Origin of the sequence: Geodermatophilus dictyosporus (genome assembly GCF_900115505.1) — a bacterium.
Classification (GTDB): domain Bacteria; phylum Actinomycetota; class Actinomycetes; order Mycobacteriales; family Geodermatophilaceae; genus Geodermatophilus; species Geodermatophilus dictyosporus.
Genome location: NZ_FOWQ01000007.1, coordinates 1 through 227,601 on the forward strand (window position 1 = coordinate 1; position 227,601 = coordinate 227,601).

A 227,601-nucleotide genomic window follows, 5' to 3' on the forward strand; every position below is an offset into this window, starting at 1 on the left:
TCCGCCGCACCGGCCACCACCCCGGACTGCGCCGAGGTCTCCTCCGCCGACGCCGAGATCTGCGCCGACGAGGCCGACAGCTCCTCCGAGGAGGCGGCCACCGCGTCGGCGGCACCGGCCACGGTGCCCATGACCCGGCGCAGCTCGGTGACGGCGCCGTCGAGCGCGGCACCCATCCGGCCCAGCTCGTCCCGGGTGGTCAGGCCCGAGGTCCGGGTCAGGTCACCGGTGGCCAGCCCCTCGGCGACCGACTGCACGCGGGCCACGCCCCGGGCCAGGGTGCGCGCCACCAGCAGGCCCAGGCCGAACGCGACGGCCAGGCCGGCGCCGAGGACCACGAGGACGAGCAGCCGCTGCTGGCCGGCGCCGGCCTCGGCGGCCGCGGCGGCCGCGGCGGCCTCCGCCTTCTCGATCTCGACGAGCTCGGCGATCGCCTCCTCGACCTCGTCGCCCAGCGGCTTGGCCTGGGTCTGGTTGGCCTCGTCCCAGGCCGCCTGGTCGTTGGCCAGCGCCAGCGGCGTGAGGACGGTCTCGCCGACCTGCAGGTACTCCTGGAAGGCGTCCTCGGCCCGGGTGACGAGCGCCTGCTGCTCCCCGGTGAGCCCGGCGGCCTCGTAGCTCTCCCGGGCGGCCTCGAACCGGGCCTGCAGCTCCGGGATGGCGTCGAACGCCTCCTCGACCCGGGCCGGGTCGATGCTGATGAGCGCGTCGCGCGTCTTGATGCGGACGTCCTTCATGGCGCCGCGCATCGCGGTGACGTCGGTGAGCGCCGTGACCTGCGCGTTGAGCCCCGTCGCGCGCTCGGCCGCGCTGTCGAGCCCCACGACGGCGGTGGCGCCGACGACGAGCGCCACACCGGCCGCGGCACCCACGGCGGTGAGGACCTTGGTCTTGACGCCGCGGTCGCCCCACCAGGAGGAGCCGGCCGCGGGAGCGCGGCCCGGGACGTCGGTCGGGGTGGTCATCGTTCTCTCCAGGTTCGTCGAGGAGGGGGGCGCCGGTCGCGCTGTCGAGTGGCACTGTGGGGCACCGGAATGGTCCGCGCACGGGTCCGGGAATGGCGTGTCGGTCACGATCGGGGAACGGCTGGAATGGTTGCCGGTGGCAACCGGGAAAGGGCCCACCGGCCCGTGTCGACATGACGTCGAGCAGGGTCCGGTGACCATTTCTGCGCTTCTGCGGAATGGTCTCGAGGGGAGGACGACACGGCCCGCGCTCCCTCCCCGGGGAGGGGGCGCGGGCCGCGGTCAGGGCCGTCCCGGCGGGGGCGTCACCAGGTGAAGCGGCCCACCGTGGCGCGGAGGTCGGTGGCCATGCGGGCCAGCTCGTCGACGGCGGTCCGGCTCTGGCCCAGCGCCTGGGTGGTGGCGGCGGCCGCCGTCGAGATGCCGGTGATGGTGCCGGCGATCTGCCCGGAGCCCTGCGCGGCCTCCTGCACCGAGCGCGACATCTCGTTCGTGGTGGCCGTCTGCTCCTCCACCGCCGAGGCGATGGTGGTCTGCCGGTCGGAGATCTGGGCGACGATCTGGGAGATCTCCCCGATCGCCCCGACCGCGGCGGTCGTGTCGCCCTGGATCGCCTGCACCCGCCGCGCGATGTCCTCGGTCGCCTTGGCCGTCTCCTGAGCCAGCTCCTTGACCTCGTTGGCGACCACCGCGAAGCCCTTGCCCGCCTCACCCGCCCGGGCGGCCTCGATGGTGGCGTTGAGGGCCAGCAGGTTCGTCTGCTCCGCGATCGAGGTGATCACCTTCACCACGTTGCCGATCTCGGCCGACGAGGCGCCCAGCTTGGCCACCGTCGCCGTCGTCGTCTCCGCCGCCGTCACCGCCCGCGCCGCCACGGCGCTGGCCTCGGCGGCGTTGCTGGCGATCTCCCGGATCGAGGCACCCATCTGCTCGGCACCGGCCGCCACCGTCTGCACGTTGCGGGACACCTCCTCCGCCGCACCGGCCACCACCCCGGACTGCGCCGAGGTCTCCTCCGCCGACGCCGAGATCTGCGCCGACGAGGCCGACAGCTCCTCCGACGACGCCGCCACCGCGTCCGAGGCACCGGCCACGGCGGCCATGACCTCGCGCAGACCGGTCCGGGCGCCGTCCAGGGCCGCGGCCATGCGGCCCAGCTCGTCGCGGGAGTCGACGCCGGTGGTCCCGGTCAGGTCACCGGCGGCCAGCGCCTCGAGGGCGGACTGCACCCGCCGGACCGGGCCGATCACCGAGCGGGCGGTCAGCCAGCTGAGCCCGGCCAGCAGCACGAGGCCCAGCGCGGCGGCGAGCAGGGCGGTGGTCTCCCAGCGGGAGATCGTGTCGGCCAGCTCCTGCTCTGCCGCGTCCGCCTCGGCCTGCAGGGTGTCCTTGGCCGTGCCGACGGCGCCGTCGGTGAGGTCGTTGGCGGCCTGGATGTCCTCCCACCGCACCCGGGCGACCGCCTGGTCGGCGACCGCGCCGTCGACGAAGGCGGTGATCGCGTCGGTGTAGTCGCCGAAGGTGCCGGCCAGGTCGGCCACCGCGGCGGCTGCCTCGCCGTCCAGCGGGACGTCGGCCAGCTCGGCCAGGAGCGCCTGGGGCTCGGCGACGTCGTCGGCCAGCTCCGGGAGCTGGTCGGCGGGGACGTCGCGGACCAGCGCCTTGAACCCGTCGACCTTGAGCTCGCTGGCCCGGGTGTCCAGCCGCAGCACGAGCGACTCCGCGTGGTGCAGGTCGGTCAGCCGCTGCTGCGCGTCCCGGACGGCGCCGTTGCCGACCAGCACGGAACCGAGCAGGCCGCCCAGCGAGACGGCGCCGACCGCGACGAGCGCGCCGAACTTCACCGTGAGCGGGCGGTCGGCGAACCAGCCGGCGGTGCGGGGGCGCGAGGGGGTCGCGGCGTTCACGGGGGCCTCCTGGGGCGGGTGGGCACGCCGTGACCGCAGTGACCAGCGGGGCGTGCACGGGAATGGTGCGGCCCCACCGGCCCGGCGCCGGAACACCCGGGACGGCCCCGGCCCGATCGTTGTGCACCGGGCGGTGACCGCCGCCGGCGCCGTCGTCAGGTCGACCGCACCGGTCCGCCGGCCGGCCCGCGCGCGGCGTCCGGACGGGCGTCCGCGCTGGTCGGGAGGCCGGGGCCGGTCGCCGTGTCGACCGCGCCGGACGCCGACCGGCCCCCCGTCCGCCGGTCACCCGCTCCGGAGCCCGGACACGCCGCGTCCCGGGCCGCGGGGGAGGGTCAGCCCAGCCGGTCGGCCAGCAGCCGGAGGACGTCGACCACGGCCGCGGGGTCGGCGACGCGGTGGTCCGCGGCCGTCTCGCCGTCGCCGACCTTGATGCCGACGTCCCCGGGGCGGAGGGTGCCGAACACGTCCTCGTCGGTGACGTCGTCGCCGAGGTAGACGACGGCGGCCGCGCCGATCTCGTCGCGCAGCCGGCCGACGGCGCTGCCCTTGTCGGCGTCGGTGACGGCGACCTCGAGCACCGCCTTGCCCGGTTTCACCGTCAGTGACGGATCCGCGGCTGCGGAGGCGGCGTCCGCCAGCAACCGGGTCGCCGCGGCCGCGTCGGTGACCTGCCGCACGTGCACCGCGACGCTGGCCGGCTTGACCTCCAGCCGCGCGCCGGGGACGGCGGCCACCAGCGGGGCCAGCCGCTCGGCGACGGCGTCGCGGCGGCCGGCCAGCTCACCGGCCAGGGGTCCGCCGTACTCGGCGCCGTGGCTGCCCACCCAGCGGTAGGTGCCGGCGAACCCGCTGACCTGCCGCAGGTCCTCGACGCCGCGCCCGCTGACCAGCGCCACCGTCACGCCGTCCGCCGCGGCGAGGCGGGCCAGCAGCCCGTCGACGTCGGGGGAGGGGACCGCGGTGGAGGGCTCGTCGGTCAGCGGCGCCAGGACGCCGTCGTAGTCGGAGGCGACCAGCAGCGGACGGCGGCCGGCCACCCCGGCCAGCGCGGCCGCGAGGTCCTCGGGGACGGCGGTCACGCCTGGGCGCGCAGCGCGTCGAAGAACGACGACGCCCAGTGGTCGAGGTCGTGCTTGGCCAGGTAGCGGCGCATCGCGCGCATCCGGCGGGCGGCCTCGTCGGGCTCGGTGCGCAGCGCCCGCAGCATCTGGTTCTTCACGCCGGCGATGTCGTGCGGGTTGACCAGGAACGCCTGCTTGAGCTCCGCGGCCGCCCCTGCGAACTCCGAGAGCACCAGCGTGCCCCCGAGGTCGCCGCGGGCGGCGACGTACTCCTTGGCCACCAGGTTCATGCCGTCGCGGTAGGGCGTCACGAGCATGACGTCGGCCGCGCGGTACAGGGCGGCGAGCTCCTCGCGGGGGATCGACTGGTTGATGTAGTGCACCGCCGGCTCGCCGAGGCTGCCGAACACGCCGTTGATGTGCCCGACCTGCTGCTCGATCGTCTCCCGCATGTGCACGTAGTGCTCGACCCGCTCGCGGCTGGGCGTGGCCACCTGGACCATCACCGTCCCCGGCGCCTCGATCGTGCCGTCCTCGAGGAGCTCCTGGAAGGCGTTGAGCCGGACGGCGATGCCCTTGGTGTAGTCCAGCCGGTCGACGCCCAGGACGATCTTCTCCGGGTTCCCGAGCTCGGCGCGGATCTCCGCGGCCCGCTTGAGCACCCCGGGGGAGGAGGCCAGCTCGTCGAAGGCCCGGACGTCGATGGAGATCGGGAAGGCGCGGGCGGTGACGGTGCGGCCGTCGTACTCGATCGTCGCACCGCGGGTGGGCAGCTCGTGCAGCCGGCGGGCCAGCTGGACGAAGTTGGCCGCCGCGCTGGGCCGCTGGAAGCCGACGAGGTCCGCGCCGAGCAGCCCCTCGACGATCGCCGAGCGCCAGGGCAGCTGGGTGAACAGCTCGTAGGGCGGGAAGGGGATGTGCAGGAAGAAGCCGATCGTGAGGTCGGGACGCCGCTGCCGCAGCATCGCCGGCACCAGCTGCAGCTGGTAGTCGTGCACCCACACGATCGCGTCCTGCCCGGCGACCTCGGCGGCCCGGTCGGCGAAGCGCTTGTTGACCTGCACGTAGGTGTCCCACCAGGTGCGGTGGTACTCCGGCTTCTCGACGACGTCGTGGTACAGCGGCCACAGCGAGGCGTTCGACATGCCCTCGTAGTAGCGGTCGACCTCCTCCTCCGAGAGCGGCACGGGGACGAGCGACATCCCGCCGGACTCGAAGGGCTCGGGCGCCTCGCCGGCCGATCCCGACCAGCCGACCCACGCGCCGCCGCGGCCGGCCACGAAGGGCTCCAGCGCGGTGACCAGCCCACCGGGACTGCGCTGCCACCGCACCGTGCCGTCGGGCTCGGTCACCGCGTCGACCGGCAGCCGGTTGGCCACCACGACGACGGGGCTGTCCGCCCGCGCGTCTCCTGCGTCCGTTCCGGCCATACCGGTACCGACCCTACTGACGGCGCCCTGACCCGGCACCCGCAGGCTCAGCCGGCGAGGGCACAGCCCGCCGCGGCGGCCCCCAGGCCGAGCACGACGTTCGCCCCCGCGTACCCGAGCGCCCGGCCCACCGCGCGCTCGGCCACCAGCCGGACGACGTCGGCCCCGAACGCGGAGAAGGTGGTCAGCGTCCCGCAGAAGCCGGTGCCGACCAGCGCCACGACGGCCGCCGGTGCGTCCCCGAGCCCGAGCAGCACCCCGAGGACGGCGGACCCGGCGACGTTGACCGCGAGCGTGCCCAGCGCGGGGTCGCCTCCCCGGCGGGCCGCCAGCCGGGTGGCCAGCAGCCGCACCGGGGCGCCGACCAGGGCGCCGGCCGCGACGAGCAGCGGCGTCACCGGGGTCGCACCAGGCGGGCACCCGCGGCCACCGCGAGCACCCCGCCGACGACCGAGACCAGCACGTAGCCCGCGGCCCGTGCCGCCGTGCCGGCGTCGGTGAGGTCGGCGACCTCGACGGCGAAGGCCGAGTAGGTGGTGTAGCCGCCGAGCACCCCGACGCCGAGCAGGGGCCGCGCCCACGCCGGCTCGGTCTCCCGGCCGGCGAGCACGCCGAGCAGGACGCCCATCAGCAGGCAGCCGCTGAGGTTGACCAGCAGGGTCGCCCACGGCCAGCCGTCGTCCCGGGGGAGCACCTCGGCCACGCCCCAGCGCGCCAGTGCCCCCAGCGCCCCGCCGAGCGCAGCCAGCACGTACGCCATGCGCACCCTCCCGCACAGGAAGCCCTCCCCACGTCCCGGGGGCGGGGACGTGAGGAGAGCCTCCCTCGCCCGGACCCCCGTCAGGGAGTGCGGGTCGGCTCCGGGGTGTCGCGCCGGCTGCCCCGCCGCCGCCACAGCGGCTCGACCGCGGCGAGCTCCTCCTCGGTGGCGACCCGGAACGGGGGGTCGGCCGGGGCCTCGACGGCGTGGCGGCCCTGACCGCGGGTGGCGCGCAGGCTCGCCCACACCGAGATCCCGAGGATGGTGGCGATCACCCCGAGGCTGACCGTGGTGGGGATGTAGTAGACGTCGATCTTGAGCAGCATCTTGACGCCCACCCACACGAGCACCAGCGCCAGCCCGACCTTCAGGTAGACGAAGCGGTGGACGAGGTCGGCGAGCAGGAAGTACATCGCCCGCAGGCCCAGGATGGCGAAGGCGTTGGCCGTGAAGACGAGGAACGGCTCGTCGGTGACGGCGAAGATGGCCGGGATCGAGTCGACCGCGAAGACGACGTCGGTGACCTCGACGAGCACCAGCACGGCGAGCAGGGGAGTGGCCAGCAGGACGCCGTCGCGCCGGACCAGGAAGCGCTGGCCGTGGTAGGCGTCGGTCATCGGCACGAACCGGCGGAACAGCCGCAGGGTGCGCGACCGCGAGGGGTCGACGTGCTCGTCGCGCTGCCGCAGCATCCGGAACCCCGTGACCAGCAGGAACGCGGCGAACAGGTAGAGCACCCAGCCGAAGCTCTCGATGAGCGCGGCGCCGCCGGCGATGAACGCGCCGCGCAGCACCAGCGCGCCCAGCACGCCGTAGAAGAGCACCCGGTGCTGGTACTCCCGGGGCACAGCGAAGAAGGTGAAGAGGATCGCCCACACGAAGACGTTGTCGACGGCGAGCGACTTCTCGATCAGGTAGCCGGCGTAGTACTGCTGGCCGAACTCCGCACCGTGGGTCCACCACACCCAGGCGCCGAAGCCGACGCCGAGGAGGACCCACACGGCCGACCACGCGGCGGCCTCCCGCACGCCGATGACGTGCGCGCGGCGGTGGGCGACCAGGTCGACGGCGAGCATGGCGAGGATGAGGCCGAGCACGGCGAGCCAGAGCCAGAAGGGGACGTCCACGGCGAGCCTCCAGTCGGTGGGCACCAACCGGAGGTCTCCCCCGGCGCCGCACCGGACGCCCGCCCCGCCGGGTCCGCACCGGGGCGGACCGTCCTGACGACGGGGACGCTGGGGGGTACTCCCCTCCTGCTGACTAGTGAAGCAGAGTTCGCCTTTTCCCGCCAGCGGAGGGCGGCTAGCGGCGGCGGGTCTCGGGGAAGAGCAGGTCGACGAAGCGGGCGGCGGTCGGCTGCGGCTCGTGGTTGGCCAGCCCCGGTCGCTCGTTGGCCTCCACGAAGACCGCGTCGGGGCCCTCGACGTCGGGCACCAGGAAGTCGATGCCGGTCACCGGGATGCCGATCGCCCGGCTGGCCCGCACCGCGGCCTGGGCGACCGCCGGGTGCAGCCGGTCGGTGACGTCCTCGATGGTGCCGCCGGTGTGCAGGTTCGCCGTCCGCCGCACGCGCAGCCGCTCGCCGTCGGCCAGGACGTCGTCCATCCCGTGCCCGGCGGCGCGGACGACGTCGGCGGTGACGTCGTCCAGCGGGATGCGCGACTCCCCGCCGGTGGCCCGCTCGCGGCGCCGGCTGGTCTCGCGGACCAGGTCGGTCACCGTCCGTCGGCCGTCGCCGACGACCTCCGCGGGCCGGCGCACCGCGGCGGCCACCACCTCGTGGTCGATGACCACCACACGCAGGTCCTCGCCCTCGACGAGCTCCTCGACCAGGACGTCGGGGCAGAACAGCCGGGCGGCCGCGAGGGCGCGCTCGAGCTCCTCGTCGTCGGTGACGCCCACGGTGATGCCCTTGCCCTGCTCGCCCCGGGCCGGCTTGACCACCACCTCGCCGCACCCGGCCAGCAGCTCGCGGGCCGGGCCGAGGTCGTCCTCGGGCGCGGTCACCCCGCGGGGCACGCGGACGCCGGCGGCCTCCACGATCCGCCGGGTGACCCGTTTGTCGTCGCAGCGGCTCATCGCGACCGCGGTGGTGAACTCCGACAGCGACTCGCGGGTGAGCACCCGCCGCCCGCCGACCGACAGCCGCATCTCGCCGGACTCCGCGTCGGTGACCTCGACGCGGATGCCGCGGCGCAGCGCCTCGTCGGCGATGATCCGCGCATAGGGGTTGAGCAGCTGCAGGCCCGGCGGGCCGCCGGCGTACAGCGGCGTGTTGATCGGGTTCTTGCGCTTGACGCACACCGCCGCCGCCCGCACGAAGCCGAGCTTGCGGTAGAGCGCGATCGCCCCGCTGTTGTCGTGCAGCACCGACAGGTCGACGTAGGAGCGCCCGCGGCCGACGTAGCGCTCGGCGAGCACCCGCACCAGCGCCTCCCCGGTGCCCGCCGGGGCGCTCTGCGCGTCGACGGCCAGGCACCACAGGCTGGTCCCGCCCTCGGGGTCGCCGAAGGCGAGCACGTGGTCGACGCCGGTGACCGTGCCGACCACCCGGCCGGTGCGGGTGTCCTCGGCGACGAGGTAGGTGAAGCAGCGGGTGCGGTGGTTGGCCCACATGGTCTCGGGGTCCCCGGTGACCATGCCGTTGCGCGCGTAGATGTCGTTGATCGCCACCATGTCCTCCAGCGAGGTCACCGTGCGGACGAAGACGCCGCGGATGAGCTCGTGCCGGGAGCGGTAGCGGTAGAGGTCGAGGCGGTAGGTGTAGCTCGGGTCGATGAACAGCTCGTCGGGTGCCAGGCCGACGAGCACGTGCGGGTCGCGGGCGTAGATGCAGATGTCGCGCCGCCCGGTCCCCTCGGCCCGCAGCGCCGCGAGGATGTTCCGCATCTCCGCGAAGGTCTGCCCGAACACCAGCCTGCCCCAGGCGAGGTCCAGGACGACGTCGGAGTCCATGCCCTGCAGCTCGTGCTGCGAGGGCCGGCCGTAGGTGCGTCCGGTCAGGTCGGGCGTGTGACGACGGCGGTGTCCGGCGAGCCGGGGTGCCACGGGGACCCCCTCAGACCCCGTGGTTCTGCAGCCACAGCTCCAGCAGGCCCAGCTGCCAGAGCTTGTTGCCGCGCAGGGGGGTGAGCTCGGCGTTGGGGTCGTCGAGCAGCCGCGACACGTACTCGGGGCGGAACAGCGCCCGCTCGCGCGCCGCCTCGCTGGACAGCGCGTCCTTGACCAGGCCGAGCACCTTGCCCTCGAGGTGGGTGATCGCCGGCACCGGGAAGTAGCCCTTGGGCCGGTCGATGACCTCCGGCGGGATGATCCGCCGGCCGATCGCCTTGAGCACGCCCTTGCCGCCGTCGGCCAGCTTGAGCTCCGGCGGGCACTGGGCGGCCAGCTCCACCAGGTCGTGGTCGAGGAAGGGCACCCGGGCCTCCAGGCCCCAGGCCATGGACATGTTGTCCACCCGCTTGACCGGGTCGTCGACGAGCATGACCTCGCTGTCGAGGCGCAGCGCCGCGTCCACGGCGGTCTGCGCGCCGGCGCGGGACATGTGGTCGCGGACGAACTCCAGGCTCGGGTCGCCGTCGAGGGCGTAGCGCTCGCCGACCAGCGCGCGCACGTCGTCGTTGCTGCGGTCGAAGAAGGCGGCGGCGTAGCGCTCGACGGCCTCCCCGCGGTCGACGCCGGCCAGCGGCGGGTACCAGTGGTAGCCGGCGAACACCTCGTCGGCGCCCTGCCCGGACTGCACGACGCGGATGGACTGGCTGACCCGCTCGCTGAGCAGGTCGAAGGCGACGACGTCGTGGCTGACCATCGGCTCGGCCATCGCGCCGATGGCGTGGCCGAGCGCGGCCGCGAGCTCGTCGGAGGAGACGCGGATGCGGTGGTGGTCGGTGGCGAACCGCTCGGCGACCACGTCGGAGTACTGGAACTCGTCGCCCTCGCGACCGCCGACGGCCTCGAAGCCGATCGAGTAGGTGGCCAGCCCGCGCTGCCCCTCCTGGGCGAGCAGGCCGACGATCAGGCTGGAGTCCAGCCCGCCGGAGAGCAGCACGCCGACCGGGATGTCGGAGACCAGGCGGCGGCGGACGGCGACCCGCAGCGCCTCCTCGATCGCGTCCTCCCAGTCGCGCGCCGACCAGCCCGAGTGCTCGGGGCGCCGCTCGTAGGTGGGCTCCCAGTAGCGGTGCTCGCGGCTGGTGCCGTCGGCCTCGATCACGCGGACGGTGGCCGGCGGCAGCTTGCGGACGCCGTTGAGCAGCGTCCGGGGTGCCGGGACGACGGCGTGCCAGGTCAGGTAGTGGTGCAGCGCGACCGGGTCGATGGAGGTGTCGACGTCGCCGGCGCGCAGCAGGGCCGGCAGCGACGAGGCGAACCGCAGCCGTCCCGGCGTCTCGGCGAGGTAGAGCGGCTTGATGCCGAGCCGGTCACGGGCCATCACCACCCGGCCGGTGTCCCGCTCGTGGATGACGACGACGAACATGCCGTGCAGGTGGTCGACGAAGTCGACGCCCCAGTGGTGGTAGCCCTTGAGCAGGACCTCGGTGTCGCTGGTGGAGAAGAACCGGTAGCCGTGGCCCTCGAGCTCGGCACGCAGTTCCTTGTAGTCGTAGATGCAGCCGTTGAAGACCGCCTCCAGGCCCAGCTCGCTGTCGACCATCGGCTGGGAGCCGCTGGCGGAGAGGTCGATGACCGACAGCCGGCGGTGGCCGAACGCCACCCGGCCGGCGCTCCACTGGCCCTGACCGTCCGGCCCGCGGGGGACCAGCGCCTCGACCATCCGCGCCACCGCGGTGGTGTCGGCCAGGGAGCCGTCGAACCTGATCTCTCCGGTGAGGCCGCACATGGGTTCGATCCAACCCCACGGGGGCGGCTCCCGCGACGCCTCGCGGAGATCGTCACACCGACGCAACACGGCCCGGTTCCACGTGGAACGGGGCCGGCACGCCGGGTCGGGCAGGGTGGGGACGTGTACGACGACCCGGAGGGTGAGTCGCCCTGGGCGGTGCAGCTGGTGGCCCGCGTCGAGAAGGGCGCTCCGCCGACCCGGACCGCCGTCTGCACGGCCGCCGCGGTCGCCGTCGTCCGGCTGCTGGACGACGAGCGGGCGCGACCCGGCGGCGAGTGGCACCCGCAGGTGCGGCGGTGGACCGACGGCCGGATCCGCAAGCACTGCCGGCGGGCGCGCGGTGTGGCCTGGGAGCGGGTGTCCAGCCTGCCCGGCGTGACCGCCACGGTGTCCGGGGCGGAGGTGCGGGCGCTGGTGCCGACCGCGCTCGATGCCCTGCCCCGGGAGGTCGCGAGGCTGCAGCTGTCGGGCAGCGAGCTCGACGACCCGGACGCCCTCCCGGTGGCCGACCCGGTGCCGGGTGGCCCGGTGGTGGTGTCGCTGTGCCCGGAGCCGTTCCTGCCGCTGGGCAAGGCCGCGGCCGCCGCCGGTCACGCCGCGCAGCTGACCGCACCGCGCATGCCTGCCGACCGCCTGGCCGCCTGGTCGGGCGCCGGGTTCCCGGTGGTCGTCGAGCACCCGGGTGTCGCCCGCTGGGCACGGCTGCGCTCGACGGCCCCGGTGCAGATCGTCGACGCCGGGTTTACCGTCGTGGCCCCGGGGACGTGCACCGCGCTGGCCCGCTGGGCGTAGCCGGGGATCCCACTCGCCAGCCGACCGACTGCAGGCCGCGTCGCGCTCGGGGCTCCGGGGACCACGTGGCTGCGACAGGACCCCCCTGCCGTGCAGCGGCCGGCGTCGTCTCGTCGTGGGGCGAGCGAGCCGACGTCGGCGCTGGTCTCGTCAGAAGGGCGGCGGCTCGTCGTCCGGGTCGGACGGCGGTGGGGGTGGCGCGGTGTCGTCCGGTGGTGGTGGCTCGGCCGGTGTGGGTGCTCGCGTGCCCGGTGGTCGGGTGGTGCGGGTGATGCCGGACGGGGTGGTCACGGTGAGGACGCCGTCGGGGCTCATCTGGAAGTGCCAGCCGCGGGCGAAGGTCTTGAGGCGGTGGTGGCTGCGGCACAGGCAGCACAGGTTGGCGCAGTCGGTCGCGCCGCCACAGGCGTGCGGGATGACGTGGTCGGCATCCGCCCAGCCCACGCGCTGCCCGCAGCCGGGGAAGCGGCAGGAGCGGTCGCGGGTGTGCACGAACGTCTGCTGCGCCGTCGACGGCTCGTAGGTGTCCACCTCGGCCGGCCGGTCCAGCACCGCGCACCCGCAGTCGGCGGCCGGGTGGGTCGGGCACCCCCGCTTGGCGAGGCGGCGGAGCCGGTCGAGGGTGGTGGTGGCCCGTAGGGCGCCGTCGTCCTCGGCCAGCGCCAGCGTCACCGATCCGCCCGCGGGCGTGCGCACGCCCAGCCCGTCGAGCCGGGCGAGCAGGTCGCGCAGCTGACCGATGGTGATCGGCAGGCCGTTGACCTCGCCGGCCTCGGAAGACTCGCCGGCCAGGGTGCTGAGCGTGGCGCTCAGCTGCAGGTGGGCGGTGACCGGCGGGCGGGTGTCGTCCCAGGGGCACTGGACGAGATCGGCGAGCACGGCGGCGCGCAGCTGCCCGACCGGCCGGTCGTCGCCGTCCTTCTTCAACAGCACCGCCAGCTGGTCGACCAGGTCGAAGCACGCCGCCGCGACCGGCGCCGGCAGGTCCGCGGCCAGGGTGCTCATGCCCTCCCGCGGTGAGGGGTAGACGCGCACATCGGCCTGCCGCTCCGCTTCCCTGCGGCGGTCATCGACGGCGTCCGCGTCGACGGCCAGCAGCGCCGCCACCGCCCGCTTGCGCAGGGTATGGGTGGTCAGGCTCGCCGCCTCGGGCAGCAGCCGGGACTCCACCTGCCGGGACACCGCCGGGTCGGTGTGCTGCAGCACCTCGACGAGCACCTTCGCCCGCGCCTCGTCCAGCACACCCTCCGCGAGGGCCGCCCAGGTGCCGGGCAGCGACTCCCGGAAGACCCACGCCCGCTGCGCGAGCAGCGAGGCCGACCGCCGGCCGCAGTTGAGGACCATGGCCAGCTCGGCGGTGAAGAACTCCGAGACGCCGGGCAACTCGGGATCCGGCGCCCACGACCCCCGCCGTGCACCCGGGGTCCCGGGCGCGGGATCGAGGTCGTCGGGGGTGTCGTCGGCCAGACCCAGCACCAGTTCCGCCTCGTAGGCCGCGAGCCGGGCCTTCAGTGCGGCCACGTGCTCCAGCTCGGCGGCCTTCTGCCCGCGGGTCAGCAGCGCGACCGGCAACCGCCGCAGCTCCGGCGGCTCGGCCACGAGCAGGCCGAGGAGACCGCCCACGGGCGGCTGGTCCTCCTCGAGCTGCTCCACGGGACGAACCTACGACCGGGGTACGACAGTTCCCGCAGGTCAGCGACACGGGACGAGCGGGGATCGTCGTCAGTGCGGCGGGGCACGGACGGAGGGGACGGGCAGCGACGGCCACCGCGGCTACGACGGGGGAACCGTCACGACCAGGGGACGCCGATCCGCCGTCCGGCCAGCTCGTGCACCGCCACGTCGACGTCGAAGACCTCCCGCAGCAGCTCCGGCGTCATCAGCTCGGCGGTCGGGCCCTCGGCCACCAGCCGGCCCTCCCGCATGGCGACGATCCGGTCGGAGTAGCAGGAGGCGACGTTGACGTCGTGGACGACCAGGACGACGGTGCGCCCGAGCTCGTCGGCCATCCCGCGCAGCATCCGCATCATCTGCACGGCGTGGCGCACGTCGAGGTTGTTCAGCGGCTCGTCGAGCAGCACGTGGTCGGTGCCCTGGCACATCACCATCGCCACGTAGGCGCGCTGCCGCTGCCCGCCGGAGAGCTGGTCGAGGTGCCGGTCGGCCAGCGGGCCGAGCTCGAACCACGCCATGGCCTCGTCGACCAACCGGTGGTCCTCGCGCGTGAGCCGCCCGCCGGAGTGCGGGAAGCGGCCGAAGGCGACCAGCTCGCGCACGGTCAGCCGCACCGACATGGCGTTCTCCTGCCGCAGCACCGACAGCCGGCGGGCCAGGACGGCGGACGGCGTCGTCGCCACGTCCAGCCCGTCGACCCGCACCCGGCCGCTGTCGGCCGGGAGCAGCCGCGCGGCCACCGACAGCAGCGTGGACTTGCCCGCGCCGTTCGCGCCGATCAGCGAGGTGATGCCGCCGGTCGGGATCGTCAGCGTGACGTCGTCCAGCACGCGGACGCCGCCGTAGGCCTTGGAGACGGACTCGATCTCGATCACTGGCGGGGCTCTCTGATCAGCAGGGCGATGAACACGATCCCGCCCAGGAAGTTGACGACGATGCTCAGGGCCGAGTTCAGGCCGAACACCTGCTCGAGCACCAGCTGCCCGCCGGCCAGTGCGAGCAGCGCCAGCAGGGCGGCCCCGGGCAGCACCCACGCGTGCCGGTGGGTGCCCAGCAGCTGGCGGGCCAGGTTGGCCACCAGCAGGCCGAGGAAGGTGATCGGCCCGACCAGCGCGGTGGCGACGGCGACCAGCACGGCGACCGCGAGCAGCGCCCGGTCGACCACCCGCCGGTGCTCGACCCCGAGGCCGACGGCGGTGTCGCGGCCCAGCGCGACGACGTCGAGGTGGGGGAGCAGCCGCCACACGCCGGCGGTCAGCAGGACGACGAGCACCGCCGACAGCGCCAGCATCTGCCGGTCGACGGAGGTGAAGCTGGCGAACAGCAGGTCCTGCAGCGTGAGGAACTCGTTGGGGTCGATCAGCCGGGACACCAGCAGCGTGAGGCTGGTGAACGTCGAGCCGAGGACGACGCCGAGGAGCACCAGCACGTGGACGTCGCGCTCGGTGCGGCCGAACAGCGACCGGTGGAGCAGCGCGCCGAAGCCGACGAGCACGACGACCTCGACGGCGAAGCGCAGCCGCGGGTCGGTGGTGGTGACGGTGGAGGCGCCGAGGAGGAAGACCGCGACCGTCTGGACGAGCACGAACAGCCGGTCGAAGCCCATGATCTCCGGGGTGAGGACCCGGTTGTTCGTGACCGTCTGGAACAGCACGGTGGAGACGGCGACGGCCACGGCGACGACGGCCATGGCGGCCAGCCGGCGCCCGCGCTGCTGCAGCGCGTAGTCCCAGGACCCGGTGACGTCGACGGTGAGGAACGCGGCGACGGCCGCCAGGGTCAGGACGGCGAGCACGGCCAGCGTGCGGCGGCGGCGGCCGGCCCGCTGGGGAGCGGTGAGCACCATCAGGCGACCCGCCTCCGCGCGCGCAGCAGCAGCCAGACGAACAGCACGCCGCCCACGACCCCGCCGACCATCCCGACGGGCACCTCGTACGGGTGGCGGATGGTGCGGGCCAGGACGTCGCAGACGAGCACGAACGCCGCACCGGTCAGCGCGGTCACCGGCAGCACACGGCGCAGGTTGTCGCCCATCGCCAGCGTGACCAGGTTGGGGACGACGAGGCCGAGGAAGGGGATCGAGCCGACGCTGACGACGACGACCGCGGTGACCACCGAGGCGATCGCCAGCCCCAGCATGACGACCCGGGTGTAGGGGAGGCCGAGGTTGACCGCGAAGCCCTCGCCCATCCCGGCGACGGAGAACCGGTCGGCCCACAGGTAGGCGACCACGGTGGCCGCGAGGACCAGCCAGAGCAGCTCGTAGCGGCCGGCCAGGACCCCGGAGAAGTCGCCGTTCATCCACACGTCGACCGTCTGCAGCAGGTCGTGGCGGTAGGCCAGGAACGTCGTCGCCGCGCTCACCACGCCGCCGAGCAGGATGCCGACCAGCGGCACCACCACGACGTCGGTGAGCACCAGCCGCTGCAGCAGCCAGACGAACAGCGCCGTGCCGACGAGCGCGAACACCACGCCGACGACCATCTTGCCGAACACCGAGGTGCCGCCGGCCCACAGCGTGGCGACGACGATGCCCAGCCCCACCCACTCCGTCGTCCCGGCGGTCTGCGGGGAGACGAACCGGTTGCGGGTCAGGTGCATCATCACCAGCCCCGCGACCGCCATCGCCGAGCCGGCCAGCAGGATCGCCAGCAGCCGCGGCACCCGGCTGGCCCACAGCACCCGCGCCTGTGCCTCGTCGAGGTCCAGCACGTCGGCCGGCGTCAGGTCGCCGACCCCGACGAACAGCGACGCCGCGGCGGCGAGCACGAGGGCGGCCAGCGCGGCGGTGACGTGCCAGCGCTGCACACCGCGGCGGCGCCGCACCCGGGGAGGTGCGGCGCCGTCGCGCCGGTCGGTCGTGGTGGTCACTCGACGGCCGCGGCGACTTCCTCGACCATCTGCTCGACCGACGGCAGGCCGTTGGGCGCGATGTACCAGACGGCCGAGTCCAGGTAGTGGACGGCGTCGTCCTGCCAGGCCGTCGTCCCGCGGACCAGCTCGTTGTCGAGCACCTGCTGGGCGGCCGTGCCGGACTCGCCGATCGCGGCGTCGCGGTCGAGGACCAGCAGGACGTCCGGGTCCTGCTCGGCGATGTACTCGAAGGAGACGGCGTCGCCGTGGTCGGCGGCGGTCAGCCCCTCGTCGGTGGGGGTGAGCCCGAGCTCGCGGTGGACCAGGCCGAAGCGGGTGTCGGGGCCGTAGGCGCTGAGCTCGCCGGCGTTGGTCATCACGAACAGCGCGTCACCGGCGTCCGCGGCGGCCGCCCGCACCTCGGCGACCCGCTCGTCGAGCGCGGCCAGCCGGCTGGCGACGGCGTCCTCCTCGCCGAAGACCTCGGCCAGGGCGGTCACCCGCTCCTCGAAGGAGGCCAGGAAGTCGGCGTTGTCGACGGTCAGGTCGATGGTCGGGGCGATCTCGGCCAGCTCCGGGTAGACGGCGGCCGAGCGCCCGCCGACCACGATGAGGTCCGGCTCCAGGGCGTTGACCGCCTCGTAGTCCGGCTCGAACAGCGAGCCGACCTTCGTGAACCCGTCGCCGGCGTACCGCGACAGCGACTCGGGGTAGCTCGCCTCCGGCACACCGGCCACCTCGACGCCGAGGCTGTCGAGGGTGGACAGCACGCCGACGTCGAAGACGACGACGGTCTGCGGGTCCACCGGCACCGTCGTCTCCCCCTGGGCGTGGCTGACGGTGACCTCGCCCGAGGAGCCCGTGGCGGCCCCGGTCTCGACGTCGGCGTCGGCGGCGCTGCAGGCGCCCAGCGCGAGGACTGCGGCGACGGGCAGGGTGAGGGCCGCCAGGGGGCGGGGGACGGTGCGCATGCTGCTCCTGGTCGTCTAGGAAAGGCTCGCCTTACTTTGGGTCCCCTAACCTGCCACACCCGTTCCGCGTGCCGGACGGCGGGGGCCGTCCGGTCGACGCCGGGTACCACCCGGTTGGGCACCGCTGACCCCGGGCAGGACGGGGTCCGTGGAGACACGAACCCTGGGGTCCCTGCCCGTCCCGGCCATGGGGCTGGGCTGCATGGGGATGAGCGAGTTCTACGGCACCGGCGACCAGGCGGAGGCCGAGCGGACGATCCAGCGGGCGCTGGACCTCGGCGTCACGTTCCTCGACACCGCCGACATGTACGGCCCGTTCACCAACGAGCGGCTGGTCGGGCAGGCGGTCGCCGGCCGCCGTGACGAGGTGGTCCTGGCCACCAAGTTCGGCAACGAGCGCGGTGAGGACGGCTCCTTCCGCGGCATCAACGGCCGGCCCGAGTACGTGCACCGGGCCTGCGACGCCTCGCTGCAGCGGCTCGGCGTCGACGTCATCGACCTCTACTACCAGCACCGGGTGGACCCGTCGGTCCCGGTCGAGGACACGTGGGGGGCGATCGGCGAGCTGGTCGAGGCGGGCAAGGTCCGCTCCGCCGGCATCTCGGAGGCCGCGCCCGAGACCATCCGCCGGGCGCACGCCGTCGTGCCGGTGACGGCGGTGCAGACCGAGTACTCGCTGTGGAGCCGGGACCCGGAGGAGAACGGCGTCCTGTCCACCTGCGCCGAGCTCGGCATCGGCTTCGTCGCCTACTCACCGATCGGCCGCGGCTTCCTGTCCGGGCAGATCCGCAGCGTCGACGACCTCGCGCCCGGCGACTTCCGGCGGGACAACCCGCGGTTCCAGGGCGAGGCGTTCGAGCAGAACCTGCGGCTGGCCGACCGGGTGCGCGAGATCGCCGACGAGAGGGGCGTCACGGCCTCGCAGCTGGCGCTGGCCTGGGTCATGGCGCAGGGCGGGCGCGGCGGGAACCCGCCGGTCGTGCCGATCCCGGGCACCAAGCGGGTGCGCTACCTGGAGGAGAACGCGGCGGCGGCCGACGTCCGGCTCACCGACGACGACCTGCGCCGGCTCGACGAGGCCGCGCCCGTCGGCGCCGCGGTCAGCGACCGCTACCCCGACATGTCCGGCGTCCACCTCTAGGGAGAGGACCTCCGTGCCCCACCACTCGCAGGCCCGCGGCGGGCCCCTGCCCGGGGGCCGTCAGGCGACGGCTGGGTGGAGGGCCGGGGGAGCGACGGCGCCGAGGACGTCGGCCACGTGGGCGCGGGCGGCGGCGGCCAGCCGGGCACCGGCGTCGGCCCACGCGGCCCGGACGTCGCGCGCGGGCCAGCCGGCCGGCTGCAGCGCCGCGGGCAGCAGCGGGTCGCCGGCCAGCACCGCCCGCACCTCGGCGCGCAGCCGCAGGTGCTGGTCGAGCGCCGCCGGGCCCTCGGGAGCGCTCACGGCGTCCAGCCCGTCGAGCACCCGGGCCCACGCGGCGGCCAGCCGGGGCAGGTCCCAGCAGCGGGCGGCGAGCTCGCCGTCCGTCGTGCCGGGGTCGGCCACCGACACGGTGAGCAGGTCGAGGCGGGACGTGCGCTCACCGGCCAGCTCGGCCCGGACCTCCTCGAGCGCCGCGCGGTGCGGGGACACCCAGGTCGCCGGGGCCAGCGGGCCGAAACCGGCGCGCGCCAGGCCGCGGCGCACCCGCTCGCGGGCGGCCCGGTCGGTCTCCGGGACGCCGTAAACGACCATCCGCCACTGCCCGTCCCAGGGGACCAGCCGGCGGTCGACGCGCTCGCGCTGGGCGGTCACCGCCTCCCGCAGCGCCGCCGTCGGCGTGCACAGCGTCTCCCGGCCGCGCCGCGCCGCCCGCAGCCACCCCGCCCGCCGCAGCGCCGTCGCGGCCACCCGCGTGCTCTGCTCGGCCACGCCGCAGGCGGCCAGCAGGCGCACCAGCACCTGGAGGGGCACCGGCTCGCCGGTGACGGCGTCCAGGTGCTCCGCGCAGAGGTCCACCACGAGGTCGCGGACGGTCATGCCACAGGGATACCCCGTGCTCGCAACCGGTCCGGCCCCAGGACGCGCGATCATGGGCGCGGTGAACACCCTCCTCGTCTGGTCGGCCACGACGGTCGGCGTCCTCGTCGCCCTCCTCGGGCTGACCTCGACCGTCGCCCACCGGCGGATCGGGCTGGTGCACCTGGCCGGGGCCGCGCTCCTGGAGGCGCTGCTGGTGGCGCAGGCCGTCGTCGCGGCCGTGGCGCTGGCCGGCGGGCAGCGGCCGCCGGAGACGGCGACCTTCGTCGGCTACCTCGCCGGCGCCGTGCTGCTGCCGGTCGCCGGGGTGCTGTGGTCGCGCACCGAGCCCAGCCGCTGGGCGGGCGCGGTGCTCGCGGTGGCCAGCCTGGTCACCGTCGTGATGGTGTGGCGGCTCGTGCAGCTGTGGGAGGCACCCGGTGGCTGAGGCCGGGCGGGGGACGGCGCCCGGCGGGACGGCCGCCGGGCCCGGCCGGGTGCTGGTGGCCGTCTACGCCCTGTTCGCCCTGGCCGCCGGCGCGCGGGCGGGCGTGCAGCTCGCGACCCGGTTCACCGAGGCGCCGGTGGCCTACCTGCTGTCGGCGCTGGCCGCCGTCGTCTACGTCGTCGCCACCGTCGCCCTGGCCCGGGGTGGGCGCCGGGTCGCGCTGGCGGCGATCACCGTCGAGCTGGTCGGCGTGCTGGTGGTGGGTGCACTGTCGCTGGCCGACCCGGCGGCCTTCCCCGACGAGACGGTGTGGTCGGCGTTCGGCCGCGGCTACGGCTACGTCCCGCTGGTGCTGCCGGTGCTGGGCCTGTTGTGGTTGCGCCACCAGGCGCGGGCGGCCGGGCGCTCCTGAGCGGTCAGAAGTCCCCGCCGCCGAAGTCGCCGCCCCCGAAGTCGCCGCCCCCGAAGTCGCCCCCGCCGCCGTAGTCGCCGCCGCCGTGGTCACCGCCGTAGCCGTTGTCGGCGCCGCCGCCGAAGTCGGCACCCGGGTCGCCGCCGTAGCCGCCGTCCGCGGCGGCGTAGTCGCCGCCGCCGTCCCCACCGCCGTCCCCACCGCCGTCCGCACCGTCGGCGTAGCCCTCCGCGTAGGCCTCCTCGTCACCGCCGCCGAACAGGCCGGAGTCGCCGAGGCCGGTGTCGAACAGCGCGTCGGCCACCGCGGTGCCGATCACCAGGCCGCCGACGGTGCCCAGCAGGCTGCCGCCCAGCGAGCTGCCGAAGCCGCCCATCCGCGGCCCGTAGCCGTAGCCGCCGCCGTAGCCGCCGCCGTACTGGGGGCCGTAACCGGGTCCGTAGCCGGGGCCGGGTCCGTAGCCGGGGCCGCCGAAACCGCCGCCGAACGCGCGCTCCAGCGTCCCGGGCTGGCGCAGCTCGGCGCGGGTGGCCACCCGGGCCAGCGTCTGCGGGTCGTCGGCGCGGGGCCGCTCGCCGGCCGGGACCGCGGCCGCGAGCTGGGTGAGCACCTCCTGCCGCTGCTGCTGGGTCAGCTGGGAGAACGCCTCGGTGTGCGCCTGCTCGATCTGGTCGGGCGGCGCGGTGCGCAGCAGGTACCGGTAGCGCTCGACGGCCTGCTGGTCGGTGAGCTGCTGGCGCTGCCCACCGCCGCGCGCGGGCGGCGGTGGTGGTGGTGGCGCGTAGGAGTCCGCGTACGCGTCCGTGTGGGCGTCGTACCGGGGCTCCGGTGCGCGGCGCCGGCCGAACAACCGGTCGAGCAGTCCCATGTCGTCTCCCTCCCGAGGCCGTCCCCGGGGAGTGCCCCCGCGCGGCCGCCGCACACCTGACCGGCGCGGACGCCCCGTCCGGGTGACCGCCCGGGGGGTGGCACACCGGGGAGCGGGCGGCGACCGGCGGGGTACAGCAGTTAGATTCGTTGCGTGCGACCGGAGGGTGAGCGGCCGAGGGGGGCGACCTCGACCACCCGCACCTCCCGTGCCTTCGGTGCCGGGCCGCCCGAGGACGGCGTGCGGCCGGAGGCCCGGGCCGCCATGGCGGAGGCCACCGTCCCCGTCGGCGGTCGCGGCGACCGGCAGTCCGACGTCGTCACCGCGGCCAGCGCCGCCGTCTCCGGGCACGACGGCTCGGCCGCCGCGCTGCCGGCCGTGCTGGCCGACGTCCCGGTCGCCGTCCTGCTCATCGACCAGAAGTCCGGGTCGGTCACCTACGCCAACGACGCCGCCATCGAGCTGGCCGGCGACGTGCGGCTGCCGGTCGACATCGACACGTGGGGCGCGGCCGTCGGCCTCACCGACCTCGCCGGTGCACCGCTCGCGCGCACCACCGGCCCGCTGTCGCTGGTGGCGCAGGGGCAACCGGTCACCGGCGAGGCGGTGCGGCTGGTGCCCGGCCGCAGCACCGACGCCGGCCGTGCCCGGGACGACGACGGCCGGGGCGACCGCCTGCTGTGGGTCACCGGCTTCCCGCTCTCGCAACCGGGCAGCACCCAGCAGCTCTCGCTGGTGGTGTTCCTCGAGGTGGAGGGGATCGGCGGCTCGGGGGACGCCGAGTCCGAGCTGCAGGCGCTGCGCGAGCGGGCCGTCGTCGCCACCGACATCGCCTTCACCATCACCGACCCCCGCCAGCCGGGGAACCCGCTGGTCTGGGTCAACCCGTCCTTCACCCGGATCACCGGGTACTCCTACGAGGAGTCGGTGGGCCGCAACTGCCGGTTCCTGCAGGGCCCGGCCACCGACCGGGCGGCGGTGGCCGAGATCCGCGCGGCGCTCGCCGCGGAGCGCGCGCTGACCGTCACGCTGCTCAACCACCGCCGCGACGGCACCGCCTTCTGGAACCAGCTCGCCATCAGCCCGGTCTTCGACGGCGAGGGCGAGCTGGTCAGCTTCGTCGGCATCCAGACCGACGTCACCGAGCGCGTGCGGGTGGAGAGGGAGCGGGAGGCCGCGCTGGCCGCCGAGCAGGCCGCCCGGCAGGAGGCGGAGTCCGCCCGCGCCGTCGCCGAGCGGGCGCAGGCCGACGCCGAGCGCGCCCAGGCCGACGCGGAGACCGCGCAGGCCCGGCTGGCGCTCATGGCCGAGGCCACCAGCTCGCTGATCGCCACGCTCGACGTCGGTGACCTGCTCGACCGGCTGGCCACCCTGTGCGTACCCACCCTGGCCGACTGGGTGGTCGTCACCGTCGTCGACGAGCTCGGCGAGGTCCGCGAGGTGGCCTCCCGCGACCGCGAGCTGCGGCTGACCCAGCTGCGCCGCTACGACGCCGGGCACGCGATGCGCCTGCCGCCCGACTCGCCCAGCCAGCGGGCCATCACCACCTCGCGGTCGGTGCTGGTCGAGCGGCTGCCCGCGCAGCTGGACGAGACCATCGCCTCGCCGTCGGCCCAGGAGGTCGCCGCCCGGCTGGGTGCGGTGTCGGCGCTGAGCGCACCGCTGGTGGCCCGCCGCCGGACCCGCGGGTCGATCACCCTCGTGCGCACCTCGCCCGGCCGGCCCTTCACCCCCGAGGACGTCGGCCTGGTCGAGGACCTCGCCCGCCGGGCGGCGCTGGTCCTGGACAACGTGCGGCTCTACCAGCAGGAGCACGCGGTGGCCGACACGCTGCAGCGCTCCCTGCTGCCCGAACTGCCCGACATCCCCGGCCTGCGGGCGGCCGCGCACTACGTGAGCGCCTCGACCGCCGCCGACGTCGGCGGCGACTTCTACGACCTGCTGCAGCTGCCCGACGGGTCCGTCGGCATGGTGGTCGGCGACGTGGTCGGCCACGACGTCGCCGCCGCGGCCGCGATGGGGCACCTGCGCGGGCTCATCCGCGCCTGCCTGTGGGACGCGCCCGACCCGCACCCGAGCACCGTGCTCACCCGCGTCGACCGGCTGGTGCAGGGCCTGCGGGTCGCGTCGCTCGCCACGATGACCTACCTCAACGCCGTCCCCCCGGCCACGCCCGGCGGGCCGTGGCGGGCCCGGGTCGCCAACGCGGGCCACCCGCCGCTGCTCGTGCGCTCGCCGGACGGCGTGGTGCGGCCCGTCGACGGGGTCACCGGCCTGCTGGTCGGGGTGGACGTCGACGCCGAGCGGGCGGTGCTCGAGGTCGAGCTGCCGGCCGGGTCGACGGTCCTCGGCTACACCGACGGCCTGGTCGAGATGCCCGGCTCCGACCTCGACCAGGGCATCGCCGCGCTGGTCGAGCGGCTGTCGGCGACCCCGGTGGACGCCTCGCCGCGGGAGCTGTGCGACGCCGCGGTCAGCGCTCCCCTCGACGGCCGCGACGACGTCGCGCTCATCGCCGTCCGCTTCGAGTAGGCGGAGGGGCCGGGGCTCAGGCGTCGGGGTCCTCCGCGAGGCCGTAGCGGCCGCGGTGGAACAGCAGCGGACGGCGCTGCGGGTCGGCGGCGAGGTCGAGCACGCGGGCGGCGACGATCGTGTGGTCCCCGCCGTCGTACTCGGCCCACAGCGTGCAGTCCAGCCACGCGACGACGCCGTCGAGGACGGGGGAGCCGTACCGGCTGGGCCGCCAGGAGACGCCGGCGAACTTGTCCACGCCCGAGCGGGCGAACGCGGACGACAGCCCGGCCTGGTCCTCCGCGAGCACGTTGACGCAGAACCGGCCGAGGTCGCGCAGGCGCGGCCAGGTGCGGGAGGTGCGCGCCGGCGCGAGGGCCACGAGCGGCGGGTCCAGCGACAGGGAGCTGAACGACTGGCAGGTGAACCCGATCGGGCCGCCCTCGGTGTCGGCGGTCACCACGGTGACGCCGGAGGCGAAGTGCCCGAGGACGTCGCGCATCACCCGCGGGTCGATGACCTCGACCGGCTCCCCGCTCACCCGGTGGTCCGGGGGAGCACCGGGTCGGACACGATCACTCGGCCCTCCTCGTCACCTGCACGGATGTCACGCGACGGGACCCATCCTGCCCCCTGAGCAGGTTCCACGTGGAACGAGGGCGGGAACTGAGGGAACACCGGGGATGATCTCGGTGTCGCTAGGGGGAGGACTGGAGGTGCACCGTGTTCGACGTCGAGGCCGGGGGGAGCCCGCCGCGCGCCGACCTGGACAGCGCCTTCACCCACTCACCGATGGGCGTGGCACTGAGCACGCCCAGTGGCGAGCTGCTGGCCGTCAACGCCGTCCTCGGTGAGCTGGTCGGCGTCCCCGCCGAGCAGCTGCGCGGCGCCACGCTGTTCGCCTACACCCACCCCGAGGACGTGCCCGGCGCGCGGGCGGTGTGCCGGGAGCTGCGCGAGCGCCGGGGCCGGGTGCGCTACGAGTGCCGCGTGCAGCGCCCCGACGGCCGCGTGGTGCCGGTCCAGGTGACGACGTCGTGGGTCGAGGGCGACCCGCCGCACCTGGTGATGGTGGTCGAGGACGTCACCGAGCGGAAGGAGCTGGAGGAGCGGCTGCTGCACCTGTCGGCGCACGACCCGCTCACCGGCCTGCCCAACCGGCTGCTGTTCCACGACCGGTTGCGGCACGCGCTCGAGCGTGGCCACCGGGAGCACACGCCGACCTGCGTGCTGGTGCTCGACCTCGACGGGTTCAAGGCGGTCAACGACCAGCACGGGCACCACACCGGTGACGCCGTCCTCGTGGCGGTGGCCGGCCGGCTCGCCGGCGTGCTGCGGGCCAGCGACACCGCGGCGCGGCTCGGCGGCGACGAGTTCGCCGTCGTCTGCGAGAACACCGAGCGCACCGACGCCGAGCGCCTCGCCGCGCGGCTGCGGGAGGTGATGCCGGGGACCCTGACCGTCGGCGGCACGACGGTGCGGGTCGGGCTGAGCATCGGCATCGGCTCGGTGGACGCCGGCACCGAGCCCGGGGAGGCCGAGGAGGCGGTGGTCCGCCAGGCCGACGCGGCGATGTACGCCGACAAGGCCAGCCGGCGCTGACGGTCCCGGCCGGCGGTCCCGACCCGCGCCGTGCCGGTCAGCGCCGTGCCGGTCAGCGCCGTGCCGGTCAGCGCCGTGCCGGTCAGCCGCCGGCGGCCCACCCCGTGGTGCGCGGCAGCCGGGCGAAGACCGCGGTGAGCACCGGCAGCGGCAGGGCGAACACGAGGAAGAGGCCGAAGCCGGCCACCGCGTCGGCGTCCTCCGTGGCCGCCACCACCACGAGGACGAGGAACAGCACGACCACCGCGGCCAGCGCGGAGCAGAACAGCGGCAGCGGCGAGCGCCGGCCGAGCAGCCACACCCCGCCGGTGACCAGCCCGGCCGCGCACGGCAGCCCCAGGACCAGCGTCGCCGGGACGGCGTCTTCGTCCCCGCCGAGGACGGCGACGAGGAACAGCAGCGACACCAGCCCGGTGAGGCCGCCGGTGACGAGGCCGAGGACGGCCGCGGCGGTCGCCACCGGAGGGCGGCCCGGGCCGTGCGGCCAGGCCGGCGGTGCCGGCGGCACGACACCCCACCCCGGCGGCACCCCCCAGGGCACCGGCTGCCCGTAGGGGCCGGGCCGGTGGGCGCCGGGCGGGCCGTACCCGGGCGGGCCGTAGGGCACGGGGCCGTAGCGGTGGGCCGGCAGGCCGTACGGCTGGGCCGGCGGGCCCGGGGGCGGTACCACCGGGGCCCAGGCCGTCCCCGGCGGGGCCCAGGCCGTCCCCGGCGGGACGGCCTCCCAGTCCTGCTCGTACGGCTGCCCGGTCACGCCCGACAGTCTGCCGACGCCCGACCCGCGGACGGCAGGACGCCGCCGTGCAGCTCGCCCGGACGGGTCAGCCGTGCCAGGCGGCGACGACGTCGGAGAAGGCGGCTGCGGCCTGCTCCAGCTCGGCGAGCTCCACGTACTCGTCGACGGCGTGCATGACCGCGGGCGTGCCCGGGCCCCACACCACGATGGGCGCGCCGTCGACCACCTGGACCAGCACCGACGCGTCGGTGAAGTAGGTGGCCGGGGTGGGCCGCACCGGGGCGGGCAGCGTGGCCACCCAGGGGTCGCCCTCGGGGGTGCCGACCGGCGGCAGGTCCACCCGCACCTCGACGTCGGCCACCTCCGGCTGCGCCCGCCACCAGGACAGCAGGCCCTCGCCGTCGGCGACGGTGCGCATGTCGACGACCACCTCGGCCCGGTCGGGGACGACGTTGGGCACCGTGCCGCCGGCCACCACGCCGGGGTTCCACGTCTCGGTGCCGAGGAACGGGTCGCTGCGGAAGGGCAGCGCGGTGCCGGCCCGCGCCAGGAGGGCGACCAGGTCGAGCACCGCGTTGTGCCCGCGCTCGGGCGTGCTGCCGTGCGCGGCCCGGCCCGCGGTGCGCACGGCCAGCCACAGCGCGCCCTTGTGCCCGAGCACCACCTCGTTGCCCGTGGCCTCGGGGACGACGACCGCCCCGACCGGCAGCTCGGCGACGGCGGCGGCCGCGGCGGCCGCGCCCCGCGACCCGATCTCCTCGTCGCTGGTGAGCAGCAGCGAGACCGGCGCCTGCGGGTCCGCCGCCGCCAGCGCCGCCACCGCGGCCACGACGCCGGCCTTCATGTCGCTGCCGCCGCGGCCCCACACCCGCCCGTCCTCGAGCTGCGCGCCGAACGGGTCGCGCTGCCAGGCGGCCGCGTCGGGCACCGGCACGGTGTCGACGTGGCAGGCCAGCAGCAGCTGCCGCCGTCCCGGGTCGGCCGGGGTGCGCAGCAGCCGCCACGGGTGGTCGCGGTCGCGGCCCTCGGTCACCAGCAGGTGCGGCGCGTGCTCGTGCAGCACCTCGGTGACCGCGCCCTGCAGGTCGCGCTGCCCGTCGGCGTCGCCGGACACGGTGGAGCGGCCGACGAGTTCGCGCACCAGCGCGGTGGGGTCCAGGGCCGTCGTCATGGCCCGATCCTGCTCCCGGGAGCGCTCAGCCGCCGAGTGCGGCGCCGACGACGGCGCGGGCCTCCTCCTGCACGCGCGCGAGGTGCTCCGGGCCGCGGAAGGACTCCGCGTACACCTTGTAGACGTCCTCGGTGCCCGAGGGGCGGGCGGCGAACCAGGCGTTCTCGGTGACCACCTTGAGCCCGCCGAGCGCCGCGCCGTTGCCCGGCGCCTCGGTGAGCTTGGCGGTGATCGGCTCACCGGCCAGCTCGGTGGCGGTGACGTCGGAGGGCGACAGCTTCCCGAGGGCGGCCTTCTCCGCTCGCGTCGCCGGGGCGTCCACCCGGGCGTAGGCCGACTCGCCGTACCGCGCGACCAGCTCGGCGTGCAGCTGGGACGGCGAGCTCCCGGTCACCGCCTGGATCTCCGCGGCCAGCAGGGCCAGCAGGAGGCCGTCCTTGTCCGTCGTCCACACCCGGCCGTCGCGGCGCAGGAAGGAGGCGCCGGCGGACTCCTCGCCGCCGAAGCCGACCGTGCCGTCGAGCAGGCCGGGGACGAACCACTTGAACCCGACCGGCACCTCCACCAGTCGCCGGCCCAGCCCCGCCACCACGCGGTCGATCAGGGAGGAGGACACCAGCGTCTTGCCCACCGCCACGTCGGCGCCCCACTCGGGGCGGTGCGCGAACAGGTGGGAGATCGCGACGGCGAGGAAGTGGTTGGGGTTCATCAGCCCGGCGTCGGGGGTGACGATGCCGTGCCGGTCGGCGTCGGCGTCGTTGCCGGTGGCGACCTGGTACTCCGACCGCTTGCCGATGAGCGAGGCCATCGCCGACGGCGACGAGCAGTCCATCCGGATCTTCCCGTCCCAGTCCAGCGTCATGAACCGCCAGGTGGGGTCGACCAGCGGGTTGACCACGGTGAGGTCGAGGCGGTGCCGCTCGGCGATCGCCGCCCAGTAGTCGACGCTCGCCCCGCCCAGCGGGTCGGCGCCGATCCGCACCCCGGCGTCGCGGACGGCGTCGAGGTCGAGCACCGCCGGCAGGTCGTCGACGTAGGCGGCGACGTAGTCGTGCCGCTGCGCCGCGGCGTGCGCTCGGCTGAAGGGGATCCGGCGCACCCCGTCGAGGCCCGCGGCGAGCAGCTCGTTGGCGCGGTCGGCGATGGTCCTCGTGGCGTCGGTTTCGGCCGGGCCGCCCGAGGGCGGGTTGTACTTGAACCCGCCGTCGCGGGGCGGGTTGTGCGACGGGGTGACGACGATGCCGTCGGCGAGCCCGGAGCCCCTGCCCCGGTTGGCGGCGAGGATCGCGTGGCTGACCGCCGGGGTGGGCGTGTACCGGCCGGCGGCGTCGACGAGCACCGTCACGTCGTTGGCGGCGAGCACCTCCAGCGCCGAGGCCCACGCCGGCTCGGACAGGGCGTGGGTGTCGCGGCCGAGGAACAGCGGGCCGTCGTAGCCCTGCGCCTTCCGGTACTCGCAGATGGCCTGGGTGGTGGCCAGGATGTGCGCCTCGTTGAACGCCGTGTCGAACGAGGACCCCCGGTGCCCGGAGGTGCCGAACGACACCCGCTGGCCGGGATCGGCCGGATCCGGCACCAGCGTGTAGTAGGCGGTCACCAGCGAGGCGACGTCGACCAGGTCGGCGGGGGCGGCGGGCTGGCCGGCACGGGGATCGGTCACGGCGACGATCCTGGCCCGCCGCCGCCCCGCGTGGCGACCCGGACCTCACCCGACCCGGGTGGTCCCCCGGCGGATCCGCAGGCCGTCGAGCAGCAGACCGGCGGCGAGCGCCGCACCGGCGCCCTCCCCGGCCCGCAGCCGCAGGTCCAGCAGCGGCTCGAGCCCGAGGGCCTGCAGCACCAGGTCGTGCCCCCGCTCGCGGCTGCGCTGCCCGGCCACCAGGGCGGCCTGCGCCCCCGGCTCGAGCAGCACGGCGGCCAGCGCGGCCACCGACACGGCGAACCCGTCCAGGACGACGGCGGCCCCGGCCTCCGCGGCGCCCAGCAGCACCCCGGCGAGCACGGTGAGCTCCGGCCCGCCGAGCTCGGCCAGCGCCCGCGCCGGGTCCCGGTCCAGCCCGCGGCCGGCCCGGGCCAGCGCGGCGGTCACCACGGCGCGCTTGCGCTCCAGCACGGCGCTGTCGGCGCCGGCGCCCAGGCCGGTGACGTCGGCGGCGTCGGCGCCGAGCAGCCCGGCGGCGAGGGCGGCGGCGACGGTGGTGTTGCCGACGCCGGCCTCGCCGAGCGCGACCAGACCCGCGTCCGCGCGGTCGCGGCCGAGCACGCGCCCGGCCGTGAGCAGCCGGTCGACGTCGTCCGGGACCATCGCGGCGGCGCCGGCGAGGTCGCCGCGCGGGCCGGCGGGACGGGCGTCCACGGCGCCGTCCAGCGGGCCGCCGGCCACCCCGGCGTCGACGACGACGGTGGCCAGGCCGGCCGCGGCCGCGGCGGTCGCGCCCACCGAGACCCCGGCCAGCGCGGCGCGGGCGACGTCACGGGTCACGCGGGCCTCGTAGGCCGAGACGCCGAGCGCGGCGGCCGGGTGGTCGGCGGCGGCCAGCACCAGCGTGCCGCCGGTGGCGTCGCCGCGGCCCAGCGCCACCACCCGGTCGACCGCGCGGTCGAGCACGCCGAGCGAGCCGGGCGGGGTCAGCAGCCGGTCGGCCTGGTCGCGGGCGCCGACGACGGCCGCCCGGCCCGGCGCCCGCAGGTGCGACGGGGGAGCGGGGGGCCCGCCGTCGTCGGCCGGCCAGCGGTCCTCGACGACGACGGCCGACAGCGGCAGCCGCCGCGACCAGCCGGCCCGCTCCAGCCCCGGTGCGGGCGGGCGCTCGTCGGGCCACCCCAGGCACAGCCAGCCGAGGGTGACCACGCCGTCGGGCAGGCCGACCAGCCCGGCGAGCTCGTCGGGGCGGAACAGCGTCACCCAGCCCATGCCCAGGCCCTCGGCGCGGGCGGCCAGCCAGAGGTTCTGGATCGCCGCCGCGCAGCTCCACAGGTCGGCGTCGGGGAAGGTCGCCCGGCCCAGCACGCCGGCGGCGGGGGTGCGCCGGTCGCAGCAGACGACGATCCCCAGCGGCGCCTCGCGCACGCCCTCCAGCTGCAGGTCCAGCAGCCGGCGGGCGGCGTCGGGCTCCAGCTGCGCGGCCTGGCGCAGCCGCTCGCGGTCGGTGAGGACGGCGGCGCGGTCGCGGGTGGCGGGGTCGCGGACGACGAGGAAGCGCCACGGCTGGCTGTGCCCCACCGAGGGTGCGGCGTGCCCGGCGGCCAGCACCCGCTCCAGGACGTCAGCGGGCACCGGGTCGGGGCGGTAGCGGCGGACGTCGCGTCGGGCGCCGACGACGGCGTAGAGGCCGCCGGCGTGCTCGGGCATCGCCCAGGCGGCGGGGTCGCCGGCCCGCTCGGCGGCGGAGGTGGCGTCGCCGACCAGCGGGACGGGCCGCGGCCACGGGGACGCCGTCATGCGGCTCTCCTCCCACCCGCCGGTCCCGGTCGGTCGCCGACTCTAACCAGGGGGCCGGCTCCGCCGGCGGGCGCCGCGGACCTCCCCGTGGCGGGTCCGCGACGCCCGCCCGGACGGCGGGGCCACCCGGGGTTTCGGCCGTGCTCGGCCCGGCTCAACCCGAGCGCGGACCCGACCGCCGCAGCCGCGCGGGCGCCCGCCGGGTCCACGCCTCCTCCAGCAGGTCGGCGACCAGGGCGGGGTCGGCGGCGGCGAGGTCGACGCGGACGCCGGAGAGCCGCCGTCCCCACCACAGCAGCGAGCAGGGCCCGCCCTCGACCGCCCGGGCCTCCGACTCGCCGACCAGCACGGTGAGGGTGCCCTCGTCCCACAGGGTGGCCAGCACCGCGGTGCCCAGCCGGAACGACGGGCGGCCGTGGTGGTCGGCCTCGGTGACCTCCGGGAGGGCCAGGGCCAGCGCGCGGACGTCGTCGGGCGTCACCGCCACAGCGTCCCGCGGTCGGCGGTGCGGCGGGGCACCGCCGCGCTCAGCCCGCCGCGATGGCGGTGACGAGGGCCAACCCGAGGATGCCCACGCCGACCCAGCCGAGGACGATCCCGGCGATGGCCATGCCGTCACCGCTCTCGCCGCGCTCGCGGATCTGGCTGCGGGCGACGTAGCCGAGGACGAGCGCCAGGATGCTGCCGATCCAGTAGACCCAGACGATGCCCAGGACCATGGACGCGACGGCCAGGCCGTTGGTGCGCCGCGGCGGGTGGCCGTACCCGTAGGGCCACGGGTAAACGGGGCCGGGGAAGCCGGGCGGCAGGCCGTGGGGACCCGGCCAGGGTCCTCCCGCGGGCGGTCCGTACGGCGGCCACCCGGGCTGCCCCGCTGCCGGGCCCTGCGCGTCCCACGGTGTCATCGGCGTCCGTCCCCCGTCGTCGGTGCTGCGCCCGGCGGGGCACGGGCCGGGGTCCCGGCGGCCCGGCGCCGGGTCCGCGGGGACGGTACGGGCCGCCGGGCGGCCCGGACCAGCACCGCCACCCCGGACGGGTCAGGCCACCGGAGGAGCCACCGCGCTCACTCGACGGCGTCGAGGAAGCGCCGGATCGTCTCCAGGAAGACCTCGGGCTGCTCGGAGTGCACCCAGTGGCCGGCGTTCTTCACCCTCACCAGCCGGGTGGTGGGGAACAGCGCGTCCATCCGCTCCCGGTCCTCCGGCAGCACGTAGTGGCTGTTCGCGCCGGCGATCCACAGCACCGGGCCGTCGAAGGTGGCGCCCGGCGGCGGGTCGGGGAAGCCGCGCAGCTCGCCGAGGTCGCGCTCGAGCGTCTCGAGGTTGAGCCGCCACCGCCAGCGGCCGGAGCCCACCCCCTCGCGGACCAGGCTCTGCAGCAGGAACGACCGCACCATCGTGCTCGGCACCGCCTCCCGCAGCGCCCGGTCGGCGTCCTCGCGGGTGCGCAGCGCGCCGAGGTCCACCGCGCGCATCGCGGCGATGAAGGCACCGAACGGCGAGACCTCCTCGTCGGGGTCGTCGGTGCGGCCGCCGGACACCGGGTACTCCACCGGCGCGATGTCGACGACGACCAGCGCGCGCAGCAGTTCCGGCCGGCGCAGCGCCAGCTGCATCGCCACCTTGCCGCCCATCGAGTGCCCGACCAGCGTCGCCGGCTCCCCGAACGACGCCAGCTCGTCGGCGACCACCTGCGCCATGTCGACGTAGTCGACCCGGTCGGTCCACGGCGAGTGCCCGTGGTTGGGCAGGTCGAGCAGCGTCACGCGGTGGCCGTCGGCGAGCCCCTTGGCCGCCGTCGTCCAGTTCTTGCCCTGGCCGAACAGGCCGTGGACGAACACGACGCGCGGTCCGGAGTCCCCGACCGTGCGCGCCGCCAGCCGCTCGTCGGAGGGCGCGTCGGCAGTCACCCGGCGATTCCACCAGATCCTCGGGCGCCGGCGACCTACCGTGCCCCGGACGAGAGGAGCCCACCGTGGCCGGACGGCGCCGCGCCGCCAGCACCACCAGCACGAGCACCAGCAGGAGGCGCCGGACGACGAGGCGGCGGACGACGGCGCGCCGGCCGGCGGTCCCCGACCTGCCCACCGCGGGTCCGGGGGAGCGGGTCTGGGTGCTCGCCGTCCCGTTCCGGGCGCCGGCCCCCGGCGCCGTCTGGCACGCGGGGCTGCAGGCGCACGTCTGGGTCGGCGCGCGGCTGCCGCCGGAGCTGGCGCCCTACGACCCGCCGCCGTACACCTTCGAGCGCTTCCTCGAGGACGAGCTCAACGAGGTCCCGCGGCCGCTGCCGGAGGCGCGGGCGCTGGTGCCGCGCGAGGAGCAGTGCACCGGCGCCGAGGCCGTCGTCGCCTCCGCCGCGGCCGGGCACCGGGTGTTCCTCCTCGGCGACGACCCCGGCGTCGGCAAGACCGGCACCGCGGTCATGGCGGCGCGGGAGATCTGCGAGCTGCGCGGCGGCGAGCGGGTGCTCGTCGTCGCCGACCGCCCGGCCGCGATCACCATCCCGCACTGGACCCGCTCGATCGCCGGCTTCGGCGACGGCGGGCTGCGCTGGTGCGTCACCACCTGGGACCGGCTGGCCAAGGTCGCGACGCTGTCCTTCGACGTGGTCGTCGCCGACGAGGCGCACATGGTCCGGCACACCACGACACAGCGGTGGGAGCACTGGAGGGCCGTCTCCGGTGGAGCCCGGACCGAGGACGTCCCCTTCGTCGTCGCGGCCACCGCCACCCCGGCGCACACGCCGCTGGAGCTGCCCTACCTCGCACCGCAGTTCGCCCAGGTCCACGGCGAACCGCTGCGCGCCTGGGCCGACCTGCCGGCCCGGCTCGCCGGGCACGGGTTCCACGTGGAACGGGGCCGCTACGGCTGGGCGTGGACCGAGGACGCCGACGAGCGCCGCGCCGACCTCGCCCGCCTGCAGGGCTGGCTCACCGGCACCGACCCGCCGGCCGCCCTGCACCGCCCGGCGCCGTGGGGCCCGGTGTCGGTCACCGGGACACCGGTCGCGCTCACCCTGGCGGAGCGGGCCGCCTACGACTCCGGGTGGCAGGAGTTCCGCGCCGAGATGCAGCTCGCCCGCCGGGCCCGCCAGAGCGCCCGCGGCCGCGCCGCGCTGCTGCGGTTCCGGCAGAAGGCGGGCCTCATCCGGGCGCAGGCCACCGTCGACTGGGTGCGCGCGCAGGTCGAGGCCGAGCGGCAGGTGGCGGTGTCGGTGGAGTTCGTCGAGACCGCGGCCGACCCGATCCGCGAGGCGCTGCTGGACTCCGGGATCGCCGTCGCCTCCGTCTACGGCCGCGACCGGTTCGACGTCGAGGCCGAGCGGCTGCGCTTCCAGACCGGAGCGGCGCCGGTGTGCGTCTTCACCGTGACCGCCTCGATCAGCCTGCACGCCGGCGAGCTGCTGCCCGGCGGGGCGACGGCGTCGTCCACCCCGCGGGTGGGGCTGTTCCACCAGCCGCGGTTCTCCGGCATCCAGGCCCGCCAGGTCACCGGTCGCACCCACCGCGACGGGCAGGTCTCCCCGTGGCGGGTGGCCTTCGCCGAGGGCACCGTCGAGGAGCAGGTGGCCCGGGTGATGGTGGAGCGGCTGGCGGTCAGCGGGTCGACGGCGGGTGCGGACACCTCCTCGCTGCAGGAGATCGCCGAGCTGCTCGACGCCGACTGGCTGCCGCCCGCCACGCTGACCGACGCCTGAGCACGGTCGCCGTCGCAGCGGTGTGCGCCCGGTCGCGGGCCGGGGACGCCCGGTCTGCCGCGGTCACCGCAGGAACTCGGTCAGCACCTGCTCCGAACCGGCGGGGAGGGTGTGGTGGGTGGCGCCGGGCAGCGTCACCACGGTCGCCCGCGGCACCAGCTGCCCGGCGCGGCGGGCCACCTGCCGCGGGTCCTGGGCCCGCCCGTCGCCGGCGACGACCACCAGCGTCGGCACCGTCAGCGCCCGCAGCCGCGCCGGGTCGGGTCGGCGGGTGCGCGCCGGCGGCGCCGCCGGCAGCTCGGCGCCCGCCGCCGCGACGTCGAGCCACGCGTCGTCCACCGGCCGGCCGCCGGTCTCCCAGCGCACCAGCGCCCGCACCCGCGCGGCGGTGGGCCGCGTGAGCACCGGGACGGCGTGCAGCAGGTAACCGGCGGAGAAGCCGCCGAAGGTGGTGGTCGGGTCGACCAGGCCGAGGCGGCGCACGCGGCCCGGCCGGTCGAGGGCGAACGCGAGCGCCTGCCAGCCCCCGTAGCTGTGGCCGGCGAGGTCGACGGCGCCGAGGCCCAGCCCGTCGAGGACCTCGCCCAGCCAGTCGACGACGTCGTCCGCGCTGGTCAGCGGGGTGGTGGCGGGGCTGCGGCCGGCGTCGCCGACCGGGTCGAGCACGTGCACGCGGCGCACCGCGGCCAGCAGCCGCATCGCGCCCGACCAGGCGAGCGCGGTGGCGCCACCGCCGGGGAGGAGCACCAGCGGGGGAGCGGCCGCCGCGCCGCTGACCAGCACGTGCGTGGAGCCGAAGCGGGTGCCGACGTCGACCGGGCGCACGGGCACCGGCCAGCGGGCGAGCGCCGCGTCGTAGGCGGCCTCGAACGCGGCCTGCCGGTCCCCCATGGGCGGAGCCTGCCGGGCCTGCGACGGCGCGGCAACGGACGGGGAGAATCGGTGCCGTGCGGCGGGAGGCGAGTGTGCTGCACCTCGACCTCGACGCGTTCTTCGCCGCCGTGGAGCAGCGCGACAAGCCCTCGCTGCGCGGCCGGCCGGTGGTCGTCGGCGGGACCGGCGGGCGCGGGGTCGTCGCCACGGCGTCCTACGAGGCGCGGGCCTACGGCGCCCGCTCGGCCATGTCGACGGCGGAGGCCCGCCGCCGCTGCCCGCCCGGGACGGCGTTCCTCGGCGGCCGCTTCGGCGCCTACCGGCGGACGTCGGACGTCGTCATGGAGCTGCTGCGGGAGCTGTCGCCGCTGGTCGAGCCGGTGTCGATCGACGAGGCCTACGTCGACCTCGCGGCCGGGCCGGGACACGACCTGTCCGTCGAGGGCGTCACGGCGCTCGCCCGGGGACTGAAGGAGCGGATCGCCGCGGCGACCGGCGGCGTGACCGGCTCGGTGGGCATCGGCAGCTCCAAGCTGATGGCCAAGATCGCCTCCGACCTGGACAAGCCCGACGGCCTGGTCGTCGTCGCGCCGGGCACCGAGCTCGACGTGCTGCACCCGCTGCCGGTCACCCGGCTCGGCGGCGTGGGCCCGGCGACGGCCGAGCGGCTGCGGCAGGTCGGCGTCGCCACGGTGGCCCACCTGGCGGCCAAGTCGCTGCCCGACCTGGTGGCGCTGGCCGGCCGGGCGCACGGCACCGGGCTGTACCAGCTGGCGCGCGCGGAGGACGACCGGCCGGTGGTGGCCGAGCGGGAGGCGAAGTCGGTCTCGCAGGAGTCGACCTTCGAGCGCGACCTGACCGACCTGACCGAGCTGAACCGGCTCATCGACGCCATGGCGACGCGGGTGGGGGAGCGGCTGCGGGCCTCGGCGCTGTCGGGCCGGACGGTCACGCTCAAGCTGCGCCGCTACGACTTCACGACGACGACCCGCTCGCAGACGCTGCCCCAGCCCACCGACGACGCCCGGCAGGTCGCCTCGATCGCCCGGCGGCTGCTCGCCGAGGCCGGTCACGGCGGGGGTCTGCGGCTGCTCGGCGTCGGCGTCTCCGGGCTGTCGCAGTACGCGCAGGGCGACCTGTTCGCCGGCGAGGACACCGCGCCGGAGGAGGGCGAGGACGTGCTCGTCGAGGGTCCGGCCGAGCCGGAGCCGCCCGCCGGCCGCCGGTGGTGGCCGGGGCAGGACGTCGTCCACGACGGGCTGGGGCCCGGCTGGGTGTGGGGCCGCGGGCTGGGCCGGGTGACCGTGCGCTTCGAGGGACCGCTGACCCCGCCCGGCCCGGTGCGCACGCTGGCCGCCGACGACCCGGCGCTGCACCCGGGCGACCCGCCGGACTGGCGCCCGGCGACCCTGGACCGGTGAGGATGGAGCCGTGACGGAGAACGCCTGGGTGCGGATGACGGAGGCCGATCCCGGCCACTCGGCCGCCTACGTGCAGCGCTTCCGCGACCTGGCCGCCGGCGGGATGGACATCGTCGGCGAGGCCCGGCTGGTCGACGCGATGCTGCCGCGCCGGTCGCGGGTGCTCGACGCCGGCTGCGGGCCGGGCCGGGTGGGCGGGCACCTCGCCGCGGCCGGGCACGACGTCGTCGGCGTGGACGTTGACCCGGTGCTGATCGCGGCCGCCGAGGAGGACCACCCGGGTCCGCGCTGGCTGGTCGGCGACCTGGCCGCGCTCGACCTGCCCGACCGGTTCGACGTGGTCGTGTGCGCCGGCAACGTGGTCACCTTCCTCGCGCCGGACACCCGCGGCGAGGTGCTGCGCCGCTTCCGCGCGCACCTGGCCGACGGCGGGCGGGCCGTGGTCGGTTTCGGCGCCGGCCGCGGCTACGCCTTCGACGCCTTCCTGGACGACGCCCGCGGTGCCGGGCTCGAGCCGGACCTGCTGCTGTCGAGCTGGCACCTGCACCCGTTCACGGCGGCGTCGGACTTCCTCGTCGCGGTGCTGCGGGCCGGCTGACCTCGCGACGCGCACCCCGGCCACCGACGGCGAGCGACCCCAGGATCGCGCCGGGGTGCTCGGCGAGGGCGACGGCGGCCACCTCGACGGCCCGGTCGGCGGTGAGCTCGGGCAGGCGGTGGCGGGGCACGCGGACCCAGGCGTGCGCGCCGACGTGCTCGGTCATGGCAGATCTCCTCGCTCCGGGCTGCTGTGGCACCGAGGTTCGGCCGCCCGCCTGGGAGGCGCCTGTGCGCGCCGTGCCGGTTCCCTGGCCGCCCGGCTCAGCGCGCGCCGAGGGCGAGGGTCAGCGCCAGCACGGTCTGCGGGTCGTCGAGGCGGTCGCCGAAGCGCTCGCGCAGCTGCCCCATCCGGTAGCGGACCGTCTGCGGGTGCACGTAGAGCTCGGCGGCGACCTGCTCGCGGCGGCCGTGGTGCAGCAGCCACGAGCGCAGCGTCTCCAGCAGCTTCTCGCGGGGGCCCGGGGGGAGGTCGTCCAGCGGCGCCAGCACCTGGGCCCGCAGGTCGGCCAGCGCCTCGCCGTCGGCCCGCAGCACCAGGTCGGCCAGCCGCAGCTCGGTGTCCACCGGGACCTCGCCCTCGGGCTCGAGCCCCAGCTGCAGCGCCCGCAGGGCGCGGGAGTACGACGACCGCGCGTCCACCCACGGCCGCGGCGGGCCGACGACGGCGCCGCGCCCGGACAGCGCCCGCACCAGCGCGGCCCGCGCGAAGCCCTCGGCGTCGGGCACCAGCAGCACGGCGCGCTCGGTGCTCGGCTCGGCGCCGGGCAGGTCCTCGCCGGCCTGCAGCGTCCGGGCGTCGAGCAGGGCCATCGCGTCGCGGGCGCCGGCCTCGGGCAGCAGCACCGCCGTCAGGGTGCGCGGCGGCGTCCAGTCGGCCAGCTCGGCGGCCGCGTGCAGGTCGTAGGGCGGCGCGCCGGTGACCAGCAGCTCGGTCAGCCGCTCCAGGTGCCGGCGGCGCACCCGCCCGCTGGCGGCCAGCTGGTCGGCGTGGCCGGAGGCGCTGGCCGCCGACAGCTGGTCGATGTAGGCGAAGACCAGCTCGGCGAAGCGGGCCAGGGCACCCGCCGACAGCCCGGCCGCCACCGCCGTGCCGCTCATGTGCCGCCAGGCCACGCGCGCGCCCACCCGGTAGGCGGCCAGCAGCGCGTCCATCGACCGGCCGGTGCGCGCCTCCCCGCGGCCGAGCGCGTACGCGCCCTCGATGGCCGGGGCGATCGGCCGGCTGGCGTCGGCGCCGTCGATGGCCGTCGCCAGCTCCAGGAAACCCGCCAGCGCGAGCTCGACGGCGTTCTCGATGCGACGCCCCATCGGACCGCGGAAGGCCTCGGCGTAGCTGGGCACCTCGACGACGATCGCGGCGACCGTCCGCTCCGCCACCGACGGCAGCTCGGCCCGCACCACCGCCGCGACGTCGAGCCCGAAGGTCTCCTGCTCCCTCACCGTGACCCCTCCGTGACCAGGTCTTGTTCGCGCAGAACAGTATCCGGCGCGACGTTCACGTCCAGAGCACAGGTAGTTGCCCCCTGCGCAGGGAACAGTGGAGGTATGACCGCGACCGTTCCGCGCCCCTCCCCGGCCCGGCCGGCCCTGAGGACGCTGCGCGACCGCGCGCTCCGCTGGGCCGAGCTCGTCACCACGCCGCTGCTGCCGGCCGACTACCTCGACCTGGTCCACCCCCTGCGCGCGGGCGCCGACCTCCGCGGCCGCATCGAGGCCGTCCTGCCCGAGACGCGGGACGCCGCGACCGTCGTCATCCGCCCCGGCGCCGACTGGCGGCCGCACCGGCCCGGCCAGTACGTGCGCATCGGCATCGACGTCGACGGCGTCCGCATGTGGCGCGCCTACTCGATCACCTCCGACCTCGGCCGCACCGATGGGTGCTTCACCGTCACGGTCAAGGCCATCCCCGGTGGCAAGGTCAGCAACCACCTGGTCCGCCGCACCGAGCCCGGCACGATCGTGCAGCTCGACCAGGCCACCGGGGAGTTCTGCCTGCCCGAGCAGCGGCCGGCCAAGGCGCTGTTCGTCACCGCGGGCTCCGGCATCACCCCGGTCATGGGGATGTTGCGCAACCACCCCGAGCTCACCGACGTCGTGCTGGTGCACTCCGCGCCCACCGCCGACGACGTCGTCTTCGGCGCGGAGCTGCGGCAGCTGGCCGCCGAGGGCCGGATCCGGCTGGTCGAGCAGCACACCGACACCGCCGGCGTGCTCGACGCCGCCGCGATCGCCGAGTTGGTCCCCGACCTGGCCGAGCGCGCCACCTGGGCCTGCGGGCCGGTGGGCATGCTCGAGGCGCTGGAGGAGCACTGGGCGGCCGCCGGCATCGCCGACCGGCTCTACACCGAGCGGTTCCGCCCGACGGTGCTGGTGACCGGCGAGGGCGGCACGGTCTCGTTCACCAGGAACGGGACGACGCTCGAGGCCGACGGCGCCACCCCGATCCTCGACGCCGCCGAGGAGGCCGGCGTCCTCATGCCCAGCGGCTGCCGCATGGGCATCTGCTACGGCTGCGTGCTCCCGCTGCGCGAGGGCGCCGTCCGCGACCTGCGCACCGGCGAGGTGACCACCGCCGCCCCCGGCGACGGGGTCCTCGTCCAGACCTGCATCAGCGCCGCCGCCGGCGCCTGCGACATCGACCACTGACCGCTTCCAGACCGAGGAGCCGCACCGCATGACCGTTCTGCAGAAGAAGACCGACAACCCGATCGAGCACCTCACCCCCGAGGACATCGAGCTCATCGGCAAGGAGCTCGACGAGATCCGCCAGGGCGTGGTGGACAGCCGCGGCGAGTCCGACGCGCGCTACATCCGCACGGTCATCGACGTGCACCGCAAGATCGAGCTGGGCAGCCGCGCCGTCCTGCTGGCCTCGGGCTTCGCGCCCGCGTGGGTCGTCGGCACGATCGGCCTGTCGATCGCCAAGATCCTCGAGAACATGGAGATCGGGCACAACATCCTGCACGGCCAGTGGGACTGGATGCGCGACCCGAAGATCCACTCCACGACGTGGGAGTGGGACATGGCCAGCCCCGCCGAGCAGTGGAAGCACTCGCACAACGAGCTGCACCACACGTACACGAACGTCATCGGCAAGGACAACGACCTCGGCTACGGCATCATGCGCGTCGACGAGGACCAGCCGTGGACGCCGATGTACCTCGGCCAGCCGCTGTGGAGCTTCATCAACGCCTGCTTCTTCGAGTACGGCATCGCCGCCTACGACCTCGAGCTCGGCGCGGTCATCGCCAAGAAGCAGACCGGCGACCCGGAGTTCCGCCGGCGCGCCAAGCAGGTGCTGGCGAAGATCGGCCGGCAGGTCCGCAAGGACTACGTCATCCACCCGCTGCTGTCGGGCCCGAACTTCCTCTCCACGCTGACCGCGAACTTCGTGGCCAACGTCGTGCGCAACCTCTGGTCGAACTCCGTCATCCTGTGCGGGCACTTCCCCGAGGGTGTGGAGACGTTCGAGAAGAAGTCGATCGACGGCGAGAGCCGCGGCGAGTGGTACCTGCGGCAGATGCTCGGCTCGGCCAACATCTCCGGCTCCAAGGCGATGCACGTCCTGACCGGGAACCTGTCGCACCAGATCGAGCACCACCTGTTCCCCGACCTGCCGAGCAACCGCTACGCCGAGATCGCCCCGAAGATCCGCGACCTGTTCCAGCGCTACGGCCTCAACTACCACACCGCACCGCTGCCCCAGCAGGTCGGCTCGGCCTGGCACAAGATCATCCGGTTGTCGCTGCCCAACGGCTGGCTGGAGAACACCACGGCCCGCAACCTGCCGACCCAGGTGGTCAAGCTGTGGAAGATGACCACCGGCAAGCCGCGGGTCCGCCGCGCGCTCCTGCGCGAGCAGGCCGCCATGGCCGCCGCCTGAGAGAGGACCCCGCTGCAGGGGCCGGGACGGACGGAGGGGCCCGGGACGGAGAACCGTCCCGGGCCCCTCTGCGTCTCAGCGGCCGGTCAGGGCCGCAGCGCCGGCTGCTCGAAGTTCAGGTCGAGCAGCACGGACCGGTCGGCGATCGGCACCTCCCACACGGCACCCGGCCCGTCGGGGTCCTCGACCCTGCCGCTGCCGAGGAACGTGGCCACCTGGGTCTGGCCCTGGACGGCCGCCGCGGGGAACTGGGCCAGGTCCAGCAGGAAGCCGTGCGGGTTGAGACCGGCCTGCAGGGTGCGGTCGTTGCGGTAGAGGCTGGTCCGCTGCCACAGGTCCCCGGCGTCGATGACCGTGTACGACGTCGGGTTGGGCACCGTCCGGTCGCCGAACGCCACCTGGAAGACCGCCCGCTCCGGCTCGATGAGGGGGCTGAAGGTCTCCGGGCTGCCCGGGCGGGACAGCCAGGTGGACCGGGCCAGGAACTCCTGGATCTCCACCGCGCCCGGCACCGTGACCGTCACGGGACCCTCACCGCGCAGCGGCATCTGCTCCTGGAAGTGGTTCCGCGTCGGGTCGTCGCTGTTGAGCAGGCCGGCCGCCCGCAGCGACGCGGTGGTCAGGTCGCGGAAGGCCGGCGACAGCCGCGCGATCTCGGTGATCGGCCCCCCGGCCACGTTCAGCACCGAGCGGGCGATCGTCGGGTCGGCCCCGGTGACCATGGTCCCGTAGATGCCACCGAAGCTCTGGCCGAAGTAGGTGACGTCCTCACCCCGCAGGTCCGCCGACCCGTCGTGGTCGACGTCGGTGCCACCCAGGGAGCGGACCAGGGTCATGACGTCGGCTGCCGTCTGGCGCAGGGCGTCCCGCGAGGACTGCGCGGCGGCGGCGCCGGTGGCCGAGGAGCCCTCGGTGCTGCCGACGGCCCCGTTGCCGTCCTGGTCGACCCCGCGGCCGTGGGCCGGGAGGGTCGTCGCCGTACCGCCGAGGGGGGTCACCTGCCACCGGCTGTCGGGCCCGTACCCGTGACCGACGACGTTGGTGGCGACGGTGGCGATCCCGCTCCGTGCGTTGACGACCGCGGCGAGGAAGACGTCGGCCGTCGAGCGGGTGAAGCCGTGGCCGAAGACCGCCGTCGGCCAGCCGCCGTCCGGCGCGTCCCCGGGCGGCAGGACGGCGACGAACGGCAGCCGGGCCGTGCCCACGGGCGCCGGGCCGGCGTCGCGGGTCGGGGTCTGCTCGATGGTGACGTCGTCCCGCAGCCAGGACGGCGCCTCGAAGGAGCCGAAGACCAGCGTGCCGCCGGTCCCCGCCTGGGGCACGACCACCGGTGTCGTGGTGTCGGCGCCGCTCACCGAGGTGTCCTGGACCAGGGAGACGCTGGCGCCCGCGGCCGGGAAGACGCCGTCCACCTGCAGGCCCGGCGTGGTGCCGAGATCGGCGAAGGCGGCACCGCTGTCGATCTGCTCGCGCAGGTCGAGCAGTCCGTCGGGAGCGCTCATCGTGGTGAAGGTGTCCTCGAGCGGCCGGTGGCCAGGGCCGTCGGCCACCCGCAGCCGGTAGGTGGTGGCCGGCGCCAGCTGCTCGGCCGGGTGGGCGTACAGGGTCTTCGCCGACGGGTCCCAGACGACGCGGTCGACGCCGGTGCGCCACCCGTCGGGGCCCTCGACGGTGATGCCCGCGGCGGCCTGCGCCGGGTCGACCGGCCGGGTGAACCGGACGGCGATCCGCGGGTCGAGGTCGAAGCCGTCGAGCTGGTTGAGCTGCTGCACGAGGCCGCAGGACACCGGGGCGCCGCAGTCCCGGGTGGGCAGGGCGACCCGGCGGCCGGTGACCTGGCCGGGGTCGGCGACGGTGAGCGAGTCGGAGGGGAACACCGAGACGGGGGTGGGCCGCGTCGGGGTGGCCAGGGCGGGGGGCGCGGCGACCGCGAGCGCGGTCGTGAGGGTGAGCGCACCGACGACCGACGAGGTCGCCCGCTGCCAGCGTCGTTGCTGCACAGGCATCTCCAGGCTGAAGGGGGAGGACACCCTTTCGTAGACGACGGTGGTCTGCATCACAAGTGCGGGGTGTTGCACGGCCGGTGGGCGCAGGGCCCGGTTCGGCGGTGCGGGCCGGGCCGCCACGGGTTCATGCCGTGTCGACACGAGGAGGGCACGCGGACGGGTACGTGCTGGTGGCCGTGGTCACCGGGACGGTCCTGATTGGGCCGGTGCCCGAGGGCCTGCGGACGGACGTCCCCGCCGAGGAGATCACCCCTGACGTGCAGTGGCCGGACGCCGAGGTGCCCACCGACAGAGCGGTGACCACGCGCACCGGTGACCCGTCGCCGACCGCGGTGGACCGCACCGTCTCCGGCACGACCGGCACGGTGAGCACGGCTCACGGGACGATCCGCGCCCGGGCGGAGAGCCTGGCTCGGGTGCCGGTGACCTGAGCGACCCCGCTGTCCCCGCCACACGCCGCCGGCCCCTGCAGCGGGGCCTGGGGACGCCGAGGGGCCCGGGACCGTCGTGGTCCCGGGCCCCTCGCCGCGGTGGTCAGTTGGCCATGTCTGGTCAGTTGGCCATGTCGACGAAGCGGCTGTAGTGGCCCTGGAAGGCGACCGTGACGTTCGCGGTGGGGCCGTTGCGGTGCTTGACCAGCATGATGTCGGCCTCGCCCGCCCGCGGGCTCTCCTTCTCGTACATGTCCTCGCGGTGGATCATCATGACCATGTCGGCGTCCTGCTCGATCGATCCCGACTCGCGGAGGTCGGAGAGCATCGGCTTCTTGTCCTGACGCTGCTCGGACCCACGGTTGAGCTGCGACATCGCGATGACCGGGACCTCGAGCTCCTTGGCCAGCAGCTTCAGCGCACGGGAGAACTCCGAGACCTCCTGCTGGCGGCTCTCGACGCGCTTGCCCGAGGTCATCAGCTGGAGGTAGTCGATGACCACGAGCTTGAGGTCGTTGCGCTGCTTGAGCCGCCGCGCCTTGGCCCGGATCTCCATCATCGTCATGTTGGGCGAGTCGTCGATGTAGAGCGGCGCGTCGGCGACCTCGCCCATCCGGCGGGCCAGCTTCGACCAGTCCTCGTCGGACAGCGTGCCGGCGCGCATGTGGTGCAGCGGCACCTTCGCCTCGGCCGACAGCAGACGCATGGTGATCTCGTGCTTGCTCATCTCGAGCGAGAAGATGACGGCGGGCAGACCGTGCTTGACCGTGGCCGACCGCGCGATGTCGAGCCCGAGCGTGGAGTTGTGCGTGGGGACGAGGCTCCGGCCGGCGAGGAAGAGCGAGTCCGCGGCGTCGACCTGGATGCAGCGCACGGGCTCGCTGGGGACCGGCCGGACCTCGGTGACGAAACGGACGCCACGGGCGGTGTACGTGCGGGCGCCGCGCTCCTTGTGCACCAGCTTCTTGCGCTCGAGCCGGAAGACCTCGTCGTCGGTGCTGAAGGTCAGCGTGTAGCAGGTGGACGACGCCTCGGACCGGCCGCGGACCCGCTTGGTGCTCAGCGTCACCCGGTGGCCGAGGCCGGCGATCAGCTCGCGGGCGTCCTCGGCCAGCCTGCGTTTGGTGACGGCGAACTGGACGGCCCCACTGGCCGTGACGGTGCCGTCGGTGTCGAGCAGGCCGGCCAGCAGCGCCCGCCGCTGGGCCACCGAGGCCCGCAGGTAGGCGATCGGGATGTGCTTGTCGTCGAGCACGCCCAGGGTGCGCAGGAGGCCCGTGACGGTGCCGTGGTCGTCCCGGCAGGCCTGGCACTGCGCCAGGCCGCTCGACGGACCGCCGCAGTCGGGGCAGGTGGCCTGCCGGCCCACCCCGCCGCTCGCACGCAGCCGGCCACCGCAGGTCTTGCCGCACGTCTGGACCCGCGAGGTCCGCGGGACGAACGGCTCGCCGCACATCGGGCACGGCCGCTCCGCCGGCGCCGGACGGGCGGGGAGCCGCAGCGAGTAGCGCCGGTCGGCGCCGGAGGGAGCGACGAGGAGGCCCTCGGCCTCGATGTAGGCCGCGATCTCCGGGTCGGCGCTGGTGTACTGGGCCGCGGCCGACGTCCCGTCGCCCAGCCACACGCCGAGCGCGTACGGCGGCACCGGCAGGTCGGCGGCGGGCAGGTCCAGCGGCGCGGCGTTCACCACGGCGTGGTTGAGCCGCCGGTCGGCCGTGGCGCAGCGGACCGTGCGGGCCAGCTCCTCGGTGGTCCGGACGCGGGCCTCGCCCCGCTCGCCGAGCCGGCGTGCGGCCCGGTCGGTGGTCACCCACTGGTGCTGGGCGTCGGCCACGACCACCGTGCCGTCGGAGAAGTGCACCTCGTAGCAGGGCCGGTCGGTCAGCACGTCGGTGGCGGCGACGACCGTCGTGGGACGTCCGTTGGCGCCCAGGACGCGGTCGCCGACGCGAACATCGCCCATCGTCGTCCACCCGGTGGGCGTGGCGATCGGGGTGTCCAGCGCCAGGGCCTTGCCCACGCCGGGACGGGCGGCGATGACGACCATCTGGCCGGCCTGCAGGCCGTTGGTGAGCTCGTCGAGGTCGCGGATCCCGGTGGGCACGCCGCGGGCAGTGCCGCCGCGGGAGGCGATGGCGTCGAGCTCGTCCATCGTCGGCTGCAGGACGTCCTCGAGGCGCGAGTAGTCCTCGCTCATGCGCTTCTCGGTGACGTCGTAGATCTCCTGCTGGGCGCGGTCGACGATGTCGTCGACGTCGCCCCGCCCGCCGGCCGCGCCGTAGCCCAGCTGCACCACACGGGTACCGGCTTCGACCAGCCGCCGCAGCACCGCCTGCTCGGCGACGATCGCGGCGTAGTAGCCCGCGTTGGCCGCGGTCGGCGTCGAGGCGATCAGGGTGTGCAGGTAGACCGCGCCGCCCATCTTCGACAGCTGGTCGGTGCGGTTGAGCTCGGCGGCGACGGTGATCGCGTCGGCCGGCTCACCCCGCCCGTACAGGTCGAGGACGCAGTCGAAGATCACCTGGTGCGCCGGCCGGTAGAAGTCGTTGCCGTGCAGCACCTCGACGACGTCGGCGATCGCGTCCTTGCTCAGCAGCATGCCGCCGAGCACCGACTGCTCCGCCGCGACGTCCTGCGGCGGCTGCCGGTCGTACTCCGGCGCCGTCGGGGACGGTCGGCTGAACTCGTCGGCCAGCGCCACGGGAAGCCCTCCTTCTCTCCACCGGCGCACCCGCAGACAGACCCCGGCCACTGGCCGGGGTCCGGTGGGGGAAGCACCAGGACTGCTGGAACGCTCTCGAACACGTGTTCGAGCCTGAGGCTAGGGCGGGGGACCGACAGAACCGGTCCCGTCCACCCCGCCGTCAGGACGGTAGGGAGCGCGGCGGACGCCGTCCAACACCCCTGTGGGGCGCGTTCTGCACAACTTGTGGACAAGTCGGTGGACACACGCGTGTCGACATGTGGAGACGGCGGGGGACTGACCGGCCGGACCGCCGCGGTCCCGGCCCTGACCTGCGGAGGGACCGCCCACCGGGTGTGGACGGGAGAAAGTCCGGGAGCACTCGTGGTGTCGCGCACCGGCGTGTCGCAGGTCGCAGCCCACCCGTCCCTGCGGTCACACGTCCACAGGGCGGGCACGGGGGCGGGAGGGCTCACGGGTCGACACGCGGCGGTGGCGGACGGTCACCGTCGGCCACCGGGCCCGGGGACGCCGAGAGGGGCGCCGGACAGGTGTCCGACGCCCCTCCCGGGTTGGTGACGTACTGGAACGGCCGCCCTCCAGCGGCCCGCGCCGAGCGGAGCGAGGCGCGGGGGAGGGGTGGTCCTCCTGTCAGCCGGCGACGACCTCGATCGGCAGCTCGGCGGTGACCTCGGGGTGCACCCGCACGGTGACGGTGTGCCGGCCGGTGGTCTTGATGCTGCTGGGCAGCTCCACCCGGCGGCGGTCGAGCTCGGGGCCACCGGCGGCGGTGACGGCGTTGACGACGTCGGCGGTGGTGACCCGGCCGAACAGGCGGCCGCCCTCACCGGCGCGGGCCGGCACGCGGACGGTCAGGCCCCCGAGGCGGCCGGCCACGGACTGGGCCTCCTCGAGCGAGCGCACCTCGCGGGCGGCACGTGCCCGGCGCAGCGACTCGACCTGCTTCTCGGCGCCGCGGGTGGCCACGATGGCCAGGCCGCGGGGCAGGAGGTAGTTGCGGGCGTACCCGCCCTTGACCTCCACCGTGTCACCGGAGGACCCGAGACCGGTGACCTCCTGCGTCAGGATCAGCTTCTGGGTGCTCATGGTCAGCGCGCCGTCGAGGTGTAGGGCAGCAGGGCCATCTCACGGCTGTTCTTCACGGCCGTGGCGACGTCCCGCTGGTGCTGGCTGCAGTTGCCGCTCACGCGGCGGGCACGGATCTTGCCGCGGTCGGAGATGAACTTCCGCAGCAGCGTCGTGTCCTTGTAGTCGATGTAGGTCGCCTTGTCCTTGCAGAACTGGCAGACCTTCTTCTTGGGCTTGCGCACGGGGGGCTTGGGCACTGGGTTCTCCAGGTACGGCTAGTGGTGAGGGAGTGGAACGGCCCTCTCGCAGGGGCCCTCCGCCTGCGCGGAGCGAGGCGTGGGGGCGAGAGGGTCCTTTCTCAGAAGGGCGGCTCGTCGGACGGGCCGGCGGGCGTCGACCAGGGGTCGCTCGCGCCGCCGCCGCCGCCGCCGCCGAAACCGCCGCCACCGCCGCCGCCGAAGCCGCCGCCACCCTCACCGCGGGAGGCCTTGGTGACCTTCGCGGTGGCGTAGCGCAGCGAGGGGCCGATCTCGTCGACCTCGAGCTCGACGACGGTGCGCTTCTCGCCCTCCTTGGTCTCGAACGAGCGCTGCTTCAGCCGCCCCGAGACGATGACCCGCGAGCCGCGGGTGAGGGACTCGGCGACGTTCTCCGCCGCCTGCCGCCACACGTTGCACCGCAGGAAGAGGGCCTCGCCGTCCTTCCACTCCTGCGACTGCCGGTCGAAGGTGCGCGGCGTCGAGGCGACGGTGAAGTTGGCGACCGCGGCCCCCGACGGCGTGAACCGCAGCTCCGGGTCGGAGGTCAGGTTGCCGATGACGGTGATGACGGTCTCGCCGGCCATGGTCAGTGGACCTCGGGCCGCATGAGCTTGGTGCGCAGCACCGACTCGTTCAGGTTGAGCTGGCGGTCCAGCTCGGCGACCGCCGCGGGCTCGGCCTGGATGTCGATGACCGCGTAGATGCCCTCGACGTTCTTCTTGATCTCGTAGGCCAGGCGGCGCCGGCCCCAGATGTCGGTCTTGACGGTGCCACCGGAGTTGGTGACGACGGTCAGGAACCGGTCGAGGGAGGGAGCGATCGTGCGCTCCTCCAGGTCGGGGTCGAGGATGACCATCAGTTCGTAGTGACGCACGGAGAACCCCACCTCCTCTGGTCTGTGGCGGCTGCAGAACGTCTGCAGCAGGAGGGTCGTACACGCGTCGCGCGCCCGGTCCCGCCGACGACGGCGGACGGACGCGCAGCTCTGAGGCTACCAGCGCCGCCGGGTGGGACCGCGGGCCGTGCCTGACTACCGTCGCCGGTGTGAGCACGCACCCGGTCGGCGTCCACGTCGGACCCGGCCTGACCGAGGACGACGAGCTCGACGCCGGCGGCCCGCTGGCCCGTGCCGCCGAGATGGACGCCGACGGCGTGCAGGTCTTCCTGGGCGACCCGCAGGGCTGGAGGGCCCCGCCGCCCCGCCCCGACGCCGCGGACCTGCTGGCCTCCGACGTCGCCGTCTTCGTGCACGCGCCGTACGTGCTCAACGTGGCCTCGACCAACAACCGGATCCGCATCCCCAGCCGCAAGAACCTCGCCGTCCACGCGCGGGCGTCGGCGGCGATCGGGGCGCGCGGGATGGTGGTGCACGGCGGGCACGTGCTGGCCAAGGACGACCCGGCCGCGGGGTTCGACAACTGGCGCAAGACCTTCGTCCGGCAGGCCGAGGACGGCGGCTTCCCGCTGCCGCTGCTGATCGAGAACACCGCGGGCGGGGAGAGCGCGATGGCCCGCGAGCTGGCCGCGGTGGCCCGGCTGTGGGAGGCCGTCGGCGAGTTCGGCGCCGGGTTCGTGCTCGACACCTGCCACGCCTGGGCCGCCGGCTGGGACCTCGCGACCGCGGTGGACGACGTCCGCGCGGTCACCGGCCGCGTCGACCTGGTGCACCTGAACAACAGCCGCGACCCGGCCGGCTCGGGCCGCGACCGGCACGCCCCGCTCACCGGCGGGGAGATCCCGCTGGAGCTGCTGCTCGAGGTGGCCCGCGCCGCCGACTGCCCCGTCGTCCTGGAGACGCCCGGCGACTCGGCGTCGCACGCCGAGGAGGTGCACCTGGTCCGCGAGGCCCTGTCCCGGGCCTAGCGGACGGGGGAGAGGCGGCGGCCGTGCAGCACCACCCGGTCCTCGGCGCCGTCGAGCGGGCCGCCGGCGGGGTCGTCGACGCCGGGCCACGAGGTGCGGACGACGTCCTCGTCGGGGTGCCACACGTCGCGGACGACCAGCGCCACCAGCACCAGGACGGCGACGTCGCGGACGGTCACCGCGAGGAAGAACCACTCGGTGCCCACGCCGCGGCTGTCGGCGCCGAGGTACCAGAGCATCCGCACCCCCCACAGCACCGCCTCGGTGGCCTGCCAGGCCAGCAGCGAGCGCCACCGCGGCCGGGCGAGCACCGCCAGGGGCAGCAGCCACAGCGAGTACTGCGGGCTCCACACCTTGGTCACCAGCAGGAACCCGGCGACCAGCAGGAACGCCACCTGACCCACCCGCGGCCGCACCGGCGCACGCAGCACCAGCCAGCCGAGCGCGGCGAAGACCGCCAGCACGCAGACCGCGACCAGGGCGTTGAGCACCGTGGGCGCCTCGCCCTCGGCCAGCGGCCCGTCGAACAGCGTCCCGCCCGAGGCGGTGATCAGCACGTTCCACACGGTGTCCGGGTCGGCCGGTCGGGTGCTGTTGAGCCGGAAGAACAGCGACCAGTTCTCCGGCGCGAGCACCGCCACCGGCAGGTCGACGGCCAGCCAGGCCGCTCCCGCGGCGAGCGCGGCCCGCAGCCACTCCCGCAGCCGGCCCGCGCGCAGGCACAGCAGGAACAGCGCGCCGAGCAGCAGCACCGGGAACAGCTTCGCGGCGGTGCCGAGGCCCAGCAGGACGCCGGCGAGCACCGGCCGGTCGCGCGCCCACGCCCACAGCCCACAGGCGGCCAGCGCGACGGCGAACAGGTCCCAGTTGGTGAACGCGTGCACGAACAGCAGCGGCGAGAGGCCGACCATCGCGGCGTCCCACGGCCGGTGGCCGGCGGTGCCCAGCACGGCTCGGGTGGTGACCAGCGCGCACAGGCTCAGCAGCAGGCAGGTGGCCACGTAGTAGGCCTGCACGGGCGGCACCTGGGGCAGCAGCCCGGCCGCCGCGGCGAGGTCGTCGTAGCCGCGGCCCAGCAGCGCCGCCAGCGCCGCGAAGGCGCCGGTGAGCACCGGGTACTCGACGGCGGAGTCGAGGTAGGGCACCGCGCCGCCGTCGAGGCCGTGGATGCCGAACAGCGGGACGGTGTCGGAGTAGCAGAAGTGCGTGTACTGCACCGAGCCCGCCCAGTCGCCGTCCGCGCACGGCGACTGCTTGAGCCAGGCCAGCGCCAGCACGCAGGTGCTGAACAGCAGGCAGACCCGCAGCGGCGTCCAGAACAGTGCCCGCCCGGTCACCGCGTGCCGTCCCCAGGGCCCGCCCACGGCCTCGCTGGCCTGCGCGGCCACCGGGTCCGACCAGGTGGGCACCACGCGGTCGGGCCGCCGGGCCGCGGGGACGGCCGGCGGGTCCGCAGACGCCGCGGGCCCGTCCGCCGGCGGGGGTGCCGGGGCGGACGGGCCCGTGGGGGAGGAGCTCACCCGACCAGTGTGCCGGGCGGCCGGCGTCAGGCGGTCGGCTGCGCCTGCTGGGTCGGCGGGGGCTGACCGTTGGGGTCGCCGTTGCCGTTGCCCTCGCCGGGCTGGCCGTTCAGCGGCGGGACGACCTCGGTCGGCGGCGCCGTCGTCGGGGCCGGCGGGGTGGTCGTCGGCGGGGGCGGCGGGGGCGGGGCCTGGGTGGTCGGCGGCGGCGGGGCCTCCGTCGTCACCGGGGCCTCGGTGGTCGGCGGCGCCTGCGTCGGCGGCGCCGTGGTGGTCGGGGCCGCCGTCTCCGGTGCCGGCACGCCGTTGCCCGTGTCGCCGCGGATGCGCGGCGAGTCGGGCAGGTCCTCCTCCGGCGTGCCCTCGAGCACGGTGTCCATGAACTGCTGCCAGATCGCGCCGGGCAGGCCGGAGCCGTAGACGATCGCCTCGTCGGAGTTGACGATCGGCTCCCGGGCGTCGGTGCCCATCCACACCGCCGCCGAGATCGACGGGGTGTAGCCGACCATCCAGGCGTCGGAGTTGTCGTCGGCGTTGAGGCCCTGGGTACCGGTCTTGCTGGCCACCTCGCGGCCGCCGTCGAGCGCCCGGCGGGAGTACTGGGCGACGCCCTCGAGGGCGAAGGTGACGTCGTTGGCGACCTCGGCCCGCAGCACCTGCTCGCCGCTCTCGCCGCCGTACTCCAGCAGCACCGCACCCTCGGTGTCGGTGACGCGGCTGACGAAGTACGGGTCGCGGTGCTGGCCGCCGTTGGCGAAGGTGGCGAAGCCGACGGCCTGGTCGATCGGGCGCATCTCGTACTCGCCGATGCCGATGGCCGAGCCGGTGAAGCCGTCGGCGTTGGCCAGGGTGGTGCTGCCCTCGAGCGGGCCGCCCTGCCAGGTCTCGGGCAGGCCGGTGGCCGCCAGCGCCGTCCCGCGCACGTTCTCCGGGCCGACCTCGTAGGCCAGGCCGTAGAAGGTGGTGTTCAGCGACCGGGTCATCGCCTCCACCAGGGTGCACGCCCCGCAGGAGGCGCCGCCGGAGTTGCGCACCGGGGCCTCGCGGTCGGGGAAGGTCTGCGGCGAGCTACCGTCGCGGCGGGCGTTGACGCCGATGCCCTGGTCCAGGGCGGTGGCCAGCACGTAGGGCTTCATCGACGAGCCGGGCTGGCGCTGGGCCTGCGCGTAGTCGTTGCCCGTGCCGCTGCTGCCGCCGTAGTACGCGCGCACCGCGCCGGTGCGCGGGTCGACCGCCACCAGCGCCTGCCGGAGGTTGTCCGGCTGGCCGTCCATGACGTCGCCGACCGCGGCCAGTGCGGCGTCCTGCGCGGGCTTGTCCACCGTGGTGACGATGCGCAGGCCGCCGGCCAGCAGCTGCTGGTCGGTGTAGCCCTTGGCCCGCAGCTCGTCGATCGCCTGCTGCACGACGAGGCCCTCGGGCCCCGACGGGATGCCCTGCGTCGAGCCCTCGGGCCGCGGCTGCACCGGCGGGTAGACCGACGCCTCGCGCTCCTCCTGGGTCATCCAGCCCTCCTCGACCATCGCGTCGAGGACCAGGCCCCAGCGGTCCTGCGCGCCCTCGGGGTTGGCCTCGGGGTCGTAGGAGCTGGGGCTGCGGACGAGGACGGCGAGGACGGCGCCCTGCTGGGCGGTCAGCTGCGCGGCCGGGACGCCGAAGAAGGTGTCCGCCGCGGCCTCGACGCCGTAGGCGCCGCGGCCGAAGTAGATGGTGTTGAGGTAGTTCTCGAGGATCTCGTCCTTCGAGTACTCGTTGTCCAGCTTGACCGCGAGGAAGAGCTCCTGGAACTTGCGGCTAAACGTCTGGTCCGAGGTCAGGAACGCGTTCTTGACGTACTGCTGGGTGATCGTCGAGCCACCCTGCGTCGAGCCGCCGGTGAGGTTGTTCCACGCGGCGCGGACGATGCCGGTGAAGGAGATGCCCGGGTCGGAGTAGAAGTTCCGGTTCTCCGCGGCCAGCACCGCCTCGCGCGCGGGCTCGGACACCTGGTCCAGCGCCACGTTCGTGCGGTTGGTGTCGCCGAGGCGGCCCATCTCGGTGGTGCCGTCGGCGTAGTAGACGACGGTGGTCTGCGCGTTCGACACCGAGTCGGGGTCGGGCACCTCGGTGGTGGCGTAGACGACGCCGACGAAGACCCCGAGCAGCACGAGCAGCCCGGCGAGCGCGGCCAGCGCGACCTTCAGGCCGCGGCGGCGGCGCTGCTTCGTCGTCCGGGCCTTCTTGCCGCCGGGGGCGCCGCCGACGGGGCGGGCACCCCCGGGCCGGGAGCCGGCGGGGCGGGAGCCGCCCGGCCGGCCCGCCGACGCGCGGGCACGGTCGGTGGGGGGACGGCGGCCGCCGCTCCCCCCGGAGCCGCGGCCGCTCGGCGGTCGCCGGTCGGGGCCCTGCGGCCCGACCGGCGTGGTCTCGTCGTGGGGAGGCACCAGGCAGCCCCTCCTCGGTAGTCGGTGGGCGGGACGAGGTCCCGCCCAGCGTGGCGTTCTCGGGTGTGTGCACCCGGGAGGACGCGCGTGGGCGCCGTCCTCCCGGGACGGGTGTGACGGACGGGTCCGGAGGTCGCCCGCCGGTCCGCCGGTCGGTCAGTCGGTGACCGCGCGGCGGCGTGCCCGTCGCGGCTGGCGACCGGGCGCCGGCTCGGCCCCCAGGACGTAGGAGGAGTCCAGGTGGTTCCAGCCGCAGGCCCGGCACACCTCGACGGTGTAGACGGAGAACTCCTCCTGCGCGGCGTCCATCCGGGTCAGCTCGGCGTCGGTCTTCGCCTGCCCCGACACGTGCCCGAGCGACTCGCCGTAGACGTAGTTCACCAGCGCGAGGCGCTCCCGGCGGCAGACCGGGCAGGGGACGTCGGTGGTCCGGCCGTGGTACCTCGCCGCGCGGGTCAGGTACGGGCTGGCGTCACAGACCTCGAAGAGCCCGGTGCGCCCGGAGTGGACGTCCGCGAGGACGGCTCGCCGCTGCAGCGAGTAGTCCACGACGGATCGACGTCCGGGCACGGCCGCCAATGTACGCAGGTCCGCCACCCCGGGGACCGCTGCGACGCCGGGACGCGGCGTCACCCGGGCGGGTGCGACCGGCTCCGGGTTGCGGCCCCGTCGAGGCTCCGATGTATCGTCTCGATACATCGACCGGCAGGAGAGGCTGGGGGGCGAGGTGCTCGAGTTCGCCATCCTGGGACTGCTGCAACAGTCGCCCATGCACGGGTACGAGCTGCGCAAACAGCTCGCCGACGTGCTCGGTGGCATGCGCAGCATCTCCTACGGCTCGCTGTACCCCGCACTCAAGCGGTTGCACGCCGCCGGGCTCGTCTGCACCGACGAGCCCGATCGTCGGGCACCGCTGCCGGCCGACGCACCACCGCTGACCGGACGTCGCGGGAAGGTGGTCTACACGATCACCGCGGAGGGCAAGGAGCGGTTCGCGGAGCTGGTCAGCCAGGCCGGCCCCGAGGCCTACGACGACGGCAGGCTCTTCGGCGTCCACCTCGCCTTCTTCCGGCACACCGCTGCCGACGTGCGGCTGCGCATCCTCGAGGGGCGCCGCCGCACGGTCGAACGGCAGCGGGACGGCCTGCGGTCCTCACTGGCGCGGACCCGGGAACGGCTCGACCGCTACACGCTGGAACTGCAGCGCCACGGCCTCGACTCGGTCGACCGGGAGGTGCGCTGGCTGTCCGAGCTCATCGACAGCGAGCGGCGCGACCCGGGACGGCAGACCGGTCAGGACGCGGGACCGCCGTCCGGCACCGACTGACCCGCACGACCGCAGGGCACCACCGGCTGTCCAGCCCCACCGGCAGCCACCGCCAGGACCGAACGGTCCGCAGTGAGGACCACCCGGTCCAGGGATGAAGGGAAGACCATGGGAGCTGTCAAGGTCGCCATCGTCGGCGTCGGCAACTGCGCCGCGTCGCTGGTGCAGGGCGTGCACTACTACCGGGACGCCGACGAGACCACCTCGGTGCCGGGCCTGATGCACGTGCGCTTCGGCGAGTACCACGTGTCCGACGTGGAGTTCGTCGCGGCGTTCGACGTCGACGCCAAGAAGGTCGGCCGCGACCTCTCCGAGGCCATCGTCGCCAGCGAGAACAACACCATCACGATCACCGACGTCCCGCCGCTCGGCGTCACCGTGCAGCGCGGCACCACCCTCGACGGCCTGGGCAAGTACTACCGGGCCACGATCGAGGAGTCCGACGAGCAGCCGGTCGACGTCGTGGCCGCCCTGCGCGAGTCCGGCGCCGACGTCCTCGTCTGCTACCTGCCGGTCGGCTCGCAGCAGGCCGCCGAGTTCTACGCGCAGGCCGCCCTCGACGCCGGCGTCGCCTTCGTCAACGCCCTGCCGGTCTTCATCGCCGGGACCCCGGAGTGGGCCGACCGGTTCACCGCCGCCGGTGTGCCGATCGTCGGCGACGACATCAAGAGCCAGGTCGGCGCGACCATCACCCACCGGGTGCTGGCCAAGCTGTTCGAGGACCGCGGCGTCCAGCTCGACCGCACGATGCAGCTCAACGTCGGCGGCAACATGGACTTCAAGAACATGCTCGAGCGCGAGCGCCTGGAGTCGAAGAAGATCTCCAAGACCCAGGCCGTCACCAGCCAGGTCGACCGCGACATGGGCACCGACAACGTGCACATCGGCCCGTCGGACCACGTGCCGTGGCTGTCGGACCGCAAGTGGGCCTACGTCCGGCTCGAGGGCCGCGCGTTCGGCGACGTCCCGCTGAACCTGGAGTACAAGCTCGAGGTCTGGGACTCGCCCAACTCGGCCGGCATCATCATCGACGCCGTCCGCGCCGCGAAGATCGCCAAGGACCGCGGGATCGGCGGCCCGATCCTGTCGGCGTCGTCGTACTTCATGAAGTCGCCGCCGGTGCAGTACAGCGACAGCGAGGCGCGCGACGCCGTCGAGGCCTTCATCCGCGGCGACGTGGAGCGGTGACGGCCTGACGCCAGGCTCCAGCGACAGGGCCCGTCCTCCGACCCGGGGGGCGGGCCCTGTCGCAGCAAGGACCACCCTGCCCCACCACTCGCGGGCTCGCGGCGGGTCCGTGCAGGGCGGCCGGTGTCGGGACGCGGCGCTGCATACGCTGGCCGCCATGCCGCGCCGCCTGCTCGCGATCGCGCTCGTCCTGCTGGCGGTCCTGCTCACCGGCTGCACCGACGACCCCGCCGACCGGCAGCCCGGCGACCCGGTCACCGCCGAGGAGGCCGAGGTGCTCGCCGGGCTGCTGGCCGGCACCGCGGAGACGGGCGGCGCGGACCTGGTCGCGACCGCGCCCTTCGGCGAGGACGGGCTGCTCACCCTGACCGGCGAGGTCGACCTGGCCGGCGCGACCGGGCGCGCCCGGGCGGTGACCTCCTACGGCGGGGAGCAACCCGACGACGTCCGGACGGTGTTCTTCACCGCGGACACCGTCTGGTTCGGCGACCTCGCGGGCCTGCCGGCGGCGCTGTCGGCCGAGGGCCTGCCCGACGTCCCCTTCGTGCGCCGGCCGCTGGCCACCGGCTCGGAGGAGGTGCCGCTGACCGACGTGCTCGTGCGGCTGGTGCTCAACCTCGGCGCGGACGGGACCGACGACGCCGCGGCCTTCACCGCCGGTGGGCACACCTGGCAGGGGCAGCGCTCGATCGACGGGCGACTGGCCTCGGTCTACGCGTCGGACGCCGGCTGGTCGGTGGCCGTGGACGACGGCAGCGGGCTGCTGCTGCAGTACGCCACCCGGCTGCCCGGTCAGGAGGACGACGTGACGGTCACGCTGGCCGACCACGGGCCGCGGACGATCGCGCTGCCGGAGGAGGGGCAGACCGTCGACGCGGTGGCCCACCCGGCGGTGGCCACGGCGGTCGGCGTCTGAGAGCGGACCAGGACACGGGGAAGGGGCGGCCTCTTCCCCAGACCGCCCCTTCCGGAGCTCTTCCTACCAGATGGGGGAGCTGTGCGCGCGCCCGGGGCGCACGCGGTGCCGGGTCAGTTGGCCGACGGGTCGGCCGGCGCCGTCGACAGCACCGCCAGGCGGCCCCGCTGCCGGCCCAGGACCGCGCGCCACAGCGCCGAGCCGGCCAGGTCGCTGAGCACGTCCGCGGGGCTCCCGGGCACGCAGGCCCACGCGCCCTCGGCCATCTCGGCGGCGAGCTGGCCGGGGGACCAGCCCGCGTACCCGGCGAAGACCCGGAGCCCGGCCAGGCCGCGCCCCGAGCCGCACTCGAGGTCGGCGGGGTCGGCGTCGAGGTCGACGAGGTAGACGTCGCCGGCCACCTGGCGCAGGCCGGCGTCCTCCGCGGCCGCGGCACCGGACCAGGCGGCCAGGCACAGCGCGGTGTCGGTCTCGCACGGGCCGCCGACGTGGAAGACGCCAGGCTCGACGGCGAGGTCGCACCAGCCCGGCAGCACGTCGCGGATCTCGACCTGGCTGGGCCGGCCGAGCACGACGCCGAGGGTGCCGCTGTCGTTGTGGTCGAGCACGTAGACGACGCCGCCGGCGAAGTTCGGGTCGGTCAGCGCCGGCATCGCGACCAGCAGCGATCCCGGGCCGACGTCGTCGAGCGTCCCGGTGGACAGCGGCGGCACGGCCGGGCGACGACGGCCCGTGCCCCGCCGGGTGGGCCGGCCGGACTCGGGATCTGGTGACGGGGGCACCGCGGACATCCACCCCAGTGTGCAACAGCCCGGCCGTCGGGGGGCGGCGGAAGCGCGTCCTACCCTCGCCTGCGTGGCTGCCGACACGACCGTGCGGCACCTGCTGCTCCGCGGCGACTTCCGCCGGCTGCTCACCACCCGGCTGCTGTCGCAGTTCGGTGACGGCGTCTTCCAGGCCTCGCTGGCCGGCACGGTGCTGTTCAACCCGCAGCGCGCCGCCGACCCGCTCGACGTCGCCGCCGGGTTCGCCGTCCTGCTGCTCCCTTACTCGGTGGTGGGCCCCTTCGCCGGCGTCTGGCTGGACCGGTGGAGCCGCCGGCAGGTGCTGCTGCGGGCCAACCTGCTGCGGGCGGTCCTGGTGGCCGCCGTGGCGGGGACGGTGCTCGCCGGGGTCTCCGGGCTCCCGCTCTACGCCCTCGGCCTGGCGGTCTTCTCGGTCACCCGCTTCGTGCTGTCGGCGCTGTCGGCCGGGCTGCCGCACACCGCCGACGAGCCCTCGCTGGTGTCGGCCAACGCGCTGTCGACGACACTGGGGGCCGTCGCCACGGTCGCCGGCGGCGGCGTGGCCGTGGCCCTGTCCCGGCTCGGCGTCACCGGGGACGCCGTGTACGCCGCCGTGGCGCTCTCCGCGGCGCTGCCCTACCTGCTGGCCTCGCTCGTCGTGGCGGGGTTCGCCCCGGCGTACCTGGGCCCCGACGCCGCCGTCGGACCGGACCGCCTGACGGCGCGGGCGGTGGTGCGCGGGATGGTCGAGGGCGCCCGGCACGCCCGCGCCCGCCCGCCGGTGGCCGCGGCGCTGCTGGCGATCAGCGCGCACCGGCTCTGCTACGGCGTCCTGACCCTGCTGACGATGCTGCTCTACCGCACCGGCTTCCCCGACGCCGGCGGGCTGCTGCCCGGCGGCCTGGTCGGCCTCGGGCAGGCGGTCGCCGCCGGTGCCGCGGGGACCGTCCTGGCCGCCGCCGTGACGCCCGCGGCGGTGCGGCGGGTGGGCCGGCGCCGGTGGACGGTGGGCGTGCTGGCCGTCGGCGGCGTGCTGCAGCTGGCGCTCGGGCTGCCCTTCACCCCGCCGTCGACGGTGGCCGCCGCGTTCGTGCTCGGCCTGGTCGCGCAGGGCGTGAAGATCTGCGTGGACACCACGCTGCAGGAGTCCCTGGACGACGAGCTGCGCGGCCGCGTCTTCTCCGTCTACGACACCCTGGTCAACGTCAGCTACGTGTCGGCGCTGGTCGGAGCCGCGCTGCTGCTGCCCCCCGACGGCCGCTCGGGAGCCGCGCTGGCCGTCGTCGCGGCGGGGTACCTGCTCACCTCGGCGCTCTACGCCCGCCTGACCCGCGACCACGCGCCCCTGTCCTGAGCCCCCTGCCCTAGAGACCCGGCTCGCAGGCCCCCCGGCCCAGCCGGGCCAGGCCGGAGCGGTCACCGGGCCCGAGCCGCCCCGTGGCGCTGCCGTGCGGGGACATCAGCTCGCCGGGGTCGTCGACGTGCCCGAGGCCCACGACGTGCGCCAGCTCGTGCACCAGCACGCCCCGCAGGGCCGCCCGCCCCTCGGGGGAGCCGCCCACGGAGGCGGCCCACCCGGCGTCGACGGCGACCGCACCGGTCACGTACACGTACGGGCCCCCCGCCGACCACGCCTCGCTGCCGGCGACACCGGCCACCGTGCCGGCGAGGGCGGGCACCGTGGCCGGTGTCTCCCAGGTGACGAGGACCGGCGCCCAGCGGTCGCCGTAGCGGCCGGGCTGGGTGGCCGGGCGGTCCTCCGACCAGGCCTCGTCGGTGGCGCCGTCGGCGACGAACCGCAGCCCGGTGGCCGCCGACACCTCGGCCACGGCCTCCGCGACCAGGCGCGCGCCCTCCGCCGGGGCACCGTCGGGCCGGACGACGTAGTGCACCGGACGGCACGGGTCGTAGGCGACCGGCGTCTCGCCGTCCCCCTGGTGCTGCAGGAAGCTCCAGGTCCCGAGCTCCGGGACGGCGGGCGGCCGGCCGAGCGGGGCGTCGGCGGCCCCGACGCCGGGTGTCGGCCGGTCGCCGGGCGCGCCGCCCACGGCCGCGACGACCGGGGCCGGCGACCAGGGCCGGCCCGGGGAGCCCGCCAGCCAGACGGCCCCGAGCGCCAGGGCGAGGACGAGCGCCACGGCCGGCAGGCCGCGGGCGTTCCCGCGGTGCGGCGCGGGCACGGGCAGCCCGCCGAGGTGGTGCGGCCCGCCGTCCACCCGTGCCTCCCGCCGTCCGGTCCGGGAGTCGGTCCTACCGGCGGACGCCGCGGTGGGGGAGGCCCCGGCCGGGTGTCCCCACCCGGCCGGGGGAGGTCAGGAGGGGTCCTGGTCCTCGAGGTGCCCTGGCGTGCGGGCGCGCGGCTCGACCAGGACCATCCGGTCGCCCGAGTCGTCCCGCACGAGCGCCTCGACGCCGTCGGGCGCTGCGTGGGCGGCACGAGGTCGACGCCGGGTGGTCAGGTGCACCTGCAGCCCGGTCCGGCTGGGGTGCCCCACGGTCACCCAGCGGAAGTCCGGGTCGAGCCGGACGTCGTCCTCGGCCCCGCGAGCCGAGGACGTCGGTGGTCACGCGACGGGGCCAGGGAGCCGGCCCGGGGGTCAGCGGGCGGCCCACCAGGCGCGCAGCTCCGCCTCGGCCTCCTCCCGGCCGAGCGGGCCGCGCTCGAGGCGCAGGTCCTTCAGGTGCTGCCACGCCTCGCCGACCTCCCGGCCCGGCGGGATGCCGAGGATCTCCATGATCGCGTTGCCGTCGAGGTCGGGGCGCACGCGAGCGAGGTCCTCGGCGGCCGACAGCTCGGCGATCCGCCGCTCCAGCGAGTCGTAGGTGGCCGCCAGCGCGGCCGCGCGCCGCCGGTTGCGCGTCGTGCAGTCCGAGCGCACCAGCTTGTGCAGGCGGGACAGCAGGGGACCGGCGTCGGTGACGTAGCGGCGGACGGCGGAGTCGGTCCACTCGCCGGTGCCGTAGCCGTGGAACCGCAGGTGCAGGAACGTCAGCCGGGCGACGTCCTCCACGACCTCCTTGGAGTACCGCAGCGCCTGCAGCCGCCTGCGCACCAGCTTGGCGCCGACCACCTCGTGGTGGTGGAAGGAGACCCGTCCGCGCGGCTCGTGCCGGCGGGTGGCCGGCTTGCCGACGTCGTGCAGCAGGGCGGCCAGCCGCAGCACCAGGTCCGGGGACCCGGCGTCCGGATCGGCCCTCTCCAGCGCGATCGCCTGGTCCAGGACGGTCAGCGAGTGGGTGTAGACGTCCTTGTGCTGGTGGTGCTCGTCGATCTCCATCCGCAGGGCGGACAGCTCGGGCAGCACGACGTCGGCCAGGCCGGTCGCGACGAAGAGCTCCAGGGCGGCCCGGGGCGCGTCCTGCAGCAGCGTCTTGGACAGCTCCACCTGCACCCGCTCGGGCGTGATCCGGGCCAGCTCGCCCGACATCGCGGTCATCGCCCCGACCACCTCCTCGACCGGGGTCAGGCCGAGCTGGGCGACGAAGCGCACGGCGCGCAGCATCCGGAGCGGGTCGTCGGCGAAGGAGTCCGCCGCCGCCCCGGGCGTGCGCAGCCGGCGGGCGAGCAGGTCGCCCAGGCCGCCGAAGGGGTCGGTCACCGTGCGGTCGGGACCGAGCGAGACGGCCATCGCGTTGACGGTGAAGTCACGGCGGGCGAGGTCGTCGACGAGCGAGTCGCCCCAGGCGACCTCGGGGTTGCGCGACTCGCGGTCGTAGCGGTCGGCGCGGTAGGTGGTGATCTCCAGCCGGGTCGCCTCGCCGTCGTGCCGGACCTCGGCCCCGACGGTGCCGAACGCGATCCCCGTGTTCCACGTGGAACTGGCCCAGCCGCGCAGCAGCCGCAGCACCTGCTCGGGGCGGGCGTCGGTGGTGACGTCGAGGTCGCCGGGCGGCCGGGCGGCACCGGTGCCGGCGGCCAGCAGGGCGTCGCGCACCGACCCGCCGACGAGGTGGGCCTCGAAGCCCGCGGCGGCGAAGCGCTCCCCGAGCTCGACGAGCACGGGGGAGACCTCGACCAGGTCGCGCACGGCCTGCTGGACCGCCGCGGGGACGGGCACGGCGGCCGCGCGACTCTCGGGCTGTCCGGACACGACGAGCCAGGGTAGTGGGACCACTCGCGCTACCCTCCTGGCATGGCTGGGACCGGCGGACGTGGACGCCCCGGCCGCCGTCTGCGCCGGGTCGACGAGACCTCCGCGGGCGGGCTGGTCGTCGCCGACGACGGCATCCACGGGCCCCGGGCCGCCCTCATCGGCCGCACCGACCGGCGCGGCCGGCTGCTGTGGTCGCTGCCCAAGGGCCACATCGAGGAGGGCGAGACCCCCGAGGACACCGCCGTCCGGGAGGTCGCCGAGGAGACCGGGATCATCGGCGAGGTGCTGGCCCCGCTCGGGATCATCGACTTCTGGTTCGTCGCCGAGGGGCGCCGCGTGCACAAGACCGTGCACCACTTCCTCCTGCGCGCCATCGGCGGCGCGCTGTCCGACGCCGACGTCGAGGTCACCGAGGTCGCCTGGGTACCCCTCGACGAGCTGAGCGGCCGGCTCGCCTACGCCGACGAGCGGGCGCTGGTCGAGCGCGCGCCCGCGCTGCTCGCCGACAGTGCGTGACCCGGCGCCCGAGGTCCCTCCCAGGCATCCCACCCCCCGACCCGGGGGCCGCCGGCGCGGGGGAGCCGTGACGCGCCGCCGGAGCGCCCGGGTGCTGGCGACGGCCCTGCTGACGCTCCCGCTGCTCGCCGCCGCGCCCGTGGCCGCCGCGCCGTCGGCCGCGGCGGCGCCCGCTGCGCCCGCCCCGGATCCGGCTGCCGACGACCGGCCCGTGGCGGTCGAGGTGACGCGGCTGGACCCGCGGACCGTCGCCCCCGGGGGCACCGTGACCGTCGAGGGCCGGCTGACCAACACCGGCACCGAGACGCTCACCGAGCTCACCCTGCGGCTGCAGCGGGGGGCGGTGGTGACCACGCGGGCCGAGCTGCTCGCGGCCGACGCCGACCCCGACCCGGTCACCGCCGGCTCCGCTCCCTTCGCGACGGTCGCCGGGGAGCTCGCGCCCGGCGACGAGGTGGCCTTCACCTACACCGCCACCACTGCCGACCTGGGCATGGATCGCGACGGCGTCCACCCGCTGCTGCTCAACGTCAACGCCACCGGCCCCGACGGCGGGAAGAGCCGGGTCGGGGAGGTGCGGACCTCGGTCGTGCAGCAGACGGCGCCCCCGGCGACCGCCACGTCGGTCGCCTGGCTCTGGCCGCTGGTCGAGCCCACCCACCGCGACGCCGCCGGCGGGTTCGCCGACGACGACCTGGCCGCCGAGGTGTCCGCCGACGGCCGGCTCGACCGCGCCCTCGCGGTGCTGGAGCGGCTGCCCACCGCCGTCCTCCCCGGTGCCGTCGAGCCCGGACCGGTCGCGCCGGTGACGCTGGCGGTCGACCCCGTGCTGGTCGAGGAGCTCGCGCTGATGGCCGAGGGGCCCTACGCCGTCGCCGGGCAGGAGGGTGCCGGCACCGGCACCGAGGCCGCCGCCGCGTGGCTGGACCGGCTGCGCGCCGTGGCCGCCGACCACACCGTCGTCGCGCTGCCCTACGGCGACGTGGACGCCGACGCGCTGCAGTCCGCCGGCCTGCCCGCCGTCGTCACCCGGAGCCTGCCCCGCGCCGCGCAGGACCCGGTCGACGGCGACGGCGGGGCGGTGGTCGGCGGCGACTCCCCGGGCCCGGCCGGCGCCGACCTGCTGGCCGAGCAGCTCGGCATCGAGCCCCGCACCGACCTCGCCTGGGCCGCCGGCGGGTCGCTGCGCGCCGACACCCTGGCCACGCTGGCCGACGGCGGCGTCGACACGGTCGTGCTCGACTCCGGCGCGCTGGCCGCGGCGGACGCCGTCCTGGGCCTCGACGGCGGCGCCGCCGCCCGCGCCACCGTCGCCGGGGACGACGGGCCGGTCCCCGCGCTGGTCGCCGACGGGCGGCTCTCCGACCTGGTCGGGTCGGCCCGGACCACCGAGGGCGGTGTGCGCGTGGCCGAGCAGCGCTACCTCGCCGAGCTGGTGCTGCTCTCCCAGCAGCCGGTGGCCGACCCGGCCGGCCAGAGCGTGCTGGTGGCCCCGCCGCGCGACGTCGACCCCGACCCGGACGCCGTCGCCGCGATGATCACCGACACCGCGCTGCCCGGGCTGCGGCCGGCCTCGCTCGCCGACCTCGCCGCGGGACCGCTCAGCGGCGCGGACGGCGCGCTCGCGCCCGCCGACGGCGACCCGCCCCAGGCGGCGGGCCTGGACCCGGCCGCCCTGGCCGACGTCGCCGCCGCGGTGGAGCTGCGCGACGACCTGGCCGGCGCCGTCGTCGGCGAGCCCGCCGACGCCCTGGCGCCCTACGACGCCGCCACCGCGCGCGCCGCCTCCGCCTCCTGGCGGGGCGACCCGGAGGGCTCCCGGGTCGTCGCGGCCGACCTGCGCGCCACCCTCGGCGGGCTGCGCGAGCAGGTGAGCCTGCTGGCCCCGGTCGAGGGCAGCTACAGCCTGGCCTCGAACGACGCGCCGCTGGTCCTCACCGTGCAGAACGACCTGCCCTTCGCCGTCCGGGTGCTGGTGGACGTGCGCACCCGCGACAACGTGGGGCTGGCCATCGGCGACGTCGGCGTCCTGGAGGTCGCGCCCGAGCAGCGCACGACACTGCAGGTGCCCACCCAGCTGAGCCAGTCGGGGCGCTTCGCCGTGACCGCGGCGCTCACCACGCCCGACGGCGGCCGGCTGGGCGACCCGGTGGCCATCCAGGTGCGCAGCACCACGTACGGCACCATCTCGCTGTCGATCACCATCGGCGCCGCCGTCCTGCTCGGCCTGCTCTTCCTGCGCCGCGGGGTGCTGTTCGTGCTGCGCCGCCGCCGCGGCGCGGCCGAGGAGGAGCAGCCCGAGGGCACCGTCTGGCCGCCCAGCCGGAGCCCGGTGTGACCGGCCGCCCGCGCAGCGAGGAGGAGGAGCTCACGGCCCGCGACCCGTCCCCCGACGTGGTGGAGGAGGGCCGGCCCGCCCGCGGCCCGGTCCCCCGGCCGCTGCCGCCGGTGCCCCCGGCCGCCCCGCCGTCGTCCCGCTCCGCGGCGCCGTCCCCGGCGGCCCGGCCGGCCCGCCCGCTGCCCCCGCCGCCCTACCCGGTGGCACCGCCGCCCGGCGACGCCCGCGAGACGCCCGCCCGGCCGGTGCCGCCGGTGCCGCCGCCGGCGCGGCCGGCACCGGCACCCGCGCCGCCCGCCCCGTCTGCTGGCGCCCCGCAGCGCGCGCCGCGGCCGCTGCCCCCGGTGCCCCCGCCGGCCCGCCGCCGCTTCATCCCGGCGGACGAGACGCAGGTCATCCCGATCCTGCAGCTGCCGCCGGTGCCGCACGCGCCGGAGGGGGAGACCGAGGAGGAGGCGCAGCAGCGGGAGGGCCCGCCCGGCGGCAGCCGGGGCATCCTGCGCGCCGCCGGCACCATGGCGGTCGCCACGCTGGTCTCCCGGGTGACCGGCCTGCTGCGCACGATGGTGCTGGCCGCGGCGCTGGGCGTCGGGCTGGTCAACGACGCCTACAACACGGCCAACACGCTGCCCAACATCGTCTACGAGCTGCTGCTCGGCGGCGTGCTGACCTCGGTGATCGTGCCGCTGCTGGTGCACGCCCAGGAGCGCGACCGCGACGGCGGGGTGGCCTACGCGCAGCGGCTGTCCACGCTCGCGATCGCCGGGCTGGTCGTGGTGACCGCGCTCGCCGTCGCCGTCGCGCCGCTGCTGACCGCCCTCTACGGCATCCAGGGCGACCCGGAGCAGGTGCGGCTGGCCAACTGGCTGGCGCGCATCCTGCTGCTGGAGATCGTCTTCTACGGTGTCGGGGCACTGGCCCAGGCGGTCCTCAACAGCCGCGGCGTCTTCGGCCCGCCCGCCTGGGCGCCGGTGCTCAACAACGTCGTCGTCATCGCCACCGGCCTGCTGTTCATCGCTGCCGGCGGCCCCGGTGACCTCGAGCCGCGGACGATCACCAGCGGGCAGGTGTGGCTGCTCGGCGGCGGCACGCTGCTGGGGATCGTGGTGCAGGCGCTGGTCCTGGTGCCGCTGCTGCGCCGGGCCGGCGTCCCACTGCGGCCGCGCTGGAACGTGCGCGAGACCGGCCTGCGCGAGGTCGGCAGCCTGGGCGTGTGGGTGGTCCTCTACGTCGCGGTCAGCCAGATCGGCGTCATCGTCGCCACCCGGGTGGCCAACGCCGCGGCGCGCGAGGGCGGTCTCGGCTCCAGCGCCTTCGCCTACGCCAGCCTGCTGTTCCAGATGCCCTACGGGATCATTGGCGTCGCCCTGCTCACCGCCCTGGTGCCGCGGATGAGCCGCGCCGCCGCCCGGCACGACGTCCCCGGCGTGGTGCAGGACCTGGCGCTGGGCACCCGCCTCTCGGCGCTCGGCCTGCTGCCGGTGACCGCCGCGCTCACCGTGCTCAGCCCCGCGCTGGGGGTCGTCGCCTTCGCCCGCGGCAACACCTCCGTCGACGAGGCGCAGGGCATCGGCGCGGCGCTGGCCCTCGGCGCGTTCGGCCTGCTGCCCATGGCGGTCACCCTGTTGCAGCTGCGGGTCTTCTACGCCATGAAGGACGCCCGCACGCCGACGCTCATCCAGGTCGGCATGGTCGTCGTCCGGGTGCCGCTGCTGCTGCTCGTGCCGGCGCTGGTCGGGCCCGAGCACGTCGTCGCGGGGCTCATGCTGGCCACCAGCGTCACCTACCTCGCCGGCTGGGCGCTGGGCCACCTCGCGCTGCGCCGCCACCTGCGGACGGCGGGCAGCGGGCGGACCCTGGGACCGGTGCTGCGCATGGCCCTCGCCGCGGCCGTCGGTGCGCTCGCCGGCCGGCTGGTGCTGAGCGTGACCGACGACGCGTTCGGGACGTCGGTGACGGGCTCGCTCGCGACCGTGCTGGTCGGTACCGTGGTCGTCGGTGTCACGACCCTGGCCGGGTTCGTGCTCGCCCGCGTCCCGGAGCTCCGGGAGCCCCTCGCCGCCGTCCGCGCGCGGCTGGGCCGCGGGTGAGCACCCTCCCGCCCGGGCCGGCGCCCGCCCCGGGGCAGCCAGCCGCCGGACCCGGAGGGAGGACGGCCGCGTCGATGACGTCCACGATCACCGGCCTCCCCGACCGCTACCGCCCGCTCGACGAGCTCGGCCCGGTCGAGCGGACCCAGACCGGCGTCATCCACAGCTGGCGGGCCAAGGACCGGGTCCTCAACCGTGACGTCGCCGTCCGCGTGCACGTCCCCGGCGGCCCGCCCGCCCGCGCCTGGATCGCCCGCGCGCTGACCGCCGGCGGGCTGGCCACGCCCGCCCTGGCCATGGTCTACGACGCCTCCGAGGGCACCGGCGGGCAGGCGGGCAGCCCCGCCTACGTCGTCAACGAGTGGATCGACGGGCAGACCCTCGCCGACCGGCTGGCCTCCGGTCCGATGGGCGAGCGTGAGGCCCGCACCGTGCTGCGCCGGCTGGCCGAGGGCGTCGCCGAGGCGCACCGGGTCGGCCTGGCCGTCGGCGGGCTGGGTCCCGAGACCGTCGTGCTGCGGCCCAACGGCCTCGTCGGCCTGCGCGCCGTCCCCGCCGCGACCGGCAGCGTGCAGGAGGACATCTCCGCCCTCGGCGCGCTGCTCGAGTTCTGCCTGACCGGCCGGCAGGCCGGGACCTCGGGCGCCCCGCCGGTCATCGGCGCCCCCGACCTCGCCGCCCTCGTGCGCCGCGCGCGCTCCACCGAGCCGGGCTCCCGGCTGGCCAGCGCCGCCGCGATGGCCGCGCTGCTGGCCGAGCGCCCGCGCGCCGGCGCCCGCCCCGTCCGCGGCGGCGACGAGAGCGACAGCGGGTGGCTGGGCCGGCTGCGCGAGCACCGCGAGACCGAGCGCGTCGCGGGGGCCCACCGCGCGCCCGCCCCCGTGCCGGAGGAGGACGACGACCGGCCGCAGCGCGTCTCCGCCGGCGTGCTGCCGCCCGTCCCGAGCGGCCGGTGGACCGACGAGGAGTCCCCGCACGACGACCTGGTGCACGACGACCTGCTCCACGACGACGGTGCCCCGGACGACGAGGACCCGGCCGAGGACCGGGCGGGCTCACCCACCCGCCGCCGGCTGCTGGTCGTCGGGCTCCCGCTGCTCGCGCTGCTGCTCGTCATCGCGCTCGCGTACTGGGTGGGCACGAGCGTGCTGTCGGTCGCCGACGAGGAGGTCGACCGGGTGCCCGGCGCCGCGCCGCCCGCCCCGTCCACCAGCCCCGCCGCCGAGACGGCCGCCGCTCCGGCGCCCGACGCCGCACCGGCGGCCATCACCGGTGGCACGGTGCTCGACCCGTTCGGGGACGGCGAGCCGGAGAACGTCGACGACGTCCCGGCCTCCTTCGACGGCGACCCGGCCACGGCGTGGTCCACGCTCACCTACCGGGGCTCGGCCGACTTCGGCAACCTCAAGCCCGGCGTCGGCGTCGTCTACGACCTCGGCTCGGCGCAGCCGGTCGCCGGGGTCACGCTGACCACCTCGACGCCGGGCATCACCGTCGAGGTGCGCACCGGCGACTCGCCCGACGGCGACCTCGAGTCCTACGCCGTCGCCGCCGGCGGCACCGTCGAGGGAACCGGCGAGCTGGCCTTCGAGGAGCCGGTGACGACGCAGTACGTGGTGGTGTGGGTGACCGGCCTCGTGCCCGCCGACGACGGCTTCCAGGGCTCCCTGGCCGAGGTCGCGGTCACCCCCGCCACGTAGGCCCGAGAGCGCCCGCCGCGCCCCTGACCACGGAATGCGGCCCTACGATCTGGCGTTGTGCCGCCCGTGACCGACTCGCAGCCCACCCCCGGCCCCGCCACGACGACCGCGATCACCTCGCCGGTCATCCCGCCGGCCGAGCACGACGGCGTCCGTGACCTGATCATCGTCGGGTCGGGCCCCGCCGGGTACACCGCGGCGATCTACGCCGCGCGGGCCAACCTGCACCCGCTGGTCTTCGAGGGCTCCCAGTTCGGCGGCGCCCTGATGACGACCACCGAGGTGGAGAACTTCCCCGGCTTCGCCGAGGGCATCCAGGGTCCCGAGCTGATGATGGACATGCGCACCCAGGCCGAGCGCTTCGGCGCCGAGCTGGTGGCCCGCGACGTCTCCGAGGTCGACCTGACCGCCACCCCCAAGGTGGTCAAGGTCGGCGACGAGGTGCACCTCGCGCACGCGGTCATCGTCGCCACCGGCTCGAAGTACCGGTACCTGGGCCTGGACAACGAGCAGCGCCTGCTCGGCCACGGCGTCTCGGCCTGTGCCACCTGCGACGGCTTCTTCTTCCGCGACCAGGACATCGTCGTGGTGGGCGGCGGCGACTCCGCGATGGAGGAGGCCACCTTCCTCACCCGCTTCGCCAAGACCGTCACCGTCGTCCACCGGCGGGAGGAGCTGCGCGCCTCGAAGATCATGCAGAAGCGCGCGCAGGACAACGAGAAGATCCGCTGGGCGCTCGGCAAGCAGGTCACCGACGTCCTCGGCGACTCGACCGTCTCCGCCGTCCAGCTGACCGACGTGGCCACCGGCGCCACCGAGGAGCTCCCGGTCTCGGGCCTGTTCGTCGCCATCGGCCACGACCCTCGCAGCGAGCTGTTCGTCGGGCAGCTCAAGCTCGACGACGAGGGCTACGTGCAGGTCGAGCACCCGACGACGCGCACCAACCTCGACGGCGTGTTCGCCTGCGGCGACGTGGTCGACCACGTCTACCGGCAGGCCATCACCTCGGCCGGCACCGGCGCGGCCGCGGCCATCGACGCCGAGCGCTGGCTGGCCGAGACCTTCGACGAGCGCTGAGGGAGGACCCCCTCGCCCCCCGCGCCTCGCTCCGCTCGGCGCGGGACCCTGGGAGGGGGCCGTTCCGGCCCGTCACCACCACGGGCATAGCGCGACCCCTCCGCGGGTTGCACCCCGCAGAGGCTCCACCCCGCAGACCTCGATCGACCCGGAGGAGAACGACCAATGGCAGGCAACACCGTGACGGTCACCGACGCCAGCTTCGCCAACGAGGTGCTGGGCAGCGACAAGCCCGTCCTCGTCGACTTCTGGGCGGAGTGGTGCGGCCCGTGCAAGATGGTCGCCCCCGTCCTGGAGGAGATCGCCCGCGAGCACGGCGACAAGCTGACGATCGCCAAGCTCAACATCGACGAGAACCCGCAGATCGCGCGTGACTACCAGGTCATGTCGATCCCGACGATGACCGTCTTCCAGGGCGGCAAGCCGGTGAAGAGCATCATCGGCGCCAAGCCCAAGGGCGCCATCCTCTCCGACCTGGCCGACTACCTGTAGGTCCACCGCCGGTCCCACCGCCAGGGCCCGCCCGTCCGCCCGGACAGGCGGGCCCTGGCGCGTCCGGGGACCCCCGGCGGGCCGGGCGGGGTCGAAGCCGGGACAATCGTGGGCACGATGGGTAGCGAGAGCAGCATGCAACCGCTGGGTCCCGGCAGCCGGGGACCCGCCGTGGCCGACGTCCGGGCCGCCCTGCGCAGTCTGGGCCTGCTGCCACCGGCCGACGGCGTCCCGGACGACGTCGGCGCCGAGGTCTACGACCAGGCCACCGAGCTCGCCGTCCGGCACTTCCAGCAGGTGCGCGGGCTGTCGGTCGACGGCCGCGTCGGCGAGGAGACCTACCGGGCGCTGTCGGAGGCACGCTGGTCGCTGGGCGACCGGCTGCTGCACCACGACCCCGAGCGGCCCATGCGCGGCGACGACGTCACCAACCTGCAGGAGCGGCTGCTCGAGCTCGGCTACGACGCCGGGCGGGCCGACGGCATCTTCGGCCCGGAGACCGAGACCGGCCTGCGCGCCTTCCAGCGCGACTACGGGCTGACCGCCGACGGCACCTGCGGGCCGGCCACGCTGCGCGCGCTGCGCCAGCTCGGCCGCAAGGTCACCGGCGGCCGCCCGCAGCTGCTGCGGCAGAGCGCCTCGTTCGTCGACAGCGGTCCGCACCTGATCGGCCGGCGCATCGTCGTCGACCCGGGGCACGGCGGGAACGACCCCGGCTGCTCCTACGGCGAGACCACCGAGGCCGACCTCGTGCTCGACCTCGCCAGCCGCATCGAGGGCCAGCTGGCCGCCGCCGGCGCCACGGTCTACCTGACGCGCGGCCGCTCCCAGGACCCCACCCCGGCCGAGCGCACCGGGTTCGCCAACGACGCGCGCGCCGACCTGTTCGTCTCCCTGCACCTGGACGCGCACGGGTCCGAGCACGCCCGCGGGGTGGCCAGCTACTACTACGGCACCGGCTCGGGGACGTCGTCCACGGTGGGGGAGAAGTTCGCCGACCTGGTCCGCCGCGAGGTGACCGCCCGCACCGGCATGCTCGACCTCGGTGGGCACCCCAAGACGTGGGATCTGCTGCGGATGACCCGCATGCCCGCCGTCCGGCTCGACTGCGGCTACCTCTCCCACCCCGTCGACCGGCTGCTGCTGCTCGACGCCCGGGTGCGCAGCAGCGTCGCCTCCGCCGTCCTGGCCGCCGTCCAGCGGCTGTTCCTGCCGGCCGACGCCGACCCGCCCACCGGCACGTTCGTCCTCCCCGGCCGGGTCTGACGACTCCCCGGACACGGGTGGGGCGCCTGGGGTCCGGGGTGTGACCGGTCCGTCTCGACCCGCCGTGTCGGTCGGTCCCCCCGGGCGCCCTCCCTACACTCGACGGGTGGCCTCTCTCCCACCGGGTCCGGCGTCGCCCGGTTCCCCGCACCCGCACTCCCACGTCGTGCCCCGCCACCCGCGGCTGGACCCCCTGGCCGACCGGTACGCAGCACGCACCCACGGGATGAAGACCTCGGAGATCCGCGCGCTGTTCTCCGTGGTGAGCCGGCCCGAGGTCGTCTCGCTGGCCGGCGGGATGCCCGCCGTGACCGCCCTCCCGCTCGACGCCGTCGGCTCGATGATCGGCGAGCTGGTCAGCGGCATGGGGGCGCAGACCCTCCAGTACGGCTCCGGGCAGGGCGACCCCCGCCTGCGCGAGCGCATCTGCGACGTCATGGCGCTCGAGGGCATCACCGACGCCTCGCCGAGCGAGGTCGTGGTGACCGTCGGCTCCCAACAGGGCCTGGACCTGGTCACCCGCGTCTTCTGCGACCCCGGCGACGTCGTCCTCGCCGAGGGCCCCTCCTACGTGGGCGCGCTCGGTGTCTTCCAGGCCGCCGAGGCGCGCGTCCGGCACGTCCCGATGGACGACGACGGCCTGATCCCCGAGGCGCTGGAGCAGGCGCTGCTGGAGTGCCGGGCCAACGGCGACCGGGTGAAGTTCCTCTACACGGTGCCGAACTACCACAACCCCGGCGGCGTGACGCTGTCCGAGCCGCGCCGCCAGGCGATCGTCGACATCGCCGACCGGTACGACCTGCTCGTCATCGAGGACAACCCCTACGGACTGCTCGGCTTCGACCGCGAGCCGATGCGCGCGCTGCGGGCCCGCGACGCCCAGCGGGTCGTCTACCTGGGCTCGTTCTCCAAGACGTTCTCGCCGGGCCTGCGGGTGGGCTGGGTGCTCGCGCCGCTCGCCGTCCGCGAGAAGCTCGTGCTGGCCACCGAGGCGCAGGTGCTCTGCCCGCCGTCGCTGACCCAGTACGCGGTCGCCCGGTACCTGGACACCCAGCCCTGGCGCGAGCAGATCAAGCTGTTCACCGAGCTCTACCGCGAGCGGCGCGACGCCACCCTGGAGTCGCTCGACGCGCTCATGCCGCCGGGCACCACCTGGACCCGCCCCGACGGCGGCTTCTACGTGTGGCTCAAGCTGCCGAACGGCCTGGACAGCAAGCTCATGCAGCCCCGCGCGGTGAACGCGCACGTCGCCTACGTGCCCGGCATCGGCTTCTACGCCGACGGGTCGGGCCGCGAGCACATGCGGCTGTCCTACTGCTACCCCGAGCCCGACCAGATCCGCGAGGGCGTGCGCCGGCTGGCCCGCGTCATCGAGGCCGAGCTGGACCTGCACTCCACCTTCGACGCCGTCGACACCGGCTCCTTCCGGGCCGTGGGCCGCCCGGTCCCGACGCACACCGCCGAGACCCTCGTCGGCCCGGCCAACAGCGACCGGTCGGAGGACCCCCGCGCATGACCGAGCCCGCCGCACCCGCGGCACCGACCGCCACGTCCGAGGAGGCCCCCCTGCACGCCGTCGTCCTGGCCGGTGGCCTGACCTTCGAGCGGGAGGTCAGCCTCTCCTCCGGCACGCAGGTGGTGGAGGAGCTGGCCCGCGTCGGCGTGGACGCCGAGCTGCGCGACGCCGACGCCGAGCTGCTGCCCGGCCTGGCCGCCGCGCCGGCCGACGCGGTGTTCATCGCCCTGCACGGCGCCACGGGGGAGGACGGCGCCCTGCGGGCGGTCCTCGACCTGGCCGGCGTCCCCTACGTCGGCTCGCCCGCCGCGGCCTGCCGGCTGGCGTGGGACAAGCCGGCCGCCAAGTCCGTGGTGCGCAGCGCCGGCCTGACGACGCCGGACTGGGTGGCCCTCCCGCACAGCACGTTCCGCGAGCTGGGCGCCGGCGCCGTCCTCGACCTCATCGTCGCCCGCCTCGGGCTGCCGCTGATGGTGAAGCCGGCCTCCGGCGGCTCGGCGCTGGGCGCGCAGAAGGTCGGCCGCGTCGAGGACCTGCCCGCCGCGATGGTCAGCTGCTTCGCCTACGGCGACACGGTGCTGGTCGAGCGGTTCGTCGACGGCGTCGAGCTCGCCGTCTCGGTGGTCGACCTGGGCGAGGGGCCCGAGGCGCTCCCGGCGGTGGAGATCGCCCCGGAGTCCGGCGTCTTCGACTACACCGCCCGCTACACCCCCGGCCTGACGGAGTACCACGCGCCGGCCCGGGTCCCCGACGAGGTGGCGGCCCGCGCGGCCGAGCTCGCCGTGCGGGTGCACCGGGCGCTGGGGTTGGCCGACCTCTCCCGCACCGACGCGATCGTCGACGCCGAGGGGCAGGTGCACTTCCTCGAGGTGAACGTCTCCCCGGGGCTGACCGAGACCTCCATGTTCCCCATGGCGGTCGAGGCGGCCGGGCACGACCTGGGCGACGTCCTCTCCCGCCTGCTCGCCCGGCGGGCCGGCACCACCCGCTGAGCCACCGGCACCAGAGCCCGGGTTCCGTCCGTGACGGAACCCGGGCTCTGCGTCATCAGGAGGCGTCGGACCCCTCGCGGCGGCCGGTGACGTCCGGCGCCATCTGGCCGATGATGCGCTGCAGGTCGTCGACCGAGCCGAACTCGACGACGATGCGCCCCTTCGCCCGGCCGATCTGGATCTTCACCGTGGTCTCGAAGACGTCCGAGAGCCGCCCGGCGAGGTCCTCCACGCCCGGCGCGCTGATCCGGCGGGCCCGGCGGCGGGAGGCCGGCTGCTCGGCCGCGGCGAGCGCCACCGCCTCCTCCGTCGCCCGCACCGACAGCCCCTCGGCCACGATGCGGGTGGCCAGCGCGTCCTGCGCCTCCGCGTCGTCCAGGCCCAGCAGTGCCCGGGCGTGCCCGGCGGTGATCACGCCGGCGGCCACGCGGGTCTGCACCTTCACCGGCAGCTTGAGCAGCCGGATGGTGTTGGTGACCTGCGAGCGGCTGCGCCCGATGCGCTGGGCCAGGTCCTCGTGGGTGGCGCCGAACTCCTCCAGCAGCTGCTGGTAGGCCGCCGCCTCCTCCAGCGGGTTGAGCTGGACGCGGTGGATGTTCTCCAGCAGGGCGTCGCGCAGCAGCGCGTCGTCGGTGGTGTCCCGGACGATCGCCGGCACCGCCTCCAGCCCGGCCGCACGGGCCGCCCGCAGCCGCCGCTCGCCCATGATGAGCTCGTAGCCGCCGGCGTCGCCCTCGTCGTCGCCGCTGCGCTCGCGGACGACGATGGGCTGGAGCAGCCCGAACTCGCGCACCGAGTGGGTGAGCTCCTCGAGCGCCTCGTCGTCGAAGACCTGCCGCGGCTGGCGCGGGTTGGGGACGATCTCGCCGACCGACACCTCGCGCAGCTGCGCGCCGGGGACGCCGACGGCCTCCTCCCGCTGCCGGGCCACCTCCGCGGCGGCCTGCGCGGCCGGCGGGAGGACGGCGACCGGAGCCGGTGCCGCCGCCTCGGGCGCCCCACCCGTCCCACCCGTCTCGGGGGCGGGCGCGGGGACCGGACGGTCGGCATCGGGCAGGGTCGGCTGCTCCACCGGCGGGGCGCTGGTGGGGATGAGCGCCGCCAGGCCCCGGCCGAGGCCGCCACGCTTGCTCATCGGTTCTCCTCGTCGACGGAGGTGGGCACGGGCAGGACGGCCGCGTCGGTGCCGGCGAACGCCGCCCCCGCCAGGGAGCGGTCGGCACGCGAGCCGGTGGCCGACGCCTGGGGACGGACGACGGGCATCGGCGCGGTGGCCGGCGGCGGGGGAGGCGGGCCCATCGGCCGCGGGTCGGCCACCGGCGCGAGGTGCACGCCCCGCTCGGCGAACTCGCGGGCCGCCTCGACGTAGCTCGTCGACCCGCGCGAGCCCGGGTCGTAGGTGAGCACCGACTGGCCGTAGCCCGGCGCCTCCGACACCCGGACGTTGCGCGGGATGACGGTGGGCAGCACCAGCTCCCCGAAGTGGCTGCGCACCTCCTCGGCGACCTGGTCGGCGAGCTTCGTCCGGGCGTCGTACATCGTCAGCAGGATCGTGCGGACGGCGATCCCCGGGTTGAGGTGCGCGCGCACCAGCTCGATGTTGTTGAGCAGCTGGCCGAGGCCCTCGAGCGCGTAGTACTCGCACTGGATCGGGATGAGCACCTCGTCGCCGGCCACCAGCGCGTTGAGCGTCAGGAGGCCGAGCGAGGGCGGGCAGTCGATGAGGACGTAGTGCGGCCGCCGGTCCTCCGGCAGCGACTGCACGTAGCCCTCGATGGCGCGGCGCAGCCGGTACTCGCGGGCGACCACGGACACCAGCTCGATCTCCGCGCCGGCCAGGTCGATCGTCGCCGGCACGCAGCGCAGGTTCGGGCTGGCCGTGGTGGGGTGGACGACGTCGGCGAGCGAGCTGTCCCCGACCAGGGCGTCGTAGATCGACGGCGTCCCCACGGTGTGCTCGACGCCGAGGGCGGTGCTGGTGTTGCCCTGCGGGTCCAGGTCGATGACCAGCACCCGCAGGCCGTAGAGGGCGAGCGCGACGCCGAGGTTGACCGTGGAGGTGGTCTTGCCGACGCCCCCCTTCTGGTTGGCCACGGTGACCACCCGCAGCCGGCCGGGCGCCGGGAAGGGCTCCTGGTCGGCGGCGTGCAGCACCCGCGTGGCGCGCAGGGCCTCCATGGCGATGGGGCTGTCGAAGTCCGTGCCGGAGGTGGCCGCCGTGTCGGCCGCGAGGCTGGTGCGCAGCCGCTGGCCCGGGTCGCTCATCGCGGGTCCTCCTCGCCGACCCGTTTCACGTGGAACGGGGTCGGGTAGCTGTGCGGGGTTCCACGTGGAACGGCGCGCCCCCGGCTCACCGCGACCCACGGGTCATGACCACCACGGTAGTGGCAGCCTCTCCGAGCCCGGTGCCGACAGCCCGGGGGTGGACGTCGCGCATCCCCGCCCGTTCCAGTTCGGGCAGCAGGGCCGGGAGCTCCTCCAGGGCCCGGGCGCCGACCAGCGCCACGAGCTGCGCGCCGGGCCGCAGCAGGCCCCGGCACCAGCCGACCAGGCGCGGCAGCGCCGCCACCGCCCGGGCGGTCACGACGTCCACCGGGCCGACCGTCCGGACCACCGCCCGCTCCTCGGCGCGGCCGCGGACCACCCGCCACCGGGCGCCGAGCTCGGCCACGACCTCCTCGAGGAACTCCACCCGCCGGGCCATCGGCTCTATCAGGGTGAGCTCCACGTCGGGCCGGGCGAGCCCCAGGGGGACGCCGGGCAGGCCGGCGCCGCTGCCGACGTCGACCACCCGGGCGCCCTCGGGCACCGCCTCGGCCACCGCGGCGCTGTTGAGGACGTGGCGCTCCCACAGTCGTGGGACCTCACGCGGCCCGATGAGCCCACGCGTCACACCGTCCCCGGCCAGCCGGGCGACGTAGCGCTCGGCGTCGGGCAGCGCGTCCCCGAACACCGAGCGGGCGACGCCGGGCGCCGGAGGCGCCCCGGCCTCCGGAGCAGCGGGCCCGGTCACCGATCCGGCAGGACCACGACGCGCCGGTTCGGCTCCTCACCCTCCGACTCGCTGTGCACCCCGGAGACCCCGGCGATGACGTCGTGGACGACCTTGCGCTCGAAGGGGTTCATCGGCACCAGGCGCTCGGCCTGCCGGCTGCCGGCGACCCGCTGCGCGGCCTCGGCGGCGAGCGAGGTGAGGTCGGCGCGGCGCTGGGCCCGGTAGCCGCCGATGTCGAGCATCAGCCGGCTGCGCACGCCGGTGGCCTGGGCCACGGCCAGCCGGGTGAGCTCCTGCAGGGCCTCCAGCACCGAGCCGTCGGAGCCCACCAGGTCCCGCAGGTCGCCGCCGACGATCGCGACCGAGGCGCGGTCGCCCTCGACGTCGAGGTCGATGTCACCGTCCACGTCGAGGATGTCGAGCAGCCGCTCGAGGTAGTCGCCGGCGACGTCGCCCTCGCGGACGAGCAGGTCGGTGCCGCTCGTCCGGGCGCCGGTGCCGGTGCCGCCGGCGGTGTCGCCGGCGATGTCGCCGTCGATGTCGACCTCGTCGGCCGGCTCGACGAGCGCGTCGGCGCTCGCCTCGTCGCGGTCGGGCAGGTCGGTGGGCCCGTCCGGCGAGGTGGCCGGCGCGGGGCTCAGGACGGCGCCGGCGGTCGCCTCGGCGGTCGCGGCGGTGTCGGAGGGCGGCTGGTGCGGAGCGCTCACGGAGGGACCTCCAGTCGGTGGGGGCAGCCGGGCGGACCCGGTGGTCGGGGGAGCCGGGCGCGCGGCGGGGGCACGCCCGGCAGGGGCGGCCGCGTGGGGCCGCCGCGGGTCAGCGGCGCTTGCGCTTCCCGCCGGTGCCCGCCGGGCGCCCGTGCGGCGCGCGGTTGGCCGGCCGGGAGCCGCCCTTGCCACCGCCGGGGCGGGCGGGGGAGGCGCCGGACGCGCTGCTGCCCGTGCCGGGCACACCCGCGGTGCCGTCGGTCCCGGCGGAGGCCGGGGCGACGCCGTCGGGGCCGGCCGGAGCAGCGTCCTTGGACAGCGTCACGCCGGGAGAGGGCGTGCCGGTGTCGCGGTCGCCGTCCTTGGCCAGGTCCACGCCGGTCGTCGCAGGGCGGCCGCCCTTGGTGCGCACCGGCTTGGCGCCGGGCTTGGGCGCGAGGGTCTTGGGGTCGACGGCGGGCTTGTCGGCCGCGGCCTTGGCCAGCGCGGCGGGGGAGCCGGGCGGGGGCAGCTTGCGCAGGATGAAGAACTGCTGGCCCAGCGTCCACAGGTTGTTGGTCATCCAGTACAGGAGGACGCCGATCGGGAAGAAGAACCCGGTGACGAACAGGCTGATCGGCATGCCGTAGAGCAGCAGCTTCTGCACCATCGCGGCCTGGCCCTCGACGGGGCCCGAGCGCCGCATGATCTGCTTCTGCGTGACGTAGGTCGTGACGCACATGACGACCATGAGGATCAGTGCGACGGTGCGGATGCCGGCCGAGCTGACGCCGGGCAGCGCGAGGATGTCGACGGCCTTCTGGCCGGTCATGTTGAACGACGAGGAGATCGGCGCGCCGAACAGCTCGGCCTTGGCCGCCTGGTCGGTGAGCTTCTCGTCCCAGCTGTAGAGACCCGGGGCACCCGGCCGCAGCCGGCGCAGGACGTGGAACAGCGCGAGGAACACCGGGATCTGCGGCAGGATCGGCAGGCAGCCGGCCAGCGGGTTGACCCCGCGCTCCTTCTGCAGCGCCATCATCGCCTGGCTGAAGCCCTGCCGGTCCGCACCGTACTGCTTGCGCAGCTTCGCGATCTCCGGCTGGATCTCCTGCATCGCCCGCTGGCTCTTCACCTGCTTGACGAACAGCGGGAAGAGGATCAGTCGCACGGTGACGACCAGGAACACGATCGACAGCGCCCAGGTGATGCCGCCGGCGGGATCGAGGAAGTTCGAGAACACCGAGTGCCACGTCTTCATGACGAAGGCGATCGCGGTGTACAGCCAGTCAAGCAACGCCAGCCTCCTGCTGCGGGGACCGGCGGTCAGCCGGTGAGGTGTCGGGGGCGGGACGACGGGCGCCGTCGGCGGCGGGCACCACGGGAGGTGCCGCTGTCCTCGACGGACGACCGGTCCCGCCGGTTCCGGCCGTCGCCCGGCCGGCGCGCGGCGCCGGCACCGGGTCGAAGCCGCCGGGGTGCCACGGCGCGCACTTCAGCAGCCGCCGCAGCGCCAGCCACGAGCCGCGGGCGGCGCCGTGCACCGCGACCGCCTCGGCGGCGTAGGCGCTGCAGGTCGGCGCGAAGCGGCAGCGCGGGGGCAGTGCCGGGCTGACGGCGCGGGAGTAGAAGCCGATGGCGCCCAGCAGGACGCGCGCGACCGGTCCCCGGCGGCGGGCCGGGCCGGCCGGCGAGGGCTCGGCGGTCACGAGGACCGCGTCCGCTCGGTCAGGACCCGGTCCAGGCCGGCGGCCAGGTCGCGCCGCAGCTCGGCGGAGGTCGCCGTCCCGGCCTCGGGCCGGGCGCGGACCACCAGGTCGGCGGTCGCGGGCAGCCGGCGCAGTTCCTCGCGGACGGCGGCGCGCAGCCGCCGGGTCACGCGGTGGCGCACCACCGAGTTGCCGACGGTCCTGCCGACGACGAAGCCCGCCCGCGGGCCGGCCGGGTCGTCCCCGGGCACGCCAGGACCCCCGGCCGCGGCGGCCGGGGGTCGGACGGGGAGGTAGTGGAGGACCATGGTCGGCCGACCGGCACGCCGGCCCGACCGGACGACCGCGGTGAACTCCGGACGCCGGCGCAGGCGGGCCTGCGCGGGCAGCACCTCAGGCGGAGAGCTTCTCGCGACCCTTGCGGCGGCGACCGGCGAGGATCGCGCGGCCCGCACGGGTGCGCATCCGCAGCCGGAAGCCGTGGGTCTTGGACCGGCGGCGGTTGTTCGGCTGGAAGGTGCGCTTGCTCACTTCGGACTCCTACGGCGGGACGTCGGCGGTGCGGCCGGCCGGTGGGCAGGCACGCGCGCGGACCGGCGGCAGGGCTGCGCCCGGGCCGGTCCACGGACTCCGCCAAGCATAACCCGAGGACCGCACCCCTCGGGACGCCGTCCCCGGCCCGGCGGCCCCGCCGCACGCCGACCGGACAGGCTCCCCCCGCGGGGCGGACACGCGGTGTCGGCGCGCCGACGGGCGGGCGACGACACGCCGACCGACACGCGCACCGGGCGTCCCACGGGCACCCGGGCGTCGTTGCCGGGCTGTGGACGGGGCTGTTAGCGTCGCCGTCGCTCCGGTCCGGGCAACTCCGCCCGCTCCCGGCAGCCGACCACCCGGTCGACCGACCGCCGTCCGCCCCGAGCCGTCTCCGACCTCCCTCCCGACCAGCGACGACGCCGTCACGGCCTGACATCCCCAGGTCGACAAGGCGCCCTGTCGCCGATCGTGCACAGCCTGTGGACACTCGTGTGGAACCCCTGTGTCCGGATGTCCACAAGCGGACAGCTGCGGCGCGGGACGCCGGGGCCGGACACGGGGACGACACAGCTTGGGGAGGACACGGTCATGGCCGATGCCACGGTGGACCTGGCGGAGGTCTGGGACTCGGTCCGCGAGCGGCTGGCCACCAGCCTGACCCGTCAGCAGAACGCGATGCTCAACCTCACCCGGCCGGTGGGCCTGGTGGGCGGCACCGCGGTGCTGGCCGCCCCGAACGAGTTCACCCAGACCGTGCTCGAGTCGCGGATGCGCCGGGTGCTGGCCGAGGCGCTGTCCGAGCAGCTCGGCCGCGACATCGGCGTCGCCATCCAGCTCGAGGACGTCCCGGCCGACACCGCCGCGCCACCGGCCCCGCAGCCCACCCGCCGGCCGTGGACGCCGTCCGCCGACCTGTCCTCCGACGAGGAGCGCGAGCGGGCCGACGACGGCCGCAGCGCGTTCGGCGTCCGCAGCGACGCCCGCCCCCTGGACCGGCCCGCCGGAGCCGCGAGCGGCTACGAGCCCGCGCCCGGCTTCGACACGGCTGGCTACGACGCCCCCGCCTACGACGGCCCGGCCTACGACACCCCGTCCTACGACGGCCCGCCCTACGACCAGCCCGCGGCCGGTGCCCCGGCCGGCGATCGCGGCGGGGCCGAGGAGTGGGGCGCCACCGACTGGAGCCCGGCCGGCCGCGGTCGCGGAACCGGCCGCCGGCGCGGCGTGCGCCCGGGCGAGGGCGCCGAGGTGCTGCCCTTCGACCTCGGCGACGACCTCCCGCCCGCGCCCGAGGAGGACCCGGCCCCTCGGCGGGGCGGCGGCCGGGCCGGGGGCAGCGCCGTCCCGCTGTTCGGCGACCGGCGCCCGCCCGCCGGCCAGGACCCCGGGCTCAACCCCAAGTACGTCTTCGACAGCTTCGTCATCGGCAACAGCAACCGGTTCGCCCACGCCGCCGCGGTCGCCGTCGCCGAGGCCCCGGCACGCGCCTACAACCCGCTGTTCGTCTACGGCGACTCCGGGCTGGGCAAGACCCACCTGCTGCACGCGATCGGGCACTACGCGGCGCGGATGTTCCCCAACGTGCGGGTGCGCTACGTGAGCACCGAGGAGTTCACCAACGAGTTCATCAACCTGGTGCACTCCGGCCGGGCCGAGGACTTCCGCCGCCGCTACCGCGACATCGACTTCCTGCTCATCGACGACATCCAGTTCCTGGAGCGCGCCGAGCGGACGCAGGAGGAGTTCTTCCACACCTTCAACACGCTGCACAACGCCAGCAAGCAGATCGTCATCACCTCCGACCGGGCGCCGAAGAAGCTGACGACGCTGGAGGACCGGCTGCGCACGCGGTTCGAGTGGGGTCTCATCACCGACGTCCAGGCGCCGGACCTGGAGACCCGCATCGCGATCCTGCGGAAGAAGGCCTACGGCGAGCGGCTGCAGGCGCCCGACCCGGTGCTGGAGTTCATCGCCAGCAAGGTGCAGACCAACATCCGCGAGCTCGAGGGCGCGCTGATCCGGGTCACCGCGTTCGCGTCGCTGAACAAGCAGCAGGTGGACCTGCCGCTGGCCGAGCTGGTGCTCAAGGACCTGATCAGCGACGAGCAGGGGCCGCAGATCACCGCGGCGATCATCATGGCGGCCACCGCGGAGTACTTCTCCGTGACCATGGAGGAGCTGCAGGGCGCCAACCGCAGCCGAACGCTGGTCAACGCCCGCCAGATCGCCATGTACCTGTGCCGCGAGCTCACCGAGCTGTCCCTGCCGCGGATCGGCGCCTCCTTCGGCGGCAAGGACCACACCACGGTCATGCACGCCGTCAAGAAGATCACCAACCTGATGAGCGAGCGGCGGGCGACGTACACGCAGGTCACCGAGCTGACCGCCCGCATCAAGAGCCGCGCCCGGCAGTAGCGCGCCGACGGTGTGCGCTCACGCGCGGTCCTGCCGTCAGGAACCGCGCACCAGCGCACGGCGTCGCCCCCGACCGGCCCCCGCCGTCCACTTCCGGGACCGCGCCGGCCCGCGGGCTGTCCACAACCGGGAGAGGGTGGGGACACATCCGAGGACCGCGTCCTCGCAGGCATCCGGGCCGGTCGGGCACCCCACCGCTGTCGACAGGTCGCCGAGTTGTCCCCAGGGATGTGCACACCCTGGGGAGATCGTGATCCCCGTGTGATCCCGGTGGCCGCGACGGCCGTGGGGGGCGGTCCCGTCCCCAGGCCACTCCCCAGGTGTGCACGGAGCGTCACACGACCGTGGCGACCTGCGCTTTCGTCCTGCCAGGGGACCGCCGTCCACCGTCGCACCGGGCCCGTCCACGCCCACCGGACGGCGGCCGGAGGGCGACCTGGGCACGGACTGGGGATCGGACGTGGGGGAGCGGGGGACAGCAGGTGGACTGCGGGCGGTCGGTGTGCACACCCGTCGAGATGTCCACGTGTCGACAACAGGAGGAGGTCGGTTGCCCACACGGGACCAACACGTCGACTCGTGGCCTGACCTGCACGAAGGGCCTCGATCCCCAGCTTCCACACCGGTGATGACGGAGATGAGGGAGATAGATCCAGGTTTTCTCGAACCCCAGTAGGGGTGGGGAAGCGCTGGCTGGAGGGCCTGGAGCGGACAGCGGGACGCCTGATCGGGTCCCGGGTTCCCCCGTGCGTGCCCCGACGGGCACGATGAACCGCGCAGGACGCATCGAGCACCGTCCCCGGGCTGCACGGACGCCGGGGAGCGGAGGTGCGCAGACGACAGCAGTGGACCGTGCAGAGCTGGGGTGGGTCGGTCATGGAGTTCCGGGTGACACGCGAGGTGCTCGCCGATGCCGTCGCGTGGACGGCGCGCAGCCTGCCGCCGCGCCCGTCGGTGCCGGTGCTCGCCGGCATCCTGCTCGAGGTCGACGGCAGCCAGCTGTCGGTCTCCGGCTTCGACTACGAGGTCTCCGCGCGCGCGGAGGTCGACGTGCAGGCCAGCGAGAGCGGCCGCACGCTCGTCCCCGGCCGGCTGCTCGCCGAGATCACCCGCGCGCTGCCCCCACACCCGGTCGACGTCCGCGCCGAGGGCCCCCGGCTGTCGATCACCTGTGGCAACGCGCGGTTCAGCCTCCCCACGCTGCCGGCCGAGGACTACCCCTCGCTGCCGTCGATGCCCTCGTCGGCCGGGGTCGTCGACAGCGACGTCTTCGCCGAGGCGGTGGGCCAGGTCGCCGTCGCCGCGGGCCGGGACGACACCCTCCCGATGCTCACCGGCGTCCGGCTGGAGATCGACGACGACCGGGTGACCCTGGCCGCCACCGACCGCTACCGCCTGGCGGTGCGCGAGTTCGCCTGGCGCCCCGAGACGCCGGGACTGTCGGCCGCCGTCCTGGTGCCCGCCCGCACGCTCGCCGACGCCGCCCGCACGCTGACCAGCGGCCCGGAGATCGTCGTCTCGCTGTCCTCGGGCGGCTCGGGCGAGGGCATCCTCGGCCTGTCGGGCAAGGACCGGCAGACCACCACCCGGCTGCTGGACGCCGAGTTCGTCAAGTACCGGGCGATCATGCCGACCGACTCCAGCGCCAACGCGACGCTGCCGGTCGTGCAGTTCACCGACGCCGCCAAGCGCGTCGCCCTGGTCGCCGAGCGTGGCACGCCGCTGCGCTGCGAGTTCACCCCCGGCCAGGTCACCCTGCGCGCCGGCGGCAGCGACGACGAGGGGCAGGCCGAGGAGCGCTGCGACGTCGAGTTCGACGGCGACCCGCTGACCATCGGCTTCAACCCGACCTTCCTGCTCGACGGGCTGGCCGCGGTGCACACGAGCCGGGCGCGGATGGACTTCACCAGCCCGCTCAAGCCCGCCGTCCTCTCCGGGGTGGAGGACCCGGCCGCCGCCGACGCCGACGGCGCGCGGGCCTCCGCCGACCGGCCGGGCAGCTACCGCTACCTGATCATGCCGGTGCGGCTGCCGGGCTGACGGCGGACCACCTCCACCGCCGCGCGGGTCCCCGCAGGAGGGCGGCGCGAGAGGTGTCCCGCCCCTCCGGGGAGGGCACCGCACACCTCGGGCAGCGCACCGTCGCGTGCGCCCGTGCCATGACGACCGCGAGGGAAGGACTGAGCCGTGCAGCTGGGGCTGATCGGGCTGGGCAAGATGGGCGGCAACATGGCCGAGCGGCTGCGCCGCGGCGGTCACGAGGTGGTCGGCTACGACCGCGCGCCCGGCAGGCGGGACGTCGACAGCCTCGAGGCGCTGGTGGGCGCGCTGTCGGCTCCGCGCGTGGTGTGGGTGATGGTCCCGGCCGGTGAGCCGACGCGGCAGACCGTGCGCGAGCTCGGCGAGCTGCTCGAGGCCGGCGACGTCGTCGTCGACGGCGGCAACTCCAAGTACACCGACGACAAGGTGCACGCCGAGCTGCTGGGCGAGAAGGGCATCGGCTACGTCGACGCCGGTGTCTCCGGCGGCGTCTGGGGCCTGGAGAACGGCTACGCGCTGATGGTCGGCGGCAGCAGGGAGGACGTCGCCAAGGTGCAGCCGGTGTTCGACGCACTGCGGCCGCCGTCGCCGACCGACGAGTCGGGCGAGGCCCTCCCTGGTGCCGGGTTCGTGCACGCCGGCCCGGTGGGCGCCGGCCACTACGCGAAGATGGTCCACAACGGCATCGAGTACGCGCTCATGCAGGCCTACGGTGAGGGCTACGAGCTGCTGGCCGCCGTCGACCTGGTCGAGGACGTGCCGGGCGTCGTCGCCTCCTGGACCCAGGGCACCGTCATCCGCTCCTGGCTGCTGGACCTGCTGGTCCGCGCGCTGCAGGAGGACCCGACCCTGGAGAAGATCAGCGGCTACGCCGAGGACTCCGGCGAGGGCCGGTGGACGGTCATGGAGGCCATCGACCACGCCGTCCCCATGCCGGCGATCGCCGCGTCGCTGTTCGCCCGCTTCTCCTCGCGGCAGGACGACTCGCCGACGATGAAGGCGGTCGCGGCGCTGCGCAACCAGTTCGGCGGGCACGCGGTGCACGCCGTCCGGGCCCAGGAGGTCGAGCGCCCGGCGTGAGGAAGGACCACCCTCCCCCCCACGCCCCGCACGCCCGGCGCGGGCGGGTCTGAGGTGTACGTGCGGCACCTCCAGCTCGTCGACTTCCGCAACTGGGAGAAGGTCGACCTGGCGCTGGGCCCGGGCCCGACGGTGGTCGTCGGGCGCAACGGGGAGGGCAAGACCAACCTCGTCGAGGCGGTGGGCTACCTCGCGACGATGAGCAGCCACCGGGTGTCGGCCGACGCCCCGCTGGTGCGCCACGGCGCCGCACAGGCCGTCGTCCGCGCGGCGCTGCGCCGGGAGGACCGCGAGCTGCTCGTCGAGGTCGAGGTCAACCCCGGGCGGGCGAACCGGGTGCGGGTCAACCGCGCGGCGCTGCCGCGTCCCCGCGAGCTGCTCGGCCTGGTCACCAGCGTACTGTTCGCGCCCGAGGACCTCGCCCTGGTGCGCGGCGACCCCGCCGAGCGGCGCCGCTTCCTCGACGACCTGCTGGTCAGCCGCACGCCCCGGCTCGCGGGGGTGCGCAGCGACTACGAGCGCGTGCTGAAGCAGCGCAACGCGCTGCTCAGGACCGCCCGGATGGCGCGCGGCGACGCGCTGGCCACCCTCGACGTGTGGGACGCCCACCTCGTCGAGCTCGGCGGCCAGCTGCTCGCCGCCCGGCTGGCGCTGGTCGCCGACCTCGCCCCGCACGTGGCGCACGCCTACGCCGCCGTCGCCGGACCCGGCGCGGCACCGGCCGGTCTGGGCTACGCCAGCAGCGTGCCCCTGGCCGGCGACGGGACGCCGCCGGCCAGGGGGACGGCGACGCCGCCGGCCGCCGAGCTGGCGGCGGCGCTGCGCGCGCGGGTGGCCGAGCGCCGGCGCGACGAGGTCGACCGCGGCGTGACGCTGGTCGGCCCGCACCGCGACGACCTGGTGCTGCACCTGGGCCCGGCGCCGGCCAAGGGCTTCGCCAGCCACGGCGAGTCCTGGTCGCTGGCGCTGGCGCTCAAGCTCGGCTGCTTCGCCCTGCGGCGCGCCGACGGCGAGGAGCCGATCCTGGTCCTGGACGACGTGTTCGCCACCCTCGACGCCGGGCGGCGGGCCGCGCTCACCGACGTCGCCCGGTCGGCCGAGCAGACGCTCATCACCGCGGCCGTCCTCGACGACGTGCCCGAGGAGCTGAGGGGAGCCCGCGTGGAGGTCTCCGGGGGGACGGCGACGCCGGTGGAGACGGTGCCCGGTGGCTGAGGACCGCCAGGCCCGGCCCAGCGACATCGCGCGCGCGGCGCTGGAGGCGGCCCGCGCGGCCTCGGCGGCGCGTCCCGCACCCACCCGCCGGCGGGTGGCCGGTCCCCGGCGGAAGTGGACCGGCCCACGGCCCGGCGACGACGACCCGCAGCCCCTGGCCCGCCTCGTCGACTCGCTGGTCAGCACGCAGGACTGGACCGAGCAGACCCGGGTGGGCGCGGTCTTCGGCCGCTGGTCGGCGCTGGTCGGCCCGGACATCGCCGCCCACTGCCGCCCCGAGACGCTCACCGAGGGCGAGCTGCTCGTCGTCGCCGAGTCCACCGCGTGGGCCACCCAGCTGCGGCTGCTGGCCCCGACGATCCTGGCCCGGCTGCGCGCGCAGGTGGGCGGGGACGTCGTGACCCGGCTGCGCGTTGTCGGACCGACGGCCCCCAGCTGGAAGAAGGGCCCGCGGTCGGTCCGCGGGCGGGGGCCGCGCGACACGTACGGATGAGGACGGTGCCCCGATGAGCAGCCCGCACAGCCACGACGACGACGACCAGCGCCCGCGGGACGAGGAGCCCGGCGGCCGGCAGGAGCCGGTGCACCTGGGCAAGGGCGACCGCGGCCCGGCGTCGGGGGACGGCGGCAGCGGGCCGGGCACGTGGCAGCCGCCGGGCTGGGACCTGCCGCCGGCCGAGCCCGAGCGCCGTCCCGAGGAGCCGCCGCCGGCCGCACCACCCGGTCCGACCCCGGCCTGGGGCGGCCGGCCGCGGACGCCGTCGGTCGCCGAGCAGGTGTTCCGGTACCAGGGCGACACCGTGGGCGCGCAGAGCTGGGCGCTGCAGCACGGCTGGACCGTCTCCGACGGCACCGCGCCGGAGGACGCCGTCCTCGCCGAGCTGGTGGCCAGCGCCCCGGTGCGCACCGCCAGGGAGCACCGCGCCGCCGGGGTGATGCGCGGCCGGGCCGGGGCGCTGGACCTGGTCGCCTTCGACGTCGTGTTCGTGGACAGGCGGCGCACCGTGCCGCAGTGGGCGGTCACCGCGGCGCCGGTGCTGCTGCCGCTGCCGGGCCTGCGGCTCTCGCCGGCCCGGTTCTGGCGGCACCGCACCGGCGGGCTGGTGCCGGTGCCCAGCGGCGACGAGGTCTTCGACGCCCGCTGGGTGCTGCTCGCTGCCGAGGAGGGGGAGGCGGTGCGGCGGCTGGTGGCCGACCAGGCGGTGCGCGGGCTGCTCATGGGCACCGACGACGGCGACGAGTTCTGGACCGCCGCCGGCCACCTCGCCGCCGTCCGGCCCGACGGCCACCGGCCCGAGCTGCTCGAGCACCACGCCCGGCTGCTCACCGCGATGGTCGCCGCGCTCGCCGGCGCGGCCTGAGCCCGGGGGCCGGGCGTGACCGACCCCGGCGGGACCCCGGCACCCGCGCCGGCCGCGGGGCTGCGCGAGCTGCTGCCGCTGGTCCGGCCGCACCGGCGGCCGCTGCTGCTGGCCGCCGGGCTGTCGCTCGTGGGCGCGGCCGCGGCCCTGGCCCAGCCGGTGCTGGTCGGCCGGGTCATCTCGGCGGTGGGCGCGGGCCGGCCGCTGCTGCCCGCCGTGGCCGCGCTCGTGCTGGTCCTCGTCGCCGGGGCCGTGCTGAACGCCGCGCAGTCCTACCTGCTGCAGCGCACCGGTGAGGGTGTCGTCCTCACCACCCGGCGGGTGCTGGCCGACCGGCTGCTGCGGCTGCCCGTGGCCGAGTACGACCGCCGGCGCACCGGCGACCTGATGTCCCGGGTCGGCGCCGACACCACGCTGCTGCGCGCCACGGTCACCTCCGGGGTGGTCGAGGTGGCCGGCTCGGTGGTGGTCGCGGTCGGCGCGCTGGTGGCCATGGCGCTGGTCGACGTATGGCTGCTGCTGGTGACGGTGACCTCCGTCGCGGTGGGCCTGGCCGTGGTGGTGGCCTCCAGCCGGCGCGTGCGGCGGCTGTCGCAGCGGGCCCAGGAGGAGGTCGGGGCGATGACGGCGGCCGTCGAGCGGGCGCTCTCGGCGGTGCGGACGATCCGGGCCAGCGGCGCGACGGCGCGGGAGGTGGCCGGCGTGGGCGACAGCGCCGGGCGGGCCTACCGGGCCGGCGTCTCGGTCGCCCGGCTGGAGGCGCTGGTGCAGCCGGCCGGCATGGTCGCCGTCCAGGGGGCGTTCCTCGCCGTCCTCGGGCTGGGCGGGTACCGGGTGGCCACCGGCTCGATCGCCGTCGCCGACCTGGTCGCGTTCATCCTCTACCTGTTCCTGCTGGTCATGCCGCTGGGCCAGGCGATCGGGGCGTGGACACAGCTGCAGACCGGGCTGGGCGCGCTGGCCCGCATCCAGGACGTCCTCGGCCTCGAGCCCGAGCGCGCGGAGGCCGCCGAGGTGGGCGGGGCGACGGTGGCGCCCCGGACGGCGGCGCCCGGTGTGCCGCTGCTGGAGCTCGACGACGTCTCGTTCGCCTACCCCGACGGCACGGAGGTGCTGCGCGGGGTCTCCCTCACCGTGCCGGCCGGGAGCCGGGTGGCGCTGGTGGGTCCGTCGGGGGCGGGCAAGTCGACGGTGCTGGCGCTGGTCGAGGGCTTCTACCCGCTCAGCGGCGGCACGATCCGGTGGGCCGGCACCGACGTCCGGGAGCTGCCGCGGGCGGCGCTGCGCGCGCAGCTGGGCTACGTCGAGCAGGAGGCGCCGGTGCTGGCCGGCACGGTGCGGGAGAACCTGCTGCTGGCCGCGCCGCACGCCGCCGACGACGAGCTGTGGGCGGTGCTGGCCGACGTCGGGCTGACCGGGGTGGTGCAGCGCTCACCGCGGGGCCTGGACGTGCCGGTCGGTGACGAGGGCGTCCTGCTGTCGGGCGGCGAGCGGCAGCGGCTGGCCATCGCCCGGTCCCTGCTGGCCCGCCCGGCGCTGCTGCTGCTCGACGAGCCCACCGCCAGCCTCGACGCCCGCAACGAGGGCCTGCTGCGCGAGACGCTCGCCGCCGCGGCCGCCGACCGGGCGCTGCTCGTCGTCGCCCACCGGCTGTCCACCGTGCTCGACAGCGACCAGATCGTCGTCCTGGACGCGGGCCGAGTCGTCGCCCGCGGCACCCACGGCGAGCTGGTCGGGACCAGCCCCCTCTACCGCGAGCTCGCCGCCGCCCAGCTGCTGGTCTGACGCGGCGACGATCAGGTGACCTGGTGCTTGAGCGTCCTCCCCGACGGTGGGCGGTCGGGGAGGACGTGCTGCGGCGCGGGAGGACGTCCCCCGTCACGCAGCGCGGCCGGTCGCGGCCCGCTCGTCGCCGGCGTCGAGCGCCTCGGCGGCGCGGCAGATGTTGCGGATCATGCTGCCGAAGACGATCCCGTGGAACGGCGAGATGCTCCACCAGTACGCCTGCCCGGCCAGGCCGAGCGGGTGGAAGGTGGCCTTCTGCCGCAGCCGGGTGCGCCCGGCGTCCCCACGTTCCACGTGGAACTCGAGCCAGGCGAGGCCCGGCACCCGCATCTCCGCGCGCAGCCGCAGCAGCCGGCCCTCCTCGAGCTCCTCGACCCGCCACCAGTCCAGGGCGTCGCCCACGTAGAGGTCCCGGGGGTCGCGCCGGCCGCGGCGCAGCCCGACACCGCCCACCGCGCGGTCCAGCCAGCCGCGCACCTCCCAGGCCAGCGGGAAGCTGTACCAGCCGGTCTCCCCCCCGATGCCCTCGACGACCCGCCACAGCGAGTCCGGCGAGGCGTCGGTCTCGCGGGTCCGCTCGTCGAGGTAGAGGCTGCCGCCGGCCCAGTCGGGGTCGCTGGGCAGCGGGTCCGACGGCGCCCCCGGCACCGACGCGCCGGTCCACCGGGTGTCGACGGCGTTGTTGCGGACCTTCAGCACCGCCAGCCGCACCGCCTCGTCGAAGCCGAGCAGGCCCTCGGGCGGGTCGGGCACGTACTGCGCGATGTCGTGCTCCTTGCAGACGACGGTGTTGCGCAGGGACTCCACCAGCGGCCGCGCGATGCCCGCCGGGACCGGCGTGATGACGCCGACCCAGTGGCTCGACAGTGACGGCGTGAAGATCGGCACCGGCAGGATCCGTCGCCGCGGCAGCCCGGTGACCTCGGCGTAGCGCTGCATCATCGTCGCGTAGTCCATGACGTCGGGGCCGCCGATGTCGAAGCAGCGGTGCACGTCGGGCGGCAGCGTGGCGCAGCCGACCAGGTAGCGCAGGACGTCGCGGATGGCGATCGGCTGGATCCGGCTGTGCACCCACCGGGGGGTGATCATCACCGGCAGCCGCTCGGTGAGGTAGCGCAGCATCTCGAAGGACACCGAGCCCGAGCCCAGGACGACCGCCGCGCGCAGGACCACCGTCGGCACCCCGGAGGCCAGCAGGACCCGCGCCACCTCGGTGCGGCTGCGCAGGTGGGGGGAGAGCTCCTCGTCCTCCGGCTCGAGCCCGCCGAGGAAGACCAGCCGGCCGACGCCGGCCTCGCGCACCGCGCCGGCCGTGACCTCCGCCGACCGCCGTTCCGTGGCCTCGAACTCCGGGCCGCTGCCGAGGGAGTGGATGAGGTAGTAGACGACGTCGACGCCGGCGCAGGCGCGGGTCACCGCGTCGGCGTCGGTGGCGTCGGCCTCGGCGACCTGCACCTGCCCGATCCAGGGCCGGTCGCGCAGCTTCTGCGGCGCGCGGGTCAGCACGCGGACGCGGTGGCCGGCGGCGAGGAGCTCGGGGACGAGGCGGCCGCCCACGTAGCCGGTGGCGCCGGTGACCAGACAGGTGAGTGCACGCTCGGCGGGCTGCATGTCGACCAGTCTGGGAGCCGGGCGCGGACGGCGCCGTCCGGTCGACCGGCCCAGCGTCCCTGGACGGGCGTGTCGAGCCCCCGCCCAACACGGGTGGTACAGCCGGTGCCTCCAGTGGCGCAGGGGCGACGTCAGGGCGTGGACGGCGTCGTTCCTGTCGGTGCACCCGGTAACATGGAGGCCAGGAATCCCCAGCATCCGGCTCAGCGGCGCTGTGCGCCCTCGGGACCCCTCCCGCAGGGAGGCCCCCGCGTGCCGGCAGCGTGACAGAAGGGCCCCACGTGGTCGCTCGACCGAAGACCGAGAACTCCTACTCCGGCAGCTCCATCACCGTCCTCGAGGGGCTCGAGGCGGTCCGCAAGCGCCCCGGCATGTACATCGGGTCGACCGGTGAGCGCGGCCTGCACCACATGGTGTGGGAGGTCGTCGACAACGCCGTCGACGAGGCGCTGGCCGGCTACTGCGACACGGTCCGGGTGACCCTGCTGGCCGACGGCGGGGTGCGCGTCGAGGACAACGGCCGCGGCATCCCGGTCGACGTGCACCCGGTCGAGAAGCGGCCCACCGTCGAGGTGATCATGACGGTGCTGCACGCGGGCGGGAAGTTCGACGGCAAGAGCTACGGCGTCTCCGGCGGTCTGCACGGCGTCGGCGTCACCGTCGTCAACGCGCTGTCCACGCGGCTGGACGTCACCGTCTGGCGCGACGGCACCCAGTGGCAGCAGTCCTACGCCGAGGCCAAGCCCGGCCCGCTGGAGAAGGTGGGCCCGACCACCCGGCGCGGCACCGCGATCACGTTCTGGGCCGACGGCGGCATCTTCGAGACGACGACCTACTCGTTCGACACGATCGACCGCCGGCTCCAGGAGATGGCCTTCCTCAACGCCGGCCTGACCATCGTCCTGCGCGACGAGCGCCCCGGGCACGGCAAGGCCGAGACCGGTGTGGGCGAGGAGTCGCTGGCGACCCTGGCGGCCCCGGTGGAGGCCGACGAGCAGGCCTTCGAGCCGACCGAGGTCACCTACCGGTACGACGGCGGCCTCGTCGACTTCGTCGCCCACCTCAACCGGCGCAAGACCGCGATCCACAAGTCGGTCATCGGCTTCTCCGCCGAGGGCACCGGCAAGAACGACATGGCGATGTCGGTCGACGTCGCGATGCAGTGGTCCGACGCCTACTCCGAGTCGGTGCACACCTTCGCCAACGTGATCAACACCCACGAGGGCGGCACCCACGAGGAGGGCTTCCGCGCGGCGCTCACCTCCATCGTCAACCGGTACGCGGTGGACAAGAAGCTGCTCAAGGAGAAGGACGACAAGCTCACCGGCGACGACATCCGCGAGGGTCTGGCCGCGATCGTCTCGGTGAAGCTGGGCGACCCGCAGTTCGAGGGACAGACCAAGACCAAGCTCGGCAACACCGAGGTCAAGGGCTTCGTGCAGCGGATCTGCAACGAGCAGATCGGCCACTGGTTCGAGTCCAACCCGACCGAGGCCAAGACCATCATCACCAAGGCCGCCTCGGCGGCCCGGGCCCGCCGCGCCGCGCAGGACGCCCGCAAGCTCGCCCGCAAGAGCCTGCTGTCGGTCAGCGGCCTGCCGGGGAAGCTGGCCGACTGCCGGTCCACCGACCCGCGCAACTCCGAGGTCTACATCGTCGAGGGTGACTCCGCCGGTGGTTCGGCGAAGTCCGGCCGCGACTCGATGTACCAGGCGATCCTGCCGATCCGCGGGAAGATCATCAACGTCGAGAAGGCGCGCATCGACCGGGTGCTGAAGAACACCGAGGTCCAGTCGATGATCACCGCCTTCGGCACCGGCATCCACGACGAGTTCGACATCACCAAGCTGCGCTACCACAAGATCGTGCTGATGGCCGACGCCGACGTCGACGGGCAGCACATCAGCACGCTGCTGCTGACGCTGCTGTTCCGCTTCATGCGGCCGCTGGTCGAGGGGCAGTACGTCTACCTGGCCAAGCCCCCGCTGTACAAGATCAAGTGGGGCGGCAAGGTGGGTGACGAGTACGCCTACAGCGACAAGGAGCGCGACGCGGTCGTGCGGGCCGGCGTCGAGGGCGGCCGCAAGATCAAGGACGAGATGATCCAGCGGTTCAAGGGGCTCGGCGAGATGAACGCCAGCGAGCTGTGGGAGACCACGATGAACCCGGAGACGCGGATCCTCCGCCAGGTCACCCTGGAGGACGCCGCCGCCGCCGACGAGATCTTCAGCGTGCTGATGGGCGAGGACGTCGAGGCCCGCCGCAGCTTCATCACCCGCAACGCCAAGGACGTCCGCTTCCTCGACGTCTGATGTAAGGACCCCCGTGCCCCCCACTGCTCGCTCGCTCGCAGCGGGCCCCTGCACGGGGGCCACCTCGACTCAGCCACCGTGCGATGGACCATGAGGACCTGAAGTGACCGAGACACCAGCCCGCGACCGCGTCGAGGCGGTCGACCTCCAGCAGGAGATGCAGCGCAGCTACATCGACTACGCGATGAGCGTGATCGTGGGGCGCGCGCTGCCCGAGGTCCGCGACGGGCTCAAGCCGGTGCACCGGCGGGTCCTGTTCGCCATGTACGACCAGGGTTTCCGCCCCGACCGTGGGTACGTGAAGTGCGCCCGCCCGGTCGCCGAGGTGATGGGCAACTACCACCCGCACGGTGACTCGGCGATCTACGACGCCCTCGTGCGGCTGGCCCAGCCCTGGTCGATGCGCTACCCGCTGATCGACGGCCAGGGGAACTTCGGCTCGCCGGGCAACGACCCGGCGGCGGCCATGCGGTACACCGAGTGCCGGCTGACGCCGCTGGCCATGGAGATGCTCGCCGGCATCGACGAGGAGACCGTCGACTTCCAGGGCAACTACGACGGCCGCACCGAGGAGCCGGTCGTCCTGCCCTCGCGCATCCCCAACCTGCTGATCAACGGCTCCGCCGGCATCGCGGTCGGCATGGCCACCAACATGCCGCCGCACAACCTGCGGGAGGTCGCCGAGGCCGTCTTCTGGATGCTCGACCACCCCGAGGCCGAGCCGGAGGAGGCCCTGACCGCGTGCATGGAGCGGATCAAGGGCCCCGACTTCCCGACGCACGGCCTCATCGTCGGCCGCGAGGGCATCGAGGACGCCTACCGCACCGGTCGCGGCTCGGTGCGGATGCGCGCCGTCGTCACGGTGGAGGAGGACTCCCGCGGCCGGGTGCAGCTCGTCGTCACGGAGCTGCCCTACCAGGTCAACCCGGACAACCTCGCCGAGGCGATCGCCGAGGGGGTCCGGGAGGGGCGCCTGCAGGGCATCAGCGAGATCGCCGACGAGTCCAGCGACCGCGTCGGGCGCCGGCTGGTCATCACCCTGCGCCGCGACGCCGTCGCCAAGGTCGTGCTGAACAACCTCTACAAGCACACCCAGCTGCAGACGTCCTTCGGCTGCAACATGCTCTCCATCGTCGACGGCGTGCCGCGCACGCTGCGCCTCGACGAGCTGGTCCGCAACTGGGTCCACCACCAGATCGAGGTCATCCAGCGGCGCACCCGCTACCGGCTGCGCAAGGCCGAGGAGCGCGCGCACATCCTGCGCGGCTACGCCAAGGCCCTCGACCAGCTCGACGCGGTCATCGCCCTCATCCGCAGCAGCGAGTCCGCGGACGCCGCGCGCACCGGCCTGATGGAGCTGCTGGACGTCGACGAGATCCAGGCGGTCTCGATCCTCGACCTGCAGCTGCGCCGGCTGGCGGCCCTCGAGCGGCAGCGGATCCTCGACGAGCTGGCCGAGATCGAGGCCCGCATCGCCGACCTGCAGGCCATCCTCGACTCCCCGGAGCGGCAGCGGCAGATCGTCCGCGACGAGCTCGGCGAGATCGTCGCGAAGTACGGCGACGACCGGCGCACGCAGTTCGTCGCCAACGACGGCGACGTGTCGATGGAGGACCTCATCGCGGAGGAGGAGGTCGTCGTCACCATCACCCGCACCGGCTACGCGAAGCGCACCAAGAGCGACCTCTACCGGTCGCAGCGTCGTGGCGGCAAGGGCGTGATGGGGGCCCAGCTCAAGCAGGACGACCTCGTCGACCACTTCTTCGTAGGCTCCACCCACGACTGGATCCTGTTCTTCACCAACAAGGGCCGGGTCTACCGGGCCAAGGCCTACGAGCTGCCCGAGGCCAACCGCACGGCCCGCGGCGCGCACGTGGCCAACATCCTGGCCTTCCAGCCCGACGAGAAGATCGCTCAGGTCATGCAGATCAAGGACTACGGGGTCGCCCCGTACCTGGTCCTGGCCACGGCGAACGGGCAGGTGAAGAAGACCCGGCTGGCCGACTTCGACTCCCCGCGCAGCGGCGGCGTCATCGCCGTCAACCTGCGCGAGAGCGACGAGCTGGTCGGCGCCGCGCTCATCGACCCCGAGCAGGACCTGCTGCTGGTCACCCGCAAGGCGATGTCGATCCGGTTCAAGGCCGACGACGCCACCCTGCGGCCGATGGGCCGGGCCACCGAGGGCGTGCGCGGCATCTCGCTGAGCTCCGACGACCAGCTGCTGTCGATGATGGTCGTCGAGGAGGGCGTCGACGTCCTGGTGGCCACCGAGCGCGGCTTCGCCAAGCGCACCGGCATCGAGAACTACCCGCCGCAGGGCCGCGGCGGCAAGGGCGTGCTCACCGCCGACCCCAAGGCGCGCAAGGGCAACCTGGTCGGGGCCCTGGCGGTGCGGCTGGGGGACGAGCTGTACGCCATCACCTCCGGCGGCGGGGTCATCCGAACCCCGGTCAACGGCGTGCGCCACAACAAGGACCGGGCCACCATGGGTGTCAAGCTCATGAACTTGCCCGAGGACGTGACGATCGTGGCGATCGCCCGGACGACGGACAACGACGAGCCCGCCGCCTAGGGTGAGAGCGGGAGCACGGTGGGTCGTGGCCGCGTGCCACGGCTCCCGCCGGCGCCCTGACGGGAACGACCGGCGCCCGGGCGCCTCCGGCTCCGCGCCGGGACACCCGGGCGCGAGGACGCGGCGAGGGCCGCAGGCGAACGGGAGACGAGCATGAGCGACCGGCCGCAGGCGGTGCGCACGGGCACCCGCCCGGACGGCGCACCCGGGGCGGACAGGGCGCCCGACGGGGACCCGGCGGCCCCGGGCGGTCCCGCCGCGGGCAGCCAGGCCGTCGGCGCCTCGGCCGCGGGGGCGGGCACCGCACCGGTGGGCGCCCCGCCCACGGGCAGCGTGCCGCTCGCCAAGCCCGCCACCGGGCAGGCACCCGTCCAGGCACCGTCGCAGTCACCTGTCCAGTCACCGGTCCAGGCGCCGACCGGGCCCGCCGTCCCGCCGGCGGGCGCGCCGCAGGGCGGATCGTCGGGCACCACCCAGTCGATCACCCCGGCGGCCGCCGCGGCGGCTCCGCCGCCGGCCGGCGCCCGCGGCCAGCAGGCCGGTGGCCAGCAGGCCGGCGGGAAGGCGCCCAAGCGCGGCCCCCGCGGACCGCGCCGCGCGCGCCTGCAGTTGCGGCACATCGACACCTGGTCGGCGCTGAAGATCTCGCTGGTCCTGTCGATCGCGATGTTCTTCATCTGGATGGTCGCCGTCGGCATCCTCTACGGCGTCCTCTCGGGTGTCGGCGTCTTCGACACCCTCAACGACCTGTTCGGTCAGCTGGGCACCGCCTCGGGCGGCGAGGGCGGCGGGGACGTCATCACGCCGGGTGTCGTCTTCGGCGGCGCGGCGGTCATCGGGGCGATCAACATCGTGCTGATGACGGCGCTGTGCACGGTCGCGGCGTTCATCTACAACCTCTGCGCCGACCTCGTCGGCGGCGTGGAGGTCACCCTCGCCGAGCGCGAGTGAACCCCGCCGGCCCGCGTGGCCGGTGACCACGCGTCAGGCGCCCCCTCCGCAGCCAGGAGGGGGCGCCTGACGCGTGTTCGTGGCCGGTGCCGCCACCCCCCTGCGGCCGGCGGGGCGGAGCCGGGTACGCTTCTCCAGGTCCACGGGCCTGTAGCTCAGGCGGTTAGAGCGCATCCCTGATAAGGATGAGGCCGGAGGTTCAAGTCCTCCCAGGCCCACCCGTGACCCGGTGCCCCGGCCTCGGCCGGCACCGGAGCGAGCACCACCGCACCACGGACCAAGGCGCGAGGGTCGTCGTCCGCGGCGCCGTCCACCCCGGGAGGTACCGCGTGTTCAAGAAGCTGGCCCTGGCCGCCGCCGCGGCGGGTGCCCTGGCGGCCCTGCGCCGGCGCTCCGGGAGCGCCGCCGGCAAGGGCGAGGCCGACCTGTGGCACGAGGCCACCAGCGGGCCGCAGGCCGTCAGCCGCCCCACCACCCGCTGACCCCGGCACCCCGTCCCGGGGCGCCGCAGGGGACGTAGCTCAATTGGCAGAGCACCGCCTTTGCAAGGCGGGGGTTAGGGGTTCGATTCCCCTCGTCTCCACTCCTCCCTCCGTCGGGGGCTCGGTCGAGCCCTCCGACGAGGTCTCGGTCCGCCAGAGGTCCGCGCCTCGTCCGCGGGATGCGGCCCGCAGCGTGTCCAGCCGGTCGGCCACGTCACCCAGGTCGTCGTCGAACAGGTCGGCGTAGCGGTCCAGGGTCATGGCCGCCGAGGCGTGCCCGAGCATCCGCTGCACCGCCTTGACGTTGGCGCCGGCCTTGATCGCCAGCGAGGCCGCGGTGTGCCGGAGCTCGTGCGGTGTGAGCCCGGGCTCCCCGATGACCCGGGCCGCGGCGTCGAACCAGGCGGACCGGGCGTTCCGGTTGCGCAGCACCGCGCCCTCCGGCGAGGGGAAGGCCAGCTCGTCCGCGGGGCGGGTCACCACCGTCCGGACAGGACGCCCTGCGCCTTGCGGACCGAGGCCCCGGCCAGGCCCCGGTCGGAGAGCTCCGACAGCCAGGCCTGCACATCGCCGTGGGTCACCCGGATCAGCGCGACGTTCCCCCAGCGCGGCAGGACGTGGGTCTTGAGGACGTCGGCGTAGCGGGCCCGACTGGTGGGCTTGAGGTTGATCTTCCCGGCTAGCCAGACGTGGGCCAGCTCGCCCACGGTTGTCCTGGCCCGCTTGGGGTCGACGTAGGTGCCCGTCTGCACGGCCGCGGTGACCTCGTCGAGCCATCGCTGGGCGTCGACCTTGCGCTTGAAGTGGCGGGCGTGCTCCTTGCCGTGCGCGTCACGGTACCGGGGCCGGTACGTGCCATCAGGCCTCCGCGCGATCGACGCCATCTTCGATCACCCGCCTCTCTCTTTGAGCCACGGCGGTGTCCCCGCGCGGGGGGGTGGTCTACCACCGGCGTGCTCGCGTGAGGGGAGAGCTTGCCGTCGATCCCCACCTCTCTGGACGGCCGCGGCAGGATCTGTGGACGGCGGTGAGCGCCGTGGGTCGGGACGGTCACCGCCGGGCGCCCGCTGCGGGGGAGTCCTGGTCGTCGTGCTGGGCGTCGATCCAGCTGCGCAGGTCGTCGGAGCGGTAGAGGACGCGGCGGCCGAGGCGGAAGCTGCGCGGACCGGTGCCCAGGTGGCGCCAGTACCGGAGGGTGGCCACCGGAGCGCGGAGCAGCTCGGCGGCCTCGGTGATGGTGAGCAGTTCGGGCTCGCGGCGGACGGAATCGTCGGACATGGCTGGCTCCGGTGGGCTCGGGTGGGCTGTGCTCCCTTACGGGAGAAGGCGCCATCTGGGCGCGATTGGTGACAGCCGACCACCGAGGGCTTCCGGAATTCTCCAGTTCTCCTCCTGTTGCTGGACGCCGCCACAGCGCCCTCGGCGGCCTCCCACCGATCTAGCCGCCTGGCACCAACCTGAAGATCGGCTACACCTAGGTGCTGAGCGCGGTGAGCAGGTCGAGGCCGACTCGGTCGACGCTGCGCACGTCGTTGGCCAGGGTTGCCACGCCGACACCGGCGGTCGGCACAAAGCCGGCGAACGCGCGGAAGCCGCCGGTGCCGCCGTTGTGCCAGAGCATGACCCGGTCGCCCTTCATCGGCACCCGCAGCCAGCCGAGTCCGATGCCGAGTCGCTTGCCCGGGCGGCGCTCCGGGTGAGTGAGCGCGATCGCCGGTCCAAGCGGGGTGTCATCCGGTCGCAGCTGGGCGTGCAGGAAGGCGAGCATGTCGGTGGCTGTGGAGCGCAGCGCACCGGCACCGGGCAGGCCGGCGACCTCCCAGTGGCCGGTGGTCCGGCGGCGCCGGCGGTGGCCGACGGCCTCGCGCTCAGCCTGCTCCTGGTCGGGGATGATCACGGTGTCGGTCATCCCGAGCGGCTCGCAGATCCGCGAGCGCACCAGCTCGCCGAAGTCGCGGGCGGCAGTCGCGGCGACCAGCGCGTGGCCCAGCACGCCGGCACCGAAGTTGGAGTAGGCGATACGGCCGGTGCCGGGGGTGCGGCGCAGCTTGGCCTCGCCTAGTGCGGTCAGCAGCGCGGCGCGGTCGATCGTGTCCCACGGGTCGCCGTCACGGGCCTTCCATTGGGCGCGGATCGCGGCCGAGAACGGCAGCGGGTTGTTGGGCAGCCCCGCGGTGTGGGTCGCTAGGTGCTCGACGGTGATCGCCGCGCCGTCGCGGGTTGGCACGGTCACCTCCGGCAACAGGTCGCTGAGCGGCGTGTCCAGCGACAGCTCGCCGCGCGTGACGGCCTCGGCGAGCAGCAGTGCGGTGAACACCTTGGTGACCGAGCCGATCTCGAACAGGGTGTCCGCGTGAGGGGTCGGACCGTCCGGCGCGCGAACGCGCCCGACCGGCACGACGGACCGTGCGCCCGCGGACGTCACCGCCCCCACCACCAGCCCGACGTGCTGCTTGCTGTGCCGGGCAGCGATGCGCTCGACGGCCTCGTCGAGAGCTTCAGGGTCGCTCACGCGCTGCACTCCGTTCGCCGGCTGGTCAGAGGAGCTGCTGCGACGTCGATCGCTGAGCTGGGGTGCGGGGACATCCGCTTGGTCGCGGTCGCTGGGCATCCGTGCTTCCTCCGGCGGATCATGGTTGACGCGCGCTCGCGGTTGTCGCGTCACCCCGGGGACGCCGCCGGGGTAGCAGGCTGGCGGCCGAGGTGCCCGACCTGCGCTGGCAGGACAGCGCCGTCGGCCAGGCGGGGCGACAGGGCTGCGGCGTCGGCGCCGACGAAGCCGAGCAGCGCCGAGCCGCGGCAGGTCTGCCACGGCAGGCCCAGGAAGTACAGGCCCGGCACGTCGGTGGCGCCGGCGGTGTGTCGCACGGCCCCGTCGACGACGACGCCGGGTACGTGCAGCCAGGCGTAGTCGGAGCGGTAGCCGGTGGCCCACACGACCGCCTCGACGTCGACGGTGGTGCCGTCGGCGAAGGTGGCGGTGCGGCCATCGACGTCGGTCAGCCGCGGCCGGAAGTCGATCCCGCGCCGGCGCAGGGTCCGGCTGCGGGTGCCAATGACGAGGTCGCCGCGGTCGCGCAGCCGGCGGGCGATGCGGCTGTTGCTGGGCGCGGTGAAGAAGCCCGCCCGGGTCAGCCAGAAGAACAGGTCTCGGCCGGCGATGCGCTGGGGCAGCTCGGTCGACCGGGTGCCGACCGCCACGGTGACCGGATGGGTGGCGGCCAGCTCGGCGGCGATTTGCAGGCCGGAGTTCCCCGACCCGACGACGAGCAGCCGGCCGTCGCCGGGCAGCTGCGTCGGATTGCGGTACTCGGCGCTGTGCAGCTGCAGCATCAGCGGGTCCAGCCGGTCGGCGAGGGCGGGGATGTACGGGGTCTGGAACGGGCCGGTTGCGATGACAACTTGGCGGGCACGCACGGCGCCGGCTGGGGTGCCGGCGTGAAGGTGCCGTCGTGGTCGCGGTGCAGCCGGAACACCGGTGAGTTCAGCCGCACCGGAGCCTGAACCGCTGGGTGTAAGCCTGGAGGTAGTCGGCGACGTCGTCCTTGCTCGGGTGGTAGTCACCGGTGGGCGCGGGAAACGGCATCCCAGGCAGCGCGTCGTACTCGGCGGGGCTGAACAGGCGAAGCGAGTGCCAGCGGTCCCGCCACGAGTGGCCAACCTCCGGGCCGGCGTCCAGGAGCAGGAAGCTTGCGTTGCGGGAGGCGAGGTGGTGGCCGAGGGCGAGGCCGGCCTGCCCGGCTCCGACGATGAGGACGTCGAGGACGGCGCGGTCGTCGGTAGACAGGCGCAGGGGCTCGGGCATGGCATCTCCTGATTGGGTGAGGACATAGGCCGGGCGGGCGGGTCGGGGTGGTCAGCCACGACCCCTTGGGGTGGGGCGCGCGAGCTGCGGATGCGCCGCCGCGGTGTGGTCACGAGCGGGGGATCCCCTACGGGATGTAGCGCCGACAATTGGGACCGTTCGTCGCGCTCACGCCGGGAAACCCGCCCGGTTCACAGCAGTGGCGTGCCCGCGCGCACGGCCTGGACGACGTCCTGGACCGCCTGAACCGAACTTGCGGCGCCACGCTCCTCGTCCAGCAGGGCCCCATGCCCGGCATCCGCGGGGCGGTGGGAGCTGTTGGTCGAGAGCGCGGCCATGCGTTCCTGTCCGGCGAGCCGGGCCGGATCGTCCTCGGCCCCGGCGGCGGTGAGCACCACCAGCGGCATGTCGCCGAGGGTGGTCAAGTCGCGGGCCTGCGTGAGCAGGGCGGGCAAGGTCGCGATCTCGTCGCGGACGTTGCGCCAGCCGCGGGGGTTGGCGTTGAACATCCGTACCTGCCCGGCTGCCGGCTCGGGCAGGGTCGACCAGTACGAGGTAGGGGGCAGCCGACCAACACCGAGGCGCGCAAGGCTGGGCAGGACAGCCATCGCGCTGGGCGGACCACCGCCGACGCGGTAGGGGTCGGTGGCGTCCAGCAGGACCATGCCGGCGACCTGCTCGGGGTAGCGGGCGGCGTAGATCATCGCGTGGTCCCCACCGATCGAGTGCCCGACCAGCACGTAGGGACCCTCCTCGCCGGCGCGCTGGAGCAGCGCGTGCAGATCGGCGGCGGCCTGGTTGCCGTCTCTCGGCTGCGGGGCGTCCTCGCTCCATCCCTGCCCGGCTCGGTCGTAGGCGCAGACCCTGGCGCTGCGCGCGACCCCCGGGACGACGCGCGCCCAGTTGGCCGACGTCAGGCCCAGCCCGTTGAACAGCACCACGGTCGGGCCGCCGGAGCCGGTGCAGTTCAGGTGCAGCCGGTAGCTGCCGACGTCGTAGACCTCCCCGGGCATCGCGCGGCCAGGATCGTCGGAGGCCAGCCCGACCGTCTCCACCGCGCCGCCGACCGCCGAGGCGGCGATGACCACCACGACGGGGTAGAGCAACCAGCGGCCGCTGCCGGCGGCCAGGGCGCGGCGGATCCGTACGCCGATCCACACAGCCATCGTCAGCAGCGCCGGCGGCCACACCCATCCGGCGGCAGTCAGCCCCCCGTCGCCCGGGGCGACGACCAGGAGCCCCAGCCCCGTCGCGGCGAGTCCGGCGGTCGGCACCCACGCCCACCGCTGCGGCTGACTCGTCATCCATGCCGAGAGCACCGCGAGCAGCGCCCAGCCGGCGGCGAACCCGAGCAGTGCCGAGCCGGTGATGACGTGCTCGGGCGCGCCGGCGAACACGACCAAGGAGAGCACGGCGGCGAGCAATAACCCGGTCAGCAGTGACCCGACGACGATCCAGCGAATGGGGCCGGTGTGAGGTGCGCGCTCGGCGGTCGGCCCGGCCGCTTCAGCGGTCGAGGTAGCAGCGGGCATCGGGGGATCTCCTGGTCGGTTGCGGTCGGTCTGAGATGGACCGTTGACGGTGCTCGCGCTGGTCGAACCGGCACGTGCGCCGGGACCGTCGCGGCCGTGGTCACGTCGGAAGAAGTCCCGCGGCCAACGCGACCGCGATCAGGGCGGCGGCGACCCAGTCGACGGTCACGCAGAACGGCGGCCACCAGCGGGTGCCAGCCACGAACCCGGTGCGGTGCTGCCACAGATCCTTGAAGCCGTGTCCGACCAGCCCGGCCACGATCAGCCAGGCCGAGCCGAGCTCCGCGAAGGCTGCAGCGACCACGAAGACCGACGCGACCACCGTCTCGGCGACCAGCACGTGCCGGCGCCCGTCGGCCACGGCGAAGCCGATGTAGACCGCGGCGATGAGGGTGAGACCCAGGGCGTAGACCGTGACCGTGTCCAGCCAGAAGAACGCCAGCGGGGAAGCCGCCTGCAGGATCCCGAAGACGACGCCCCAGATCAGTGGTGCCCGGAGAGGACGGTGCGTGGAGCCGGACGAGGTGGCCGGCGCAGTCGATGGCACGGAGCCTCCCGGCGGCTCCCGGTGGGCGAAGCCGGCTCGTCCACGGGCCTGGGACGTCACCGGAGCGAGGCCCGATCGAACGTGTCGGCGTTCTGCCGGTGGACGGCGGGTGCCGGCGAGGAGCGCAGGGCGAGGATCAGCAGCGTCAGCGGCAGTATCACCCAGCCGGTGAGAACGACAACCAACGCGGTGCCGGCCAGCCCTCCCGCTCCGTGCAGGTGCCCGAGATGGAACACCAGATGCGGACCGGAGAACGCCAGGCAGGCCAGCAGGGCCACCACGACGTGCGCCCGCCCGGTCGCCGAGGTGATGGGCAACTACCACCCGCACGGTGACGCGACCGCCTCTGCGATGCCCGCGCCGGTGAGCAGATCACCGGTCGTCAGCCCGGGACCGTTGCGTCGGCTCAGCGCTCGGACGTCGTGCCCGGCCGCGCGCAGGCGGGCGACGGTGAGGGCACCGAGGGTGCCGGTGGCTCCGGTGACCAGCGTGGTCGTCATGGGGAATCTCCGTTCCGCCCCCGGTCAGACCAGGCAGGCCTGCGATCTGGGCGCGAGACGACGATGCGGCCCATAGCCTCGACGGCGCCAGGACGCGGGCTTGACGATTTCGGACATGCCGAGCCGTACAGTGCGGGGATGGCTGCCCTCGACATCGCGGTCGTCACGTTCCCGTCTGCCCAGATCTTGGACGTGACCGGCCCGCTCGAGGTCTTCTCCAGCGCCACCCACCTGCTGCCGTCGGCGGAGTACCGCACGCAGGTGGTGAGCACGTCAGGCGGTCCGGTGCTGGCCAGCTCGGGGCTGACGTTCAGCACCACCGCGCTTTCCCAGATCGTGGGACCGGTCGACACCCTCGTGGTCGCCGGCGGGCGGGACATGGACCAGGCCTGCGTGGACCAGGACCTGCTGGCCCACGTCCGGCGGCTGGCAGGCAACGCCCGACGAGTCACCTCGGTGTGCTCCGGGGCCTTCGTCCTCGCGGCCGCCGGCCTGCTGGACGGGCGTCGGGCGACCACCCACTGGGCGGAGTGCCGGCTGCTCGCGACCGCGCACCCCGAGGTATCCGTCGACGGCGATGCGATCTACGTGCGCGACGGCGACGTCTGGACCTCCGCCGGGGTGACAGCGGGCATCGACCTGGCATTGGCCCTCGTCGCCGACGACTACGGCGCGCGGGCAGCGGCGGCGGTCGCCCGCCACCTCGTGGTGTACCTGCGGCGGTCCGGTGGGCAGGCGCAGTTCTCCACGCTGCTCGCCGCGCAGGCAGCCGAGAGCGAGCCAGTGCGGGAGCTGCTGGCGTGGTTGCCCGACCACCTGACCGCCGACGTGTCCGTGCCCGCCCTCGCCCGTCGCGTGCACCTGTCCGAGCGGCAGTTCAGCCGGGTGTTCAAGGCCGAGGTCGGCGTGACGCCGAGCGAGCACGTTGAGCGGTTGCGGCTCGAGGCCGCCTGCCAGCTCCTCGAAACCACCAGCCATGCCGTCGACCACATCGCCCGCGTCTGCGGGTTCCGGGTGCCGGAGACGATGAACCGCACGTTCCGTCGTCGGTTGAACACCGCCCCGGGGGACCACCGCCGGCACTTCGGCCACCTCGCCGGGCAGTAGCCGCCCACCGCACCGGCAACGTCGGCCTCCGGCGCTCACAGGTGATCGCCGGCCTGCCGTCCGCCGGCGGAGGCGACCGGCACCACGGCTGATACCCACGCCATGGCGAGCAGGTGGTCACCGGAACCCAGAGCACGAGGCCGCGGGACACGTATCCAAGCCTGGGCGGACCGACGCCAGGGGCAATTGCGCCTGCCAAGAATTGCGTCTGACAATCGCTGCATCTGTCAATCGCCGAGGCGAGTGCAGCTTGCATTCTCGATTGGCACAGAGCCAAACAGTTGGCAGCTCATGCGACTCTGAGCGTGCCAATCTCGTATAACTCCTCACGGCCCCGCTCATCGCCCGATGCCTGGCGCGGTGCCGCCACGGGCGAGGGACGGTCCCCGCCGCTCCGCCTCGGGCCGAGGGACGCTGGGTACCGGCGCGACCGGGCGCGGGGGAGCGGCTGCCCTCCGGTCGAGCGATCGGTCCTGGCGGTCGCGGGCGGCCTCTCGAGCGGCCAGCACGGCGGCGTGGCCGGGGCCGAGGTCGGCCCGGTCGCGGCCGAAGACGGCGATCCACTGCGCCCGGGCCTCCGCGGGGTCGGCCGCGACGAGGTGCGCGGTGTTCGACGTCCGTCCGCGGGTCATGCCGACGTAGGCCGAGGCCGCGCCGGTCTGGTCACCGATTACCCCGTGCGCGGCGGGATCGGTGTCACCCTGCACGCCGTGCGCGGTGCTGGCGTAGGCCAGCTCCACGTGCTCGGTGACGTAGTCGCCGGGCAGCACCCGGACCCGTGCGCCGGCCGGGGTGACATCGCCCCGGGAGACGTCACCGGTGGCCGTGCCGGCGATGACCAGCAGCCCACCGCGTCGGCCCACCGCCTTCACGGTCCACGTGTCCCGATTGATGACCAACAGATCACCCCTAGAAACGGCGATGGGCCCCGCGAAGCGGGGCCCGGACTACCTCCATTGGTAGCATGCGTGCCGTTCTTTAGTGAAGGCTAGAGAATGGCACGGAAGACTGTATGTCGCGGTCGGGGAGTCGTCGCAGCTGTCATGTCGTTGGTCGTTCATGGCAATTGTCGAGTGCAATGCTCGACCAGCCTTCGTGATGCACCGCTTCTCGTCAGACAGCAGCCTCCTGCGACACGGTGGCGTGGGCGCCGGGCGGGCGGCCGGACAACGCAGTCCTGCCGTAGAGGGGTCCCGATTGCCGCACCCTTGCGGAAAGGTTCATCAGGCGGGTCCTACGGGACGGCAGCCCAGGGGCACGTGCTCTGTGTTGCGGTGTTCCCGGTTCCGGTTCCTCTAACGGGGAGCGGTCTCGGGTTGTACGAGGACGAGTTGATCGCCATCGAGGCCGTGGGCAACGAAGAATGGGGTTCACCGGATCCCTGGCCGAGTACCAAGCGGACTTGCAGCACGGCCTGAGCGAACGCCGTGCTGAGCGGGAGGCCGAAGCGATCGAGCTGTACAGCTGCCCCGCGAAGCTCTGCGCGGCGGCATCGCCGATGGGCTGCTCGATGCCTATGGCGGCGTCGAGGTGCCGCACGGCTGCGGCGGCGTGTTCGGTGGACTCGCACGAGTTGAAGACCGCAAGGCGGATGCGCCGGCTGCTGACGCTCAGCATCGTCGCTAACTCATCGGTGGTGAGTACGCGGGTGAACCCGTCGTTGTCCTCCATAGCTAGGCCTGCGGCGTCGCTGTGGCCGGAGAAGTGGACAACGTCGGGCTTTACCTCGTTCAGGCGTTGCAGCAGGTCAGCGGGCTGGGCGGCGACCGCGTATTCGAAGCGCAGGGCGTCGCGGTGGTCTGCCAAGCGCACCTTCTGCTGGATCTCGCGCATCTCCTTGTCGATCCGCAAGCCGTCCTGGTCTTCGGGGCTGGACGCGATGAACAGAACAGTGATCGTCTCTGGGACCTGCTGCCACGGCGCCGCAGCCAGCAACTGCTCCTGCTCATCGATCCGGGCCCGCAGGCCCGCGACCTCGCGACGGTGGGCGGTATCGCGCAGACGGTCCGCCCGTTGACGCTCGAGGGTGGCCCGTTTGTCGGCTGCGCTGCGCTGGTCGGTTAGCTTTTTCGCCTCCCGCTGCTCCTCCTCACGCAGCTTGGCCTCCGCGACGTGCACCTTCTTTTGCGCCTTGGCGGCGTCAGTACTGTGTCGCGCTGCGTGTCCGCGGGCCGCCGTAGCCTCTTCACGCTTCTTCGCCGCCTGCTTGATGTAGCTGTCCCGCATGCTGGCGCTACGGGTCGAGCCGGCGCTGCGCTGCTTGGCATTTGCCTCCTTATCGAGGGCGGATGCTTTCTTCTCCTCGGCAGCCTGCTTCTCGCGGGACTTCTCCAGTTCCTTGCGGGCGTTGGCGACGGCCTGACGAGCGAGGCTGATCGACATGCCTTGACGCTACGCAGTAGATCGGACCGTTTTGATGCACATGTCTTTTGACTCCGGCGACCGTTCGGGAATAGCGCCCTGGCCCGCAGGTCGATCGGTCAATGGCGCACCCGATAGCGCAGGTGAAGCACTCGGTTGCCCTGAATCACCACGTCAGGATCCTCCAACAGGTGCTGCGCGTGGACCGACCCGAAGAAGCGCTTGCCGGACCCGAACACGACGGGGACGACGTCCATCCGCACCTCGTCGACATGACCCGCGGCAAGGAATTGGCTGCCGACGTCTCCGGCCGCGACCTCGACAGTGCGACCACCCGCGAGCTCCCGCGCCTTGGCCACCGCTGCCGCAATGCCGTCGACGAAGTGGTAGGGCGCCTCGGGGTCCCAGCCCTCGGGCGGCGGCCGGTGGCTGACGACGACGACGTGGTCGACCCCAGCCGGCGGCGTCCCGTCCCAGCCGTCGGTGATGTCGAAGACATGGCGCCCGGCGATGGTCACCGCGATCTCGTCCCAGTACGGCCGGACGTAGTCGTAGGAGGCCTGCGACACCTTCAACACACCGCCCCCGTCCAACGCGACCTCTCCGCTGACCAGCCACTCGAACAGTGGCCCGGGGTCGTCGTTCTCAGCTGCGATGAAGCCGTCGACCGACACCGACGCGTACATGACTACCTTGCTCATGGGACTCCTCTGATGGGATGTGTCCCCGAAGTCTGCGGCGCGTCGAGCTGTTCGCTCTTGTAAGAAATCAATCGGCCGGCAACGGCCAGCCGTCGAGCACGTGGCCGGGATGCTCGCGCAGGAAACGCCTCCGGACCTCGACGTACCGGGTCGGCGTGAAGCCGGTGAACTCCCGGAACTCGTGACCGAAGTGCGCCTGGTCGAAGTAGCCGGCGCGAGCGGCGAGGTCTGCCCAGTCGATCGGTTCGGCGGGGTCGATGGCGAGCACGGTGGTGGAGAAGCGGTGCGCCCGGGCCAGCCGCTTCGGCGTGACGCCGATGATCTCCTTGAACCTTCGCGCCAGATAGGTGCTGCTGACACCTCCTGCCGCGATCAAGTCGCCGATCGGCACCGTCCCACCGGTCGCCGCGATGGCGGTGCTCACGTGGCGGACCAGAACTAGACCGTGGATCTCACTCAGCTGACGCATCAACGCCTCCTCGAGCAGCGTCAGCATCTGGTGGGGTTCGGCCGCCGTGGCCAGCTGATCTCGCAGCTCGGCGGTGGCGGGCCGGCCCCAGACCTGTTCGATCGTCGCCGGCCGGTCACACAGCTCGGCCGCGGCCATCGGCAGGAACGGTGCCAGCCCCCACGGCTTGAAGTGCACGCCGACCGATCGGCTCGGGATCGGGTAGCCGAACTCCCACGAACGAGTCGGCGTGCTGACCACGCAGCCGTCGGCGTACTCGGCCGCCTCCAGGTGCTTGCCCGCGCGGATGTGGAACGGCGCCCCGAGATTGACGATGAGCAGCGGTGCCGGCGCCGCTGGCAGCGTCAGCCGGCGGTACGGCGGCCTGCCCACCAGGTAGTAGACGTCGTGGATCAGGTCGTCGAGCGGCGCGCGCGGCACTCTGGACACGTACTCCACGCCCACAGCATCGCCGACGCCCCATCGGAACGGTCCAGCCGCGCTGCAGCGCATCGAGCCGGCGCCGACGCGGGACGACCGCCCCGGAAAGTGTCAAGCCGGTTGGATGGCCGCCGTCCCGCCGGGGATCGTCGCGTGGGTGGTGCGCAAGGGGACCGACTTGCGAGGCACTGAGATGAGCTGTCCGCCGACCGCTGCCAGGCTGGTGAGATGAACGGTGACGATGAGCCTGCCGAGGTTAAGGCCGCACTTGCAGAGGCAATCGCCCAGTTGCCGGCTGACTTCCGCGCCATGCTCCCTACCAACAGCGAGGGGCGGCCGCAGGTGGAGATCGTGCACGCCCTTTACCGGTACGAGAGCCCTAGGCCTGGCCAGTTCAGATGGATAGAGGTGCGCGAGCCGAGCACCGATGAATGGGACGCGGCGATGGCAGCCCACGGCAATGTCTACAGCCTCACCCGTGGGCTCGATGGCTTCCCGTCGTTCGCCTGGGGCGACCTCCGGAACGCGCGCGACGAGTTGCTGCGACAGTTACGTGACCAAACCAGGCCCAGTGAGTGGATGGCTCAGCTCATCGAATATCGAATCATCAACTACAGCACCGCGCTGAAGCTCTACCACGAGCACGTCTCAGCGCAGGTAAAGCGGACAGCCGATGACGACGTGAAAGGTCAGGTGGAGGCGGCGTTCTCGGAAACGTATGACCGCAGCTTCGGGTACCGACTCATGTACTGGATGTGCAACGCGTTCCAACATGGGGTGCGCGGCTTAGTGTCACTACAGATGACGGCGCGGCCGGCTGCCGGGTCGGACACGGAGCGGGAATCGGAGGCCTACGCACATCTTGAGAAGGTCGCCTTCGCGGCCAGCCGCGCCAACGCCGCCGTCCGCCGGCAGATTCGCGAGGTGGATGATGACATTGATCTTTTCGAGCTCGGCGAGGAAGCGTTCGCCGAGGCTCGAGCACTTAATGCGCGCCTTACCCCACTGCTGCACCCTGGAGCGCCCGCGGCGGCCCAATGCTCATGCAGTACATCGAGGAACTCGGTGGAGAACGGCCGCACTTTCACATGTATGTCCGTGGTCTTCCGACGAGGGGACTCCTTGAGACGAGGAGCCTGGACCGTGTCGGGTTTGCCTACGTCGCCCGACAGGCGGGCAAGCGCGTCATCTACGAAGCAGGGGCACCGGCGCATGCGCTGGCGGTCTTGCCCACGTATAACACCTCTTCCAGTTCGCCGGCCTGAGTCGCTCTCCAGGCACGGTCGGAGGACTCAAGCGCCCCTGCCTCGCAGACGAACCGGCTACGGCGGCGCTCGCGCGATCCCAAAGTCCGGCGCCGGTGTCCGACAGGGGATCCCTGTGGGGCGGTCGGGGCTGCGTGCGCCCGACCGTCGGTCGGGGCTGACCGTCGCCGGGATCCCTTTGGGTCTCGTCTCCAAGGCACGACGGCGACGAGGCCATCGCCAGGATCATCCACGCTTGACGCCTGCCCCACCCACGGCATCCGCAATTCGAGAAGAACGCCCCTAGGAACACCCGATGCGGCGGTCATGGATCGGAGCTGCGGTTCAGAGGGCCGCGCGAGGGCCCGTGAGCCGCTATGCGGAGGCTCTCAGGGGCTCGAGGGCGGCTAGGACGAGGTCGAGGCCGAACATGAACTCCTCTGCCGGGTCGTAGCCGGCAGCGACGAGCGCCGCGGCGGACTCGTTGAGGTAGGGGAACTGGTCAGGAGGAAGCTGGGGCAGATAGGCGTCCTCGGCCATGTCCGCGAAGTCATCGGCGGTGTCGAAGGGCAGGGTGGCTTCCTGCAGGGCGTACCCGTACACGCAGCTGTCGAGCAACCAGTTGGCGTGCGTCGCCATCAAGACCGAGAAGCCAGCCCTCCGCAGGCAGGCGGTGACCGCTTCGTGGTGGCGGAGGTTCGCGGGCCCCGGCGTTGTCCGCGACTCCATCAGGCCGATCGCCCACGGGTGGCGTGCAAGAACCTGTCGGGCGGATACCGCCCGCCGTCGCATCGCCGACTGCCAGTCGGTCTCCTCAGGCGGGAGCTCGATCTCCTCGAACACGACGTCGATCATGGCGTCCAGCAACTCCTCCTTGCTCGCCACGTAGTGGTAGAGCGACATCGCGCCCGCGCCGAGCGCGCCAGCCAGCCGGCGCATGCTCAGCCCGTCGACCCCCTCGCGGTCGGCGAGCCGGACCGCCTCGACCACCACCCGCTGCTTGCTCAGCCCCGCGTCTGACGCGACCTGGCGTTGTTTCCCCACAGACACGGATCTCCTCGCTCCCTCGAACGGCTTGACAATCGTACAGCGTACGAGCCATAGTACAGCGTACGACGTACAGCGTACGAGCCAGCGAGAGCCCACCTGGGACGTGAGGAGGCTTCTGTGGGAGCCGAACAGCGATCGAATGCCGGAGCACGCCTGGTGCCGGGGGCGGGTCCGGCCGGGGCGGCGACGATGCGGGCCGCCGTCCAGCACCGTTACGGCCCGCCCTCAGTGCTCGCGTCGTCCGAGGTCGGGATACCGCTGCCCGGTCGAGGCGATGTGCTCGTCCAGGTGGGCGCGGCCGCAGTACATCCCGGCGACTACTTCGTCATGACCGGTGAGCCGTACGTGCTGCGCCTGGTGTTCGGGCTCCGCCGGCCGCGCCACGGCATCCCTGGCCGGGACCTTGCCGGCGTGGTGGCAGCGGTCGGGAAGGATGTCACCGCTCTCCGCCGCGGCGACGAGGTGTTCGGCTGGAGCACGGCTGGAACGCTCGCGGAGTACGCCTGCGTCCCGGCGGACAACCTCGTGTCCGTGCCTGCCGACCTGTCGGTCGTGGACGCGGCAGCGGTGCCCACGTCGGCCCTGACGGCGTTGCAGGCATTGCGCGATATCGCGAACGTCCGCCCGGGCCAGACGGTGCTGGTCACGGGCGCGTCGGGCGGCGTGGGCTCCTTCGCCGTACAGATCGCCAAGGTACTTGGCGCCGAGGTGACGGGTGTGTGCAGCACCCGCAACGTCGACCTGGTCCGGTCGCTCCGTGCCGACCACGTCGTCGACTACACGAGGACCGACTTCACCCGCACGGAGAAGCGCTACGACGTCATCCTCGACAACGTGGAAGCCCAGCCCCTGGCGGCTGTCCGCCGAGCCCTGACGCCCACCGGCACCCTCATTCCCAACAGCGGACGCGGTGGCCGCTGGCTCGGCCCCCTCGGTCGGATCGTCAGAGCGCGAATGCTGTCCGGGTTCACCCGTCAGCAGCTGAAGCCTCTCCTATCGGTCGAGAAGCGCAAGGACCTGCTCACCCTGGCGGACCTCCTCGCGACCAGGCAGGTCACGCCGGTCATCGACCGCACCTACCCCCTCGACGAAGCAGCCGACGCCCTCCGCTACGTCGGGGCTGGCCACACCCGAGGGAAGGTCGTCGTCACCGTCTGACGACCTGACCGACGAGAACGACCCAACCCGTGCGTATGCACGCCCAGACCTGCCGCCACTCCGGCGGACGGACCGCTCCTCTCGAAGGAAGAACCGATGACCATCCGAACGACAACCCCGAACCTGCTCGACAACCCGCCGATCCCCGTGCAGGCCAGACTCGCCGCCGCATGGACCAGCCTCATGTTCCTCATCATTTACATCGACTACTTCCACCTCTACCAGCCTGGCGAAATCGACTCAATTCGCGGTGGCGTCATCTTCGAGTTCGACATCAGCGGGACATTGATGTCCACTTTCTTCGTGGTCATCGCGATCCCAGCCCTGATGATCATGCTCTCCATGACGCTGCCCGCCCGGGTGAACCGCGCTACGAACCTCGTCGTTGCATCGCTGTACATCCCCGCCTGCGTGTTCAACGCGGCAGGGGCGACCTGGGACTACGCCTTTTACTACGCCCTCACTATCGGAGTCGAGGTGCTGATCCTGGCCTTCATCCTCCGCTCCGCCTGGACCTGGCCACGCCGCACCGCATCACCGGCGACCCTGGCAGCCAGCCTCGACAGCGAGCCACTTCGCACGCCGCAGCAGGCATGACTGCCCGCCCCGCGCCCGACCATCCTTCGCTCGCCCCACCCGCGGGCACGGTCACCTGCCTCAGCGTTCGCTGTTGAGCTCGGTCCGATCCCATCCCATCCCATCCGCCAGAACGGTCCCGGTCATGACCGAGGCGCACGAGCTCACAAGCGCTACGGCGACACCTCCGCCGTGCACCCTTGAGTCAGCGGTGCACTGGTGCATCGAGATGGGGGCGGAGCCGCAGAACGCCCGGTGGCGCACCGTGCTCGCCGGATCCGAGGAGGTCCACCAGCTGTACCGATCCTGGTCTGAGGACCCGTCACCGCCGACAGGTGGCCGGTGACGCCGGCCACCACCGCGTCGCGGCAGGATCCGGGCGCTCAGCCGGAACCCCACCCCGCGAGCGACCATCGGCAGAAGTGCTGGTCACGTGGGGTCTCCAGTCCCGGCCCACTGTGCCGGACCGCCCCCCGGTCGATCGTGCGAGGCGGGGGTCAGGGGTTCGATCTCCCTCGTCTCCACTCCTCCCGCACGGCACCCGACCTGCGGTCCTCCGGTCCCGATCGCCGGCGGTGCGGCGGAGTGCCGCAGCTCGTGCGGCGGTCCCGGACGACACTCGGTGAGCGTCCGTCCCGAGGATGGTGTACGCAGCGGTCACGGCCGCCTACGGTGCGCTGACAACCGTCCGTGGGAGGCCCCGTGTACATCCGCCCCGCTCTCGTCCCTCTGTCGGCCGTGGCCGCCCTGGCGCTCCTGCTGTCCGGCTGCGCCGGCTCGGACGGGGACGCCGGTGGGACCGCCGAGGGCGCCGAGCGGGTCTCGCCGCTGTCGGAGTACCTCGACGCGGTGTACGGCGGCGAGCTCTCCCCCGAGGAGCAGGAGCGCCAGTTCGCCGAGGAGCAGGCCCGGATCGAGGAACTCGTCGCGCAGTGCATGCAGGACCAGGGCTTCGAGTACACGCCCAACACGGCCTCGGGCACGTTCGTCTCCGGCGGCGAGAGCGAGTGGGAACCGGACGACCGGGACTGGGTGGCCCAGTACGGCTACGGCGCGGTCACGTCGCCGTTCACCGAGGAGCCGGTGCCGGAGGAGGAGTTCGTCGACCCCAACGCCGACTACGTGGCGAGCCTGTCGGAGTCGGAGCAGACGGCCTTCTACGAGGCGCTGCACGGCCCGGTGCCCGACGAGGACGAGCTCGCCGAGGACGGCTCCTACGAGTACGACTGGACGACCGCCGGCTGCCAGGGCGCCGCCCAGCACGAGGTCGCCGGTGAGGACCCCTCGCAGTCCGAGGAGTTCGAGCCCCTGTTCGAGGCCATCGACGAGCTCTACACCAGCACCGCGTCGTGGCCGGGCATGGCGGAGCTCGACGGCGAGTGGGCCGCGTGCATGGACGCCGCCGGTCACGGGGGTCACGCCACCCAGATGGACGCGCAGAACTCCGTCTACGAGGAGATGAACGAGATCTACGAGAGCGTCGGCACGTCGGAGGACGGCGTGCCGACCGGTGAGCCCGACCAGGCCGCGCTCGACGCGCTGGCCGAGCGGGAGGTCGAGCTGGCCCTGGCCGACCTCGACTGCCGCGAGGAGGTCGACTACCGCGACCGCTCCGCCGAGATCACCCGCGAGGTCGAGCAGCAGTTCATCGACGACCACCAGGCGGAGCTGGACGCGCTGGTCGCCGCGGCCGAGCGGGACTGACGGTGGCCGGACCGGACGAGCAGTCCCCCGGTCCACCGGCCGCGACCGGGGGGGAGCCCTCCCGGTGGTCGGCCTGGCTCGCGCTGCTCCACCGCAACCGCCCGCTGTGGGTCACCGCCGCGGTGGCGGTCGTCGCACTGGTCGCGGGACTGCTGGCCGGCCGGTTCCTGGTCGCACCGGACACCGCCGGGGACGAGGCGCCCGCCCCGGGTCTGGTGAGCGTGCCGGTGGCCTTCGGACCGCTGAGCAACGACGTCACCATCCGGGGCGAGGTCGGGTACGCCGACTCCGTCGAGGTCACCATCGACACCTCCGCCATCTCCGGTCCCGCGGTGGTGACCGGCCAGGTGCCGGAGGTCGGCTCCGAGCTCGACCCGCTGGAGGTCGCCCTCGAGATCGCCGGCCGCCCGGTCGTCGTGCTGCCCGGGGAGCTGCCGGCCTACCGGACCCTGCGCGTCGGGGTCTCCGGACCCGACGTCGTCCAGTTCAAGGAGGCCGTGCGCGCCGTCGGCCTGGACGCCGGCGACCCGGCCAGCGACGTCTTCGACCAGACCGCCGCGGCAGCGGTCACCGCGCTGTACGCCCAGGCCGGCTACCCGGCACCGGCTCCCGAGGAGGGCGCCGAGGACGGCGTGCTCGGAGCGCAGGACGCCGTGCGGAACGCCGAGCAGACGGTCGCGGCCGCGCAGGCCGAGCTGACCAGCGCCCGGAGCGGCCCGTCGGCCGTCGACGTCCGGGAGGCGGACAACGCCGTCGCCAGTGCCCAGCGCGCACTGGACGCCGCGCTCGCGGCCACCCCCGACGACAGGCAGACGATCGGGGACCTGCGGGACACCCTGGCCCTCGCCCAGCTGCGGCGCCAGGAGCTCGACGCCCCGGCCGACACCACGTCGCAGCGTGCCCAGCTGACCGCCGCGCAGGAGCAGCTCGCCCAGGCACGCGAGGAGCTGACCCGGGCGCGCGAGGCCGCCCTCCCGGCACTGCCCGCCGGTGAGGTCCTCTACCTCACGCAGCTCCCGCGCCGGGTGGACGCGGTGGAGGCGCGCCGCGGCGCGGTCCTCGACGGTGCGGCGATGACCGTGTCGGGAGCCACCCTCAGCCTGTCGGGCACCGTGGCCGTCGCGGACGCCCGGCTGCTCACGGCAGGGATGACGGCGGCCTTCGAGCTGCCCGACGGCACCGAGCACCCCGCCACGATCACCGAGGTCACGCCGGGCGAGGGCGAGGAGGCACGGTGGACCGTGCAGCTGGAGCCCGCCCCGCTCTCACCCGAGCAGGTCACCGAGCTGCAGGGCGCCAACGTGCGGGTCGGCATCCCGGTGGGTGCGACGGACGGCGACGTGCTGTCCGTGCCCCTGGCCGCGCTGAGCGCCGGCCCCGGCGGGGAGTCCCGCGTCGAGGTGGTCGAGGGGGACCCCCGCGACGGCGCCCGCGCCGAGACCCGCGTGGTCGTGGTCGAGACCGGGCTGGCCGCCGACGGCGCCGTCGAGGTCCGCCCCGTGGAGGGCGACCTCGCCGAGGACGACCTCGTGGTGGTCGGCCGGTGACGGCGGGACCCGCGGCACGGGCCGCCGCCCCGGCGACCGAGCCGCTGCCCGCCGCGCTCCCCGCCCCGGTCCCGGCCATCGAGCTCCGGGACGTCACCCGGTCGTTCCCGGGGCCACCGGAGGTGCAGGCGCTCAAGGGCGTGAGCCTGTCCGTCGCCGACGGCGACTACGTCTCCGTCACCGGCCCCAGCGGGTCGGGCAAGTCGACGATGCTCAACATCCTCGGGCTGCTCGACCGGCCCACGGTCGGTGAGTACCGGCTCGGCGGGGTGCTGACCGGGTCGCTCGACGAGGACGAGCGGGCCGCCGTGCGCGCCGGGCACCTCGGCTTCGTGTTCCAGGCCTTCCACCTGATGCCCCGGCGCAGCGTGCTGGAGAACGTGCTCCTGCCCATGCTCTACAACGGCACCCCGCGTGCCGAGCGCGAGCCCCGGGCCCGCGAGGCCCTCGAGCGGGTGGGCCTGCGGCACCGCATCGACTTCCTGCCCGGCGCCCTCTCGGGAGGAGAGCGCCAACGGGTCGCCGTGGCCCGCGCCGTGGCCTCGCGACCGCGCGTGCTCCTGGCCGACGAACCGACCGGCAACCTCGACCAGGCCACGTCCGCGGGGATCATGACCCTGTTCGAGGAGCTGCACACCGGCGGGCTGACCCTCGTGGTGATCACCCACGACGGGGACGTGGCACGGCGGGCCTCGCGCCGCGTCCGGCTCGCCGACGGTCGCGTGAGCGAGGCGGGGTGACCGGTCCGGCCACCCCGCCCTCCCGCACCCGGCGCCTGCCCCGGCCCCACCGGCCGGCTCGGCTGCGCCGGCCCCGGCGGCCGGTCGCCACGCCCGTCAGCCGGCCGGTCGCGCCGGCCGACCGGTTCCGCTTCCCCGACCTGCTCGGCGAGGCCACCGCGGACATCGGCTCCCGGCCCGGGCGACTGGTGATGACGATCGTCGGCACCGTGCTGGGCATCACCGCGCTGGTCGCCACCATCGGCCTCGCCCAAACCACCGCCGCCCAGATCGCCCGCCAGTTCGACGCCAACGCCGTCACCCAGCTCGTCGTCACCCCGAGGACCGCGAGCACCGGCGGCGGGACGGCCGTCGCCGCGACGGCGCTGCCCTGGGACGCCGTCCCCCGGCTGGAGCGGCTGGCCGGGATCGAGTCGGCGGCCCTGCTCGCGGAGGTGCCGCTGCCCGAGGCGGTCGTCACGGCGGTGCCGGTGAACGACCCGTCGCAGCCGCCGAGCGCGCCTCCGCCGGTCTACGCGGCCTCCGACGAGCTGCTCGACACCCTGGGCGGGCAGTTGTCCACCGGACGGTTCTTCGACGCCGGACACGACCTGCGGGCCGACCGGGTGGCGGTCCTGGGCGCCCGGGCCGCCGAGCGTCTCGGCGTGCTGCGGGTCGACACCCAGCCCTCGGTGTTCATCGACGGCGTCGCCTACGCCGTGGTGGGCGTGGTCGCCTCGGTCGACGCCCGGGCGGAGCTGCTGGGCGCGGTCATCCTCCCGACCGGGACGGCCCGTGCCGACTTCGGCCTGCCCGCTCCCGGCGACGCCCAGGCCCGCATCGCGATCGGGGCCGGCCCGCAGCTGCGCACCCAGGCCGCGCTGGCGCTGGCCCCCGACGACCCGGAGAGCCTGGAGGTCAACGCCCCGGACGGCCGGTCCGAGCTCGGGCGCGACGTGCAGGCCGACGTGAACGAGGTGTTCGTCGTCCTGTCGGTGATCGTGCTGCTCGCCGGCGGGGTCGGCATCGCCAACGTGACCACGCTGTCGGTCGTGGAACGGGTCGGGGAGATCGGCCTGCGCCGGGCGATCGGCGCCACCGGGCGCCAGATCGCCGGGCAGTTCGTCGCCGAGTCGGTCGTCGTCGGTCTCCTCGGCGGCCTCATCGGCTCGGCGCTGGGCGTGTTCACGGTCGTCGGCATCTCCGTGGTGCGGGACTGGACGCCCGTGGTCGACCCCTGGATCGCCCTGGGCGGCGCGCTGCTCGGTGCCGTCGTCGGCCTGGTGGCCGGCGGCCTCCCGGCGCGCCGCGCGGCCAGGATCGAGCCGGTCGACGCCCTCCGCGGAGGCACCTGACCGCCGCCCGGGGGCCTCGACCCGGCCGGTCCGACCCGCCCGGCCCGGACCGTGCCGGGCGGGTCAGGCCGGCAGCGGCGCGGTGCGGCCCGCGCGGGCGCGCAGCCAGCCGATCAGGTCGGCGGGCGGCAGCGGCCGGCTCAGGTGGTAGCCCTGGACCTGGTCGCAGCCGAGGTCGGCCAGCGCGTCCACGGTGGCCTGGTCCTCCGCGCCCTCGGCGACCAGCCGCAGCCCCAGCGCGTGGGACAGCTGCAGCGTCGAGGTCACGATCGCCTGGTTGCGGGGGCTCTCGACCATGGTGCCGACGAACGCCCGGTCCAGCTTCAGCTCGGTGACCGGCAGCTCGGCGAGGTAGGCGAGGCTGGAGTAGCCGGTGCCGTAGTCGTCGATGGCGATGCCCACCCCGGCGTCCCGGAGCCGCCGCAGCACGGCCACCGCGCGCTCGCGGTCCTCCATGAGCAGGCTCTCGGTGACCTCCAGGACCAGCGCCGACGCCGGCAGCCCGTGCACCCGCAGGCGGGCGGCGACCTCGTCGGGGAACCGCTCGTCGACCAGGTTCGAGGGGCTGACGTTGACCGCGACCTCCAGCGGGTGGCCGTCGTCGGCCCAGGCCCGGGTCTGCGCCAGCGCCAGGTCCAGCACGGCGACGGTCAGCTCGCCCATCAGCCCGGAGGACTCGGCGACGTCGATGAAGGCGTCGGGGTAGAGCAGCCCGCGCTGCGGGTGCTGCCAGCGCACCAGCGCCTCCACGCCCGCCACCGCGTCGCCGCCCAGGTGCAGCTTGGGCTGGTAGTGCAGCACCAGCTCACCCCGGCCGAAGGCGGCGCGCAGCTGCTCGGCGAGCTCGAGGCGGTGCCGGCCCTGGCCGTCGCGCGCCTCGTCGTAGAGCGCGACGCCGGTCCGGTGCCGCTTGGCTGTGTACATCGCGAGGTCGGCCATCTGCAGCAGCTCCTCGGCGGAGCCGGCCTGCGCGGGTCCGACCGCGACGCCCAGGCTGGCGTCCACGGTCAGGTCCATGGCGCCGGCGGGGAACGGCTCCCGCAGTCGGTCGCGCAGCCGCTCGGCGAGGGCGAGGGCGCCGTCGGCGTCGGTGTCCCGGGCGACGACGACGAACTCGTCGCCGCCGAGCCGGGCCAGGACGTCGGTCGCGCGCAGGTCGGCGGCCAGCCGCGGGCCCACCTGGCGCAGCAGGGCGTCGCCGGCGGCGTGCCCGAGCGCGTCGTTGATCTCCTTGAACCGGTCGAGGTCGACCAGCAGCACGGCCACCTCGGCGCCGGCGGTCAGCTCGTCGTCCAGGTGTGCCAGCGCCTCGTAGACGCCGCGCCGGTTGACCAGGCCGGTGAGCTCGTCGGTGCGGGCCTGGCGGCGGCTGTCGGCCAGGGCGCTCACGTCGCGCACGGTGAGGGCGGTGCGGGCCAGCGCGGCCAGGACCGCGCCGAGGGCCAGCCAGCCGGCCAGCGGCTCGCCGGTGTCGAGGTAGCCGTGCAGCAGGAGCGCCAGCGCGCCGAGCGCGCACGCCCCGGGCAGCACCAGCGTCACCGCGCCGTGGGGGCGCCGGGCGGGCTCCTCGGCGGGGCGGCGGCCGGCCGCGGCGCCGAAGCAGGCGAACGCCAGCGCCCAGCCGAGGTCCACGGGGCCGCCGTCGACGTAGGTGCCCGCGGCGAGCTGGAAGGCGTAGACGGTGTCGACGACGGCGAACAGGCCGACGCCGCCCGACAGCCACCACCACGCCGCGCCCGCCCCGCGGCCGGTGACCGCGATGCCGCCGGCGACCAGGGTGAGCAGCGCCAGGTCGGCCACCGGGTAGGCGAGGCTGACCAGCACCACGGCGACGTCGCCGTCGGCGGAGCGGACGGCGGCACCCAGCGCGAACGCGGCACCCAGGGCGGCGACGGTGAGCCCGACGACGAGCCCGTCGAGCCAGGTGCTGGCGGTCAGCCGGGACAGCCGGTCGCGCAGCATCCACACCAGCGCGGTGTAGGCGAACGGGTAGAACAGCACCCAGCCGAGGTCCTGCCACGCCGGGTAGGGGATGACCGCCATCTGCTGGTAGTGCAGGAGGTAGGCGAGGTTGCCGCCCTCGAAGGCGCACATCCCGAGCGCGAAGGCCGTCCAGGCCCGGCGGTCGGTCGGGGAGGCGACGGCCCGGCAGAACACGACGCCGATGACGGCGACCAGGAACACGTGCTGGCACCAGCCGTCGAGCAGGGTCGAGATGCCCGTGGACGAGCGCACGCCGGGCACCAGCGACACCAGGTAGGGGACGCCGGTGACGGCGGCGACCACCTGCAGCGCACGGCTGAGGGCCGCGAGGGGGACCCGGGACCGGGTCGGGGGGGTGGTCTCGTCGTGGTGCACGGGACCGGCATCGGCGTCCCCGCGGGGCTCCTCGAGCCGGCCGGCCGCGAGACCACCCCTCCGGGGGGCACCGGCCGGTCGCGGCCGCTCCCTCGTCCCCCGGGACCGCCCGGCGGGAGGGTGGGAGAGTGGGCGTCGTGACTGAAGCGACCCCCGCACGCCGTGCCGTGCTGCACACCAACCACGGCGACATCACCGTCGACCTGTTCCCCGACCACGCGCCCAAGACGGTTGCCAACTTCGCGGACCTGGCCGAGGGACGCCGTGAGTGGACCCACCCGCGCACGCGCGAGAAGACCACCGACCGCCTCTACGACGGCACCGTCTTCCACCGGATCATCGACGGCTTCATGATCCAGGGCGGCGACCCGCTCGGGCAGGGCATCGGCGGCCCCGGCTACCAGTTCGGCGACGAGATCCACCCCGAGCTGGCCTTCACCCGGCCCTACCTGCTCGCGATGGCCAACGCCGGCCCGGGCACCAACGGCTCGCAGTTCTTCATCACCGTCGCCCCCACCCCGTGGCTGACCGGCAAGCACACGATCTTCGGCGAGGTCGCCGACCAGGCCAGCCGCGAGGTCGTCGACCGGCTCGGCAAGGTGCCCACCGCCCGCGGTGACCGGCCGGTGGAGGACGTCGTCCTGCAGTCGGTCGAGGTGCAGCGCAGCTGACCGCCTCGCCGTCCGACGGGGGCACCGGCGACGTCCCGGCGCCGGTGCCCCCGCCGGCCACCTGCTACCGCCACCCGGACCGGCCGACCGGCATCCGCTGCACGCGCTGCGACCGGCCGATCTGCCCCGAGTGCATGATCCCGGCCTCGGTCGGCTTCCAGTGCCCCGACGACGTCCGCGCGGGCAACGCCGGCGTCCGCGCGGCCCGCCCGGTCCCGCGCTGGACCGCCGCCCGCCGCCGGTTCGGCCCGGTCACCGCCGCCCTGGTCGCGGTCAACGTCGCCGTCTTCGTCGTCACGGCCGTCTCGGCGGTCTCGGTGGGCAACCCGCCGCTGGACAACTGGCGCTCGCCGGTGTTCGCGGAGTTCTCCCAGATCCCGGTCCAGGTCGTCCTCGGCGAGGACTGGCGGCTGCTCACCGCGGCGTTCCTGCACATCGGGATCACCCACCTGCTGCTGAACGTGCTCAGCCTGCTGGTGTTCGGCCCCGAGCTCGAGCGCCGCCTCGGGTGGGCGCGCTACCTCGCCGTCTACCTGCTCTCCGCCCTCGGCGGCGCGGTGGTCATCCAGCTGTTCGGCGAGCCCGGACGCGCCGTGGCCGGTGCCTCCGCGGCCCTCTACGGCCTCCTGGGCGCCCTGGGCGTGCTCATGCTGGCCGCGCGGCAGGACCTGCGCGGGCTGCTCACCCTGCTGGCCATCAACGTCGTCATCAGCTTCCTGCCCGGCGTCTCGCTGCTCGGACACCTCGGCGGGCTGGTCGCCGGCGTCCTGGCCACCGGCCTGCTGGTGCTCACCCGGCGGCGCGGGTGGGGGCAGGCGGCCGGCCTGGTCGCGCTGGCCGCCGTCCTGCTCGTCCTGGCCCTCGCCGTGCCGACCCCCGTGGCGGGCCTCGGCCTGTAGCCGTCAGCCCGGGCGCAGGTCCTCCAGCGCCCGGGCGACGGCGGCCGGGTCGGTGCCGAGGTCGCGGCGGCCCAGCAGCACCAGCGTGCCGTCGTCGTCCGGGCCGCCGGCCGTGTCGAGCTCCAGCAGCCGCGAGCGCACCCCCAGCCGCCGCGTCGTGCGCAGCCGCACCCGCAGCACCGGCCAGGGCAGGCGGGTGCGGCCGCCCAGCGTGCGCACCTCCACGCCCGCGGCGTCGGCCCACAGCCGCGGGCGGAGGACGACGTCCCGGGCGGCCAGCGCCAGGAGCAGCGCGGCCGCCCCGCCGACCAGCACCCGGCCGACCGCGTCGAGGCCCAGGGCGGCCAGCGCGAGCAGCACACCCCCGAGCGCCAGGGTGACCGTCTCCGCCGTCCGCGCCGTCCACTGCACGTCCCCAGCCTGCCGGACGGGCGGGTGTCCCGCGGCGGGCTGCATCCACAGGCCCCCGGACCTGGGGACGAGGGGTGCTCACCAGGGGAGTGCCCAGTTCGGCCCGCGTGTCGACCGCTCTGGCGCAGTCCTCCGGTAGCGCTCGGTGACCGGATCGGGCAGGCTGTCTTGTCGACACATCCACAGCTGGGTACACAGCTGGGGACAAAGCACAGACCTGTAGTTACTCGGCCGTCCTCCTCGCCACACGCGCCCCACGGCCGACATCCGCGCAGGTCAGCGGCGTGCAGTCGAACACCCGTTCTCCACACCTGGTGGACAACCCTGGGGGCGGAGCGCCATGTCGACCTGTGGACCCACCGACCCCTGTGCACAGCGGCCGCCACCCCCGGGGACGTCGTCCCGCCGGGCCTGGTGTAGACCCCCGGGAACGCGACGAGGCCCCCGTCCCCAGGGGGACGAGGGCCTCGTGGCGGCGAGCGCCGCGGTCAACGCCAGCGCATGGACATGACGAGGCCGAGCACCATCGCGCCGAAGCCGATGGCGAAGTTCCAGGCGCCCAGCGACACCATGAAGGGGATCTGGTCGCCGGCCACGTAGTAGACGACGATCCACAGCAGGCCGAGCACCATGAGCGTGACCATCAGCGGCGCGTACCAGCGCGGGCTGGGCTGCACGGCGCGGGCACGCGCGGCCTGCGGCTGCAGCACGCCCTCCGGCGGCGTGTAGACCGACTTCTTGCGCACCTTGGACTTGGGCACGGTTCTCGACTCCTGCTCCCCGGGCACCGGTCCGTCGCGACCGGCACGTGTCCCCGCCAGCCTAAGCTGCAGGGGGACGGCGACGGCCGCGCCGACGGCCCGACCCCCCTCCCGTGTCCCAGGAGCCCCCGTGACGCCTCTCGTGCCCCGCCCGGCCGGCCGTCCGGCGGACCGTGCGGCCTGGGGCGCCCTGGTGCCCGTGGTGGCGCTCGCGGCCGGGCTGCTGTTCGCCACGTCGGGCCAGACCGCCCAGGGCAGCGACCTGCGCGCCGGCGACGTCACCGAGCTGTCGACCCTCATCGACCAGCGCAGCGAGGTCATCGCCGCCCAGGAGGAGCAGCTGGAGCAGCTGCAGGCGCAGACCGAGGCGCTCACCGACCAGGCCGCCTCGCGGGACGGGGCGGTCGCCGCCGCGCTGGCCGAGGGGGACGGCCAGGAGCTCTCGGCGGGGCTGGTGGCGCTCACCGGCCGGGGGGTGGAGATCACCCTGGACGACGCCCCGCGCCGTCCCGACGGCAGCCTGCCGGCCGGCGCCCGCCCCGACGACGTGGTCATCCACCAGTCCGACGTGCAGGCCGTGGTCAACGCGGTGTGGGCGGCCGGCGCCGACGGCGTCGCGATCATGGGCCAGCGCCTGGTGGCCACCAGCGCCGTCCGCTGCGTGGGCAACGTGCTGCTGCTGCACGGGCGCACGTGGTCCCCGCCGTTCGTGGTCACCGCGATCGGCGACCCCGCGGCCATCCGCGCGCAGCTGTACTCCTCACCGCAGGTGCAGCTGTTCCTCCAGGCCGTCGACCGCTACGGCCTGGGCTTCGCCGTCCGCGAGCAGGCCGACACGGCGCTCCCTCGCTACGACACCCCGCTGACCATGGAGCACGCCACCGCCGCCGACGGCTGACCGTGTGCGGTGTACACAGGTCGTGTGCGCCGTCCGGTCCTCGTCGTCGACAACTTCGACAGCTTCGTCTACAACCTGGTCCAGTACCTCGGCCAACTCGGCGTGGAGTGCGTCGTCCGGCGCAACGACGCCGTGGGCGTCGACGAGCTCGCCGACCTCGACGTGGCCGGGGTGCTGCTCTCCCCCGGCCCCGGCACGCCCGCCGGCGCCGGCGTGACCGTGCCCATGGTGCGCGCGGCCGCCGAGGCCGGGACGCCGGTGCTGGGCGTGTGCCTGGGCCACCAGGCCGTCGCCGAGGCCTTCGGCGCCCAGGTGGTGCGCGCACCGGAGCTGCTGCACGGCAAGACCAGCCAGGTGCTGCACGACGGCACCGGGGTGCTGGCCGGCCTGCCCTCGCCGTTCACCGCCACCCGCTACCACTCGCTGGCCGTCGACCGCGGCACCGTGCCCGCCGAGCTCGAGGTCACCGGCACGACGCCGTCGGGGATCGTCATGGCGCTGCGGCACCGGGAGCTGCCGATCGAGGGCGTGCAGTTCCACCCGGAGTCGGTGCTCACCGAGGGCGGCCACCGGATGCTGGCCACGTGGCTGGCCTCCTGCGGCCTGGCGCCCGACCCGGACGTCGTCGAGGCCGCCGCCGCCGGCGCACGCCGGCTGTCGGCCGCCGTCGGCTAGCGGCCCCGCACGTGCCGAGGGGCCCCTCCCGTCCGGGAGAGGCCCCTCGGCGCGTCCGCGGCCGGTGTCAGCCGGTCGGTGAGGGGCCGGTCGTGGCGGCGGGGGGACCCTGTCGGTAGACCAGGAGCGTGATCTCGCCGTCGGGCGCCACGGCCTGCCCGGGCTCGGGGTCGCTGCCCGCCACCGTGCCCGGCGTCTGGCCGGCGTCGGCGGGGGTGTCGACCGTGGTGACGGTGCCGGTGAAGCCGGCCTGGGTCAGCGCCTGCCGGGCGGCCTGCTCGGTGGCGCCGACGATCGCCCGCGGGATCGTGATCTCGCCCGGCCCGCCGGACACCTGCACGGCGATCGCGTCCCCGGCGGCGGCCTGCTGCCCGGCGGCCGGGTCGGTGCCGAGGACGGTGCCGGCCGGCTGGTCGGACTCGACCTCGGTGACGCCCACGTTCGTGAAGCCGGCCGACTGCAGCGCCTGCCGGGCGGCGTCCTGCGTCTGGCCGGCGACGTCGGGGACGACGTCGGTGCCGTCGGAGACCGACAGCGTGACCGTCGTGTCGGGCGCGACGGCGCTGCCCTCCTCGGGGTCGACGGCGACGACGGTGCCCTCCTCCGCCAGGGAGTCGGTGTCGTCGGAGTTCACGCTGCCGGTGAACCCCGCGTCCTCCAGCGCCGTCCGCGCCCGGTCCACGTCGAGGTCGACGACCTGCGGGACCCGGACCGTGTCGGGCTCGACGCCCACCGTCAACGCGACCTCGGTGCCCTCCTCGACCTGTGCGCCGCTGGCCGGGTCGGTGGCGAGCACCGTGCCGACCTGGGCCTCGTCCTGGACCTGCTGCTGGGTCACCTCGCCGGCGACGGTCAGCCCGGCACCCTCGAGCGCCGCGCGGGCCTGCGCCTCGGGCTGCCCGACGAGGTCCGCCGGGACGGTCACCCGGGCGGCGGCCTGCGGCTGCTCCGCCGGGTCCTCGCCGGCGTTGACCAGCAGCGCGATGCCGACGACGGCGCCGACGAGCACGAGCGCGCCGACGACCAGGGCGACCACCCGGTTGCGCTTGCGCCGGCGGGCGGCCTCGTCGTCGTCCCAGTCGTCACTGCCGCCGGGGAGGCCGGGGGTGGCGCCGAGGATGGTGGTCTTCTCCGCGTCGCCCATGACCGGCGTGGCCTCGACCCGCTGCCCGGCCAGCGCCCGGAGCAGGTCGTTGCGCATCTCCGCGGCCGACTGGTAGCGGTTGGCCGGGTTCTTGCTCAGCGACTTGAGCACGATCGCGTCGAGCTCCGGCGGCACGGCCGGGTTGACCGACGACGGCAGCCTCGGGTCCTCGCGGACGTGCTGGTAGGCCACCGACACGGGGGAGTCGCCGGTGAACGGCGGCGCACCGGTGACCAGCTCGAAGAGCAGGCAGCCGACCGAGTAGACGTCGGAGCGGGCGTCCACGGCCTCGCCGCGGGCCTGCTCGGGGGAGAGGTACTGCGCGGTCCCGATGACCGCGGCGGTGGAGGTCATCGTGGCGGCGGAGTCGGAGACCGCCCGGGCGATGCCGAAGTCCATCACCTTGACGGTGCCCTCGGGCGTGATCATCACGTTCCCGGGCTTCACGTCGCGGTGCACGATGCCGTTGCGGTGGCTGAAGTCGAGCGCGGCGCAGATGTCGGCGGTCAGGCTCATCGCCCGCTCCGGCTGGAGCACGCCCTCGCGGCGCAGCACGTCGCGCAGCGTCTCGCCCTCGACGTACTCCATGACGATGTAGGGCGTCGCGCCGCTCGTCGTCCGGTCCTCGCCGGTGTCGTACACAGCGACGATGGCCGGGTGGTTGAGCGAGGCCGCCGCCTGCGCCTCGCGGCGGAACCGCACCTGGAAGGACGGGTCGCGGGCGAGGTCGCTGCGCAGCACCTTGACGGCGACCTCGCGGCCCAGCCGGAGGTCGCGGCCCAGGTGCACCTCCGCCATGCCACCGCGGCCGAGCACCCCGCCGATCTCGTACCGCTCACCCAGCACCTGGGGGGTGGTCATCGGGGATCCTCTCGGGCGGTGCGGGAGCGCGCGGGCGGGCGCGGGCGCAGGATGGCGCCGGGGACGGGCGCCGTCCCGGCGGGCAGCGTAACCGCCGGGACGCCCGGTTCCCGGGCACCGCGGGGGAGCCGTGTCACTCGGGCCGGCCCTCGTCCGCTCCGGCGCCGGGGCCCTGCTGCCCGGCGGGCGCCTGGTTGGCGTTCCCGTTGCCCTCCGCGGGCGGCGTGGTGGTGGTCACCGCGGGCGGCGGCGCCGACGTGCCGGCCTGGGTGGTCGACGGCGCCGCGGTCGTGGTCGGCGCCGTGGTGGTCGGCTGCGGCGCCGTGGTGGACGGCTGCGGCGCCGTGGTGGTCGTGGTCGGCGTCGGCGCCGGAGCGGTGCCGCCCCCGCCGTCGCCGTCGTCGCCCTGGTCGCCGTCCTCGGTCGGCTCGGCGTCCCCGCCGCCGTCCCCGGAGTCCTCCTCCTCGACCGTGTAGCCGTCGGAGGCGACGGTGAGGGTGACGACGGTGCCCGCGTCCACGGTGGTGCCCGCCGGCACGACCCCGGCGACGTCGTTGGGGGCCAGGTCGACACCCAGGTCGGCCAGCTGCTCGCCCGTGGCCTCGGCCCGGGACACCTCCAGCCCGGCCTCGAGCAGGTCGGCCTCGACGTCGTCGGCGTCCTCGCCGATGAGCTCGGCGGCGGCCGGCACCGCCACCTGGGCGGCCGCCGGGGTGGTCGCCGCGGACGTCGGCGCGCTGGTGCTGGTCGGGTCGGCGGTGCCGGCGTCGTCCCCGTCCCTGCCCAGGAGGAGGAAGGCGCCGGTGAGCAGGCCGGCGAGGAGCACCAGCCCGACCGCGATCCACAGCCCCCGGCGGTTCCCGGAGGACCGGGCGGCGGGCTCGTCGTCCCAGCGCCGGTCGTCCTCGTCGTCCACCGGCGGGCCCTGCAGCGGCGGCATGGTGCGCGCGTCGGCCGCGTGCCGCCCGCCGGTGCGCGGCCCGGCGGCCGCCGCGGCGGCACCGGCAGCGGCGCCCGCGGCGGCCCCTCCCGCGGCCGCGCCGAGCACGCGGGTGCCGTCGTCGGCGACCTCGGGGATCACCTCGGTGGCGGCGGCCGCGGCCAGCCCGGTGGCGGGGGAGACCGGCGCGCCGCCGGCGGCCACCGCCCGGACGGCGGCGGCGAAGTCGGCCCCGTCGGTGAACCGGTCGGCGGGGTCCTTGGCCAGCGCGCGCTCGATCAGCTGTCGCACGCCCACGGGGACGTCGGCGGGCAGCGGCGGCGGGGGCCGGTTGATGTGCGCCAGCGCGACGGCGACCTGGGAGGTGCCGTCGAAGGGCCGTCCTCCGGTGAGGCACTCGTAGCCGACGACGCCGAGGGAGTAGACGTCCGAGGCCGCGGTGACCTCCATCCCCTGCGCCTGCTCGGGGGAGAGGTACTGCGCGGTGCCCACGACCATGCCGGTGCGGGTGAGCGGCGTGGCGTCGCGGGTGCGGGCGATGCCGAAGTCGGTCAGCTTGACCACGCCGTCGGGCCGCACGATCAGGTTGCCCGGCTTGATGTCGCGGTGCACGACGCCGGCGGCGTGCGCGGCCGAGAGCCCGTCGGCGGCCTGGCCGAGGACGTGCAGCGTCCAGTCGACCGGCAGCCGCCCCTCCTCGTGCAGGATCGTGACCAGCGGCTTGCCCTCGACGAGCTCCATGACGAGGAACGCCAGCTGGTGGCCGCGCTCGTCGTCGGTCTCGCCGTAGTCGTAGACCGAGGCGATGTTCGGGTGCGACAGCGCCGCGGTGTGCCGGGCCTCGTTGCGGAACCGCGCCACGAAGCTCGGGTCGCCGGTGAACTCGCTGCGCAGCACCTTGGCGGCCACCACGCGGTCGAGGACCCGGTCGCGGGCGCGCCAGACCTCACCCATGCCGCCGGTGGCGATCGGCTCGGTGATCTCGTAGCGGCCGGCCAGCACCGTGCCGGTGGACAGGGCCATCAGCCCCCCTGCCCTTCGAGGTAGGCCTCGATCACCTCGCGGGCGATCGGGGCGGAGGTGTCGCCGCCGGTACCCCCGCCGTTCGCGACGAACACCGCGACGGCGATCTGCGGGTCGTCGGCCGGGGCGAAACCGATGAACCAGTTGTGGTCGGGCACGTCCTCGGCCACCTGCGCGGTGCCCGTCTTGCCGGCGACCGTGACGCCGGAGACCCGTGCGGCGCGGCCGCTGCCGTTGGCCACGACGCTCTCCATCATCTCCTGCAGCTGGTCGGCGACCTCGGGGGTGACCGGCTCGGAGAGCTCCTCCGGGTCGGCCCGGTCGATGACCGTCAGGTCGGGCGCGCGCACCTGGTCGACCAGGTAGGGCGTCATGAGGGTCCCGTCGTTGCCCACGGCCGCGGCGACCATCGCCGCCTGCAGCGGGGTCATCCGGACGTCGCGCTGGCCGATCGAGCTCTGGCCCAGGGCGGCCTCGCTCTCGATGTCACCGACGCTGCTCCCGGCGGTCTGCACCGGGATGTCCAGGGACTCCCCGGTCATCCCGAAGCCCTCGGCCATCTCCCGCACCGCGTCCTCGCCGAGGTCGATGCCCAGCTGGGCGAAGGCGGTGTTGCAGGAGATGGTCAGCGCGTCGATGAGCGACTGCTCCTGGCTGCTGCTGCAGGAGGAGTTGCCGAAGTTGCGCAGCTGCGTCGAGGTGCCCGGCAGGGTGAGGGTGTCCGGCGCCGGGACCACGGTGTCGGGCGTGTACTCGCCGCTCGCGAGGGCCGCCGCGGAGACGATGACCTTGAAGACCGAGCCGGGCGGGTAGTTGTCCTGGATGGCCCGGTTCAGCCGCGGGTCGGTGTCCATGGCGTCGAGCTCGGCGGCGTAGTCGCGGATGGCGCCGGGGTCGTGGCTGGACAGCCGGGCCGGGTCGTAGGTGGGTGTGCTGGCCATGCCGAGCACCGCGCCGGTGGCCGGGTCGAGCGCCACGACCGCGCCGGTGGCGCCGTCGAGCTGCGTCATCGCGGTCTCCTGGACGGCGGGGTCCAGCGTCAGGACGACGTCACCCCCGGCCGGGTCGCGGCCGGTGAACAGGTCGGCCAGCCGGCGCAGCGCCAGCCGGTCGTCGGAGCCGGCGAGCACCTCGTTCTCCGCGTCCTCGACCTGCCAGGCGCCGTAGAGCAGGGAGTAGTAGCCGGTGACCGGGGCGTACACCGGGCCCTGCGGGTACTCGCGCAGGTACTCGAGGGTGTCGTCGGTGGGCGTCGACAGCGCCACCTCGGTGCCGTCGACGACGATCGAGCCGCGCTCGCGCGAGTACTCCTCGGTGAGCACGCGGGTGTTGCCGGAGTCCTCGCGCAGCTCGTCGGAGCGCACGACCTGGATGTAGTTCACGTTGACGATCAGCAGCGTGAACAGCACGAGCACGCTGATCGCCACCCGGCGCAGGGGTGCGTTCACGGCGTCACGACCTCGGTGGGCGCCTCGCCGATGGCCTGCTTGGGCGGCGCCGGCGGGGCGGCCGGTCGGCGCGCGGCGTCGCTGATCCGCACCAGGATGGCGACCAGCCCGAAGTTGGCCACCAGCGAGGAGCCGCCGTAGGCGACGAACGGCGTCGTCAGGCCGGTCAGCGGCAGCAGGCCGGTGACCCCGCCGAGGACGACGAACAACTGCCAGGCGACGGCGAACGCCAGCCCCCCCGCGAGCAGCTTGCCGAACGCGTCGCGCACGATCAGCGAGGTGCGCAGGCCGCGCTCGACCAGGATCAGGTAGACGACGATGAGCGCGACCAGGCCGAACAGGCCCAGCTCCTCGCCGAGCGCGGCGGCGATGAAGTCGCTCTTGGCCACCGGCACCTGGTCGGGGCGCCCGCCGCCCAGCCCGGCGCCGAACAGGCCGCCGGTGCCCAGGCCGAACAGCGACTGGACCAGCTGGTAGCCGCCCTCGTCGCGGTAGGCGAAGGGGTCCAGCCAGGTGTCCACGCGCACCCGCACGTGCCCGAAGAGCTGGTAGGCGAGGAACGCGCCGGCGGCGAACAGGCCCAGGCCGATGAGCAGCCAGCTGGACCGCTCGGTGGCGACGTAGAGCATCACCACGAAGATGCCGAACAGCAGCAGCGAGCTGCCCAGGTCGCGCTCGAAGACCAGCACGAGGATCGACAGCGCCCACGCCACGAGCACCGGTCCGAGGTCGCGGGCGCGGGGGATCTCCAGGCCCATCACCCGGCGGCTGGCCAGCGCGAGCACGTCGCGCTTGTCGACCAGATAGGACGCGAAGAAGACGATCAGGCAGATCTTGGCGAACTCGCCGGGCTGGATGCTGAAGCCGGCGACGCGGATCCAGATCTTGGCGCCGTAGACCTCCGAGATCGAGGCGGGCAGCACGGCCGGCAGGGCCAGCAGCACCAGCCCGATCAGCGCGAGGGTGTAGGCGAAGCGGGCCAGCAGCCGGTGGTCGCGCAGGACCACCAGGACGGCGATGAACAGGCCCGCGCCCACGGTCGCCCACAGCAGCTGCACCGGGGCGTCCCCGCCGGAGGCGCCCTCGACCTGCTCGTCGGCCAGGTCGAGCCGGTGGATCATGGTCAGCCCGAGCCCGGACAGCAGCGCCACCGCGGGCAGCAGCAGCGGGTCGGCGTAGGGCGCGAGCGTGCGGACGACGAGGTGCAGCACCGCCCAGATGGCGGCGAACCAGGCGCCGAAGCCGGCCAGCTCCGCGCGCAGCGACCCGGTGACGGTGAGGTCGACGATGCTCTGGGCGGCGAGCGTGATCAGCACGGCGAAGCCGAGCAGCGCCAGCTCGGTGTTGCGCCGGGTCGGGGTCTCGGTGCCCGGCGCGCTCGCGCGCGGGTCGGTGGAGGGGCCGCTGGTCACTCGGCCTCCCGGCAGTCCACTCCCGGCTCGGGCGTCGTCGTCGGGGCGGACGAGGTCGTCGTGGCGGTCGTCGTCGGGGGGGCGGTCGTGGGGGTGGCCTCGGGGCTCGGCGCCGCGCCGGTCCCGGGCGCGGCCTCGGGCAGCGGCAGGGGCTCGGAGGTGGGCGCGGCCGAGCTGCCGGCGGCCGGCGAGGGACAGGCGGGCAGCGCCATGGTGCGCAGCTCGTCGACGATCCGCTGGGCGTCGTCGGCGCCGTCGGCCTCGATGCCCCGGCGCACGCTGTTCTGGTCGTAGGAGCTCAGGTCGTCGAGCGCGATGTCGGTGACGTCGTCGACGCGGTAGAGCTCCAGGCCCAGCGGAGCGGTGTAGAAGCCGCGGAAGACGGCCACGCGGTCGCCGCCGTCGGCGGCCTCGACCCCGACGAACCAGTGGGTGAGCACCCACAGCCAGGTGGCGATCCCGCCGGCCACGAGGACCAGCACCGTCCCCACGACGAGGAACAGCCGCCGCCGAGGGCGGCGGCGGTCGGAGGGTGCGGCGGCCGTGGGTGCTGTCGGCGGGGGTGGTGGAGCCGGCGGCGGGTCGGCCAGCGCGGCCCTCCCGGCGGCCGACCGGGGGTCCACCTCGCGCTGCCCGCGGTTGTCGCCGGCCGCGCCGTCGACGACCGGCTCCATGGACGTGCCGGTGCCGGTGTCCTCGACGACGTCGGCGACGATCACGGTGATGTTGTCCGGGCCGCCGCTGCGCAGCGCGAGCTCCACGAGCCGGTCGGCGGTCGACTGCGGGTCGGGGTCCTTGAGCGCCTCGGCGAGGGTCTCCTCGCTGACCACCCCGGACAGGCCGTCGGAGCACAGCAGGTAGCGGTCGCCGGCGCGGGCCTCGCGCATGGACAGGTCGGGGTCGACGTCCTGGCCGTTGAGCGCCCGCAGCAGCAGCGAGCGCTGCGGGTGGTGGTTGGCCTCCTCGGGCGTGATGCGGCCGTCGTCGATGAGCGTCTGCACGAACGTGTCGTCGTGGGTGATCTGGGTGAAGACGCCGTCGCGCAGCAGGTAGGCGCGGGAGTCGCCGACGTGGCACAGCGCCAGCCGGCCGCCGGCGAAGAGGACGGCGGTGAGCGTGGTGCCCATGCCCTCGAGCTGCGGGGACTCGCGGATCACCTCGCGCAGGTGCTCGCTGCCGTCGAAGACCGCCTCGCGCAGGGCCTGCAGCATGTCGCCGCTGGGGGCGTCCTCGTCGAGGTGCTCCAGGGCCGCGATCACGACCTTGCTGGCGACGTCGCCGGCCGCGTGCCCGCCCATGCCGTCGGCCACGGCGAGCAGCCGGGGCCCGGCGTAGACCGAGTCCTGGTTGTTGCCGCGGACGAGGCCACGGTCGGAGCGGGCGGCGTAGCGCAGCGCGAGACTCATCGGACCCTGCTCACGTCTGCCCTGCCGCTCCCCGTGGTCGTCGTCAACGCAGCTCCAGGGCGGTCTGGCCGATGCGGATCGGCTGGCCCGGGGCCACGAGCAGCGGGCCCTGCACCCGCTGCTGGTCGAGGTAGGTGCCGTTGGTGGAACCGAGGTCCTCGACGTACCACTGTCCCCCACGGTTGGTCAGCCGCGCGTGCCGGGAGCTGGCGAAGTCGTCGGTGAGGACGAGCGTGGAGTCGTCGGCCCGGCCGATGAGGATCGGCTGCTCGCCGAGGGTGATCTTGGTGCCGGACAGCGGCCCGGCGGTGACCACCAGGGTGCGCGGGCCGCGCCCGCGCTTCTTGCCCGGTGCGGCGGCGCGCGGCGGCACCGAGGCCACCCGCCCGGCGCGCCCGCCGAACAGGTCGGCGCGGACCACCCGGAACGCAGCGAAGATGAACAGCCACAGCAGCAGCAGGAACCCGAAGCGGAAGACCTGCAGGACGATCTCGGCGGTCACGGGCGACCCCCGCTGCTGGTGCTCATCCGTGAGCGCGCGGACTCGCTCACGTGCCGTCCTGCCGGTAGACCAGGACCGAGTGGCCGATGCGGATCACGTCGCCGTCGGCCAGCGCCTGCCGGGTGATCTTGCGGCCGTTGACCAGCGTGCCGTTGGTGGAGCCGAGGTCCTCGGCGAAGGCGGTGCCGCTGTCGAGGACGACGTCGACGTGCTTGCGGCTGACGCCGGTGTCGGGCAGCCGGATGTCGGCCTCGGTGCCGCGGCCGATGACGTTGCGGCCGGTGGTCAGCTCGTGGCGGGTGCCCGGCCCGTCGACGACGAGCACGTGCGTCACCCCCGGCTTGCTGCCCGCCCGCCCCACGACCGACGGGTGCTGCCGGCCGGTGTCGGTGGGGATCCGGCCGCGCAGCGGCGGCAGCGGGGGGACGGCGCCCGAGCCGGTCATCGGCGGGGCGGGCGGCGGGGCGAGCGGTGACGAGGGCGGGGCGTCGCCCCGGGTGCCCGGCCGCGCCGGGTCGGCCACGTGCGAGCTGACCTCGAACACGCCGGTGGGGAGCTCGTCGTCGCGCTCGAGGCGGACCTGCACCTCGCCGAAGACCTGCCAGCCCTCGTCGTCGATGTGCTCGGAGACCATGTCGGCGAGCTGGGCGGCCAGCTGCTCGGACCACTCGGCGAGGTTCTCGTAGTCGGTGCGGCCGAGCCGGACGTCGTAGACGTTGGGCGCCAGCACCCGGCCCTCGCCGAGCACCGAGCGCTGCTCGTCGGCCTCCCGCTGGAGTGCCTTGGCGATCTCGGCCGGGTGGACCTTGCCCTTGAAGATGCGGGCGAAGGCGAAGCCGACCATGCCCTCGAGTCGTCGCTCGAAGCGCTGCAGCACGCCCACAGTCGCTCCTCCACGCTCGCCCGGTCGGTGGTCCTCCGGGTGATCGTAGCCGGGTGACGGGTGCCCGTCCGGCCAGCAACGCCCGACGTCCCGAGCCGCGCCGGGCCCGCCCGCCCACCCGGTCGGGCGACCCCGCCGACGCCCGCTCCACCCCTCCGCGGGGCCGCGCCGGCGGGCTGCTAGTGTCGTCCCTCGCCAGGGCAAGTGGCGGAATGGCAGACGCGCACGGTTCAGGTCCGTGTGTCCGAGAGGACGTGGGGGTTCAACTCCCCCCTTGCCCACCCACACCTGAGACGCGGCCCCCGGGGACACCCGGGGGCCGTTCGCGTTCCCGGGTGGTCCGCGGGTCCCTCGTGGGACGGCCGTGGCGCGGCGGGCTGGTGCTCGGGACGCTGGACGACGCCCCCGGGGACCGGCCGGCCCCCGCCGACGAGGCGGGGCGCACCCGGCGGCTGGGACGTCGCCCTCGCCGTCTGCACCTCCCTCGCCGCCTGCACCGCCGAGGCCCTCGCCGGCGGGGGACGAGTGCTCAGGCGGTGTCGGCGCTCTCCTGGATGAAGGCCGCGGAGTCGTAGTACGTGCGGACGCCGGTGACCATCTCGTTGTCGGAGCCGTCGCTCTCGATGACGGTGACGCCGGTGTAGCTGAACGGCTTGCCGTTGCGGAGGGTCCCGCGCGACTCCCACTCCAGCGCAGCGGTCCTCTCGCCCACGGTGCTGGAGGTGAACGTCGTCTCCAGCTCGCCGAAGACGTGCCGGTAGTCCTCCCAGAACCGCTTGGCGCCGTCCCGGCCGCGCGCCTCGTGGGTCTGGTTGAGCTTGACCAGCTCGGCGTCCTCCGAGGTCAGGTCGACCATCGGCTGGGCGTCGCTCTCGGCGTCGAGGTGGTGGAGGGCGGCGGTGAAGCGTTCGGTGAGGTCGTGCACGGGGTCCTCCGGGGCTCTCGGTTGCTGTCGCCGGAGCCACTACCCGGCTGCCGCGGACGACACCCGCCCGGATCAGGCGGGCAGCTGCCCCCGCTCGTCGCGGGAGCGGCGCTCGCCGACCGTGCGGGCGAGCAGGACGACGCCCCACGGGCCGATCACCCAGACCGGCCACGGGTACTGCAGGTCGCCGGTGGCCAGCACCGACACCAGCCAGATGCCGACGACGAGCACCGCGGTGGTCGCCCACCCCGTCCACGCGGTGCGCAGGTCGCGGTCCCAGGCGCCGTGCCACGCCCCGGCGTACACGGCCCGGGTGACGGGGGAGCGCTCCGGCCGGGTGCGGACCGGCTGCGGGACCGGGCGCGGCAGGTCGGCGGTGAGCCCGGCCAGCTCGCCGTAGGTCCGGGCGGCGTGCGCCCGGGCCGCACGGTCCTCGTACTCGGCCAGGGTCAGCCGGCCGTCGGCCAGCGAGGCGTCCAGGCGGATGACGACGGCGGCGCGGTCGGCGTCGGCGGCGAGCAGGTGCGGCTCGGGCATCTCGGGCTCCTCGTCAGGCGGTGTGCCCGAGTCTTTCCCGCCCCCCGGCCGGTGACCATTGACAGACGTCACGGATCGGCCGTGGGTCCTGCACGGTCAGCCGTCGGCCGGCCTCACCCGTTCGCGGGCGTGGCCTCCTTCGCCAGGTGCTTGCCGATGACCATGCGCTGGATCTGGTTGGTGCCCTCGAAGATCTGCATGACCTTCGCCTCGCGCATGTAGCGCTCGGCGGGGTGGTCGCGGGTGTAGCCGGCGCCGCCGAGCACCTGGACGGCGTCGGTGGTCACCTTCATGGCCGCGTCGGTGGACACGAGCTTGGCGATGCTGGCCTGCCGCGAGTAGGGGAGGCCGGCGTCCTTGCGGCGGGCCGCGACCAGGTAGGTGGCCCGGGCGGACTCCACGGCGGCGGCCATGTCGGCGAGCAGGAAGGCCACGCCCTGGTGGTCGACGATCCGCCGTCCGAAGGCCTCGCGCTCGAGGGCGTATGCGACGGCGACGTCGAGCGCGGACTGCGCCAGGCCGACGGCGACGGCGCTGACGCCCAGGCGCCCGGAGTCCAGCGCGGACAGCGCGATGGCCAGGCCGCGGCCGGGCTCGCCGACCATCCGCCCCGCCGGGACGGCGACGTCGTCGAGGCGCATCGCCGCGGTGGTCGAGCCGGTGAGGCCCATCTTCTGCTCGGGCGGGGCGGCGCCGAACCCGGCGAGGTCGGGCGTGAGGTGGAAGCAGGAGATCGCGCGGTCGCCGTCGTCGGGGGTGCGCAGGAAGGTCGAGTAGAAGTCGGCGTGCCCGCCGTGGGTCACCCACGCCTTCTCGCCGGAGGCCACCCAGCCCGCGCCGTCGCGGACGGCGCGGGAGCGCATCGCGGCGGGGTCGGAGCCGGCGTGCGACTCGGAGAGGCAGTAGGCGCCCAGCAGCCGGCCGCCGACCATCTCGGGCAGCCACTGCTCGCGCTGCTCCGTGGTGCCGAACCGGTCGACCGGCCCGCAGGCCAGCGTGTGCACGCTGATGCCCAGCGCGACGCTGGCCCAGCGCATCGCCAGCTCCTCCACCACCTGCAGGTAGACGGCGTAGGGCTGGCCGCCGCCGCCGACGTCCTCGCCGAAGGGCAGGCCGAGCAGGCCGACCTCGCCGAGCTTGGCGAACACCTCCCGCGGGAAGCGCTCCTCCCGCTCGTACTCCGCCGCCCGCGGCGCCAGCTCGGCGTCGGCCAGGTCGCGGGTGAGCGCGATCAGGTCGTGCGCCTCCTGGGTGGGCAGCTCTCGGTCGACGGCCACGGGGTCCCCCTCGTCGCGGGCGGGTCGGCAGTACCGGAGACGGTACCGCAGTACTGTTCAGCGTCCAGGGGAGTACCGAGCGACCGGGAGGTGCGGTGACGACGACGGACACCGGGGAGCGGCGGCTGACCGCCCGCCAGGCCCAGCTGCTCGACCAGCTCGAGGAGCTGTTCCTCGCCGAGGGCTTCGCCGGGTTCACCCTCGAGGACCTCGCCGTCCGGCTGCACTGCTCGAAGACGACGCTCTACGCGCTCGCCGACAGCAAGGAGCAGCTCGCCGTCCGGGTGGTGCGGCACTTCTTCCGGCGGGCCACCGCGGCCGTGGAGGCGCGGACCGCGGGGGAGGGCGACCCGGCGCGGCGGGTGACCGCCTACCTGGAGGCGGTGGCGCGGGCGCTGACCCCGGCGTCGCGGGCCTTCCACCGCGATCTGGAAGGCTTCCCGCCGGGGCGGGCGGTCTACGAGCACAACACCGCCGTGGCCGCGGAGCGGGTGAGCGCGCTGATCGCCGACGGCGTGGCCGCGGGCCGCTTCCGCGAGGTGCACCCGGCGCTGGTGGCCGACACGGTGACCACGCTGATGCTGCGCATCGGCCGTGGGGACACCGCGCGGGCCACCGGCCTCGACGACGCCGCCGCCTACCGGGAGCTGGCGGCGCTGCTGCTGCGCGGCATCAGCCGCTGAGACCTCGGCCGCACCCGTAACGATCGGGCGCGACCGGACATGTGGGGGTGTGATCGCGATGCGCGGGCAGCCGCCGCCCACGACCGAGCCCGTGTCCCCCGCGCACCGCGTCGAGGCGGCCTACCGCGACCTCGGCACCGCCGTGCTCGGGTACGCCCTGCGGCGGGCGGCCTGTACGAAACCTACCGCCTGAGGACCGTCACCGCAGGACGTATCCGCAGGTCAGTCCGCTGTCCACAGATGCGGGGTGCGTGTTGACGCCACGACCAGCACCGGGACACCGGCCGCGCCGCGGCGGCCACACCTCGTCCGCACCGTGCTGCGCCACGGCGAGGACCCGCTGGGCCGACCGAGGCGGGGTGCTGAGCGGCGCGCGGTGTGGTGGGCTGCCGGGCATGAGCGTCCCGCCGATGACCGCCTGGCCGCCCACCGAGCCGACGGAGGTCGAGCTGGTCAGCGGGGACGCCCGGCTCGCCGTCGACCTGCGCGGCGGCGGGCTGCGCGCGCTCACCGTCGGCGACTGGGCCGTCCTCGACGGCTACCCGCCCGGCACGGTGCCCGTCGGGCGCCGCGGGGGCGTGCTGCTGCCCTGGCCCAACCGGCTGCGCGACGGGCGGTGGAGCTGGGAGGGGCAGCAGCTGCAGCTCGACACCGCCGGCCCGGGCAAGCCCGCCGCGCACGGGCTGGTCACCTGGCAGCAGTGGTCGGTGCTGGCCCGCCACTCCGACGCGCTCACCGTGGGCACCGTCGTCGAGGCGCGGCCGGGCTACCCCTTCCGCCTCGCGGCCGCCGTCGACACGCACCTGACCGGGACGGGGCTCACGGTCACCGTCCGGGTCCGCAACGCCGGCGACCGCCCGGCGCCCTTCGGCGCCGGCACGCACCCCTACCTGTCGGTGGGCGCCACGGCCGACGGCGGCATCGGCGACGCCGAGCTGACCGTCCCCGCCCGCACCGCGCTCGACCTCGACGGCGGCCTGCCCACCGGCACCCGCCGGCCCTTCGACGGGGCGGTCGGCCGGATCGGCGACCGGGCCCTGGACGACGCCGTCACCGACCTCGACCGCGACGGCGACGGCTGGGCCCGCGTCCTCCTCCGCGGCAGCGCGGGGACCCTCGAGCTCGCCGTCGACGCCGCGTGGCCGTGGCTGCAGGTCTACAGCGGCGAGACGCTGCCCGAGGGTCAGCGCCGCCGCAGCCTCGCCGTCGAGCCGATGACCTGCCCGCCCAACGCGCTGGCCGACGGCGTCGACCTCGTCGTCCTCGACCCGGGGGAGACCTGGTCGGGCACGTGGACCCTCACCTGGACGGGAGCCTGACGTGCGGGTGCAGGAGCTGTGGCGCTACCCGGTCAAGTCGCTGCAGGGCGAGCGGCTCGACCGCGTCGACGTCGGCCCGGAGGGGCTGACCGGCGACCGGCGGTGGGCGCTGTTCGACCGCTCGAGCGGCTACGGCCTGACCGCCCGCCGGGTGCCCGACCTGCTCTTCGCCGCCGCCCGGCTGCGCGCCGACGGCGGCGTGGAGGTGGTGCTGCCCGACGGCACGGTGACCACCGACGACGGCGTCCTCTCCGACTGGCTGGGCCGGCCGGTGACGCTGCGCGCCTCGGAGGCCGACCGCGGGCCGCGGCACTACGAGGCCCCCGACGACGACGAGGACGTCTGGGACGCCTTCGAGGGTGCCTCGGGCGCGTTCCACGACAGCTCGCGCATCCGGGTCTCGCTGGTCTCCACCGGCACCCTCGGCACCTGGGACCGGCGGCGGTTCCGCGCCAACGTGCTGCTCGACGGGGCCGGCGAGGACGGCCTGGTGGGCAGCACCGTGCGGCTGGGCAGCGCCGTGCTCGACGTGCTCAAGCCGGTCAGCCGCTGCGTGATGGTCACCCGGCCCCAGCCCGGCGGGATCGGCCGCGACACCGGGATCCTCAAGACCATCCACCGCGAGCGCGGCAGCGTGCTGGCCGTCGGTGCGCTCGTCCCGGTGCCGGGCACGGTGGCGGTGGGCGACGAGCTCGTGCCGGCCTGAGGATGGACGCCGTGCGCACCGTCGAGCTCCGTCCCGGTGAGGACTCCATCCGCCTCGGCCAGCTGCTCAAGCTGGTCGACGCCGTCCCCACCGGCGCGCAGGTGAAGGACGTGCTGGTCACCGGCGCGGTGCGGGTCAACGGCGAGCCCGAGGACCGCCGCGGCCGGCAGGTCCGACGCGGCGACGTCGTCGCGATCGAGGGCGCCGAGGACGTGCGCGTCGCGTGAGTTCCACGTGGAACCCCGTGCTGCCCCGGTGGCCGGACGACGCGCCGCCGGGCCCCGACTTCGCCGGCATCCGCGCCGAGTTCGACGTCCCGGAGGACTTCCCGCCCGAGGCGCTCGCCGAGGCCGCGCGCCCGCCGGTGCTCCCCGACGAAGACGCCACCGACGTCGAGCTGGTGACCGTGGACCCGCCCGGCAGCCGCGACCTCGACCAGGCCGTGCACCTGCAGCGTGACGGCGACGGCTGGCTGGTCCGCTACGCGATCGCCGACGTCGGTGCGGTGGCCCGGCCGGGCGGCGCGCTCGACACCGAGGCCCGCCGCCGCGGCCAGACCCTCTACAGCCCCGACCGGCGCACGCCGCTCTACCCGCCGGAGCTCAGCGAGGGCGCCGCCAGCCTGCTGGCCGGCCAGGAGCGGGCCGCGGTGCTGTGGACCGTCCGGCTCGACGCCGACGGCAGCGTGCGCGCGGTCGACGTGCGCCGCGCCCGCGTCCGCAGCCGTGCGCAGCTGGCCTACCCCGACGTCCAGGCCCGCGCCGACGCCGGCACCCTGCCGGAGCCGATCGCGCTGCTGCCCGAGCTCGGCCGGCTGCTCGAGCGGGCCGCCGCCGCCCGCGGCGCGATCGAGCTGGGCACCCCCGAGCAGCAGGTGGTGCGGACCGAGGCCGGCGGCTGGACGCTGGTCGCCCGCAGCGACCTGCCTGTCGAGCGGTGGAACGCGCAGGTCTCGCTGCTCACCGGCCGGGTCGCGGCGGGGCTGATGCTCGGGGCCGGGGTGGGCCTGCTGCGCACGCTGCCGCCGGCCCGGCCCGAGGACGTCGCCCGGCTGCGCCGGCTGGCCCCCGCGCTCGGCGTCGAGTGGTCGGCCGGCGCCGGCGCCGGGGAGGTGCTCGCCGGCCTCGACGGCGCCGACCCGCGGCACGCGGCCTTCCGCGAGGAGGCGGCGACCCTGCTCCGCGGCGCGGCCTACACCGCGTTCGACGGCACCCCGCCCGAGCAGACCGGGCACGCCGGCGTCGGCGCGCCCTACGCCCACGTCACCGCGCCGCTGCGCCGGCTGGTCGACCGGTTCGCCACCGAGGTGTGCCTGGCGCTGGCCGACGGCCGCGAGCCCGACCCCGCCGTCCGCGCCGCGCTGCCGGACCTGCCGGCGGCCATGGCCGCCTCCGACCGGCGCACCCGCGCCGTGGAGCGGGCCGCCGTCGACGCCACGGAGGCCTGGCTGCTGGCCGGCCGCACCGGAGAGGAGTTCGACGCGGTGGTGGTGGACGTGGAGGACGATCGGGGCACCGTCGTGATCGCCGAGCCGGCCATCCGCGCCCGCTGCGGCGGGACCGGCCTGGAGCCCGGCTCCCGGGTGCGGGTGCGGCTGGTCGAGGCCGACGTCGCCCGGCGGTCGGTGCGGTTCACGGTGGTGGGGGACTGATGCGCGAGCCGTACCTGGCCGGCAGGCTGCAGGGCTTCGGGACGACGGTGTTCGCCGAGATGAGCGCGCTCGCGGTGTCCACCGGGTCGATCAACCTCGGGCAGGGCTTCCCCGACACCCCCGGCCCGGCCGAGGTCCTCGACGTCGCCCGGGCCGCCATCGGCACCCCCGCCGACCAGTACCCGCCCGGCCCCGGGACGCCGGAGCTGCGGGCCGCCGTCGCCGCGCACCTCGAGCGCTTCCGCGGCCTGACCTACGACCCCGACACCGAGGTGCTCGTCACCGCCGGTGCCACCGAGGCGCTCACCGCCGCGCTGCTGGCGCTCGTCGAGCCCGGCGACGAGGTGGTGCTGCTCGAGCCGATGTACGACAGCTACGCGGCCGCGGTGGCCATGGCCGGCGGCGTCGTCCGCCCGGTGCCGCTCACCCCGCCGCCGCCGGGCACCGACGGCGGGCACTGGACGTTCGACCCCGCCGACCTCCGCGCCGCGGTCACCCCGCGCGCCCGGCTGCTGCTGCTCAACTCCCCGCACAACCCCACCGGCACCGTCCTCGACCGCGCCGAGCTCGCCGAGGTGGCCGGGGTGGCGCTCGAGGCCGGGCTGCTGGTGCTCACCGACGAGGTCTACGAGCACCTGGTCTTCGGCGGCGCCGAGCACGTCTCGGCGGCCACGCTGCCGGGCATGCGCGAGCGCACGCTGGTGGTCGGTAGCGGCGGCAAGACCTTCAACACGACCGGCTGGAAGATCGGCTGGATCTGCGGCCCGGCGCCGCTGGTGGCCGCCGTCCGCACCGCCAAGCAGTTCCTCACCTACGTCAACGGCGGGCCGTTCCAGCCGGCGATCGTCGCCGGGCTCGCGCTGCCCGACGCCTTCTTCACCGGCATCGCGGCCGACCTCGAGCGGCGGCGGGACGTGCTGGTGGCGGGCCTGCGGGAGGCGGGGCTGCCGACTATCGGCCCGCAGGCGACCTACTTCGCCACGGTCGACGTCCGCGACGTGCGTCCCGACGGCGACGGGCTGGCGTTCTGCCGCGAGCTGCCCGCGCGGGCCGGGGTGGTCGCCGTCCCCTCGGGGGTCTTCTACACGCGCGAGCACGCCGACCTGGGCCGCTCGCTGGTCCGCTTCGCCTTCTGCAAGCGCGACGAGGTGCTGACCGAGGCGGTTGCCCGGCTGGGGAGGATGTCGTCATGAGGTCCGTACCGGGAGGTCGCCCGTGAGGTTCGCCGTGGTCCAGCACGACATCGTCTGGGAGGACCGCGAGGCCAACTACGCCCGGCTGGCGCCGCAGGTGGCCCGGGCGGCCGCGGCCGGGGCGGAGTTCGTGCTGCTCAGCGAGACGTTCTCCACCGGCTTCTCCATGACGCCGGGCATCGGCGAGCCCCAGGACGGCCCGTCGGCGCGGTTCCTGTGCGAGCAGGCCGCCGAGCACGGCGTGTGGGTGGCCGGCAGCTGCCCGGAGGTCGCCCCCGGCGAGCGGCTGCCGTACAACTCGCTGGTGCTCGCCGCCCCCGACGGCGCGGTGCACCGCTACCGCAAGCTGCACCCGTTCACCCACGGCGGCGAGGCCGAGCGCTACCTGGCCGGTGACGCGCCGGTCAGCCTGACCGTCGGCGGCCTGCGGGTCACCCCGTTCGTCTGCTACGACCTGCGCTTCGGCGACGTGTTCTGGACGGCGGCCCCGACCACCGACGTCTACCTCGTGACGGCGAACTGGCCGGCCGGCCGCCGGCACCACTGGACGACGCTCCTGCGGGCGCGGGCCATCGAGAACCAGGCCTACGTGGTCGCCTGCAACCGCGTCGGCACCGGCGGCGACGGCATCGAGCACGCCGGCGACAGCCAGGTGATCAGCCCCATGGGCGAGGTCCTGGCCGGCGCCGCGGGCAGCGAGACCCTGGTGCTCGCCGACGTCGACGCCGCCGAGGTCGCCGCCACCCGTGAGCGCTTCGCCTTCCTCGCCGACCGCCGCGGCCAGGGGGTCACCGAGGCGGCGCCGGCGTCTGGTCGACGACGATCTGCTCGCGCTGCACCTGCTCGGTGACCCGCTCCTGGCCCTCGACCAGCTCCGTGCGCAGCCGCACCCGCTCGACCGGCACCACCTCGACGCCCACGACCGGGCGCTCGGCGTGCAGCACGACCTCCTCCGGCAGGCCGGCGCCGACCCCGGCGCCGACCGGAGTGCCGGCGGGAGCGCCGCCCGGGACGGGCGCGCCGGTGCCCGCGGGGGCCAGCGACTCACCGGGGACGTCGGGCGCGTCGAGGGGCACGTGCTCGACCCGGATCTCCTCGCGGCGGATCGGCACGGTCACCTGCACCTCCTCGGTGACCACGTACTTGACCAGCCGGACGCGGGTCGTGGCCACCGGCTCGGTGCCCACCCGCAGCTGCTCCTCGCTGCGCACCATCGACCCGTCGGACGCCTGCCGGGGCGGTCCGTCCGGGGCTCCGGTCCCGGCCGCGACCCCCGCCGCGGCCGGCGCGACGGCCGGCGCGACGGCCTGCGGTGCGGTCTGCGGCGGCACGGCGGCGGGTGCGCCGCCGGTCGCACCCACGGGGGCCACGCGCTGCGTCGGCGCGGCGGGTGCCGTCGCCCCGGTGTCCTGCGCGGCGGGCGGGCCGTCGGCCGGCCCGGCGCCCGCGGGGGCCAGGCCGGTGCCACCGGGCGACCAGGTGCCGGTGCCCAGGGCGGCCGCGGCGGCGTCCGGGCCGGGGCCGCCGGGGACCGGTGCGGTCAGGCCGTAGTGCTGCCGCAGCTGCGCCTCCTCGTCGGGACCCAGGTGGTCCCCGCGCAGGTGGGGTGCGGAGCGGACCGCCTCCTTGCCCACCGGCACGCGCAGCACCCCGTCGGTGAAGGTGGCCTGCGTCGCGGGCACGATCGAGTGGCGGGTGCCGAACAGTCCGGTGGCGACCGCCACCCAGGTGGGCGCGCCGGTCCGGTCGTCGACGAAGAAGCTCTCGACGGTGCCGATCTTCTCGCCGTCCGGACCCTGCGCGGTGCTGCCGATGGCTGCCGACAGGTCTCGCTCGCTCAACACGGTGCTCGCCTCCTCGGAACGCCCGCTCTGGCGTCGCTCGGGCGGGACAGTGCCCGCTCTGACGTGCCCCGACACCCGTCCGGCCCCTACGGTCGGTGACGGCACCCCCGGTCGGAGGAGGACGTCGTGGCGAGCGGACAGCTCGAGGTGGAGCGCAAGTTCGAGGCGGGGCCGGACGTCGTCCTGCCCGACCTCACCGGCGTCGGCGGGGTCGCCGCGGTGGGGGACGTCGTCACCCACGACCTCGACGCCACGTACTGGGACACCCCCGACCTCCGCCTGGCCCGCTCCCGGGTCACGCTGCGCCGCCGCACCGGCGGCACCGACGCGGGCTGGCACCTCAAGCTGCCCACCGCCGCCGCGGGCTCGCGCCGGGAGGTGCACGCCCCGCTCGGCGTCCGGCGCACGCAGGTGCCGCGGGCGGTGACCGAGCCCGTCACCGCCGTCCTGCGCGGCGTGCGGCCGGGGCCGGTGGCCACCCTGCGGACCACCCGGCAGGTGACGCCGCTGCTCGACGACGGCGGCCGGGTGCTGGCCGAGGTCGCCGCCGACACCGTCACCGGCACCGCCCTGGCCGCCGAGGACGGCGGGGCCGCGACGACCACGACGTGGCGGGAGGTGGAGGTCGAGCTGGTCGAGGGCGACGAGGCGCTGCTCGACGCGGTCACCGCCGCCCTGGCCGACGCGGGCATCCGGCCCTCCGACGTCCCGTCGAAGCTCTCCCGCGTCCTGGCTGACCGGCTCGCCGCCCTGACCCCCGCGCCGGTGCGGCCGCCCGCCCCGGCGGCGGAGGACGGCGGGAGGAAGAAGAAGGGCGGGAAGGGGAAGAAGGGGAGGAGGCGCGACCCGGACGGGCCGACGGCGGCCGACGTCGTCCTCGCCGCGCTGCGCACCCAGACCCGGGCGCTGCAGACCGCCGACATCGGCGTGCGCACCGGCGACCCGGAGGGCGTCCACGACCTGCGCGTGGCCTGCCGGCGGCTGCGCAGCATCCTGGCCGCGTTCCGGCCGGTCCTCGACCGCACCGCCACCGACCCGGTCCGCGAGGAGCTGCGGTGGATCGGTGCCCAGCTCTCGGGGGCCCGGGACGGCGAGGTGGCCCTCGAGCACCTCAGGGCCGTCGTCGCCGACCAGCCGGTCGAGCTCGTCCGAGGCCCGGTGGCCGCGCGGCTGCGCTCCACCGAGGTGGCCGACGTGGAGCGCGGTCGCAAGGCCGCGACCCGGGCGCTGTCGGACCGCCGCCACCTCGCGCTGCTGGACTCCCTCGACGCGCTGCTCACCGACCCGCCGCTGGCGGGGGCCGCCGGCGAGCCCGCGCGGGCGGTGCTCACCGACGCGATCAGGCGCGCCGGCAAGCGCCTGACCGCGCGCACCGACGAGGCCCGCGAGCGCGAGGCGGTCGACCCCGGTGCCCACCAGGAGGACACCGAGCACGCCCTGCACGAGGCCCGCAAGGCCGCCAAGCGGGTCCGCTACACCGCCGAGGTCGCCGCACCGGTCCTCGGGGCGCCTGCCGAGGCGCTGGTCACCTGCACGAAGCAGGTGCAGGACGTGCTCGGCGAGGCCCAGGACACCGTGGTCACCCGCGCCTGGTGCCTGCGCCTGGCCACCGCCGCCGTGGGCGCCGGGGAGGACACCTTCACCTACGGCCGGCTGCACGGCCTCGAGGAGGCCCGCGCCGAGCACGCCGACCAGGCGTTCTGGGCGCTCGAGCCGGGCCTGCGCGCCGCCGTCCGGGCCGCCGTGAAGGCCTGAGCCGGGAACACCCCGGCGCGCCCGCTCGTCTCCCGTCCGGGCGCCCCGGCCCCCTGATCCGAGAACGAGGTCCTCCCACTGTCCCTGATCGGTCTGCTGGGGTTCGCGACGGTCGTCCTGGTGGCGGTGTCCCTGCTGCACGGCTACCTGTGGTGGCGGCTGGTCCGCAGCACCACCCGCCCGGGACGGCTGCGCCGCCGTCTCACCTGGCTCACCCTCCTCCTGGCGCTGCTGCCCGCCGTCGCGGTGCTGACGCGGCGGGACCTGTCGCTCTCGGCACAGGCCCCGCTGGCCTGGCTGGGGTTCACCTGGCTCGGCATCGCCTTCTACGCCTTCCTCGCCCTGCTGGCACTGGAACCGGTGCGCCTGGCGCTGCGCCTGCTCGACCGCCGGCGGGCACCCGCCCGTGAGCCCGTACCCGTCGGTGGCCCGGCCCCGGAGCCGCCTCCCGGGCCGGCTCCTGAGCGGGCGCCCGACGCTCCGGTGGACCCGTCCCGGCGGCTGTTCCTCGCCCGCTCCCTCGCGGCCACGGCCGGGGTGGCGGCCCTGGGCACCGCCGGCACCGGTGTGTACCTGGCCAACTCCGCGCCCGTCGTCCGGCGGGTGCCGGTCACCCTGCCGCGGCTGGACCCGGCCCTCGACGGGCTGCGCGTCGTCACCTTCTCCGACGGCCACCTGTCGGCCACCTACGGCGGACGGCGCTTCGAGCGGCTGATCGAGATCGTCAACGCCCAGCGCCCCGACGTCGTGGCGATCGTCGGCGACCTGGTCGACGGCGAGGTCGACGAGCTGCGCGAGGAGGTCGCTCCGCTCGCCGACCTGGTCAGCGAGCAGGGCGTCTACTTCGTCACCGGCAACCACGAGTACTTCGTCGACACCCGCGCCTGGCTGCGCCACCTGCCCACCCTCGGGGTCGAGGTGCTGCGCAACGAGCGGGTGCAGGTCACCCGCGGCGGGGCGTCGTTCGACCTGGCCGGCATCGACGACCGGACGGCCGCGCGCTCCGGCGTCCCCGGGCACGGCGCCGACCTCGACGCGGCGCTCGACGGCCGCGACGACGCCACCCCGGTGGTGCTGCTGGCCCACCAGCCGGTGCAGGTGGCGCAGGCCGCCGCCGCCGGCGTGGACCTGCAGCTGTCCGGGCACACGCACGGCGGGCAGCTGTGGCCCTTCGACTACGCGATCCGGCTCGACCAGCCCGCCGTGGAGGGGCTGTCCCGGCACGGCGACACCCAGCTCTACGTCACCTCCGGCGCCGGTTACTGGGGCCCGCCGATGCGGATCGGGGCCCGCCCGGAGGTCACCGTCGTCGAGCTCCGCGCCCCGACCGGGTGAGCGCGACAGACGTCTCATACGACATGACGTCCGCAGACGTCTACCTGCCCCTAGGGTGGGGGACGTGACGGCGGCGACGGCAGGACCGAAGTACCTCTCGGTCCGGGAGCACCTCCGGCGCCGGGTCGCGGCGATGCCGGAGGGCGCGCTGCTGCCGCCGGAGCCCACGCTGTGCGCCGAGTACGGCGTCAGCCGGATCACCCTGCGCCGCGCCGTCGACGGCCTGGTCGCCGACGGCCACCTGGTGCGCGAGCAGGGCCGCGGCACCTACGTCACCCGCCCGGCGATCCGGCACGAGTACCGCGAGAGCTTCGTGCACCGCATCGCCGGGTGGAGCTCGGTGATGGCCGAGCAGGGCGCCCAGGTGGGCACGACGGTGCTGCAGCAGCGCGTCGTCCCGGCGTCGGCGCCCGTGGCCGCCGAGCTGGCCCTCGACGTGGCCTCCGACGTCGTGGAGCTCGAGCGGCTGCGCAGCGTCGACGGTGCGCCCAACCACGTCGCGCACAGCTTCCTGCCCGCCGCGCGCTACCCGCGCGCCGCCGAGGAGGACTTCACCGAGGGCTCCCTCTACGACTTCCTCCGCCGCGAGTACGGCGCCGACCTCGCCCACGCGCGGATCGTCGTCGACGTCGGCACCGCCGCCCCGGACGAGGCCGACCTGCTGCGCATCGCCGCGGGCTCGCCGCTGCTGGTCGTGCGCACCACGGTCCGCGACAACGCCGGGCACCCGCTGGTGCACAGCTTCTCCCGGCTGCGCCCCGACGTGAGCCAGGTCGAGTTCGAGGTCTCCGTCACCGGCCGCTGAGCGCGGGCTGCAGGTCGAGCACCATCCGCACGAAGGCGGCCCGCTCCACCGCGTGGGCCAGGAGCTCGTCGGTGACCGGTCCGCCCAGGTGGTCCAGCGGCAGGCTGGTGCAGGGGTACCGGATCAGCGCGGCGGCCACCACGGCCCGGAGCAGCCGGTCGACCGGCACCTCGAGCCCCTCGGCGGCCAGCCCCTCCGCGTAGGCGCGGACGGCGGCGTCCAGCAGCCCGGGCACCTCGCCGGGAGCGGCGCTGCCCTCCTCGGCGCGGCCGAAGACCAGCGGGACGACGTCGAAGCCCGCCGGCGCAGGCGTGGACGTGCCCCAGTCGACCAGCACGAACGTCCCCGGCCCGGCCGCCGGGCGCAGCAGGTTCATCGGGGTGGCGTCCCCGTGCGCGGGCAGCTCCGGGACGCTCCCGAGCTCCGCGACCAGGGCGGGGACGCGGCCGGCCAGGTCGGCCAGGTCGGTCCGCAGCGCGGCGACCTCGGCCAGCCGCATCGCCGGGTGGGACCAGGTGTCGTCGGCGGCCAGCAGCGGCAGCGCGTGGCCGCCCAGCCGGTGGGCGACGTAGTTGCCGAGGAACGAGTCGGCGGGCACGACCAGGCGCGGCTCGCACCGGCGGCGCACCGCGGCCCGGCCCAGCAGCCTCGCCGCGCGCCGCACGTCGTCGGCCGTCCAGGGCTCCCCGGTCAGCGCGACGTCCTCCAGCCACAGGGTGACCCGGTCGCCGGGGCCCTCGGCGACGTGCACGAGGTCCGGCATCCGCAGGCCCGGCGGCAGGTGGCCCGCCGTCGCGGAGGCGTAGACGTCGGCCTCGATCCGCCACGGGACCAGCGAGTCGATGAGCTCCCGCGCCGGCGGCGGCACCTCCGGCGGCAGGCCCTCCCGGGCGCGCTGCAGCTCCTTGGCCACCAGCCGCAGCGTCACCGGCCCGTCCGCGTCGCGAGCGGTGACCGCCACCCGGGTGAGCGCGCGGGTGGTCGGGGCGGAGATGCGGTGCCGGACCGGCGTGCACGCGACGTCCTCGACGCCGAGGCCGGGCCGGCCGGTCCAGCGGCGCAGGCCGGGCAGCAGGCCGGCGACGGTGGTGCCGCCGGGGAGGCCGGTCACCGGGGACGGCGCCGGACGGGGAGAGGTCGTCATGGCGGGCTCCGTGGGAGAATGGTCAAGCCGCTTGTCTACCCGGGGAGATGGTGGGGCACCGTGTCCGATCCCGTCAACGGGGAACCGCTCGTCGTCGTGCTGCTCGAGCACGCGATGCACCGGGTCCGCGCCGAGCTCTACGCCCTGAGCGACGCGTCGTTCCCGGGTCTGCGGACGCGGCACTACCGGCTGCTGTCCCTCCTCCCGCCGGGGGGCGAGCGGCTGACCCGGCTGACCGCGGCCAGCGGGCTGACCAAGCAGGCGCTGGCCCAGGCGCTGGCCCCGCTGCAGGCCGGCGGCTACGTCGAGGTCGTGCCCGACCCCTCCGACCGGCGGGCCCGGCTGGTGCGGCTCACCGACCGCGGCCGGGAGGCCACCGCCGCGGTCCGCCACCGGCTGGCGGCGGTCGAGCGGGAGTGGGCCGCGCAGGTGGGGGAGGAGCGCTACGCCGTGGCCCGGGCCGTCCTCACCGACCTCGCGCCGGGGCCGGTTACGGTCGGGGAGTGACCACGGCCAGCGGCAGTCGGGAGGTGGCCGCCCCGCGCGGCCGCGTGTGGCGGGCGCTGGCCGTGCTCGAGCCCTACTGCGCGGTCTGCGACGTCTCCTACGTCGTCGACGGCGCGGCGGCGGGCCCGGGCACCCGGTTCGTCTGCGTGCCCGGCCGGCTCGGCGAGGACGAGCAGCCCCGTGACGGGGCGCCGCGCGGGGAGATCGTCGAGTGGGAGCCCGAGCGGGTCGTGGCGACGCGGCTGCAGCTCACGCCCGAGACCTGGACGACCCGCATCGAGCTCGCCGACGGCGCCGCGGGCGGCACGCTGGTCACCATCACGCTGACCCACGAGCCGCGCCGGGTCCGGCTGGCCGACCGGCTCTCCCGCACGTCGATGCAGCGGGTGGTGCAGCGCACCGTCGACGGCGAGCTGGACAAGCTCCCGGCGCACGTCGAGCAGGTCGCCGCCGACTGACGGTGGCGCGGGACACGCGTCGGCGTCGGCGGCACGGGTAGGTGCAGGGGCCGGAGTGCCCGGCGACCGGCCGGGCACCGCACCCCCTCCTGGAGGACAGTCGTGATCGGATTCCTCGTCGCCGGCCTGGTCATCGGGGCCCTGGCCCGCCTCATCGTCCCGGGCCGGCAGCGCCTGGGCATCCTCGCCACCCTGGCGCTCGGCCTGGTCGGCTCGCTCATCGGCGGCCTGATCGCCCAGTTCTTCGGCACCGGCGACATCTGGGAGCTCAACGTCCTGGGCTTCGTCCTCGCCGTGGTCGCCGCCGTGCTGCTCATCGGCGTCGCCGAGGGCGTCGCGGGCCGCTCGAACCGCTCCGTCCGGCGCTGACCCCGGGGGAGCCGGTCTCAGAGCTCGACCGACTCCCCCGGGGCCAGCCGGCTGAACGGGGTGGGCGTGCCCGGGCCGCGCTCCCCCAGCAGCCCCCCGACCACGCCCAGCCCGGTGTCGTTGAGCAGGCCGTCGTGCACGGCGAAGGCCTGGTCGGCGTCGACCGCCCGCACGTAGTCGATCACCTCGGCCACCTTCGACCACGGCGCGTGCACCGGCAGCAGCAGCGTCGGCACCGGCGTCCCCGGGACGGTGAGCGCGTCGCCGGGGTGGAACACCTGGCCCTCGACGAGGAAGCCGACGTTGCGCACGCGGGGCAGGTCCGGGTGGATCTCCGCGTGCCACTCGCCGTGCACCTGCACCTCGAAGCCGGCGGCGGTGAGCGTGTCGCCGTCGCCCACGGCGTGCACCCGGGAAGCGAGGCCCTCGAAGAGGTGCGCGACGGACGGGTTCGTCCACACCTCCAGGGCGGGGTCGGCCTCCAGCGCCGCCCGGAGCCGGTCGGGCACCACGTGGTCGGCGTGCTCGTGCGTGACCAGCACCGCCGAGGCACCGTCGCGCACCGCGGGGTCGGTGAAGCCACCCGGGTCGACGACCAGCCGCCGGTCGCCGTCGCTGATCACGACGCAGGCGTGGCCGTGCTTCGTCAGCTCCATGAGCGCATCCTGCCGCCCGGTCCGGGTGAGCGCCCCCTCACCCGTGTGGGTGATCGGGCGGCACCGGGCCTCCCGGGCCGGGCGGCGGCTGCCGACCCTCTCCGCATGGCCGCTCCGACCGTTCCCGCCTCGCCCGCTCCGACGGCGTTCGCCGCCACCGGCTTCGCCGCCGCCCGCAGCCGGGCGCACGGGCCCACCGCCGCCCTCTGGCACGCCGTCGAGCTGCACCGCCCGGCCGGCGAGGTCGACGGCGCGTGCGAGCTCACCCTCTGCGGCACGCTGGCCCGCGTCAGCGTCGACGAGCCCTGGCCCACGCAGGCCCGCGACGTCTGTGTGCCCTGCGTGGTGCTGAGCCGCTCCTCCGCGCGCTGACGGCCGGACACGCCCGGGCGCCCTCGACCGGCTCCGCCCGCAGGCGGGCCAGCAGGTCCGACCGGGTCCCGGCGCAGGTCCGCCGGGCCCCGGCCGGCGTGGCCCCGCGTGGGGGCAGCGTGCGGCTCGCGGTCAGCGACCGGTGAACCGCGGGGTCCGCTTGGCGAGGAACGCCTCGACCGCCTCGCTGTGGTCGGTGGTCCGCCCCAGCTCGTCCTGCAGCCGCGCCTCCAGGGCGAGGGTGCCCTCGAGGCCGTCGGTGGCTGCCGTGGCCAGCACCGTCTTCACCGCGCGGTAGGCCGCGGTGGGTCCCGAGGCCAGCCGCTCGGCCAGGGCGCGGGCCTCGCCGACCACCTCCGCGGCGTCCACCACCCGGTGCACCAGGCCCCACTGCAGCGCGGTCTCGGCCGGGAACGGGTCGGGCAGCAGGAGCAGCTCGGTGGCCCGGGCGACGCCGACGGAGTGCACCAGCCGGGCGGCCAGCGCCGAGTCGCTGGACAGGCCGATGCCGGTGAACGCCGTGGTGAACTTCGCACCGGCGGCAGCCACCCGCAGGTCGCCGGCCAGGGCCAGCCCGAGGCCGGCGCCGGCGCACGCGCCGTTGATGCCCACGACCACCGGGACCCGCAGCGCCGACAGCGCCAGGACCAGCGGGTTGTACTCGCCCTCCACCACCGACAGGGAGTGCTCGGCGTCCCCGCGCAGCGACTCGACGTGCTCGGCGAGGTCCTGGCCGACGCAGAACGCGCGGCCGGTGCCGGTGAGCAGCACGGCGCGCACCGACCCGTCGTCGGCCACCCCGCGCACCACCTCCAGCAGCTCGCGCCGCATCGCGCTGGTCAGCCCCGCCCTGAACAGCGTGATGGTCGCGACGCCGCCGGCGTCCTCGCGCGTCACCGATCCGGGCATCGTCGCCCCTCCTGGTCCCTCGTCGTCGTGGGTCGTCCGCTGCCGTCCTACCGCACCGCAGCGTGTCCTCCCTCACGTGGGCGGTGAGGGAGGACACGCGACGATCAGGTCCCCTGATCATGGCGTGCCACCCCACGGCCGGGAGCCCCAGGTCCGGGCGGCCGTGGGCGGGGGAGTGCGCACGACGGCCGACCCGCCGACCCCGGCCGTTCACCGGGTCGATGCCGAGCCGTGACGCGTGGGACGTACCTGTTCGGGTGGGACGCCTGGGATGATGTGTGGCCTGGGACGGCGCGGGCATCTCCTGGCCAGGGGAGCGGCGCCGGACCAGGAGGAACGGCGCCGAGCCGAGGGCCGGCAGGAAACGGAGAGCTCCCGTGGTGGAACCGGGTCGCCGGATGCTCGGTGACCGCTACGAGCTCTCCGGCCTCATCGCCTCTGGTGGCATGGGCCAGGTCTGGCGGGCCACCGACCTGCTGCTGCACCGTCCCGTCGCGGTCAAGGTGCTGCGCAGCGAGTACACCGGCGACCCCACCTTCCTCGCCCGCTTCCGCGCCGAGGCCCAGCACGCCGCCGCGCTGAGCCACCCCAACATCGCCGCCGTCTACGACTACGGCGAGACCGAGGCCGCCGACACCGGCGAGCGGCTGGCCTACCTGGTGATGGAGCTGGTCGAGGGCCGGCCGCTGTCGACGCTGCTGCGGCAGGAGGGGGCGCTGGACACCGCCACCACCCTGTCGGTGCTCGGGCAGACCGCCGCCGCGCTCGCCGAGGCCCACCGCGCCGGCCTGGTGCACCGCGACGTCAAGCCCGGCAACATCCTCGTCCGGCCCGACGGCAGCGTGAAGATCACCGACTTCGGCATCGCCTGGTCGGCCGGCAGCGTGCCGCTCACCCAGACCGGGCAGGTCATCGGCACGCCGCAGTACATCTCGCCCGAGCAGGCCGAGGGCCACCTGGCCACCCCGGCCAGCGACGTCTACGGCCTGGGCCTGGTCGGCTACGAGTGCCTGACCGGCCACCCGGCCTTCGACGGCGACAACGCGATCACCATCGCGCTCAAGCAGCTGCGCTCCGACCCCGAGCCGCTGCCCGACACGCTGCCCGGCGACGTCCGCACGCTCATCCGCCGCGCGCTGGCCAAGGACCCGGCCGCCCGGATGGCCGACGGCGCCGCCTTCGTGGCCGCGGTCGAGGACGCCCGTGCCGGCCGGCTGCCCGCCGACTTCGCCGCGCCCCTGGCCGCCCCGGCACCGGCGGCCGTCCCCGCCGCCGCGCCCTCCCCGGCGCCCGCCGTCGACCCCGGCCCGGCGACCCAGGCCGCACCCGCCCCCGCCGGGTCGCCGCGGTCCGGCGCGGCCCCGCGGCGCGGCAGCCCCCCGCCACCGTCGCGCCGCCGGGCGGCCGCCGTGCTCGTGCCGCTGATCGCGCTGCTGCTCGGCGCGGGCCTGGCCGCCGTCGTCTTCACCGCCCTGGACGACGGGGCCGCGCCGCCGCCGGTCGTCGCCGCGCAGACCCGCGACGGCGAGGAGGGCGTGGTCCTGGAGGCCGGCGACTACGTCGGCCGCCCGATCGACGACGTCGCCACCCAGCTGTCCGCACTGGGCCTGGGCGTCGAGCGGCGCCAGCAGGTGACCGACGCCGCCGTCCCGGGGCTGGTCATCGGCATCTCGCCCGCCGGCGTGGCCCTCGAGCCCGGCGACGACGTCGTCGTCACCTACGCGGTGGCGCCGCCGAGCCGGGACCCGGGCACCTGGGAGCGGGACGACGACCGGGGCGAGGTCTCCACGGTGACCGGCGACAGCGCACCCGGCCCCGACGCCGAGCCGCTGCCCGCCGCGCCCGGGACCGCCGCGGTCACCTCTGCGCCGGCGCCCCCGGAGACGCCGTCGGCCACGCCGACCGGCACCCCGGACCCGTCGCCGTCCCCGGACCCGACGGCCACCGCGGCACCGGGCGAGACGACCACCTCGGAGGCCCCGACGACGACGGCCGACCCGACGCCGACCACGCCGTCGGCGACCTCGACGCGCCCGGCGTCCCCGAGCTCGACGGCGTCGGCCGCGGAGCCCACGGCTCCCTGACCCGTTCGTGCGGCCACCCGGTGCGCCGCGCGCCGCGGTGGGGGATCGTGGGAGACCGCCGCCGAGGGGGAGGGGTGCCCGTGCGTCCGGTGCGCCGTGTCCTGGCCGACCGCTACGAGTTGACCGACCTGATCGCGACCGGCGGCATGGGCCAGGTCTGGCGCGCGCGGGACACCCGGCTGGGCCGCGAGGTCGCCGTGAAGGTGCTGCGCAGCGAGTACACCGGCGACGAGACCTTCCGCACCCGGTTCCGCACCGAGGCCCAGCTCACCGGCCGGCTGCAGCACCGCAACATCGCCGCCCTCCACGACTACGGCGAGCTCCTCAGCGACGACGGGGAGCTGTGCGCGTACCTGGTGATGGAGCTGGTGGACGGCGAGCCGCTGTCGGCGCTGCTGGCGCGGGAGCCGCGGCTGGCGCCGGAGCGGGTGCTCGACGTCGTGGGTCAGACCGCCGCCGCGCTGGCCGCCGCGCACGCCGCCGGGGTGGTGCACCGCGACGTCAAGCCCGGCAACGTGCTGCTCGGCCGCGACGGCAGCGTGAAGATCACCGACTTCGGCATCGCCTGGTCGGCCGCCAGTGCGCCGCTGACGCGCACCGGCCAGGTCGTCGGCACCGCCAGCTACCTCTCCCCCGAGCAGGCCGGCGGCGGCAAGGCCGGCCCGGCCAGCGACGTCTACGCGCTCGGCATGGTGGCCTGGGAGTGCCTGGCCGGCCGGCGCGTCTTCGACGGCGAGCACCCGGTGCAGGTCGCGCTGCGCCAGCTGCGCGACGAGCCCGACCCCCTGCCCGACGACGTGCCCGCGCCGGTGCGCACGCTGGTGGAGCGGGCCCTGGTCAAGGACCCCGCGGCCCGCTTCCCCGACGGCGCCGCGTTCCGCGACGCGGTGGAGGCCGTGCGGGCCGGCCGCGCGCTGCCGCCCACCCCCGCCCCCGTGACCGCGCCGCTGCAGGTGACCCGGCCGGTGCCCGCGGGCGCGCCGTCCCCCGCCGAGGACGGCACCCGGCCCCTGGCCGGCGCTCCCGCCGCCCCCCGGCCGCGCCGCGGCGGCCGGCTGCTGGCCGGCGTGGCGACGCTGGCGGCCGGCGCCGCGATCGGCGTGGGCGTGCTGCAGGTCGCCGGACCGGGTGCCGATCCCCCGGCCACGGTCACCGAGGCTGCGCCGACGGCGGTGGAGGTGCGCTGGGCCGACCTGGTGGGCCGATCGGCCGACGACGTCGAGGCCGAGCTCGTGGCGGCGGGGCTGCGGGTGCAGCGGACCACGGAGGCGACGGCGGCCGTCGTCGCGGGCACGGTGACCGCGGTCGGCCCGGTCGGGCGGCTGTCACCGGCGGAGGTGGTCACGCTGACCGTCGCGGTGGCACCTGCGGCCCCCACCACGGAGCCGGCCGAGCCGACCGTGCTGCCCCAGGCGTCGGAGCCCGCGCCGGAGACCTCGTGGGGCCCGCCGGAGGTGCCCGCCTCCTCCGCCCCGGCTCCCGAGACGAGCTGGGAGCCCACCGGCCCGGGCAACGGGAACGGCAACGGTCAGGGGAACGGCAACGGCAACGCCGGTGGCAACGGCAACGGGCGGGGCCGCGACGGCTGACCGGCGCCCGCGGGTGCGTCCTGGGATCAGCGACGGCGGCCGGGCGCCAGCCACTGGGCCAGGCCCAGCGCCGCGAGTGCGCCCGTGAGCAGGAAGCCCCGGTCGGTGTCGGCGTCGGGCAGCGCGACCAGCAGCCAGAAGGCGCCCAGGCCGGCCAGCCCGCCCAGCGCCACCTTCTCCGCCGTCGCGGCGCCACCGGGCAGCCGCAGCCGGGACACGAACGGCAGCGCGCCGACGACGACGGCGAGCGTGGCGAAGGCCGACCACAGCGGCGTCTCCGACCACAGCCGGTCGCCGCCCCAGCGCAGCGCCAGGCCCAGCTGGAGCAGCACCAGGGCGAGGGCCACCAGGCCGGCGCCGGCGAGCAGGGCCCGGTCCCTCGGGGTGCGGTCCCCGGAGGTCCGGGTCCGGGGGGTGCGGGTCCGGGGGGTCCGGGCCCGCCCGGCCGCGGCGGTCCCGGGGTGCGCGGGGATCTCGTGCGGGGCAGGGGCTCCGTGCGGGGCGGCGGAGCCGGCCTCGGGCGCGGCGGGGTGCGGCGCCGGCGGGGGGCCGAAGAAGGAGTCCAGCGGGCCGGTGGGCTGCAGGGGGGTGCCGTAGGAGGCAGGGTCCCCGACGCGGGGTTGCACGGCGGTGCTGCCGGCACCGGGCGCCGGGGGCGCGGCGTGCCCCGGGTCGTGCACGACGGCCGGGTGGGTCAGGTGCTGCTCGGCCGCGCCGGCCGCCGTCGACCCGGTCGGGACGACGGGGATCTCCTGGGTGCGCGGGCCGGCCGGGGGCGTGGCGGTCACGGTCGTTCCTCTCCGTCGGACGGGTGGGGCCCTCGGGGAGCCGTTCTCCGCCCGCCACGCTAGCGGCGCACCCCGCCGGGGCCCCGGAGGTGCGCGGCGGGTCCGGAGACGGATCCGTCCGTCCTGCCCGGATCGGCCGGTCCTCCTAGGGTCGGGCGGGTGGGCACGCGCGCGGGGATCGTCGTCACCGGCACCGAGGTGCTGACCGGCCGGGTCGCCGACCGCAACGGCCCCTGGCTGGCCGAGCAGCTGCAGCAGGCCGGCGTCGACGTCGGCTCGGTCGTGGTGGTCGGCGACCGCCCGGACGACGTGCGGGGGGCGCTGGGCTGGCTCGCCTCCTCCGGCGTCGACCTGGTGGTCACCACCGGCGGGCTCGGGCCCACCGCCGACGACCTCACCGCGGCCGTGGTGGGCGACGTGCAGGGCCGGCCGCTCGCCGTCGACCCGGAGCTCGAGCAGCGGGTCGCCGCCGTCGTCGAGCGGCTCATGGCCCGCCGCGGCTGGCGGGCCGACCCCGAGGCCACGGCGGCGGGCGTCCGCAAGCAGGCGATGGTCCCGGCGGGCGCGACGGTGCTCGAGCCGGTCGGGACGGCGCCGGGCCTGGTCGTCCCGCCGGCCGACGGGCGCGACGGGCCGGTGGTCGTCGTCCTCCCCGGGCCGCCGTCGGAGCTGCAGGGCATGTGGCCGGCGGCGCTGGCGGCCGGGTCGGTGCGCGAGGTGCTGTCCGGGGCCACGGAGCTCCGGCAGGGGACGATCCGGCTGTGGGGCACCCTGGAGGCCCAGCTGGCGGCCACGCTGCGCGACCTCGAGCCCGGGCTGGACGGCCTGGAGATCACCACCTGCCTGCGCGAGGGCGAGCTGGAGATCGTCACCCGGTTCACGCCCGACGCCCAGCCCGCCTACGACCGGCTGGCCGCGGCCCTCACCGAGGAGTACGCCGCCACGCTGTTCTCCACCGGGCCGACGCTCGACGAGCTGGTGGCCGGCGCCCTGTCCGACCAGGGGCTCACCATCGCCACCGCCGAGTCGTGCACCGGCGGGCTGCTGGTGGCCCGGCTCATCGCGCGCGCCGGGTCCTCGGCGTGGGTGCTCGGCGGGATCACCTCCTACGCCAACTCGGCCAAGGAGCAGCTCGTCGGGGTGCCGGGGCAGGTGCTGGCCGAGTTCGGTGCGGTGAGCCCGCAGGTGGCGCTGGCCCTGGCCGAGGGGGCGCGGGCGCGGTTCGGGGCCGACGTCGGCGTCGGCGTCACCGGCATCGCCGGGCCGGGCGGGGGGACGCCGGACAAGCCGGTCGGCACGGTGCACCTGTGCGTCGTCGGGCCCTCCGGCTCCCAGGCGCGGTCGGTGCGCTTCCCCGGCTCGCGGACGGCGGTGCGCGAGCGCTCCGTCGTCCTGGCGCTGCACCTGCTGCGCCAGCTGCTGCTCGGCGGACCCCCGGCGTGAGCGTCGTGACCCTGCACGCCAGCGGGCCGCTCGCCCCGGCCGAGGCGTGGGAGCGCTACGCCGAGCCCGCACGGTGGGCGACGTGGGCGCCGCAGATCACCGGCGTGCAGGTGCCGGTGCCGCGGCTGGCCGCCGGCGTCGAGGGACGGGTGCGCGGGCCGCTGGGGGTGCAGCTGCCCTTCGTCGTCGAGTCGGTGGACGAGGCGGCGCGGCGGTGGGCCTGGACGGTGTCGGCCGGTCCGGTGCGGCTGCACCTCGTGCACTGGGTGTCCGACGGGCCGGACGGCGGCAGCACCACCGGCCTGCGGATCACCGGCCCGCTGCCGGTCGTGGTGGCCTACGCCCCGCTGGCGCAGCTCGCGATCAGCCGGCTGGTCCGCCCCCTGGGCTGAGCCCGCTCGGTGCGGGCGGTGTGCCAGGGCGAGCTGGCCCAGGCCGCCGAGCACGACGGCGCCAGGACGGTGGCGGCCGCCCTGGCGCCGGTCCTCTCCGCCGGGAACACCGCCCGCGCCGCTGCGCAGGACGTCGACCTGGTCGAGGTGGATGCCGCCCTGGCCGTGGTGGCCGCGGTCGAGCCGCACCGGGAGGTGACCGAGGTCGTCGCCGGCTACCTGGCGCGCCTGGACCCCGACAGGTCGCGCCGGTACGCCGGGAGGAGCCCCGAGGGAGCCCACGGCCGTGACGCCATCGACCCCGGTGCCCACCGCGGGGCGCGACGCACGCCTCCCGCCTCCCGCCTGGGCGGGGACAGGAGCACCGTCCTCGGCGGGCTCCCGGCCGGTGTCCCCGCTGCCCGTCCCGCTGCCCTCCCCGTTGCCCGCCTCCCCGGGCGGTCCACGCTCACGGCTGTCTGATCCTCCGGCGCTCCACTACCCTCGGGTAGGCGTCGCGCACGGACCGACTTCCCACTCGTCCCGGTCCGGTCGCCGGTGGGCCTGCCCGACGGGCCCTGGCACGCGGCGTCAGGGGGAGAGAGAGCGCGTGCACCAGACCCACCATGCCGGTCTACCGGCTCCGCCGGACCTGCTGTCCGGCGTCCCCGACGCCGTCTGCCGCCTGGACCACGAGTGGCGCTTCACGTGGGTCAACGCCGCCCTCGCCCGGCTCCTGCAGCGCCCGCCCGAGCGGTTGGTCGGCCGTCCCGTGCGCGAGTGCTTCCCCGACGTCCTCGGCTCGGAGTTGCAGCGGCACGTGCACGCCGTCCTCGCCGACGGCGAGCCGCGCGCCTTCGAGTACCTCTACGGACCGGCCGACCGCTGGTTCGAGGTGCGGGCGACGGCCGACGCCCACGGCGGCGTGGTCGTCTTCCTGCGCGACGTCGACTCCCGGCACCGGGCGCAGGCCGCGCAGGCCCGGGCGCTGCAGCGGACGGCGGCGGTGCTCGACGCGCTGCCCTCCCCGACGGTGCTGCTCGACGAGGTGGGCCGGATCCGCACGGCCAACCGCGTCTGGACGAACAACGCCGACCGGGTACGGGCCAGCGGCTGGGAACCGGCGGGCGTCGGCGACGACTACCTGGCCCGGATCGCCCAGGGACTGCAGCCGGCGGACGTCGAGCGGATCGCCTCGGGGCTGCAGCAGCTGCGCGCCCAGCCCGACGACGGCCTCCCCCGCACCTTCGCCCACGACTACTCCCACCACCTCGGGGGCGAGCCGACCTGGTGGCGGCTGCAGGCCGCCCGCGTGGACGACACCGGCTACGTCGTCATCACCCACACCGACCTCACCGAGCGCGCCCGCGGCGAGGAGCTGCTGGCCTGGCAGGCCAACCACGACGACCTCACCGGCCTGCCCAACCGCACCCGGCTGCTGCAGCTGATCGGCGAGGCGCTGGAGGACCAGCGCAGCCGGACGGCGCTGCTGTTCCTCGACCTCGACGGCTTCAAGACCGTCAACGACTCCCTGGGCCACGCCGTCGGCGACGAGCTGCTGCGGCAGGTCGGCGCCCGGCTCACCACGCAGGTCCGCCCCGGGGACGCCGTCGGCCGGCTCGGCAGCGACCAGTTCGTCGTCCTGGCCCGGTCCTGCGACACCCCCGAGGCCGCCTCGCTGGCCTTCCGGCTGCAGCGCTCCTTCGGCCGCCCGTTCGTCGCCGGCGGCCTGTCCGTGCCGGTGTCGGCGAGCATCGGCGTCGCCGTCGCCCAGCCGGGCCACCGGCACGCCCACCAGCTGCTCAGCGACGCCGACGCCGCCGGGTACGAGGCCAAGGCGTCCGGCCGCGACCGCGTGCACCTGTTCTCCCCCGGCCTGCGCGACGCCGCCCGCTGGCGGATGGACGTCGCCACCCGGCTGCGCGACGGGGCCCTGGACCAGTTCGTCGTCCACTACCAGCCGGTGGTGCGCCTGGACACCGGCGCGCTCGAGGGCGTGGAGGCGCTGCTGCGCTGGCAGCACCCCGAGCGCGGGCTGCTGGCCCCTGACGCCTTCCTGTCCGTGGCCGAGGAGACCGGCCACCTCATCCCGATCACCCGCTGGCTGCTGCAGGAGACCACCCGGCAGGCCGCCGAGTGGGCGCAGCAGGGCCTGTCGCTGCGGATGGCGGTCAACATCAGCGCCCGCCACTTCTCCGCCGAGACGCTGGTCCGCGACGTGCGGACGGCGCTGCGCGAGTCGGGGCTGGCGCCCGAGCAGCTGATGCTGGAGCTGACCGAGACGACGGTGGCCGAGGACCCGACCCGCGCCGAGGACCAGCTGGCCATCCTGCGCGGTTTCGGCGTGCGGGTGGCCATCGACGACTTCGGCACCGGCTGGTCGTCGCTGGCCCAGCTCATGGCGCTGCCGATCGGGACCCTGAAGATCGACCGGTCGCTGATCAGCGCGGCCGAACGGCTGGCCGCCGGGGGCACCGGCGCGGTGCTCGGCGCGATCGTCGGTCTGGCGCACAGCCTGGGCATCCGGTCGGTCGCCGAGGGCGTGGAGACCGCCGAGCACCTGCGGATGGTCCGCGAGGCCGGCTGCGACCTCGCCCAGGGCTACCTGCTCGCCCGTCCGATGGCCTCGGGCGAGGTGGCCCGCTGGGCCGACCGGGTGCGGGCCGGCGGCGGTGACTCCTGCGCACTCGCCCTGGCCGGGCAGCTCCGCTGAGGTGGTCGGGCGGGTCCGCCGGCGCGCCGTCCGCCGGGCGTCGTCGCCGGGCGGGCCGCCGGCCGACCCGCCGGCCGACCCGGTCGGCGGCGGCCGCGCCCCGGTCACGGACGGGGAGCCGACCGGGCAGACTGCCCCCGTGACCGAGACCACCGGGACGGCCGTCCTCACCGGCCCCGACGCCGACCACGGCCGCGGCCGGCCGGCGCTGGACCTGCTCATCTGGGACGCGCCCAACATCGACATGACCCTGTCGACGGTCATCGGCGCGCGGCCCACCGCCGCCTCCCGGCCGCGCTTCGACGCGATCGCCGCCTGGTTCGTCGACGCCGCCGGTGACCCGGGCGCGCCCGACGCCCCCGAGGTCGAGGCCTGCGTCTTCGCCAACATCCCGCCCGTCGTGGGCAGCATGCGCGGCTGGGTCGAGGCGCTGCGCGGCTTCGGTTACGCCGTCTTCGCGCGGCCCAAGCAGCAGCCCGACGACGACATCGACCAGGACATGCTCGACCACATCGACGTCCGGTCGCACAGCCACCGGCTGCGGCGGCTGGTCGTGTTCTCCGGTGACGGGCGCAACTTCGCCGAGCCGCTGGAGGACCTCGCGCGCGCCGGCACGCAGGTCGTCGTCGTCGCGTTCAGCGAGGTCGCCGGCTACGCCATCGGCTCGGAGCTCATCGAGTTCATCGACATCGAGGACGTGCCCGGCGCCTTCGCCGCCCCGCTGGACCGCGTCCGGCTCGACGCGCTGCCGCCCGACGGCGCGTGGCTGCGGCCCACCCGGAGCCTGCGCGACTTCGTCTCCACCTGGAGCGCCCGCCGCAACGGCTGACCCCGGCACCACCCGGACGGGGAGGCGTCGTGGCGCGGCCGGGCGGGGACGAGCTCGCCGTCCTGCTGCCCGGCGGCCCCGAGGAGCGCCGTCGGCACCGCCGCCCCGGCCTGACGCGCCCGGACGGGGTGTCCCGGCCGCCCGGCCGGGGAAGGGCCACCGCACGGCGACGGGAGGAGCGGCCATGGCGGTGTGCGAGGTCTGCGGCAACGACTACGCGATGAGCTTCGAGGTGGTGGCGCAGGGCGCCACGCACACCTTCGACAGCTTCGAGTGCGCGATCCACCGGATGGCGCCGATCTGCGAGCACTGCGGTGTGAAGGTGGTCGGCCACGGCATGACCGTCGAGGGCCAGTTCTACTGCTGCGCGCACTGCGCCCGCGCCGAGCACGACGGCGCGGCGGTGGCCGACTCCGCCTGAGGGCGGTCAGTCCGCCGGCAGCTCCGGGGCCCGGGGCTCGGGCACGTGCGTGGAGAAGCCCTCGATCGGCTGCAGCCCCGAGGGCAGCCGCGACCACACGTGCTTGCGGCCCGGGCGCCGCTCCCAGCCGTAGTCGACCGACAGCTGCGCCACCAGGTGCAGGCCCATCCCGCCGAGGGACGGGTCGCGGTCGACGGCGGGCACCGGGGGCTTGTCGGGCGCCTCGTCGCTGAGGTCGAGCAGCCACCCGGCGGGGCTGGCCACCACCAGGGCCCGGACGTCGCCGCCCCCGTGCCGCAGCGCGTTGGAGGCGAGCTCCTCGAACACCAGCAGCAGGCCGTCGCGGGCGTCGTCGGTGGACGACGAGCTCACCGAGGGGTGCGCGATCCGGGCGCGCAGGTCGGCCCGCACGCGCGACACCACGTGCATGGCCTCCAGCTGCCAGTGCCAGACGTCGCCGGCCACGGAGGGCACGGGTGAGCACGGCCACGTCTCCTGGCCCATCGCCACCCCTCGCGTCCGTTCCGCGACACCCACGCCGACCGGACCATCCTGACCGAACCCCTTCGTTGCCGCAGCGGCGGCCCCCCGGGCGGCGGGCGGCGTCCCCCTGTCGCGCGCTCCGTTGGGCACACTGGAGCCGTGGAAGCCCTGTGGCGAGCACTGAGCCGGCTGCAGCTCGCCGACCGTGAGCTCGAGGACGTCCTCGGCGAGGTCACCCGGCTGGCCGACGAGCACGTCCCCGGCGCCGAGTCGACGTCGATCACCCTCGTCCGCGGCGACACGGCGGTCACCGCCGCGTACCACGGCGACATGTCGCTGGCCGCCGACGAGCTGCAGTACGACCGGGGCTACGGGCCCTGCCTGGACGCCAGCCGCGCCGGGATCGTCCTGCGGGTCGACGACATGACCAGCGAGCAGCGGTGGCCCGACTACACGGCGCGGGTGGTCGAGGTCGGCGTCCGCAGCTCGCTGTCCACGCCGCTGCCCTACCAGGGCAGCTCGATCGGCGCCCTCAACATCTACTCGACCCGGCCGGCGGCCTTCGCCTCCGACGCCTCGGGCGAGGCGGCCCACGAGGTGGCCGAGGCGGTGGCCATCGCGGTCGCCAACGCCGACGCGCACGCCCAGCTGACCGACCACGCCCGCAACATGCAGCGGGCCATGGAGTCGCGGGCGGTCATCGAGCAGGCCAAGGGCGTGCTCATGGCGCAGCGGCGCGTGGACGCCGACGCCGCCTTCGACCTGCTGCGCGAGGCCTCCCAGCGCTACAACCGCAAGCTGCGCGACATCGCCACCGGGGTCGTGGCCTCGACGTACGAGCAGCCGCGCTGAGCCGGCTCAGCCCACCCGGGCGGCGAGGGCGGCCAGCCGGCTGACGAGGAACTCGACGGCGGCCGGGCTGTCGACGGTCTCGGCGACGTCGACCGCGGTGGGGGAGTCCGACACCGAGCGCCGGTCCACCAGCGTCTGCCCGCGCCCGGCGCCGCGGGTGGTGTCGACGACGACGTCGCGGCGCACCGTGCCGAGCGTCCCCGGCGCGATCGCCTCGGTGAGCGCCAGCGCGTCGTGCACCACGACGCCGGTCGTGCCGTAGGAGCTGCGCGCGTGGTCGAGGTACTGCTGCAGGATCGCCGCGGCACCCGCCCCGACGGGTCCCGCGGCGGCGAAGCGGGCGATGCCGTCCTCGTCGAGGACCGTGGGCAGGGTGACGTCGAGGCCGACGAGGACCGTGGGCACCGTCGAGCCCAGCACCCGCGCGGCGGCCTCCGGGTCGGCCCACACGTTGAACTCCGCGGCCGCGGTCACGTTGCCGCCGCGGCCGGCCGAGCCGCCCATGAGCACCAGCCGGTCGATCCGCTCGGCCGCCTGCGGGTAGGTGGCCAGCAGCAGTGCGACGTTGGTCCACGGCCCGATCGCGGCCACCGTCACCGGCTCCTCGGCGGCCACCAGCAGCTCGGCCAGCGCGACCACCGCCGGGCGCGGGTCGATGGCGGCCGGCGACGGCGGCAGCTCCACCCCGCCGAGGCCCGCCGAGCCGTGCACGTGCCCGGCGCGCTCGGGCTGCGGGTACACCAGCGACTCGGCGGCGCCGGCGGCCACCGGGACGTCGGAGCGGCCGGCCAGGTGCAGCACCCGCAGCGCGTTGTCCGTCGTCTGCGGCAGCTCCACGTTGCCGTGCACGGTGGTGACCAGCCGCAGGTCCACCTCGGGGCTGGCCAGCGCCAGCAGGATCGCCAGCGCGTCGTCGATGCCGGGGTCGGTGTCGATCACCAGGGGACGCGCGGGGGGAGCAGCCACCCCGCCATCCCAGCAGACGGCGTCGGGCAGGATCGACGCGTGCCCGACGTGCTCCTCGCCAGCTGTGCCCCTGCCGCCGGGAAGGACGAGGACGAGCCGCTGCTGGTGGCCGCGCTGGCCGCCGAGGGCCTCACCGCCGAGGCCGCCGACTGGGCCGACGACGGCGTCGACTGGGGGGCCGCGCGGCTGGTCGTCGTCCGCTCGACGTGGGACTACGCGTCGCGCCGGGAGGAGTTCCTGGCCTGGGCGCGCCGCGTGGAGGCGGTCACCGCGCTGCACAACCCCGCCGGCGTGCTGGCCTGGAACACCGACAAGCGCTACCTCCGGGAGCTGGCCGCCGACGGGGTGCCCGTCGTCCCCACGACGTGGGCGGAGCACCCCGGCGAGGTGCCCGCCGCGCTGGAGCGCTGGCCCGGCGACGTGGTGGTCAAGCCGGTGGTCTCCGCCGGCGCCCGCGACACCGCCCGCTTCGGCCCGCCCGAGCGGGCGGAGGCCACCGCGCTGGCGGAGCGGGTGCTGGCGGGCGGGCGGGCGGTGATGGTGCAGCCCTACCTCGACCGGCTCGACGCCGAGGGCGAGACCGGCCTGGTGTACGTCGACGGCGAGTTCGGTCACGCCTTCGGCAAGGGCGCGCTCCTGGCCGGGGCGGCCCTGGGACCCGGGCTCTACGCGGAGGAGGAGATCACCCGCCGCACCGCGACACCCGGGCAGCGGGCGCTCGGCGACCGGGTGCTCGGCTGGGTGGCCGCGCGCACCGGCGCGGCCCCGCTCTACGCCCGGGTCGACCTCGTGCCCGGGGCCGACGGCGCCCCGCAGGTCATCGAGGTGGAGCTCACCGAGCCCAGCCTGTTCCTCACCACCGACGAGCGCGCGGCCGCGCGGCTGGCCGCCGCGGTCAGCGCCCGGCTCCGTGCCCCCCGCGCGCCTCGGCCCGCCGCCGGGGCAGCGCGGTGACCAGGTACAGCACCACGCCCACCGCCAGCAGCACCCCGGCGAGCGCCCAGGTGCGGGCCTCCTGCTGCCACAGCAGCAGCAGGCAGGACGCGGTGCCCAGCACCGGGACGGCGGCCGGCACGCGGAAGTGGTCGGCCTCGACCCGGTCGCGGCGCAGCACCAGGACCGCGGTGTTGGTGCTGAGGAAGACGAACAGCAGCAGCAGCACCACCGTGCCGGCCAGCGTGGCCAGGTCGCCGACCAGGGTCAGCACCATCGCCACCAGCGTGGTCACCGCGATGGCCACCCACGGCGTGCGCCGCCGCGGCAGCACCCGGCCGAGGACGGCGGGCAGCAGGTGCTGCTCGGCCAGCCCGTACGCCATCCGGCTGGCCATGATCATGGTGAGCAGCGCGCCGTTGGCCACCGCGACGAGCGCGACCAGGCCGAACAACCGGTCGGGGATGCCGGCGTCGGCGGCCCGCACCACCTCCAGCAGCGGGCCGGTGGACCCGGCCAGCTCCTCGGGCGGCAGGACGACGGCCGCGGCCAGCCCCACCAGCACGTACACCGCGCCCGCGGTGAGCAGCGCGCCGAACAGCGCCCGCGGGTAGACCCGCCGCACGTCGCGGACCTCCTCGGCGAGGTTGGCCGAGGTCTCGAACCCGACGAAGGAGTAGTAGGCCAGCAGCGCCGCCGAGAGCACCGCCGTCGCCGCCGACACCCCTGGCGGGAACTCCAGCGCCCGGCCCGCGTCGCCGTCGCCGCGACCCAGCACCACGGCCCCGAGGACGACGACGAGCACCAGCCCCGAGGTCTCCACCAGCGTCATGACCAGGTTGGCGCGCAGCGACTCCCGGATGCCGCGGGCGTTGAGCAGCGCCACGGCCAGCAGGAACACCAGCGCGGCCGGGGCGGCCGGCACGTCGAGGAACACCCCGAGGTAGTCGCCGGCGAAGGCCAGCGCGAGACCCGCCGCGCTGGTCACCCCGGCGGCGAGCATGCAGAAGCCCACCAGGAAGGCGACCACCGGCGAGCGGAACGCCCGCTCCGCGAACACCGCCGAGCCGCCCGCCCGCGGGTACTTGGTGACCAGCTCCGCGTAGCTGCCCGCCGTCAGCAGGGCCAGCACCAGCGCCCCCAGCAGCGGCACCCAGATGGCACCGCCGACCTCCCCGGCCACCTCGCCGACGAGCGCGTAGACCCCCGCACCCAGGACGTCCCCGAGGATGAACAGGTACAGCAGCGGGCCGGTGACGGCGCGGCGCAGCTTCGTGTCGGACTCGGCCGGGGCGGTGTCCGCGGGCTGGGAGATCACCCACCGAGTCTCGACGGGGCCGGAAATCCCCGCCAACCGGGATCCCGGCGGCGCGACACGCGGGCGCGCCGGGCCGTGTCCCGGGGTGACCGCAGGCTCTCCCGGCGGCTCCCGAGCGTGCGGGCCACCGGCTTGTCGACAAGTGCTCGGTGGCAGCGCCGGGTCGCCGAACCGCAGGTCAGAGGCTCGCAACGGTTGCGTCACGGGGGCGGCGCGAGGTGTCGCGAACGGCCGTGTCGGGGCGCCGTCGTCCCTACCTTTCTCCTCGTCCGCGGCACCTTCCCCGGCCGCGGACACAGACCCCAGGAGGACGGCATGGCGATCGACAGGGCAGCTGCTCCGTCGTCGGCGACCCTGCCGGACGACCTGACGGCGAGCGGCCTGGCCGGCCTGCTCGACCTGCTCGAGCGCGCCGACGGGCTGCCCCGCCGGCCGCGCCCGCGCCGGGCGGTGGCCACCCGCTCGCCCGGCGCGCCGCGCGCGCTGCGGCCGCTGCCGGTGGCCCGCCCGGTGCCGGTCCCGCGGCCCCGCCCGGCGGCCGCCGCGCCCGCCGTGCCGACCGAGCCCGCGGCACCGGCGCCGGCCGGCTCGCGGTTGCGCGCCCGGGTGCGGGCGGCGACGCGGCGTCTGGCGCTGTGGGGCGCCGGCCCCGGTGCCGTGTACGCGGCGTGGCCGACGGCGCCGATCGCGGTGCCCCCGCCGCGGCCGAGGCCACCGCGTCCGAACCCGCTGCGCCGCCTGGCGATGTGGGGTGCCGGCCCCGGCGGTGCCCACCTGGCCTGGGGCCGGCCCGCTCCGGCCCGCCCGGTCGCCTCCGGCCCGGTGGTGCTCACCGAGCTGCCCAGCACCCCCACGGTCCAGCCCGCGGCGTCTTCCCCCGCCGCGGCGCTCCCTCCGGCCGGGGCAGCCCGGCCGGTCCCCCCGCCCCGCCCGGGCGGGACCGGCCCCGGGCTGGCCCCGGCCGGCTGGCCCGCCCGCCCGGCGGTCCCGCGGGGCGGGACCGGCCCTCCCGGCCGGTCCGGCTCGGCGCGGGCCCGGGGCGACCCGGTGCCCGGCACGGCCCGGGGCTCGCCCCGGCCGCCGCCCCCCGCCCCCGACTGACCCGCAGCGCGCCCCCTCCCGGGGACGCCGTCCGAGAAGCCCTCGCCCGACGAGGACGACGGGCCCGGCCACCACTTCCCCCCTGGGTGGCCGGGACCGCCGGTCCGGTCGCGCACAGCTCCCCCCGGCCCCCGTGGCCGCCCCCTGGCCCTCCTCCGCGGCACCCGCCGCCGGCAGACTCGCACCGACAGACCACGGCGCACGACCGCTCTCGCCTCGACCCCCCGCCGACTGCTCCCCCGAGGACAGCGCGCGGACCCTCCCGGGAGGCGCAGACGACCGGCACCGCGGCCCGCCGGCGCGACCGCCGCGCAGGAGGCGACCCCAGGCACCCGCCGGTGCCCGGGCGGACGTCCCCCCGTCCCCCGGGTCTCTGACCGGCCGGACCTGGCCGGGACGGGCGCCCCGACGGTCCGGTGCCGGCCCGCACGGGCCGAGCCGGAGGAGACGTGCAGCGCACCGGCCGCGGTCCGCCAGGCCCGGCGCCGTCGAGCAGCGCCCAGGACGGTGCCCCACCCCGGGCGCCGCGCGTCACGACCCACGACGGGCGCCCGCCCCGACCTGCTCCGGCACTGCGCCGGAACGGGCGGGGCGGGCGCCCGTCGGCGTCCCCGGACCCGCGCCGGACCGGAACCCGGGGGTTGCAGGCGGCGCTGGTCGGCACCGCTGCGCTGCTCGCCGTGGGCGTGGTGGTGCTCACCGCGGCGCACTGCACCTCCGGCACCGACGGCGACACGATCGTCTCCTTCGACCCGGTCATCGACGAGGCGCCGCCGTCCGACCTGCCCGTCGCCGGCGACCTCGCCGCGGGCTACGGGCCGGACGACGAGCTCCCCGACGGCTGGTACCGCGGCACCGCACACGCGCACCCGGAGCACTCCGACTCCACCGACCAGGACAGCTGGAACGACGTCGGCGTCGTGGAGCTGGACGAGGCCGTCACCGGCATCCACCCCGCCCAGCTGGCCGCGCCGAACGAGCTGGACCGCTACGCCCAGCCGCGGCTGAACCGGACCGGGTTCCGCGTCGTCGGCTACGGCACCGAGGTGCGGCGGGCCGACTCCGGCCCGCAGACGCCGACGCCGAAGAGCTACCCGATCGTGCGTCGCTACACCGACGTCGTCGGCCAGAAGCTGACCCCGCAGATCCTGCAGGTCAACGGCGACGAGCACGACGCCCGCGGTGGCGGCGGCACCTGCTTCGGCGACTCCGGCGGCCCGGCCTTCGCGCCCGACTCGGGCCACCTGGTCACCGTCACCGGCTACGGCTACACGGCCGACTGCCGCTACATCGACGGCCTGCAGCGCGTGGACGTCCCGGTCGTGCAGAGCTGGCTGGCGACCTTCGGGATGACCCGCGCGGCGGGCTGACCCCCCGCGGCGGGTGCTCCCCGCCAGGGAGTCCCGGTCCCTACCCCCGGACCGGGGTTCCCGCGCATCCGGGCGGGTGTCGTTCCGCCCACACCGGTTGGAGGGGCGCCCCCGGACGTGAGAGAAAGGACGGTGGACCGCCCGCCGACCGCACCGAATGGAACCGCCCCTGTGACCCTGCCCGAGCAGCGTCCGGGGTCCCCGGGCGGAGCGCCGCCCCGGCCGCTGTCCCCGCTGCCCGACGACCCCGAGGTCAGCCGGCTGCGCTTCGAGCTGGCCATCGACGCGGCGGGCATCGGCAGCTTCGACTGGGACCTCGAGAGCGGCCGGCTGACCTGGGACGAGCAGCTGCAGGCCCTCTTCGGCTTCACCGAGGGCGAGTTCGACTCGACGATCGACGCCTTCGCCGCCCGGCTGCACCCCGACGACCGCGAGCGCACGCTGCAGGCGCTGCAGGGCGCGATCGACACCTGCGGCGAGTACGCCGCGGAGTTCCGCGCGGTGCTGCCCTCCGGCGAGATCCGCTGGGTGCAGGGCCGCGGGCGCGCGCTGGCCGACGCCTCGGGCGTCGCCGTGCGGCTCCTGGGCGCCGGCATCGACACCACGCAGGTCCGCGAGGGCGAGGCCCGGGTCTCCCGGGTGCTGGAGACCATGCGGTCGGCGTTCTTCGCCCTCGACCGCGAGTGGCGGTTCACCTATGTCAACGCCGAGGCCGAGCGGGTGCTGCACCGCTCGCGCGAGGAGCTGCTCGGCGGCGTCGTCTGGGAGCTGTTCCCGGCCGCGGTCGGCAGCGACTTCGAGAGCCACTACCGCGGCGCGGTGGAGACCGGCGAGGAGCAGGTCTTCGAGGCCTACTACCCGCCGCCGCTGGACGCCTGGTACGAGGTGCGCGCGTGGCCCGGGCCCGACGGGCTGTCGGTGTACTTCCTCGACGTCACCGAGCGGCGGGCCGCCGCGCAGCAGGCCCGCGACGGCGCCGCGCGCCTGGCGCTGCTGGCCGAGGTCAGCGCGCTGATGTCGACCGCCCTCGGCTCGGCCGTCGCCGAGGAGCGGGCGCTGCAGCGGGTCGCCCAGGCGGTGGTCCCGGTGCTCGGTGACTGGGTGGTCCTCACCCTCGCCGACGCCGTGGACGGCCGGATGCGCGACGTCGCGTCCTGGCACCGGGACCCGGCGCTGCGGGCGGCCACCGCAACCTACGCCGGCCTGCGGCTGGCCTCGATCGCGTCCGACGCGCCGGTGCTGCAGGCGCTGGGGTCCGGCCGGCTGCTCACCGTGGCCGACGTGCAGGCGGTCATCCGGCCGACGCTGCCCGAGGGCGAGGTGCGCGAGGTCTTCGACGCGCTGGCGCCGCGCTCCGCGGTGACGCTGCCGCTGCTGGCCCGCGGGCGGACGCTGGGCGCGCTGAGCCTCTACCGCGGTCCGGACCGCCCGGCCGCCGGGGACGAGGACGTCCGCACCGCGCGGGAGGTCGCCGACCGCGTCGCGCTCGCGCTGGACAACGCGCGGCTGTTCGACCAGCAGCGCCGGCTGGCCGAGGCGCTGCAGCGCAGCATGCTCACCGCGCCGCCGCAGCCCGACCACGCCGAGATCGTCGTCCGCTATCAGCCGGCCGTGCAGGTCGCCCAGGTCGGCGGCGACTGGTACGACGCGTTCCTGCAGCCAGACGGCGCCACCGTGCTGGTGATCGGCGACGTCGTCGGCCACGACACCGAGGCCGCCGCCACGATGGGCCAGCTGCGCGGGATGCTGCGCGGGATCGCCCACCGCGGCGACCACCCACCCGACGCGGTGCTCGGCGAGCTCGACGCCGCCGTCGACGGGCTGGGCCTGCACACGATGGCCACCGCGGTGGTCGCGCGGGTGGAGCAGACCCCGGAGCAGCGCGCCGCCGGCCGCACCACGCTGCGCTGGTCGAACGCCGGCCACCCGCCGCCGCTGCTGCTCACGCCGTCGGGGCAGGTGCGGACGCTGGGCACCGAGCGCGGGGAGCTGATGCTCGGCGTCGACCCGGGCGCGCGGCGGTCGTCCTCGGCGGTGGAGGTGCCCCGCGGCTCGACGCTGCTGCTCTACACCGACGGCCTGGTCGAGGGCCGCGACCTGCTGCTCGACGACGGCATCGAGCTGCTCCGGACGGCGCTGGCGCAGCTCGCGCACCTGCCGCTAGAGCGGCTGTGCGACGCGCTGGTCACCCGGCTGCGCCCCGAGGGCCTGCAGGACGACGTCGCCCTGGTCGCCATCCGCCTCCACCCTCGAGGTTGACGACACCGCGACGCTCAGTGGCGGGGGAGGACCGCCCAGACGGTCTTGGCGTCGCCCTCGACGTACCAGCCGTGCGCGGTCGACAGCTCGGCGATCAGGTGGAGGCCCAGGCCGCCCTGGCTGGGGTCGCGGTCGACGGCGGGGGTCGGCGGGGTCCCGGTGTCGCCGTCGGAGACCGCGACGAGGAACGCGTCACCGGTCCTGCGGACGGAGGCCTCCACCCGGCCGCCGCCGTGGCGCAGCGCGTTGGAGGCCATCTCGTCGAGCACCAGCAGGAGCCGGTCGCGCAGGTGGGCGAGCCCCTGGGCGTCGATGCTCCGCCGCAGCTCGTCGCGCACCCGGGGGAGCTCGGTGACGTCGGAGAGCCGCCACCGCAGCCCGTCCCACGCCGGTGGAGGGGACGCCGTGGGCCAGCCCGCGCCGGCCGCTGCCCGTCCCACCCGGTGTCTCCTCGCGCGTCGAGCCCCCGTCCCGGGCTGGATGTCGAACACCTGCGTATGGCTCGTTGGAGCACGTCTGAAACCCGGTTGGGACCGGTGTCACAGGTCCGCGAGTGGCGGGACGCGGCTCGATCGACGTCGTCACCGCGCCGACACGGCGCCGGAACACCGGGCGCGGACGCTGTGCCGGGTACCCGCCCCCGGCCCCTGGAGCCCCGCGATGGCCACCCTGACCACCCGGTCCCGCCCGCCGTCCGCCGACCCCGCCGACCCTGACGGGCGGCCGCCGTGGCGCGTCGCCGTCCCGCTGGGGCTGCAGCACGTGCTGGCGATGTTCACCTCCAACCTGACCCCCGCCATCCTCCTGGCCGGCGTCATCGGCGCGACGACCGGCGAGGCGACCCTGCTGGTGCAGGCCGCGCTGCTGTGCGCGGGGCTGGCCACGCTGCTGCAGACCGTCGGCATCGGCCCGGTGGGCAGCCGGCTGCCGCTGATGATGGGCTCGGGCTTCGCGTTCATCGCCGTCGCCGTCCCGCTGGCCGAGGAGCACGGGCTGGACGCCGTCCTCGGCGGGGTGCTGGTCACCGCCGCGGTGCAGGTGGCCATCGCGCTGGGCATCCACCGGGTCGCCGGGCTGTTCCCGCCGGTGGTGACCGGGACGATCATCCTGGTCATCGGCCTGGGCCTGCTGCCCAGCGGGGTCGACCTGGCCGCCGGCGGTGTGGGCTCGCCCGACTTCGGCTCGCCGGTGAACCTGGGTGTCGCCGCACTCGTCTGCCTGCTCACCGTGGTGCTCAACCAGTTCTGCCGGGGGCTGCTGTGCACCGCGTCGGTGCTCATCGCCGTCGTCGTCGGCTACCTGGTGGCGATCCCGCTCGGGCTGCTCGACCTCTCCGGCGTCGGGGACCGGCCGCTGGTCGCGCTGCCCGAGCCGTTCGCCTTCGGGGTCTCCTTCCCGTTGGTGGCGGTGCTGTCGATGGCCGTCGTCGGCGTGGTCAACACGGTCGACTCGGTCGGCACCGTGCACGCGGTCACCGAGGGCGGCGCCGGCCGGCCGGCCACCCGCCGCGAGCTGCGCGGCGGGGTCCTGGCCGAGGGCGGCAGCGCGGTGCTCGGCGGCGTCTTCGGCGCCCTGCCGACGACGATGTTCAGCCAGAACATCGGCCTGGTCGCGCTCACCCGGCAGATGAGCCGGCACGTGGTGACCATCGGCGCGCTGGTCCTGGTCGGCCTCGCGCTGCTGCCGCAGGTGGCCGCGGTGCTCGCCGCCATCCCGCCCGCGGTGCTCGGCGGTGGCGTGCTCGTGCTCTTCGGCATGGTCTGCGCGATCGGCGTGCAGCTGCTGGCCAAGGACGGCCTGGACACCCGGTCGCTGCTGGTCGTGGCGCTGTCCCTGGCGCTGGGCCGGGGCATCGCGTCGGCGCCCGACGCCGTCGACCGCGTCACCGGGCAGTGGGGCGCCTTGTTCGACTCCGGGATCGTCGTCGCGGCCGTCGTCGCGGTGGTGCTGAACCTGGTGCTCCCCGGCCGGCCGGCGGCGCGTCAGGCGGCGGCCAGCGCGGCGCAGTAGGCGGCGACGACGGCGGGGTCGCGCATGGCCGGTCCCATCACCGCCACGCCCGACGCCCCGGCGGCGAGGCAGCCCGCCACGTCGCCGGGGCGCACGCCGCCCAGCGCCAGCACCGGCGGGGCACCCGGGGCTAGCGCGGCCAGCCCCGCGGTGCCCAGCGCCGGGCCGTACCCGGGCTTGGACGCGGTCGGCGCGAACGGCGACAGCGTCGCCCAGTCGCAGCCCTCCGCGGCCGCCCGGGCCAGCTCGGCGGCCGAGTGGCAGGACCGGCCCACGAGCGGCGGGCGCACGGCGGGGAACGGGTCGGCGGCCGTCAGGTGCACCGCGGTGCCCTCCGGCGCCCCGGCGGCGCCACCCCACACCAGCAGCCCGCCCACCGGGTCGAGCGCCGCGCGCAGCTCGGCGGCCAGCGCCCTCCGCTCGGGGAGGGGCAGGTCGCGGTCGCGCAGCCAGACCGCCCGGGCGCCGGCGGCCACCGCCGCGGCGACCACCTCGGGGAGCGGGCCGCGGGCCTGCGTCCGGTCGGTGACCAGCAGCAGCCGCGGGGCGCTCACAGGGCCGGCAGGCCCTCGAACGGCGTCGAGGCCTCGGCGTGCCAGCGCCGCGGGATGCGGCCGGCGAGCCGCGCCAGCCGGCCGCCCTCCACCGCCTGCCGCATGGCCAGCGCCATCCTCTCGGGGTCGCGGGCGCGGGTCACCGCCGAGGCCAGCAGGACGGCGTCGCAGCCGAGCTCCATGGCCAGCGCGGCGTCCGAGGCGGTGCCGATGCCGGCGTCGAGCACCACCGGCACGTCGACGGCCTCCCGCAGCAGCGCCACGTTGTGCGGGTTGCGGATGCCCAGCCCGCTGCCGATCGGCGAGCCCAGGGGCATCACCGCCGCGCAGCCGGCGTCGGCCAGCCGGCGGCCGAGCACCGGGTCGTCGGTGGTGTAGGCGAGCACGGTGAAGCCCTCGGCCACCAGCTGCTCGGCGGCGTCGAGCAGCTCCACGGCGTCGGGCAGCAGCGTGCGCTCGTCGCCGATCACCTCGAGCTTGACCCAGTCGGTGCCGAACGCCTCGCGGGCCAGCCGGGCGGTGCGCACCGCTTCGCGCGCGGTCATGCACCCGGCGGTGTTGGGCAGCAGCCGGACCCCGGCGCGGTCGAGGACCTGCACCATCGAGCCAGCCGCCCCTCCCGTCCCGGCGGAGGCCTCGACCCGCCGGAGCGCCACGGTGACCAGCTGGGTGCCCGAGGCGCGGACGGCGGCCTCCAACGCCTCCAGGCTCGGCACGCCGCCGGTGCCCAGCAGCAGCCGCGAGCGGAACGTCTCCCCGCCGAGCACGAACGGGTCGGCGGCCTCCTCCGCGGCCAGGGCCGGTGCGAGGTCCTGGGTCGACAAGGTCATCCTCCTGCGGTCGGGGCGAGCACCTCGACGGCGTCGCCGGGTGCCAGCGGGGTCCGCGCCCAGCTGCTGCGCGGGACGACGTCGCCGTTGCGCGCCACGGCCACCCGGTCGTGCCCGGGAGCGCGCTGGGCCACCAGCTCGGCGACGGTGGCGTCGTCGGCCAGCTCGGCCGGTTCGCCGTTGACGGTCAGCTGCACGTCAGTCCCTCCGGAAGCGGTCGGCGGTGAACGGGGCGGCCACTTCCGGCAGCGGGCCGCCGGCCAGCAGGTCGGCGACGGCGTCGGCGGTGACCGGGGTGAGCAGCACGCCGTTGCGGTGGTGGCCGGTGGCCAGCACCAGCCCGGGCAGTGACGCCGGTCCCAGCAGCGGGGCGTTGTCCGGCGTCCCCGGGCGCCAGCGGGCCAGCGTCTCCACCAGCTCCAGCTCGGTGATCCCCGGGACGACGTCGATGGCGTCGTGCAGCAGGTCGTGCACGCCGCCGGCGGTGACGGTGGGGTCGAAGCCGCGGTCCTCCACCGTGGCGCCCACGACCAGCCCGTCGCGGCCGTACGGGACCAGGTAGACCTGCCGGCCGCGCACCAGCGCCCGCACGGTGCCCTCGAGCAGCTCCTCGGCGCCGGCCAGCCGCAGGATCTGCCCCTTCACCGGCCGCACCGGCAGCGGCGGGACGCCGGGCAGCTGCCCGCTGCGGGCGCCCAGCGCCAGCACCACCTGCCCGGCCGGCACCGCCGCCCCGCCCGCCAGCCGCAGCCCGGCCGCGCGCCCGCCGTCGACGACGAGCTCCGCCACCCGGTCGCGCACCAGCTCGACGCCCTCGGCCGCGGCGGCGGCGAGCAGCGCGGCGTGCACGGCCCGGCCGTCGACGGAGTGGTCGCCGGAGACCTGCAGCCCGCCGCGCACCCGCGGGGTGAGCGAGGGCTCGCGGCGCCGGGCGGCCCGCGGGGTGAGCCGCTCGGCGGCCAGCCCCAGCTCGAGCTGGAAGGCGTGCAGCGCGTCGAGCTCGCGGACGTCGTCGTCGTCGAACCCGACCACCAGCGTGCCCACCGTGCGCAGCCCGACCGGCCGCCCGGAGGCCGCCTCCAGCTCCGCGGCGAAGGACGGCCAGCGCTGCAGCGAGGCCAGGCCGAGGCGCAGCAGCGGCTCCTCGCCGTAGCCGGCCTCGGTGACCGGGGCGAGCATCCCGGCCGCGGCGGCCGAGGCCCCGGCGCCCGGGGCGTCGTCGACCACGGTCACCGACAGCCCGCGGCGGGCCGCCCGCCAGGCGACCGCCAGCCCGACCAGCCCGCCCCCGGCGACGGCGACGTCGGTCACCGCCGCCGGCCCCGGAGCACGACCGGCAGGGTGAGCGCGACGGCGACGCCGAGGCCGACCAGCGAGGCCGACCAGCCGTTGGCCGGGTCGATGCCCAGGTCGGCCTGCCTCGCCGTCCACCACGCCGTCCAGCCGGCGCCCGGGCCGGGGAAGAACGTGGGCAGGGTGAGCTGGTAGGCGACGAACCCGGCGGTCCACGGCAGGAGCAGCAGCGGGCGGGCCGGGGCGGTGCCGGAGGTGTCCCAGCGCCCGTGCGGGGTGGTCCAGTAGGCCACGATCAGCACGCCGGCCAGCGGCACGAAGACCGCGCCGATGAGGAAGAGGAACGGCTCGTAGGCGGCGACGTCGAAGGTCAGTGCCAGCAGCGTGGCCACGGCGCCGACGACGAGCACGAGCACCCGCCGGTCGAGCCGGGCGACGACGTTCTGCGCCGACACCGCGGTGGAGTACAGGTTGGCGAAGGCCTCGTCGAGCTCCACCGACACCAGCACGAGCACCGCGACCGCGCCCAGCGGGACGGCCAGCAGCGCGTCGATGACGTCGAACCCGGCGCTGCCGTAGGCGGCCAGCGCCAGCACGCCGAGCACGAACATCACCACGGTGGCCAGGCCGTAGCCGACCGCCGAGCCGACGCCGGCGGCCCGGGCGCTGCGCGCGTGGCGGGTGTAGTCGGCGGCCAACGGCAGCCAGGACACCGGCAGCGCGATCACGATGTCGGCCGCCGTCCAGAACGACGTCGCGCCGCCGCCCTCGATCGGCGGCAGCGGCTCGCGCAGCACCCCGACGAACAGGTAGACGACGGCGGCGAGCGCCGCCCACACCGCGTAGCGGGCGAGCACTCTCACCACCCCGAGGGGCCGCAGCGCCATCGCCGTCGCCAGCACCCCGGCGGCGACGACGAACGGCCAGCGCGGCGCGTCGAGCACCCGGGAGGCGGCCTCGGCGATGACGACGACCTCGAAGGTCGCCCAGCCGACGCACTGCACGAGGTTGAACGCCGTCGGCAGCCAGGAGGTGCGCCGGCCGAGCAGCCCGCGCAGCAGCACCATCCCGGGGACGCCCTCCCGCGCGCCCGCCGCGGCGACCAGGCCGAGCAGTGTCGCGCCGACCACCGCGCCGACGACGATCGCGGCGACCGTGACGCCGAGCGGCCGCCCGGGCAGCACGACGAAGACGGCGGCCACCGGCAGCAGCACGCTGACGCCGAGGTTGGCCCACAGGCCCAGGTTGGCGCCGAGCCCGAGGGTGCGCGGCGGCGCCTGGTCGAGGGTGAGGGGCGCGTCGGAGGTGCGCTGGACGTCGGTGCTCATGGCTGCTCCCTACGCCGGCATTACCCGGTCAGGTTCCAGCGGTCGGCGGCGCCTGCAGCCGCCCTCTCAGCCCGGTCGCCCCGAGCTCCCGCACATGGCGCAGGCCACCATACGCACCCCGTAGGGTGCTCCGCCGTGCCGGTCGCCGAGCTGCTCACCCGCCACCCCGACGCGTGGCGGCGGGCCACCCGCGCTCCGTTCCTCGACGCCGTCCGCGACGGCACGCTGCCCGCCGGGGCGTTCGACACCTGGCTGGTGCAGGACGCGCACTTCGTCGCCGACCTGCTGCGCTTCCAGGCCCGGCTGCTGGCCCGGGCGCCGCGGCCGGCGTCGGCGGTGCTGGCCGCCGGGTGCGTCGCGCTGGTGGAGGAGCTGGCCTGGTTCTCCTCGGTGGCCGCCGGGCGGGGACTGGACCTCGCCGCGCCCCGGCTGCCGGCCACGGTGGCCTACGCGCAGCTGCTCGACCGGCTGGACGCCGCCGACGCCGGGACCGCGCTGACCGCGCTGTGGACGATCGAGCGGACCTACCTCGACGCGTGGTCCGCCGCGCTCCCCGGGGCGCCGGGGTACCGCGAGTTCGTCGAGCACTGGACCGTGCCCGGGTTCGCCGCGTACGTCGCCGGCCTGGCGGCGGTGGCCGGGGACGCCGACGACGCGGTGTTCCTCGAGGTGACCGCCGCGGAGGAGGCGTTCTGGGGGATGGCGCTGTCGTGAGCCTCTCCGCCGAGCTGTGGGCCGGCAGCGCCGACCTGGCCGGCGCGGCGCTGGCGCACCCGTTCGTCACCGGGATCGCCGACGGCACGCTGCCGCGGGAGCGCTTCGCCGGGTACGTCGCCCAGGACGCGTTCTTCCTCGAGGCCTTCGCCCGCGCGTACGCGCTCGGTGTCGCGCGCAGCCGCGACCGCGCCACGCTGGAGGCCTTCGCCGACCTGCTGGCCGGCGTCCGCGGTGAGCTGCGGCTGCACGACGGCTACGCCGCGCGGTGGGGGATCGACCTGTCCGTCGTCGAGCCGGTGGCCGCCACCCTGGCCTACACCGAGTTCCTGCTGGCCACCGCGGCGCTGGGCGACGTCGGAGAGGTCTGTGCGGCGATGACGCCGTGCATGCGGCTCTACGCCCACCTCGGCCAGGCCCTCGTTCCACGTGCAACCGGGCCGTACCGCGAGTGGGTCGACACCTACGCCGACCCGGGCTTCGAGGAGCTGGCCGCCACGCTGGAGGCGCTGCTCGACCGGCTGGCCGCCGGCACCCCCGCCGTCCGCCGGGCCTACCGGCGGGCGATGGAGCTGGAGCTCGCCTTCTTCGACGCGGCCTGGCGCGGCGAGGGTAGCGTCGGCGGGCAGTGACCGGGGTGTCCGCCGTCCGGCGGGCTGAGAACACACCCGTCGAACCTGTCCAGGTCATGCTGGCGAAGGGACGTCACGGCGTGGATGCCGCTGCTCTGACCACTGCCCGTCAGGCGCTCCCGGGCGCCGCACCGCTGGTGCACTGCCTGACCAACACCGTCGTCCAGACGCTCACCGCCAACGCGCTGCTCGCCGTCGGCGCGGCGCCGGCGATGGTCGACGAGCCGGCCGAGGCCGAGGGGTTCGCGGCCGTGGCCTCGGCGGTGCTGGTCAACGTCGGCACCGTCAACCGGCGCACCGCGGAGGCGATGCGGCTGGCCGCCCGGTCGGCCGCGGCGGCGGGGACGCCGTGGGTGCTCGACCCGGTCGCCGTCGGCGGGCTGGCCTTCCGCACGGAGCTGGCCGACGAGCTGCTGGGCTCGCGGCCGGCCGTCGTCCGCGGCAACGCGAGCGAGGTCATGGCCCTGGCCGGCGCCGGCGCGGGCGGGCGCGGGGTGGACTCGACCGCGGCCGCCGACGACGCGCTGGACGCCGCCGTCGCGCTGGCGGGGCGCACCGGGGGTGTGGTCGCCGTCAGCGGCGCGGTCGACGTCGTCACCGACGGGTCCCGCACCGTCCGGGTGGGCGGCGGGTCGCCGCTGCTCACCCGCACCACCGGCGCCGGCTGCGCGCTCGGCGCGCTGGTCGCCGCCTACGTCGCCGTCGCCGGCGACCCGCTCACCGGCGCGGTCGCCGCGCACGCGCACGTGGCGCTGGCCGCCGAGGCCGCGGCCGCCGTCGCCGCCGGGCCGGGCACCTTCGCCCCGCTGTGGCTCGACGCGCTCGACGCGCTGACCGACCTCTCCGCCGCGCAGGTGACCGCGTGAGGCCGCCGTTCGACCCGACGCTCTACCTGGTCACCGACACCGCGCTGGCCGGCCCGCGCGGCGTGCCCGACGTCGTCCGCGCCGCGGTGGCCGGCGGGGTCACGGCGGTGCAGGTGCGCGACAAGACCGCGTCGTGCCGGCAGCTGTACGCGCTGGCGCTCTCGGTCAAGGAGGTGCTGGCCGGCACCGGCGTGGCGCTGTTCGTCAACGACGACGTCGAGGTCGCGCTGATGGCCGGCGCCGACGGCGTGCACGTGGGCCAGGACGACCTGCCCGCGGCCGAGGTCCGCGGGCGGATCGGCCCCGACCGGCTGCTCGGGCTGTCCACCGGGTCCGACGACGAGCTGGCCGGGGCGCTGGCGCTGCCGCCGGGCACGGTCGACGTCGTCGGCATCGGGCCGGTGTGGACGACGCCGACCAAGCCCGACGCCGGTACCGGGCTCGGCCCCGAGGGCGTCGCCGCGCTGGCCGCGAGGGCGGCGGCCGGCGGGCTGCGGACCGTGGCGATCGGCGGGATCGACGTCGAGCGGGCGCCGCTGGTCACCGGCGTCGACGGGATCTGCGTGGTGTCGGCGATCTGCGCCGCCGAGGACCCGGCCGCGGCCGCCCGCGCGCTGCGGGAGGGGACCCGGTGACCCCGGTCGCGCTGACCGTCGCCGGCAGCGACCCCAGCGGCGGCGCGGGCGTCCAGGCCGACCTGAAGACCTTCAGCGCGCTCGGCGTGTACGGCACCGCCGTGCTCACCGCGCTGACCGCGCAGAACACCCGCGGGGTGACCGGCGTGCACCCGGTGCCGGCGGCGTTCGTCGGCGAGCAGGTCGGCACGCTGCTCGCCGACGTGACCGTGCACGCCACCAAGACCGGGATGCTCGGCACCGCCGACGTCGTCCGGGAGGTCGCCGTCGCGCTGGCCGACCGGGTTGCCGGGCCGGTGGTGTGCGACCCGGTCATGGTGGCCACCAGCGGCGACCGGCTGGTCGACGACGACGCGATCGCCGCCGTCCGCTCCGAGCTGCTGCCCGTGGTGGAGCTGGTGACGCCGAACGTGCCCGAGGCCGCCGCGCTGCTCGGCGTGCCGCCCGCGACCACGGTCGACGAGCTGCCCGCGCAGGCCGAGGCGCTACTGGAGCTCGGGCCCGGGGCGGTGCTGCTCAAGGGCGGGCACCTGGGCGGGGCCGAGAGCGTCGACGTGCTGGCCACCGCGGACGGCGTCGTCGTCACCCGGCGTCCGCGGGTGGACACCTCCGCGACGCACGGCACCGGCTGCACGCTGTCGTCGGCGATCGCCGCGCTGACCGCCCGCGGCGTCGGCGGGCCGGGGCGCTGGGAGCCGGTGGTCGAGCAGGCCCGCGACTACCTGCACCGGGCCCTGCAGGCCGGGGAGTCGCTGGGCATCGGCTCGGGCCACGGCCCGGTGCACCACTTCGCCGGCGTCTGGCCCGCCTGACGCTCGTCGTCCCGGCGACCCGTCGGATCCCGAGGACGCGGCGCGCGTCCGCGTGCCCGCGAGCCCGCACGTGCTCGGCGTCGCGGTGACCTGATCCGCCCCGGCGACGGCGTGCGCCGGTGCACCGTCTCGCGGCGCGGAACGGTGCCTGCGCGCACGCCGTCGGCCCCGGCGGGTCGTCGCGGTCGGCGTCCTGCGCTGGTTGACTCCCCGCATGGTCACGCCGATCCCCGAGCCGGTCCCGCCGATCGACCCGACCGAGCCGGTGCCCGACGACCCCGGCGAGCTGCTCCCGGACGCCCCGGAGCCCCTGCCGCCCCCGCCGATCGAGCCGACGCCCGACGACCCCGGTGGAGACCCGGGCGGCGTCCCGGAACCGGCCTGACGGGCTCGACCGGCGGGCGCGGTCCTCAGAGCACGAAGCCGATCAGCAGGTGGGCGTTGAGGGCGATGATCAGCGCGGCGACCACGGAGCCGACCACGGTGGTGACCCGCCGGTTCACCCAGCCGCCCATCAGGTCGCGGCGGCTGGTCAGCCACAGCAGCGGCACCAGCGCGAACGGGATGCCGAAGCTGAGCACCACCTGCGACCACACCAGCGCGGTGGTCGGGTCGCCGCCGAGGACCAGCACCGCCAGCGCCGGGGCGAGGGTGATCAGCCGGCGGGCCAGCACCGGGATGTGCCGCTTGAGGAACCCGGCCATCACCACCTGCCCGGCGTGCGTGCCCACCGACGAGGAGGCGAAGCCCGAGGCCAGCAGCGCGACGGCGAAGGCCAGCGCGGCGCCGGTGCCCAGCTGCTGGCCGAGGCCGGCGTGCACACCCTCCAGTGAGGTCACCTCGTCGGCGCTGCCGGTGAACAGCTGCGCGGCGATGACCAGCATCGCGGCGTTGACCAGCCCGGCCATGCCCATCGCCAGCAGCACGTCGAGACGCTGGGCCCGCAGCAGCCGGCGCCGTCCCTCGTGGGTGCGCCCGGCGGTGACGACGTCGCCGTAGCGGCCCGGGGTGAGCGCGGAGTGCACGTAGATGACGTGCGGCATGACCGTGGCGCCGAGGATGCCGGTGGCCAGCACCAGGCTCTCCGGGCCCTCGAAGGAGGGCACCATCCCGCCGGCGAGCCCGCCGACGTCGACCCCGGCTCCGACGAGCGTGTAGGCGAACCCGGCACCGATGACCAGCAGCAGCCCGGTGATGACCCGCTCGAAGGGCCGGTGCCCGCGTGACTGCGCCCCCAGCAGCACGAACGCGACGACGGCGGTGATCAGGCCGCCGATCGGCAGCGGCACCCCGAACAGCAGGTACAGCGCCACGGCGCCGCCGACGATCTCGGCGAGGTCGGTGGCGATGGCGACCGCCTCGGCCTGCACCCACAGCCCCCAGGTGACCGGCCGGGGCAGCTTCTCCCGGCACAGGGTGGCCAGGTCGCGCCCGGTGGCCAGGCCGAGCTTGGCGGTCAGGCTCTGGATGAGCATCGCCATGAGGTTGGCCGCGACGATCACCCACAGCAGCGTGTAGCCGAACGAGGCGCCGCCGGAGAAGTTGGTGGCGAAGTTGCCGGGGTCGACGTAGGCGACGGCGGCGACGAAGGCCGGGCCCAGCAGCGGCCAGATCCGCCGCCGTCCGGTCGGTCCCGGCGACGGGCGGGGCGTGCCGACGAGCGTCGTCGGCAGGACGGCGGCCTCGGTCTTCGACAGGTACACGGGGGCCTCACAGGGCGGCGCGGCGGGGGACGGGGGTGGGTGCTCGCTCCTGGTCTGCCCGCCGGGGGTGTCACGGTCGGGCCAGGGCGTGGCCCGCGCGGGCCGAGGTGAGCCTGGCCTCAGCGGGCCCGGGGCCGCGGACGCGGGCGCCCCCGGGACCCGCTCAGGCCGCCGGGACGATGAGCCCGGCCGTGGCCGTGCGCGCCGTGGTGAAGCGGGTGGTGACGTCGGCCCAGTTGACGACGTTCCACCAGGCCGCGACGTAGTCGTTCTTCACGTTGCGGTACTGCAGGTAGAACGCGTGCTCCCACATGTCGAGCATCAGCAGCGGCACCAGGCCGACGGTGAGGTTGCCCTGGTGGTCGTGGAGCTGGCAGATGAGCAGCTTCTGGCCCACCGAGTCCCACGCCAGGATCGACCAGCCCGAGCCCTGCACGCCGCCGGCGACGGCGGTGAAGTGGGCCTGGAAGGCCTCGAAGGAGCCGAACTGGTCGTCGATGGCCGCGGCCAGCTCGCCGTCGGGGCGCTCGCCGCCGTCGGGGCTCATGTTGGGCCAGAACACCGAGTGGTTGACGTGCCCGCCCAGGTTGAACGCCAGGTTCTTCTCGTGCAGGTTCGCCGTGCCCAGCGAGTCGTTCGCCCGCGCCTCGGCGAGCTTCTCCAGCGCGGTGTTCGCCCCGGTGACGTAGGTCTGGTGGTGCTTGTCGTGGTGCAGCTGCATGATCTCGCCGGAGATGTGCGGCTCCAGGGCCCCGTAGTCGTAGGGCAGGTCGGGGAGCACGTACTCGGGCATGGGGTTCCCTCCGTCGGGATGGCTGGACGCCCGTCGTCCTGCCCGCCCGGGGTGACACGGCAGGGCCGACCCGTGGCCCCCGGGGGCCACCCGGTCGGACGTGTGTCGCGTCATCGGGTGCCGAGGGGTCGCGGCCCGAGGTCCGGGGCATGCAGGAGGGGACCGCACTCGCGACCCCCGGGAGTCCCCGTGACCCTGCCCACCGACCGCCCCCTCGCCCTCGTCACCGGCGCCTCCAGCGGCATCGGCCTGGAGCTGGCCAAGCAGTTCGCCGAGCACGGCTTCGACCTCGTCGTCGCCGCCGAGGACGCCGAGCTCGACGCCGCCGCCGAGACCCTGCGCGCGATGGGCGCGCACGTCTCCCCGGTGCGCGGCGACCTCACCCGCTACGAGGACCGGGAGCTGCTGGTCACCGCCGTCCGGGGGTCGGGCCGCCCGCTGGCCGCCGCGGCGATCAACGCCGGCGTGGGCGTCGGCGGGGCGTTCACCGACACCGACCTCGACGCCGAGCTGGGCATCGTGGCGCTCAACTGCGGGTCGACGGTGCACCTCGCCAAGCGGGTGGCCCAGGACATGGCCGCCCGCGGCGAGGGCCGGATCCTGTTCACCTCGTCGGTGGCCGCGCAGGCGCCGCAGCCGTTCCAGGCCGTCTACGGCGCCAGCAAGGCGTTCGTCCAGCACCTGTCCCTGGCGCTGCGCGAGGAGCTCTCCGACCGGGGCGTCAGCGTCACCGCCCTGCTGCCCGGGCCCACCGACACCGAGTTCTTCGACCGCGGCGACCTCACCGACACCCGGATGGGTGCCACCGACGCCAAGGACGACCCCGCGCAGGTCGCCCGCCAGGGCTTCGAGGGGCTGATGAAGGGGGAGGCGTCGGTGTTCGCCGGGTCGCTGGCCAGCAAGGCGATGGGCCGGCTGTCGGCGGTGACGCCGGGCAACGTGGCCGCGAAGCTCAACCGGGTGATGACCGAGCCGGGCTCCGCGGACGGCTGAGGCACGATGGCCGGGTGCTGCCCGGTCCCGCCGTCGTCGAGGCCGGCCCGATGCGGCTGCGTCCCTGGCGGGACGACGACGTCGACGACGTGTGGGCCGCGCAGCAGGACCCGGCCGTGCGGCTGTGGGCCGGGGGAGTGGCGTCGCGGGAGGAGACCGCCGGGCTGCTGGCCCGGCTGACCAGCCGGCCGGACCGGGTGTCCTGGGCGGTCGCCGACGCCGCCTCCGGCGCGTTCCTCGGCTCGCTGACCCTGCACTCGGTCGACGTCGTCGCCGGCCACGCGCAGGCCGGGTACTGGACCGTGCCGGCCGCGCGGGGTCGCGGAGTGGCCGCCCGGGCCCTCGACGCCGCCCGCTGGGGGTTCGCGACGCTGCCGGTGGACCGGGTGGAGCTGTTCCACGCGGCGGAGAACGAGGCGTCGGCGCGGGTGGCGGCCAGGGCCGGGTCCACCCTCGAGGGCCGGCTGCGCCGCTCCTACCGGTACGGCGACGGGCGCGAGCACGACGAGCTGGTGTGGGCGCGGCTGGCCGACGACGACGTCCCCGACCTCGGCCCGACCAGCTCCTGCAGCCGGTGGGCCCCACCTGCCACGGACCGCGCCGATCCCGCCCGTCGTGCGTCCGGGGCGACCGGGGCGGCGGGTCGGCGTAGAGGTGCTCCAGCCAGGCGCCCCCGACGGCCGCGGAGCCGCACGGCCGCGGTCACCGGTGGGCCGGGGGAGGGACGTCGGCCAGCACCCGGCCGCCCGCGCGCAGGCCGGCGCCGATCAGCCGGCGCAGCGCGACGACGGCGGCCGCGGTGGCGATCGAGGTCCAGGTCGGCTCGGCGGCCAGCCGCAGCAGCCCGGCCGCCAGGAGCAGGTCGAGCAGCACCCCCAGCGCGAGGGCCGGCCGCCGGGTGGCGACCAGGGCGACCGCGCCGGCGAGCAGGGCCAGGCCGCTGACGAGGAGCGCCAGCGTGCCGGGCAGCGGTCCGAGCGAGGTCACGCGGTCCGTCCCGGGGACTCCGGTGCGGCGGGGTCGGGGGTCGCCTCCCGGGCCTCCTCGGCCACCTGCCGGCGCTCCTCGGCGATCTCCCTGGACAGGAAGTAGTTCAGCGCCGTCCGGATCGCGGCGACGGCGGCCAGCTGGCCGAGCTCGCGGAAGCTGGGCGCCACCGCCGTCCGCAGCACGTCGCTGGCCAGCTGGAACTCCAGGCCGAGCGCGAGGAACCGGCCGAGGGTCAGCCGCACCGGCACGAAGGCGCGCGACCCGTGGCCCCGCACGCCCACCCAGACGAAGCGGGCGAAGGCCCACACCGCCCCGACCAGGATGACGGCGGCCCCGCAGGCCTCGACGACGGTGACCAGGACGCCGACGACCTCGGCGAGCAGCTCCTCCACGGCTGGCGCCTACCCGGGACGGGAGCCGCTCACAGCGGGACGGCGAGACCCTCCGGCGGCGGCGCGTCCAGGGCGGCCCGCACGTCGGGGCGGCCGGGTGCCAGCCCGGCCCCCGCGAGCACGACGTCGCGCACCAGCGCGTGCCACCGGCCGACCGAGCGCACCATCCCGTGCCCGCCGGGCAGGGTGAACCGGGCGACCCGCACCCCGGCCACGTGCGCCCGGACGGCGAAGTCGGCCGACAGCCGGGCCGGCACCCACCGGTCGCCGCGCCCGTGGGCCAGGACGACGGTGCGCCCGCGCAGGTGGCCCACCGGCTCGCCCGGCGGCGTCCACGGGGCCAGCCCGCACACCGCGGCGACCGAGGGGTCGTCGCCAGCCCGCAGGACCGCGCGCCCGCCCATCGAGTGCCCGACCAGCACGACCGGGACGTCGCCGTGCCGCTCGCGCACCTGGTCCAGCGCCCAGCGGACGTCGGCGTGCGCGTCGGCCGCCGCGCCGTTCCAGCCGGCCACCCGGTAGCGCACCAGGTAGGCGTCCACCCCGCGCCCGGCGGCCGCCCGCGACACCGCCTCCTGGATCGCGCGCATCCGGATCAGCGACAGCGCCCGCTCCCGCGGCGGCTCCACGCTGGCGACGGTGCCGCCGTGCGCGAAGACCGCCACCGCCCGGGTCGGGACGGTGGCCGGGGTGTGGTCGAGGGCGGGGACCCGGGCGGCGGTCGTCAACGGCGGCCGCGCAGCCGGGCGCGCGCCCGGTCGCCCAGGTCACCGGCCTGCAGCAGCGCCCGGCTCACCGGGTTGGGTCCGCGGCGCCGCTCCAGTGCCTGCCCGACGCGGCGGAGCAGCCCGGTGGCCAGCGGCACCAGCACGGTCACGATCAGCCAGACCCGCAGCCTGCGGGTGAGGAACAGCCACATGGTCGGGGCGTGTGCCCGGCGCCGGGCGGGTGCAACCGCCGCGTCAGTCGGGGTCCGGGGCCAGGCGGACGACCATCTTGCCGGTGTTGGCCCCCTTGAGGAGGTCGAGGAAGGCGGGGACGGCGTTCTCCAGCCCCTCGTACACGGTCTCCCGGACGACCAGCTCGCCCGAGCGGATCCAGCCCGACACCGTCTCGGTGAACTCGCCGTGCAGGTCGGTGTGGTCGCCGACGAGCAGGCCGGTGACCGCGAGCCGCTTGGCGATCATCAGGGAGCTGAAGTTCCTCGGTCCGGGCACCGTCTCGGTGGCGTTGTAGCCCGAGATGGCGCCGCAGACGGTCACCCGGCCGTGCACGTGCAGCGCGCCCAGCGCGGCGTCGAGGTGCTCGCCGCCGACGTTGTCGAAGAAGACGTCGATGCCGTCGGGCGCGGCCTGCGACAGCAGGTCCCTGACCGCACCGTCGTGGTAGTCGAAGGCGGCGGTGAACCCGACGTCGCGCAGCCAGGCGACCTTCTCCGGGGTGCCGGCGCTGCCGACCACCGCCGACGCCCCGCGCAGCCGGGCGAACTGGCCCACCGCGCTGCCCACCGCCCCGGCCGCGCCGGAGACGAACACGGCGTCGCCCTCGCGGAACGCGGCGACCCGGAAGAGCCCTGCGTAGGCGGTCAGCCCCGGCATGCCGAGGATGCCGAGGGCGTAGGTGAGCGGCAGGTCCTCGGTGGCCGGCAGCTGCCGGACGGCCCGCGCGTCGAGGACGGCGACGTCGCGCCAGGCGGCGTCGGTGAGCACCAGCGCGCCCTCGGGGACGTCGGGGGAGCGGGACTCGACGACGCGGCCGACGGCGCCCCCCTTCATCACCTCGCCCACCTCCCACGGTGCCGCGTAGGAGGGCCCCAGCCGCATCCGCCCGCGCATGTAGGGGTCCACCGACATGGCCACCATGCGCACCACCACCTGGCCCTCGGCCGGGCCGGGGTGCTCGACCTCGACCAGCGCGAAGTCGTCGGGGGTGGGCTCGCCGTGGGGCCGGGCGGCGAGGTGCCACTCGCGGGCGGTGATCGGCACGGGGCGCCTCCTGGGGCTCGGGTCGGTTCCGCGGCCGATCCTGCCGCTGCCCGGGCGCTCGTGCCCCGCCGGGTGGCGCGGCCGTCCTACGCTCGGATCATGTTGTTCTCCCGGTACAAGACCCAGCCGGTGACGCAGGACGACGCGCTGCCGGGCCGACCCGAGCCCCTGCCGCACGTCCCGGAGACCCACGCGGTGAACGGCAACCGCATCCAGCCGCCGTTCCCCGAGGGGGTGCAGACCGCCGTCTTCGGCGCGGGCTGCTTCTGGGGCGTGGAGAAGGTGTTCTGGCAGGTGCCGGGCGTCTACTCCACCGCCGCCGGCTACGCGGGCGGCTACACGCCCAACCCGACCTACGAGGAGGTCTGCTCGGCGCGCACCGGGCACACCGAGGTCGTCCTCGTCGTCTTCGACCCCGCCGTCGTCAGCTACGGCGAGCTGCTCAAGGTGTTCTGGGAGGACCACGACCCCACCCAGGGCATGCGCCAGGGCAACGACGTCGGCACGCAGTACCGCTCGGCGATCTACCACGCGACGCCGGAGCAGGAGGCCGCCGCCCGCGCCAGCCGCGACCAGTACCAGGAGCGGCTGAAGGCGGCCGGCTACGGCGAGATCACCACCGAGATCGCCCCGCTCGGCGACTTCTTCTACGCGGAGGACTACCACCAGCAGTACCTGTACAAGGTGCCCAACGGCTACTGCCCGGTGCACTCGACCGGCGTCTCCTGCCCGGTCGGCCTGCCCGGCGTCTGAGGGAGGACCTCCCCCTCCCCCGCCCCCGAGGGAGCAGCCGGTCGGCGGCCGGTCAGAGCGAGGCGGCCAGCAGCGACCCGGCGAGGGCGGGGGAGGGCGCCGGCGCGGCCGGCTGCGGCAGCGGGGTGCCCTCGACCCCGGTGAGGATCGCGTGCACCACCTCGGCGGGCACCGGCCGGGCGAACAGGTGGCCCTGCGCGAGGTCGCAGCCCAGCGCGGTCACGAACTCGTACTGCCGGCTGGTCTCCACGCCCTCGGCGACGGTGAGCAGTCCCAGCGTGCCGGCGAGGTCGACGATCGCCCGGGTGATCGCGTCGGCGTCGCCGTCCTCCCCGGCGCGGCTGACGAACTCGCGGGCCACCTTGAGCAGGTCCACCGGGAAGCGGCTGAGGTAGGCCAGTGACGAGTAGCCGGTGCCGAAGTCGTCGACGGCGATGCGCACGCCGAGGGCCCGGAGCCGCCGCAGCGTGGCCGCGGCCGTCTCCTGGTCCTCCATGAGCGCGGTCTCGGTGACCTCCAGCACCAGGTGCCGGGCGGCCAGGCCGCTCTCGGCCAGCACGGTGCCGACCTCGTCGGCGAACCCCGGAACGGACAGCTGCCGGGCGGACACGTTGACCGTCACCGTCAGGCCCGCCGCGTCGGGGCGGGCGGTGGTCCAGCGGACGGCCTGGGCGCACGCCTCCCGCAGCACCAGCGCGCCGATCTCGACGACCAGGCCGGTCTGCTCGGCCAGCCCGATGAACCGGTCCGGCGTCCGCAGGCCGTCGACGGGGTGCTCCCAGCGGACCAGCGCCTCGGCGCCGGTGGGCCGGCCGGTGCGCAGGTCCACCAGCGGCTGGTAGACCACCCGCATCTCCCCGTCGCGGATCCCCCGGGCCAACTCGGCGGCCGGGTCCGCCGCGGCGGGCACCCGCTCCCGGGCGGCGCGGGGCTCCTGGCTGCGCTTGACCCGGTACATCGCGTCGTCGGCGGAGCGGACGAGGGCGTCGGCGTCCGCGGTCCCGGCGCCGCCGAGGGCCACGCCGACGCTCACGCCGATCGAGACCAGGCGGCCGTCGCCGAGGTCCACCGGCTCACCCACGGCGGCCTCGATCCGGTCGACCACCTCGCGGACGTAGTCCTCGGCCACCGGGCCCTCGACCAGGACGGCGAACTCGTCGCCGCCGAGCCGGGCGACGGTGTCGTCGGCCCGCAGGCACCGGGTGAGCCGGGCGGCCACGATGCGCAGCAGCTGGTCACCGGCCTCGTGTCCGTGGGTGTCGTTCACCGGCTTGAAGCCGTCGAGGTCGAGGTAGAGCACCGCCGGCCAGGTGCCGGTCCGGCCGGCCACGGCGACCGCGTGCCGGGCCCGGTCGAGGAACAGCGTGCGGTTGGGCAGCCCGGTCAGGCCGTCGTGCAGCGCCTGCCGGCGCAGCCGCTCCTTGAGCTCGGTCACGTGGTGCAGGCTCTGCTCCAGCCGGCCCCGCTCGAGCGAGGTCGCCACGTGCCGGGCGAAGGTCTCCAGCACCGCGAGGTCCTGGCGGCCGAAGGTGCCGACGTCGCCGACGTGCTCGGCGACCAGCAGCAGCCCGTGCACCCGGTCCTCGGTGCGCAGCACCGAGACCATCGACTCGCCGAGGCCGCGGCCGCGGGCGTAGGCGTCCAGCGCCGCGGCGCCGGGCCGGCCGCTGCGGGCGGGGGTGACGCCTGAGGTCAGGCCGGCCCCCAGCAGCTCGCGCAGCGGAACGACGTCCGCCAGCGGCGCCATGACCACCGGGTCGGCGTCGTGCTCGGTGCGGGTGACGGTGACCTCGTCGTCCTCGCCGTGCCCGAGCAGCACCAGCTCGGCCGACCCGGCCCGGAACGCGCCGCGGACGGAGTCGAGGAAGTCGGTCAGCGCGGAGTCGAGGTCGGAGCTCTGGTGCAGCAGCGAGGTGACCTCGTGCAGCAGGCGCAGCTGGTCCTGCTGCTGGCGGGCACCGGTGTAGGCGCGGTAGGCCGCGAGGATCAGCACGGTGGGCAGGGCGAACAGCGCCAGCGACGCGGGGTCCTGGACCCCGGTGCGCGCGACGATCACCCCGACCGCGGCCGACCCGACGGTGAAGGGCAGCGACAGGCCGAGCATGCCGAGCAGCGGGCCCGGGTCGAACCGGCCCTCGGAGAGGCTGATCGCGGCGAAGATGGCCAGGTCGGCGTGGACCGTGGTGACCAGGACGGCGGCCAGCGCCGCCGCCCACGCCCACGGCCCGTCGGCCGGTCCGCCGAGCGCGGCGAACACCGCGGTGCCCAGGGTCCCGCCCACGGCGTAGAGCGCGACGTTGAACGCGAGCTTCACGCCGCGCTGGCGCCGGTGCAGGACGAACGCGGCCGTCGCGCCGGCGACCTGTGCCAGGACCAGGTCGGTCGGCGGGGCGAGGAAGAGGCCGGCGGCCAGCACGAGGTCGCCCATGGAGAAGGTGTGCGCCTCGCGCTGCCACTGCACGTGCACCACGAGGGTCTCGGTCAGCGCGAAGGCCAGCGCCCACACCACCCACGGCAGCGGCAGCACCGCGGCAGGGGTGGGCAGCGAGCGGACGACGACGGCGAACAGCACCGTCGCGACCACGGTCAGCGCCACCGTGAGCAGCACGATCCGCTGGGCGGGACCCAGCCGGAGCCTGCGGCTGCCCGCGGCGGGAGCACCGTTCGCCGTCGTCGTCATGGTGCTACCCGCCCCAGCCGGCGCCGGACCAGGACATGCCCGACCAGCTCATCCCGGACCAGGACATGCCCGACCACGACATGCCCGACCACGACATGCCCGACCACGACATGCCCGACCACGACATGCCCGACCACGACATCCCGGACCAGCTCATCCCGGACCAGCTCATGCCCGACCAGCTCATGCCCGACCACGACATGCCGGACCAGGACGTGCCGAGCGGCTGCCCGGCCGTCCCGCTCGGGTACCACTCGCGGCCGTTCCAGGACCCGCCGGTCCAGCCGGAGGCGGTGAGCGAGCCACCGCTCCACGCGGTGCGCGACGCCGAGGCCGCGGTCACCACCGCGGGGTCCCAGGCGCGCCCGGTGACGTCGACCTCGCCCTCGAGGGTCCCCCCGCCGTGGACGAGGTTCGCCGAGCCGCGGGCGGCCTCGAGGCTGCCGCGGCCCGTGGACCGCGGCCAGGTCTGGGCCGCCGAGGACGCCGACGGGGTCGCCGCCGTCCAGGCCGTCTTCAGGTCCAGCATCCCGCGGCCCTGCGCGATCGGGTCCGCGGCCGGGAGGGCCTTGGCCGTGCCGCGCAGCAGCGCCTTGAGCTGGTCGGGGGTGATGTCCGGCCGCTGCTGGACCAGCAGCGCCGCCGCCCCGGAGACCACCGCGGCGGCCTGCGAGGTGCCGCTGCCGCGGAAGAACCGCTCGCCGGTGCGCGCCCCGGGGTTGAGGGCGTCGAGGAAGGAGCCGGGTGCCCGCAGGCTGACCACCGACGCGCCGGGCGCGACGAGGTCGGGGTTGCGGGTGCCGTCCCCGGTGCTCGACCACGACGGGACGACGTCGTCGCCGGTGCCGTGGGTGCCCCGGCCGTCGACGCCGCCGACGGCGATGACGAACGGGTCGTAGGCCGGGTCGTTGAGCTTCTCGCTGCCGTAGCCGCCGTTGCCGGCCGCGACGACGACCGCGATCCCGCTGTGCCAGGCCACCTCGGCGGCGTAGGCGAGCGGGTCGAGCCGGTAGTCCTGCACGCCGTCGGTCCCGAAGGACAGGTTCAGCACGCGGATGTTGAGCCCGTTGCGGTTCTTGTTCTGCACGACCCAGTCGATGGCCGCGATGACCTGCGAGACGTCCGTCGCGCCCCGGGAGTCGGCCACCTTGACGCTCACGATGCGAGCGTCGGGGGCCACCCCGGTGAAGGTCGAGTCGTCGGCGCTGGTCACCGGGCTGGGCGTGGCGGCGTCCCGGCCGGCGATGATGCCGGCCATGTGCGTGCCGTGCCCGTAGGTGTCCAGGTACCGCGCCGGGCTGGCGGTGCACCGGCCGCCCGAGCAGGACGAGGCCTCGAAGGAGAGGTCCGGTCCGTGCACGACCTTGCCCGGCGCCGACAGCCCGTCGACCGGCACGATGCCGGAGTCGATGACGGCCACGTCGACACCCCGGCCGGTGAAGCCGCGGTCCCACATGCCGGCCGCACCGATGACGTCGCGCGTGATGGCGTCCAGCGACCCCGGCAGCGCGTTGGCCGTCTCGACCTCGGTGCTGGTGAGCTGCACCGGCGCGTTCTCGGTGACCGAGTCGACGCCGGGCACGCCCCGCAGCGCGCCGAGCCGGTCGGCCGGGACGCGGGCGCCGAAGGCGTCGATGATGCCCAGGTCGCGCCCGACCGTGCCGCCGAAGGACTCGACGGCCCGTTCCGGACCCTCCCCGGTGCCCGGCAGCTCCCGGACGATGACGTCGACGGGCGCGGCCCGACCCGCCGTGGCCGCCGCGGCGGTGGCGGGGCCGGCGAGGCCGCCGCCCAGTGCGGCGACGACGGTGACCGTCGCCCACCGGCGCGCGTTCATGCGGGATCACCCCACGACACGCCCCGTGAGGTGCGCGCCCCGTGGGGGCCGACCCCTGCTCTCGTGCTCACTCCGCGATACCTCCTGGTGTCGGTGCACATCCCTGTGCCTGCTGGTGCACGAGGAGTGATCGGCACCCAGGAGCGGCGGAGTACGGCGAGGGCGCCGGCCCTCATCCCTCCGGGTCAGACACGACCGGCGGGGACGTGGCGTAGGAAGCTCTACGCACGTCCGCGGGCCGCCGGACGTGGGGATCGCTCGCTCTGCCCAGGGAGGGCCGGATGGACGTCGTCCGCACGCCGGAGGAGCGGTTCGCCGCGCTGCCGGGCTTCCCGTACCCGCCCACCCACGTCACCTTCGACGCCGGCGACGGCACCCCGCTGCGCGTCGCGGTGGTCGACGTCGGGCCGCCCGGCGGCGAGGTCGTCGTCCTGCTGCACGGCGAGCCGTCCTGGTCCTACCTCTGGCGGCACGTGGTCCCCGAGCTGACCGCCGCGGGGCTGCGCGTCGTCGCGCCCGACCTGGTCGGCTTCGGCCGCTCCGACAAGCCCACCGACCCCGCCGCCTACAGCTACGCCGCGCACGTCGAGTGGGTGCGGCAGGTGCTGTTCGAGGGACTGGCGCTGGTCGACGTCACGCTGGTCGGCCAGGACTGGGGCGGGCTGATCGGCCTGCGGCTGGTGGCCGAGCACCCCGACCGGTTCGCGCGGGTCGTCGTCACCAACACCGGGCTGCCCACCGGCGACGCGCCGATGAGCGAGGCGTTCCTCGCCTGGCAGCGCTTCGCCGCCACGGCCCGGCGGTTCGACGTCGGCCGGGTGGTCGCCAACGGCACGGTGACGCCCCTGCCGCCGGAGGTGGTCGCCGCCTACGACGCCCCCTTCCCCGACGAGGCGTCCAAGGCCGGCGCCCGCGTCTTCCCGTCGCTGGTCCCCACGGCGCCCGACGACCCGGCGTCGGCGGCCAACCGGGCCGCGTGGGAGGTGCTCACCCGCTGGGAGAAGCCGTTCCTCACCGCGTTCTCCGACTCCGACCCGATCACCGGCGGCGGCGACCGGGTGTTCCAGCGGCTGGTCCCCGGTGCGCGGGGCCTGCCGCACGCGACGCTGCGCGGCGGCGGGCACTTCCTGCAGGAGGACGTCGGCCCGGAGCTCGGCCGGGTGGTCGCCGGGTTCGTCGCCGCGACGCCGAGGTGACGCCGTCGGAGGTCCTCGACCGGCTGCGCCGCGAGCCCGACGTCGACGCGCCCGACCTGGTCGCCGTCGACGCCACCGACCGGCTGCTGCTCGACACCGCGGGCGACGCGCTCGCCGGCGGAGCCCGGGTGGTGGTCGTCGACGACGCCTACGGCGCGCTCACGCTCGGGGCGGTCGCGGCCGGCGCCACCGACGTCCGGGTGCACCAGGACCTGCTGGTCGGGGAGCGGGCGCTGGCGCTCAACGCCGGTCGCACCGGCCTGGCCGGCCGCTACCGGCCGGGGAGCCTGGACGCCGGGCTGCTCGACGGCGCCACGCTGGTGCTGGCCCGGGCGCCCAAGGGCCTCGACGCGCTGCGCGAGCTCACCGAGCTGACCGCCGCGGCGGCCGGCCCGGACGTCGTCCTGCTCGTGGGCGGGCGGGTCAAGCACATGACGCTCGGCATGAACGGCGTCCTGGGCGCCGGGTTCACCGAGGTGTCGGCCACGCTGGCGCGGCAGAAGTCGCGGGTGCTGGTCGCCCGCGGGCCGCGGGCGGGCGTGCGGTCCACCTTCCCCCGCTGCCGGCACGACGCCGCGCTGGACCTCGACGTCTGCGCGCACGGCGCCGCCTTCGCCGGCACGCGGGTCGACGAGGGCACCCGGCTGCTGCTCGCGGCCCTGCCCGGCGCGGCACCGGGCGCCCGGACCGCGCTGGACCTCGGCTGCGGCACCGGCGTGCTGGCCGCCGCGCTCGCCCGCGCGCGGCCGGACCTCGCCGTCACCGCCACCGACCAGTCCGCCGCCGCCGTCGCCTCCGCGCGGGCCACCCTCGCCCGCGCCGGGCTCGGCCGGGTGGCGGTCCTCCGGGACGACGCCGCGGGGTCCCTGCCCGACGACAGCGTGGACCTCGTCGTCTGCAACCCGCCCTTCCACGTCGGCGCGGCCCTGGTCACCGCGGCGGCCGACCGCCTCTTCACCGCCGCCGCGCGGGTGCTGCGGCCCGGCGGCGAGCTGTGGGCGGTGTGGAACAACCGGCTGCCGCACCGGGCGGCGCTGCGCCGGCTCGTCGGTCCCACCCGGGCGGCGGCGCACGACCGGCGCTACACGGTCAGCGTCTCCACCGGGCGGTGACGGAGGGCCCTGGCCGCGCCGGCACGGCCGGGCCACGGTCGGGGGGCATGACCCCGACCGAGACGCTCACCGAGACCCCGCCCGTCGACGCCACCACCGCCCTGGCCGGGCGCCTCCTCGAGGCCGTCACCGCCGGACTCGAGCTGGCCGCCGTCCACCTCGGCAGCGAGCTCGGCTGGTACCGGGCGCTGGCCGACGCCCCGGCGACCGCCCCGGAGCTGGCCGCCCGCACCGGCACCGACGCCCGCTACGCCCGCGAGTGGCTCGAGCAGCAGGCCGTGACGGGGATCCTCACGGTCGACGACGTCGCCGCGGCGCCGGACGGGCGGCGGTACGCGCTGCCCGAGGCACACCGGCCCGTCCTCGTCGACCGCGACGACCTCGCCTACACGCCGCCGTTCGTGCACGCCGCGCTGGTCTTCACCCGGCAGGTGCCCCGGCTGCTGGAGGCCTACCGGACCGGTGGCGGCCTGTCCTGGGCCGAGATGGGCGACGCCCGCGACGCCCAGGCCGCCGCCAACCGCGCGTACTTCCTCGGCCCGATGGCCACGCAGGACCTCCCGGCCGTGCCCGGCGTCGACGAGGCGCTGCGGGCCGGCGGGCGGGTGGCCGACGTCGGCTGCGGCATGGGCTGGTCGGCCGTCGGCATCGCCCGTGCCTACCCCGCGGCCCGGGTCGACGGGTTCGACGTCGACGCGCCCTCGGTCGAGCAGGCACGGCGCAACGCCGAGGAGCACGGCGTCGCCGACCGGGTGCGGTTCACCGCGGCGGACGCCGCGCAGGCCGGCGAGCCGGGCGGCTACGACCTGGTCACCGCCTTCGAGTGCGTGCACGACCTCGCCGACCCCGTCGCGGTGCTCGCCGCGATGCGCCGGATGGTGCGCCCGGGCGGCACCGTGCTCGTCGTCGACGAGCCGGTGGCCGAGCGGTTCACCGCGCCGGGCGACGGTGTCGAGCGGCTGATGTACGGCTACAGCCTCACCTGCTGCCTGCCCGACGGGCTCTCCACCCGGCCCTCCGCCGGGACCGGGACGGTGATGCGGCCGGGGACGCTGGCCGGGTACGCCCGTGCCGCCGGGTTCGCCGGTGTCGACGTGCTGCCGGTCGAGCACGACGTCTTCCGCTTCTACCGACTGCGGACCGGCTGAGACCGGCCGCAGGGCCTCCTGCGCGTACCGGAACGAGGAAGGACTCCGGTGGCGCGCGATTCGGGGCGAGTCGCGCTCCTCCCGGCCGAAGGACACGACACGGCGCTCCGCTGCGCCGGCCACCGCGCTCCGGGAGAGCCCCATGTCGCGCAACACCTGGTCCGACCGCCCGCTGGGCGTCAAGCTGTCCGCTCTCGTCGGGGCCGGGGCGCTGGCCCTCGGTGCCGTGACGCTCATCGCGGTCGAGGAGTTCGCCGGGGCGAGCGACCGCACGGAGGTCCTGCTCGCGACCACCCACGCGACCGCGGAGGGGCTCGAGGCGGACATGATGCACGACGCCGTCCGCGCCGACGTGCTCCAGGCGCTGCAGGCCGCCCAGGCCGGCCGGGTCGAGGACTTCCGCGCCGCGCAGGCCGACCTCGAGGAGCACTCGGCCGCCATGCAGGAGCACCTCGACGCGGTGGTCGCCGACGGGATCGGGACCGACGTCGACGCCGCCGTCGCCGCCGTGACACCGGTGGTGGACGGGTACCTCGCCGCGGCCGACCAGGTGGTCGCGACGGCGGCGGTGGACCTGCGACTGGCGCAGGACGGCTACCCGCAGTTCCTCGCGGCCTTCACCCAGCTCGAGGAGGAGCTCCCCACGGTCGGCGACGCGATCGGCCGGCAGGCCGAGGCGGCCGCGCAGGAGACCACCGGCCAGCTCGACTCGGCGGGACCCCTGGTCCTGGCCGTCGCCGGGGCGGCCGTCCTCGTGCTCGGCCTGCTCGGCTGGGCCGTCACCCGCTCGGTCGTGGGCCCCCTGCGCCGGGTCGGGGCGGTCGTGGCCGCGATGGCCGAGGGCGACCTGCGCGGCTCCACCGGCGTGGACAGCCGCGACGAGGTGGGCCGGATGGCCGTCGCGCTCGAGACCTCGATGGGGACCGTGCGGACCGTGCTGGCCACGATCGGGGACAGCTCCACCACGCTGGCCTCGGCCACCGAGGAGCTGTCGGCCTCGGCGCAGGACCTGGCCCGGCTGGCCGTGGAGTCCGCCGACCAGTCGGGGATCGTCGCCGGCGCGGCCGAGCAGGTGTCGCAGAACGTGCAGACCGTGTCCGCCGGCTCGGAGGAGATGGGGGTCTCCATCCGCGAGATCGCCCAGAACGCCAGCGAGGTCGCCCGGGTCGCCTCCCACGCAGTCACCGTGGCCGACTCGACCACCTCCACCGTCGCCAAGCTGGGCGAGTCGTCCCTGGAGATCGCCAGCGTCGTCAAGGTGATCACCAACATCGCCGAGCAGACCAACCTGCTCGCGCTCAACGCCACCATCGAGGCCGCCCGCGCCGGGGAGGCGGGCAAGGGCTTCGCCGTCGTCGCGAACGAGGTCAAGGAGCTGGCGCAGGAGACGGCGAAGGCCACCCAGGACATCACCGCCCGCGTGCAGGCGATCCAGGCCGACACCGAGGGCGCGGTCACCGCGATCAGCGAGATCTCCTCGATCATCGGGCTGATCAACGACTCCCAGGGCACCATCGCCGCGGCGGTGGAGGAGCAGACGGCCACGACGACGGAGATGAACCGCAACGTCGCCGAGGCCGCGCTCTCGGCCGGTCAGATCGCCGAGAACATCCAGGCGGTGGCCGGTGCGGGCACCTCGACGACGCGGGCCATGGAGGACGCCCGGACGGCGATCGACGAGGTGGCCCGCCTGGCCTCCGGCCTGCAGACCTCGGTGGCCCACTTCCGCTACTGAGCGGGGCCGGCGCGCGGCGCGGGCCCCGCAGGAGGGGGTCCGGGCGGCGCTCAGCGGGTCAGGGCGTGGACCGGCTCGTCGACGTCGGCCGTCTCCCCGGCGGGGACGAAGCCGAGCGAGAGGTGGGAGGGGCCGGGCTCCCGTCGCCGTCGCGGGCGCTCACCTCAGGCGCCACAGCACGTGGCCCGGCGGCCCGGCGGAGTCCCACAGCACCACGAAGCCGACCAGATCCCCGCCCGAGCGCACCGCCCGGACGTTCCCGGGGGTCAGCGGTTCCGGCTCGACGACGGCCACCGCGCGATGCTCGCAGGACGTCGGGTGCTGGTCGCGGGGCGCCCGGGCGGGCACGCTGGCGGCATGAGGACGACGTCCCGCACCCCGTCCCGCCTGCGCCGGGCCCGGCCGTGGATCGGCCTCGCCTTCGCGGTGCAGGGCGCCGTCGCCGTCACGGGCCTGGTGTGGTCCCTCCGCGCGGACGAGGGCGACGACGGCAGCAGCGTCATCCGGCGGGTGCGCGTGATGGGCGGCACCCAGCTCCGGCCGCACAACCCGGCGCTCTCGCAGGTCGGACTCGACGTCGTCATGGCCGGCGGGGAGGTCGACCTGACCGGGCTGGCGCCGGTGCCCGGGGGAGTCGACGTCACCGTGCGCGCGGTGATGGGCGGCGCGGCGGTTCGGGTGCCGCCGGGCTGGCGGGTGTGGTCCGGCGCGCGCGGCGTCGCCGGCGGCATCGGCCTGCAGCCCGGCGTGCAGCGGGCCGACGACCCGGGCAGCGCCGACCTGCGGCTGCACGGGTGGGCCGTGATGGGCGGCGTCGGCGTCTAGACCCCGCGCTGAGCGGCCGGCGCCCTCAGCGGGAGCCGGGCGTGCCGAGCCAGGCGACCTCCGCCGGCGGGACGTCGTCGCGCAGCACGGTGCCCTCGATGAGGCCGTAGGGCCGGTCGTCGGCGTGGTAGACGAGCGTCTCGTCCTCGCCGGGGGTGTTCGACAGGCCGTACGCGGAGAGGTCCTGCAGGAAGTGGTGCCGGTTGGGCATCGACATCCGCACCTCGGCGACCTCGGGCACCGCCTCGAGCACCGCCTCGCCCATCGCGTACAGCGTCTGCTGCAGCGCGAGGGAGTGGGTGGCGGCGAAGGTCTCGAGCAGCGTGGCGCGGACCGTGGAGAAGTCGTGGTCCCAGTCCTGGTCGGCGGACGCGTAGCGCCAGCGGGCGGTGACCGCGGTGGCCAGGACGCGGTCGCGGGTCTCGGCCAGCGTCGTGTACCGGTCGCGCGGGAAGCCCCAGAACTCCGAGCCGGTGGTCTTGAGGACGACGAGGTCGGCCAGGCCGGCCAGCACGTGCAGGTCGTCCCCGTCCGCGGTGACCACCGCCGTCCGCACCTCCCCACCGGGCCGCCGGAAGGCGTGGTCGTGCGGCCGCCCGCCGACGGCGATCCGCTCCCAGCCGTAGGACTCGACCGCCACCCGGGCGCCGGTGATCCAGTCGTAGGAGGCGGCGAGGTGGCGGGCCAGCCGCAGGCCGAAGGCCTCGGGGGAGCCGACCCCGTCGCGGGCGAAGGCGAAGACGGTGTTCTTCTGCGCGTCGGTGGTCAGCACGTGCGCGTTGTCGCCCCGGGTGTGCGCGGCGGCGAAGTCGCCCCGCAGGCTGGTGCTGACGTTGAGGTCCACCAGCTCGTGGCGGGGGGAGCTGCGGTCGACCGCGACGACGCGGACCTCCGCCTTCCCGTACTGGTTGGGTCCGAGCACGATCGCCATGCCGCGCAGCCTGCCCGACGCCGGTGTTGCACGTGGAACCGGCGCGTCAGGAGCCCCGGTAGGTGGAGTAGGCGAACGGCGAGAGCAGCAGCGGCACGTGGTGGTGCTCGGCCGGCTCGGCGACGGCGAAGGTCAGCGTCACCTCCGGCCAGAACGCGGCTCCCCCGCGGTCGGCGAACCACGCCCCGGTCGCGAACACCAGCCGGTGCGGGCCGGCGACGGTCGCCTCCCCGGTGAGCCGGCAGCGGCCGTCGCCGTCGGTCACCCCCTCGGCCAGCAGCTCGTCGCCCGCGTACAGCCGGACGGCGATCCCCGCGGCCGGCCGCCCCGCCACCGCGTCGAGCACGTGCGTGGAGACGCTCACGCATCCTCCTCGCCGGCGCTCGTCGGCCACGTTCGCGGCGCTGCCCTGTCCGTGCGTGAGCTCGCGAGCTCGCTCACGAGACGAGCTCCCGCACCCGCAGCTCGGTGATCTGCGCCAGCTGCTCGACCACCTCGGCGCGTTCGGTCCCCTCGTCGTGGTCCAGCCGGCGGCGCAGCTCGGCGAGCACCTCCTCGGGTGACCGGCCCGCCGCGCGGATCAGGTAGACGTGGCCGAAGCGCTCCTCGTAGGCCCGGTTGCCCGCGACCAGTGCGGCGCGGGTGTCGTCGTCGGCCCCGCCCATCGACGCCTGCTCCCGACGGGAGGCCGCCGCCTCGGCCGAGCCGCCCTCCACCCGGTCGCCGATCCGCGGGTGCGTGGCCAGCGCGAGCTCCACCTCGTCCCACGGCAGCGCGCGGGCGACCTCGCCGGCGCGGCGGACGAGGGTGTCGGCGTCGGGGAAGGGCCGGCCGGCGACCAGCCCGGCGGCGAACCGCGGCGCGGCGTTGCAGGCGCGCAGGGCCTCGACGGCGGCGTCGGCGGGCCGGCTGTTGAACTCGTCGAGGCGGGACACGGTGACAGGATGGCAGCCCGGCCGGCCGAGGGAGGGTGCGTTGCTGGACGACGCCGTCTACACCGAGCTCGACCGGCGGCTGGCCCCGGTCGACGCCGCGCGCCAGGCCGCCTGGCCCGGCGAGCGGCCCCGCCGCCAGCCGGTGCACACCTGCTACGTGCCGGCCGACGCCGTCGTCCCCGGCGTGGCCGCCGCGTGGGGGACCGCCGCCCTGGCCGCCCTGGACGAGCACGGCCTGCCCGACCTCGGGTACCCGGCCGCGCTGCTCGACGAGGTGCTGCCGCGGGTGCGGGCCAAGCTCGCCGCCGAACCGGTCGAGGACCTCCGCGTCGACGCCGAGGACGGCTACCGCGGCCGCCCGGAGGCCGAGGACGACGACGTGCGGCGCGCCGCTGCCGCCGTCGCCGCGGACCTCGCCGCCGGCACCGCCCCGCCGTCGGTGGGCATCCGCGCCAAGTCGCTGGAGGGCCCCACCCGCCGCCGCGGCGTCCGCTCCCTCGACCTGTTCCTCGCCGACCCCGCCCTCCGCGCGCAGGCGGCCGTCGTCACCCTGCCCAAGGTCACCGACGTCGAGCAGGTGCGCGCCTTCCTCCCGGTGCTCGACGCGCTGGAGGCCGCGCACGGCGTCGCGCTCGTCCTGGAGCTGCAGGTGGAGACCCCGCAGGCGGTGCTCGGCGCCGACGGGGCGGTGACACTCGCGCGGATGGTGCACGCGGCCGGCCCGCGGCTGACCGGCCTGCACTTCGGCACCTACGACTACAGCGCGTCCCTCGGCATCGCCGCGGCGCACCAGGCCTCCGACCACCCCGCCGCCGACCTGGCCAAGCAGCTGATGCAGGTCGCCGTCGCCGGCACCGGGGCGCACGCCGTCGACGGCTCGACCAACCTGCTGCCGGTCGGCCCGCGCGAGCAGGTGCACGCCGGGTGGCGGGTGCACGCCGGGCTGGTCCGCCGGGCGCTGGAGCGCGGCTTGTACCAGGGCTGGGACCTGCACCCGGCGCAGCTGGTCACCCGCTACGTGGCCACCTACGCGTTCTTCCGCGGGGCGCTGCCGGCCGCGGCCGCGCGGCTGGCCGCCTACGTCGAGCGGACCGACGGCGGCGTGCTCGACGAGCCGGCCACCGCCCGCGCCCTGGCCGCGGTGGTCCTGCGCGGCCTGGACTGCGGTGCGGTCGACGACGGGGAGGTGGGTGCCGCCACCGGACTCGACCGGGTGACCCTGGACGTGCTCGCGGGTCGGGGCTGACGCCCGCCGCCGCGCGCGACTCCGCGCTGCGCCTAGGCTGCGAGGCGTGGTGACGCGGTGACCCCGGACGCGTCGGCCTCCCTGTTCGCCAACGGCGGTGAGGTGGGCCGGGAGATGGCCGCCCGGGACTGGGCCGCCACCCCGGTCGGCCCGCCCGGTCAGTGGCCCTCCGCGCTGCGCAACCTCGTGCGGATCGTCCTGACGTCGCGCTTCTCGATGTGGGCCGCCTACGGCTCGGAGCTGACCGCCTTCTACAACGACGCCTACCAGCGCGACACGCTGCAGGGCAAGCACCCGTGGGCGCTCGGCCGCCCGGCCCGCGAGATGTGGTCGGAGATCTGGGACGACATCGGTCCCCGGATCGAGTCGGTCCTCGCGACCGGCGTCGCCACCTGGGACGAGGACCTGCTGCTGTTCCTGCAGCGCAGCGGCTACCCGGAGGAGACGTACCACACCTTCTCCTACAGCCCGGTCGACGACGACGAGGGCCGCACCGCCGGGATGCTCTGCGTCGTCACCGAGAACACCGAGCGCGTCCTCGCCGAGCGGCGGATGGCCTGCCTGCGCGACCTGGCGACGGCGGTCGCGGCCACCCGGACCGAGGCCGACGTGCTGGCCGCCGTCCGCGCGCAGCTCGGCCGCAACGACGCCGACCTGCCCTTCAGCGCCACCTACCTGCTCGACGACGACGGCTCGGCCCGGCTGGGTGCCACGACGGGCCTGGAGCCCGGCTGTCCGGCCGCCCCGGAGCACATCGCCGCCGGCGACGCCGACCCGGTCTGGCCGGTGGACCGGCTGCGGGCGGGCGCGCAGGTCCTGGTCGAGGACCTCGCCAAGCGGCTGGGCGGCCTGCCCACCGGCGCGTGGCAGCGCCCGCCGGAGCAGGCCCTCGTGGTGCCGGTGGCCTCCTCCGCCCCGGGCACCGCCGCCGTCGCCGGCTTCCTGGTCGTCGGCCTCAACCCGCACCGGCGGCTCGACGACGCCTACCGCGGGTTCCTCGAGCTGGTGGCCGGCCAGATCGCCTCCGGGCTGCTCAACGCCGGCAGCCACGAGGCCGAGCGGCGCCGTGCCGAGGCGCTGGCCGAGCTCGACCGGGCCAAGACCGACTTCTTCAGCAACGTCAGCCACGAGTTCCGCACCCCGCTCACGCTGATCATGGGACCGGTCGCCGAGCTGCGGTCCTCCCCGGTGGCCGCCGCCGACGCCCGGGTGGCCCAGGAGCTCGAGGTCGTCGAGCGCAACGCCCTGCGGCTGCAGAAGCTGGTCAACACCCTGCTCGACTTCTCCCGGCTGCAGGCCGGCCGGATCGAGGCGCGCTTCGAGCCGGTCGACCTCGCCGCGGTCACCGCCGAGCTGGCCAGCGTCTTCCGCTCGGCCTTCGACCGGGCCGGCCTGACGCTCACCGTGGACTGCCCGCCGCTGCCCCAGCCGGTGCACATCGACCGGGACATGTGGGAGAAGGTCGTCCTCAACCTGCTCTCCAACGCGCTGAAGTTCACCTTCACCGGCGGGGTCACCGTCCGGCTGCGCCTGGAGGGTGGCGGGGACGGCGGCGCCGCCGTGCTCACCGTCGCGGACACCGGCACCGGCATCCCCACCGCGGAGCTGCCCCGGCTCTTCGAGCGCTTCACCCGCGTCTCCGGCGCCCGTGCGCGGTCGGGCGAGGGCAGCGGCATCGGCCTGGCGATGGTCCGCGAGCTGGTCGGCCTGCACGGCGGCACGATCGCCGTCGACAGCACGCCCGACGTCGGCACTACCTTCACCGTCGCGCTGCCCACCGGCACCGCCCACCTGCCCGCCGAGCGGATCGCCCCGGCCGTGCCGGAGGCGCCCGCCGTCTCCGCGGCGGCCACCCCCTACGTCACCGAGGCGCTGCGCTGGCTGCCCGGCGGCGAGCGCGTCCCGGCGACCGCGCCGGAGACCGTCCCGGCCCGCGCCGGCCGGGTGCTGGTGGCCGACGACAACGCCGACATGCGCGACTACGTCGCCCGGCTGCTGGCCCCGGTGCACCGGGTGCAGGCCGTCGCCGACGGGCAGGCCGCGCTCGAGGCGGCGCAGGCCGACCCGCCGGACCTCGTCGTCAGCGACGTGATGATGCCGCGCCTGGACGGCGTCGCGCTGCTGGCCGCGCTGCGCGCCGACCCGCGCACCGCCCGCGTGCCCGTCGTCCTGCTGTCGGCCCGCGCCGGGCAGGAGGCGGCGGTCGAGGGCCTGGCCGCCGGCGCCGACGACTACCTGGTCAAGCCGTTCTCCGCGCAGGAGCTGCTGGCCCGGGTCGACGCCCACCTGCAGCTGGGCCGGGCCCGCCGCGCGGCCGAGGAGCGCTTCACCGCCATGGCCGACCTCGCGCCGGCGCTGATCTGGGTGGCCGACGGCGAGGGCCGACGGGTGTTCCTCAACGCGGGCTGGAGCGCCTTCACCGGCCGACCCGCCGAGGACGAGCTCGGCGAGGGCTGGCGCGAGGGCCTGCACCCCCAGGACCGCGACCGCTACGCGCGGACGGTGTCCGCGGCGCTGGAGCGCGGCGAGGGCTGGGAGGTCGAGTTCCGGCTCCGCCGCGCCGACGGCGCCCACCACTGGCTGCTCGAGCGCGGGGTGCCGATCGGCGGCGACGCCCGGCGGGGCGCCGTGGGCAGCTGCACCGACATCAACGCCCGCTACCGCGAGACCGAGCGCCAGACGCTGCTCGCCGAGGTCGGCACCGCGCTGGACCGGGAGACCGAGGTGGAGGGCCAGCTCGCCGGGCTCGCCCGGCTGGTGGTCGAGCGGCGGCTGGCCGACGTCTGCACCGTCCGCGTGGTCGGGGACGACGGCCGGCTGCGCTACGTGGGCCGGGCCAGCGTCCACGGCGACACCGCGGCGACGCTGGCCGGCCTCGACCCGCACGGCGGGCTCGGCCGGACCGTCCTCGACACCGGCCGGTCGCAGCTGCGGCCGCGCCTGGACGGGCCCGGCGACTCCGGCGTCCGGCTGGACCTCAGCTCGGCGCTGGTCGTGCCGCTGTCGGTCCGCGGGGAGGTCCGCGCCGTGCTGGCGCTGGGCCGCCACGACGACGCCCCCGCCTTCCACGAGGACGACCGGGCGCTCGCCGAGGAGATCGCCGCCCGCGCCGCGCTCGCCCTGGACAACGCGCTGCTGCTCGCCGAGGAGCGGGCCGCCGCGCGCCGGCTGGGCCTGCTGCAGCGGGCCACCGCGGAGCTGTCGGCGGCCACCACGCCGGTCGACGTCGCCCGGGCCACGACCGGCCAGGTGGGGACGCTGACCGGGCACGGCAGCCGGGTCGGGGTGTTCGAGCTCGACGACACCGGCCGCGACCTGCGCCTCCTCGCGCTCACCGGCTCGGCTCCCGAGGCCGAGCAGCAGTGGTCGCGCGTCCCGCTGTCGGCGCCGCTGGCGGTCACCACCGCGGTCACCGAGCGGCGGCCGCTGTGGATCGAGGACATGGCCGACTGGCCCGGCGCCCGCGGCGGGCTCGACGACGGGCAGGCGTCGTCGCTGGCGGCGTTCGGCCTGGCCTCGACCGTGGCGCTGCCGCTGGTGGTGGCCGGCCGCGTGGTCGGTGTGGTGGGCGTCGGCTTCCCCGAGGTCCGCCGTCTCGGCGCGCCCGAGCGCGGCATGCTGCTGGCCGTCGCCGAGCAGTGCGCGCAGGCGCTCGACCGCGCCCGCCTCTACCGGGCACAGCAGGCCATCGCCTCCACGCTGCAGCGCGACCTGCTCCCGCAGCAGCTGCCGCGGCTCGACCGCCTGGCCCTGGCCGCCGAGTACCTGCCCGGCGCGGCCGGCAGCTCCGCCGGGGGCGACTGGTACGACGTCGTCGAGCTCGACGGCGGGCGGGTCGCCGTCGCCGTCGGCGACGTCGTCGGCCAGGGGCCCGCGGCGGCCGCCGTCATGGGGCAGCTGCGCAGCGCCCTGTCCGCGGCGCTGCTGCAGGGCAGCCCGCCGGCGGCGGCGCTGGAGCTGCTCGACCGGTTCGCCGCGCGGCTGCCCGGTGCCCGGGCCTCCACGGCGGCCTGCCTGGTCCTCGACTGCGAGACCGGCTCGGTGCGCTGGGCCCGTGCCGGCCACCTGCCGCCGCTGCTGCTCGCCGACGGGACGGCCACGCTGCTCGAGGACGGCGCGGGCGCGGTGCTCGGCGCCCCCGGGCGGCGGCCCTACACCGAGGGCAGCACCGTCGTCGCCCCCGGGGCGACGCTGCTGCTCTACACCGACGGCCTGGTCGAGCGGCGCGGCGAGTCCCTCGACACCGGCCTGGAGCGGCTCACCGCGACCGCGGCCGAGCTGGCCGCCGCGGACCCGGGCCGGCTGACCCGCGCGCTGCTCGCCGAGGTGCTCGACGACTCCACCCCGCCCGACGACGTCGCCGTCATCGCCGCCCGGCTCACACCCCCGCCGGTGCACGAGACGCTGCCGGCCGACCCCGCCCGGCTCAGCCGCGTCCGCCGCACGGTGACCACGTGGGCGCTGGCCGCCGGCCTGACCGAGGACAGCCTCGACGACCTGCAGCTGGCCCTCGGCGAGGCCCTGGCCAACGCCGTCGAGCACGCCTACGCCGCCACCGGCGGCGAGGGCCGGTGCGAGTACCGCCTCGAGCGCACCGCGGACGGCAGCGTCGACGTCTGCGTCCGCGACGAGGGGGTCTGGCGCCCGGTGCCGGCCGACCCCGGCCACCGCGGCCGCGGGCTCGAGCTGATCTCCGCCCTCGCCCTCGACGTCGAGGTGGCCCGCACGCCCGACGGCCAGGGCGCCGACGGCGCCGGGACGACGGTGCGGTTCCGGTTCGTCCCGGCCGGGCCGGGACCCGCCGACCCGCCGGTGCGCCGCGTCCCCGCGCCGTCGGCGGCCGAGGCGGCGCGGCTGACCGTGCACGGCGACGGCGACGGCGACGGCCTGCGGCTGGAGGTCGCCGGCGAGGTCGACCTCGCGGTGGCCCCTGCGCTGCGGGCGGAGGCGCTGCGGGCCCTCGAGGACCTGGCGCCGGGCGCGCGGGCGGTGCTCGACCTGCGGCCGGTCACCTACCTGGCCAGCGCCGGCGTGCACCTCGTGCTCGAGCTGCGGTCGGCGGCGGCCGCCCGGAGGGCCGTCCTGGACGTGCAGACACGGCCCGGCTCGGCGGCCGCGCGGGTGCTGGAGCTCGGCGGGCAGCTGGGCCGCCGGTAGCCCGGGCGGGTGCCGGCGGGTACCCCGACAGGAAGCATCCCGCCGGGTGTTCCACAATGGAGTCGGACGGCTGGGACCCACCGGCCCGGAACGGTCGAGGGGCCAGTGGATCCACTCGCTGGGGGCTCCGCCACGCAGGCGGAGCCGGGACGTCCCGCGCGCGCGCACGCGTCCGCCTTCTCGCACACCGCGGCCGCGGTCCACACCACCGACGAGCTCGTCGCGGTCGCCGCCGCCGCGGTCGAAGAGGGGCTGCGCCGGGGCGACCTGCCGGTCCTCGCGCTCACCCCGGAGGTGGCCGAGGCGGTGCGCCGCACGATCGGGGCGAGCGCCGGGCAGGTGCAGGACGACCAGCGCATCTGCCTGCGGGGGGTCCGGGCGCCCGACGCCCTGGTCGTCACCCGGCGGCTGCTCGAGCGGGCCCGCGCCGGCGGCTCGGGCCGGTTGCGCATCGTCGCCGAGCCGCAGTGGGGGACCGACCCGCTGCGCTGGCGCGAGGTGCGGCGCTACGAGTCGGTGTCCAACGCGCTGATGGCCCGGGCCCCGGTCACGGCCCTGTGCCTCTACGACCGCGAGCGGTTGCCCGCCCAGCTGGTCGCCGCCGCCCGGCAGACCCACCCCGAGCTGCTCATGGGCGGCATCCGCGTCACCAGCAGCGACTACCACCGGCCCGAGCTCTACCTGCGCGAGCTCGCCCGGGTCCGGGAGCCGGTCGAGGAGGGCCGGCCGGCGTTCGCCGTCGACGGCGTGCCGACCCTGCCCGCGCTGCGCGGCGCACTCCGGCAGGTCCTCGCCCAGCGGGTGCCGGACGAGGACCAGCGCGCCGACCTGCACCTGGCGGTGAGCGAGGTCGCGGCCAACGCCTTCCGGCACGGGCGGCCACCGGTCTCGGCCCGGGTCTGGGCCGACGACACCCGCGTCGTGTGCGCCGTCACCGACTCGGGCCGGTCCTTCGACGACCCGCTCGCGGGCTTCCTCCCCGCCCACGGCGACGACCTCGCCGCCGGCGGGATGGGCCTGTGGCTGGCCCGCAAGCTGTGGGACTCCGTCGACCTCGTGCCCGGCCCGGCGGGCCTGACGGTGCGCCTGGCCACGGCCCTGGTCCGACCTCCGGCGGGTTGACGCTGCCGATCGCTCACTGCTGAGGTATCCGCGTGGAGGATGCCGTCGACCTCATCCTCGAGCAGTGGGCGCGGGAGCGTCCCGACCTGGACTGCTCACCGATGGGGGTCATCGGCCGGATCACCCAACTGCAGCGGGAGGTCCACCTCGCCCAGCGCGCGACCTTCGCCCGGCACGGCCTGGACGCCCCCGCCTTCGACGTGCTGGCCGCGCTGCGCCGCGCGGGCGAGCCCTACCAGCTCACCCCCACGGCGCTCATGCGCACGGCGCTGGTGACCTCCGGGGCGATCACCCAGCGGCTGGACCGGCTGGAGGCCAAGGGGCTGATCACCCGCACGCGCAGCGAGGACGACGGCCGGGCCGTCGTCGTCACGCTCACCGCGGCCGGCCGGGCCGCGCTCGACGCCACGCTGCCCGACCACCTGGAGACCGAGCGCGGCCTGCTGGCCGGGCTCACCCCGGCCGAGCTCGATCAGCTCGCCGGGCTGCTGCGCCGGTTCCTCGTCACCCTCGGGCGGCTGCCCCAGCACCCGTGAGCGTCAGTCGGCGGGTGGCACGTCCTCGGGGCGCAGGTCCGGGCGCACGCGGACGAAGCGCAGCGGGTGCCGGAAGACGCCGGCCTGCAGCGCGGCGTCCGCGCTGACCTCGACGACGACGCCTGGCCCGACCCGGGTCAGCGGCACCGACAGCCGCCCGCCGCCGAAGCGGCCGGTGCCGATCCGGTCGGGCCACGGGTGGTCCGGCCCGGCGGGGGTGAGGACGGCGGCCAGCTCGGCCGCGGCGGCCGGGGGCAGCGGGCTCGTGCGGCCCACGACGACCAGCTCGCCGTCCCGGTAGCGCCCGGCCACCAGCTGGCCGGGCCGCTCCAGCGTGCCGATCACCCCGCCGGCGAGCACCTCCGTCGTCTCCCAGGACTTGACCTTGAGCCACTCCCGCCGGCCGCCGGCGTACCGGGTGGCCGCACCCTTGGCGACCAGGCCCTCGACCCCGAGCGGCCGCAGGTCGGCGGCCCAGCCGCGGGCCTCCTCCGGGTCGGCGGTCACCGGCGAGAGCTGCATCGGCGGCGCCCAGCGGGCGGCCAGCTCCTCCAGCCGGGCCCGGCGGGTGCGCAGCGGCCGGGCGCGGGTGTCGTCCCCGCCGGCGGCGAGCAGGTCGAAGGCGACGTAGGAGGCGGGGTGCGCGGCGGCCTGGGCGGCCATGCGCGACAGCGGGGTGACCATGCGGCGCTGCAGCAGACCGAAGTCGAGGCGCTCGCCGTTCCAGACGACCACCTCGCCGTCGAGGACGGTGCCGGCCGGCAGCTGCGCGCGGGCGGCCGCGGCGACGTCGGGGAAGCGCTCGGTGAGGTCGCGCCCCTGCTTGGACCACAGCCGGGTGCCGCTGCCGTCGCGGACGACGACGAGGCGGTAGCCGTCCCACTTGGGCTCGTAGCGGCAGCCGCCGGGGAGTGCGTCGGCCCGGGGCAGGTCCCGCACCGGCTTGGCCAGCTGCACCGCGACCGGCCCGGCCAGGTCCGGCGGCAGGCCCGGCAACCCGGGGACGGCGAGCGGCACCGGGACAGCCTCGGGTCCCACCCGGTCCCCGCGCAGGTCGCTGGGCGGCGGATCACCCCTTCAGGGCACGTCGCCACCCTGCGCGACGGGTCTGGCGGGCCCGCGCAGCGGCAACGGACACGATCGGGTCGCGGCGGTGCGGTGGGGGTCACGCGCGGTGGCGGAAGGGCTCGACCCGGGTGACGGTTGAGAGGTCAACGAGTCGTCCCGCCGTCCCTCGGAGGTCCCGGTGTCCCGTCCCGTCCTGCAGGTGGTCGCCGCCAGCACCCGTCCCGGCCGCCGCGGCCTCGCCGTCGCCGAGTGGGTGGCGCGGCTGGCCGGGGAGCACGGCGGGTTCGACGTCGAGCTGGTCGACCTCGCCGCCGTCGCCCTGCCGGTGTTCGACGAGCCCGACCACCCGCGGCTGCAGCGCTACACCCACCAGCACACGAGGGACTGGAGCGCGACGGTGTCGCGCGCCGACGCGTTCGTCTTCGTCACGCCGGAGTACAACCACTCCTTCCCGGCCTCGCTGAAGAACGCCCTGGACTACCTGTCGGTCGAGTGGGCCGACAAGGCGGCCGGGCTGGTGACCTACGGCGGTGTCTCGGCCGGCCTGCGGGCCTCGTCGGCGCTCAAGCCGGTGCTCGGCGCGCTGCGCCTGCTGCCGGTGGTCGAGGCGGTGTCGGTGCCCTTCTTCGCCCAGTTCGTCGACGAGGACGGCCGCTTCGTCCCCAACGTCGAGCTGGAGGCCGGCGGCAAGGCGATGCTCGACGAGCTCGCCCGGGTCACCCCCGCCCTGCGCGCCCTCCGCGCCGCGGCGTGAACCGGCCGTGGACGTGCTAGAGGCCGCGCAGCAGGAGGAGGGCGTAGGCGGCCAGTGACGGGCCGTCGGTGAAGCGGCCGTCGCGGACCATCTCCCGCAGCTCGGCCCCGGGGACGAAGACCGCGACCATGTCGGCCTCGGTCACCTCGCGGGCGGTCGGGCCGGGCGTCAGGTCGGTGGCCAGCCAGACGTCGAACTCCTGCGTCGACAGCCCCGGCGCCAGGTCGAGGTGGCCCAGGTGATCGAGCCGGCCGGCCCGCAGCCCCGTCTCCTCGGCGAGCTCGGCGCGGGCGAGCTCCTCCGGCGTCCCGCCGCCGCCCGCCGCCAGTGCCTCGGCGGACCAGGTGCCCTGCGGGAACTCCCGGGCCCGGCGGCCGACCGGGTGGCGGAACTGCTCGACCAGCCAGAACCCGTCCCGCTCGGCGGCGATCACGAGGGCGAAGTCCGGCTTCTCGACGACGGAGTAGACGCCGGTGGAGCCGTCGGCCCGCTCGACGGTGTCCTCGCGCAACCGGATCCAGGGGTTGCGGTAGACCTCCCGGCTGCCCGTCGTCCGCATGCACCCGAGCCTGGCAGAGGCGGAGCATGGAGGCGTGACCGACCGCAAGCCGCCCGGGGTGTCCTTCGAGACCTGGGTGGAGCGGCAGATCGGCCAGGCCCAGCAGCGCGGCGACTTCGCCGGCCTGCGCGGTGCCGGTGAGCCGCTGCCGGCCTGGGACCCCGACGAGACCGCCTACGACTGGGCCATCGCCAAGGCCCGTCGCGAGGGCATCCGGCCCGCCGAGATGCTGCCGCCGGGCCTGCGGCTGCGCCGGGAGCGCGACGAGCTGCCCGAGCGGGTGGCCGACCTCCCGTCGGAGGGCGCCGTCCGGGCCGTCGCCGGGGACTACAACGCCCGCGTCGAGGCGTTCTGGCGCCGTCCGCAGGAGAGCCGTTGGTCGCCCGTTCCGGGCCTGGCCGACGTCGAGGCGCTGGTGGAGGGGTGGCGGGAGAGCCGGCCGCCCCCGCCGGAGCCGCCGGCCGCCGAGGCGCCCGACGCGCGACCGCGCCGCCGCTGGTGGCAGCGGCGGCGCGGGTGAGGCGGGCCCTCCGGGCGGACCCCGGGCCGGGTCAGCGGCGGCGCAGGCCGGCGACCTGCAGGACGGCGAAGCCGGCGACGACGGCGGCCTGCACCAGCACCCACACCGTGCCGGCGGCGGTGAGGTCGAACCGGTCCGTCGCCACGACCGCGACGCTGCCGGCCGCCCAGAGCAGGTTGGCGCCGACGACGGCCTCCGAGGCCACCGCCGGTACCGGGCGCCGGGCGGCCACGACGGCGACCGCGGCGGCGAAGGCGACGAGGAACGCGCCCACCCCGTACAGCGCGCCCGGGGGGACGCCGAGCAGGCCGGTGAGCAGCGGGGCGGCGGCCAGGTAGGCCAGCCCGTTGGCGCCGGTGACGGCGGCGTCGAGCCGCAGCGCCAGGGGGAGCAGGTCGAGGGTCCGGGCGGGGGCGGTGGTGTTCGTCATGCCGGGGACCGTGGCCCCGGCGGGGAGGGGCGTCGACTACCTCGCAGGTAGGCGACGACGGTCCCCGGCCTCGCTAGCGTCCGGCCCGTGACCACCACCCTGCGGCCGCCGGTGGGCGAGCTGCTGCGCGGCTGGCGGCAGCGCCGCCGGCTCTCCCAGCTCGACCTGGCCAACGACGCCGGGGTCTCCGCTCGGCACCTGGGCTTCCTGGAGACCGGGCGGGCCCGCCCGAGCCGGGAGATGGTGCTGCGCCTGGCCGAGCACCTCGACGTCCCCCTGCGCGAGCGCAACGACCTGCTGCTGGCCGCCGGCTTCGCGCCCGCCTACGCCCGCCGCGGCCTCGCGTCCCCCGACCTGGCCGCGGTCACCCGGGCGCTGGACCTGGTCCTCGCCGCGCACGAGCCCTTCCCGGCCCTCGTGGTCGACCGCTCGTGGGAGCTGGTCACGGCCAACCGGGCGCTGGCGCTGTTCACCGCCGGCCTGCCGGCGCACCTGCTCGAGCCGCCCGTGAACGTGCTGCGGCTGAGCCTGCACCCCGAGGGGCTGGCGCCGCGGATCGCCAACCTCGCGCAGTGGCGGGCGCACGTGCTGCACCGGCTCGGCCACGAGGCCGACCTGACCGGCGACCCGGGGCTGGCCGCGCTGCACCGGGAGCTGACCGCGCTGCCCGGCGGGAGCGACCGCTCCACGCCCGACGGGATCGCCGTCCCGCTGCGGCTGCGGACCGGCGGCGGCGTGCTGTCCTTCCTGAGCACGGTGACCACCTTCGGCACCGCCGTCGACCTCACCGCCGCGGAGCTCTCCGTGGAGGCGTTCCTCCCCGCCGACGCCGTCACCGCCGAGGCCGTGCGCCACCTCGCGGCCGGGGCCGCCGGCGAGCACAGTGGGAGCCTGCGTTCCGTCGACGGAGGAGGACGGCCATGACCGAGAGCACCGGGTCCGGCGGGGGCGACGCCCAGGGCGTGCGCTCGACGCCCAGTGGCACCGCCGGCAGCGAGGCCGAGGACCTGCACGGCACCGCCCGCGAGGTCCACCGGGACAACGAGGAGGGCGGCGCCGAGGAGGCGGCCCGGACCCCCGGGGCCTGAGCCGCCGCGTTCCGCCGTCGGCGCAACCGGGTTGCGGCGGCGAGGTCGGCGGGTAGGCGTCCCCCGAGGCAGAGGAGGCCACCATGACCGAGGTGCCGGGAACCGACCGCGAGCAGGCGGAGAAGCAGGTGCTGGAGGAGACGCCGCTGCGCCCCGAGGGCGTCGGGGAGGACACCTCCACCAGCGGCGACGAGGGCCAGACCGGCGACTCGGCCAAGCCGGGGGCCGGGAGCACCGACCCCGTCACCTGACCCGGCGACGTGCCCGCCCGCCCGCGAGGAGGGCCAGCAGCGCCGTCGCGCCCGCGCAGGCCAGCGGCACGCCGCTGACCAGCCACAGGTCGCCGGCACCCGCGGGCCCGGCGGCCGCCACCAGCCCGGCGGCCAGGCCGCCCACCGCCGCGGCGGCGCTCGCGGTCAGCGAGGTCCGGCGGGCGTCCGGGGCGCCCCGCCGGGTCAGGGAGCCGGCGACGAGGGCGAGGACGGCGACGCCGAGGAGCAGGCCCCCGGCGGTGCGCTCGTGCGCGTGGTCGGAGATCGCGAACAGCAGGTAGCCGAGCGCCCCCACCAGCCCCGCCGAGGCCAGCCAGGCCCAGGGGAGGGCAGCGAGGGGGCGGGGGGTCGTCGCGGTCGTCACGGGACCGTCCTTCCGTCAGCGGTACCGGGTGGTGCCGCCATGGTGGCGAGCCGGGGGCCGGCCGTCACCGGTCCCGCGGCCCGGTGCCGCCTCGTCCTCGAGGACGAGGCCGCACCGCCCTGCGGGACGATCCGGCCGGGGCGGCGCGGTCACTAGTCTCCGCAGGGCCGGGCACCCACGGTCGCGGGCTCCTCCGCGGGGTGCGCCCGGGCGAGGAGCGCACGCGATGGAGGGGTCCACGGGGGTCCGGGCACCGTCGGACCGGGTATACGCGCTGGTCGCCGTCGTGTCGGCCGGGGCGGCGGCGCTCGAGGGGCCGCCGGTCCTGCCGGTGTTGGTCTGTCTCGTGCTCGCCCTGGTCCCCTGGCTGCTCGTGGCCGCGGGCGCCGACCTCCCGCTGGCCCTGTTCGCCGTGCTGGCCGTGGCCCCGGTCGTGCCCGTGGTGGCGTGGTCGGGGGTCGGCAGCGCGCTGTTCCTCACCATCGCCACGGCCGCGCGGGTGGCCACCCGCACCGACCGGCGCGGGCTGCTGGCGGCGACCACGGCCGCGGCCGTCGCGGTGCCGTTCGCCCCGTTCGCCGGCCTGCTGCCGCCCGGGGCGGGCGAGGTCGAGCGCGGCGCGGGGTCGCTGTACTTCGCCTTCGGCACCGTCCTGGGCGTGCTGGTCGGGGTGCTGCTGCACCGCGCCGCGGTGCTCACCGACCACCTCCGGGTCGCCCAGGAGCGCCTCGCCGAGGCGGCCGCGCGGCAGGAGCGGCAGCGGATCGCCCGCGACGTGCACGACCTCGTCGCGCACTCGCTGACCGTCGTCGTCCTGCACGTGGGTGGCGCGCGCCGGGTCCTGCGCCGCGACCCGCGGGCCGCGGAGGGGGCGCTGGAGGAGGCGGAGCGGGTGTGCCGGGAGAGCCTGGACGGCATCCGCGGTGTGGTGGGCCTGCTGCGGTCGGGGCAGGACGAGTACCCGGTGGTCTCCCTGGACCTCGCCGAGCTCGCGGACGGCTACCGCGCGGCCGGCCTGCCGGTCACTCTGCACACCGCCGGGTCCCCGGGATCGCTGCCGCTGGTGGCGCGCGTGACCCTGCACCGGGTGGTCCAGGAGGCGCTGGCCAACGCGGCCCGCCACGCGGACGGCGCCCCGGTGGAGGTCCGCGTCACGGTCGACGACGGTGGTGTCGAGGCCCGGGTGCGCAACGACCTGCCCGGCGGGGGACACGGCGGCGGGGGACACGGCGGCTTCGGGCTGGTGGGGCTGCGCGAGCGGGTGGCCTCGCTGGGCGGCGAGCTGACCTGGGGCCCGGAGGACGGCGCCTGGGTGCTCCGGTGCGCCCTGCCGCGGCACGCCGGCGACCGGGCCGTGTCCGCCCCGGCGGGGGGAGGGCAGGCGTGAGCGCCGCCGTCCGGATCGTGCTGGCCGACGACCAGGCGCTGGTGCGCGCCGGGCTGGCGATGGTGCTGGGCTCCGAGGACGGCTTCACCGTCGTCGCGCAGTGCGAGGACGGCGCCGGGGTGCTGCCCGCCGTCCGGGCACACCGGCCCGACCTGGTGCTGGTGGACGTGCGGATGCCGCGCGTGGACGGCCCCGAGGCCATCCGCCGGCTGCGGTCCGAGCCCGGCGCGCCGCCGGTCCTGACGCTGACGACCTTCGACGACGACGAGGTGCTGTGGGCGGCGCTGGACGCCGGCGCCGCGGGGTTCGTGCTCAAGGACAGCCCGGCCGAGGTGCTCGTCGACGCCGTCCGCGCGGTCGCCGCCGGTGGCGCCTGGCTCGACCCGCGGGTGCTGCCACGGGTGCTGGACCGGGCCCGCCGCCGGCCCGCCCCGGCTGCCGGGACGGCAGTCCTCGACCGGCTCACCCCCCGCGAGGCCGACGTGCTGCGCCTGGTGTGCCGGGGGGCGAGCAACGCCGAGATCGCCGGCGCCCTGCGGCTGGGGGAGCGGACGGTGAAGTCGCACGTCTCGGCGATCCTCGCCAAGCTCGGCGTCCGCGACCGCGCCGCGGCGATCGTGGCCGCCTACGACGCGGGGCTGGGCCGCTGAGGCCTCAGAGGACGTCGAACTCGTTGCTGGCCGCGCCGCCGGAGAGCAGCGCGTAGCCCGGGCCGCGGTCGAAGAAGGGCTCGTCGCCGGTGCGGGCCGACCGCAGCTCTGCCCGCAGCGCGTCGGTGGTCGCCTCGTCGCACGTGCCGTCGTCGAGGACGACGACGCCGTAGTCGTCCCGCGCGCCGGCCACCGAGACCTTGCGCCAGGCGACGTCGCGCAGCACCTCCTCGACGGGGCGCTCGAGCGGGTCGCCCCACCCGCCGCCGCCCGTCGTCCGGATCCGCACGACGGTGCCGGCCGGCAGCGGCTCGGCGTCGGCGAGCGCGTCGACGTCGTGCTCGTCCGGGCCGCCGGGGTCCACGGTCACCTGGAACGGCCGCCCCGCCCGCCCGCCGTTGACGCCCCAGCAGGACAGGATCGAGCGGTCGGCGATCGACATGAAGTGCGCGTCGCGCAGCACCCGGACGTGCTTCTCGTAGCCGCAGCCGCCGCGGTGGCGGCCCGGGCCGCCGGAGTCCAGTGCCAGGCCGAGGCGCTCCACCCGCAGCGGGAAGCGGCTCTCGGTGAACTCGGTGGGCAGGTTCCGCGAGTCGGGGACGACGTGGATGGTGTCCTCGCCGTCGGCGTACCAGCGCCCGCCCGAGCCGCCGCCGAGCACCTCGCGCATGAGGTAGGGCTGCCCGTCGGAGTCGGTGCCGTAGACGCCGGTGTAGCGGATCGTCTCCTGGTCGGCGGGCATCCGGCCGCCCGTGGCCTTGGCCAGCACCCCGGCGAGCACGCCGAGCAGCCGGAGGATGACGAAGGTGCGCGCGTTCGTCGGCGCCGGGAACACCGGCGTGAGCAGCGTGCCCTTCTCCGGGAAGCGCATCTCGATGAGCGGGACGACGCCCTCGTTGACGTCGAGCTGCGCCATCCGCTCGGGCGTCTCGGCGAGGTTGCGCAGGATCGGCGCCAGCCACTTCTTGAGGAAGTTGCCGTCGGCGTAGTCGCCGCAGTGGTTGATCGGCCCCTTCGCCTGCGGGCCGGTGCCGGTGAAGTCGATGACCAGCGGGGTCTCCCGGGTGGAGTCCATGGTCAGCGTGATCCGCTGGCGGTGCAGCTTCGGCGGCTCGACGCCGTCGTGCTCGGCGTAGTCCTCCCAGACGTAGGTGCCGTCGGGGATCCGGCTCAGGACCTCCCGCCGGTAGACCTCGGTGGAGGCGTCCAGGATCGCGTCGAAGCACGCCTCGACGGCGGCCACGCCGTAGCGGTCGAACAGCTCGCCCAGGCGGCGGGCACCGGCCAGGCAGGCGGAGCACTCCGCGTCGAGGTCGGCGGCCAGCGAGTCGGGCATCCGCGAGTTGCGGGTCATGATCGCCAGCGCCGCCTCGTTGCGCACGCCGCGGTCCCACAGCTTGATCGGCGGGACCATCAGCCCCTCCTCGAACACGCTGGTGGCCGCGCTCGGCATCGACCCGGGGACGGCGCCGCCGATGTCGTCGTGGTGGCCGAACGCCTGCACGAACGCGACCACGGCCGGCGCGCCGTCGACGTCGGCGAAGACCGGCACGGTCACGCACAGGTCGGGCAGGTGCCCGATCCCGCCCTCGGAGAGGTAGACGTCGTTGTGGAAGAAGACGTCGCCGGGGTGCATGGTCGCGACCGGGTGGTCGCGGACCACCGGGTGCACCAGCGCGGAGTACGAGCGGCCGGTGAGCTTGCGCAGCTGCCGGTCGTGGATGCCGGCCCGGAAGTCGTGCGCGTCGCGGATCATCGGCGACCGCGACGTCCGCCCGATGGAGGTCTCCACCTCCTTCTCGATCGCGGCCAGCGTGCCGGCGACGATCTCCACGAGCACCGGGTCGGCGGGCGCCCCCTCCGTGAGGCTCATCGGGCGGCCCTCTCGATCAGCAGGTTGCCGAAGGTGTCCACGGTCGCGGCGAAGCCGGGGTGCAGCGGCACGGTCGAGCCGAACTCCTCCACCACCGCGGGGCCGCTCACCACGTCGCCGGGGGCGAGCCGCGTGCGGTCGTAGGTGGGCGTGGGCGCCCAGTCCTCGTCGAAGAGCACCGGGCGGGACCCGGTCACGGCGCGCTCGGGACCCCCGCCGCGCGAGGGCAGCGCCACCAGGTCGGGACGGCGGATCGGACCGATCCCGGTCACCCGCAGGTTCACCCACTCCACGGCCTGCCGCGGGTCGTCGCGCAGGTCGTAGCCGTAGAGCTGCCGGTGCGCGGCGTGGAAGGCGGCGGCCACGTCGTCGGCGGCCGCGGCGTCGAGCGCGCCGTCGGCCACCGGCACCCGCACCTCGAAGGCCTGCCCCACGTAGCGCAGGTCCGCCGTGCGCTGCACCACCTGCACGTCGCGCGCGAAGCCCTCGCCGTCCAGCGACGCCCGCGCACGCTCCTCCAGGGCGGCGAACGCCGAGCGCACCCGGTCGAGGTCGAGGTCGGCGTGCCGGCTGATCGCCGTCTGCACGTGGTCGTTGCGGACGTCGACGGTCAGCAGCCCGAACGCGCTGAGGTTGCCCGGGTCGGGCGGGACGAGCGTGCGGGGCAGGCCCAGGACGTCCATCAGCCGGCACGCCAGCAGCGAGCCGGACCCGCCGAAGGTGGTCAGCGTGAAGTCGCGGACGTCGAGGCCGCGGGCGACGGTGACCTGCCGCAGCGCGTTGGCCTGGTTCCACGCCGAGATCTCCAGGATGCCCAGCGCGGTCCGCTCCAGCGACAGCCCCAGCCGCTCGCTCAGCGCGCCGAGCCCGGCCCGCGCGGCGTCGACCGACAAGGGGATCTCCCCGCCGAGCAGGTGCGGCGGGATCCGGCCGAGGACGACGTGCGCGTCGGTGACCGTGGGCTCGGTGCCGCCCGACGGGTAGCACAGGGGGCCCGGGTCGGCGCCGGCCGAGCGCGGGCCGACCTTGAGCGTGCCCTCCGGCGAGAGCCAGGCGATCGAGCCGCCGCCGGCGCCGACGGTCACCACGTCGACCATCGGGACCTTCGACGGGTAGGCGCCCACCGAGCCCTCGGTGGTCAGCGCCGGCTCGCCGTCGACGACGACCGTGACGTCGGTGGAGGTGCCGCCGCCGTCGCAGGTGAGCACGCGGTCGAAGCCGGCGTTGCCCGCGACCAGCGCCGCGCCCAGCGCGCCGGCGGCCGGGCCGGACAGCATCGTGGTGATCGGCTGGTGCACGACCTCCTCGGCCGAGAGCACCCCGCCGTTGCTCTTCATCACGTGGAACGGCACGCCGGGCGCCAGCGCGTCGAGCCGCTCGCGGATGCCGCGCACGTAGGCGGCCACCCGCGGCTTGACCGCGGCGTCGACCAGGGTGGTCACCGACCGCTCGTACTCGCGGTACTCGCGCAGCACCCTGCTGGAGATGCTGACGACGGCGCCGGGGTGTTCCGCGCGGAGCACGTCGAGCACGGCCCGCTCGTGGGCGTCGTCGGCGTAGGAGTGCAGCAGGCAGACGCCGATGGTCGTCACCCCGGCGTCCCGGAAGAACCGCGCCGCGGCGACGGCGTCCTCGCGGCGGAACGGGCGGACCTCGGCGCCCGTGGGGTCGAGCCGGCCGCCGACGGTGCGGACCAGGTCGGCCGGGACGATCCGCGGCGGCTTGACCCAGAAGTAGCTGTTGCCGTAGCCGTCGGGCACCGACTGGCGGGCGATCTCGAGCACCGACTCGTAGCCCTCGGTGGTGATGAACCCGATCCGGTCGAGCCGGCCCTCGAGCAGCTGGTTGGTGGCCACCGTCGTCCCGTGGCTGACCGCGGTCACCGCGCCGCCGTCGAGGCCCATGAGGTCCAGCACCTTGCGCACACCGGCGAGGAAGCCCTCGGCGGGGTCGGCCGGGGTGGAGGGCGTCTTCGTGGTGGTCGTCGCCCCGGTGTCCTCGTCGACGGCGACCACGTCGGTGAAGGTGCCGCCGGTGTCGATGCCGATCCGGACCCGGCGACCCCCTGCCATGGGTCGGTACCTTAGGGCTGAGACACCGCGCCGGGGAAGCGCCGGTGGCTACGGCTCCCCGGCCCCGCCCTCGGGTGGGCCTGCCGAGCGGCCGGCGTCCTCGACCGCGGCCCCGGCGGGGTTCGGGCGCGCGGCGTCGTCCGCGCCGGGACGCTCGCCGCCGTCCGTGCCGACCCCGACGTCGGTGACCTCGTCGAAGTCGCGCAGCGCGTCGTCGGGCGCCAGGAAGGCGTCGTCGGGACCGGTCATGGTTCCTCCCTCGGTCGGTGCGGGCGTCCCCGCCTGCGTACCCCGCGGGCGCGGCACACGCGCGTGACCTCACGACACGCACCCGTGCCGCATCGACGGGGCAGGCCTCGCGTGGTGTCATGCCCTGCAGTGCGTCTCCGGGGGGCGCGGACCAGCAGGAGGCGACATGGCGAACAGGTGCACGGCCGGCCGGGCGGCGCCCCGTCCCGTGGGGGTCGGCGACCCCGGCGCCCCGGGCTGAGTGGACGCCCGCCTCGCCCGGGAGTTCGTCGAGGGCACCGACGCCCTCGTCTGCATCGTCGACGCCCAGGGGCGGATCCTGCTGGCCAACCCCGCGCTGCAGCGGTTCACCGGGCGGGCGTCCGCGGACGTCCTCGGGCGGCTGTTCGTCGACGTCTTCGTCGTCCCCGAGCACCGCGAGCTCGCCCTCGACGCCGTGGAGCGCGCGATGGTCACCGGCCGTGCCTTCCCGCAGGAGGGGGACTGGCTGACCGCCGACGGCGACCGGCGGCTGGTCTCCATGCAGAACAACGTGCTCGTCGACGGCGCCGGCCGGCCCTACGCGGTCGCCTGTGTCGGCATCGACGTCACCGACCAGCGGCGCCGCGAGGAGCTGCTCAGCGAGCGCGCCCGCACCGACCGGCTCACCGGCATCCCGAACCGGGGCACGTTCTTCGAGGAGCTGCAGCGCCACCTCGCGTCCGACCGGCACGAGGTCTGCGGCGTGCTCTTCTGCGACCTCGACGGCTTCAAGAAGGTCAACGACGACCACGGTCACGCGGTGGGCGACGCCGTCCTGGTCGAGGTCGCGGCGCGGCTGCGCACTCTGGGCGGCCCCGGCGACGTCGTCGCGCGGTTCGGCGGTGACGAGTTCGTGGTGCTCTGCCCCGGCTGCCAGGACGACGAGCTGGCCCGGATGGCCGAGCGGGTCGGGGAACAGGCCGCCGTCCCCCTGCCCACGGCCGCGGGCCCGCTCGTGGTCGGCGTGAGCGTCGGCAGCGCCGTCGGGCGTCCCGGGGAGACGCCCGACGAGGTCATCGCCCGCGCCGACCGCTCCATGTACGGGGCCAAGACGCGGCAACGCCGCCGGTCACGGCGCTGACCTCCGCGGCCGGCCGATGCCGGTGGCGTAGAGGACGGCGAGGACCGCACCCGAGGGCGCGAACCAGACGAACCACGGGTGGACGGCGCCGTCGCTGACGAACGAGACCAGCGTCCAGACCACGACGTTCACCGCGACGAGGCTGAGCCACACCGTGCTGAGCACCCGCATGGTGGTGCCGCCGGCGCCGTCGGAGAACACCCGGTGCCGCGGGGCCGGCGGCGGTGGGGGCGGCGGCTCGGGCAGGTCCCGGGTGACCCAGTCGAGCTCGCCGCGGGTGCGTGCCGCCCAGACCGCGCGCGCCCGCTCGTCGAACTCGGTCAGGTCCAGCTGGCCGTGCCCCACCGCCCGGCGCAGGCGCTCCTGCACGGCGCTGCGCTCGACGTCGGAGACCCGCAGTTCCTCGGCACGGACGGCTTCACCCATGCCCGGCATCGTGGCACCGGCGGGCGCCGCGCGGGGTCCGTCGTCCGGTGGACGCCGGGTCCCGCTCAGCCGAGCTCGACGGCCCCGAGGCGGGCCCCCCGGAACGCGGCCAGCCGCTCCGCCTGCTCGCCGACCGCCGCCCGGAGCGCGGGGGACACCGGCACCCACGGGTCGACGGCCACCGTCAGCGACGACCCGGCCCTCCGCGGCCGCCACAGCCCGGCGATCCCGCCGTCGGACAGCACCGCGCCGGGCCGGCCGAGCGCGGGCCAGGTGGCCTTCCGCCGCGCGGGGTCGGCGACCAGCGTCTCGCGGTCGCGGCCCTGCAGGAGGGGGTCGAACGGGCCGAGCAGCCGGGTGACCGCCGGTACAGGTGCGCCCAGCCGGTCGGCGTCCGCGGCGAGCAGCCAGCGCCGCTCGCCGTCCACGTCGACCTCGACGGCGTCCTCCGGCCAGCGGGCCCGCACGTCGGCCACCGGAGCGTCGAGGTGGCCGGCCACGTGCTGCGGGGTGGCCGGGCCGAGCAGGTGCAGGTACGCGCGGACGACGTCGAGCCGCCGGGGCACGGTGTCCGCCGGCGCGAAACCGGGGATCGGCTGCAGCACCGGCGGTGAGGTGCCCGCCTGCAGCTCCAGCCCGGCGCGCAGTGCGGCCAGCCGGAACGGCTGCTCGTACAGGTGCACCGCGTCGCAGGGCCGGCAGTACCGGTTGTAGGGCTCCTCCATCGCGTCGGAGAGCCGCCGCGACATGTCGCCCTTGACCGTCGGTGCCGGGACGATCTCCCGCATCCGCACGGCGATCCGGTCCAGGGCGGTGAGCACCGGGATGCCCGCGGCCTTCAGCGGCCGGGCCGCGTCGAAGACCCGCTTGGCCGCGTCGGCCTCGGAGAACGGCGCGGTCGCGGTGGCGACGGCGGGCAGGTCGGCGCGGCGGTGGAGGTGCGGGGCGCCGCGGAGGGTCCAGACGGTGGCCAGCTCCCCGCTCCCGGGGACGACGCCGCGGTTGGCCAGCGCCCACAGCCCGCCGTCGGGCCCGGTGTCCTGCACCCCGAGGTCGAGGACGGCGGTGTCGGCGACCGTGCCCGACTCGCGGTCCAGCTGCTGGACGGCGAGGCGGTACGCCAGCACGTCCCGGGCGGTGGCGGAGCGGGGCACGCGAGCACCGTAGGGGGCGCGGCCGGCGACCGTGCACACGTCGGGCCCTCGGCGCCCGCGGTGGCCCCGGCAGGTGCACAGCCGCCCGGCTCGGCGCCGTGCGGCCGCCCCACGGTCATCAGGAAGGCGCAGGACCGCAGCCGCGTCCGCACGGTGTCCGGCCGCCACGCCGGTCGCTCGCCCTGTCCGGCAGCCCGCCGGTGGCGGCTTCGATGCGGCGCGCGGCGCGGACGGAGCGCGGGTGGTTCAGGAGGTGTCCCGGCAGCGACGCGCCGTAGGCGGTGCTGCCGATGCGCCGACCGGACACCAGGCGGAGGTGCAGGCCGTCGTCGTGCCCGATCCCCACCAGGTCGTCCACGGGCACACGCCGCACCTCGACGACCTCGACATGGCCCGCCGGGTCCACGGCCAGGCCGCAGGTGTCGAGCAGGCACTGCACCGTGACCAGGAGGCACATCGGCGGCAGGACCTCGAACAGGTTGCCCGCGTCGCTGAGGGACCTGGCGAGCAGCCCCCAGCGCAACACGAACACACTCAGCACCACGCACGCCGTGAGGACGGCGAGGCCGGGGTGGCGGCCGACGACGCGCCGACGCCAGGACGGCATCGCGGAGGCGACTCCGGTGGCGCCTGTCGTCACCGTGGTGTTCCTCCTCGATCCTCCGGGACGAGCTGGCTGCGTCACCCCCCTCGTCGGCAGGGCGGTGCGATGGGTGTAGTTGCCGCCCGGGCCGTGGCTGCCTCCTCGCCGGACGTCGGGACCTCGGCTCGTGCTGGCCACTGACCTGCGGGAACTGTCGTACCCCGGTCGTAGGTTCGTCCCGTGGAGCAGCTCGGGGAGGACCAGCCGCCGGTCGCCGGTGGCCTCCTCGGCCTGCTCGTCGCCGAGCCACCGGAGCTGCGACGGCTGCCGGTCGCGCTGCTGACCCGCGGGCAGAAGGCCGCCGAGCTGGAGCACGTGGCCGCACTGAAGGCCCGGCTCGCGGCCTACGAGGCGGAACTCGTCCTGGGCCTGGCCGACGACAGTCCCGACGACCTCGACCCCACGCCCGGGACGCCCGGCGCGAAGCGGGGGTCGTGGGCGCCGGATGCGGAGTTGCCCGGCGTCTCGGAGTTCTTCACCGCCGAGCTGGCCATGGTCCTCAACTGCGGCCGGCGGTCGGCCTCGCTGCTCGCGCAGCGGGCGTGGGTCTTCCGGGAGTCGCTGCCCGGCACCTGGGCGGCGCTGGCCGAGGGTGTGCTGGACGAGGCGCGGGCGAAGGTCTTGGTGGACGTGCTGCAGCACACCGACCCGTATGTGGCGCGGCAGGTGGAGTCCCGGCTGCTGCCCGAGGCCGCCGGCTGGACCACCCATACCCTGCGCAAGCGGGCGGTCGCGGCGCTGCTGGCGGTCGACGCGGACGCGGTCGATGCTCGGCGCAAGGAGGCCGAGCGGCAGGCCGACGTGCGCGTCTACCCCTCACCCCGGGAAGGCATGAGCAGCCTGACCGCGGACCTGCCGGCGCCGGTCGCCGCGGCGTGCTTCGACCTGGTCGACCGGCTGGCGGTGCTGATGAAGAAGGACGACGACGAGCGCCCCATCGGCCAACTGCGCGCCGCGGTGCTCGCCGACTTGATCCAGCGCCCGTGGGACGACACCCGGCCACCGGTGACCGCGCACCTGCAGCTGATCGCCACGCTGGGGGCACTCACGGGCGAGTCGTCCCAGGCGGGCGAGGTCAACGGGCTACCCATCACCATCGGCCAGCTCCGCGACCTGCTCGCCCGGCTCGAGGCGCTCGGCCTGCGCACGCCGGAGGGCGGCTCGGTGACCCTGGCGCTGACCGATGACGACGGTGCCCTATGGGCCACCACCACCCTCGACCGGCTCCGCCGCCTCGCCAAGCGGGGATGCCCAACGCACCCGGCCGCCGACTGCGGGTGCGCGGTGCTGGACCGGCCGGCCGAGGTGGACACCTACGAGCCGTCGACGGCGCAGCAGACGTTCGTGCACACCCGCGATCGCACCTGCCGCTTCCCCGGCTGCGGCCAGCGCGTCGGGTGGGCGGATGCCGACCACGTCATCGCGCACGCGCACGGCGGGGCGACCGACTGCGCCAACCTCTGCTGCCTGTGCCGCAGCCACCACCGGCTGAAGACCTTCGCCCCCGGCTGGCGCTTCCAGATGAGCCCCGACGGTGTGCTCACCGTGACCACCCCGTCCGGCATCACCCGCACCACCCGACCACCGGGCACGCGACCACCCCCGGCCGAGCACTCAGCGCCGCCGCCAGGCGAGCCGGACCACGACCCGCCACCGTTCTGACGGGGGGAGCGGGGCCCTCGGCGGGACGAGGGCGCCTAGCCTGGCGCGGTGCTCGACGGGCCGGTCACCTTCCGACCGCTGACCCGCGCCGACCTGGGGCTGCCGGCGCGGTGGCTGGCCGAGCCGCTGGTCGCCCGCTGGTGGGCGCACCAGACCACGCCCGAGGCGGTGGAGGCCGACTTCGGCCCGTGCATCGACGGCACCGACCCCGTCGAGGTGCTGCTCGCGCTGAGTGCCGGCCGCCCGTTCGGGCTGGTCCAGCGCCACCGCATCGCCGACTTCCCGGAGCACGTCGCGGAGCTGTCGGCGGTGGTCGACGTCCCGCCGCGGGCGCTGTCGATCGACTACCTGATCGGCGGGCCCGACGTGCGCGGCGGGGGAGCGGGGACGGCGATGCTCCGGGCCCTCGTCGCCGACTGCTGGGCCGTGTACCCCGAGGCCGACGCCGTCCTCGTGCCGGTGGCCGCGGGCAACGTCGGCGCCCGACCACGTGGTCTCCCTGCTGCGCCGGCCGCCCGGCGCGTGAGGGTCAGGCCGGCTGCTCCAGCCGGGGCCGGGGCACCGCGGCGGGGACCAGCGCCTCCGGTGGGCCGGGGCGGCCGAAGTACCAGCCCTGCCCCAGGTCGACTCCCAGGTCGAGCAGCGCCGCGGCCTCCTCGCCGGTCTCGATGCCCTCGGCCACCACGGTGACCCCGCAGCCGTGGCCGAAGGTGACCAGCGACTCGACCAGCTTGGCCAGCACCGGGTCGGTGTGCAGGCCGCTGACGATGCTGCGGTCCATCTTGATCACGTCAGGGGAGGTCACCACGATGTGCCGAAGGCTGGAGAAGCCGGCGCCCACGTCGTCGATGGCCAGCCGCATCCCGGCGGCGCGGAACGGGACCAGCGCGGTGGTGAGGGCGTCGTAGTCCTCGACCGGGTCGTGCTCGGAGAGCTCGAGCAGGATGCGGGGCAGCGGCAGGGTGTGCAGCAGCGCGGAGAACTCCGGCGTGAGCAGCGTCTGCGGCGAGACGTTCATGGCCACGTAGCCGTCCACGCGGGACAGGTGCTCGGCGGCGCGCCGCAGGGCCAGCAGCTCCACCTCGTGCCCGCGGCCGATGCTGTGCGCCTCCTCGAAGACGACGTCGGGGGCCTTGCCCCAGTCGGCGGGGAAGCGGCTGAGCGCCTCGGCGCCGACGCGGGCGCCGGTGCCGAGGGAGACGATCGGCTGCAGGACGACGGTCGGTCCGCCGGCGGCGACCAGGGGCTCGAGCCGGCCGTCGATCTCGTCGCGCCGCTGCCGGGCGCGCAGC

215 protein-coding genes, 3 tRNA genes, 4 pseudogenes and 2 riboswitches (1 of these 224 only partly in view) are annotated in these 227,601 nt (G+C 75.7%); of the genes and pseudogenes, 107 read left to right on the forward strand and 115 right to left on the reverse strand.

Going from position 1 to position 227,601, the window contains the following annotated elements; translation table 11 throughout:
* The 9 genes from BMZ33_RS16085 to BMZ33_RS16125 form a co-directional block, all read right to left on the reverse strand.
* A partial coding sequence (locus BMZ33_RS16085; RefSeq protein WP_169064429.1) for an MCP four helix bundle domain-containing protein occupies positions 1–965 on the reverse strand: 965 nt, incomplete at its 3' end.
* A 305-nt stretch (positions 966–1,270) separates the two neighbouring features.
* Positions 1,271–2,872: a methyl-accepting chemotaxis protein gene (locus tag BMZ33_RS16090; protein WP_091112823.1), complete on the reverse strand. Its 1,602-nt coding sequence runs from the start codon at positions 2,870–2,872 to the stop codon at positions 1,271–1,273.
* Between the two features lie 335 nt (positions 2,873–3,207).
* Positions 3,208–3,954 carry a trehalose-phosphatase gene (otsB, locus tag BMZ33_RS16095; RefSeq protein ID WP_091112826.1) on the reverse strand — a complete coding sequence of 249 codons (747 nt, stop codon included), beginning with the start codon at positions 3,952–3,954 and terminating at the stop codon, positions 3,208–3,210.
* Positions 3,951–5,366 (reverse strand): alpha,alpha-trehalose-phosphate synthase (UDP-forming), encoded by a 1,416-nt coding sequence (locus BMZ33_RS16100; protein WP_091112829.1) that lies wholly within the window; start codon positions 5,364–5,366, stop codon positions 3,951–3,953. Before BMZ33_RS16100 ends, otsB begins: the two co-directional genes overlap by 4 nt.
* Before the next feature lie 47 nt (positions 5,367–5,413).
* Positions 5,414–5,764, reverse strand: a complete 351-nt coding sequence (locus tag BMZ33_RS16105; protein ID WP_091112833.1) for a fluoride efflux transporter FluC — start codon at positions 5,762–5,764, stop codon at positions 5,414–5,416.
* Positions 5,761–6,126: a fluoride efflux transporter CrcB gene (gene crcB, locus BMZ33_RS16110; protein ID WP_091112836.1), complete on the reverse strand. Its 366-nt coding sequence runs from the start codon at positions 6,124–6,126 to the stop codon at positions 5,761–5,763. Before crcB ends, BMZ33_RS16105 begins: the two co-directional genes overlap by 4 nt.
* An 80-nt stretch (positions 6,127–6,206) precedes the next feature.
* The gene (locus BMZ33_RS16115) at positions 6,207–7,253 is read right to left on the reverse strand and encodes a TerC family protein (RefSeq protein WP_091113583.1); all 1,047 of its coding nucleotides are present in this window, start codon (positions 7,251–7,253) and stop codon (positions 6,207–6,209) included.
* A gap of 175 nt (positions 7,254–7,428) precedes the next feature.
* Positions 7,429–9,174 carry an N-acetylglutaminylglutamine synthetase gene (ngg, locus tag BMZ33_RS16120; protein ID WP_169064430.1) on the reverse strand — a complete coding sequence of 582 codons (1,746 nt, stop codon included), beginning with the start codon at positions 9,172–9,174 and terminating at the stop codon, positions 7,429–7,431.
* A 10-nt stretch (positions 9,175–9,184) separates the two neighbouring features.
* Positions 9,185–10,966, reverse strand: a complete 1,782-nt coding sequence (locus BMZ33_RS16125) for an N-acetylglutaminylglutamine amidotransferase (protein WP_091112840.1) — start codon at positions 10,964–10,966, stop codon at positions 9,185–9,187.
* A 123-nt stretch (positions 10,967–11,089) separates the two neighbouring features.
* Between BMZ33_RS16125 and BMZ33_RS16130 the strand changes: the two genes are divergently transcribed.
* Positions 11,090–11,761: a hypothetical protein gene (locus BMZ33_RS16130; protein WP_091112844.1), complete on the forward strand. Its 672-nt coding sequence runs from the start codon at positions 11,090–11,092 to the stop codon at positions 11,759–11,761.
* A gap of 150 nt (positions 11,762–11,911) precedes the next feature.
* Here the strand turns inward: BMZ33_RS16130 and BMZ33_RS16135 are convergent, their stop codons facing one another.
* From BMZ33_RS16135 to BMZ33_RS16155, 5 genes are all read right to left on the reverse strand, one after another.
* Positions 11,912–13,414, reverse strand: coding sequence for an HNH endonuclease signature motif containing protein (locus BMZ33_RS16135; protein WP_091112847.1), 1,503 nt, complete (start codon positions 13,412–13,414; stop codon positions 11,912–11,914).
* Positions 13,415–13,551: 137 nt separating this feature from the next.
* Positions 13,552–14,310 (reverse strand): iron ABC transporter ATP-binding protein, encoded by a 759-nt coding sequence (locus tag BMZ33_RS16140; RefSeq protein ID WP_091112849.1) that lies wholly within the window; start codon positions 14,308–14,310, stop codon positions 13,552–13,554.
* A complete protein-coding gene (locus tag BMZ33_RS16145; RefSeq protein ID WP_091112852.1) occupies positions 14,307–15,281 on the reverse strand; it encodes an iron chelate uptake ABC transporter family permease subunit in 975 nt (324 codons plus the stop codon). The genes BMZ33_RS16140 and BMZ33_RS16145 overlap by 4 nt, the downstream gene beginning before the upstream one ends.
* Positions 15,281–16,306 carry an ABC transporter permease gene (locus tag BMZ33_RS16150; RefSeq protein WP_091112856.1) on the reverse strand — a complete coding sequence of 342 codons (1,026 nt, stop codon included), beginning with the start codon at positions 16,304–16,306 and terminating at the stop codon, positions 15,281–15,283. Before BMZ33_RS16150 ends, BMZ33_RS16145 begins: the two co-directional genes overlap by 1 nt.
* A complete protein-coding gene (locus BMZ33_RS16155; RefSeq protein WP_091112860.1) occupies positions 16,303–17,259 on the reverse strand; it encodes a siderophore ABC transporter substrate-binding protein in 957 nt (318 codons plus the stop codon). Before BMZ33_RS16155 ends, BMZ33_RS16150 begins: the two co-directional genes overlap by 4 nt.
* A gap of 148 nt (positions 17,260–17,407) precedes the next feature.
* On the opposite strand from BMZ33_RS16155, the gene BMZ33_RS16160 reads away from it, so the two are divergent.
* The gene (locus BMZ33_RS16160; protein WP_091112861.1) at positions 17,408–18,400 is read left to right on the forward strand and encodes an aldo/keto reductase; all 993 of its coding nucleotides are present in this window, start codon (positions 17,408–17,410) and stop codon (positions 18,398–18,400) included.
* A gap of 60 nt (positions 18,401–18,460) precedes the next feature.
* Here the strand turns inward: BMZ33_RS16160 and BMZ33_RS16165 are convergent, their stop codons facing one another.
* Entirely contained in the window at positions 18,461–19,279 is an 819-nt protein-coding gene (locus tag BMZ33_RS16165) for a PaaX family transcriptional regulator C-terminal domain-containing protein (protein ID WP_169064431.1), read from the reverse strand.
* A 52-nt stretch (positions 19,280–19,331) separates the two neighbouring features.
* Here BMZ33_RS16165 and BMZ33_RS16170 point away from each other — a divergent pair, with 52 nt between their 5' ends.
* Both BMZ33_RS16170 and BMZ33_RS16175 read left to right on the forward strand, forming a co-directional pair.
* Positions 19,332–19,706: a hypothetical protein gene (locus BMZ33_RS16170; RefSeq protein ID WP_091112869.1), complete on the forward strand. Its 375-nt coding sequence runs from the start codon at positions 19,332–19,334 to the stop codon at positions 19,704–19,706.
* Positions 19,699–20,118 (forward strand): hypothetical protein, encoded by a 420-nt coding sequence (locus tag BMZ33_RS16175; protein ID WP_091112872.1) that lies wholly within the window; start codon positions 19,699–19,701, stop codon positions 20,116–20,118. Before BMZ33_RS16170 ends, BMZ33_RS16175 begins: the two co-directional genes overlap by 8 nt.
* A gap of 4 nt (positions 20,119–20,122) precedes the next feature.
* Here the strand turns inward: BMZ33_RS16175 and BMZ33_RS16180 are convergent, their stop codons facing one another.
* Entirely contained in the window at positions 20,123–20,986 is an 864-nt protein-coding gene (locus BMZ33_RS16180) for a hypothetical protein (protein WP_091112876.1), read from the reverse strand.
* Positions 20,987–21,139: 153 nt separating this feature from the next.
* On the opposite strand from BMZ33_RS16180, the gene BMZ33_RS16185 reads away from it, so the two are divergent.
* The gene (locus tag BMZ33_RS16185; RefSeq protein WP_169064433.1) at positions 21,140–23,518 is read left to right on the forward strand and encodes a SpoIIE family protein phosphatase; all 2,379 of its coding nucleotides are present in this window, start codon (positions 21,140–21,142) and stop codon (positions 23,516–23,518) included.
* A gap of 16 nt (positions 23,519–23,534) precedes the next feature.
* On the opposite strand, the gene BMZ33_RS16190 is transcribed toward BMZ33_RS16185, so the two are convergent.
* Positions 23,535–24,038 (reverse strand): flavin reductase family protein, encoded by a 504-nt coding sequence (locus BMZ33_RS16190; RefSeq protein ID WP_169064434.1) that lies wholly within the window; start codon positions 24,036–24,038, stop codon positions 23,535–23,537.
* A gap of 182 nt (positions 24,039–24,220) precedes the next feature.
* Between BMZ33_RS16190 and BMZ33_RS16195 the strand changes: the two genes are divergently transcribed.
* Positions 24,221–25,099: a diguanylate cyclase domain-containing protein gene (locus BMZ33_RS16195; protein WP_169064435.1), complete on the forward strand. Its 879-nt coding sequence runs from the start codon at positions 24,221–24,223 to the stop codon at positions 25,097–25,099.
* 82 nt (positions 25,100–25,181) lie between these two features.
* Here BMZ33_RS16195 and BMZ33_RS16200 read toward each other — a convergent pair whose 3' ends face one another.
* The 7 genes from BMZ33_RS16200 to BMZ33_RS16230 all read right to left on the reverse strand — a co-directional run bounded on the left by BMZ33_RS16200 (position 25,182) and on the right by BMZ33_RS16230 (position 32,357).
* Positions 25,182–25,853 (reverse strand): hypothetical protein, encoded by a 672-nt coding sequence (locus BMZ33_RS16200; RefSeq protein ID WP_091112880.1) that lies wholly within the window; start codon positions 25,851–25,853, stop codon positions 25,182–25,184.
* 67 nt (positions 25,854–25,920) lie between these two features.
* A complete protein-coding gene (locus BMZ33_RS16205) occupies positions 25,921–27,006 on the reverse strand; it encodes a M20 family metallopeptidase (protein WP_169064436.1) in 1,086 nt (361 codons plus the stop codon).
* Between the two features lie 25 nt (positions 27,007–27,031).
* Positions 27,032–28,666: a phosphoglucomutase (alpha-D-glucose-1,6-bisphosphate-dependent) gene (pgm, locus tag BMZ33_RS16210; protein WP_091112884.1), complete on the reverse strand. Its 1,635-nt coding sequence runs from the start codon at positions 28,664–28,666 to the stop codon at positions 27,032–27,034.
* Positions 28,667–28,711: 45 nt separating this feature from the next.
* Positions 28,712–30,448, reverse strand: a complete 1,737-nt coding sequence (gene bluB / locus BMZ33_RS16215; protein WP_091112887.1) for a 5,6-dimethylbenzimidazole synthase — start codon at positions 30,446–30,448, stop codon at positions 28,712–28,714.
* A 154-nt stretch (positions 30,449–30,602) separates the two neighbouring features.
* Positions 30,603–30,929, reverse strand: coding sequence for an MmcQ/YjbR family DNA-binding protein (locus BMZ33_RS16220; protein WP_091113606.1), 327 nt, complete (start codon positions 30,927–30,929; stop codon positions 30,603–30,605).
* Between the two features lie 46 nt (positions 30,930–30,975).
* Positions 30,976–31,353 carry a DUF4190 domain-containing protein gene (locus tag BMZ33_RS24515; RefSeq protein WP_091112891.1) on the reverse strand — a complete coding sequence of 126 codons (378 nt, stop codon included), beginning with the start codon at positions 31,351–31,353 and terminating at the stop codon, positions 30,976–30,978.
* A gap of 158 nt (positions 31,354–31,511) precedes the next feature.
* The gene (locus BMZ33_RS16230; protein ID WP_091112895.1) at positions 31,512–32,357 is read right to left on the reverse strand and encodes an alpha/beta fold hydrolase; all 846 of its coding nucleotides are present in this window, start codon (positions 32,355–32,357) and stop codon (positions 31,512–31,514) included.
* Between the two features lie 65 nt (positions 32,358–32,422).
* Here BMZ33_RS16230 and BMZ33_RS16235 point away from each other — a divergent pair, with 65 nt between their 5' ends.
* Complete coding sequence (locus tag BMZ33_RS16235) at positions 32,423–34,144, forward strand: DEAD/DEAH box helicase (protein ID WP_091112899.1); 1,722 nt, start codon at positions 32,423–32,425, stop codon at positions 34,142–34,144.
* A gap of 63 nt (positions 34,145–34,207) precedes the next feature.
* On the opposite strand, the gene BMZ33_RS16240 is transcribed toward BMZ33_RS16235, so the two are convergent.
* On the reverse strand, positions 34,208–35,035 hold the full coding sequence (locus tag BMZ33_RS16240; protein WP_091112903.1) for an alpha/beta fold hydrolase: 828 nt from the start codon (positions 35,033–35,035) through the stop codon (positions 34,208–34,210).
* Positions 35,036–35,091: 56 nt separating this feature from the next.
* On the opposite strand from BMZ33_RS16240, the gene BMZ33_RS16245 reads away from it, so the two are divergent.
* Both BMZ33_RS16245 and BMZ33_RS16250 read left to right on the forward strand, forming a co-directional pair.
* Positions 35,092–36,438 carry a DNA polymerase IV gene (locus tag BMZ33_RS16245; RefSeq protein WP_091112905.1) on the forward strand — a complete coding sequence of 449 codons (1,347 nt, stop codon included), beginning with the start codon at positions 35,092–35,094 and terminating at the stop codon, positions 36,436–36,438.
* Positions 36,439–36,448: 10 nt separating this feature from the next.
* A complete protein-coding gene (locus tag BMZ33_RS16250) occupies positions 36,449–37,036 on the forward strand; it encodes a class I SAM-dependent methyltransferase (protein ID WP_169064438.1) in 588 nt (195 codons plus the stop codon).
* Here BMZ33_RS16250 and BMZ33_RS16255 read toward each other — a convergent pair.
* Positions 36,990–37,202 carry a hypothetical protein gene (locus tag BMZ33_RS16255; protein WP_091112909.1) on the reverse strand — a complete coding sequence of 71 codons (213 nt, stop codon included), beginning with the start codon at positions 37,200–37,202 and terminating at the stop codon, positions 36,990–36,992. The genes BMZ33_RS16250 and BMZ33_RS16255 overlap by 47 nt on opposite strands.
* A 97-nt stretch (positions 37,203–37,299) precedes the next feature.
* Positions 37,300–38,478, reverse strand: a complete 1,179-nt coding sequence (locus BMZ33_RS16260; RefSeq protein ID WP_091112912.1) for a PucR family transcriptional regulator — start codon at positions 38,476–38,478, stop codon at positions 37,300–37,302.
* A gap of 105 nt (positions 38,479–38,583) precedes the next feature.
* On the opposite strand from BMZ33_RS16260, the gene BMZ33_RS16265 reads away from it, so the two are divergent.
* Together BMZ33_RS16265 and BMZ33_RS16270 are read left to right on the forward strand one after the other, a co-directional pair.
* The gene (locus tag BMZ33_RS16265; RefSeq protein ID WP_091112916.1) at positions 38,584–39,684 is read left to right on the forward strand and encodes a ferredoxin reductase; all 1,101 of its coding nucleotides are present in this window, start codon (positions 38,584–38,586) and stop codon (positions 39,682–39,684) included.
* Between the two features lie 28 nt (positions 39,685–39,712).
* Positions 39,713–40,921: a fatty acid desaturase family protein gene (locus tag BMZ33_RS16270; protein WP_091112919.1), complete on the forward strand. Its 1,209-nt coding sequence runs from the start codon at positions 39,713–39,715 to the stop codon at positions 40,919–40,921.
* A gap of 86 nt (positions 40,922–41,007) precedes the next feature.
* Here the strand turns inward: BMZ33_RS16270 and BMZ33_RS16275 are convergent, their stop codons facing one another.
* A complete protein-coding gene (locus BMZ33_RS16275) occupies positions 41,008–42,978 on the reverse strand; it encodes a hypothetical protein (protein ID WP_136697326.1) in 1,971 nt (656 codons plus the stop codon).
* Positions 42,979–43,058: 80 nt separating this feature from the next.
* On the opposite strand from BMZ33_RS16275, the gene BMZ33_RS16280 reads away from it, so the two are divergent.
* The gene (locus BMZ33_RS16280) at positions 43,059–43,358 is read left to right on the forward strand and encodes a hypothetical protein (RefSeq protein ID WP_136697327.1); all 300 of its coding nucleotides are present in this window, start codon (positions 43,059–43,061) and stop codon (positions 43,356–43,358) included.
* A 121-nt stretch (positions 43,359–43,479) separates the two neighbouring features.
* Here the strand turns inward: BMZ33_RS16280 and dnaB are convergent, their stop codons facing one another.
* The 5 genes from dnaB to rpsF all read right to left on the reverse strand — a co-directional run bounded on the left by dnaB (position 43,480) and on the right by rpsF (position 48,264).
* Positions 43,480–46,059, reverse strand: a complete 2,580-nt coding sequence (dnaB, locus tag BMZ33_RS16285) for a replicative DNA helicase (RefSeq protein WP_091112928.1) — start codon at positions 46,057–46,059, stop codon at positions 43,480–43,482.
* Positions 46,060–46,692: 633 nt separating this feature from the next.
* Complete coding sequence (gene rplI / locus BMZ33_RS16290) at positions 46,693–47,148, reverse strand: 50S ribosomal protein L9 (protein WP_091112932.1); 456 nt, start codon at positions 47,146–47,148, stop codon at positions 46,693–46,695.
* A gap of 2 nt (positions 47,149–47,150) precedes the next feature.
* Complete coding sequence (gene rpsR / locus BMZ33_RS16295; RefSeq protein WP_073422051.1) at positions 47,151–47,387, reverse strand: 30S ribosomal protein S18; 237 nt, start codon at positions 47,385–47,387, stop codon at positions 47,151–47,153.
* Positions 47,388–47,488: 101 nt separating this feature from the next.
* The gene (locus BMZ33_RS16300) at positions 47,489–47,974 is read right to left on the reverse strand and encodes a single-stranded DNA-binding protein (RefSeq protein WP_091112934.1); all 486 of its coding nucleotides are present in this window, start codon (positions 47,972–47,974) and stop codon (positions 47,489–47,491) included.
* 2 nt (positions 47,975–47,976) lie between these two features.
* Positions 47,977–48,264: a 30S ribosomal protein S6 gene (gene rpsF / locus BMZ33_RS16305; protein WP_091113613.1), complete on the reverse strand. Its 288-nt coding sequence runs from the start codon at positions 48,262–48,264 to the stop codon at positions 47,977–47,979.
* A 170-nt stretch (positions 48,265–48,434) separates the two neighbouring features.
* Between rpsF and BMZ33_RS16310 the strand changes: the two genes are divergently transcribed.
* The gene (locus BMZ33_RS16310; protein WP_091112937.1) at positions 48,435–49,253 is read left to right on the forward strand and encodes a deoxyribonuclease IV; all 819 of its coding nucleotides are present in this window, start codon (positions 48,435–48,437) and stop codon (positions 49,251–49,253) included.
* Here BMZ33_RS16310 and BMZ33_RS16315 read toward each other — a convergent pair.
* The 3 genes from BMZ33_RS16315 to BMZ33_RS16325 form a co-directional block, all read right to left on the reverse strand.
* Positions 49,250–50,773, reverse strand: a complete 1,524-nt coding sequence (locus BMZ33_RS16315) for a glycosyltransferase family 87 protein (RefSeq protein ID WP_091112940.1) — start codon at positions 50,771–50,773, stop codon at positions 49,250–49,252. The genes BMZ33_RS16310 and BMZ33_RS16315 overlap by 4 nt on opposite strands.
* Before the next feature lie 26 nt (positions 50,774–50,799).
* Positions 50,800–53,196, reverse strand: a complete 2,397-nt coding sequence (locus tag BMZ33_RS16320; RefSeq protein ID WP_091112943.1) for a transglycosylase domain-containing protein — start codon at positions 53,194–53,196, stop codon at positions 50,800–50,802.
* Between the two features lie 156 nt (positions 53,197–53,352).
* On the reverse strand, positions 53,353–53,766 hold the full coding sequence (locus BMZ33_RS16325; RefSeq protein WP_169064439.1) for a DUF5318 family protein: 414 nt from the start codon (positions 53,764–53,766) through the stop codon (positions 53,353–53,355).
* A 157-nt stretch (positions 53,767–53,923) separates the two neighbouring features.
* Here BMZ33_RS16325 and BMZ33_RS16330 point away from each other — a divergent pair, with 157 nt between their 5' ends.
* From BMZ33_RS16330 to BMZ33_RS16340, 3 genes are all read left to right on the forward strand, one after another.
* Positions 53,924–54,523 carry a PadR family transcriptional regulator gene (locus BMZ33_RS16330; RefSeq protein WP_091112949.1) on the forward strand — a complete coding sequence of 200 codons (600 nt, stop codon included), beginning with the start codon at positions 53,924–53,926 and terminating at the stop codon, positions 54,521–54,523.
* A 108-nt stretch (positions 54,524–54,631) separates the two neighbouring features.
* The gene (locus tag BMZ33_RS16335; protein WP_091112953.1) at positions 54,632–55,711 is read left to right on the forward strand and encodes an inositol-3-phosphate synthase; all 1,080 of its coding nucleotides are present in this window, start codon (positions 54,632–54,634) and stop codon (positions 55,709–55,711) included.
* A 157-nt stretch (positions 55,712–55,868) separates the two neighbouring features.
* The gene (locus tag BMZ33_RS16340; protein ID WP_091112957.1) at positions 55,869–56,627 is read left to right on the forward strand and encodes a hypothetical protein; all 759 of its coding nucleotides are present in this window, start codon (positions 55,869–55,871) and stop codon (positions 56,625–56,627) included.
* A gap of 113 nt (positions 56,628–56,740) precedes the next feature.
* On the opposite strand, the gene BMZ33_RS16345 is transcribed toward BMZ33_RS16340, so the two are convergent.
* Complete coding sequence (locus BMZ33_RS16345) at positions 56,741–57,418, reverse strand: YqgE/AlgH family protein (RefSeq protein WP_091112960.1); 678 nt, start codon at positions 57,416–57,418, stop codon at positions 56,741–56,743.
* Between the two features lie 64 nt (positions 57,419–57,482).
* Between BMZ33_RS16345 and BMZ33_RS16350 the strand changes: the two genes are divergently transcribed.
* Positions 57,483–58,766 carry an MFS transporter gene (locus BMZ33_RS16350; protein WP_091112963.1) on the forward strand — a complete coding sequence of 428 codons (1,284 nt, stop codon included), beginning with the start codon at positions 57,483–57,485 and terminating at the stop codon, positions 58,764–58,766.
* Positions 58,767–58,776: 10 nt separating this feature from the next.
* On the opposite strand, the gene BMZ33_RS16355 is transcribed toward BMZ33_RS16350, so the two are convergent.
* The 3 genes from BMZ33_RS16355 to BMZ33_RS16365 all read right to left on the reverse strand — a co-directional run bounded on the left by BMZ33_RS16355 (position 58,777) and on the right by BMZ33_RS16365 (position 61,503).
* Positions 58,777–59,628: a matrixin family metalloprotease gene (locus BMZ33_RS16355; RefSeq protein WP_091112967.1), complete on the reverse strand. Its 852-nt coding sequence runs from the start codon at positions 59,626–59,628 to the stop codon at positions 58,777–58,779.
* A gap of 96 nt (positions 59,629–59,724) precedes the next feature.
* Positions 59,725–59,907 (reverse strand): hypothetical protein, encoded by a 183-nt coding sequence (locus BMZ33_RS16360; RefSeq protein WP_211202892.1) that lies wholly within the window; start codon positions 59,905–59,907, stop codon positions 59,725–59,727.
* A 102-nt stretch (positions 59,908–60,009) separates the two neighbouring features.
* Positions 60,010–61,503: a CCA tRNA nucleotidyltransferase gene (locus tag BMZ33_RS16365; RefSeq protein ID WP_091112972.1), complete on the reverse strand. Its 1,494-nt coding sequence runs from the start codon at positions 61,501–61,503 to the stop codon at positions 60,010–60,012.
* A 42-nt stretch (positions 61,504–61,545) separates the two neighbouring features.
* Here BMZ33_RS16365 and BMZ33_RS16370 point away from each other — a divergent pair, with 42 nt between their 5' ends.
* The 9 genes from BMZ33_RS16370 (at position 61,546) to BMZ33_RS16410 (ending at position 73,493) form a co-directional block, all read left to right on the forward strand.
* Positions 61,546–62,022, forward strand: a complete 477-nt coding sequence (locus tag BMZ33_RS16370; RefSeq protein WP_091112976.1) for an NUDIX hydrolase — start codon at positions 61,546–61,548, stop codon at positions 62,020–62,022.
* Between the two features lie 67 nt (positions 62,023–62,089).
* The gene (locus BMZ33_RS16375) at positions 62,090–64,360 is read left to right on the forward strand and encodes a DUF6049 family protein (RefSeq protein WP_091112979.1); all 2,271 of its coding nucleotides are present in this window, start codon (positions 62,090–62,092) and stop codon (positions 64,358–64,360) included.
* Positions 64,357–66,450 (forward strand): murein biosynthesis integral membrane protein MurJ, encoded by a 2,094-nt coding sequence (gene murJ, locus BMZ33_RS16380; protein WP_169064440.1) that lies wholly within the window; start codon positions 64,357–64,359, stop codon positions 66,448–66,450. The genes BMZ33_RS16375 and murJ overlap by 4 nt, the downstream gene beginning before the upstream one ends.
* Positions 66,451–66,524: 74 nt before the next feature.
* Positions 66,525–68,150, forward strand: coding sequence for a hypothetical protein (locus tag BMZ33_RS16385; protein ID WP_091112982.1), 1,626 nt, complete (start codon positions 66,525–66,527; stop codon positions 68,148–68,150).
* A 66-nt stretch (positions 68,151–68,216) separates the two neighbouring features.
* Positions 68,217–69,227: a thioredoxin-disulfide reductase gene (gene trxB, locus BMZ33_RS16390; protein WP_169064441.1), complete on the forward strand. Its 1,011-nt coding sequence runs from the start codon at positions 68,217–68,219 to the stop codon at positions 69,225–69,227.
* A gap of 165 nt (positions 69,228–69,392) precedes the next feature.
* The gene (trxA, locus tag BMZ33_RS16395; RefSeq protein WP_091112986.1) at positions 69,393–69,719 is read left to right on the forward strand and encodes a thioredoxin; all 327 of its coding nucleotides are present in this window, start codon (positions 69,393–69,395) and stop codon (positions 69,717–69,719) included.
* A gap of 117 nt (positions 69,720–69,836) precedes the next feature.
* On the forward strand, positions 69,837–70,985 hold the full coding sequence (locus tag BMZ33_RS16400; protein WP_169064442.1) for an N-acetylmuramoyl-L-alanine amidase: 1,149 nt from the start codon (positions 69,837–69,839) through the stop codon (positions 70,983–70,985).
* 166 nt (positions 70,986–71,151) lie between these two features.
* Positions 71,152–72,501, forward strand: a complete 1,350-nt coding sequence (locus tag BMZ33_RS16405) for an aminotransferase-like domain-containing protein (RefSeq protein ID WP_091112994.1) — start codon at positions 71,152–71,154, stop codon at positions 72,499–72,501.
* On the forward strand, positions 72,498–73,493 hold the full coding sequence (locus BMZ33_RS16410; protein ID WP_091112997.1) for a D-alanine--D-alanine ligase family protein: 996 nt from the start codon (positions 72,498–72,500) through the stop codon (positions 73,491–73,493). Before BMZ33_RS16405 ends, BMZ33_RS16410 begins: the two co-directional genes overlap by 4 nt.
* Before the next feature lie 55 nt (positions 73,494–73,548).
* Here the strand turns inward: BMZ33_RS16410 and BMZ33_RS16415 are convergent, their stop codons facing one another.
* The 8 genes from BMZ33_RS16415 to rpmH all read right to left on the reverse strand — a co-directional run bounded on the left by BMZ33_RS16415 (position 73,549) and on the right by rpmH (position 79,411).
* Positions 73,549–74,628, reverse strand: coding sequence for a ParB/RepB/Spo0J family partition protein (locus BMZ33_RS16415; protein ID WP_091113001.1), 1,080 nt, complete (start codon positions 74,626–74,628; stop codon positions 73,549–73,551).
* Positions 74,625–75,758: a ParA family protein gene (locus BMZ33_RS16420; RefSeq protein ID WP_091113004.1), complete on the reverse strand. Its 1,134-nt coding sequence runs from the start codon at positions 75,756–75,758 to the stop codon at positions 74,625–74,627. The genes BMZ33_RS16415 and BMZ33_RS16420 overlap by 4 nt, the downstream gene beginning before the upstream one ends.
* Positions 75,759–75,843: 85 nt before the next feature.
* On the reverse strand, positions 75,844–76,506 hold the full coding sequence (rsmG, locus tag BMZ33_RS16425; RefSeq protein WP_091113007.1) for a 16S rRNA (guanine(527)-N(7))-methyltransferase RsmG: 663 nt from the start codon (positions 76,504–76,506) through the stop codon (positions 75,844–75,846).
* Positions 76,503–77,195: a Jag family protein gene (locus BMZ33_RS16430; RefSeq protein WP_169064443.1), complete on the reverse strand. Its 693-nt coding sequence runs from the start codon at positions 77,193–77,195 to the stop codon at positions 76,503–76,505. The genes rsmG and BMZ33_RS16430 overlap by 4 nt, the downstream gene beginning before the upstream one ends.
* A gap of 109 nt (positions 77,196–77,304) precedes the next feature.
* Positions 77,305–78,468, reverse strand: a complete 1,164-nt coding sequence (yidC, locus tag BMZ33_RS16435; protein WP_169064444.1) for a membrane protein insertase YidC — start codon at positions 78,466–78,468, stop codon at positions 77,305–77,307.
* Positions 78,461–78,880 (reverse strand): membrane protein insertion efficiency factor YidD, encoded by a 420-nt coding sequence (yidD, locus tag BMZ33_RS24710; protein ID WP_091113015.1) that lies wholly within the window; start codon positions 78,878–78,880, stop codon positions 78,461–78,463. The genes yidC and yidD overlap by 8 nt, the downstream gene beginning before the upstream one ends.
* The gene (gene rnpA / locus BMZ33_RS16445; RefSeq protein ID WP_342027980.1) at positions 78,877–79,335 is read right to left on the reverse strand and encodes a ribonuclease P protein component; all 459 of its coding nucleotides are present in this window, start codon (positions 79,333–79,335) and stop codon (positions 78,877–78,879) included. The genes yidD and rnpA overlap by 4 nt, the downstream gene beginning before the upstream one ends.
* Positions 79,274–79,411: a 50S ribosomal protein L34 gene (gene rpmH / locus BMZ33_RS16450; RefSeq protein WP_040338882.1), complete on the reverse strand. Its 138-nt coding sequence runs from the start codon at positions 79,409–79,411 to the stop codon at positions 79,274–79,276. Before rpmH ends, rnpA begins: the two co-directional genes overlap by 62 nt.
* Before the next feature lie 594 nt (positions 79,412–80,005).
* Here rpmH and dnaA point away from each other — a divergent pair.
* The 7 genes from dnaA to BMZ33_RS16485 all read left to right on the forward strand — a co-directional run bounded on the left by dnaA (position 80,006) and on the right by BMZ33_RS16485 (position 89,313).
* The gene (gene dnaA, locus BMZ33_RS16455; RefSeq protein WP_091113022.1) at positions 80,006–81,832 is read left to right on the forward strand and encodes a chromosomal replication initiator protein DnaA; all 1,827 of its coding nucleotides are present in this window, start codon (positions 80,006–80,008) and stop codon (positions 81,830–81,832) included.
* Positions 81,833–82,660: 828 nt separating this feature from the next.
* Positions 82,661–83,872, forward strand: coding sequence for a DNA polymerase III subunit beta (gene dnaN / locus BMZ33_RS16460; RefSeq protein ID WP_169064445.1), 1,212 nt, complete (start codon positions 82,661–82,663; stop codon positions 83,870–83,872).
* Between the two features lie 147 nt (positions 83,873–84,019).
* A complete protein-coding gene (gene gnd / locus BMZ33_RS16465) occupies positions 84,020–84,952 on the forward strand; it encodes a phosphogluconate dehydrogenase (NAD(+)-dependent, decarboxylating) (protein WP_091113030.1) in 933 nt (310 codons plus the stop codon).
* A gap of 60 nt (positions 84,953–85,012) precedes the next feature.
* Entirely contained in the window at positions 85,013–86,167 is a 1,155-nt protein-coding gene (recF, locus tag BMZ33_RS16470) for a DNA replication/repair protein RecF (protein WP_169064446.1), read from the forward strand.
* Positions 86,160–86,660: a DciA family protein gene (locus BMZ33_RS16475; protein ID WP_091113038.1), complete on the forward strand. Its 501-nt coding sequence runs from the start codon at positions 86,160–86,162 to the stop codon at positions 86,658–86,660. The genes recF and BMZ33_RS16475 overlap by 8 nt, the downstream gene beginning before the upstream one ends.
* Positions 86,661–86,673: 13 nt before the next feature.
* A complete protein-coding gene (locus BMZ33_RS16480) occupies positions 86,674–87,528 on the forward strand; it encodes a hypothetical protein (protein WP_091113042.1) in 855 nt (284 codons plus the stop codon).
* 15 nt (positions 87,529–87,543) lie between these two features.
* Positions 87,544–89,313, forward strand: a complete 1,770-nt coding sequence (locus BMZ33_RS16485; RefSeq protein WP_091113044.1) for an ABC transporter ATP-binding protein — start codon at positions 87,544–87,546, stop codon at positions 89,311–89,313.
* 93 nt (positions 89,314–89,406) lie between these two features.
* On the opposite strand, the gene BMZ33_RS16490 is transcribed toward BMZ33_RS16485, so the two are convergent.
* Positions 89,407–90,924 carry an SDR family oxidoreductase gene (locus BMZ33_RS16490; protein WP_091113048.1) on the reverse strand — a complete coding sequence of 506 codons (1,518 nt, stop codon included), beginning with the start codon at positions 90,922–90,924 and terminating at the stop codon, positions 89,407–89,409.
* A 281-nt stretch (positions 90,925–91,205) separates the two neighbouring features.
* On the opposite strand from BMZ33_RS16490, the gene gyrB reads away from it, so the two are divergent.
* From gyrB to BMZ33_RS16520, 6 genes are all read left to right on the forward strand, one after another.
* A complete protein-coding gene (gene gyrB, locus BMZ33_RS16495; protein WP_091113052.1) occupies positions 91,206–93,236 on the forward strand; it encodes a DNA topoisomerase (ATP-hydrolyzing) subunit B in 2,031 nt (676 codons plus the stop codon).
* 103 nt (positions 93,237–93,339) lie between these two features.
* A complete protein-coding gene (gyrA, locus tag BMZ33_RS16500) occupies positions 93,340–95,808 on the forward strand; it encodes a DNA gyrase subunit A (protein ID WP_091113054.1) in 2,469 nt (822 codons plus the stop codon).
* 153 nt (positions 95,809–95,961) lie between these two features.
* Positions 95,962–96,759, forward strand: a complete 798-nt coding sequence (locus tag BMZ33_RS16505; RefSeq protein WP_091113058.1) for a DUF3566 domain-containing protein — start codon at positions 95,962–95,964, stop codon at positions 96,757–96,759.
* A 144-nt stretch (positions 96,760–96,903) separates the two neighbouring features.
* Positions 96,904–96,977 (forward strand) — tRNA-Ile (locus tag BMZ33_RS16510).
* Positions 96,978–97,088: 111 nt separating this feature from the next.
* On the forward strand, positions 97,089–97,241 hold the full coding sequence (locus BMZ33_RS23430; protein WP_169064447.1) for a DLW-39 family protein: 153 nt from the start codon (positions 97,089–97,091) through the stop codon (positions 97,239–97,241).
* A gap of 28 nt (positions 97,242–97,269) precedes the next feature.
* Positions 97,270–97,342, forward strand: a tRNA-Ala gene (locus tag BMZ33_RS16520).
* Between the two features lie 190 nt (positions 97,343–97,532).
* Here the strand turns inward: BMZ33_RS16520 and BMZ33_RS24190 are convergent.
* The 10 genes and pseudogenes from BMZ33_RS24190 to BMZ33_RS16560 all read right to left on the reverse strand — a co-directional run.
* Positions 97,533–97,724: pseudogene (locus BMZ33_RS24190) on the reverse strand (site-specific integrase); the annotation flags it as partial.
* Positions 97,718–98,125, reverse strand: coding sequence for an N-terminal phage integrase SAM-like domain-containing protein (locus BMZ33_RS24195; protein ID WP_169064448.1), 408 nt, complete (start codon positions 98,123–98,125; stop codon positions 97,718–97,720). The gene BMZ33_RS24195 and the pseudogene BMZ33_RS24190, both read right to left, overlap by 7 nt.
* Before the next feature lie 166 nt (positions 98,126–98,291).
* Positions 98,292–98,519, reverse strand: a complete 228-nt coding sequence (locus BMZ33_RS16530) for a helix-turn-helix transcriptional regulator (RefSeq protein ID WP_091113064.1) — start codon at positions 98,517–98,519, stop codon at positions 98,292–98,294.
* A gap of 196 nt (positions 98,520–98,715) precedes the next feature.
* Entirely contained in the window at positions 98,716–99,852 is a 1,137-nt protein-coding gene (locus tag BMZ33_RS16535) for a serine hydrolase domain-containing protein (RefSeq protein WP_091113067.1), read from the reverse strand.
* A gap of 50 nt (positions 99,853–99,902) precedes the next feature.
* Positions 99,903–100,658 (reverse strand): NAD(P)-binding domain-containing protein, encoded by a 756-nt coding sequence (locus BMZ33_RS16540; RefSeq protein WP_169064449.1) that lies wholly within the window; start codon positions 100,656–100,658, stop codon positions 99,903–99,905.
* A gap of 67 nt (positions 100,659–100,725) precedes the next feature.
* The gene (locus BMZ33_RS24520; RefSeq protein WP_169064450.1) at positions 100,726–101,046 is read right to left on the reverse strand and encodes an FAD-dependent oxidoreductase; all 321 of its coding nucleotides are present in this window, start codon (positions 101,044–101,046) and stop codon (positions 100,726–100,728) included.
* A gap of 191 nt (positions 101,047–101,237) precedes the next feature.
* Positions 101,238–102,578, reverse strand: a complete 1,341-nt coding sequence (locus BMZ33_RS16545; RefSeq protein ID WP_091113070.1) for an alpha/beta fold hydrolase — start codon at positions 102,576–102,578, stop codon at positions 101,238–101,240.
* A 100-nt stretch (positions 102,579–102,678) separates the two neighbouring features.
* A complete protein-coding gene (locus BMZ33_RS16550) occupies positions 102,679–103,125 on the reverse strand; it encodes a hypothetical protein (RefSeq protein WP_091113074.1) in 447 nt (148 codons plus the stop codon).
* Positions 103,126–103,181: 56 nt separating this feature from the next.
* Positions 103,182–103,406 (reverse strand): hypothetical protein, encoded by a 225-nt coding sequence (locus BMZ33_RS16555; RefSeq protein ID WP_169064451.1) that lies wholly within the window; start codon positions 103,404–103,406, stop codon positions 103,182–103,184.
* Between the two features lie 36 nt (positions 103,407–103,442).
* The gene (locus tag BMZ33_RS16560; RefSeq protein ID WP_136697328.1) at positions 103,443–103,625 is read right to left on the reverse strand and encodes an NAD-dependent epimerase/dehydratase family protein; all 183 of its coding nucleotides are present in this window, start codon (positions 103,623–103,625) and stop codon (positions 103,443–103,445) included.
* Between the two features lie 138 nt (positions 103,626–103,763).
* Between BMZ33_RS16560 and BMZ33_RS16565 the strand changes: the two genes are divergently transcribed.
* A complete protein-coding gene (locus tag BMZ33_RS16565; protein WP_091113081.1) occupies positions 103,764–104,732 on the forward strand; it encodes a GlxA family transcriptional regulator in 969 nt (322 codons plus the stop codon).
* Between the two features lie 338 nt (positions 104,733–105,070).
* Here the strand turns inward: BMZ33_RS16565 and BMZ33_RS16570 are convergent.
* The 5 genes and pseudogenes from BMZ33_RS16570 to BMZ33_RS16590 all read right to left on the reverse strand — a co-directional run.
* Positions 105,071–105,637 (reverse strand): annotated as a pseudogene (locus BMZ33_RS16570) (TrwC relaxase); the annotation flags it as partial.
* A gap of 208 nt (positions 105,638–105,845) precedes the next feature.
* Positions 105,846–107,114, reverse strand: coding sequence for a CHAT domain-containing protein (locus BMZ33_RS16575; RefSeq protein ID WP_091113085.1), 1,269 nt, complete (start codon positions 107,112–107,114; stop codon positions 105,846–105,848).
* Between the two features lie 98 nt (positions 107,115–107,212).
* Complete coding sequence (locus BMZ33_RS16580; protein ID WP_091113088.1) at positions 107,213–107,794, reverse strand: dihydrofolate reductase family protein; 582 nt, start codon at positions 107,792–107,794, stop codon at positions 107,213–107,215.
* A 67-nt stretch (positions 107,795–107,861) separates the two neighbouring features.
* On the reverse strand, positions 107,862–108,701 hold the full coding sequence (locus tag BMZ33_RS16585; RefSeq protein ID WP_169064453.1) for an AraC family transcriptional regulator: 840 nt from the start codon (positions 108,699–108,701) through the stop codon (positions 107,862–107,864).
* Between the two features lie 1,601 nt (positions 108,702–110,302).
* Positions 110,303–110,917, reverse strand: a complete 615-nt coding sequence (locus tag BMZ33_RS16590) for a TetR/AcrR family transcriptional regulator (protein ID WP_169064454.1) — start codon at positions 110,915–110,917, stop codon at positions 110,303–110,305.
* Between the two features lie 177 nt (positions 110,918–111,094).
* Here BMZ33_RS16590 and BMZ33_RS16595 point away from each other — a divergent pair, with 177 nt between their 5' ends.
* From BMZ33_RS16595 to BMZ33_RS16620, 6 genes are all read left to right on the forward strand, one after another.
* A complete protein-coding gene (locus tag BMZ33_RS16595; protein WP_169064455.1) occupies positions 111,095–112,135 on the forward strand; it encodes a zinc-binding dehydrogenase in 1,041 nt (346 codons plus the stop codon).
* Between the two features lie 96 nt (positions 112,136–112,231).
* Complete coding sequence (locus BMZ33_RS16600) at positions 112,232–112,732, forward strand: DUF6326 family protein (RefSeq protein WP_091113100.1); 501 nt, start codon at positions 112,232–112,234, stop codon at positions 112,730–112,732.
* Positions 112,733–113,413: 681 nt separating this feature from the next.
* The gene (locus tag BMZ33_RS16605) at positions 113,414–114,415 is read left to right on the forward strand and encodes a hypothetical protein (protein ID WP_169064456.1); all 1,002 of its coding nucleotides are present in this window, start codon (positions 113,414–113,416) and stop codon (positions 114,413–114,415) included.
* 2 nt (positions 114,416–114,417) lie between these two features.
* A complete protein-coding gene (locus BMZ33_RS16610) occupies positions 114,418–115,962 on the forward strand; it encodes an efflux RND transporter periplasmic adaptor subunit (RefSeq protein WP_169064457.1) in 1,545 nt (514 codons plus the stop codon).
* Entirely contained in the window at positions 115,959–116,702 is a 744-nt protein-coding gene (locus BMZ33_RS16615; RefSeq protein ID WP_091113103.1) for an ABC transporter ATP-binding protein, read from the forward strand. The genes BMZ33_RS16610 and BMZ33_RS16615 overlap by 4 nt, the downstream gene beginning before the upstream one ends.
* Entirely contained in the window at positions 116,699–118,036 is a 1,338-nt protein-coding gene (locus BMZ33_RS16620; protein ID WP_169064458.1) for an ABC transporter permease, read from the forward strand. Before BMZ33_RS16615 ends, BMZ33_RS16620 begins: the two co-directional genes overlap by 4 nt.
* Positions 118,037–118,099: 63 nt before the next feature.
* On the opposite strand, the gene BMZ33_RS16625 is transcribed toward BMZ33_RS16620, so the two are convergent.
* Positions 118,100–120,394, reverse strand: a complete 2,295-nt coding sequence (locus BMZ33_RS16625; RefSeq protein WP_091113106.1) for a putative bifunctional diguanylate cyclase/phosphodiesterase — start codon at positions 120,392–120,394, stop codon at positions 118,100–118,102.
* Positions 120,395–120,531: 137 nt separating this feature from the next.
* Between BMZ33_RS16625 and BMZ33_RS16630 the strand changes: the two genes are divergently transcribed.
* Together BMZ33_RS16630 and BMZ33_RS16635 are read left to right on the forward strand one after the other, a co-directional pair.
* Positions 120,532–121,065, forward strand: a complete 534-nt coding sequence (locus BMZ33_RS16630; protein WP_091113639.1) for a peptidylprolyl isomerase — start codon at positions 120,532–120,534, stop codon at positions 121,063–121,065.
* A 134-nt stretch (positions 121,066–121,199) separates the two neighbouring features.
* A complete protein-coding gene (locus BMZ33_RS16635; RefSeq protein WP_091113642.1) occupies positions 121,200–121,964 on the forward strand; it encodes a rhomboid family intramembrane serine protease in 765 nt (254 codons plus the stop codon).
* 3 nt (positions 121,965–121,967) lie between these two features.
* Here BMZ33_RS16635 and BMZ33_RS16640 read toward each other — a convergent pair whose 3' ends face one another.
* Positions 121,968–122,375, reverse strand: coding sequence for a PH domain-containing protein (locus BMZ33_RS16640; protein ID WP_169064460.1), 408 nt, complete (start codon positions 122,373–122,375; stop codon positions 121,968–121,970).
* Between the two features lie 488 nt (positions 122,376–122,863).
* Positions 122,864–123,136 (reverse strand): cell division protein CrgA, encoded by a 273-nt coding sequence (gene crgA / locus BMZ33_RS16645; RefSeq protein WP_091113111.1) that lies wholly within the window; start codon positions 123,134–123,136, stop codon positions 122,864–122,866.
* Positions 123,137–123,266: 130 nt separating this feature from the next.
* Between crgA and BMZ33_RS16650 the strand changes: the two genes are divergently transcribed.
* Together BMZ33_RS16650 and BMZ33_RS16655 are read left to right on the forward strand one after the other, a co-directional pair.
* Positions 123,267–124,034, forward strand: coding sequence for a DUF881 domain-containing protein (locus tag BMZ33_RS16650; RefSeq protein ID WP_169064461.1), 768 nt, complete (start codon positions 123,267–123,269; stop codon positions 124,032–124,034).
* A gap of 24 nt (positions 124,035–124,058) precedes the next feature.
* Positions 124,059–124,709 carry an aminodeoxychorismate/anthranilate synthase component II gene (locus BMZ33_RS16655; RefSeq protein WP_169064462.1) on the forward strand — a complete coding sequence of 217 codons (651 nt, stop codon included), beginning with the start codon at positions 124,059–124,061 and terminating at the stop codon, positions 124,707–124,709.
* A gap of 67 nt (positions 124,710–124,776) precedes the next feature.
* On the opposite strand, the gene pknB is transcribed toward BMZ33_RS16655, so the two are convergent.
* From pknB to BMZ33_RS16690, 7 genes are all read right to left on the reverse strand, one after another.
* Entirely contained in the window at positions 124,777–126,714 is a 1,938-nt protein-coding gene (pknB, locus tag BMZ33_RS16660; protein WP_091113119.1) for a Stk1 family PASTA domain-containing Ser/Thr kinase, read from the reverse strand.
* A gap of 133 nt (positions 126,715–126,847) precedes the next feature.
* The gene (locus BMZ33_RS16665) at positions 126,848–128,677 is read right to left on the reverse strand and encodes a serine/threonine-protein kinase (protein ID WP_091113123.1); all 1,830 of its coding nucleotides are present in this window, start codon (positions 128,675–128,677) and stop codon (positions 126,848–126,850) included.
* Positions 128,677–130,125 carry a peptidoglycan D,D-transpeptidase FtsI family protein gene (locus BMZ33_RS16670; protein ID WP_091113125.1) on the reverse strand — a complete coding sequence of 483 codons (1,449 nt, stop codon included), beginning with the start codon at positions 130,123–130,125 and terminating at the stop codon, positions 128,677–128,679. Before BMZ33_RS16670 ends, BMZ33_RS16665 begins: the two co-directional genes overlap by 1 nt.
* On the reverse strand, positions 130,122–131,537 hold the full coding sequence (locus BMZ33_RS16675) for an FtsW/RodA/SpoVE family cell cycle protein (protein WP_091113128.1): 1,416 nt from the start codon (positions 131,535–131,537) through the stop codon (positions 130,122–130,124). The genes BMZ33_RS16670 and BMZ33_RS16675 overlap by 4 nt, the downstream gene beginning before the upstream one ends.
* The gene (locus BMZ33_RS16680) at positions 131,534–132,943 is read right to left on the reverse strand and encodes a PP2C family protein-serine/threonine phosphatase (protein ID WP_091113132.1); all 1,410 of its coding nucleotides are present in this window, start codon (positions 132,941–132,943) and stop codon (positions 131,534–131,536) included. Before BMZ33_RS16680 ends, BMZ33_RS16675 begins: the two co-directional genes overlap by 4 nt.
* A gap of 43 nt (positions 132,944–132,986) precedes the next feature.
* Positions 132,987–133,445 (reverse strand): FHA domain-containing protein FhaB/FipA, encoded by a 459-nt coding sequence (locus BMZ33_RS16685; protein WP_091113133.1) that lies wholly within the window; start codon positions 133,443–133,445, stop codon positions 132,987–132,989.
* Between the two features lie 46 nt (positions 133,446–133,491).
* Positions 133,492–134,328 carry an FHA domain-containing protein gene (locus BMZ33_RS16690; protein WP_091113136.1) on the reverse strand — a complete coding sequence of 279 codons (837 nt, stop codon included), beginning with the start codon at positions 134,326–134,328 and terminating at the stop codon, positions 133,492–133,494.
* A 198-nt stretch (positions 134,329–134,526) separates the two neighbouring features.
* Here BMZ33_RS16690 and BMZ33_RS16695 point away from each other — a divergent pair.
* Positions 134,527–134,609: transfer RNA gene (locus tag BMZ33_RS16695), tRNA-Leu, on the forward strand.
* Between the two features lie 248 nt (positions 134,610–134,857).
* Here BMZ33_RS16695 and BMZ33_RS16700 read toward each other — a convergent pair.
* The 3 genes from BMZ33_RS16700 to BMZ33_RS16710 form a co-directional block, all read right to left on the reverse strand.
* Positions 134,858–135,253 carry a nuclear transport factor 2 family protein gene (locus BMZ33_RS16700; RefSeq protein WP_091113139.1) on the reverse strand — a complete coding sequence of 132 codons (396 nt, stop codon included), beginning with the start codon at positions 135,251–135,253 and terminating at the stop codon, positions 134,858–134,860.
* 72 nt (positions 135,254–135,325) lie between these two features.
* On the reverse strand, positions 135,326–135,790 hold the full coding sequence (locus BMZ33_RS16705; protein WP_091113141.1) for a DUF1707 SHOCT-like domain-containing protein: 465 nt from the start codon (positions 135,788–135,790) through the stop codon (positions 135,326–135,328).
* A 113-nt stretch (positions 135,791–135,903) separates the two neighbouring features.
* Positions 135,904–137,067, reverse strand: a complete 1,164-nt coding sequence (locus BMZ33_RS16710; RefSeq protein ID WP_091113144.1) for an acyl-CoA dehydrogenase family protein — start codon at positions 137,065–137,067, stop codon at positions 135,904–135,906.
* Between the two features lie 95 nt (positions 137,068–137,162).
* Here BMZ33_RS16710 and BMZ33_RS16715 point away from each other — a divergent pair, with 95 nt between their 5' ends.
* The 7 genes from BMZ33_RS16715 to BMZ33_RS16745 all read left to right on the forward strand — a co-directional run bounded on the left by BMZ33_RS16715 (position 137,163) and on the right by BMZ33_RS16745 (position 143,469).
* Complete coding sequence (locus BMZ33_RS16715) at positions 137,163–137,750, forward strand: TetR/AcrR family transcriptional regulator (RefSeq protein WP_091113148.1); 588 nt, start codon at positions 137,163–137,165, stop codon at positions 137,748–137,750.
* 395 nt (positions 137,751–138,145) lie between these two features.
* Positions 138,146–139,069, forward strand: a complete 924-nt coding sequence (locus BMZ33_RS16720) for an aldose epimerase family protein (protein ID WP_091113152.1) — start codon at positions 138,146–138,148, stop codon at positions 139,067–139,069.
* Between the two features lies 1 nt (position 139,070).
* Positions 139,071–139,775 (forward strand): MOSC domain-containing protein, encoded by a 705-nt coding sequence (locus BMZ33_RS16725; protein WP_091113155.1) that lies wholly within the window; start codon positions 139,071–139,073, stop codon positions 139,773–139,775.
* Positions 139,776–139,777: 2 nt separating this feature from the next.
* Positions 139,778–140,002, forward strand: coding sequence for an RNA-binding S4 domain-containing protein (locus BMZ33_RS16730; RefSeq protein ID WP_091113160.1), 225 nt, complete (start codon positions 139,778–139,780; stop codon positions 140,000–140,002).
* The gene (locus BMZ33_RS16735; RefSeq protein WP_169064464.1) at positions 139,999–141,426 is read left to right on the forward strand and encodes an RNB domain-containing ribonuclease; all 1,428 of its coding nucleotides are present in this window, start codon (positions 139,999–140,001) and stop codon (positions 141,424–141,426) included. The genes BMZ33_RS16730 and BMZ33_RS16735 overlap by 4 nt, the downstream gene beginning before the upstream one ends.
* Positions 141,426–142,619 carry a pyridoxal phosphate-dependent aminotransferase gene (locus BMZ33_RS16740; protein WP_091113164.1) on the forward strand — a complete coding sequence of 398 codons (1,194 nt, stop codon included), beginning with the start codon at positions 141,426–141,428 and terminating at the stop codon, positions 142,617–142,619. The genes BMZ33_RS16735 and BMZ33_RS16740 overlap by 1 nt, the downstream gene beginning before the upstream one ends.
* Positions 142,620–142,641: 22 nt before the next feature.
* Positions 142,642–143,469, forward strand: a complete 828-nt coding sequence (locus tag BMZ33_RS16745; protein WP_091113167.1) for a nitrilase-related carbon-nitrogen hydrolase — start codon at positions 142,642–142,644, stop codon at positions 143,467–143,469.
* Here BMZ33_RS16745 and BMZ33_RS16750 read toward each other — a convergent pair.
* Positions 143,408–144,463 (reverse strand): DUF2382 domain-containing protein, encoded by a 1,056-nt coding sequence (locus BMZ33_RS16750; RefSeq protein WP_091113171.1) that lies wholly within the window; start codon positions 144,461–144,463, stop codon positions 143,408–143,410. The genes BMZ33_RS16745 and BMZ33_RS16750 overlap by 62 nt on opposite strands.
* A 126-nt stretch (positions 144,464–144,589) precedes the next feature.
* On the opposite strand from BMZ33_RS16750, the gene BMZ33_RS16755 reads away from it, so the two are divergent.
* The 3 genes from BMZ33_RS16755 (at position 144,590) to BMZ33_RS16765 (ending at position 148,358) form a co-directional block, all read left to right on the forward strand.
* Positions 144,590–146,218, forward strand: coding sequence for a CYTH and CHAD domain-containing protein (locus BMZ33_RS16755; RefSeq protein ID WP_091113175.1), 1,629 nt, complete (start codon positions 144,590–144,592; stop codon positions 146,216–146,218).
* 120 nt (positions 146,219–146,338) lie between these two features.
* Positions 146,339–147,553 (forward strand): metallophosphoesterase, encoded by a 1,215-nt coding sequence (locus BMZ33_RS16760; RefSeq protein WP_169064466.1) that lies wholly within the window; start codon positions 146,339–146,341, stop codon positions 147,551–147,553.
* A gap of 64 nt (positions 147,554–147,617) precedes the next feature.
* Positions 147,618–148,358, forward strand: a complete 741-nt coding sequence (locus BMZ33_RS16765) for a GntR family transcriptional regulator (protein ID WP_091113179.1) — start codon at positions 147,618–147,620, stop codon at positions 148,356–148,358.
* Here the strand turns inward: BMZ33_RS16765 and BMZ33_RS16770 are convergent.
* Entirely contained in the window at positions 148,345–149,502 is a 1,158-nt protein-coding gene (locus BMZ33_RS16770; protein WP_136697329.1) for a phosphotransferase, read from the reverse strand. The genes BMZ33_RS16765 and BMZ33_RS16770 overlap by 14 nt on opposite strands.
* 60 nt (positions 149,503–149,562) lie before the next feature.
* Here BMZ33_RS16770 and BMZ33_RS16775 point away from each other — a divergent pair, with 60 nt between their 5' ends.
* The 3 genes from BMZ33_RS16775 (at position 149,563) to BMZ33_RS16785 (ending at position 150,836) form a co-directional block, all read left to right on the forward strand.
* The gene (locus BMZ33_RS16775; protein WP_169064467.1) at positions 149,563–150,009 is read left to right on the forward strand and encodes a MarR family winged helix-turn-helix transcriptional regulator; all 447 of its coding nucleotides are present in this window, start codon (positions 149,563–149,565) and stop codon (positions 150,007–150,009) included.
* Positions 150,006–150,467 carry an SRPBCC family protein gene (locus tag BMZ33_RS16780; RefSeq protein ID WP_091113189.1) on the forward strand — a complete coding sequence of 154 codons (462 nt, stop codon included), beginning with the start codon at positions 150,006–150,008 and terminating at the stop codon, positions 150,465–150,467. Before BMZ33_RS16775 ends, BMZ33_RS16780 begins: the two co-directional genes overlap by 4 nt.
* Before the next feature lie 102 nt (positions 150,468–150,569).
* On the forward strand, positions 150,570–150,836 hold the full coding sequence (locus tag BMZ33_RS16785) for a GlsB/YeaQ/YmgE family stress response membrane protein (protein ID WP_091113193.1): 267 nt from the start codon (positions 150,570–150,572) through the stop codon (positions 150,834–150,836).
* A gap of 17 nt (positions 150,837–150,853) precedes the next feature.
* On the opposite strand, the gene BMZ33_RS16790 is transcribed toward BMZ33_RS16785, so the two are convergent.
* The gene (locus BMZ33_RS16790) at positions 150,854–151,492 is read right to left on the reverse strand and encodes an MBL fold metallo-hydrolase (protein ID WP_091113197.1); all 639 of its coding nucleotides are present in this window, start codon (positions 151,490–151,492) and stop codon (positions 150,854–150,856) included.
* A 105-nt stretch (positions 151,493–151,597) separates the two neighbouring features.
* Between BMZ33_RS16790 and BMZ33_RS16795 the strand changes: the two genes are divergently transcribed.
* A complete protein-coding gene (locus tag BMZ33_RS16795) occupies positions 151,598–151,864 on the forward strand; it encodes a hypothetical protein (RefSeq protein ID WP_091113202.1) in 267 nt (88 codons plus the stop codon).
* A 132-nt stretch (positions 151,865–151,996) separates the two neighbouring features.
* On the opposite strand, the gene BMZ33_RS16800 is transcribed toward BMZ33_RS16795, so the two are convergent.
* On the reverse strand, positions 151,997–152,773 hold the full coding sequence (locus BMZ33_RS16800; protein WP_091113206.1) for an enoyl-CoA hydratase-related protein: 777 nt from the start codon (positions 152,771–152,773) through the stop codon (positions 151,997–151,999).
* Between the two features lie 377 nt (positions 152,774–153,150).
* Between BMZ33_RS16800 and BMZ33_RS16805 the strand changes: the two genes are divergently transcribed.
* Entirely contained in the window at positions 153,151–154,857 is a 1,707-nt protein-coding gene (locus tag BMZ33_RS16805; protein ID WP_169064468.1) for a serine/threonine protein kinase, read from the forward strand.
* A 74-nt stretch (positions 154,858–154,931) separates the two neighbouring features.
* On the forward strand, positions 154,932–156,446 hold the full coding sequence (locus BMZ33_RS16810; RefSeq protein WP_169064469.1) for a protein kinase domain-containing protein: 1,515 nt from the start codon (positions 154,932–154,934) through the stop codon (positions 156,444–156,446).
* A 26-nt stretch (positions 156,447–156,472) separates the two neighbouring features.
* Here BMZ33_RS16810 and BMZ33_RS16815 read toward each other — a convergent pair whose 3' ends face one another.
* Positions 156,473–157,234 carry a hypothetical protein gene (locus tag BMZ33_RS16815; RefSeq protein ID WP_091113216.1) on the reverse strand — a complete coding sequence of 254 codons (762 nt, stop codon included), beginning with the start codon at positions 157,232–157,234 and terminating at the stop codon, positions 156,473–156,475.
* Between the two features lie 159 nt (positions 157,235–157,393).
* Between BMZ33_RS16815 and BMZ33_RS16820 the strand changes: the two genes are divergently transcribed.
* The 6 genes from BMZ33_RS16820 (at position 157,394) to BMZ33_RS16845 (ending at position 163,011) form a co-directional block, all read left to right on the forward strand.
* A complete protein-coding gene (locus BMZ33_RS16820; protein ID WP_091113221.1) occupies positions 157,394–158,677 on the forward strand; it encodes a competence/damage-inducible protein A in 1,284 nt (427 codons plus the stop codon).
* Positions 158,674–159,069, forward strand: a complete 396-nt coding sequence (locus tag BMZ33_RS16825) for an SRPBCC family protein (RefSeq protein ID WP_091113224.1) — start codon at positions 158,674–158,676, stop codon at positions 159,067–159,069. The genes BMZ33_RS16820 and BMZ33_RS16825 overlap by 4 nt, the downstream gene beginning before the upstream one ends.
* An 18-nt stretch (positions 159,070–159,087) precedes the next feature.
* Positions 159,088–159,531: a hypothetical protein gene (locus BMZ33_RS16830; RefSeq protein ID WP_136697330.1), complete on the forward strand. Its 444-nt coding sequence runs from the start codon at positions 159,088–159,090 to the stop codon at positions 159,529–159,531.
* 127 nt (positions 159,532–159,658) lie between these two features.
* Entirely contained in the window at positions 159,659–161,761 is a 2,103-nt protein-coding gene (locus BMZ33_RS16835) for a putative bifunctional diguanylate cyclase/phosphodiesterase (RefSeq protein WP_091113231.1), read from the forward strand.
* Positions 161,762–161,900: 139 nt separating this feature from the next.
* Complete coding sequence (locus BMZ33_RS16840; RefSeq protein ID WP_169064470.1) at positions 161,901–162,590, forward strand: NYN domain-containing protein; 690 nt, start codon at positions 161,901–161,903, stop codon at positions 162,588–162,590.
* Between the two features lie 184 nt (positions 162,591–162,774).
* On the forward strand, positions 162,775–163,011 hold the full coding sequence (locus BMZ33_RS16845) for a hypothetical protein (protein ID WP_091113237.1): 237 nt from the start codon (positions 162,775–162,777) through the stop codon (positions 163,009–163,011).
* A 6-nt stretch (positions 163,012–163,017) separates the two neighbouring features.
* On the opposite strand, the gene BMZ33_RS16850 is transcribed toward BMZ33_RS16845, so the two are convergent.
* On the reverse strand, positions 163,018–163,485 hold the full coding sequence (locus BMZ33_RS16850) for an ATP-binding protein (protein WP_169064471.1): 468 nt from the start codon (positions 163,483–163,485) through the stop codon (positions 163,018–163,020).
* A 168-nt stretch (positions 163,486–163,653) separates the two neighbouring features.
* Between BMZ33_RS16850 and BMZ33_RS16855 the strand changes: the two genes are divergently transcribed.
* Positions 163,654–164,346 carry a GAF and ANTAR domain-containing protein gene (locus BMZ33_RS16855; RefSeq protein WP_091113241.1) on the forward strand — a complete coding sequence of 231 codons (693 nt, stop codon included), beginning with the start codon at positions 163,654–163,656 and terminating at the stop codon, positions 164,344–164,346.
* Between the two features lie 6 nt (positions 164,347–164,352).
* Here the strand turns inward: BMZ33_RS16855 and BMZ33_RS16860 are convergent, their stop codons facing one another.
* Entirely contained in the window at positions 164,353–165,312 is a 960-nt protein-coding gene (locus tag BMZ33_RS16860) for a nucleoside hydrolase (protein WP_091113243.1), read from the reverse strand.
* A gap of 39 nt (positions 165,313–165,351) precedes the next feature.
* Between BMZ33_RS16860 and BMZ33_RS16865 the strand changes: the two genes are divergently transcribed.
* A complete protein-coding gene (locus BMZ33_RS16865; protein WP_091113247.1) occupies positions 165,352–166,266 on the forward strand; it encodes an ATP-grasp domain-containing protein in 915 nt (304 codons plus the stop codon).
* Here BMZ33_RS16865 and BMZ33_RS16870 read toward each other — a convergent pair.
* Complete coding sequence (locus tag BMZ33_RS16870) at positions 166,208–167,563, reverse strand: APC family permease (RefSeq protein WP_169064472.1); 1,356 nt, start codon at positions 167,561–167,563, stop codon at positions 166,208–166,210. The genes BMZ33_RS16865 and BMZ33_RS16870 overlap by 59 nt on opposite strands.
* Before the next feature lie 315 nt (positions 167,564–167,878).
* Between BMZ33_RS16870 and BMZ33_RS16875 the strand changes: the two genes are divergently transcribed.
* The 3 genes from BMZ33_RS16875 to BMZ33_RS16885 all read left to right on the forward strand — a co-directional run bounded on the left by BMZ33_RS16875 (position 167,879) and on the right by BMZ33_RS16885 (position 172,293).
* The gene (locus BMZ33_RS16875; protein ID WP_091113251.1) at positions 167,879–168,664 is read left to right on the forward strand and encodes a hypothetical protein; all 786 of its coding nucleotides are present in this window, start codon (positions 167,879–167,881) and stop codon (positions 168,662–168,664) included.
* 641 nt (positions 168,665–169,305) lie between these two features.
* On the forward strand, positions 169,306–170,034 hold the full coding sequence (locus tag BMZ33_RS16880; RefSeq protein ID WP_169064473.1) for a trypsin-like serine protease: 729 nt from the start codon (positions 169,306–169,308) through the stop codon (positions 170,032–170,034).
* 171 nt (positions 170,035–170,205) lie between these two features.
* On the forward strand, positions 170,206–172,293 hold the full coding sequence (locus BMZ33_RS16885) for a SpoIIE family protein phosphatase (RefSeq protein WP_169064474.1): 2,088 nt from the start codon (positions 170,206–170,208) through the stop codon (positions 172,291–172,293).
* A gap of 14 nt (positions 172,294–172,307) precedes the next feature.
* Here BMZ33_RS16885 and BMZ33_RS16890 read toward each other — a convergent pair whose 3' ends face one another.
* Positions 172,308–172,733: an ATP-binding protein gene (locus BMZ33_RS16890; protein WP_091113257.1), complete on the reverse strand. Its 426-nt coding sequence runs from the start codon at positions 172,731–172,733 to the stop codon at positions 172,308–172,310.
* A gap of 220 nt (positions 172,734–172,953) precedes the next feature.
* On the opposite strand from BMZ33_RS16890, the gene BMZ33_RS16895 reads away from it, so the two are divergent.
* Positions 172,954–174,303: a uracil-xanthine permease family protein gene (locus tag BMZ33_RS16895; RefSeq protein ID WP_169064475.1), complete on the forward strand. Its 1,350-nt coding sequence runs from the start codon at positions 172,954–172,956 to the stop codon at positions 174,301–174,303.
* Here BMZ33_RS16895 and BMZ33_RS16900 read toward each other — a convergent pair.
* The 5 genes from BMZ33_RS16900 to BMZ33_RS16920 all read right to left on the reverse strand — a co-directional run bounded on the left by BMZ33_RS16900 (position 174,276) and on the right by BMZ33_RS16920 (position 178,308).
* On the reverse strand, positions 174,276–174,857 hold the full coding sequence (locus BMZ33_RS16900) for a thiamine phosphate synthase (protein WP_091113265.1): 582 nt from the start codon (positions 174,855–174,857) through the stop codon (positions 174,276–174,278). The genes BMZ33_RS16895 and BMZ33_RS16900 overlap by 28 nt on opposite strands.
* A complete protein-coding gene (locus BMZ33_RS16905) occupies positions 174,854–175,687 on the reverse strand; it encodes a thiazole synthase (RefSeq protein ID WP_169064476.1) in 834 nt (277 codons plus the stop codon). Before BMZ33_RS16905 ends, BMZ33_RS16900 begins: the two co-directional genes overlap by 4 nt.
* Complete coding sequence (gene thiS / locus BMZ33_RS16910) at positions 175,684–175,884, reverse strand: sulfur carrier protein ThiS (protein ID WP_091113268.1); 201 nt, start codon at positions 175,882–175,884, stop codon at positions 175,684–175,686. Before thiS ends, BMZ33_RS16905 begins: the two co-directional genes overlap by 4 nt.
* A gap of 1 nt (position 175,885) precedes the next feature.
* Entirely contained in the window at positions 175,886–176,998 is a 1,113-nt protein-coding gene (thiO, locus tag BMZ33_RS16915) for a glycine oxidase ThiO (RefSeq protein WP_091113273.1), read from the reverse strand.
* Complete coding sequence (locus BMZ33_RS16920; RefSeq protein ID WP_091113277.1) at positions 176,995–178,308, reverse strand: purine-cytosine permease family protein; 1,314 nt, start codon at positions 178,306–178,308, stop codon at positions 176,995–176,997. The genes thiO and BMZ33_RS16920 overlap by 4 nt, the downstream gene beginning before the upstream one ends.
* Positions 178,298–178,410, reverse strand: a riboswitch (TPP riboswitch). Its footprint overlaps the gene before it by 11 nt.
* Before the next feature lie 33 nt (positions 178,411–178,443).
* Here BMZ33_RS16920 and BMZ33_RS16925 point away from each other — a divergent pair.
* From BMZ33_RS16925 to BMZ33_RS23445, 6 genes are all read left to right on the forward strand, one after another.
* Positions 178,444–179,022: a TenA family protein gene (locus BMZ33_RS16925; protein WP_091113280.1), complete on the forward strand. Its 579-nt coding sequence runs from the start codon at positions 178,444–178,446 to the stop codon at positions 179,020–179,022.
* On the forward strand, positions 179,019–179,654 hold the full coding sequence (locus BMZ33_RS16930; protein WP_091113283.1) for a TenA family protein: 636 nt from the start codon (positions 179,019–179,021) through the stop codon (positions 179,652–179,654). Before BMZ33_RS16925 ends, BMZ33_RS16930 begins: the two co-directional genes overlap by 4 nt.
* Positions 179,646–179,743: riboswitch (TPP riboswitch) on the forward strand. It overlaps the preceding gene by 9 nt.
* Positions 179,735–180,520 (forward strand): hydroxyethylthiazole kinase, encoded by a 786-nt coding sequence (gene thiM / locus BMZ33_RS16935; RefSeq protein ID WP_091113287.1) that lies wholly within the window; start codon positions 179,735–179,737, stop codon positions 180,518–180,520. Its footprint overlaps the riboswitch before it by 9 nt.
* Entirely contained in the window at positions 180,517–181,155 is a 639-nt protein-coding gene (gene thiE / locus BMZ33_RS16940) for a thiamine phosphate synthase (protein ID WP_091113290.1), read from the forward strand. Before thiM ends, thiE begins: the two co-directional genes overlap by 4 nt.
* Complete coding sequence (gene thiD / locus BMZ33_RS16945) at positions 181,152–181,967, forward strand: bifunctional hydroxymethylpyrimidine kinase/phosphomethylpyrimidine kinase (protein ID WP_091113293.1); 816 nt, start codon at positions 181,152–181,154, stop codon at positions 181,965–181,967. Before thiE ends, thiD begins: the two co-directional genes overlap by 4 nt.
* Positions 181,968–182,181: 214 nt before the next feature.
* Positions 182,182–182,352: a hypothetical protein gene (locus BMZ33_RS23445; RefSeq protein ID WP_169064477.1), complete on the forward strand. Its 171-nt coding sequence runs from the start codon at positions 182,182–182,184 to the stop codon at positions 182,350–182,352.
* Between the two features lie 25 nt (positions 182,353–182,377).
* On the opposite strand, the gene BMZ33_RS16950 is transcribed toward BMZ33_RS23445, so the two are convergent.
* Both BMZ33_RS16950 and BMZ33_RS16955 read right to left on the reverse strand, forming a co-directional pair.
* Positions 182,378–183,670 (reverse strand): Nramp family divalent metal transporter, encoded by a 1,293-nt coding sequence (locus tag BMZ33_RS16950; RefSeq protein WP_091113296.1) that lies wholly within the window; start codon positions 183,668–183,670, stop codon positions 182,378–182,380.
* Between the two features lie 163 nt (positions 183,671–183,833).
* Positions 183,834–184,463, reverse strand: coding sequence for a superoxide dismutase (locus BMZ33_RS16955; protein WP_091113299.1), 630 nt, complete (start codon positions 184,461–184,463; stop codon positions 183,834–183,836).
* Between the two features lie 189 nt (positions 184,464–184,652).
* On the opposite strand from BMZ33_RS16955, the gene BMZ33_RS16960 reads away from it, so the two are divergent.
* Together BMZ33_RS16960 and BMZ33_RS24200 are read left to right on the forward strand one after the other, a co-directional pair.
* Positions 184,653–185,456, forward strand: a complete 804-nt coding sequence (locus BMZ33_RS16960; protein ID WP_091113303.1) for an SDR family NAD(P)-dependent oxidoreductase — start codon at positions 184,653–184,655, stop codon at positions 185,454–185,456.
* 50 nt (positions 185,457–185,506) lie between these two features.
* Positions 185,507–185,890 (forward strand): annotated as a pseudogene (locus BMZ33_RS24200) (GNAT family N-acetyltransferase); the annotation flags it as partial.
* A 268-nt stretch (positions 185,891–186,158) separates the two neighbouring features.
* On the opposite strand, the gene BMZ33_RS24205 reads toward BMZ33_RS24200, so the two are convergent.
* The 5 genes from BMZ33_RS24205 to BMZ33_RS16990 are packed head-to-tail and all read right to left on the reverse strand — an operon-like array spanning position 186,159 to position 188,823.
* Positions 186,159–186,443, reverse strand: a complete 285-nt coding sequence (locus tag BMZ33_RS24205) for a DUF1622 domain-containing protein (RefSeq protein WP_244524300.1) — start codon at positions 186,441–186,443, stop codon at positions 186,159–186,161.
* Positions 186,440–186,838: a DUF1622 domain-containing protein gene (locus BMZ33_RS16975; RefSeq protein ID WP_091113306.1), complete on the reverse strand. Its 399-nt coding sequence runs from the start codon at positions 186,836–186,838 to the stop codon at positions 186,440–186,442. The genes BMZ33_RS24205 and BMZ33_RS16975 overlap by 4 nt, the downstream gene beginning before the upstream one ends.
* 29 nt (positions 186,839–186,867) lie before the next feature.
* Entirely contained in the window at positions 186,868–187,566 is a 699-nt protein-coding gene (locus BMZ33_RS16980; RefSeq protein WP_091113310.1) for an alpha/beta fold hydrolase, read from the reverse strand.
* On the reverse strand, positions 187,563–187,757 hold the full coding sequence (locus BMZ33_RS16985; protein ID WP_091113316.1) for a hypothetical protein: 195 nt from the start codon (positions 187,755–187,757) through the stop codon (positions 187,563–187,565). Before BMZ33_RS16985 ends, BMZ33_RS16980 begins: the two co-directional genes overlap by 4 nt.
* 43 nt (positions 187,758–187,800) lie before the next feature.
* On the reverse strand, positions 187,801–188,823 hold the full coding sequence (locus BMZ33_RS16990) for an NADP-dependent oxidoreductase (RefSeq protein ID WP_169064479.1): 1,023 nt from the start codon (positions 188,821–188,823) through the stop codon (positions 187,801–187,803).
* Positions 188,824–188,922: 99 nt separating this feature from the next.
* On the opposite strand from BMZ33_RS16990, the gene msrA reads away from it, so the two are divergent.
* On the forward strand, positions 188,923–189,576 hold the full coding sequence (gene msrA / locus BMZ33_RS16995; RefSeq protein WP_091113681.1) for a peptide-methionine (S)-S-oxide reductase MsrA: 654 nt from the start codon (positions 188,923–188,925) through the stop codon (positions 189,574–189,576).
* A gap of 52 nt (positions 189,577–189,628) precedes the next feature.
* Here msrA and BMZ33_RS17000 read toward each other — a convergent pair whose 3' ends face one another.
* Together BMZ33_RS17000 and BMZ33_RS17005 are read right to left on the reverse strand one after the other, a co-directional pair.
* Positions 189,629–192,256 (reverse strand): putative bifunctional diguanylate cyclase/phosphodiesterase, encoded by a 2,628-nt coding sequence (locus BMZ33_RS17000; protein ID WP_091113321.1) that lies wholly within the window; start codon positions 192,254–192,256, stop codon positions 189,629–189,631.
* 4 nt (positions 192,257–192,260) lie between these two features.
* Complete coding sequence (locus tag BMZ33_RS17005) at positions 192,261–194,093, reverse strand: S8 family serine peptidase (protein WP_091113324.1); 1,833 nt, start codon at positions 194,091–194,093, stop codon at positions 192,261–192,263.
* A gap of 281 nt (positions 194,094–194,374) precedes the next feature.
* Here BMZ33_RS17005 and BMZ33_RS17010 point away from each other — a divergent pair, with 281 nt between their 5' ends.
* The 4 genes from BMZ33_RS17010 (at position 194,375) to BMZ33_RS17025 (ending at position 199,284) form a co-directional block, all read left to right on the forward strand.
* A complete protein-coding gene (locus BMZ33_RS17010) occupies positions 194,375–195,289 on the forward strand; it encodes a haloalkane dehalogenase (RefSeq protein WP_091113328.1) in 915 nt (304 codons plus the stop codon).
* Complete coding sequence (locus BMZ33_RS17015) at positions 195,286–196,401, forward strand: class I SAM-dependent methyltransferase (protein WP_091113332.1); 1,116 nt, start codon at positions 195,286–195,288, stop codon at positions 196,399–196,401. Before BMZ33_RS17010 ends, BMZ33_RS17015 begins: the two co-directional genes overlap by 4 nt.
* Before the next feature lie 47 nt (positions 196,402–196,448).
* Positions 196,449–197,549 carry a class I SAM-dependent methyltransferase gene (locus BMZ33_RS17020; protein WP_091113335.1) on the forward strand — a complete coding sequence of 367 codons (1,101 nt, stop codon included), beginning with the start codon at positions 196,449–196,451 and terminating at the stop codon, positions 197,547–197,549.
* A 142-nt stretch (positions 197,550–197,691) separates the two neighbouring features.
* Positions 197,692–199,284, forward strand: coding sequence for a methyl-accepting chemotaxis protein (locus BMZ33_RS17025; RefSeq protein WP_091113337.1), 1,593 nt, complete (start codon positions 197,692–197,694; stop codon positions 199,282–199,284).
* Between the two features lie 159 nt (positions 199,285–199,443).
* Here BMZ33_RS17025 and BMZ33_RS24525 read toward each other — a convergent pair whose 3' ends face one another.
* A complete protein-coding gene (locus BMZ33_RS24525; RefSeq protein WP_280139236.1) occupies positions 199,444–199,578 on the reverse strand; it encodes a hypothetical protein in 135 nt (44 codons plus the stop codon).
* Positions 199,579–199,641: 63 nt separating this feature from the next.
* On the opposite strand from BMZ33_RS24525, the gene BMZ33_RS17030 reads away from it, so the two are divergent.
* Positions 199,642–200,109 (forward strand): hypothetical protein, encoded by a 468-nt coding sequence (locus BMZ33_RS17030; RefSeq protein ID WP_136697332.1) that lies wholly within the window; start codon positions 199,642–199,644, stop codon positions 200,107–200,109.
* 25 nt (positions 200,110–200,134) lie between these two features.
* Here the strand turns inward: BMZ33_RS17030 and pucL are convergent, their stop codons facing one another.
* The 3 genes from pucL to uraD form a co-directional block, all read right to left on the reverse strand.
* Positions 200,135–201,040, reverse strand: coding sequence for a factor-independent urate hydroxylase (gene pucL, locus BMZ33_RS17035; protein WP_091113344.1), 906 nt, complete (start codon positions 201,038–201,040; stop codon positions 200,135–200,137).
* Positions 201,041–201,086: 46 nt separating this feature from the next.
* The gene (gene uraH / locus BMZ33_RS17040; protein ID WP_091113348.1) at positions 201,087–201,404 is read right to left on the reverse strand and encodes a hydroxyisourate hydrolase; all 318 of its coding nucleotides are present in this window, start codon (positions 201,402–201,404) and stop codon (positions 201,087–201,089) included.
* A gap of 73 nt (positions 201,405–201,477) precedes the next feature.
* Entirely contained in the window at positions 201,478–201,975 is a 498-nt protein-coding gene (gene uraD, locus BMZ33_RS17045) for a 2-oxo-4-hydroxy-4-carboxy-5-ureidoimidazoline decarboxylase (protein ID WP_091113351.1), read from the reverse strand.
* Between the two features lie 40 nt (positions 201,976–202,015).
* Between uraD and BMZ33_RS17050 the strand changes: the two genes are divergently transcribed.
* The 4 genes from BMZ33_RS17050 (at position 202,016) to BMZ33_RS17065 (ending at position 210,036) form a co-directional block, all read left to right on the forward strand.
* Positions 202,016–203,221: a DUF6986 family protein gene (locus BMZ33_RS17050; RefSeq protein ID WP_169064480.1), complete on the forward strand. Its 1,206-nt coding sequence runs from the start codon at positions 202,016–202,018 to the stop codon at positions 203,219–203,221.
* Positions 203,222–203,278: 57 nt separating this feature from the next.
* On the forward strand, positions 203,279–208,378 hold the full coding sequence (locus BMZ33_RS17055) for a SpoIIE family protein phosphatase (protein ID WP_091113355.1): 5,100 nt from the start codon (positions 203,279–203,281) through the stop codon (positions 208,376–208,378).
* Positions 208,379–208,483: 105 nt separating this feature from the next.
* A complete protein-coding gene (locus BMZ33_RS17060) occupies positions 208,484–209,500 on the forward strand; it encodes a sensor histidine kinase (RefSeq protein ID WP_169064481.1) in 1,017 nt (338 codons plus the stop codon).
* Positions 209,501–209,532: 32 nt separating this feature from the next.
* Entirely contained in the window at positions 209,533–210,036 is a 504-nt protein-coding gene (locus tag BMZ33_RS17065) for a MarR family winged helix-turn-helix transcriptional regulator (protein ID WP_091113363.1), read from the forward strand.
* Positions 210,037–210,039: 3 nt separating this feature from the next.
* Here the strand turns inward: BMZ33_RS17065 and BMZ33_RS17070 are convergent, their stop codons facing one another.
* Positions 210,040–211,053 (reverse strand): ATP-dependent DNA ligase, encoded by a 1,014-nt coding sequence (locus BMZ33_RS17070; RefSeq protein WP_091113366.1) that lies wholly within the window; start codon positions 211,051–211,053, stop codon positions 210,040–210,042.
* Positions 211,054–211,282: 229 nt separating this feature from the next.
* Between BMZ33_RS17070 and BMZ33_RS17075 the strand changes: the two genes are divergently transcribed.
* Complete coding sequence (locus BMZ33_RS17075) at positions 211,283–211,858, forward strand: NADPH-dependent FMN reductase (RefSeq protein ID WP_091113369.1); 576 nt, start codon at positions 211,283–211,285, stop codon at positions 211,856–211,858.
* 16 nt (positions 211,859–211,874) lie between these two features.
* Here BMZ33_RS17075 and BMZ33_RS17080 read toward each other — a convergent pair whose 3' ends face one another.
* Positions 211,875–212,417 (reverse strand): NUDIX domain-containing protein, encoded by a 543-nt coding sequence (locus tag BMZ33_RS17080; protein WP_091113373.1) that lies wholly within the window; start codon positions 212,415–212,417, stop codon positions 211,875–211,877.
* A 34-nt stretch (positions 212,418–212,451) separates the two neighbouring features.
* On the opposite strand from BMZ33_RS17080, the gene BMZ33_RS17085 reads away from it, so the two are divergent.
* Complete coding sequence (locus BMZ33_RS17085; protein ID WP_169064482.1) at positions 212,452–212,937, forward strand: DnaJ family domain-containing protein; 486 nt, start codon at positions 212,452–212,454, stop codon at positions 212,935–212,937.
* 31 nt (positions 212,938–212,968) lie between these two features.
* On the opposite strand, the gene BMZ33_RS17090 is transcribed toward BMZ33_RS17085, so the two are convergent.
* Positions 212,969–213,367: a hypothetical protein gene (locus tag BMZ33_RS17090; protein WP_091113379.1), complete on the reverse strand. Its 399-nt coding sequence runs from the start codon at positions 213,365–213,367 to the stop codon at positions 212,969–212,971.
* Between the two features lie 87 nt (positions 213,368–213,454).
* Here BMZ33_RS17090 and BMZ33_RS17095 point away from each other — a divergent pair, with 87 nt between their 5' ends.
* The 3 genes from BMZ33_RS17095 to BMZ33_RS23460 all read left to right on the forward strand — a co-directional run bounded on the left by BMZ33_RS17095 (position 213,455) and on the right by BMZ33_RS23460 (position 214,706).
* Positions 213,455–214,291, forward strand: a complete 837-nt coding sequence (locus BMZ33_RS17095; RefSeq protein ID WP_091113383.1) for a helix-turn-helix domain-containing protein — start codon at positions 213,455–213,457, stop codon at positions 214,289–214,291.
* On the forward strand, positions 214,288–214,455 hold the full coding sequence (locus tag BMZ33_RS23455) for a hypothetical protein (RefSeq protein ID WP_169064483.1): 168 nt from the start codon (positions 214,288–214,290) through the stop codon (positions 214,453–214,455). Before BMZ33_RS17095 ends, BMZ33_RS23455 begins: the two co-directional genes overlap by 4 nt.
* A gap of 83 nt (positions 214,456–214,538) precedes the next feature.
* Positions 214,539–214,706 (forward strand): hypothetical protein, encoded by a 168-nt coding sequence (locus tag BMZ33_RS23460; RefSeq protein WP_169064484.1) that lies wholly within the window; start codon positions 214,539–214,541, stop codon positions 214,704–214,706.
* Here the strand turns inward: BMZ33_RS23460 and BMZ33_RS17100 are convergent.
* Entirely contained in the window at positions 214,699–215,091 is a 393-nt protein-coding gene (locus BMZ33_RS17100; RefSeq protein ID WP_091113387.1) for a hypothetical protein, read from the reverse strand. The two genes, BMZ33_RS23460 and BMZ33_RS17100, sit on opposite strands and share 8 nt — an antisense overlap.
* Before the next feature lie 226 nt (positions 215,092–215,317).
* Between BMZ33_RS17100 and BMZ33_RS17105 the strand changes: the two genes are divergently transcribed.
* The gene (locus BMZ33_RS17105; protein WP_091113392.1) at positions 215,318–216,478 is read left to right on the forward strand and encodes a sensor histidine kinase; all 1,161 of its coding nucleotides are present in this window, start codon (positions 215,318–215,320) and stop codon (positions 216,476–216,478) included.
* Positions 216,475–217,128, forward strand: coding sequence for a response regulator transcription factor (locus BMZ33_RS17110; RefSeq protein ID WP_091113395.1), 654 nt, complete (start codon positions 216,475–216,477; stop codon positions 217,126–217,128). The genes BMZ33_RS17105 and BMZ33_RS17110 overlap by 4 nt, the downstream gene beginning before the upstream one ends.
* Positions 217,129–217,132: 4 nt before the next feature.
* On the opposite strand, the gene BMZ33_RS17115 is transcribed toward BMZ33_RS17110, so the two are convergent.
* The 3 genes from BMZ33_RS17115 to BMZ33_RS17125 are packed head-to-tail and all read right to left on the reverse strand — an operon-like array spanning position 217,133 to position 221,322.
* Positions 217,133–219,001 carry a hydantoinase B/oxoprolinase family protein gene (locus tag BMZ33_RS17115; RefSeq protein ID WP_091113399.1) on the reverse strand — a complete coding sequence of 623 codons (1,869 nt, stop codon included), beginning with the start codon at positions 218,999–219,001 and terminating at the stop codon, positions 217,133–217,135.
* A complete protein-coding gene (locus BMZ33_RS17120; protein ID WP_091113402.1) occupies positions 218,998–221,073 on the reverse strand; it encodes a hydantoinase/oxoprolinase family protein in 2,076 nt (691 codons plus the stop codon). The genes BMZ33_RS17115 and BMZ33_RS17120 overlap by 4 nt, the downstream gene beginning before the upstream one ends.
* 48 nt (positions 221,074–221,121) lie before the next feature.
* Positions 221,122–221,322 (reverse strand): hypothetical protein, encoded by a 201-nt coding sequence (locus tag BMZ33_RS17125; protein ID WP_091113406.1) that lies wholly within the window; start codon positions 221,320–221,322, stop codon positions 221,122–221,124.
* A 241-nt stretch (positions 221,323–221,563) separates the two neighbouring features.
* Between BMZ33_RS17125 and BMZ33_RS17130 the strand changes: the two genes are divergently transcribed.
* A complete protein-coding gene (locus BMZ33_RS17130; RefSeq protein ID WP_091113409.1) occupies positions 221,564–222,424 on the forward strand; it encodes a GGDEF domain-containing protein in 861 nt (286 codons plus the stop codon).
* Here the strand turns inward: BMZ33_RS17130 and BMZ33_RS17135 are convergent.
* From BMZ33_RS17135 to BMZ33_RS17145, 3 genes are all read right to left on the reverse strand, one after another.
* Positions 222,413–222,850, reverse strand: a complete 438-nt coding sequence (locus tag BMZ33_RS17135) for a DUF1707 SHOCT-like domain-containing protein (protein WP_169064485.1) — start codon at positions 222,848–222,850, stop codon at positions 222,413–222,415. The two genes, BMZ33_RS17130 and BMZ33_RS17135, sit on opposite strands and share 12 nt — an antisense overlap.
* Positions 222,851–222,915: 65 nt before the next feature.
* Complete coding sequence (locus tag BMZ33_RS17140) at positions 222,916–224,004, reverse strand: winged helix DNA-binding domain-containing protein (protein ID WP_091113691.1); 1,089 nt, start codon at positions 224,002–224,004, stop codon at positions 222,916–222,918.
* A 118-nt stretch (positions 224,005–224,122) separates the two neighbouring features.
* A complete protein-coding gene (locus tag BMZ33_RS17145) occupies positions 224,123–224,785 on the reverse strand; it encodes a hypothetical protein (RefSeq protein WP_136697333.1) in 663 nt (220 codons plus the stop codon).
* 42 nt (positions 224,786–224,827) lie between these two features.
* Here BMZ33_RS17145 and BMZ33_RS17150 point away from each other — a divergent pair, with 42 nt between their 5' ends.
* Both BMZ33_RS17150 and BMZ33_RS24715 read left to right on the forward strand, forming a co-directional pair.
* Positions 224,828–226,309: an HNH endonuclease signature motif containing protein gene (locus tag BMZ33_RS17150; RefSeq protein ID WP_091113422.1), complete on the forward strand. Its 1,482-nt coding sequence runs from the start codon at positions 224,828–224,830 to the stop codon at positions 226,307–226,309.
* A gap of 48 nt (positions 226,310–226,357) precedes the next feature.
* A pseudogene (locus tag BMZ33_RS24715) lies at positions 226,358–226,780 on the forward strand (GNAT family N-acetyltransferase); the annotation flags it as partial.
* Between the two features lie 58 nt (positions 226,781–226,838).
* Here BMZ33_RS24715 and BMZ33_RS17160 read toward each other — a convergent pair.
* Positions 226,839–227,601, reverse strand: partial view of an EAL domain-containing protein gene (locus tag BMZ33_RS17160; protein ID WP_091113430.1) — the 3' portion only. Its footprint extends 443 nt past the window's final position; 763 of the gene's 1,206 nt are visible here — the last part of the coding sequence; the start codon falls outside the window, past its right edge — the gene reads right to left on this strand; it ends in the stop codon at positions 226,839–226,841.

Bases quoted from the DNA above. Each gene is read 5' to 3' on its own strand.
- BMZ33_RS16100 (WP_091112829.1), bottom strand. From the start codon at position 5,366: ATGGCCGGAACGGACGCAGGAGACGCGCGGGCGGACAGCCCCGTCGTC.
- crcB (WP_091112836.1), bottom strand. From the start codon at position 6,126: ATGGCGTACGTGCTGGCTGCGCTCGGCGGGGCGCTGGGGGCACTGGCG.
- BMZ33_RS16125 (WP_091112840.1), bottom strand. From the start codon at position 10,966: ATGTGCGGCCTCACCGGAGAGATCAGGTTCGACGGCTCCCTGGCCGAC.
- BMZ33_RS16145 (WP_091112852.1), bottom strand. From the start codon at position 15,281: ATGGTGCTCACCGCTCCCCAGCGGGCCGGCCGCCGCCGCCGCACGCTG.
- BMZ33_RS16155 (WP_091112860.1), bottom strand. From the start codon at position 17,259: ATGCGCACCGTCCCCCGCCCCCTGGCGGCCCTCACCCTGCCCGTCGCC.
- BMZ33_RS16165 (WP_169064431.1), bottom strand. From the start codon at position 19,279: ATGACCGTCCGCGACCTCGTGGTGGACCTCTGCGCGGAGCACCTGGAC.
- BMZ33_RS16170 (WP_091112869.1), top strand. From the start codon at position 19,332: ATGGGCGCGGTGAACACCCTCCTCGTCTGGTCGGCCACGACGGTCGGC.
- BMZ33_RS16180 (WP_091112876.1), bottom strand. From the start codon at position 20,986: ATGGGACTGCTCGACCGGTTGTTCGGCCGGCGCCGCGCACCGGAGCCC.
- BMZ33_RS16205 (WP_169064436.1), bottom strand. From the start codon at position 27,006: ATGACGACGGCCCTGGACCCCACCGCGCTGGTGCGCGAACTCGTCGGC.
- bluB (WP_091112887.1), bottom strand. From the start codon at position 30,448: ATGACGGCGTCCCCGTGGCCGCGGCCCGTCCCGCTGGTCGGCGACGCC.
- BMZ33_RS24515 (WP_091112891.1), bottom strand. From the start codon at position 31,353: ATGACACCGTGGGACGCGCAGGGCCCGGCAGCGGGGCAGCCCGGGTGG.
- BMZ33_RS16240 (WP_091112903.1), bottom strand. From the start codon at position 35,035: ATGGGGGACCGGCAGGCCGCGTTCGAGGCCGCCTACGACGCGGCGCTC.
- BMZ33_RS16255 (WP_091112909.1), bottom strand. From the start codon at position 37,202: ATGACCGAGCACGTCGGCGCGCACGCCTGGGTCCGCGTGCCCCGCCAC.
- BMZ33_RS16265 (WP_091112916.1), top strand. From the start codon at position 38,584: ATGACCGCGACCGTTCCGCGCCCCTCCCCGGCCCGGCCGGCCCTGAGG.
- BMZ33_RS16270 (WP_091112919.1), top strand. From the start codon at position 39,713: ATGACCGTTCTGCAGAAGAAGACCGACAACCCGATCGAGCACCTCACC.
- BMZ33_RS16275 (WP_136697326.1), bottom strand. From the start codon at position 42,978: ATGCAGACCACCGTCGTCTACGAAAGGGTGTCCTCCCCCTTCAGCCTG.
- rplI (WP_091112932.1), bottom strand. From the start codon at position 47,148: ATGAGCACCCAGAAGCTGATCCTGACGCAGGAGGTCACCGGTCTCGGG.
- BMZ33_RS16300 (WP_091112934.1), bottom strand. From the start codon at position 47,974: ATGGCCGGCGAGACCGTCATCACCGTCATCGGCAACCTGACCTCCGAC.
- BMZ33_RS16335 (WP_091112953.1), top strand. From the start codon at position 54,632: ATGGGAGCTGTCAAGGTCGCCATCGTCGGCGTCGGCAACTGCGCCGCG.
- BMZ33_RS16340 (WP_091112957.1), top strand. From the start codon at position 55,869: ATGCCGCGCCGCCTGCTCGCGATCGCGCTCGTCCTGCTGGCGGTCCTG.
- BMZ33_RS16345 (WP_091112960.1), bottom strand. From the start codon at position 57,418: ATGTCCGCGGTGCCCCCGTCACCAGATCCCGAGTCCGGCCGGCCCACC.
- BMZ33_RS16370 (WP_091112976.1), top strand. From the start codon at position 61,546: ATGGCTGGGACCGGCGGACGTGGACGCCCCGGCCGCCGTCTGCGCCGG.
- BMZ33_RS16385 (WP_091112982.1), top strand. From the start codon at position 66,525: ATGACGTCCACGATCACCGGCCTCCCCGACCGCTACCGCCCGCTCGAC.
- trxA (WP_091112986.1), top strand. From the start codon at position 69,393: ATGGCAGGCAACACCGTGACGGTCACCGACGCCAGCTTCGCCAACGAG.
- BMZ33_RS16400 (WP_169064442.1), top strand. From the start codon at position 69,837: ATGGGTAGCGAGAGCAGCATGCAACCGCTGGGTCCCGGCAGCCGGGGA.
- BMZ33_RS16410 (WP_091112997.1), top strand. From the start codon at position 72,498: ATGACCGAGCCCGCCGCACCCGCGGCACCGACCGCCACGTCCGAGGAG.
- BMZ33_RS16415 (WP_091113001.1), bottom strand. From the start codon at position 74,628: ATGAGCAAGCGTGGCGGCCTCGGCCGGGGCCTGGCGGCGCTCATCCCC.
- BMZ33_RS16420 (WP_091113004.1), bottom strand. From the start codon at position 75,758: ATGAGCGACCCGGGCCAGCGGCTGCGCACCAGCCTCGCGGCCGACACG.
- dnaA (WP_091113022.1), top strand. From the start codon at position 80,006: ATGGCCGATGCCACGGTGGACCTGGCGGAGGTCTGGGACTCGGTCCGC.
- BMZ33_RS16480 (WP_091113042.1), top strand. From the start codon at position 86,674: ATGAGCAGCCCGCACAGCCACGACGACGACGACCAGCGCCCGCGGGAC.
- BMZ33_RS16490 (WP_091113048.1), bottom strand. From the start codon at position 90,924: ATGCAGCCCGCCGAGCGTGCACTCACCTGTCTGGTCACCGGCGCCACC.
- BMZ33_RS16505 (WP_091113058.1), top strand. From the start codon at position 95,962: ATGAGCGACCGGCCGCAGGCGGTGCGCACGGGCACCCGCCCGGACGGC.
- BMZ33_RS24195 (WP_169064448.1), bottom strand. From the start codon at position 98,125: ATGGCGTCGATCGCGCGGAGGCCTGATGGCACGTACCGGCCCCGGTAC.
- BMZ33_RS16530 (WP_091113064.1), bottom strand. From the start codon at position 98,519: ATGTCCGACGATTCCGTCCGCCGCGAGCCCGAACTGCTCACCATCACC.
- BMZ33_RS16535 (WP_091113067.1), bottom strand. From the start codon at position 99,852: ATGCCCAGCGACCGCGACCAAGCGGATGTCCCCGCACCCCAGCTCAGC.
- BMZ33_RS24520 (WP_169064450.1), bottom strand. From the start codon at position 101,046: ATGCCCGAGCCCCTGCGCCTGTCTACCGACGACCGCGCCGTCCTCGAC.
- BMZ33_RS16545 (WP_091113070.1), bottom strand. From the start codon at position 102,578: ATGCCCGCTGCTACCTCGACCGCTGAAGCGGCCGGGCCGACCGCCGAG.
- BMZ33_RS16560 (WP_136697328.1), bottom strand. From the start codon at position 103,625: ATGACGACCACGCTGGTCACCGGAGCCACCGGCACCCTCGGTGCCCTC.
- BMZ33_RS16565 (WP_091113081.1), top strand. From the start codon at position 103,764: ATGGCTGCCCTCGACATCGCGGTCGTCACGTTCCCGTCTGCCCAGATC.
- BMZ33_RS16575 (WP_091113085.1), bottom strand. From the start codon at position 107,114: ATGTCGATCAGCCTCGCTCGTCAGGCCGTCGCCAACGCCCGCAAGGAA.
- BMZ33_RS16580 (WP_091113088.1), bottom strand. From the start codon at position 107,794: ATGAGCAAGGTAGTCATGTACGCGTCGGTGTCGGTCGACGGCTTCATC.
- BMZ33_RS16600 (WP_091113100.1), top strand. From the start codon at position 112,232: ATGACCATCCGAACGACAACCCCGAACCTGCTCGACAACCCGCCGATC.
- BMZ33_RS16635 (WP_091113642.1), top strand. From the start codon at position 121,200: ATGATCCCGGCCTCGGTCGGCTTCCAGTGCCCCGACGACGTCCGCGCG.
- pknB (WP_091113119.1), bottom strand. From the start codon at position 126,714: ATGACCACCCCCCAGGTGCTGGGTGAGCGGTACGAGATCGGCGGGGTG.
- BMZ33_RS16665 (WP_091113123.1), bottom strand. From the start codon at position 128,677: ATGGCCCTGTCCACCGGCACGGTGCTGGCCGGCCGCTACGAGATCACC.
- BMZ33_RS16680 (WP_091113132.1), bottom strand. From the start codon at position 132,943: ATGAGTCTCGCGCTGCGCTACGCCGCCCGCTCCGACCGTGGCCTCGTC.
- BMZ33_RS16705 (WP_091113141.1), bottom strand. From the start codon at position 135,790: ATGCCCGAGCCGCACCTGCTCGCCGCCGACGCCGACCGCGCCGCCGTC.
- BMZ33_RS16720 (WP_091113152.1), top strand. From the start codon at position 138,146: ATGAGCGTCCCGCCGATGACCGCCTGGCCGCCCACCGAGCCGACGGAG.
- BMZ33_RS16730 (WP_091113160.1), top strand. From the start codon at position 139,778: ATGGACGCCGTGCGCACCGTCGAGCTCCGTCCCGGTGAGGACTCCATC.
- BMZ33_RS16740 (WP_091113164.1), top strand. From the start codon at position 141,426: ATGCGCGAGCCGTACCTGGCCGGCAGGCTGCAGGGCTTCGGGACGACG.
- BMZ33_RS16770 (WP_136697329.1), bottom strand. From the start codon at position 149,502: ATGACGACCTCTCCCCGTCCGGCGCCGTCCCCGGTGACCGGCCTCCCC.
- BMZ33_RS16790 (WP_091113197.1), bottom strand. From the start codon at position 151,492: ATGGAGCTGACGAAGCACGGCCACGCCTGCGTCGTGATCAGCGACGGC.
- BMZ33_RS16795 (WP_091113202.1), top strand. From the start codon at position 151,598: ATGGCCGCTCCGACCGTTCCCGCCTCGCCCGCTCCGACGGCGTTCGCC.
- BMZ33_RS16800 (WP_091113206.1), bottom strand. From the start codon at position 152,773: ATGCCCGGATCGGTGACGCGCGAGGACGCCGGCGGCGTCGCGACCATC.
- BMZ33_RS16845 (WP_091113237.1), top strand. From the start codon at position 162,775: ATGGCGGTGTGCGAGGTCTGCGGCAACGACTACGCGATGAGCTTCGAG.
- BMZ33_RS16875 (WP_091113251.1), top strand. From the start codon at position 167,879: ATGGCGATCGACAGGGCAGCTGCTCCGTCGTCGGCGACCCTGCCGGAC.
- BMZ33_RS16895 (WP_169064475.1), top strand. From the start codon at position 172,954: ATGGCCACCCTGACCACCCGGTCCCGCCCGCCGTCCGCCGACCCCGCC.
- BMZ33_RS16905 (WP_169064476.1), bottom strand. From the start codon at position 175,687: ATGACCTTGTCGACCCAGGACCTCGCACCGGCCCTGGCCGCGGAGGAG.
- BMZ33_RS16920 (WP_091113277.1), bottom strand. From the start codon at position 178,308: ATGAGCACCGACGTCCAGCGCACCTCCGACGCGCCCCTCACCCTCGAC.
- BMZ33_RS23445 (WP_169064477.1), top strand. From the start codon at position 182,182: ATGGTCACGCCGATCCCCGAGCCGGTCCCGCCGATCGACCCGACCGAG.
- BMZ33_RS16955 (WP_091113299.1), bottom strand. From the start codon at position 184,463: ATGCCCGAGTACGTGCTCCCCGACCTGCCCTACGACTACGGGGCCCTG.
- BMZ33_RS16985 (WP_091113316.1), bottom strand. From the start codon at position 187,757: ATGTGGCTGTTCCTCACCCGCAGGCTGCGGGTCTGGCTGATCGTGACC.
- msrA (WP_091113681.1), top strand. From the start codon at position 188,923: ATGTTGTTCTCCCGGTACAAGACCCAGCCGGTGACGCAGGACGACGCG.
- BMZ33_RS17000 (WP_091113321.1), bottom strand. From the start codon at position 192,256: ATGACGACGACGGCGAACGGTGCTCCCGCCGCGGGCAGCCGCAGGCTC.
- BMZ33_RS17005 (WP_091113324.1), bottom strand. From the start codon at position 194,093: ATGAACGCGCGCCGGTGGGCGACGGTCACCGTCGTCGCCGCACTGGGC.
- BMZ33_RS17010 (WP_091113328.1), top strand. From the start codon at position 194,375: ATGGACGTCGTCCGCACGCCGGAGGAGCGGTTCGCCGCGCTGCCGGGC.
- BMZ33_RS17020 (WP_091113335.1), top strand. From the start codon at position 196,449: ATGACCCCGACCGAGACGCTCACCGAGACCCCGCCCGTCGACGCCACC.
- BMZ33_RS17025 (WP_091113337.1), top strand. From the start codon at position 197,692: ATGTCGCGCAACACCTGGTCCGACCGCCCGCTGGGCGTCAAGCTGTCC.
- BMZ33_RS17030 (WP_136697332.1), top strand. From the start codon at position 199,642: ATGAGGACGACGTCCCGCACCCCGTCCCGCCTGCGCCGGGCCCGGCCG.
- pucL (WP_091113344.1), bottom strand. From the start codon at position 201,040: ATGGCGATCGTGCTCGGACCCAACCAGTACGGGAAGGCGGAGGTCCGC.
- BMZ33_RS17080 (WP_091113373.1), bottom strand. From the start codon at position 212,417: ATGCGGACGACGGGCAGCCGGGAGGTCTACCGCAACCCCTGGATCCGG.
- BMZ33_RS17090 (WP_091113379.1), bottom strand. From the start codon at position 213,367: ATGACGAACACCACCGCCCCCGCCCGGACCCTCGACCTGCTCCCCCTG.
- BMZ33_RS23455 (WP_169064483.1), top strand. From the start codon at position 214,288: ATGACCGAGAGCACCGGGTCCGGCGGGGGCGACGCCCAGGGCGTGCGC.
- BMZ33_RS23460 (WP_169064484.1), top strand. From the start codon at position 214,539: ATGACCGAGGTGCCGGGAACCGACCGCGAGCAGGCGGAGAAGCAGGTG.
- BMZ33_RS17105 (WP_091113392.1), top strand. From the start codon at position 215,318: ATGGAGGGGTCCACGGGGGTCCGGGCACCGTCGGACCGGGTATACGCG.
- BMZ33_RS17115 (WP_091113399.1), bottom strand. From the start codon at position 219,001: ATGAGCCTCACGGAGGGGGCGCCCGCCGACCCGGTGCTCGTGGAGATC.
- BMZ33_RS17120 (WP_091113402.1), bottom strand. From the start codon at position 221,073: ATGGCAGGGGGTCGCCGGGTCCGGATCGGCATCGACACCGGCGGCACC.
- BMZ33_RS17125 (WP_091113406.1), bottom strand. From the start codon at position 221,322: ATGACCGGTCCCGACGACGCCTTCCTGGCGCCCGACGACGCGCTGCGC.
- BMZ33_RS17135 (WP_169064485.1), bottom strand. From the start codon at position 222,850: ATGGGTGAAGCCGTCCGTGCCGAGGAACTGCGGGTCTCCGACGTCGAG.